This is a genomic window from Streptomyces sp. NPDC026301 (assembly GCF_055567935.1).
Map to the genome: position 1 here is coordinate 112,153 of NZ_JBVHPN010000012.1, position 168,819 is coordinate 280,971.

Consider the following 168,819-nt stretch of genomic DNA (forward strand, 5'->3'; position numbering starts at 1 on the left):
CGGACGGTCACCGATCCCGCCGAACTCGCCGCCGTACTGGACCGGGTGGCCGGTCAGGGCTACGCACTGGTGGAGGAGGAGCTGGAGGAGGGCCTCCGCTCGATCGCCGTACCGGTCCGCGACGGCACGGGCGAGGTCGTCGCGGCGGTGAACGTCGCGATGCACACCGTCCGCCGCAGCGCGGAGGACTGCGTCACCGACGTCCTGCCGGAGCTGCGCGCCGCGGTGTCCGGCATCGAGGCGGACCTGCACATCGCGGGCCGCTTCGCACCCATCCCGACGACTTAAAGCCCCTCGTCCCGCTGCGCCACCCGCAGCAGCAGCGCGTGCAGCGTGTCGCGCTCCTCTTCCGACAGCGGGCCGGTCAGTTCGTCGGTGACGCGGTGGCTGGCCTCGTCGGTGTCCCGGAGGTACGTACGGCCGGCCTCGGCCAGTACGACGATGCGGCGGCGCCGGTCGGCGGGGGCCGGGCGGCGCTCGACGAGGCGGAGCCGTTCGAGGTCGTCGACGAGTCCGACGATGGCGCTCGGGTCGTACCCCAGCCGCTCGCTCAGCTCCCGCTGCGGTGCGCCCTCGACGGTGGCGAGGTAGCGCAGCAGGGCGTAGTGGCGCAGCCGGAGCCCGGACTCCTCCAGGGCCGCGTTGAAGAGCTGTCCGGAGCGCAGGCCCAGCCGGTAGAGCAGGTATCCGGTGTCGGCGTGCAGCCCCCGCATCCACGGCTCGTCGGCGTCGACGGGCCTGGCCTCGGCGGTGGGCGTTCCCTGGGGGGTCATGGCGCTCCCTGTTCGGTGCCCCGCGGGCGGGGCGGTCTCTCCGGCTCTCCATCTCACCAGCGGTCCCAGCATGCCGCACTTTCGATTACGAGAACAACCATTGACGTCAACAATGATTGGTCTTAGCTTCGATCTCGGCGGGGCCGCGAGCCGAACGATCTTCCGCGGCTCATTGCCTCGTATGCCCAACTCCTTTGCTTTGCGCACTTGTTGAGAGGACGTCACCATGTCCGGACCCACTGCCCACTCCCCCGTCGACCTCACCGGCAAGGTCGCCGTCGTGACCGGTTCCGGCCGCGGCCTGGGCCTCGCATACGCCTCGGCACTCGCCGCGGCCGGCGCCTCCGTCGTCGTCAACGACCTCGACGAGGCCGTGGCCGAGCAGGCCGCCAAGACGATCACCGAGGCCGGCGGCCGGGCCGTCGCGGAGGCCGTCGCGGTCGGCACCGCCGAGGCGGCCGACCGGCTGGTGGCCCGCGCGGTCGAGGAGTTCGGCCGGCTGGACGTGATGGTCACCAACGCGGGCATCCTGCGGGACCGCGTGCTGTGGAAGATGACCGACGACGACTTCGACGCCGTGCTCACCACCCACCTCAAGGGCACCTTCACCTGCGCCCGGGCCGCCGCCGTGCGGATGCGGGAGCAGGGCGAGGGCGGCCGGCTGATCCTGGTCGGCTCGCCCGCCGGGCAGCGCGGCAACTTCGGCCAGACCAACTACGCCGCCGCCAAGGCCGGCATCGCCGCCATGACGCGTACCTGGTCGATGGAGCTGGCGCGGGCCGGGGTGACGGTCAACGCGATCGTGCCGGTCGCGGCGACCGCGATGACCGAGACGATCCCGGCGTTCGCGCCGTACATCGAGGCCATGAAGCAGGGCGCGCCGCTGCCGGACTTCCTGCGCAAGGGCGAGGGCTTCGGCACGGCCGAGGACTGCGCCGCGCTGGTGCCCTTCCTCGCCTCGGACGCGGCGAAGGACGTCACCGGCCAGTGCGTCGGCATCGGCGGCGACAAGCTCTCCCTGTGGTCGCACCCGCAGGAGGTGTCCGTGGCGTACGCGGACGGCGGCTGGCGCCCGGAGACCGTCGCGGCCGCCTGGCACACGAGCGTGGGCCGCGAGCCGCAGTCCGTGGGCATCCCCGCCCCCGTCGTCCCGGAGGCGTGAGCCATGACGACCGGCGCGATGAACGTGGACGAACTGGTCGCCATCGACGTGCACACCCACGCCGAGGTCTCCAGCAAGGGCCAGGCGTCCCTCGACGCCGACCTGGCCGACGCCTCCAGCGCGTACTTCAAGATCGAGGGCAACCGGAAGCCGACGCTGCCGGAGATGGCGGCGTACTACCGCGAGCGGAAGATGGCCGCCGTCGTCTTCACCGTGGACGCCGAGTCCGCGACCGGCACCGAGCCGGTACCGAACGAGGAGGTCGCCGAGGCCGCCGCGGCCAACGCCGACGTGCTGATCCCGTTCGCCTCGCTCGACCCGTTCCGCGGGAAGGCGGCGGTGAAGCGGGCGCGGCGGCTGGTCGAGGAGTACGGCGTACGCGGCTTCAAGTTCCACCCGAGCATCCAGGGGTTCTTCCCCAACGACCGGCTGGCGTACGGGCTCTACGAGGTCATCGAGGAGACCGGCGCGATCGCCCTCTTCCACACCGGGCAGACCGGCATCGGCGCGGGTGTGCCGGGCGGCGGCGGGATCCGGCTGAAGTACTCCAACCCGCTGCACGTGGACGACGTGGCGGCCGACTTCCCGCACCTGAAGATCATCCTGGCCCATCCGTCGTTCCCCTGGCAGGACGAGGCGCTGGCGGTGGCCACGCACAAGCCGGGGGTGCACATCGACCTGTCGGGCTGGTCGCCGAAGTACTTCCCGCCGCAGCTCGTGCAGTACGCCAACACGCTGCTGAAGGACAAGGTGCTCTTCGGCTCCGACTACCCCGTGCTCACGCCGGACCGCTGGCTCGCGGACTTCGCGAAGCTGGAGATCAAGGACGCCGTCCGGCCGAAGATCCTCAAGGAGAACGCCGCCCGGCTGCTCGGGCTCGCCTGACCCCACAGCAAGGACCCCGATCGGCCCCCGAAAGGACCCAAGGAGAGCCGCTGTGCGCAACGAGGGACTGGGGTCGTGGCCCGCCCGCCGGGCACGCAAGACCCCGCACCGCACCGCCGTCCGCCACGAAGGCGCGGCGACCACCTACGCCGAACTGCACGACCGCACCACCCGGCTGGCCCGCGCGCTGCGCGCGGCCGGCGTCCGGCGCGGCGACCGGATCGCCTACCTCGGCCCCAACCACCCGGCCTTCCTGGAGACGTTCTTCGCCGCCGGCGCGCTGGGCGCGGTCTTCGTCCCGCTCAACACCCGCCTGGCCGGACCGGAGATCGCGTACCAGCTCACCGACTCGGGCGCCGTCACGCTGGTGCACTCCCCCACCCACGCCGGCCTCGTGGCCGGCCTGGGCGACACGGCCGCCACGGTACGGACGTACATCGAAGTGGGCCCGGCGTACGAGGAGTTGCTCGCGGGCGCCACCGCGGAGCCGCTCGACGAGCCGGTCACCGGCGACGACGTGTGCATCATCATGTACACCTCGGGTACGACGGGCCGCCCCAAGGGCGCGATGCTCACGCACGCCAACCTCACCTGGAACGCGCTGAACGTCCTGGTCGACACCGACCTGACCGCTGACGAGGTGGCGCTGGTCTCCGCGCCGCTGTTCCACACCGCCGGGCTGAACATGCTCACCCTGCCGGTCCTGCTCAAGGGCGGCACCTGCGTGCTGGTGGAGTCCTTCGACCCCGACGCCACCTTCGACCTGATCGCCGAGCACCGGATCACCTTCATGTTCGGCGTGCCCACGATGTACGAGCGGATCGCGCACAGCCCGCGCTGGCCGGCCGCCGATCTGTCCTCGCTGCGCATCCTGACCTGCGGCGGCTCGCCCGTATCCGGGCCGCTGATCGCCGCGTACCAGGAGCGCGGGCTGACCTTCCAGCAGGGGTACGGCATGACGGAGGCGTCCCCCGGCGCGCTCTTCCTCGACGGTGAGCACGCCATCACGAAGGCGGGCTCGGCCGGGGTGCCGCACTTCTTCACGGACGTGCGGGTGGTGCGGCCCGATCTGACGGCGGCCGGCGTCGGCGAGGCCGGCGAGGTGCTGGTGCGCGGCCCGAACGTGATGCCCGGCTACTGGGGCCTGCCCGAGGAGAGCGCCGCCGCGTTCGCCGACGGCTGGTTCCGCACCGGCGACGCGGCCCGGATCGACGCGGACGGCTATGTCACCGTCGTGGACCGCCTCAAGGACATGATCATCTCGGGCGGCGAGAACGTCTACCCCGCCGAGGTGGAGAACGCCCTGCTCGCCCACCCCGGCATCGCCGAGTGCGCCGTGATCGGCGTACCGGACGAGCGGTGGGGCGAGGTGCCGCGTGCCGTGGTCGTCGCCCGGGAGGGCTGCGCCCTGGACCCGGCCGAGGTGCTCGCCGCGCTCGCCGGCCGGCTGGCCAAGTACAAGATCCCCAAGTCGGTGGTGGTGGCGGACGAACTGCCGCGCACCGCCTCCGGAAAGCTCCTCAAGCCCCGCGTCCGCGCGCTCTTCGGCACGCGCTGACGCCTTCCTCTCTTATGTCTTACGGAGAACACCTCATGAGCATCACCGTCCACGGCATCGACGAACTCAAGAAGCTCGCCGGCAGCGACCTCGGCACGAGCGACTGGCTGGACGTCACCCAGGACCGCATCGACACCTTCGCCGACGCCACCGGCGACCACCAGTGGATCCACACCGACCCGGAGAAGGCGGCGCAGGGCCCGTTCGGCGCGCCGATCGCGCACGGCTATCTGACGCTCTCGCTCTTCATTCCGCTCTTCACCGGCCTCCTCGACGTGCAGGGCGTCACCACGAAGGTCAACTACGGCCTGGACAAGGTGCGGTTCCCCTCCCCCGTGAAGGTCGGCTCGCGCATCCGGCTGGCCGCCACGCTCGCCTCCGTGGACGAGGTGAAGGGCGGGGTGCAGATCGCGGTGGACGGCACGGTCGAGATCGAGGGCGGTACGAAGCCCGCCTGCGTCCTGCGCAGCCTCTCCCGCTTCTACGGATGACGGCCGTGAGCGACCTGCCGGACACCCGGCAGCTGCGGCGGGTCGCGCTCTCCGGACTCCTCGGCACGGCCGTGGAGTTCTACGACTTCCTGGTCTACGGCACGGTCGCCGCGCTCGTCTTCGGCGACCTGTTCTTCCCCGCGGCCTCGCCCGCCGCCGGCACCGTCGCGGCCTTCGGAACCTTCGCGGCCGGGTATCTCGCCCGGCCGCTCGGCGGCCTCGTCTTCGGGCACTTCGGCGACCGGCTCGGCCGCAAGTCGATGATGCTGACGACGATGGTGCTGATGGGCGTCGGCAGCTTCCTCATCGGGCTGCTGCCGACGTACGACGCGATCGGCGTCTGGGCGCCCGTCCTGCTGGTACTGCTGCGCGTCGTCCAGGGGATCGCGATCGGCGGCGAGTGGGGCGGCGCGACGCTGATGGTCGCCGAGCACGCGGGCGGCCGGCCGCGCGGCCGCTGGACCAGCCTCACCCAGCTCGGCGCGCCGCTCGGCACCGTCCTGTCCACCGTCGTCGTCACCCTCGTCGCCGCGCTGCCCGACGACCAGTTCCGAATCTGGGGCTGGCGAGTGCCGTTCCTGCTCAGCATCGTCCTGCTGGGCGCCGGGCTGTACGTACGGCTGAAGGTCACCGAGAGCCCGCTGTTCCGCGCGGTCAAGGAACAGCGGACCGCCGCCCGGCTGCCGCTCCTCGACGTGCTGCGCAAGCCGCGCGCGGTGCTGCTGGCGGCCTGCGTCGGCATCGGCCCGTTCACCGCCCAGTCCCTGCTGACCAGCTTCATGGTGTCGTACGCGGTCGGGCACGGCTTCACGCGGACGCAGGTACTCACCGGCGTCACGCTCGCCTCCTGCACGGCGCTGCTGGTGCTGCCGTGCGCCGGGGCGCTGTCCGACCGGTTCGGGCGGCGGCCGGTGGTGCTGGCCGGCGCGGTGCTCTCCGCCGCCACCGCGTTCCCGGTGTTCGCGCTGGTCGACTCCGGCAGTCCCGGGCTGCTGATCCTGGCGCTCGTCCTCGGGCACGGCATCGCCCAGTCCACGATGTACGGGCCGCTGGGGGCGCTGCTCACCGAGATGTTCGGCACCCGCGTGCGCTACACCGGCGCCTCGCTCGGCTACCAGACCGCGACGCTGCTGGGCGCAGGCTTCTCACCGCTGATCGCCGGGAGCCTGCTCGCTTCGTACGGCGGCAGCGGGCCCGTCGCGCTGCTGCTCACGGCGGGCGCGGCCGTCACCGCCCTCACGGTGTGGCGGGTCAGGGAGACCAGCCGCGACCGGTTCGACGCCGAGGAAGCCCATCCCCTACCTGAAGGAGTCCGTTGATGAGAGTCCGTAAGCGGGCGCGGACCGGCGCGGCCGTCGCCGCGCTGCTCCTCGCCGCCACGGCCGCCCCCGCCGCCGCAACACCGGCACCCTCGCACCACCTCGAAGGCACGCTGCCGTCCGGCGCCACGTACCTGATCGACACGCCCGCCCACTGGAACGGCACCCTGCTGCTCTTCAGCCACGGCTACCGGCCGGCCGGCAGTCCCAACGAGGCGATGGACGCCTCCGACGAGGCCACGAAGAAGCTGCTGCTGGAGGAGGGGTACGCGCTCGCCGGGTCCTCGTACTCCGCCACCGGCTGGGCCGTCGAGCAGGCGGTGCCCGACCAGGTCGCCACCCTCGACGCCTTCGCCGACCGCATCGGTACGGCACGGCGCACGCTCGCCTGGGGCGAGTCCTACGGCGGCCTGGTCACCACCGCCATCGCCGAGCGGCACCCCGGCCGTATCGACGGCTCGCTGTCCCTGTGCGGCCTCGTCCAGGGCGGCGTCGCCAACTGGAACTCCACGCTGGACCCGGTCTTCGCGCTGAAGACGCTGCTGGCGCCCCGGTCCGGCATCCCGCTGACCGGCTTCGCGGACGGGGACGAGGCGGACCAGGCGGCTGGCCGGCTGGGCACCGCCGTCTCCGGCGCCCAGCGCACCCCGGCCGGGCGGGCGCGGATCGCGCTGGCCGCCGCGCTGCACAACATCCCCGGCTGGAACGATCCGGAACAGGACCGCCCCGCGCCGCACGACTACCCGGCACAGCAGGCCAACCAGTACCGGGCGGTCAGCACGATGCTGCTGGACGCCGCCTTCCGGCGCCGCCAGGAGGCCGAGCAGCGGGCCGACGGGAACATGTCCTGGAACACGAGCGTGGACTACGCGGCGATGCTGCGCAGGTCATCCGGTTTCAAGGAGGTCGACGCGCTCTACAGGTCGGCGGGGCTGTCGCTGCGCGACGACCTCCGTACGCTCGCCGACGCGCCCCGCGTCAAGGCCGATCCCGCCGCCGTCCGCTACATGACCCGCAACATCGCCTTCACCGGGCAGCTGCGCACCCCGCAGCTGGACGTGCACACCACCGGCGATCCGCTGGTCCCGGTCCAGGTCACCTCGGCGCACCAGCGCGCCGTCACGGCCGCCGGATCCGGGGCGCTGCTGCGCCAGGGATTTGTCGACAACGCCGGTCACTGCGCGTTCACCCCCGCCGAGCAGCTCGCGGCCCTGCACACGGTCGACCATCGGGTGACCACCGGGCATTGGGGCGACACCTCGCCCGGCGCGCTCAACACGGAGGCACGGCGGTCCGACCCGACGACGGAGGCGCGTTACCTGGCCTTCCGCCCGGGACCGTATCCGCGTCCCTACGATCTGGCGCACCCGGGCGACGGGCAGTAGGGCGCGCGGCGGGGCGGTCAGCGGCCCAGTGCCTTCGCCAGTTCGTCCTTGGTCATCGAGGAGCGGCCGTCGATGTTCTTCTGCTTTGCCTCGTTGTAGAGCTGGTCCTTCGTCGGGCCCTTGGGGCCCGTGCGGTTGCCGGAGCGCTGCCCGCCGCGTTCCGGCGCGGACTTCGTGTCCTGGGTGGAGGTCCTGCTCGCCGACTTCGACTCGCCGGAGCGGGCCCGCTCCTTGTTGACCGTCCGCGCGGCGATCTCCTTCGCCCGCCCGGAGGAGGTACCGCGCTGCTCGGCGCCTTCCTTGATGTGCTCGTACTGCCGTTCGCGCTTCGCGTTGGAGCCGCTGGGCATCACGCGCCCCTTTCCGTACCGCGGAACGCGCCTCGCGTTCCGCTCGGCTTCCTTTCCGCCACCCGAGTGCCCGGCACGGCGGCCGTCAATCACGCCGCGCGGCCGCGTCCCAGTCCAGCGTGGCGACCGTGCAGATGCGGGTGTTCATGTTCCGTTCCATCATGCGCAGCGCCGCGTCGGCGAGGTCGGGGTGGATGGGGGCGACCGCGTCGTCCGGGACGGTGACCTTCAGGTGCCGGATGTGCGCGTCCAGCGCGGAGTACATCACGCACTGCTCGGTGACCTGGCCGCACAGCACGACGTGGTCGATGCCGAGCTGGGAGAGCAGGTACGCCAGCGGCGTCTCGTAGAAGATCGAGTGCCGGGCCTTGACGATGAACAGCGAGGAGTCGTCGGGGCGGATCGGGTCCACCAGTTCCGCGTGCGGCCCGGCGAGCGCGGTCTGCAGGATCTCGCCGTGGTGCGAGCGCCACTCGCCGAAGTTGTCGTTGGCGTAGATCACCGGTACGCCGTCCTCGCGCGCCCGTTCGATGAGCCGGACGACGGCGGGCAGCGCCTCGCGCACCGAGGACAGCAGCAGATCGGCGTCCTCGTGGTCGTAGGTGTTGATCATGTCGATGACGATGAGGGCGGTGTGACTCACGCCTCCAGGGTTCACCGCACGCGCGCGGTTCTCACCTCGGGGCCGCGGGCCGGCGGGCCTCGGGTCCCGGGCCGGCGGACGGCGCACGCCGTGGCCGCGGCCGCTCGCCCGATTGGCGGGTGTGAGCGGCCTGTCGGCGGGCACCCGGCCGCATCAGGGGCAACCCTGGAGGCATTCATCACGGGGCCCCGGGCACCGGGCACCGACGGCGGGAGGACCCATGGGCGTACAGCGGCTGATCCGCGACTGGCCCGTGTACCGGCAGCTCACCGGCAAGGACCCGCTCGGCCGCGGACGCGCCGCGATGTCCGCGTACACCGAGGAACTGCGCCCGCGTACGGACACCGCCGACCGGGTGGTGCAGTCGGTCTGTCCGTACTGCGCGGTCGGCTGCGGCCAGCAGGTGTACGTCAAGGACGAGCGCGTCGTCCAGATCGAGGGCGACCCCGACTCCCCCATCAGCCGGGGGCGGCTGTGCCCCAAGGGTTCGGCGACGCTCCAGCTGACGACGGGCGACGCACGCCGCCACCAAGTGCTGTACCGGCGTCCGCACGGCACCGACTGGGAGCCGCTCGACCTCGACACCGCCATGGACATGATCGCCGACCGGGTCATCGAGACCCGCCGCGAGACCTGGGAGTGGGAGGTCGACGGCAAGCGCGTGGCCCGTACGCTCGGCATCGCCAGCCTCGGCGGCGCGACGCTCGACAACGAAGAGAACTATCTGATCAAGAAGTTGCTGACCGGGCTCGGCATCGTCCAGGTGGAGAACCAGGCGCGGGTCTGCCACAGCTCCACGGTCGCCGGGCTCGGCACGTCCTTCGGGCGCGGCGGCGCGACCACCTTCATGCAGGACCTCCAGCACGCCGACTGCATCGTCATCGAGGGCTCCAACTTCGCCGAGGCGCACCCGGTCGGCTTCCAGTGGGTCATGGAGGCCAAGGCCCGCGGCGCGACGGTCATCCACGTCGACCCGCGCTTCACGCGCACCAGCGCCCTCGCCGACCTGCACGTACCGCTGCGGGCCGGCACGGACATCGCGTTCCTCGGCGGGATCATCAACCACGTACTGACCGAGGGCAAGGAGTTCCGCGACTACGTCCTGGCGTACACCAACGCCGCCACCCTGGTCGGCGAGGACTTCCAGGACACCGAGGACCTGGACGGGATCTTCTCGGGCCTGGACGAGGAGAAGCACCGCTACGAAGCGGAGACCTGGCAGTACCAGGGCGCCGACGTACAGGCGCCCTCGGGCGACGTGGAACAGCGGCACGACGAACGGCTGCAGAAGGACCCCGAGACCGGGCGCCACCTCCACACGGCGGGGCACGCCGAGACCCACGGCTCGGGCGGCCCCCAGGCCGAGTCCCGCGCCGAGCAGGACCCGACGCTGCAGCACCCGCGCTGCGTCTTCCAGCTCCTCAAGCGCCACTACGCGCGCTACACCCCCGACATGGTTGCGGAGATCTGCGGCGTGCCGCGGGAGACATTCCTGCGCGTCTGCGAAGCCCTCACCGAGAATTCCGGCCCGGACCGCACCAGCGCTTTCGTGTACGCGGTGGGCTGGACGCAGCACACGGTGGGCTCGCAGTACATTCGCGCGGCGAGCGTCCTGCAATTGCTGCTGGGCAACATCGGGCGGCCCGGCGGCGGAATTCAGGCACTGCGCGGCCACGCCTCCATCCAGGGCTCCAGCGACATTCCCACCCTCTTCAACCTCCTGCCCGGATATCTGCCGATGCCGCACGCCCACGCGCACGAGGATCTCGATACGTTCGTCACGGCGAGCCGTACGGACAAGGGATTCTGGAGCAATATGCGGGCGTATCTCGTCAGCCTGCTGAAGGCGTACTACGGTGACGCGGCGACGCCCGACAACGACTTCTGCTTCGACCACCTGCCGCGGCTGACCGGCTCGCACGGCGCGTACGACATCGTCCTCGCGCAGCTCGACGGCGCCTGCAAGGGCTACTTCCTGATGGGCGAGAACCCGGCCGTCGGCTCCGCCAACACCCGCCTGCAACGCCTCGGCATGGCCAACCTCGACTGGCTGGTGGTCCGGGACTTCTCCCTCATCGAATCGGCGACGTGGTGGCAGGACGGCCCGGAGATCGAGTCCGGTGAACTGCGCACCGAGGACATCGGCACGGAGGTGTTCTTCCTCCCCGCCGCCTCGCACACCGAGAAGTCCGGCTCCTTCACCAACACCAACCGCTGGCTCCAGTGGCACCACGCCGCGGTCGAGCCGGACGGCGACGCGCGCAGCGACCTGTGGTTCATGTACCACCTGGGGCGCCGCATCAAGGAGAAGCTGGCCGCCTCCACCGACCCGATGGACCGCGCGATCCAGGACCTGGCCTGGGACTATCCCGTACAGGGCGAGCTGGACGAGCCGGTCGCCGACGCCGTACTGGCCGAGATCAACGGCCGCGGCCCGGACGGCGCGCCGCTCTCGGCGTACACCCAGCTCGCGGACGACGGCTCGACGAGCTGCGGCTGCTGGATCTACTGCGGGGTGTACGCGGACGGCGTGAACCAGGCCGACCGCCGCAAGCCGCATACCGAACAGGACTGGGTCGCCTCGGAATGGGCCTGGGCCTGGCCCGCCAACCGCCGCATCCTCTACAACCGCGCCTCGGCCCGCCCCGACGGCACGCCCTGGAGCGAGCGCAAGGCGTACATCTGGTGGGACGCCGAGGCGGGCAAGTGGACCGGCCGCGACGTACCGGACTTTGTACCCGACAAGGAGCCCGGGTACGTGCCCCCGGACGGCGCCGAGGGGCCCGAAGCCCTCCGCGGCGACGACCCGTTCATCATGCAGGCCGACGGCAAGGGCTGGCTGTTCGCGCCCGCCGGGCTGCTGGACGGGCCGCTGCCCACGCACTACGAGCCGCAGGACTCGCCGTTCACCAACGCCCTGTACCCGTCCCGGTCCCGCTCGCCCGCGCGCCAGGTCTACCAGCGCCCCGGCAACCGCTACCACCCCAGCGGCGACGAGCCCGGCGCGGAGACCTACCCCTACGTAGTCACCACGTACCGCCTCACCGAGCACTTCACCGCGGGCGGCATGAGCCGCTGGTCGCCGTACCTCTCCGAGCTCCAGCCGGAGTTCTTCTGCGAGATCTCCCCGGAGCTGGCGGCGGAGCGGGGCCTCACGCACACCGGCTGGGCCACGGTCATCACGGCCCGCAACGCCATCGAGGCACGAGTCCTGGTCACCGAGCGGATGAAGCCGCTGACCGTACAGGGCCGCACGGTGCACCAGATCGGCCTGCCGTTCCACTGGGGCCCCAACGGCACGGTCACCGGCGACGCGGCCAACGAGCTGGTGGCCATCGCGCTGGATCCCAACGCGCACATCCAGGAGGACAAGGCGCTGACCGCCGACATCCGACCCGGCCGCCGGCCGCGCGGCCCCGACCTGCCGCGGCTGGTCGCCGACTACCGGCGGCGCGCCGGGATCACCGAGCTCACGGGAAGCGAGCAGCAGTCATGACCGGCGTCTTCTTCGAGACCGGCAGCCTCTTCAGCGGCCCGGAGCCGGACCCTGCCGGGGACGCGGGTCACCCGGACCCGCCCGACCGGGTCGGCTTCTTCACCGACACCTCCGTCTGCATCGGCTGCAAGGCGTGCGAGGTGGCGTGCAAGGAGTGGAACGCGATCCCCGAGGACGGCCTGTCGCTCACCGGCATGTCGTACGACAACACCCAGGGCCTCGGCGCCTCCACCTGGCGACACGTCGCCTTCATCGAACAGTCGGCGCCGCGCCGGGTACCGGCGGACCCACCCGCGCCGGACGGCCGTACGGAACTCCCGCTCACCGAGGCGGACCCGCAGCGGCCCGCCGGGGACATGCGCTGGCTGATGTCCTCCGACGTCTGCAAGCACTGCACGCACGCGGCCTGCCTGGACGTCTGCCCGACCGGCTCGCTGTTCCGCACCGAGTACGGCACGGTCGTGGTCCAGGAGGACATCTGCAACGGCTGCGGTTACTGCGTACCGGCCTGCCCGTACGGCGTGATCGAACAGCGCGCGGACGACGGCCGGGCCTTCAAATGCACGATGTGCTACGACCGGCTCGGCGCCGGCCAGGAACCGGCCTGCGCCAAGGCCTGCCCCACCGACTCGATCCAGTTCGGCCCGCTGGAGGAACTGCGCGAGCGAGCCGCCCTCCGCGTCGACCAGCTCCAGGAAGCGGGCGTATCCGGCGCCCGGCTGTACGGCCACGACCCGGAGGACGGCGTCGGCGGCGACGGCGCGTTCTTCCTCCTCCTGGACGAGCCGGAGGTGTACGGACTGCCACCGGACCCGGTGGTCACCACGCGCGACCTGCCGGCGATGTGGAAACACGCGGGCGCGGCGGCCCTGTCCCTGGCGGCGGGCGCCGCGGTCTCATTCCTCCTGCCCGCGCTCCCGACCCTGCGACGGAAGGGACGGCGATGAGCGGCACCCGTGCCCGGCCCCATAAGGACGGGCGGCGCAAGGGCGAGCAACTGATGGTCCCCCGGGCCGAGTTCGACTCGTACTACGGACGGCCCGTCATCAAGGCCCCGGCGTGGGAGGCCCGGGACATCGCCGGGTACTTCTTCACGGGCGGCCTGGCCGGCGCCGGCTCCGTACTGGCCGCAGGCGCCCACTTGACCGACCGCCCCACCATGGCGAAGGCACTCAAGCTCTCCTCCCTCGCGGCAATCTCCCTCTCCACCGCAGCCCTCATCCACGACCTGGGCCGCCCCGACCGCTTCCTCAACATGCTGCGGGTGTGCAAACCGACCTCCCCGATGAGCGTGGGCTCGTGGCTGCTGGCGGGGTACGGGCCGCTGGCGGGCGCGGCGGCGGCGAGCGCGGTGACCGGCCGGCTGCCGCGGGTGGGCGCCGCCGCGACGGGGGCCGCGGCACTGCTCGGCCCGGCTGTCACGGCGTACACGGCGGTACTCGCGGCGGACACGGCGGTGCCCGCGTGGCACGGCGCCCACCGCGAACTGCCGTACCTCTTCGCCGCGTCGGCGACCGCCGCCGCCTCGGGCATGGCGCTGGTGACGTCCCCGACGGGGGAGAACGCGCCCGCGCGGTGCGCCGCGCTACTGGCTGCGGCGGCCGACAAGGCGGCCATCACCGCGGCCGAGCGGCGGCTCGGCATGGTCGCCGAGACCTACCGCACGGGAACGGCCGGCAAGCTGCTGCGCTGCGCGCAAGCCCTCACCGTGGCGGGCGCCGCGACCGCCGGCCTACTGGGCCACCGCAGCCGCCCGGCAGCGGTGGCGGGCGGCCTCGCCCTCCTGACCGGCTCGGCCCTCACCCGCTTCGGCATCTTCCACGCCGGCATCGCCTCGGCGAAGGACCCGAAGTACACGGTGGAACCACAGCGACGGGGGCGGGAGGAGCGGGGTTAGCGGGGCGCTGCGTAGCGTTGTCCACAGGCCGCCGGCTTTGTCAGTACCGGCCGGTACTGTGTTGAGAAGGGGACCTCGCACCCCCCAATGGGGGAAGAAGAGGGGCCGAAACGGTACGGCAAGTGCGGGGCATACGACAGGACCTCACAACGCCCGGATCTCATGCAGCAGATTCTTCTGGGCCCACTCGATGAACGGTTCCTGCTGGTCGCCGCCGATCTGTACGAGGGCGACCTCCGTGAAGCCGGCGTCCGCGTACGCCTTCACCGCTTCCACGAACGTACCGACGTCGTCGCCGCACGGGATGGCCTGCGCGATGTCCTCCTTGCGTACGTACTGCGTGGCGCCGCTGAAGCCGGACGGGCCGGGGAGTTCGGAGTTGACCGGCCAGCCGCCGACCATCCAGCGGAACTGGTCGTGCGCCCGGGCGATCGCCGCGTCCCGGTCGGGATCGTAGGAGACCGGGATCTGGCCGACGCGCGGCTTCCCCGTGCCGCCGTTCTTGTCGAACGCCTGCAGCAGCTCGCTCTTCGGCTCGGTGGCGATGACCAGGTCACCGAGCCGGCCCGCGATCGCGCAGGAGTACCCGCCGGAGACCGCGACGCCGATCTTCGGCGGCTCCTCGGGCAGGTCCCACAGCACGGCCTGGTCCACATTGAAGTGCTCGCCGTGATAGGTCACCTCGTCACCGGAGAACAGCGCCCGGATGATCTCGATGGCCTCCTCCAGCTTCTCCAGGCGCACCGGCGCCGCGGGCCAGCCCTGCCCGACGACGTGTTCGTTGAGGCTCTCGCCCGAGCCCAGGCCCAGCCGGAACCGGCCCTGCGCGAGCAGTTGCATCGTCGCCGCCTTCTGGGCGACGACCGCCGGGTGGTATCGGGTCGTCGGGCACGTCACGTACGTCATCAGCGGAATGCGGGAGGTGGCCTGCGCGGCCGCCCCGAGCACGCTCCAGGCGTACGGGGCGTGGCCCTGCGAGGCCAGCCACGGGAAGTAATGGTCCGAGGTGACCGAGAAATCAAAACCGGCGCGCTCGGCCATGACGACATGGTCGACCAGTTCGCGCGGCCCGGCCTGTTCGGTCATCATCGTGTATCCGACGTCCACCATTGTCACTCACCTTTTCGGCTGGTTGCGGAATCTCCTCCGAGGTTTTCCGTGGTTCCCTTTCATCGAACCGGGTACACGCTCGATTGATGCGTATTGTGGATCTCCCGGAACCTCCGCGTCCCCCGAATGGCGGCGGTGAATCACGGTGAATCGAAAGAAGTCCGACGGCCGGACCCGGGTGACGGTCGTCGTGGCGCTCGCCGCCAATCTCGTCATCGCGGTCGCAAAGGCGGTCGGCGGTCTGATCTCCGGTTCGCCCGCGCTGCTGTCGGAGGCGGCGCACTCCGTCGCCGACAGCCTCAACGAGCTGTTCCTGCTCGCCGCGCTGCGCCGCAGCCGCCGCCCCGCCGACCGCCGCCACCCCTTCGGGTACGGCATGGAGCGTTACTTCTGGGCGCTGCTGGCCGCGGTCGGGATCTTCGTGATGGGTGGCTGCTTCTCCTTCTTCCAGGGGATCAGCGCGCTGCGGGAGGGTTCGCAGGAGTCGCCGAGCGGTTATGCGGCGGGGTTGATCGTGCTCGGCGTGGCGTTCGTCGCCGAGGGGACGTCGCTGGTCAGGGCGGTGTACCAGCTGCGCGTACAGAAGGCCGGCGGCGGTGATCCGGCGCTGCGCACGGTGCTCGCCGAGGACGGCGCCGCGGTGCTGGGCGTGCTGCTGGCGGCGGCCGGGATGCTGCTCCACCTGCTCACGGGCGAGGTGGCGTGGGAGGCGTCGGCGTCGTTCGCGATCGGGCTGCTGCTGGTGTACGTGGCGTACCGGCTCGGCAAGGAGGCGCGCGACCATCTGATCGGTGAGTCCGTCGACCAGGATCTGCGGGACCGCATCCGGGCGCTGCTCGTCTCGCAGCCCGAGGTCGACAATGTGGCGGCGCTGCTGACGATGCGGCTCGGGGAGGACTCGTGGCTGGTGGCGGCCCGTATCGACCTGGCGCCGGGGCTGGACAGCGAGCGGGTGGAGCTGGTGTGCGTACGGATCAAGCGCGAGGTCGAGGACACCTGGCCGCAGGCCGATCACGTCTTCCTGGACATCACGGAGGCGCCGGCCGATGCGCCCAGCGGCTCGTCCGCTTCGACTGCGGAGGGGACCGGCTGAGTCCAGGGAGTGCCAATTACCCTTGCGGCATGATGATGCACAAGGCCGTCCCCGTGCGTGTTGACGCGATGCTCGATGACCTGCGGACACTCGTCGAAGTCGAGTCTCCGTCGCGCGATCTCGACGCGTTGACGGCATCGGCCAAGGCCGTCGCGTCGATCATCGAGAGCCGCCTCGGTGGGCAGGCCGTCCTCGTGGAGAGCGAAGCCGGGCCGCATGTCCACTGGTCGGCCGGCGGCGATCCGCGAGTACTGATCCTCGGTCATCACGACACGGTGTTTCCGCTCGGCACCCTCGCCCGCCGCCCGTTCAGGGTCGAGGACGGGCATGCGACCGGCCCCGGGGTCTTCGACATGCTCGGTGGTCTGGTGCAGGCCGTTCATGGCGTGGCGGCGCTCGATGACCGGTCGGGCGTGGAGATCCTGGTGACCGCCGACGAAGAGGTCGGTTCCGGCTCGTCTCGGGCCCTCCTCGAAGAACGGGCCCTTGCTTGCGGCGCTGTGCTGGTGCTGGAGGGTGCCGCCGACGGCGGGGCCCTGAAGACCGGCCGCAAGGGCTGCGGCACCTTTCAGGTCTCCGTCGCGGGCCGGGCCTCGCACGCGGGCCTGGAGCCCGCGGCCGGGATCAACGCGCTGATCGAAGCATCGCATCAGGTACTGGACATCGCAGCGCTCGGCCGACCCGATATCGGTACGACCGTCACCCCGACCGTCGCGTCCGCCGGCACCCTGGACAACGTCGTCCCGGCGGAGGCCACCGTCATCGTCGACGTCCGGGTCGAGTCGGCCGGCGAGAAGGAACGCGTTGAATCCGCGTTCGCTGCACTGGAACCGCATCTCGACGGGGCGGAGATCACGGTCCGGGGAGCCGTCGGCCGCCCGCCGATGCCCGAGTCGGCTTCGGCCGAACTCTTCGCGCTGGCGCAGCAGTTGCTTCCCGGTATCGAAGGCACGGCGGTCGGCGGCGGAAGCGACGGCAACTTCACGGCCGCGTTGGGGGTGCCGACGCTCGATGGGCTCGGAGCGGTCGGCGGCGGTGCACACGCCGACCACGAGTACGTGGTGATCGATGCCATGGCGGAGCGGGCGAACCTGGTCGCCGACCTGGTGAACGCGGTTCGTCACGCGCCCTCCGCCCAGAGCACGCCCGCCCGGAGCACCCCCGCCTAGAGCACGCCCGACAAGGCCAGCGCTCCCAGCAACGCCGTCCCCGCGACGGTCCAGGCGACGTAGTCGCCGATGTGGCCGGAGTGGAGGAGGCGCAGGGGGTCGATCCAGTGGCGGCTGCGGGTGTGCTGGGGGCGGCGGACGGCGAGGAGTGCGAGGGCGGCGGCGAGGGCCGCGGAGAGTACGCCGAGCAGCAGTCCGGCGGCCGACCAGTGCGGCGGGACGGGGACCACGGTCGCTCCGGCCGTCGCCTCGTCCGCCGCGCTCCCCGCGGCGGCGCGGACGGCCGGTACCACGCCGACCAGGAGCGCCCCGGCGAGCAGCGCGCCCGGGACGGCCAGCATGGTGGCGGGGACCCGGGTCAGTTGCTGTTCGGTCTCCGGCTGTTCGCGTTCGCCGCTGGTCTCGCATTCCGCGTCGTCCGCGGGGGCCGGGCCGAAGCCGCCGAAGATGCGGGCGGCGACGCGCAGTACCGCTCCCCCGGTGACGGCGGAGACGAGGACGAACACGGCGGTGAGCCAGGGTCCGGCGGCCTCTTCCGTGACGGCCTTGCCGAGTGCCGTACCGAAGGGGGGCAGTCCGGCGAGTGCCAGTCCGGCCGCGACGAAGTAGAGGGCGGTCAGGCGCAGTTCGGGGGCGCGGCCGTGCAGTTCGTACTCGTCGATGGAGCCGTAGCGGTCCAGCAGGATGCCCGCGCACGCGAAGAGCGCCGCCTTCACGCCCGCGTGTCCGAGGACGTACAGCGCGATGCCGCCGGTCGCCTCGGGCTTGAGCAGTCCGAGGCCGATGAGGAAGAGGCCGGTGTGGGCGACGGTGGAGTAGGCCAGCAGGCGTTTGACGTGGCGTTGGTACCAGCACATGACCGCGCCGACGGCGGCGGAGAGCACGCCGAAGGTGAGGAGTGTGCGGGTGACGGCTTCGGGTGGGATGCCGCCGGGGCCGGCGAAGATCGTCCAGTACACGCGGGCCGTGCCGTAGACGCCGAGTTCGACCATGACGCCGGAGAGCAGCATGCATACCGGGGTCGGGGCGACGGCGTGCGCGTCGGGGAGCCAGAAGTGGAAGGGGACGGCGGCGGCCTTGACGAGCAGTCCGGTGAGGAGGAGGACGAAGGCGGCGAGGACGAGGGCGTCGGGGGCGCCGCGGGCGTCGAGCGCGGCGCCGATGTGCCGCATGGCGAGTTCGCCGGTGCGGGAGTAGAGCAGGCCGATGCCCAGCAGCATGGCGTAGGCGCCGAGGGAGTTGACGACGCCGAAGGTGAGGCCGCCCTGTACGGCCTTCGCGGCCTCGACGCGGTATCCGGTCAGTGCGTAGGCGACGACGCCCATGAGTTCGAAGAAGACAAAGGCGTTGAAGAGGTCGCCGGTGAGGACGAAGCCGCACATGCCGGCCTGGAAGAGGAGAACGAGGGCGGGGAAGGAGCCGGCGTGTTTGCGGGGCGGTTCGTCGAAGTAGTGCCAGGAGTAGACGAGGACGGCGAGGACGAGGACGGAGACGAGCGCCGCCATGCCGAGGGCGAGGTGGTCGGCGTGCAGGACGATGCCGACGCTGTGTCCGTGGCGCGGGGTCCAGCCGCCGACCCATTCGATGACCGGGGAGGGGGCGGCGAGCAGGAGGTAGAGCGTGAGGGCCGCGGTGGCGGCGGCGACGGTGCCGCCCACGGCCTCCGCGACGACGCGCGGCACGAAACGGCCGGCGGCGACGAGGAGGGCGGCGCCCAGCAGCGGCGCGGCGACGGCCAGCGGCAGCAGGTGGTTCATCCGCGCAGCTCCGACAGTTCGTCCGGGTCGAGGGTGTGGTGCCGTTTGGCGACCTGTATGACCAGGGCGAGGAGGAGGGCTGTGACGGTGGCGCCGACCACGACGTCGGTGAGGGCGAGGGCCTGGACGACGGGGTCGACGAGGGGGCGGGTGCCGGGGGTGACGTCGGAGAAGACCGGGGAGGTGCCGCCCCGGCGGTAGCCGACGGCGAGCAGTAGGACGTAGGTGGCGGCCTGGCAGACGGCCAGGCAGCCGACGGCGTGGATGAGGTTGCGGCTGGTGGCGAGGCCGTAGCAGCCGACGAGGAAGACCCATGCGGCGACGAGGTAGGGCAGTACGTCCATCATTTCCGTTCCCCTTCCCCTTGCCCTTCCCCTTGCCCTTCCCCTTCGATCTCGACTGCCTGATCCAGGAAGCGAGCGAGGAGTACGACGACCGCGCAGCCGACTTCCATCCCGATGGCGGCATTGAGCAGCGGTACGGTGCCGCCGGAGGAGAGGGTGTTGAACGTGCCGTGCGGCAGGATCGTGTTGGCGAGGTAGGAGGATCCGGCCAGCAGTCCGGCGACGCCGATGACGAGGTACGCGGCTTCGCCGGCCGCGTCGCCGACTTCGAAGAGGCCGAGGGGGCGGATGCGTTCCAGTGCGCGGTAGTCCACGGCGATGTAGAGCAGGTGGAGTGCGGTGGCCGCGACGACGCCGCCCTGGAAGCCGCCGCCGGGGGTGAGCTGGCCGTGGGCGACGATGTAGAGCCCGGCGACGAGTGTGACGGGCAGCAGGACGAGGGCGTAGCGGCGTACGGGTGCCGCGACGTCGGCGGGCGCCGGTTCGACCTGGCGTTCGTCGCGGGCCTGGCGGAGCAGGACGACGGTGCCGAGGACGGCGGCGAAGAGGATGGTTTCCTCGCCGAGGGTGTCGAAGGCGCGCTGGTCGAAGTTGACGGCGGAGACCGTGTTGGCGGTCTGCCGGGCGAGTGCTTCGCGGACGGCGCGGTCGCCGTAGGGGTGGAAGTCGTTGCCGAAGGCGGGCAGTCGGAGGGCGGCGGCGACCAGCAGGGCCGCGGTGCCGGCGAGCCCGAGCAGGAGTACCCACATCCGCAGCCGTCGGTTCATGTTCCGCCCTCCCCCGCTTGTTTTTCCGCGCGTACTCGGTCGAGGGAGCGGCGGCGTGCCTTGCGTACGGACAGCAGGATGAGCAGGGGGGTCAGGGCCGAGCCGACGGCGAGCTGGGAGAGGGCGACGTCGGGGGCCTGCAGGACGGTGAAGAGCAGGGTGAGGGTGAGGCCGAGGAGGGAGAGGACCAGGGCCTGGCGGGCCGGGTCGCGGACCGCGACGGCGGCGGTGGCGGTGGCGGCGACCAGCAGCAGCGCGACGGCGATCACTACGTCAGCCATGGTCGTCCGCCTCCTTCGGGCGGGCGCCGGACAGCGCTTTGGAGGAGATGAGGTTGCCGCCGACCAGGATGGCGCCGATGAGGAGGAGTTTGACCAGGGAGCGGCCGGGGCCCTCGGCGACGCACAGCGGCAGCACGACGGCCGCTGAGGCGACCACCGCGAAGGCTTTGGTGAGCGGTCCCTGCTGCGGGTCGTCGCCCATCTCGGGCCCGAGGAGCCGGGCGTACACGAGGGTGCCGACCGGGCCGAGGAGGGCGACGACCAGGGCCACGTCGGTGTACGGCGGGCGGGCGTAGCCGCGGGCGAGCAGCAGCAGGACGAGGCAGACCAGCAGCGTGCCGGTGTTCTGGGCGGCGACGCGGCGGCGGAGCGGTCCGGTGGCCACGCACCACAGGACCGGGCCGAGGCCGGCCACCATCAGTGCGGCGGCGGCCACCAGCCAGGCGTTCACCGGTCGGTCACCGCCCGGCGTGCGGCGGCGGCAGCGGCCGCGCCGACCAGGGAGACGGCGGCGCCGACGAGGAGTTCCAGGGCGTCGACGGTACTGATCAGGAAGAGCCAGAGGGCGAAGAGCGCCGCCCACCACACCGCCACCTCGATCACGCTGCTCACCCGGCCCCACGCCATGCCGCCATCAAAACACCGCATGTCCGCCCCTTTCCCGACGACGCGCGGGACGGGTACCCCGTGTCACAGGGAGTCGCGCGGGAGGGTCTCGTTCCAGGTGCGGGAGAAGACCCGGCGGTCGCTTTCGTAGCCGTCGAGGGTGGCGTCGATGCAGAAGCAGTCCTCGTTGGACCACAGGGTGGTGTGGGTGACGACGTGCACGTCCCAGTCGCCGCGCCGGAAGCGCATGGTCCAGGTCGTTTCGCCGCGTACGGAGGTGAAGTCGTCGGCGACGGAGGTGTACCGCTCGTACGCGCGGCGGCCGACGTCCAGGCCGGGCTGTTCGAACCGCACCAGCCCTGCGTCCTTCACGATCTCCAGTGCGTTGTTGTAGTTGACCAGGTCGCGTTTGACGTCCCAGCGCTGTTCCTTGGGCAGCAGTTGGGTGGCGGGGACCGGCTCGGTGCCTTCTGGTTCGCCGAAGGCGGGGTCGGGCACGTCGTCGGGTACGTCGTTGGGGCGGACCGGCAGGGTGAGGGTGCTGGTTCCCTCGTAGACGCTCAGCCGGACCGGGCGGGGCGGTGGCCAGGCCAGCGGCCAGTAGGAGGTGGAGAGCGAGAGGCGGACGCGGTGGCCGGCCGGGAACACCTGTGCGGTGCAGTTGAGCTGGACGGTGGCACGGTAGCGCCGGCCCGGTTCGAGGGGCTGCGGTACGCCGGTGCCGTCCCGCCGGGTGAGGTTGAGCAGGCCGTACGTCACGCGGGTGGCGCCGCCGTCGGGGGCGACGTCGGAGAGCCGGGCGGCGACCATCGCGACGGGCTCGGAGGCGGAGACCTCCAGCTCGACGGTGGCGGTGCCCATGACCTCCAGGCGTTCGGTGAGCGGTTCGCTGTCGAAGACGAGCGAGCCGCCGTCCTCCTCGCGCTGGTCGTACGGCAGGTCCGGCGGCGCGTTGTAGGAGGCCCATTTGCCGGCGAACTGGCCGACGGACAGCGGGGATTCGACGGTGAGCGCGTCGCCTCTGGCCGCCTCGTCGTCCTGCTCCCCTTCGTCCTTTGTCCGTGCCGGGCCGATGCGGTGCCGGCTGAGGGGGTGCACGCTGTCCTTGATGCGCGGCGAGGGCCAGACGGGCTCGCCGACCCAGCGGCCGGGCCGCTCCTCGTAGGAGGTGGAGGGCGGCATGCTGTCCTGTATCCAGGTGCGCAGCATGGGGCTGTCCATGGCGCCGTTGTCGGCGCCCTTGAGCCAGTGGTCCCACCAGCGCACGACTTCCTGGAGGTAGCCGATGGCGGGGCCGGGCTCGCCCAGGTGGGGGAACTTGTGCGACCAGGGGCCGATGAGTCCCCTGCGCGGCACGTCGAGGTTGCTGAGCAGCCGGCAGACGGCGTTGGAGTAGCCGTCCGCCCAGCCGCTGGAGGCGAGGACGGGCACGCGGATGGCGTCGTAGTCCTCGCAGACCGAGGCGTGCCTCCAGTAGTCGTCGCGGCGCTGGTGGCGCAGCCATTCCAGGGCCCAGGGGCGGCTGGCCTCCATCCGTTCGTGCCACATGTCGCGCCAGCGGTCGCCGACGACTTCGGGGTCGGGCGGGCAGGTGGCGTAGGCGAACATGGTGCCGGCCTCGGCGAGGTTGTCCGAGAGCAGCGTGCCGCCCATGTAGTGCATGTCGTCGGAGTAGCGGTCGTCGGTGAAGGACGCGATGACGATGGCGCGCAGGCTGGCCGGCTGCCGGGCGGCGACCTGGAGGGCGGCGAAGGCGCCCCAGGAGATGCCCATCATGCCGGTGTTCCCGTCGCACCAGGGCTGTGCGGCGATCCAGGCGAGTACCTCTTCGGCGTCGGCCTGTTCCTGTTCCAGGTACTCGTCCAGCAGGACGCCCTCGGAGTCGCCGGTGCCGCGGATGTCGACGCGGACGCAGGCGTAGCCGTGTCCGGCGAGGTAGGGGTGGTGGATCGAGTCGCGGACGGAGGTGAGGTCCCGTTTGCGGTACGGGATGTACTCCAGGATCGCCGGCACCGGTTCTCCGTCGGAGGTGACGGGGCGCCAGATGTGCGCGGAGAGCCGGGTGCCGTCGGGCATGGGGATCGCGACGTGGTCCTCTTCCTTCGTCGCGTGGGGCAGGTCGCTCACGAATTGCATGCGGCTGCCGTGCTCCTTTCCGGTGTGCCGGTGCGCTCGCCGTGCCGACGGGCCGTGCTCACTCGTCGTGGTCGTCCGGCGGTGGGGTGCCCTCGAAGGTGAGGTTGAGGGCGGCCACGCACTGGTCGTACTTCTCGGTCATCTCGTCCACGCTGTCGGCGCCGGTGAAGATGTGGGCCAGTTCGCAGCTGTAGCTGTCCTGCTGCGGCGCGTCGGAGAGACGTTTCCCCGGTTCCGGCACCATCTCGATGCGGACGCCGGGGATCTCCCGCTCGATGCGCTCGATCTCCTCCGGGGAGGGCACGTCCTGGACCACGGCGTCGGTGAACCAGCGGTAGTACCACTTGGCGGCCTTGCGGTACGGGCCTTCGCCCTGCGGCAGCCGGGGGTCCTTGCCGAGGGCGAGGCGGACCATGCAGTGGTGGTTCGGCACGCCGTCGACGTAGTGGAAGATCTGCGCGTGCGACTGCGAATGCCGGGGGTTGATCTCCAGCAGATTGATCGCGTCGGTGTGCGGGTCGTAGAAGAATTCGATGCTGAAGGTCGCCGATTCCATCCCGATCTGGCGTATCACCCGCTCGCTGGCGATGCGCAGCCGCTGGACGACGTCATCGGGCAGCGTGGAGGGGTACTGGTGGCGCAGGAAGCTGGAGCTGTCGGGGTAATTGATGGAATCCAGCGTCCCGTAGACGACGACCTCGCCATTGAGGACATAGCCCTCGACGGCCACCTGGATTCCCGAGATCGCCTCCTCGGCCAGGCATACCTCCCCGCCGACCCCGGCCATTTCCGGGGGCAGCTCAATGCGGGCCATGATGTCTTCGAAGGGGCGCCCCACCCGGCTGATGCCCTCCCGGATGTGTCCCACCGCCTCCTTGAATTCCTTCTCGTCCTTGACGCCGTAGGCCAGCTCCGACGAATAGGACAGGGCGGGCTTGAGCCACATCGGGAAGCGCACGCCGTCGGGCGGCTGCGGGTCGTCCGACGAGAGGTCGACCCGGCCGAAACGCGGGTGCTCGTCGATGACCTTCTGCTGTTCCAGCCGGCTCCAGTATTTGTGCTCGCACTTGACGATGGACTCCAGGCTGGTGGTACGCGTTCCGTACCGCTCGCCGAGAATCGGAACGAAGGTGCTCGCGGGAAAGTCCCAGTAGGTCACGATGGCGTCGATGCTGCCTTCGAAGGCGTCCAGGATGCCGTACGCCTTTTCCAGGAGCTGCGGTACGGACACCTCGCCGACCTGCAGTTCCTCGGGGGTGAGCAGGCCGTGGAAGGTGTATTCCGCGGCATCGGGAAGAGCCTGCAGCTCGGTCAGATTTCCCTCGTCCAGACCGACGACAAAGATATTCTTCCTACTCAAGGGACCTCCTTCGTATTGGCGGCGGGGGCCCGGTTACCCGTCCTTCTACCGTGCGACGGCCGCCCGAGTCATCACAGACACGCGTGAAGACCGGCGCGCCACGCGCCTGCCCCGGGATCGTTCCGCCGAGTACCCACGCCACCGGAGTCATGCAGCCGCGGCGCGAAAGTCCTGTGACCGGACGTGCTCACCGGGCCGTTCGGGTCGATGGGCGGCGGCGGGGCAGGATGGTGCGGAAGGGCAGAAGTAGTCCTACAGAGGAGAGCTGACACCGTGGAATACCGCCGCCTGGGCCGCAGTGGCCTGACCATCAGCGAGATCGCGTACGGCAACTGGCTCACGCACGGCTCGCAGGTGGAGCAGGATGCGGCCACCGCCTGCATCCGTGCCGCGCTGGACGCGGGCATCACCACGTTCGACACGGCCGACGTCTACGCCGAGACCCGCGCCGAGTCCGTGCTCGGCGCCGCGCTCCAGGGCGAGCGGCGCGCGGGGCTGGAGATCTTCACCAAGGTCTACTTCCCGACCGGCACCGGCCGGAACGACCGGGGCCTGGGCCGCAAGCACATCATGGAGTCGATCGAGGGGTCGCTGCGCCGCCTGCGGACCGACTACGTCGACCTGTACCAGGCCCACCGCTACGACCACAGCACCCCGCTGGAGGAGACCATGGAGGCGTTCGCCGACGTGGTCAGGGCCGGCAAGGCGCACTACATCGGCGTGTCGGAGTGGACCGCCGACCAGCTGCGCGCGGGCCACGCTCTCGCCCGCGAGCTGCACATCCCACTGATCTCCAATCAGCCGCAGTACTCCGCGCTGTGGCGGGTGATCGAGGCCGAGGTGGTGCCGGCCAGTGAGGAGCTGGGCATCGGCCAGATCGTCTGGTCGCCGATCGCCCAGGGCGTGCTGACCGGCAAGTACCTCCCGGGCGCGCCGCTGCCGGCCGGGACCCGCGCCACGGACGAGAAGGGCGGCGCCACCTTTGTCGCGCGCTGGCTGCGGGACGAGGTACTGGAGCGGGTCCAGCAGCTCAGGCCGCTCGCGGAGCAGGCCGGCCTCTCGCTCGCCCAGCTCGCGGTGGCCTGGGTCCTGCAGAACCGCAACGTCTCCGCCGCCATCATCGGCGCCTCGCGCCCCGAGCAGGTCACGGAGAACGTCAAGGCGGCCGGCGTCCGGCTGGAACCCGCGCTGCTCAAGGCCGTGGACGACATCCTGGAGCCGGTGGCGACCCGTGACCCGGCGCTGACCGCGGGCAACCCGGCCAACGACGGCTGACTCTTTACGGGGCCTGCGGCGGCCGGCACCCCGCTCCCCCGTCCGCCCTCACTCCGTATTCGCGTGGGCCGTGCGGGCGCGTTCGTTGTCGACCTTCAGGAGGTTCGCGAGGCGGAGGGCCACGACGTCCAGGGTGAGGTGGGTGGCCTGGTCGAAGAGGCTGGAGAGCGGCTGGACGCTGGGGACCTCGCCGGGCCGCCGGTACTTCGTCGCGGCGGGCAGCAGCAGGACGGCAGCGGCCAGGGTGCCGAGCGGGGAGTCCGGCGCGGTGGTCACGGCGTGCACTTCGGCGCCGGTCTTGACGGCCTGTTCGGCCACCCGCACGGTGCCTGCCGTGGTCCCCGATCCGGAGACCGCGACGACGGTGTCGCCGTCGGCAACGGCCGGGGTGGTGGTCTCGCCGACGACGTGCACGGGCAGGCCCAGGTGCATCAGCCGCATGGCGAACGCCTTGGCCATGAACCCGGAGCGGCCCTCGCCGGCCACGAAGATCCGCCGGGCGCGCAGGAGGACGGCGGCCAGCGCGTCGAGGGAGGTGGCGTCGACGGCGGCGAGGACGCCGCGCAGTTCTTCCTGGACGGTGTCCAGGAGGGCGGCGGCGGAGGGGAGTTCAGCGTTTTCGGTGTTTTCGGGGTTTTCGGCCATGGTGGCGGGTCCTTCGGTGAGGGGTTGATGTACGGGTGTCAGCGGCCGGCGGCCGCGGCGAGGGCGCGGGCCGCCGCTTCGGGGTCGTCCGCCGCCGTCACCGCGGAGCCGACGATGACGCGGATGTCGTCGGGGCCGGTGAAGGCCGGCAGGTCGGCGGCGGTCAGGCCGCCCGCGACGGCGACCCGGCGGCCGTGCCGCCAGGGTCCGAGCAGATCGGCGGGGTTGCCGCCGGCCCGCTGGGCGTCCTTGCCGACGTGTGCGGCCAGGACGACGTCGGCGGGCAGCCGGGCGGCGAGGGCCGTGCGCCGCTCCTCGGTGGTCTGCATCAGGTCGACCACAGTCTCGGTGCCGCGTTCGGCGGCGACGCGTACGGCGGCGTCCAGGGTCGCGTCGGCGGCCACCCCGAGGACGGTCGCGGAGGCAGCCCCCGCGTCGTAAGCGAGCGTGAACTCGAACACCGCGTCGTCCGCGGTCTTCAGATCGGCCAGTACGGGGACCTTCCCCGCGGCCGCCGCCACCTCGGTCACGGCGCGCATCCCGAAGTGTTTGATCAGGGACGTGCCGACCTCGATCCAGTCGGCGTGCGGCGCGACGGCCTCGGTGAGCCGCACCGCCCGTTCCAGGGGCATCCGGTCCAGGGCGATCTGCAACTGTACGGCCATGGGGCCAACTCCTTTTGTACGAGCAGGGGTTCAGGGGCGCGGTCAGGCGGCGGCGTGGGTGCGGAGGAAGGTCTCCAGCCGGGCGCGGGTGGGCAGGCCGTCCCGGTCGCCGTGGCTGGTGGTGGCGAGGGCGCCCACGGCGGCGGCCCGGGCGAGGGCCTGCCGCGGGCCGAGCCCGTCCAGGTGGGCGCTGATCAGCCCGGCCGCGAAGCCGTCGCCCGCGCCCACGGTGTCGACGGCCCGTACGGGAAGGACGGGGTGCGTCCACACCCCGCCCGCGCGGTCGTACAGTGCGGCGCCGCGGGCCCCGTCCTTCAGTACGACGCGGCGCACGCCACGCGCCAGGTACCAGCCGGCCACGTCGGCCGGGTCCTGCGCACCGGTGAGCAGCCGGCCCTCGCCCAGCCCGGGCAGTACCCAGTCGGCGCGGGCCGCCAGCTCGTTGACGGTCCGCACCATCTCGGCGCGGTCGGACCAGAGCGCGGGGCGCAGGTTCGGGTCGAAGGAGACGGTGAGCCCGGCGTCGCGGGCCGCGGCCATGGCGCGGTGGGTGAAGGCGCGGGCCGTGGGCGAGAGGGCGGCGGGGATGCCGGTCACGTGGAGGTGGCGGGCGCCGCGTATGTACGCGTCGGCGGCTTCCGAGGGCGCGAGGCGGCTGCCGGCGGAGTGCTTGCGGAAGTACACCACCTCCGGATCGCCCTCGGTGACGCGGCTCTTGAGCTGGAAGCCGGTGCGGGCCTCGGGGTCCACGGTGACCTGGGCCGTGTCCACGCCTTCGGCGCGCAGGGCGGCGAGGGCGTGGGCGCCGAGCGGGTCGTCGCCGACGCGGCCCACCCAGCCGGCGGTGTGGCCGAGGCGGACCAGTCCGGTGGCGACGTTGATCTCGGCACCGGCCAGGGAGCGGGTGTAGTGGGTAACGTCGGCGAGCGGTCCGTCGTCGGCGGCGACGAGCATGCCCATGACCTCGCCGAAGGTCACCACGTCGAGGCGGCCCTGCGGTAGGGAGCTGAGAGTCAACGGGGGCCTCCGGTGTGGACAGGAGTGGTCAGGGTGCCGATGCCGGCGACGGTGGCGTCGGCGCGGCCGCCGGGGCGGAGCGGGCCGTACTCGCCGGGGGCGCCGGTGAGGATCACGTCGCCGGGGCCGAGCGGCAGGAAGCCACCGAGGTAGCAGAGGATCTCGGCCACGCCGCGGGCGAGTTCGCGGGTCGGGGCGGGGCGCAGCGGTACGCCGTCGATGGCGAGCGACACCTCGGCGTCGTCGGGGTCGGCGAGGGCGGTCTCGATCCACGGGCCGAGCGGGGTGAAGCCGGGGTGGCCCTTGGCCGCGGTCCACAGCGGGTCGGTGTGCTGGAGGTCGCGGGCGGTGAGGTCGTTGGCGACGGTCCAGCCGAAGACGGTGCGCAGCACGGTGTCGGGGGTGTGTCCGGCGGGCGAGGCGGCGAGGACGACGGCCAGTTCGGCTTCGGCGTCGACGCGGCCGATGCCGTCGGGGAGGCGTACCGGTTCGTGCGGTCCGATGACGGAGCGGGCGGGCTTGAGGAATGCCTGGGGCGGCAAGGCGCGGTCGGCCGGTCCGGTGTTGTGGGCCATGCCGACGACCGTGCGCGGCCGGACGGGGGCGAGCAGGCGGACCTCGGCGAGGGGCAGGCGGGGGCCGAGCCGGACGGGTGCCCTGCCGGCGGCGCCGTCCGCCGCTCCCCCGTCCGCCGCTCCCCCTGCCTCGGGCCCGGCTTCGAAGGGGTCGGCGATGAGCTCGGCGGTGTCACCGTCGAGTACGGCGTGTGCGGTGCCGCCGGCGTGGGCGATTCGGGCGATGCGCATGCTGCTGTCAGGCGTCCTTCGTGGTGTGCGCGGGCTGCGGCGCGGGGCTGCCGGCCGTGCCGGGACGCGGCGGGCGTACCGCGAGCATCAGCGCGGCGGCGAGTACGAGGCAGCCGGCCATGGTGAGGAACGAGGTGGCGGTGGAGCCGGTCACGTCGTTCAGCGTGCCGATCAGATAGCTGCCGGCGAAGCCGCCGAGCGCGCCGAAGGAGTTGATGAGGCCGACGGCGGCGGCGCTCAGCTTCTGCGGGAGGAGTTCCGGGATGGTCGCGAAGTAGGGGCCGTACGGGGCGTACATGCCGGCGGCGGCGACGCAGAGCAGCGGGTAGGAGAGCCAGAAGGCGTCGCCGAGGAGGTAGGAGCCGTAGAAGCCGGCGGCGCCGAGCAGCAGCCAGGGCCAGACGTACCGGGCGCGGGAGCCGGCGCGGTCGGAGGCGCGGCTGTTGTAGAGCATCGCGGCGCAGGCGAAGAGGTAGGGCAGCGCGGAGATCAGGCCGGTGAGGCCGATGCCCTCGTCGCTGCCGGCGCGGACGATGGAGGGCAGCCAGAAGACGAAGCCGTAGACGCCGAGGCTCCACAGGAAGTACTGGAGGGAGAGCAGGACGACGTTGCGGGAGCGGAGCGCGGCGAGGTAGCTGCCGCCGGCCGGCAGCCGTCCCTGTTCGGCGGCGAGAGCGCCTTCCAGTGCGGTGCGTTCGCCGGGGGTGAGCCACTTGGCGTCGCGCGGGTGGTCGTCGATGCACTTGTGGAAGACGAACGCCCAGATCAGTGCGGGGATGCCCTGGGCGATGAACATGCCGTGCCAGCCGACCCATTCGACGAGGTAGCCGGAGACGACGGTGAGCCACAGGACGGTGGCGGGGTTGCCGAGGATGAGCCAGGTGTTGGCGCGGCCGCGCTCGCGGGCGGTGAACCAGTGGGTGATGTGGATGACCATCGCGGGCAGTACGGCGGCTTCGGAGACGCCGAGCAGGAAGCGCACCACCATCAGGACGCGTACGTCCGGGATGAGGCCCTGGGCGGTGGCGAGCACGCCCCACAGCAGCAGGCACCGGACGATGAGCTTCTTGACGCTCCGTCGCTCGGCGTAGACCGCGCCGGGGAGCTGGAAGGCGAAGTAGCCGAGGAAGAAGAGCGAGCCGAGCAGGGCGGAGACGGACCCTGTGATGTGCAGGTCGTCGGCCATGCCGCCGGCGGCGGCCACGGAGAAGTTGGAGCGTTCCAGGTAGGCGAAGCTGTAGGTCACGAAGACCACGGGCATCAGCCGGGTCCAGCGCCGGCGGCTGAGGGCGGCGACGGCGGGCGCCGGGGCGGCGGCCGGGGGCGGGGTCGACATCCAGGTGGCCTTTCTCCCGAGACGGAAAGGGCGGAGGGGCAGGGGCCGTTGCCAGTATTGCCACGATGTGGCAAGCCCTGCCGCAAACTGAGAAGAGAATGACGGCCACGTTTCCGCCTGTCAACGGATTGTTTCCGGATGGAAGAAAGTCTTGCCGCCATGCGAGAAGCCGTATGGGAAACTGACCGTATGTCCACCAGTACTCCGGCCTCCGACATGGTCGGCAAGGCCCTGCACGTCCTCACCCTGCTCGGCGAGCGCCCGGGCGGCGTGACGCTCTCCGAGCTGACCCGCGCCTCCGGCTTCCCGACCAGCACGTGCTACCGGCTCCTGAAGTCCCTGACCCGGGACAGCTTCGTGGAGTTCGACGCCCGCACCAAGCACTACACACTCGGGCTGCGGGTGTACCAGCTCGGCCAGCGCGTCTCGCACGCGCACGGCTTCGCGGGCGTCGCGCTGCCGGTGATGCGCAGGCTCGCCGAGACCTGCCGGGAAGCGGTCCTGATGTCGGTACTGGACGGCGACAAGCAGCTGTACATCCACCACGTCGAGGGCCCGCAGCAGGTGAGCGTGCGCGGCGAGCCCGGCAAGCACGGCCCGGTGCACTGCACCTCGATGGGCAAGGTACTGATCGCCTTCGCGCCCGCCGAGGTACGCGAAGCGCTCACCGAAGGCGTCGAACTGACCGAACTGGGCCCCCACTCGATCACCGACCGCGCGGCGTTCCGGGCCGAGATCGAGAAAGTACGGGCCGAAGGACACGCGGTCGCCGACGAGGAACACGAGCCGGGCATCCGCGCGCTGGGCGTGCCCATCCTCGGCCCGGACGGCGTCGCGCACGCCGCGCTCTCGGTCGCGGCCCCCGCCTTCCGGATGCCGGCCGCCGACCTCCTGACCCTGCGCCCCGCACTGGCGAACGCGGCCCAGGAACTCGCGGTACTGCTGCCACCCCGCCCCTTCTGAGCGGCGCCGGGCCGGCGAACACCGTACGCACTAAAGCGCATTAGTAGCTGCAGCGGTCTGGCCTTCCGCATTCCTCCCTCGCCAGAATTGCCGCGACCCGGTGCACGGCCCTCCGTGAAAGGGAGAACCCCCACATGCACATGAGCAGACGCGGCGTACTTCTCGCATCCCTGGCGCTGTCCGTGACGGCCGCGGGACCGGCGTGGGCGGCGAAGCCTGCCTCGCCGGACCGGCGGCTCGTCGTCTATTACCAGACCCAGTACACGAACGGCGGTTACGTCTCCCCGCTCGGCCTCACCGACCACCACACCGGCACAACACACCTACTCCTGGCGGCCGTTCACCTCAACGACGTGAACGGGCCGTACGCGCCGGTGCACCTGAACGACGACCCGCCGGGGGCGGCGAAGTTCGCCCCGATGTGGCGCGACCTGAAGACCATGCAGGGCCGGGGCGTCCGCGTCCTCGCCATGCTCGGCGGTGCGGCGCCGGGCAGTTTCCAGCGCCTGGACACCGAATTCACCACGTATTATCCCCTGCTGCGGGATTTCCTCCGCCAGTACGCCCTGGACGGCGTGGACCTCGATGTCGAAGAACGGATGTCGCTCACCGGAATCGTGCGGCTCATCGACGCGCTGCGCGCCGACTTCGGGCCGGGCTTCCTCATCACCCTCGCGCCGGTGGCGAGCGCGCTCAGCGGCGGCGGCAACCTCTCCGGATTCGGCTACGACCGGCTCTACCGGGACCGCGGCGGCGACATCGCCTGGTTCAACGCGCAGTTCTACAACGGCTGGGGCAGCCTCGCCTCGACCGCCGACTACGACGCCATCGTCCGGCGCGGACTGATCCCGCCCGCCAAGGTGGCCGCCGGCGCCCTGACCTCCCCCGCCAACGGCGGCAGCGGCTACCTCGACCTGTCGGCCCTGCGCCGCACGGTCACCACCCTGACGACGAAGTACGGCGACTTCGGCGGCGTCGCCGGCTGGGAGTACTTCAACTCGGAGCCGGGCGGCACGTCCGCTCCGTGGGAGTGGGCGGCCGGAGTCTCGGGCGCACTGTCCGGCTGATCCGCTCCTCCGGTGGCCTGGGGCCGCCTCAGGCCAGTGGGTGGCTCGTGGGGACCTCAGCTCGTGGGGACCTCAGCTCATGCGGCAAGCGTTCGTGCCACCGCGCGCGCGGGAGTCACCGGGAGGCGGCGCACCGGCGCGGCCGGGGTACGGGCGGGCGCGGCAGCGGTGCGAGCGGGCTCGGCGGGGGTGTCGGCGAGCCGCACGCGGTACGTCGTCTTGGCCGGATCCACCAAGGGCTCACCGAACGTGATCCGGCCTGCCGACTGCAGCTGGTCGCACACCGGGGTGGGCAGCGCGACGTAGCACCCTCCCGTGCGGGTGCGGGAGTCGTACGGCCGCCAGTAGCCGTACCGGCGCCGGCCATTCGCATGCACGGTGATGAACACCGGGGTGCGGGAGTCGGCGATGGTACGGAGAACCTCGGCGCCGGCGGCGTCGAGGGGGACGGCTCGGCGGGCCGCTGTCGTGGCACGTGCCGCCGGACGGGAAGGCGCGCCCCGACCACGCGTACGCAGGGACTCCTTGGTCAACGCAGCGACGGCCGGGACCTGGTCGAGGACGGACGACATCAGGGATTGCCTTTCCGAGGACAGCAGCTCAAGATCATCCGTCTCATTCAATCAGGGTCGGTCCCCTCCACCCAACTCTGTTTCGCCACCAGTCCTTCAGCGGTGCGGGTCAGGTCGTGGCAGCGGGGCCGGGCGGCAGGTGGACCGTCATGATCAGATCGCAGGCTGTGGTGCCCGAGCCGCGGTAGGTGTGCGGGGCATCGCCGTCGAACGCGGCGGTCTGTCCGGCTTCGACGGCGTGCTCGGTACCGTCGACCACCAGGACCATCCGGCCGGCGGTGACGCTGACGGTTTCCACGACTCCGGCCTGATGCGGATGGCTGGGGTACTCCTCGCCCGGCTCCAACCGCCAGCGCCAGACCTCCACCGGAGCCGGGCCGGACGTGGTCAGCATGAGCCGGGCCTCGCTGCCCTGGGCACCGGTCCACAGGGGGGTCACGGCGTCAGCGGCCACGACGCGTACGCGCCCTTCCGCCGACCCCTCCATCAGGGCGGACACCGAAACGCCGAGGGTGTCGGCCAGCCGGACCAGGGTGGCGAAGTTCGGGTTGCCCTGGGCCTTCTCCAGCCCCACCAGAGCCCCCTTGCTGACCTGGGCACGCCGGCTGAGCTCATCCAGGGACAGGCCCGCGCGGGTGCGGGCCGCCCTGACGTTGTGCGCGAGCGTCCGCAGGGCTGTGGCCGTCTCGGCCATCTGATCACCATCCTTGCGAGTGGACCACTGGAATAGACCGCGCGGTCGTTTGATTGACACACCCCGGTCGTTCCATTGTACGGTTTAGTCGTTCTACTGAGATAGTAAGGGATGTACCGTGATCGCTCTGCTGCTGGCTCTGGGCAGCTCACTCGCCTACGGATGCGCCGATTTCCTCGGCGGCCTCGGCGCCCGTAAAGCTCATGTACTGCGTACCGTGTTGATCGCGGCCCCGGCCAGCCTCGCGGTCGAGCTGCTGCTCTGGCCGTTCCTCGGCGCCTCGTTCAGCGCCGGCACCCTCGGCTGGGGTGCCGCTTCCGGGGTCGCCTCGGCCGCCGCGTTCGCGCTGCTCTACCGCACCCTGGCGATCGGCCCGATGAACATGCTGTCGCCCGTGACCGCCCTGGTGTCCGCCGCACTGCCCGTCGGCGTGGGCCTGCTCCAGGGCGAGCACCTGGCCACCGCCGGACTGATCGGCCTGCCGCTCGCGCTGGTGTCGGTGGTGCTGGTCAGCGCCGGACACGGCGCCGGCTCGGCTCGGCCCTCCCGTACGGCGCTGCTGCTCGCCTTCGGCGCGGGCGCGGCCATCGCCCTTCAGCTGATCTTCCTGCACCAGGCGCCGTCCGACAGCGGGGTGGCCCCGCTGATCATCGGCCGGGCGGTCTCCTCGGCCGTGACCCTGGCCGCGGCGGGGGCGATGTACCGCAAGCTGGGCTCCGAGCGGCCCGCATACGGGATATCGGCCGCCGCGGGTGTGCTGGATTCGGTGGCGAACCTGCTGTTCCTGCTTGCCGCCCGTAGTGGGGACCTCGCCGTCGTCGCCGTGATCACCGCCCTCTACCCGGCCGGCACGGTCCTGCTGGCCCGCGGCGTACTCGCCGAACGCATCCACCGCGGCCAGCTCGTCGGCCTGGGCACCGCCGCCGTCGCCGTCAGCCTCCTCGCCCTTACCTGAGCAAGCCCCCGCCCACCAGCCGAAACGCAAGGAGACCAGCATGTTCATCCAGCCCTGGGATGCCGGCCTGGACGAAGCCGAATGGCAGACCTGGATCGCCGAAGGCCACGACTTCGGGCAGCTGAGCGTCAATGGCCTGCCCGGCCACCCGCCCGCCGTCGTCCCCACCCACTTCACCTGTGACGGCAGCCACCTCCTGGTCCACCTCGCCCGGCCCAACCCGGTCTGGAAGGCGATCGAGCACGACCCGCACGTCACCTTCACCGTGATCGGCGACTACGCCTTCATCCCCGGCCCCTGGCGCGCCAAGCCCGGTGTCCCGCCCACGGATGGCGTACCCACCAGCTACTACGCAGCGGTGCAGTTCGCCTGCCGCGCCCACATAGTCGACGACCCGGAAGCCAAGGCCGAGCTGCTGCGCCGCCAGCTCGCCCACTTCCAGCCCGAGGGCGACCACGCCCCCGTCGCTGTCGACGAGCCGCCCTACGGCCGGATGCTGCCCGGCATCCGCGGCCTGCGCCTGGAGGTCACCGAGGTGGTGGCCAAGTTCAAGTACGACGACCACAAGCCCGTGGAGTACCGCACGGCCGTCGCCGATCGCCTCACTGAGCGTGGCGAGGGTCTCGACGTGCCCACCGCACGTCAGCAGCTCCGCCGCCGGGACCGCATCGGTCCCTGGAAGCCCTGACCCCACCGGTCGCTCGTCCGCCCGATCGCTCGTCAGCCCGTCCGTCCGCACACAGGAAACGGAACCCCGCCCATGACCGCCTTCCGCCTCACCCCCGCCGTCGCAGACGCCTTCCCCGACACCCTCATCGCGCTGGTCACCGCCACCGGTCTGCGCGGCCACGAAGCCTGGCCCGGCACCACCGCCGCCCTGGAGGACCTGGAGCAGCGGCTCGCCGACGGGACCTGGCAGCCCGCCGATGAGAGTGACCCCCGTATCGAGGCGTGGCACACCGCCTACCGTTCCTTCGGCACCAACCCCCGCCGCATCCGCCCCAGCGTCGACGCGCTCGGCCGCCGCATGGCCAAGAAGGGCACGCTGCCGCGCATCAACCCGGCCGTCGACTCGTACAACGCCGTCTCCGTCCGCCACGGCCTGCCCGCCGGCGCCTTCGACCTGGGCCACGTCACCGGCGACGTCGAGATCCGGTACGCGGACGGCACCGAGTCCTTCACCCCGCTCGGCGAGCCCGACACCATCGAGAACCCCAAGCCCGGCGAGATCATCTACGCGGACACCACCGATGTCCTGACCCGCCACTGGAACCACCGCGACGCCCACCGCACCCGCGTCACCGAGGACTCCACGCACGTCGCCTTCGTCCTCGAAACCCTGCACGCCACCCGTGACGGCCATCTCCTGAAGACCGCGGCGGAGGAGCTGCGGGACCTGCTCGCCCCGCACGCCGACCAGACCGCCGTGCACTACCTCAGCCCGGCCCACCCCGAAATTATCTGTTCCCATTCCAAGGTCATCCGCTGAGCTTGGGCCTGCCGGGCCTACAGGGCGGAGCCCCGCGCCACGACGATGCCGTAGAGGTCTTCGATCGTGGCCAGCGCGCTGTGATGGACCTGTTCGGCGGACAGCTCAGCACCGGCCCCCGTCAGGGGTCGAGTGGCGCACGCGTCAGCGACGATCGTGGGCGCGTAGCCGCGCAGGAACGCGCCTTCGGCGGTGAAGGTGACGCACATGTGCGTCATAAAACCGGCGATGATCACGTTCTTGCGGCCCGCGGCCTTGACCCGCTGTTCAAGGTCGGTGCCGTGGAAGGAGTTCGGCGCCTGCTTCGCCACGACCTGCTCACCGTCGACCGGGGCCACGCTCGGGTGGATGGCGCCGATCTCCGCGCGGATGTCGTAGGGGGTGCCCTCGCCGCCGTCGTGGACGATGTGGATGACCGGCGTGCCCGCCGCACGCGCCCGCGCCAGCAGCGCCGCGGCCGAGTCCAGGGCCGCCTTCCAGCCGGACAGCTCCATCACACCCCGGGTGTAGGTGTTCTGGAAGTCGACCATGATGAGCGTCGCGTCGGCGAGGGTCGCCGGGGTCTCGTCGAAGCCGTTGAGCCGGCGCAGCGTCGTCGTAGCCATGGGTAAAGGCCCTCCTCGGGCGGGGTGTTGGTGTCGTCCGGCGCGCTGGCGGCGCCGACGTGTTCGACGCTACGATCCCCCGTCAATGTCTGCAATGACGCTCAACTTGCAGATCCGGACATCACGTGGGAGGGCCCGTGCCCGCATCGAAACGGCTCGTCGTCGTTGTCGTCTTCGACGGCGTCGATCTGCTGGACATCACCGGCCCCCCGGAGGTGTTCGCCCTGCTGCAACGCGAGGTCGACACCGATACGGATACCGATACGGATGCCGGCGCCCACCCCGACAGGAACACCCACGCCCACACCGGCTACCGCGTCCTCCTGGCCGCCGAAACGCTGGAGCCGGTCACCACCTCGGCAGGGGTGCGCGTCCTGCCCGATGCCACGTTCGAGGAGGTGGCCGGTCAGAGCATCGACACCCTCCTGGTGCCCGGCTCCGTACGCATCGACGCCGACCGGCGCGTGAGCGCCCTGGCGGACCCGGATGTCACCGCGCGCGTCAAGCAGCTCGCCGGCGCGTCCCGTCGCATCGCCTCCGTGTGCGTCGGCGCCCATATCCTGGCCGCCGCGGGCCTGCTCGACGGGAAGCGGGCCACCACACACTGGTCGACCGCCCGCCAGCTCGCCGCCGAGCACCCCGCCGTCACCGTGGACGCCGACCCGATCTTCATTCGTGACGGCGCCGTGTGGACCGGCGCGGGCATCAGCTCCTGCCTCGACCTGTCCTTGGCCCTGGTCGCCGAGGACTTCGGCGAAGCCGCGGCCCTGCGCGTGGCCCGCCAGCTCGTGATGTACCTCAAACGCCCCGGCGGACAGAGCCAGTTCTCCGTACCCCTCGAACCCGTCTCCACCACTCGCCGGATCGAGGACCTGCGGCACTACATCACCCGCAACCTGTCCCGGCCCATCGGCCTCGCCGACCTCGCCGAACACGCCCACGTCTCCGAACGGCAGCTCTCCCGCATCTTCAAGACCGACCTCGGCACGACCCCGGCCGCCTACATCGAATCAGCGCGCGTCGAACTCGCCCGGAACCAGCTGGAGTCGACCGACGCCACGCTTGAACGCATCGCGGGCGCCTGCGGTTTCGGTACGGTCGACACCCTCATCCGCGCCTTCCGCCGCCAACTGGCCACCACACCGACCGAGTACCGCAGTGGTTTCCGGTATTCCGGGTAGCGGAACAGCGGAGAGCGACTCTCCGGGCTCACGAGGCCGCTCCGTTGGGGCACGCCCTGACCAGTTGCAGGCCGGCGCTCCGCAACGGTTGCAGATCGGGTTCACGGTTTTGGGCCAGCGCCGCGCGCACCTCGCCCGCCGCCTCGTCGACCGCGGCGGCGGCCTCCCGCACCTCCGCACCGGACGACCGCTGCCTGAGATCGGCGACCGCCGCATCCAGCGCATCGACCGCCGCGTCCGCCCTGCGGTCGAGGGCGGACTCCAGCACGGCGTGTTCGAGGTCCCCTATGGCGTCGGACACCGCGAGTGCGAACTTCGCACACCCCACGGCCCGGTCCTCGCCCTCCCCCATGTCGCACCCCGCGAGCAGTACGACCGCCAACACCACTGCCGCGGCGCTTGCCATCCGCTGCATGTCGTCACGTCCCTCCGGTGAACCGTTCGGTGAGTCACGAAGACAGCGGCCGCCGCTCGCCTGACACGAGGAAGCCTATGAACGGTGACGCGGCTCGGGGAGAGGGTTTCTCGCAGATGGCGACGGAGGCGGGCACTCCGTCGCCGTAAAGGTCGGGTACCGGCCATCTCTCCTCCCGCCCTCCTTCCCTTCGTCCCGTCCAAAGCATTGACATGCTTCCATGCTCACGTCAGATTACTGACATGAGTACACAGCCACGACGCAACCTTCGGGACGAGTACGCCGCGCAGACGCGGGAGGCGATCCTCAAGGCGTTCGTGGAGTGCCTGGCCGATCAGCCGGTCGAGGAGGTGTCCGTGTCGGCGGTTGCCGAGCGGGCGGGCATCACCGACCGGACGGTGTACCGGCACTTCCCGACGCGGGTGGACCTGCAGGCCGCGGCGGGCCAGTGGATCAACGACAACGTATTCCGCTATGTGCACCCCTCGTCGCTGGACGAACTGCCCACGGTGTTCCGGGAGGCGTGCCGGCGGTTCGACCGGCAGCCGAACCTGGCCTACGCGATCGCGCTGTCCCGGCTCGGCCGCAGCGTGCGCGCGGGGTTCCGCCAGCACGTTCTCGCGGAGAACAGCACGTCGCTGGCGGAGGTCGCGCCGTCGCTGCCCGCCGGGGACCGGCGCCGCGCGGAGGCCGTACTGGCGTACCTGGACAACGTGCTGGCGTGGGCGACCATGCGCGAGGAGCTGGACATGTCGGGCGAGGAGGTGGCCGACGCCGTCGAGTGGGCGATGACCACACTCCTGGCCGACCTCCGCCGCCGCAACGACGAAGCCGCCGACGCGACGCCGGCGGACCGGTCATCAACCGGAGAGCAGACCTGACCAACTAGGAGGCACGCTGTGCCACGGAGTGTGTGCAGTCTCGCGATCGGCCTGGGCATACCGGCCGTCGCCATCGTGATCGTTCCACCGCTCATCAGCAACACGCAGGTCTCGGTCCTGGGCATCCCGCTGCTGTTCTTCTGGATGTTCGCCTGGTTCCCGCTGACCACGATCTGCCTGGCGGTCAGCTGGTACGGATTCGACCGTCACCACTACACGGGCCAGGAGGGCAGCAGACCATGACAGCAGTGGTGTTCGCCCTGATCATGGCCTTGTCGCTCGGGGTGGCCGTGCTCGCCCGGGTCGGCGTGCGGCGCATGGACATCCGGCAGTTCCTGGTGGGCGGCCGTTCCTTCCCGCCGCTGATGCTGTTCTTCCTGGCCGTCGGCGAGGTCTACAGCATCGGCACCATGCTCGGCTTCCCCGGCGGCATCTACTCCGAGGGCGCCGGTTACGGCCTCTGGTTCCTCGGCTACCTTCTGCTGGCCTATCCCGTGGGGTACTTCCTCGCGCCGCTGGTGTGGCGGGCCGCCGCGCGTTACGACGCGCTGACCGTCCCCGAGGTGTTCGGCCGGCATTTCCGCAGCCGCAGGCTCGAGGTCGTCATCGCGATCGGGTCCATGATCGCGCTGGTGCCGTGGGGACAGTTCCAGTTCATCGGGCTGCAGATCGTGCTCGGCGGACTCGGCCTGCCCATCAGCCCGTTCGGCGCCGTGCTCATCGCCGCGGCCGTCGCGTTCGTGTATGTCGCGGTGGCGGGCATGCGGGGCTCCGCGTTCGTCGCGCTCGTCAAGGACGTGTTCATGCTGCTGGGCATCGTGGCCGTCGGTGTGGCCGCCGTCCTCGCGGCCCACGGCGTCCCCGCGCTGTTCGCGCGAGCGGCCGCCGTGGACCCGCACCCCCAGCTGTCCGGCACAGCGCTCGCCTTCTCCGTCACCACCATCGTCTACCAGGGCTTCGGCTTCTACCTGCAGCCCTCGGTGTCACCGTATGTGTTCCCGGCACGCTCGGAAGCGGCGGTGAAGAGCTCGACCGTCTTCATGCCGGTGTACATGCTGATGTATCCGTTCGCGGTGTTCGCCGCGTACTTCGCCATCGGCGCACTGCCGAAGAGCGACGACCCGAACGGTGTGTTCCTGAACCTCGCGCACGCTCTCCTGCCGTCCTGGCTGGTGGGGGTCGTGGCCGCGGGGGCCGCGCTGGCCGGTGTGCTCGTACTGGCCGCCACCTCGCTCAACATCGGCGCGATCGTAACCCGCAACCTGGTGCCGCGGGTACCGCCGACGGCACAACGCCGGTACACCACCGCCGCTGTCGGACTGTTCCTCGCCGTGTCCGCCGCGATGACGACCTTCAGCCCGGCGCTGATGCTGACCGTGCTCAACCTCAGCGGCTATGTCGGCATCCAGTTCGCGACCGGCTGGCTGGCGATCTTCTTCGCCCGGACGGTGCGCCCCTTCGCGGTCGGAACCGGCATCGTCGGCGGCGGCTTGCTCGCCATCACGCTGTACGTCACCGACGCCCGCCTCGGCGGCATCAACATCGGGCTCGTCGCACTCGCGGTGAATCTGGCGCTCACCTTCGGGCTCAGCCGACTCGGCCCCCCTGGGGAGCCACGCCGGCCCGTAGCCCTGACCAAGGGCGCCGACGTGCCCGTACACCCCGATTCGAGTGTTGCGCCCGCCCACCGCACTCCGACGGCGCCCACCGTCACCGAACCGTAGGAGCCATCCCATGGACGAGGAGACTTTTCTCCGCCGCCTGCCCAAGGTCGACCTGCACTGCCACTTGGCCGGCACCATCCGCCCGGCCACACTGATCGAACTGGCACGCAAGAACGACGTACCCCTGCGGACCAGCGACCCCGAACAGCTCTATGTCTTCGACGACTTCTACGACTTCCTCGACGTCGTGCGCACTGCCGCCCGCTGCCTGGTCACCCACGACGACTTCGCCCGCGTCGCCTACGAGGCCCTCGCCGACGCCGCCACGGCCGGCAACCTCAAGTACGCCGAGCTGTTCTTCAATCCCACCGATTACTACCCGAGCGGCGTCACGTACCGCACGATGGCCGACGGATTCATCGCGGGCCTGCGCGACGCCGAGGCCGATCACGGGGTGACCGGACGCCTGATACCCGCCATCAACCGCGAACTCGGTCCGGGGACCGCCCGCGACATGGTCGCCGATGCCATCGCCGATCCGCGCGACGAGATCATCGGCATAGGGATGGACGGCGCCGAACGCAGCGGTCCCCCGGGGCTCTTCGCCGAGGCGTACGGGATGGCGGGGCGGGCCGGTCTGCGCCGGACCGCGCACGCCTGCGAGGACAACCAGACCCCCGCCGAGGCCCCGCCGTCCCACATCACCACCTGCCTGGACGACCTCGGCTGCGACCGCATCGACCACGGATACCACGTCCTCGGCGACCCGCATGTCGCCCGGCGCTGCGCCGACAACGGCGTCCCGTTCACGGTCGGTTCCCACACCTGTGTCCCGTCGCGCCTGGCCACCCGCTGGCGCAACGTCCGCCACATGCTGGACGCCGGGCTCCCCCTCGTGATCTGTACCGACGACCCGCCCATGTACGGCACGGACATCGGTACCGCGTACGTCACCCTGCACCGGGAGCTCGGCCTCTCCCTCACCACGGCCACCGAACTCGCAGTCGCCGGCATCGACGCCACCTGGCTCGACGACGACGCCAAACGCCGGCTCCGCCGGGAGTTCAGCACCGAGATCGCCGCGCTCGGGCCGCTCGGGCAGCGGCGCGCGGGAGGCGTGACAAGATCCCCGGCATGAAGATCGAAGCAGCGGATCGGCCCGTCGCCCTGGTCAGCGGGTCCACGTCGGGGATCGGGGAGGCCGTCGCGCGGCGGCTGGCGGCGGACGGGATGCGGGTCGTCGTGCACTCGCGGCGCAGTGCGGAGGCCGGTGAGGCGCTGGCGGCGGAGCTCGGCGGGGCGTACGTGCGGGCCGATCTGGCGGTGGAGGAGGAGGCCCGGGGGCTGGTCGAGGCGGCGCTCGGCCGGTACGGGCGGCTGGACGTGCTGGTCAACAACGCGGGCATCAGCTGGCCGATCCCGCACGACGACCTGGCCGCGGCGACGCCGGCGGACTGGCGGCAGCTGCTGGAGGTCAACCTGATCGCCCCATGGGTACTGTGCACGGCGGCACTGCCGGCACTGCGCCGATCCCCCGCGGGCGGCAGCGTCGTGAACATCACCAGCCATGCCGGGGTGCGCCCCAAGGGCTCATCGGTGCCGTACGCGGCGAGCAAGGCCGCGCTGAATCACGTGACCCGGCTGCTCGCGGCCGCCCTCGGCCCCGAGGTGCGGGTCAACGCGGTGGCGCCGGGGCTGGTGGACACGCCGATGACGAAGGACTGGGCGCAGGCGCACGAGCTGTGGCGGGACCGCGCGCCCATGCACCGCCCGGCCCGGCCCGCCGACGTGGCCGACCTGGTGGCGTCGGTGATCGGCAGCAGCTATCTCACCGGCGAGGTCATCGTGCTCGACGGCGGGCTGAACCTGACCTGAGACGAATCCGTTGGGGGTCGGTCGCGCAGGATGGCATACCAACTTCGGCATACCGAACTCCCGAAGATAGGGGGCGCAACTGCCGCATCACACCCCATATGCGGGCAGCGATCACCGGAGGGCCTTGTCCAGCGCCGGAATTTGGTATACCAACTGGCCATTGGTTGTCGCAGAGCGCTGAGGAGCCCGCCATGTGTGTCGAGTCCGTCCCGCCCCCGCCCAGCCGGGTCACCCGCCGCGGTGTGCTCGCCGGTGCCGCGGCCCTGGCCGGTACGGCCGCCGCTCTCTCGGCGGCTCCGGGCGCGGCCGCCGCGCCGGCGCGGGGATCCGCCGCCGGTCCGGCGCGCAGCACGCACCGCACCGGCGACCTGGTCGTCGAGGGCGGCACCCTGCTCGACCCGGCGACCGGTGAGGTCACCGAGGACGCCGTCGTGGTGATCCGCGACGGCGTGGTGCGCGCCGCCGGGGCCCGGGCGCGGGTCGATATGCCGGCCGGCGCGCCGCGCCTCGACGCACACGGCCGCTGGGTACTGCCCGGTCTGGTCGACGCGCACATCCACCTCAACACCGCCGCCGAGGCGCGCGACGCGGTCCGCAAGGGCGCCACCAGTGCGCGCAGCGGCTCCACGAACTTCTACCAGGACATCGCTGTACGGGAGTTGGCCCGCCAGGCACCCGAGCAGGCGCCCCGGCTGCGGGCCGCCGGAGTGTTCGTCACGCCCGATCTGGGCGACACGGTGCTCGCCGATCCGGACCTCACGCCGCTCGTGCGGCTGCGGAACGGCGTGCGTTCGACCGAGGCGCTGCGCCGGGTCGTCCAGGTGAACCTCGCCCGCGGCGCCGACGTGATCAAGACGCGGGTGAACGAGCGTGCAGGCCTGCCGGAGCAGGACCCGCTGGCCCAGGTCTACTCGTATGAGCAGCTGTCCGAGATCGTCGCGGCGGCGCGGCGCGGCGGCAAGGGCGTACTGTGCCACAGCTACAGCGAGCGGGGCTGCGACGACGCGGTGCGGGCGGGGATCCGGTCCCTGGAACACGGCGTGTTCGTCGGCGAGCGCACCCTGCACGACATGCGGCGCCGGGGGACGTACTTCACGCCGACGCTGACCGCCATCGCCGGGCTCGTGGACTCGTCCGATCCGGTGCTCGCCGAGCGCGGCCGCGCGTACCTGCCGGTCCTCAAGCACGCGGTGCGCACCGCGCACGAGCTGGGCGTCCCGCTGGCTGCGGGCACCGACTCCTCCGGCGGAGAGGTCGAACCCATCGGCAGGGAAGTGGAGTTGATGCGCGCGGCGGGTCTGTCGGCGCTCGACGCGATCCGTACCGCCACGACGGGCGCCGCCCGGCTGCTCGGTGTGGAGCGGACGGCGGGGCGGCTGACGCCCGGCTTCGCGGGCGACGTGATCGTGGTGGACGGCGACCCGCTCGCCGACGTCTCCGTACTCAAGAAGCCGCGCCGCGTGGTGCGCGCGGGCCTGCCGCTCTAGAACCCCATACTGCCCGTCCCACCGAAGGAGTTCCCATGACGCCTCCGCTCTCCCAGCCTTCCCGGCGCGGTGTCCTCGCGGGCGCCGCCTCGCTCGCGGGCTCCGGCACCGTGCTGTCCGCTGCCGTACCGCCGGCGCGGGCCGCGTCCCGTGAGCGGCCCGCCCGCCCCGTGGTCTTCCGTGACGTGCGGCCCTTCGGGGCGAAGCACGCGGTGGATCTCACCGTCGTCGACGGCCGCATCACGGACCGGCGGGCCCCCGAGGGCGCCGAGATGGTCGACGGCGGCGGCCGCATCGCCCTGCCGGCCCTGGTGGACGCGCACATCCACCCCGACAAGACGACGTGGGGCGGCGCGTGGGTGTCGCGCAAGCCGGCGAGCGGCATCGCCGATTACGCGGCCCAGGACGTGGAGGTGTTCCACAGCCAGCGCCGACCGGTGGCCGAGCGGGCATACGGGCTGATGGCACACGCCGTGACACGCGGGACGCGGGCCATGCGCGCGCACGCCGACGTGGCGCCCGCGTACGGCCTGGCCTGCGTGGAAGGGGTCTCGGCGGCGCGCGAGCGGCTGCGGCACGCGCTCGATGTGCAGATCGTGGCGTTTCCGCAGCACGGCGTCGTCCGCGCGCCCGGCACGGCGGCGCTGCTCAAGGAAGCGGCTCGCAGCGGGGCCGTGGACTTCATCGGCGGGATCGATCCGATCAGCTTCGACCATGCCATGGACGAGCAGCTCGACCTGGTCTTCGGCCTCGCGGACCGGTACGGCGTCGGCGTGGACATCCATCTGCACGACAGGGACGAGAAGGGTCTGACGGTGCTGCGCGGCATCATCGACCGCACCCGGGCCCTGTCGCTGCGGGGCAGGGTGACGGTGAGTCATGTCTTCTGTCTGCCGGGCCTGTCCAGCACCGATCTGGACAGGATGGCAGCCGATCTGGCGGACCTGGACATCGCCCTGACCACCGTGGCGCCGAACGAGTCGCTCGTCCTGCCGATCGCGCGCCTCAAGGAACACGGCGTGCGGGTCGGGCTGGGCTCGGACGGGGTGCGCGACTCGTGGAGCCCCTTCGGCAATGCCGACATGCTGCACCGCGCCCACCTGCTCGGCTGGGTCACGGACGGCCGTCTCGACGCGGAACTGACGGCTTGTTACGAGGCGGGGACGCACGGTGGCGCCGACGTCATGCAGCTGCCGCGCGCCGATCTGCGCCCCGGCTCCCCCGCCGACTTCATTCTCCTCCGCGGCGAGTGCGTACCGCAGATCGTGGTCGACATGCCCGCGCGGGACATGGTCGTACACCGCGGCCGGGTCGTCGCCCGCGACGGCGAACTGACATAACGCGTACGCGGGCGGCTACCGGGTACGGCGCACTCCTTCGCCGGGCGCGGTGCGGGCCGATGAGAGAATCGGGGGCATGACAGGGTCTGAAGGGTTTGCGCCCGAGTCGGAGCGGGTCACCCGGCAGTTGCGCGACGAGATCATCGACGGTGTCCGCGCGCCGGGCAGCAAGCTGGTCGAACGGGAACTCGCCGCGGAGCTCGGGGTGAGCCGGCTGCCGATCCGGGACGCCCTGAAGGCACTGGTGACCGAGGGGCTGGTGACGCCGCGGCCGCGGACATGGGCCGTGGTGCGGGAGTTCGCGCCGACGGACATCGCCGACCTCGACGAGGTGCGGTCGGCGCTGGAGATGCTGGCGTTCCGGCTCGCCGCCCAGCGCCGTACCCGCGCCGGGCTGGCGAGGCTCCGCGCCGACCTCGACGCGGAGCTGGCGGCGGCGCGCGAGGGCGACGCGGTACGGGCCCGGCGGGCGGCGGCCGATTTCCACGAGACAGTGACCTCGCTGGCCGACAACGAGCTCCTGAACGAACTGGAGCGCACGCTGCGCAGCAGGATGCGCTGGCTGCTGGGGCAGCACGACGACCTCATGGCCATGGCGAAGGAGCACGAGCAGCTCTACGAGGCCCTCGCGGACCGGGACGTGGCGCAGGTCGAGAAGCTGGTGACGCGGCACCTGGCGACCGGCCGCGACGCGGCCGCCGCCCACCGGAACGCGACGCGGGACTGACCGGTTCGCTCGCGAGGTCGCGAAGCACTGAGGCCGCGAGGCACTGAGGCACTGAGGCACTGTGACTGTCGGCCACGCGAGGCGACCGCCCAAATGCGCTTGTCCGCCCTTGCGGCACCGCACTACCGTGCCGAGGTGGATCTCTTCTCACGCTCTTGGGCGGCGTTGCGCACGGCGGTCGCCGAGCTCCCGGACGAGGACTTCGCGCGGCCGTCCGGCTGTACCGGCTGGCTCGTGCGGGACCTGGTGTGCCATCTGGTCATCGACGCCCAAGACGTCCTGATCACCCTCGTGACCCCCGCCGACACAGAACCGACCCGCGACGCGGTGACCTACTGGAACGTCGCCGCAACGCCGCCGACCGGCGACGACCCCCTCGACGCGCTGACCGTCCGGCTGGCCGCCGCGTACGGGGACCCCGGGCTGCTCAAGTTCCATCTCGACGACGTCGGCTCCGCAGCCGGCCGCGCCGCCGAACTCGCCGACCCGGGCCTCCGGGTCAGCACCCAGGACATGGTGCTGACCGCGGGCGACTACCTCACCGCGTACGTACTGGAGTGGACGCTGCACCACCTCGACCTGGTCGCGCACCTCCCCGCCGCGGCGGCGCCGCCGCCCGCCGAGGGGCTCGCCCGGTCCCGCGAGATGCTGGAGAAGATCGCCCGGGCCGCGTTCCCCGCGTCGTTCTCCGACCAGGACGCGCTGCTGATCGGCACTGGACGGCGCGCCCCGACCGACGCGGAGCAGGCCGAACTGGGCGAGCTGGGCGAGCTGGCCGCGAAACTCCCGCTCGTTCTCGGCTGACCGATGGCTGAGTGGCGCCGTCCGGCACCACTTGGCACCACCCGGCGCCATTCCGCTGCCAATCGGCGCCATTTCAGCGCTCCCGACAGCTCATGAGCACACATGGCGCCACAATGACTCAGTACACTTTCCTCGCGTTTCCGCAGGTCAAAGCGAGCACCCTCCAAGCCCAACCCGCACATGGCCCTAACAGGCTTGCGCATGGCGCCGCGATGGTGCCACTATGGCGTCATGGACCTCACCCCGTATGTCGACACCCTCCGCCGTGAACTCGCGGTGGCCGCCGAAGCCGGCGGGGACGATGCCCGCGAGCTGGCCGAGCGGCTCACCGCTCCTCTGGAGTCGGCGACCCGTCTGACCATGCTCAATGTGCTCTCCGCCGCGATGGACGAGATCACCCGCGAGCTCGCCCCCGGCTCGGTCGACGTACGGCTGCGCGGGCTCGACCCCGACTTCGTGGTGACGCTGCCGCCCGCCGGTGGCGAGCCCGCGGAAGCGGCCGCCGCGCCGGCCGAACCGCTCAAGGCGCCGGCCCTCTCGGACAGCGACGAGGGCGGCACCGCACGCGTCAATCTGCGCCTGCCGGCCCATCTCAAGACGCGCGCCGAGGAGGCCGCGAGCCGCGAGGGCCTGTCGGTCAACGCGTGGCTGGTGCGGGCCGTGTCGGCCGCGGTCGACGGCGGTACGCGGCCGCGTACGACGCACAAGGCCCACACCATCGGTCAGAGCATCACGGGCTGGGTGCGCTAGCGGCGCCGCACCCGGCTCTCCCCAAAGAATCAAGCACGGCACCCACACCACGTCCCACCAGCGGGGACGACCCAACGCGTCATGAGGACGGTACAGCCATGCCTTCTTTCGACACTCCCGAACCGATTTCCGCCACCGCATTCGTGGAAGCCGGTTCCATCCGGTTCACCGCGGGCGACCGCCTCGACACGGTCGTCGAGGTGCGGCCCCGCGACCCGAAGCGCGACCCGGACGTACGGGCGGCCGAGCAGACCGAGGTCACGTACGCGAGCGGCGTCCTGACCGTCAGGACGCCCAAGCAACGCTCTCTCTTCGTGCGCACCGGCGTCGTCGACGTGACGGTCGAACTGCCCACGGGCTCCCGCGTCGACATGACCGGCGCCTGGGCCCAGGTGCTCGGCGAGGGCCGGCTCGGCGAGGCCCGCGTGCAGACCTCGTCCGGTGACGTCCGTCTGGAGGCGACCGGGCCGCTGAAGCTGACCGCCTCCCACGGCTCGATCACCGTCGACCGGGTCGAGGGCCCGGCCGAGATCACCACCAGCTCCGGCAGCCTGCGCGTCGGTACCGTCGACGGTTCCGCCGTCCTGAAGAACTCGCACGGCACCACGACCGTCGGCGCCGCGACCGGCGACCTGCGGGTGAGCGGCGCCCACGGCGACATCCACATCGCGCGCGCCGAGGGCTCGGTCGCCGCCACCACCGCCCACGGCGCCCTGCGCGTCGCCGATGTCGCCCGCGGCACCGTCCAGTTGGAGACCTCCCACGGCGCCATCGAGGTCGGCATCCGCGAGGGCACCGCCGCCTGGCTCGACGTCAGCTCCGGCTCCGGGCTGGTGCGCAACACGCTCGCCACGTCCGAAGCCCCGGAGGAGGCCGAGGACACGGTCGAGGTGCGCGCCCGGACCCGCAACGGCAACATCGACGTGCTCCGCGCCAAGGGCTGAGCACTCCCGTTCCACCATCGACTCAACCCACCTATTCCCTCTGCCACTTCAGCCTCTGAACGGGAGGGCGCCATGCCTTCTTCTGTCATGCCCACAACAACATCAACATCAACGCATACGACCTCCCCCGCAGCCGTCTCCGCCGCCGGTCTCCGCAAGTCGTACGGCGACAAGACCGTGCTCGACGGCATCGACCTGCACATCCCGGCCGGGTCCGTGTTCGCGCTGCTCGGGCCGAACGGTGCCGGTAAGACCACCGTCGTCAAGATCCTCTCCACTCTCATCCGTGCCGACGCCGGCGATCTGCACGTCGGCGGCCACGACCTCGCCACCGAGCCGCAGGCGGTACGCGCCGCGATCGGCGTCACCGGCCAGTTCTCCGCCATCGACGGCCTGATCACCGGCGAGGAGAACATGCTCCTCATGGCCGACCTGCACCACCTGTCCCGGCGCGAGGGCCGCCGCACCGCCGCTGAGCTGCTGGAACGCTTCGACCTCAGCGACGCCGCGAAGAGGCCCGCCGCCACCTACTCCGGCGGCATGAAGCGCCGCCTCGACATCGCCATGACCCTGGTCGGCAACCCGCGGATCATCTTCCTCGACGAACCGACCACCGGCCTCGACCCCCGCAGCCGCCACAACATGTGGCAGATCATCCGCGAGCTGGTCACCGACGGCGTCACTGTCTTCCTCACCACCCAGTACCTGGACGAGGCCGACGAGCTCGCCGACCGTATCGCCGTGCTCAACGACGGGAAGATCGCCGCCGAGGGCACCGCCGAGGAGCTGAAGCGGCTCGTCCCGGGCGGGCACGTCCGGCTGCGCTTCACCGACCCGGCCGCGCACCGGTCCGCCGCCGTCGCCCTGCGCGAGGTCACCAGGGACGACGAGGCGCTTGCGCTGCAGATCCCCAGCGACGGCAGCCAGCGCGAGCTGCGCGCCGTCCTCGACCGGCTCGACTCGGCCGGCATCGCGGCCGACGAGCTGACCGTGCACACCCCCGACCTCGACGACGTGTTCTTCGCCCTGACCGGCGACGCCGGCGTCCCCGACCAGCCCGAGGAGAACGTCCGATGAGCTCCCTCTCCCTCGCCGTGCGCGACTCGTCCACGATGCTGCGCCGCAACCTCCTGCACGCCCGGCGCTACCCGTCCCTCACCCTGAACCTGCTGCTCACACCGATCATGCTGTTGTTGCTCTTCGTCTACGTCTTCGGCGACGTGATGAGCGCGGGCATCGGCGGCGGCGGTGCGGACCGCTCCGAGTACATCGCGTATCTCGTTCCGGGCATCCTGCTGATGACCATCGGCGGCACCGTGGTCGGGACCGCGGTGTCCGTCTCCAACGACATGACCGAGGGCATCATCGCCCGCTTCCGCACGATGGCGATCCACCGCGGTTCGGTGCTCGTCGGGCACGTCATCGGCAGTGTGCTGCAGTCGGTCATGAGTGTGGTCCTCGTGGGCGCCGTCGCCGTGGCCATCGGCTTCCGGCCCACGGACGCCACGCCGTTGGAGTGGCTGGCGGCGTTCGGGCTGCTCGTACTCTTCGCCATGGCGCTCACCTGGGTCGCGGTCGGCATGGGCCTGATCAGTCCGAACGCCGAGGCCGCCAGCAACAACGCACTGCCGATGGTCCTGCTGCCGCTCCTCTCCAGCGCCTTCGTGCCGATCGACGCCATGCCCGGCTGGTTCCAGCCGATCGCCGAGTACCAGCCGTTCACGCCCGCCATCGAAACCCTGCGTGGCCTGCTGCTCGGCAGCGAGATCGGCGACAACGGGTGGCTCGCGGTCGGCTGGTGCCTGGGACTCGCGGTGCTCGGTTACTTCTGGTCGACCTCGAAGTTCAACCGCGACCCGAAGTAACCGCCAGGACAGCGCGGGCCGGCCTCGCGCAGCCGTGCTGTCCTACGCCGCCGCTTTCGGCCGCGGCACAATCATGAACTTGTCGCCGCGTGCGCTGTAGACGACCTGCACGTCCTCCCCTGCCGCGTTGCGGCCTGCCGCCTCCGCGTCCAGCCGCGGCAGCGACCGCGGGTCACCCGCGGGCAGCCACCTGGCGATGGTCCGGAGATTCGTCGAGTCGTTCATCGGGTGCCTCGCTGTCCCTGTCCGCCGTGCGAAGGTCTGTGCACCTCATGTTTCCTGCCGGGGTTGCAGAACTCGCTGCAGTGGCCGCTACAGCGCCCCAGGACCCGAGGGCCGAGTGGCCCGGGAATCAGGGTCGGGCCGCGATGGAACTGTTCGCCCCGGCGGAAGAAACCGGCTCGGCGTCCTTGTCGGCGAGGGCGGCGAGTTGGGCGGGAACGGTGTCAGCGGCGGGGACACCGAGGTCGGCATAAAGGCTGGAGGCGGCTTCCCAGTGGCTGCGGGCCCGGTGGAGATCGCCTGTCGTCCGGTGGGTGGCGGCGATGCCCTCGTGCGCGCGGGCCTGCTCGTACCGCTCACCGATCTCCACGGCCTTCGCCAGCGCGTCGGTGTGCCACACGCGCGCCTCCGCCGGCCTGCCACTCGCCCGCAGGGCTTCGCCGAGGCCGTTGAGCGCCTCGACCTCACACGCGCGGTAGCCGGTCTGCCGGGAGAGGTCCAGGGCCTGGCGGTGCTGGTCGACGGCCTGCTGGAAGTGGCCCTGGCGGCAGTTGGCCTGGCCCAAGTGGGACAGCGTGTATGCCTGGCCGTCCCGGTTACCGGTCCTCCGGAAGAGGTCCAGGGCCCGGCGGTGCTGGTCGAGGGCCTGCTGGTACCGGCCCTGCCGGCAGTGGACCAGGCCCAGGTGGGTCAGCGCGTAGGCGCGGCCGTCCCGGTCGCCGAGCTGCTCGAAGAGGTCCCGGGCGCGGCGGTGTTGGTCGGCGGCCCACGCGTAGTGGCCCTGCCGCCAGTGGACGAGGCCCAGGACGAGGTGTGCGTACGCCTGGCCGTACCGGTTGCCGGTTCCCCGGAAGAGGTCCAGCGCTCGGCGGTGTTGGTCGGCGGCCCGCGTGTAGTGGCCCTGCCGCCAGTAGACGAGGCCCAGGTAGGTCAGCGCGGACGCCTGGCCGTCCTGATTGCCGGTCCGCCGGAAGACGTCCAGCGCCTGGCGGTGCTGGTCGATGGCCCGCTGGAAGTGGCCTTGTCGCCAGTAGACGTAGCCCAGGTAGGTCAGCACCTGGGCTTCGCCGTTGTGGTCGCCGTTGTGGCGGGCGGCCTGGTGGGCATGGGTGTGGATGGTCAGTCCTTCGACGTAGTGCCCACCGGTGTCCAGGTAGCGGAACAGTGTGGTGGCCAGTTGCACGGCGTGGCCCTCCCAGCCGCGGCCGGCGGCGTGGGCGCAGACGGCGGCCAGGTTGGCGCGCTCGGCGTCCAGCCAGGCCCGCGCCGCTTCCGGATCGCCGATCGGCGGGGCGGAGGTGGGCGAGGGGGAAGGGGCGGGCGCCGGGCGCTGCTCCACTCGGTGCTGATGGAGGGTGGTCGTCGCGGTGGTGGCGGTGGCCAGGTAGTGGTCGAAGAGCCGGGTCAGCGCGGCGTGCCGGTCGGCGGGTGGGTCGGTGGTGGTGGCCAGTTCGGCGGCGTAGGCGCGCAGCAGGTCGTGCATGGTGTACCGGTGGGGGCCGGTGGGCTGGATGAGGTGGGCGCGGGCCAGCCGGTCGAGCAGGGAACGGACCTGATCGGGAGGGGCGCCGATGAGGGCGGCGGTGGCGTGGCGGTCCCAGTCGGGGCCCGGGTGGAGGGCCAGCAGGCGGAAGGCCCGGGCGGCCTGGGCGGGCAGGCGCTGGTAGGACCAGGAGAACACGGCGCGCACGTCGGTGCTGGGGTCTTCGTCGGCCTGGAGGAAGTCCAGCTGTCGCTCCCGGTCGGCCAGCTCGGCGGCCAGTTCGGCCAGGCTGTGGTGGGGGCGGGCGGCGGCGAGTTCGGCGGTGAGACGCAGCGCGAGAGGCAGCCGCCTGCACCGGTCCGCCAGGGCGACGGCGGCCTGGGGTTCGGCCTCCACCCGGGGGCCGATCAGTTGGTGCAGCAGGGCGTGGGCGTCCTCGGCGGGCAGCAGGTCGAGGTCGAGGCGGTGGGCTCCGTGCAGGGCCACCAGGCCGGGCAGGGCGTCGCGGCTGGTCACGATGGTCGGGCAGGTGGGGGCGCCGGGCAGCAGCGGCCTGATCTGCTCGGGCGTGGCGGCGTTGTCCAGGATGATGAGCATGCGGCGCCCGGCGAGTTCACTGCGGTAACGGGCGGAGCGGTCCGCCACGTCGAGGGGGATGTCCTGGCCGCGCAGCCCGAGGGCGGCCAGCAGGCGGGCGAGCGCCTCTCCGGCGGCCATCGGCTGTTCGGGGTCGTAGCCGCGGAGATTCACGTACAACTGCCCGTCGGGGAACGCCTGCCGTACGCGATGGGCCCAGTGCACCGTCAGCGCGGTCTTGCCCACGCCCGGGGTGCCGGAGACGAGGCAGATCACCGCCGCCGTCGAGGCCGGGTCCTGGGCTGTCAGCTCGTCCAATTGCACCAGTTGCCGCGCGCGGCCGGTGAAGCCTGCGACGTCGCCGGGCAGCAGGCAGGGCACCGGGCCCGGCCGGGGCCGCTGCGGGTCGGGCGGCGCCAGGGCGGGGTCGGCGGTGAGCACCGCCTGTTCCAGGTGCCGCAGGTCCGGGCCGGGCTCGATTCCCAGCTCCTCGGCCAGCAGCGCTCGGGCCTTCCGGTAGGCCGCCAGCGCCTCGGCCTGGCGCCCCGACCGGTACAGGGCCACCATCAACTGTGCGCACATCCGCTCCCGCAGCGGATGTTCGTGCACCAGCCCGGCCAGCTCATCCACCACGGAGGCATGTCGGCCCAGTGCCAGATCGGCCTCGACGCGCTCCTCCAGCACGCTCAGCCGGTGCTCTTCCAGCCGGTCCCGCTCGGCGTCCAGCAGCGGACCGGCCAGGCCCTCGCACAGTCGGCCCCGCCACAGATGAAGCGCACCGTGCAGTGCCTCGGCCGCCGCGTGCCAGTCCCCGGCGGCCCGGGCGGCCCGCCCCCGCTCGACCTGCGCGGTGACGGTCTCCAGGTCCAGTCGGCCGGCCGGTACGGACAGTACGTATCCGCCCTCGGTCCAGGCCAGCAGCCGGGACGGGGCACGAGCCGGCCGGCCGGGCTCCAGCACCCGGCGCAGCCCGGCGGCGTGCCGCTGCAGCAGATTCACCGCGCGTCCCGGGGCCGCCTCCCCCCACACCGCGTCGATGAGCTTCTCCCGCGGCAGCGGCCGATTCGCGTGCAACAGCAACACAGCGAGCACGACGCGTTGTTGGACAGGTCCGGGATTCAGCTCCGCCCCGTTCCGCCACACTCGCAGCGGCCCGAACACCTCGAAACGCAACCCCCCGGGTGTCCTGTGATCGCCCATTTTTGCCTCCCCGTGCGGCAATCCCTCCCAAGCTAGCCCGTACAGCGCCATACGGACACCCGCCCGCGCAAGAGCCTCTCCCCGGCCTCCAACGGCGGGCCCCGTACCCCTCAACCCGCACGTCGTGTCCGCTTTTCAAGCTTCGCCAACGCCTCCGGACGTGAGTACGGTGGGTACGGCACGCCGTCCCCGGGAGGTCCCGGAGGGAAGAGAGGCGGTCGCCCATGTCGCCGAGGTTCGTCCCCTACTCACCGGACATCGAGATGGGGAACCTCGACGGGCTGCCGAAGGAGTACTTCACCGAACTCGACAAGGGAGCCCAGATGACCACGAACCCGGAGAAGCCGAGCCGCCCAGGGCTGAGGTCCGGACGGGTCAGTGAATTCACCCTCTTCTTCACCGTCAAGGCCGGTCACGGAAAACTGATCCGCGAGCTCTTCCAGCAGCCCGGATTCGAGGCACAACGCGAGGAGGTGAGCAAGCGCATCGGCACGCTCCACGACGCGCGATGGGTCCTGTTCGAGAACGACACGCGCCTGTTGTTCGCCACGAACTTCGACGGCGACTGGGACGCCTACATCGACGACTTCGCCTACCAGGTCCCCGGCTTCTTCGATGCCGTCCTGGAACACACCGAGGGCTACCCGGGCATCAAAGACCCCGGCATCAAGGATTACATCGTCGCCCACCAGGCCACCGCCTGCTCGTATTTCCGCACCATCCCCAACGCCACGGTCAAGGACCTCCACAAGGCACTACGCGTCCAAGCGGCGTTCCAGCAACTGCTCGACTCGGCCGGCTGAGTACAGCACGGGGCAGGGCCTAAGAAGCCAGCACCTGCGGAGTCTTCTGCTGGGCACTTTGCGGCGTCCGCCGCTGAGTTCGGCAGTATGCCAAGTGGCCGATGACCGCATCGGCGAGCTGTGGAGTGTCGATGATGTTCAGGTGCCCACAGTCCGGGATGCTGACGGAATCGACATGCCGGCCGGCCGTGGCACTGGAGATCGGCACCACGAGATCGGATGTCGATCCGACGAGCAGCCAGCGGACGCGACCATCACTGTCAATGGGAGGCAAGCCACCCAGGAGCGGGGAGCGGACGCGCATTTGCTTGGCAGCCGGCCCAGGAGCCGCATACGCGAGCGGAGCGCCGCGGTGGGGTGTCGCAATGGTGATGGCGCTCAGCGCATCGGCGTCCGTACCAAGACGCTGCACCGCATAGCGCACCGCAAGCCCGCCGAGGCTGTAGCCGATGAGGTGTACCCCCTGCGTTCCGCTGCGCCGGGCAGCCGCCGACGCCTCCTCCGCGACCAGCTCAGCGACGTCCGGAATGGGCATCCTCAGCGAGTTGTACCGCAGGCAACTGGTGCGGTGATAACCGCTTTGCCGCAGCCGCCTCACCAGCGACCCCCAACACCCTTCAGCGGAGAGATAACCCGGAACGAGCACGATCGGCGTTTCCTGGCCGCCCTCCCGCCACGACGAGCGGGGAATGTCCGGCCCGCCCGGGAGCTCGGGGCTCACGCGCCGCCGCGATGCGGCTTTCAGCGTGGTCTTGAAGGCCGCCGCCAGTGCCGTCACCGCCGCTTCGACCGGCACCGATGGCGCGGCACGCGCGTCTTCGTTCGGTAGCCTCTCCACTGTCATGCCGACCGCCTCGCCTATCCGGTTCCCAGGTTTGCCGTTCACCGCAATGGGCAAGATTTCCGCACAACGCGCCATTTTTTACTCAGCTCGCCCTGACAACTGACGGAAGCACTGTGCTGCGGCGGATCTCATCGTGCTCTCGTGTGTTGCAGGGTTCGCTGCAGTCGCCACTGCAGCGACCAGTGCAGCGAGAACTGCAGACCGGGACGACACGATGGCGTCTGCACGCGCTCGCAGCGGCCCACCAGCGGGCCCTGCCGAGCGTGCCCACTGGACGGGGGAGCCAGGACACCATGACCGATTCCAGCGATTTCTCGACGGCTGCCAAGGCCGAAGCGCTCCCCCTCGTCACCGACCGGGAAGAGGAAGCCGCGAGTCGGCCGCCGGACCGCGCGGCGGACGCAGCAGACCTCTCGGCGGAGCGCCGGGCGCTGCTGCTGACCTACGAACTCGTCCTTGACGCGAGCGAAGCGCTGTCCCGGCATGGCGTGCCCGGACAGCGCCCGGCGGAGCTGAAAGCCGCGGCGGCCCGCATCGACACCCTGGACGAGGCCCTGAGCGCGATCCGGGAAATCGGACGATTGGCGACGGCGGTCATCGCTGCTCAGGCATAGCCGCTGTTCAGCTCTGTACCGCGGTGTGGCGCTCCGCTGCCGCGGTCGTCAGTACCAAGTCGACATCGACCGGGCGGTCTTCGCCGGGGTGGACGGCCGCCGAGGCGCGCGGGGCGTGACCGGCGACCATGGCGGCCAGTACGTAGGCGCCGCCGTCCGGGACGGCGACCGCGTAACGGCCGTCGTGGTCCGTGAGCGCGGTACCGGCCCGGCGCCCGCGCGGGTCGATCACCGCCACCCTGGCGCGGGCGACGGGTACACCGGCCGGGTCCAGGACACGCCCCCGGAACCCGGCACGGGGCGCCGGGACCGCCGGGGTCGCCGGGACCGCCGGTACCGCCCGGGTGTTCCGCTCCGGCACGGCTTCGTCCGCACTGCTGGCCAGCAGCTGCGGCGCGGACATCTTCCTGCCGCGCGGCAGGAAGACCGCGAGCAGCAGACCGAGGGCGACCGCCGCGGTGGCGATGAGGAATGAGATGCGGAAGCCCTGCATGGTGGGTACCGTCACCGCGCCCACGTGATCGGCGGTATTGGCGAGGACCATGCCGATGACGGCGCTCGACACCGACGTGCCGATCGACCGCATGAGGGTGTTGAGCCCGTTGGCCGCGCCCGTCTCGGACGGGTCGACGGCCCCGTTGATCAGGGCGGGGAGGGAGGAGTAGGCGAGGCCGATGCCCGCGCCGACGATCACCGAGATGACGATGGTCTGCCAAGCGGCGCTCATCAGGCCGAGCCCCGCGCCGTAGCCGACCGCGATGATCAGCATGCCGACCATGAGGGTGAGCTTCGGACCGTACCGCGCCGACAGCCGGGCGTAGACGGGCGCGGTGAACATCATCGTCAGCCCCAGCGGCGCCACGCACAGCCCCGCGACGACCATGGACTGGCCCAGGCCGTATCCGGTGGCGGTGGGCAGCTGGAGCAGCTGCGGCAGGACGAGCGAGATCGCGTAGAACGCGACGCCGACCGTGATCGAGGCGAGGTTGGTGAGCAGTACCTCGCGGCGCGCGGTGGTGCGCAGGTCGACCAGCGGGGCCGTCATGCGCAGTTCCATCAGACCCCACAGAACGAGCACGACCAGCGCGGCGGCGAAGAGCCCGAGCGTCGTGCCCGAACCCCAGCCCCAGTCGCTGCCCTTGGTGATCGGCAGCAGGAACAGGACAAGACCGAGGGAGAGTCCGAGCGCGCCGACGACGTCGAAGCGGCCCTCGGCCCGGACACCGCTTTCCGGCACGACCGCCAGCGTGAGCAGGATCGATACGACGCCCAGGCCCGCGGCGCCGAAGAACAGCGCGTGCCAGTCCGCGTGCTGGGCGATCAGGGCGGCGACCGGCAACGCGAGTCCGCCGCCGACGCCTATGGAGGAGCTCATCAGGGCCATGGCCGAGCCCAGCTTCTCGCGGGGCAGTTCATCGCGCATCAGCCCGATGCCGAGCGGGATGGCGCCCATGGCGAAGCCCTGGAGCGCACGGCCGACGATCATCACGAGGAGTTCGCTGGTGAACCCGCAGATCAGCGAGCCCACGACCATGACCGCGAGGCTGGTGACCAGCATGCGGCGTTTGCCGTACAGGTCGCCGAGCCGGCCCATGATCGGGGTGGCGACGGCGCCGGCGAGCAGGGTCGACGTCATGACCCAGGTGGCGTTCGTCGGCGCGGTGTTCAGGAGGGTGGGCAGATCCTTGATGACCGGCACGAGCAGCGTCTGCATCACCGCGACCGCGATGCCGGCGAAGGCGAGGACGAGGACGACTCCGCGGGTGCGTGGATGGGCCGTCGTCTGGGGCATTGCCTGGGACCTCCGGAAGCGGGAAGAGTGGCGGGCTCGCCGAGTACGCATCGGTGAGTGCGCCGATGAGCGTGTGCCGTACGTGCGGAGAGAACTTGCCCACTCGGGTGGGTATTCCGAGGAACATCGTACGACGGGAACTCTTCACCAATTCCTTACGTTGCCGGAGCCGAGGCTCCGCCACCGGGCGGCGGGTCCTGCGGCCGAGGCCGCAGCACGAAATCCTGGTGGGCGAGGCTCCCGTACTTGATGTACACCCGCTTGATGGACGGGATGCGGCGCGGCCCGCCGGCGATGACGTTGATGAAGCCCTCCGGGAGCCCGGTCAGCTTGTACTCGCCGTGTTCGTCGGTCCGCGTGCGCGTCAGCTGCCGTCCGTCGGTGGTGGTCACGGTGATCAGTACACCGTGCAGCGGTTGCGACCGGGTGTCCCGGATGCGGCCGGCCAGCAACGGCTCGGAGGCCCCGATGTAGTGGGTGGACGTGCGTACCGGCATCGGGTGCGGCATCTCCAGCGCCGGGTCCTCCACCGCCTCCTCCAGGTCGGACGCGGTCAGCTCTTCGTCCCCGCCGGAGCGCGCCACGTTCACCCGGTGCCGTTCCCAGAAGAACCCGATGCAGATGAGCACGGCGCCGACGGCGATCCAGATACTCAGCGCCAGCAGCGGACGGAAGAGCTGCGCGCCGCCGAAGTACATCTCGTTGCGCATCGCGTCGACCAGATTGCCCAGCGGCATGTACGGGTGCAGCCAGCGGAAGAAGGACGGCACCATCGCGACCGGGATCGCCCCGTCGCTGGCCGGCATGGACAGCAGCACGAAGACGACGATGGCGACCCCGGGGAAGAACTGCCGCACGAACGGCACCAGCCCGTAGCAGGTCAGCGAGACCGCCAGGCTCAGCATGAACATGTAGAGCAGGCAGACCGGCCGGTCCACGATGCAGTCCATCGCGAGCGCGATGTAGAAGGCGGCCACGGCCATCACGGCACCGGAGACGACGAAGGTGACGACCTTCTTCCAGCGGCTGAGGCCGGTGGCCCGCAGCATCATCATCACCATGATGTACGAGGGGATGGTGAGCCCGAGGCAGAGGTAGAAGAGGCTGGTGCCCATCGCGTCCTTGGGCGCGGTGGGCGCGAGCTCGACCTGCTTGAGCCGGGCGCCGCCCCGCTCGGCGATCGGTGTGAACACCTGCTGCAGCACGGCCTCGATCTCGAAGCCGCCGGCCTTCGCGGTGTACAGGGCGGGGTGGGCCGGGTCGGGGAGGTACCCGCCGGCGGCACGGCGGTCCTTCACCGCGCGCCGGAGGGCGGCGTCACCGCCGGATACGGGCTTCACCTCGAACCCGCCCGGGACGACGTGGTCGAGCGTCTTCTGCACTTGGGCCGCCGCCGGGGCGGGGACGGCCACCCGGATGTTGTGCGGGGTGGGGTTGTGGAAGGCGAGCAGGTAGCAGAAGAGGAAGCCGAAGAAGAAGAGCGCCGGGAACCAGAGGCTGCTGACGATCACCTTCGCCGTGTGCGTCCACCGCGGGCGCGGTTCGCCGTCGGCCGGTGCCGCGTCCTCTTGCTGTGTTTCGGACATGCCGCACCCTTCCCTGACCGTGCCCTTCCCTGACCCTGGGAGATCTCCCCCGCCCCGGCCCTGCACACCTGCTTTGCTGCACTCGGCCCAGCAGGTTGGCCCGCGCGTGGTAGGGGCTGCGCGTGGAGGTGCTGCACCCGGGGCAGGAAGTCGTCGCGCTCACCACACCCGCCTCGACACGAACTCGGACGACACAATGCAGGAGAACAACGCGACTCGGGGGTTTGCCGAGGTCGTGGGGAAAATACCCGCTCCCGGGCTCGTGCTGGGCGGCGTGTGCGGGATCCAGTTCGGCGCGGCCTTCGCGCCTCAGGTGTATCCGCAGGTGGGTGCGGCGGGCGTGGTGTTCCTGCGGTTGCTGATTGCGGGGGTACTTCTGTGTCTGCTGTGGCGCCCGCGGCGGCAGGCGTTGCATTCGGTGAAGGGCGCCTGGGGAACGGTGATCGGCGCCGGGGCCTTGTTGGCGGGACACCACCTCGCGTTCTACGAGGCGGTGAACCACATTCCCCTGGGGGCCGTGGCCACGATCGAATTCCTCGGCCCGTTCGCCATCGCCCTGGCCGGATCACGACGGGCGGTCGACCTGGTGCCCGCATGTCTGGCGGCCGGCGGCGTCCTCCTGCTCAGCGGGGGCGGCGTCCCTCTTGAGGCGGGCGGTCTCACCCTGGCCGCGGTGGCGGCGTGCTGCTGGGCCGGGTACATCCTCGTCTCCTCCCGCATGGCACGACGCCTCAGCGGCGGCCAGGGCCTTGCACTGGCGGTGCTGTGGGCGGCGCTGCTGAGCGCCCCGTACGGCATCGCTCACGCCGGTCGTGCGCTGCTGGACCCCCATGTGCTGTGGGTGGCCGCGGTGGTGGCGGTGGCGTCCAGCGTGCTGCCGTACTCGTGCAACCTGGAGGCACTGCGTCGGATCCCGCCGCGCGTGTTCGGCGTACTGACGAGCCTGGAGCCGGCCGTTGGCGCGCTGTTCGGACTCCTCATCCTCGGGCAGCGGCTCGCGTGGCCGCAGTGGCTCGGCATCGCCGCGGTCGCCTGCGCCTCCGTCGCTGCCACGTTCCTGCGGGCCGGGGAACGATCGAGCGCACGAGGACGCTCGCGCCGGGAGGACAGGGCGGCCCGGAGCGCTGACCGTCAGCTGTGCCGGGAGCTGCGGAGCAAGTGAGTGGCTGTGCCGGCGGCCAGGAGGGCGACGCAGGCGGTGAAGGTCAGGCCCGCGGTGCGGAGGCCGAGGGCGAGGGTGAGGGCGCCGACACCGACGACCGGGAGGGAGATTCCGGTGTAGGCGACGACGAAGAAGGTGGAGATCGTGCCGCCGCGGTGTTCGGCGGGCGCTGCGGCCGCGACGGACGTGAGAGCGGCGCGGAAGGCGAGGCCCTGGCCGAGGCCGCCGCACAGGGCGCCGGCGACCAGTACCGGCAGGGATTCGACGGCGAGGGACGTGGCGACGAGGGCGAGGCCCAGCACGAGGACGAGGCAGCCGGCCGGGAGCGCCCGGCGTGCGCCCAGTTTCTCCGTAAGGGACTGTCCCGCCGTCGAGCCCAGGAAGACGGAGAAGACGACGGCGCCCGAGACCGCCAGGTTGGCCACGCCGAGGGTCTGGGACACGAAGCTCGGTGCCACCGCGGTGAACAGGCCGAGGAGCGAGAAACCGGCGAAGGCGGCGAGGGCCGAGGGGGCGAACACGCCGCGTACCTCGGGGGGTACGACCACGCCCTGCGGCCGGAGGCCCGGCCACCGCTCCGGCCGGTCGACGGTCTCGGGCAGGAGGAGGACCAGTACGCACGCCACCGCGATGAGTGCGAGGTGCGTCAGGTACGGCAGGGCGAGCGGCCAGGGGGCGTACTGGGCCAGGAGCCCGGCGAGCAGCGGGCCGCAGCCGAGGCCGCCCATGTTGGCGGCGGCCGCGGCGAAGCCGGCGCGCGACTTGCGTTCGGGCGGCGCCAGTTCCAGTACCGCCGCCGTGGCCGCGCCGCTGAAGAGCCCGGCCGAGAAGCCGGAGAGGAGCCGGCCCGCGAAGAGGAAGGGCAGGCCGCCCACGGACGGGAAACCGGACAGGAAGTCGGACAGGAAGCAGACCGCGCTGAGCGCCGAGAAGGCCAGCGCCGTCAGGAGTACGGGGCGGCGGCCGACGCGGTCGGAGTAGTTGCCCGCGAGCAGCAGTACGGCGATGACGCCGAGCGCGTAGACGGCGAAGACCACCGTCACCATCAGCTCCGAGAAGCCCAGCTCTTTGCGGTAGAGGCCGTACAGCGGGGTGGGGAGCGTGGTGCCCGCCATGCCCACGGCGAACACCGCCGCTGCTGCGGAGTACCCCGGGCGCCGGCCCGTCTCATGACGAACGATCATGTCCCCACGGTACGAGCCGGCCCCGCCTCACGGGGTCAAGCGGCCGCACCCGTGGCCGCCGCCGCGTCCGCCGCGAGGCGGGAGAGGTCCGGGAGCGCGTGGGAGCGGCGTTGGAGGGACTGGGCGCGGGAGCGGTAGGAGCGGTCCTCCAGTACGGCGCGTACGGCCGCGGTCAGCGACTCGCGCGTGACGTCCTGGACGTCGATCCGGCGGCCCGCGCCGATCTCCCGCAGCCGGGCGGCGTTGTACGACTGCTCGGCGAAGAGCGGTACGGCGACCATGGGGACGCCTGCCGCCAGCGCCTCCCGGGTCCCGTTGAAGCCGGCGTGCGTGAGGAACGCGTCGCTGGACCGCAGGAGCAGTTCCTGCTGGACGAACGAGGTGAGGTGGACGTTGTCGGCGCGGGCGCCCGTCCACTCCCGGGGGTCGGTGCCCGCGCCGAGCGCGACGACGCCGGTGACCGGAAGGTCCCCGAGCGTCTCGATGATGGTGTCGAGCAGGGGAAGGACTCCGCCGCCGGGGAACTGGGTCGCGTTGGAGCCCAGTGTGGCGAGGACGAGCGGGCGGTCGGCGGGGAGCCCGGCGATCTCGGGGTCGAGGGGCGCTTCGCCGGCGGGGGCTGGCAGCCGGTAGTAGTGGGCGTTCGGCAGGCGGCTCGCCTCGGGGTAGAACTCCTCCGGTACGACGCCGGCCCGGAAGGCACGGAAGACGTGCCAGGGGTCGTCGATCGGGTCGAGGCCCAGGTCGGCGCGGTGCTTGTTGAGCTGCTCGGTGACGGCGGGGTGGGCGTAGGGCGCGAGCGGCGCGATGTCCAGCGCGCCGTGCGGGATGCCGAGCCGTTCGCCCGCCAAGTAGCCGCCGAACTCGGTGGATTCGTGCAGGATCAGGTCGGGGCGCCAGTCCTGTGCCACGTCGACGATGTCGCGCGCCGAGGGCCCTGCCAGCTGCCCGACGAAGGCGGATGCGAAGAACTGCGGGTCCAACTCGATGGTGACGGAGCCGAATTGGCGCATGACCGCGGGCGGACGGATGTCGCCGCGCTGCAGTACGTCCCCCAGCCCCTCGACGTTCGGCAGCCGCAGCGCGGTCAGCCCGCGCTTCTCGATGTGCTCCGCGACGGCGTTCCCGGTGGCGACGGCCACCTCGTGGCCCGCCTGCCGGGCGCTCTCGGCCGCCGGCAGCACCAGCGGTGCGAGGTGCGAGTAGCTCGCCTGGGCGGTGAACAGGATGCGCATGGTGCTTCGCTCCCTCGGCGCCGCGCGGCCGGCACTGGGGGCGCGCAGCTGGGACTCAGGAAAATCAACGACTGTTGAAACAGCGTATCCGTCCGGTTTCCGCGCCATCCGGGCGGGGCGGGAGTGGAGGGAGGGACCGCACGGCGTGCGGGGCACGTGCGCGCCGGGCGCGCTCACGGAGCGTCATGCGGCCCCACGAGTGCACTTGGGCACCGGAGGGCGCAGCACGATACCGCCGCAGTGACGGATGCGTCACCAAATTCCCGCGAACCGTGTTCCGTTGCGGGTAAGACAGGCATCTTGGGCGTATGTCGCAGAATTTACCCAAGGCACGCAACGTGCCCCTGCCGACGCGCACCTGGTCCCCGTCACGGAAAGTGTCACCGGGCGACCGGCCCGCCACCACACCCGACCACACCGCACCCGACCAACTGTCACCGCCGACCGCACGTGCCAGCACTCCCCGGCTGATCGGCGTCGACCTCGCCCGCGGCCTCGCGGTACTGGGCATGTTCGCCGCCCACGTGGGCCCCGATCCGTCGGACGGCGGCCCCGTGGGCTTTCTCATGGAGTTCGCGCGCGGCCGCTCGTCCGCCCTCTTCGCGCTGCTCGCCGGTTTCTCGATCGTGCTCATCACCGGCCGCCCCGAGCCCCGTACCGGGCGCGCGGGCCGGCAGGCGGTCACGCGGGTGCTGATCCGCGCCGTCGTCCTGCTGGCGCTGGGGACGGCACTGACCGCGCTGGACACCTCGATCGACGTGATCCTCGCCTACTACGCGCTGGCGTTCGTCGTGGTTCTCCCCCTGTACCGACTCAAGGCGGGGGCGCTCGCCTTCATCGCCGCGGGGACCGCGCTGGTACTCCCCCAGGACCTCTTCCTGGTCAAGGTCTCGCTGGATCAAGGCAGTTGGGGCGACATGGTGATCGCCCACGACCCGCTGTCCGGGCTCGGTGACACGGACGGCGTCATCGATCTGCTGTTCACCGGCGCGTATCCGGTGCTCACCTGGGTCCCGTTCCTGATCGCGGGCATGGCGGTGGCCCGGCTCGACCTCGCCGATTCGGTGGTCCGCATCCGGCTCGCCTGTACCGGTGCCGCGCTCGCGGTCCTCGGTTACGGGGGCTCGTGGCTGGCCCTGCACCTGGTCCCGAACGCGTACGCCGCCGTCGCCGCCGGTTCGGACGGCGACTCGCCGGGGTCGGCCTGGTGGTCCGACACCGTCGGCGACCCCACCCACCTCTTCCGGGAGTGGCTGCTGGTGGCCGCGCCGCACAGTCAGACGACCCCGTCGATCCTGGGCAACACCGGCGTCGCCCTGCTCGTACTGGCCGGGTGCACGATCGCCCTGGACCGGCTGCCGCGCTTCCGGCGGGTGGCCACGCCGGTCATCGCCGTCGGTGCGATGTCCCTGTCCGCCTATGCGCTGCACATCGTGGCCATCTGGGCGCTGGACACGGACGACATGCCCGACTCCACCGACCCGGTGGTGCTGCTCGGCTTCACCGTGGGCGTGCTGGTGCTGGCCTTCGTATGGAAGCGGCTGTTCCGGCGCGGACCACTGGAGTACCTGCTGTACCTGATCACCCGGCCGGCGCGCTTCATCAAGTAAGCGCCTTGTCCAGGCAGCGGACCCAGGGCAGCGGGAGCCCACCGGCGGCAGGATCAGGTGAGCAGATGCGGCAGCAGGGTCAGGAAGTCGTCGGTCGCGTCGGCGGCGCCCAGCGCGCCGAGCGCCGGGAGGGCCGCGAGGCCGGCGAAGGCCACGGCGAGGACGCGGGTGGTACTCGGCGGGGCGGCCTGGAGCGCCGCGACGCGGCGGCTGATGGCGAGGCCGGAGAAGCGCAGCGCGCAGCCCGTGCCGCCGCCCCGGTGCGCGAGGAGCGCGGCGCGGGCGAGGGCACGCGCCACGTCGCGGCGGTCGCCGGTGCGGTCGGCGGCGTGTTCGTCGGCCCAGCGCTCCAGGAGGAAGGCGACGGCGTCGCGCACCGGGGCGAGCAGCGGGTTCAGCGCTGCGGCGACGTCGACGAGCAGGCGGAGGCGGGCGTGCCGGTGCCGCAGGTGGCCGCGTTCGTGCGCGAGGAGGACCTGACGTTCGTCCGCGTCGAGCCCCGCCAGCATCCCGGAGGTGACGAAGATCCGCCCCGGGCGCCCCGGGATGGCGAACGCCCGCGGGTCCGGCGAGGCGGCGACGATCAGCTCGGTGTCCGCGTCATGGGCCGCGTCGATCCGCCGCAGCGCCTCCCGGGTCCTGCGGTGCGTACGGAGGGTGCGGTACAGCCGGACGAGGCCGGCGGTCAGCCCGGCGAGCGCGGCGAGCGCGATGGCCTCGGGCACGGGGTCGGCGATGTGCAGGCCGTGCGGGCGGGGCGCGGCCCCGCCCGGCGGCGGGTCGCCGACGAGGGTCGCGGCGAGGAGCAGCAGCGCCCAGGTGGAGGCGGCGGCGGTGACCGCGGCGGCGCAGGTGAGGACGCGCGCCGCGGTGGCGGGCACGAGGCGGCGCGCCAGGGCCGGACCGGCCGTCGCCAGGAGGAGCGAGAGCACGAGGGGGACGTAGACGTCGATCCTCACCGGCCGCGGTCCTCCGCCAGGAACTGCCGCAGCGCGGCCTCCTCCTCACCGCTGAGCCCGGTGACGAACTGCTGCAGGGCCGCGATCGGGTCGGGCCCCTTGTCCAGGGCCTGGTGCATGACCTCGGCGGTCAGCTCGGCGGCGTTCTTGGCCGGCCGGTAGGCGCCGCGCCGGCCTTCCGCATCCCGTACGACCAGCGCCTTGTCGTGCAGCCGCTTGAGGATCGTGTGGATGGTGTTGTACGCGAGATCGCCGCCGATCTCGGCATGCACCTCCGCCGGGGTCAGCGGCGCCTCGGTCGCCCACAGGGCGGCCAGGACCTCGCTCTCCAGCGTGCCGGCGCTGCGTCGCTCCCCTCTGCCACGAGGGTTTCTGCCTACCATGGCAACACCCTACAGCCCGTAGGGCGCACGGGCACCGGTCGGTTCTCCCGTCCTCATGTCCGCACGGACACCGGTCGGCTCCCCCGGCCTCATGCGCCCCTCCGCGGCTTCTGCGCGAGGAGGACCGTGAGGAGCGCCTCCCAGCGGGCGCGGACGCGGGCCGGGGTGTAGCGGCGGGCGGACTCGGCGGCGTGCCCGCCGAGCTTCTTGCGCAGGGCGTCGTCCTCGACGAGGCGGGTGAGCGCGGCGGTCAGCCCCGGGGTGTCCCCCAGCGGTACGAGCAGGCCGTCCTGGCCGTCGGTGATGATCTCGCGGGGGCCGTGCGGGCAGTCGAAGCTGACCGGCGGGACGCCGTGGCTCATCGCCTCGGCCAGCACCATGCCGAACCCTTCGCGCCGGGAGGCGAGGGCGAAGACGGCGGCCTTGGCCAGTTCCCGGTCGAACTCCTGGGTGGTGCCCATCAGGTAGACGTGGTTGTAGAGGTGCCGGTCGTGGATCAGCGTCCGCAGGCGGTCGCGTTCGGGACCCGCGCCGTAGATGCGCAGCTGCCATTCGGGGTGCGCGCGGGCGATGGGCTCGAACGCCTTGATGAGGGTCGCGAAGCCCTTGCCCTTGACGAGCCGGCCGGCGGAGACGACGAGCGGCCGGTCGAGCCCTGCACGCGCCGGGGCCTCCTCGGAGAGCGGGTTGGGGATGCATTCGACGCGGACGCCGCTGTCCCCGAGCCGCCGCAGGTAGGCGTCCTCGTCGGCCGCGGTCAGTACGGTCACCGCGTCCAGCCGCCGGTACCAGCGCCCGATCTCCCGCGCGAGGTCCGGCTTGTGGTGGGAGTAGTGCAGGTGCTCCTGGCCGACCCGGACGACGGACTTGGGCGTGAAGCGGGCGGAGAGGAGGTTCAGGCCGGGCCGGGTGGTGATCAGTACGCCGTCGTGCAGCGAGCGCAGGTAGCGCACGATGCGCCGGTCGGTGAGGCGGCTGAACCGGTCGAAGCGGACCTCGGACTCGGGGACGAGCCGGCTGGGGCGGTGCTGCCGGCGGTACGTCAGCGGGCGCGTCCAGCGGGACGGCGGACGCGTGCCGTCGACCAGGGCCCGCAGCCGCACCTTCGGGTGCAGCGCGAAGCGGGGCTCGGCGCGGTGCCGGTGGACGCTCACCACCTCGACGTCGTGCCCGGCCTCGGCGAGGGCGTTCGCCTGGTTGACGACGGTGCGGACGGTGCCGCCGACGGCATAGGCGTTGAGCAGCAGGAAGCGGATCCTCACCGGGATTCCTCCCGTCGGCAGGTGATCGAGAGGTTGTCCTGGACGGTGTAGTACGGCTCGATCCGCAGGCCGCCGGCGCGCTGGGCCGGGTACGTGAAGATCTTCTTCTTGCCGGGCACGTCGTCCAGGTGGCGCCCCAGCCGGAGCGCGTCGTCACGGCCGTCCGGCACCAGGTACAGGTCCCAGACCCGGTCGCCTTCCGGGGTGGCGGAGGCGAGCGCGTCCAGCGGTACGGACACCTCGAAGCGGCCGTCCCGCTCCTCCGCCGCGAGGCGCAGTTCCGTACCGGCCGCGTCGCGCACCCGGGCCACCAGCGTGCCCGCGCCCGTGGCCGCGCCCACGACGTGCCCGAGGACTCGGATCCGGCCGTCGCGTGGCCAGACCTCGGCCACTTCGGCGTGCGCGGGGGCGATGCGGTCGGGCTGGTCGTGCATGACGCGCTCCTCCTGCAGCTGATCCGACAACCTGTAGGGTCACGATCCGAAACCCTACAGGATGTAGTACGGGATACGGGAAACGCGGGGCCGGGGCGCGGGACGGAGTGACGCGGTGCTGGGGCGCGGGAGGGAGTGACGCGGGACGGAGTGCGGCGCGCGGGCCCCGAGCGGCGCATACGATCCGCGTGGTCCGTGCGCTCCGCAGGGACCCCCAACGGCCGTACGGCCCGGCCCAGCGACGGAGGAACCACCCGCCATGCCCCACGCATCCGGCCCGCTCGACGAGTTGGACCGCAAGATCATCTCGGCCCTGACCGAGAACGCCAGGACCAGCTTCGCCGAGATCGGCTCGGCCATCGGCCTGTCGGCCACCGCGGTCAAGCGCCGGGTGGACCGGATGCGCGAGACCGGCGTGATCACCGGCTTCACCGCCACGGTCCGGCCCGCCGCGCTCGGCTGGCGCACCGAGGCGTACATCGAGGTGTACTGCGACGGCGCGGCCCCGCCCCGCCGCATCGCCGAGGTCGTCCGCAAGTACCCGGAGATCACCGCCGCCATGACGGTATCCGGCGGCGCCGACGCGCTGCTGCACGTCCGCGCGACCGACGTGGAGCACTTCGAGGAGGTGCTGGAACGCATCCGCACCGAGTCCTTCATCCGCAAGACGATCAGCTACATGGTCCTCTCGCACCTCATCCCGGACAGCCCGGAGGCCGGCGCCGGCTCGTCCGCGGTACAGGGCTACGGCCCCGACTCCCCCGCGGACTCCGCCCGCCCCGCGGGGAACACCGGCCTCATCTGATCCAACGACGCAGCAACCCTGCGCCGACTGCCTTTTCTACGCACGTTCACTGCGCCGGTGCGCAGCGTTCCGGCCTTGTCCGGCACAGCCACGGCTTCCTACCGTTGAGGGCATCCCCTGCGTCACCTCTCAGTGACCCCGCGTCACTCGGGGGACGCCCCCTGCCCGTCCGCGGAATCGGAGGACCCCGCCGTGCCCGAACCCGTGTCCGTACCGGCACCCGTGCGCGAGCCCGTGAGCGATGCGGCGCTGCGTACGATCGTGCGCCCGCCCCGTGTGCCGCGCCCGCGGCGCTTCCTGCTCTGCGAGCCGCGGTACTTCGATGTGCGGTACGCCATCAATCCCTGGATGAGCGACGCCGCGCCGGTCGACACCGCGCTGGCCCAGCGCCAGTGGGCGGCCCTGGTCCAGGCGTACCGCGACCACGGCCACACGGTGGAGACCGTGCCGCCGGTGGCCGGGCTGCCGGACATGGTGTTCGCGGCGAACTCGGCGCTCGTCGTGGGAGGACGCGTGTTCGGCGCGCGCTTCCACGCGCCGCAGCGCCGCCCGGAGTCCGTCGCGTACGAGAGGTGGTTCCGGGCCGCCGGGTTCGACGTGCACGCGCCGGAGGCGGTGTGCGAGGGCGAGGGCGACCTCGTGCCGGTCGGCGGCTACGTCCTGGCCGGTACGGGCTTCCGCACGACACGGGAGGCGCACCGAGAGGTACAGGAGTTCCTCGGCGTGCCGACGATCGGCCTGCAGCTGGTGGACCCGTACTTCTACCACCTCGACACCGCCCTCTTCCCGCTCGACGACACCAACATCGCGTACTACCCGGAGGCGTTCTCGCCCGGCAGCCGTGAGGTGCTGCGGCGGCTGTTCCCGGACGCGCTGCTCGCCACCCGGGACGACGCGCTGGCGTTCGGCCTCAATTCCGTCTCCGACGGGTGTCACGTCTTCGTCGCCCCGCAGGCTGAGGGGATCGTTGAACAACTCGCCCGTCACGGTTACGTTCCTGTCCCCGTCGACCTGTCGGAGTTCCACAAGGCCGGCGGCGGCATCAAATGCTGCACCCAGGAGGTCCGCTCATGACCGCGCCCATCCGCCTCTCGTCCTCCGCCGCGGCCGGCCCCGTGCCGCAGCCCTCCGCATCGGACGCCCGCTCCTCGGCGGAGCTGATCCGCGCGGAAGGGCCCGTCCTCGCGCACAACTACCACCCGCTCCCGGTGGTCGTGGCGCGCGCCGAGGGCGTCTGGGTCGAGGACGTCGAGGGCCGCCGGTACCTCGACATGCTCGCCGGCTACTCGGCGCTGAACTTCGGCCACCGCCACCCGGCGCTCGTCGAGGCCGCGCACCGCCAGCTCGACCAGGTCACCCTCACCTCGCGCGCCTTCCACAACGACCGGCTCGCCGGCTTCGCCGAGGGCCTGGCCGCGCTCACCGGCATGGACATGGTCCTGCCGATGAACACGGGCGCCGAGGCCGTGGAGAGCGGCATCAAGGTCGCCCGCAAGTGGGCGTACGACGTCAAGGGCGTGGCTCCGGACCAGGCCACGATCGTCGTCGCCGCCGACAACTTCCACGGCCGCACGACCACGCTCGTCAGCTTCTCCACCGACCCCGTGGCGCGCGCCGGCTACGGCCCCTACACGCCCGGCTTCCGCGTCGTCCCGTACAACGACCTCGCCGCCCTCGAAGCGGCCGTGGACGAGACCACGGCGGCCGTGCTCATCGAGCCGATCCAGGGCGAGGCCGGCGTCCTCATCCCGGACGACGGCTACCTGACCGGCGTCCGCGAGCTGACCCGGCGGGCCGGCTGCCTGTTCATCGCCGACGAGATCCAGTCCGGGCTCGGGCGCACGGGCCGCACGCTGGCCGTCGAGCACGAATCCGTCGTCCCGGACGTGCTGCTGCTCGGCAAGGCGCTCGGCGGCGGCATCGTCCCGGTCTCCGCCGTAGTGGCCCGCCGGGACGTGCTGGAGGTGCTGCACCCGGGCGAGCACGGCTCCACGTTCGGCGGCAACCCGCTGGCCGCCGCGGTCGGTTCGGCCGTCATCGACCTGCTGGCCACCGGCGAGTACCAGCGCCGGGCGGCCGAGCTGGGCGAGGTACTGCGCGCCGGCCTCGCCGGCCTGACCGGCAAGGGCGTCACCGGCTTCCGGGCCCGCGGCCTGTGGGCGGGCGTCGACGTCGACCCCGCGCTGGGCACGGGGCGCGAGATCAGCGAGCGCCTCATGCGGGAAGGCGTCCTGGTCAAGGACACCCACGGCTCCACTGTGCGGCTCGCCCCGCCGCTGACCATCACGGAGGACGAACTGTCGTCGGCGATCGAAGCGCTGGGGCGGGTGCTGGGCGAGTAGCGCATACTCATGCAGTCCTGCACAACAAAATAGCTGGACACTTTGCAACCTTGTCCGCAACTCTATTCCGCATGACACATACTGATTCACATTCAGCTGCGGATGCGGGCGAGCTCAGCTGGCCCGTCGGGTTCCGGGCGTACACCGGGAACGGGGGCCTGCGGGCACACGGGGACGACATCTCGATCGTGGCGTCGGACCGGCCGTCGGTCAGCGCCGCGATGTTCACCCGCAGCCGCTTCGCGGGCCCCGCGGTGGTACTCAGCCGGGCGCACGCCGCCGGCGGGCGCCTGCGCGCCGTCACCACCCTGGCGCAGAACGCCAACGTGGCCACCGGACGGCAGGGCGAGGAGAACGCGGCCGAGGTCGTCGGCCGGGTCGCCGCGATACTCGGCGTCCCGGCCGACGCCGTGCTCATCGGGTCCACCGGCGTGATCGGACGGCCGCTCCCGATGGACACCATCCGCGCGCACCTGGAGGCGACGGCGGAGCGCGGCCCGGCGGCCTTCGAGGCGGGCCCCCTCGACGTGGCGCGCGCGATGATGACCACGGACACCCGCCCGAAGACCAGCACCCGGAGCGTCGGCCGGGCCCGCATCGTGGGCGTCGCCAAGGGCGTCGGCATGCTGGAGCCGAATATGGCCACGATGCTGGCGTACGTGTTCACCGACGCGGAGCTCTCCCCCGCCGCACTGGACACCGCGCTGCGCGGCGCCGTGGAGAAGACGTTCAACTGCCTGAGCGTGGACACCGACACCTCCACCTCCGACACCGTGAGCGCGCTCGCCAACGGGGCGGCGGGGCCGGTCGACCCGGCGGCGTTCTCGGCGGCGCTCGCCGAGGTGTGCCTGGATCTCACGGAACAGCTGGCGAGCGACGGGGAGGGCGCGAGCAAGCTGCTGCGGGTCACGGTGGCGCAGGCCGCCGACTACGCGCAGGCCAAGCGGGTGGCCAAGAGCGTAGTGAACTCTCCGCTGGTCAAGACGGCCGTGCACGGCGCCGACCCGAACTGGGGCCGGGTCGTCATGGCCATCGGCAAGAACACCGAGGACACGGACATCGAGCCGGCGAAGGTGACCGTACGGTTCGGCGAGACCGAGGTGTACCCGGAGGAACCCGCGGCCGACACCCTCGAAAAGCTGGCCGAGACCATGCGGCGGGACGAGGTCGACATCTCGATCGGGCTGGGCCTCGGCGGGGCCGCCGCCACGGTCTACGGCTGCGACCTGACCGAGGGCTACATCCGCGTCAACGCGGACTACACGACCTGACGCGACCGGACACGGCCCGGCACGGCCTGGCACGGCCTGGCACGGCCTGACACACCCTGGCTGACCTGGGCGGACGACGCTTCCGAGGGCCGTTGTCAGTGGTCGGGTGCAGACTGACCCGTACCTGGAACAACGGCGTTCGGAGGTGCATTGACATGACGACCCACACGGCTGATGTCCTGCTCGCGGTGGGGACCCGGAAGGGCCTGTTCATCGGCCGGCGACGGTGGGGCACGTGGGAGCTGGGCGAGCCCCACTTCCCGGCCCAGGCGGTCTACTCGATCGGTATCGACACCCGCCGCGCCACACCGCGGCTGCTGGCCGGCGCGGACAGCGCACACTGGGGCCCTTCGGTTTTCCACTCGGACGATCTCGGCGAGAGTTGGGTGGAGCCGGCCCGCCCGGCGGTCAAGTACCCGGAGTACACGGGGAGTTCACTGGAGCGGGTGTGGCAGCTGCAGCCCGCGGGCCCGGCGGCGCCCGATGTCGTCTATGCCGGTACGGAGCCGGGCGCGCTGTTCCGGTCCGAGGACGGCGGCGAGTCGTTCGAGCTGGTGCGGCCGCTGTGGGAGCACCCCTCGCACGACCAGTGGGTGCCGGGCGGCGGCGGGCTCGCGGTGCACACGGTGATCACCGACCCGCGCACCGCCGACGCGGTGACGGTGGCCGTGTCCACGGCCGGGGTGTTCCGCACGCTGGACGGCGGGGCGAGCTGGTCGCCGTCCAACGCGGGCGTGAAGGCGGTGTTCCTGCCCGATCCGGACCCGGAATTCGGCCAGTGCGTCCACAAGATCGCGCAGGATTCGGTCAACCGCGACCGCCTCTACCTGCAGAACCACTGGGGGGTTTACCGCAGCGACGACGCGGGCGCGAAGTGGACGGACATCGGGTCGGGGCTGCCGTCGGACTTCGGGTTCGCGGTCGCCGCGCACCCGCACCGCGGCGACGTGGCGTATGTCTTCCCGATCACCGCTGACATGGACCGGGTGCCGGCCGAGCACCGCTGCCGGGTGTTCCGGACCTCCGACGCGGGCGCGAGCTGGGAGGCGCTGAGTGCGGGGCTGCCGCGGGAGGACCACTACGGCACGGTGCTGCGCGACGCGCTGTGCGTGGACGACGCGGATCCGGCGGGCGTGTACTTCGGCAATCGCAATGGCGAGGTGTTCGCCAGCGCGGACGACGGCGACAGCTGGCAGCAGCTCGCCGCCCACCTGCCGGACGTGCTGTGCGTACGGGCGGCGGTAATGGCCTGAGCGGTGGAGGCGTGGGCGGTGGAGATGGCGTGATCCGGCGCAGTCCTGGCCGAAGCTGACCGGAGGAGGGCGAAGGTGACCGGGGGAAGGGGGCACGGGTTGATACGGACCACCGGGCGGCCAGTAGGGTGACGCCGTGGCTGCACGACCTCTCCATGAAATCGTCGAACCGGGCTGGGCGAAGGCACTTGAGCCCGTTGCCGGACGGATCGCCGCGATGGGCGACTTCCTGCGGGCGGAGATCGCCGCGGGACGCACGTACCTCCCGGCCGGCAGCAATGTGCTGCGCGCCTTCCAACAGCCCTTCGACGAGGTGCGGGTGCTCATCGTCGGGCAGGACCCCTACCCCACGCCGGGACACGCCGTCGGGCTCAGCTTCTCGGTAGCGCCGGAGGTGCGCCCGCTGCCGGGCAGCCTGGAGAACATCTTCCGCGAGATGCACTCCGACCTGGGGCTGGGGCGGCCGGCCAACGGTGACCTCACGCCGTGGACCCGGCAGGGCGTGCTGCTGCTCAACCGCGCCCTGACGACGGCGCCGCGCAAGCCCGCCGCACACCGCGGCAAGGGCTGGGAAGAGGTCACCGAGCAGGCCATCCGTGCGCTGGCCGCGCGCGAGCGGCCGCTGGTGGCCGTCCTGTGGGGGCGGGACGCGCGCAATTTGCGCCCGCTTCTCGGGCAGGTGCCGTCGGTCGAGTCGGCGCACCCCTCGCCGATGTCCGCCGACCGGGGTTTCTTCGGCTCGCGGCCGTTCAGCCGGGTCAACGACCTGCTGGTCAAGCAGGGCGCACAACCGGTGTCCTGGCAGCTTCCCTGACCTCGCGGCGGCTTGCTCGACCGCGCGGCCGTCCCTCGGCCTTGCGGCAGCGCCGGGGCCGCGGGCCGGTGGCCGGGCTGACGTGGTGGCCCGACGGCCGGGCTGAGCTGGAGGGATAGTGTGCCCGCATGACCACGAACTCGAACGTGCCGGCGGGCTGGTACGCCGACCCGCAGGGCACGCCTGACCAACTGCGCTGGTGGGACGGCGCCCGGTGGACCGAACACACCCACCCGGGCGGCCAGGGACAGGCCCCGGGCCAGGCGCAGCAGCAGGCGCAGGCCCCGGCGCAGCAGTACGGCCAGGCACAGCAGTACGACCAGCAGCAGGCGCACGGCCAGGCGCAGCACCAGGCACAGCACCAGCAGGGACAGCAGGGACAGGCACCCGGCGCGCAGCCGATGCCGCAGGCACAGCCCCAGCCGCAGCCGTACGCGCAGGGCGCACCCCAGCACACCCCCCAGCAGCCGTACGGGCAGGCCCAGGCCCAGCCCCAGGGGTACGGCTACCCGCAGCAAGCCGGCGGTGCGCCGGGTTCGCTGTTCAGCGAGCCGGTTCTGGTGGTGAACCAGAAGGCCAAGCTGATCGAGATGACGAACGAGTACAGCGTCTTCGACCAGAACGGCAACACCATCGGCTCGGTCGTGCAGGTCGGCCAGAGCACGGCCAAGAAGGTGCTGCGGCTGGTCTCCAGCCTCGACCAGTACATGACCCACAAGCTGGAAATCCGTGACGCGTACGGACAGCCGCAGCTGGTGCTGACGCGGCCGGCCAAGTTCATCAAGTCCAAGGTGCTGGTGGAGCGCCCGGACGGGCAGCCGGTCGGCGAGATCGTGCAGCAGAACGCCATCGGGAAGATCAACTTCGCGCTGGTGGTCAACGGCCAGCAGATCGGCGCGATCAAGGCGGAGAACTGGCGCGCCTGGAATTTCGCCATCGTCGACCACGCCGACCAGGAGATCGCCCGGATCACCAAGACGTGGGAGGGCCTCGCCAAGACGATGTTCACCACGGCGGACAACTACGTCCTGCAGATCCACCAGCAGCTGCCCGACCCGCTGCTGAGCCTGGTGGTCGCCACGGCGCTGACCGTCGACACCGCCCTCAAGCAGGACGCCCGCGGCTTTGGGTGAGACCACGCCGGCGCCGGGCCCCGCACCGGTAGTACTCGGGGTCGACTCGGGCGGCTCGGGCCTGCGGATCGCGGTCGCCCGCGCATACGGGGACGCTGCCCACGGGGACGAGGCCGCGGCCGGAGGGGCTCCGGCCCCGGTGCGGCGGCTGCGTACGGTCGTCTTCCGGGAGCCGGTGCGTACGGGACCGGACGGCATCGACGCGGACGACCTGCTCGGCCGGCTCCTGCCGGCGGCCGACTCGCTGCTGCGCGAGGCGGGCGGGGGCGGCCGGTGCGCGGCGGTGTGCGTGGGCGCGGCCGGCATGGCCGCCCTCGGCGACGGCCTGCGCGCTGCGCTGCCCGCCGCGCTGTCCCGCGCGCTCGGCACGGACCGGCTGGCCCTCACGGCCGACGCGGTCACCGCGTACGCGGGGGCGCTCGGCCAGCGCCCCGGGGCCGTGGTCGCGGCCGGCACGGGCATGATCGCGATGGGCACGGACCTCAGCCCGGCGACCGGCTGGCGCCGCGCCGACGGCTGGGGCCACCTCCTGGGCGACTGCGGCAGCGGCGCCTGGATCGGCCGGGCTGGGCTGGAGGCGGCGCTGCGCGCGCACGACGGCAGGCCCGGCGGTTCGGCGGCGCTGCTGGCCCGCGCGGAAGCGGTGTTCGGGCCGGTCACGGACCTGCCCGGCAAGCTGTACCCGCGTACGGACCGGCCCGCCGTACTGGCCTCCTTCGCGCCCGAGGTCGCGCGCTGCGCCGCCGAGGACAAGTTCGCCGCGGCCATACTCGACGAGGCCGCCCACCACATCGCCGACTCGGCGGCCGCGGTCTGCCCGCGGGAAGTCGCGCCCACCGGCCGGGAGGTCGCGTACACCGGCGGCCTCTTCAAGATCGGCGAACCGCTGCTGGAGCCGTTGCGGGCGGCGCTCGCGGTACGGCTGCCCGGCGTACGCCTCCGCGCGGCGGACGGCGATCCGCTGGACGGCGCGCTGCTGATCGCGTCGGCGGTGGCGCGGGACGCGCTGCGGCTGCCCACCGATGAGCGGCTGCTGCGCGTAGGCGGATGAGTACGCCGGGGAGCCCGCCAACGACGACGCGCTCGCACTATTCGCAGTCGCACACGCGTCGACCGCCCTCATCGCGCCCCACCCCTCCCTTCGCCCCGCCGTCCAGCAGCCGCTCCGCCCCCGTCACCGACGCCCACGCCATCGACGCCCCCGTCACCAACGCCCCCATCGACCCATAACCGGAATCCCCCCATCAGCACCCCTTTCGATCGCCCGCCGCACAAGTCAGCGCAGATCACACGGCGTGTCGTGGGATGTTCACACGAAGACGCGCGGGACGAATCGGTACACAAGACACCCGACTGTGCCCTCCCTCGGCACGGGGTGCCGAAGAGGCGTTAGCATGCGGCGCCATGAGTTCCCCCACTGGGCCCGCACCCGGCCTGCCTGTACGAATGCCGCGTCCGCGCCAGTCCGGACGCCACCGCCGACCCGAGCCGGTCGCCGCGCCCGAGGGCGCGCCCGCGCTCGTTCTGGCCGTTCCCGGCGCCCCCACCGCCGCGTCGCGCGGCCTGGCGGAGGAGGTGTCCAGCATCGCCCGCTCCGAGCTGCCCGGCCTCGACGCGCGGATCGGGTACGTCGACGGCGGTGACGGCGAGTTCCCGTCGCTGGAGGCGGTGCTCGCGCACGCCGCCGCCGAGCGCAGGGCCCGCATCGAGAACGGTGCGCAGGACCTGAAGGACAGCCCGGCAGCCGTCGTCGTGCCGCTGCTCGCGGGCCCCGACAACGCCCTGCTCCGCCGCATACGCCAGGCGATCATGAACAGCGGCTCCGCCGCCGAGCTCACCGACGTGCTCGGGCCGCACCCGCTGCTCGCCGAGGGCCTGCACGTACGGCTGTCCGAGGCCGGCCTGGCGCGCGCCGACCGCGCCCGGCTGTTCACGGTCGCAACGGCCGCTGACGGCATCATCCTCGCCACCGTCGGCGGCGAGGAGGCCGTGCAGGCCGCCGGCATCACCGGCATGCTGCTCTCCGCGCGCCTCGCGGTGCCGGTGCTGGCCGCCGCGCTGGACGAGGACGGCGCGATCTCGCGTACGGCCGAGCAGCTGCGGGCCTCGGGGTCGCAGCAGCTGGCGCTGGCCCCGTACCTGATCGGCCCGGAGATCGCCGACGGGCTGCTGGGGGCGGCCGCGGCCGAGGCGGGCTGCGCCTCCGCGGAGGCGCTGGGTGCGTACATGGCGGTGGGCCGCCTGGTCCTGTCCAACTACGCGGCGTCGCTCGGCATCACGCTGCAGTCGGCACAGGGCGCAGCGACCCACTGAACCGCCGCCGGCCGCCACGGGTGGCCGACGACACGGCCTGGTGGACGAACCAGTAACAGCCTGGTGGAAGAACCAGTAGACGAAGCTCGGATATAGCCGAACGAAGCACCGATGGGCCGCCTCGCACCACGCGGGGCGGCCCATCGCCGTATCCGGGGCAGCCCATCGTCCCTCACCCGCTCGTCCGCCCCACCAGCACCCGTACCCGTACCTCTTCCGCGTACGGGCCCTCCGGGAGTGCGGCCCGCAGGCCGGCGGTGAAGTGCGGGCGGTCGGCGGGGGGCGGCAGCCGGTCGGCCGGTACGGCGGAGCAGACGCCGCCGACCAGCTCCTCGAACGTCAGCTCCACGCCGTAGCGGTGGTCGATCTCGCGCACCCCGTCGTAGCCCGCCGCGCGCAGCGCCCGGGCGTAGCAGGCCTGATCGTCGTCGCCCGTGCCGCAGGTGGCCTCCAGGACCGTGCCGAAGTACCGCTCCAGGTAGCCGCGTAGCGCGTCCGACCAGTAGCTCTCCTGCTGCCAGAGCGGTACGCCGTTCGCGATCACGGCGATGCCGCCGCCGGGCCGGAGCAGCGGGCGCAGCTCGCGGAAGAGCTGCTCGTGGTCCATCCAGTGCAGCGCCTGGCCGATGGCGGTCATGGCCAGCGCGCCGCGGCCGAGCAGCGTACCGAGCGCCGGGACGTCGGTGTCCGCGCCGAGCACCCAGGTGGCGTTGCCTACGCCTGCCTCGTCGGCGGCCCGGCGGGCCAGCCGCAGCATGTCCGGTTCGGGGTCCATGCCGAGGACGGCGCCGACCCGCGCGGCGAGCGGCACGGCCAGCTGTCCCGTGCCGCAGCCGAGGTCGAGCGCGGTGTCGCCGGCGGTCAGGCCGAACGCTTCCTGCAGTGCGTCCAAAAGCTCCGGGCGGTAGCCACGCCGGAAGCGGGCGTAGTACTCGGCGACTTCACCACTGAATCCGACGGTCATGCCGTCAGACTGCCCGTTTCCCGGCCGCCGCGCCCGGCATTCGGACGATCTCACCGCCAAGCGTCCGCTATCGGCTGAACATACTCATCGGCCGGAAATCAAGAGGGTCCGGCCCACCGGACGCAGGCTCTCAGCCTCCGAAGACCACGCAGGAAGCCGACGGTACCGGGAGCGAACCGCCGCGCTCCGGGACTCCCGTTTCCGGGTCGACCGTGAACCACGTGACGTCCCCGGAGCGTTCGTTGGCCGCGTACAGGAAGCGTCCTGCTGGGTGCAGCGCCAGGTCGCGGGGCCAAGTGCCGCCGCACGGGACGGTTGTTACGAGGCGGGGGGCGAGGCCTTCCTGATGCAGCGTCAGTACGGCGATGCTGTCGTCGCCGCGGTTGGCGGACCAGGCGAAGCGGCCGTCGGCGGAGACCACGAATTCGGAGGGCAGCGTCGGCGTCACACCGCCCTCGGGCAGTACGGACGTCTCCCCCACCGGCGTCAGCACCCCCTGTACGGCGTCCCAGCGGCAGGTGGTCACCGTCGGGTCCAGCTCGTTGATGACGTAGGCGAGCCGGCCACCCGGGTGGAAGCGCAGGTGGCGCGGGCCGCTGCCGGCGCGCAGCGCGACCTCGCGGCGCATGACCAGCTCCCCGCTCCCCGGGTCGATGTCGCAGACGCGTACGGAGTCGGTGCCGAGGTCCACGCTGAGCACCCAGCGGCCCGTGGGGTCGGCGACCACGGCGTGCGCGTGCGGGCCGGTCTGCCGCTCGGCGTTCGGGCCGCTGCCGTGGTGCTGGAGTACCGCGCCGGGGCCGGGCGCGGTGGGCGCGCCGTCGGCCCGCAGGGGCAGCGCGCTGACGCTGCCGGAGCGGTAGTTGGCGGTCAGCAGGTGACCGGCGTGCGGGGTGAGGTGGGTGGGCGCGGAGCCGTTGACGGGCACCGGCGGCGCGAGCGGTTCCGGCCGGTCGCCCGCGAGCGAGAACGCGGCGGCCGCGCCGTCGGGCGTCTCGCTCACCGCGTACAGCAGCCGGCCGTCGCCGGACACCGCCAGGTAGGAGGGGTTGGCCACCGCGTCGGTGCGGTGCAGCTCCTTCAGCGCCCCGCTCTCCGGATCGACCTCTGCGGTCACCACGCCGGCCCCGCCGGCCGTCGACCCGATGTACGCCCGCCGCCCGGCACCGTTCCGGCCGTCACCGTTCACGCTCATACCCCGCATCTCGTCCGCACGCCCCGCATCGGTCGGTCACCGACGCTAACAGCCGGGCGGCGCGGAGCCTGTCCTCAGGCGCCGATCAGCGGCGCGCGGTCGGAGTCGCGCAGGGGTACCGCGAGTTCGGCGAGCGCTCGTTCCAGGCCGTGCAGGTGGGCGAGGGCGGGCCCCGCGGCGGGAACGCCCGGCGGTACGAGGGCGGCGGCCTCCAGTGCCCGCGTCGGCCGTGGTGAGGTGAGGCATTCCACCGCGGTCTCCACGCGCCAGCAGGCCGCGGTGAGGCGGTCGTCGTGGGACGCCTCGGGGTCGGCGGCGACGGCGGCCAGCCCGCGGACCTCGCGGGCGCAGTCGTCGAGCAGGGCGAGTACCTGACGGGCCCGCTCCTTGCGGGCGCGCAGCGGGCTGAGCGGGTGGACCAGCGGCGCGAGCGACACCCGTACCTTGCCGAGCAGCAGCTCCAGCTCGGCGATCCGCGGCGCGGGGTCGGCGTCCGCGGAGCCCGCCAGGCGCGCGGCGGATTCGGCGGTGCAGGCGTGCACACAACGCAGCGCACGCTCGATCCAGGCGTCCGTCGTGGCGTGCGTGGTGACGGGCAGTACGAGCAGGACCGCCAGTACCGCGCCGAGCGCCCCGACACCCGTCTCCGCGACCCGCAGCACGAGCAGCCCCGGATCCAGCACCCCGAGGAGCCCGTACAGCAGCCCGGCCATCACCGTCACCGAGAGCATCATCCAGGTGTACGAGACGGCGGCCGTGTAGAAGATCCCGAAGACGCAGACGGCGACGAGCGCGGCGGTCGCCACCGGCGCACCGTGCAACGGCACAGCGACACCCAGTCCCACAGCGATACCGATCACCGTGCCGAGCACCCGCCGGAAACTCCGTACCAGCGTCTCGCCGCTCGACGCCGTGTTCACGAAGACCCACCACGTCGCCCCGACGGCCCAGTACCAGCGCTCCTGCGACAGCACCTGGCCCGCCGCGAGCGCGAAGGCACCGCCGGCCATCGCCTGTACCGCCTGCCGCGTGGTCGGCCGGGCGAGCCCGGTGCCGATGTTCAGCGGCGGTACCGCGGCGGGCGGCGGCAGCCGGCGCTCGTAACACCACAGCCCGAAGCGCACGGCCGAGGAGGCCAGCAGGGACAGCAGCACGGCTCCGTACAGCTCGGGCAACTGGCCGGGCACCGCGTGCAGGAACTGCGCCGCGAAGAAGACCATGAAGCCGAGTACACCGAGGGAGTGCCCTCGCGGGCCCCACCGACGGGCGTACACCCCGGCACCGACCACGGCGAGGAAGGCCGCGTCCCGTGCCACCGGGTGGTCGTGCAGCATCGCGGCCAGGGCGAGCACAGGCAGCCCCACCGCCGGGAACAGCGCGGTGGTGATCGCCTGCCCGCGGACCGTGGAGTCCGTGACCGTGAAGAGGGCGAGCAGGGCCGCGAGCCCGCCGGTGATGGCCGCGGCCATCGAGTGACCGGCCGCACCGCACAGGGCCACCGCCGACCCGATGCCGAGCACCGCCCGCAACGCACTGCGCAACCGCAGCCGCCCCGGATCCGGAGCCACGAACACCCTCTTCAGCACAGATCCCCGCCCTTTCTGCGTTCCGACACGACCGGCTTCGGTGTTCCGACACGACCGGCACGGCACGGCATGAAAAAGGCGCCGCGGAATCCGCAGCGCCATCGACACGACCATCAGAACACCTGGGAGCCCACTGGCTCAACAGAAGTCGAGATCACTGCGCCATTGGCACAGGGCGACGCGCGCCCGCGAGATCCGGGCGGTGCCAATGGACCACCGACGTGAGCCTCCCGCCACATCCGCACCTGGATCCGACGGAGCCCGCGGCGATGGCGTGGCCCCGCTGAGCGCACTCCGGCGGCGGACCGAACGGAACACTGAGCTCGCTCCGGCGGCGGACCGTCTCACGTGCTGGAATACTCGTCTCAGCGGCTTGATCCGAGCAGGTCGGACGGCGCAGAATGCGAGGCATGACTGCTGCTGCCGACCTCCTCGTGGAACGACTCCACGTCGACCTGTGTCGCCAGACCAGCGCCGGCTGTCGCGCCTGACGGCTGTTTCCCCAGTTCCCGCGCGCTCGTGATGCCTGTGCATCCGTGATGCCCGCGCGTCGGTGATTTCTGTGCTTCCGTGACGTCCGCGGCGAACCGCCGTGGGTATCCGCTGCTGCGCAGCGCCGTGAACACCCTTTTCGTCTCCCGGGTCCGCCCGCCGGGCCGCCGTGCCCTGCCACGGCTGCCCGGTGCGTCGCCCGCTGCTCTTTCCTCCTCCCACCGGAGTCCTCGATGTCCTCTGCTCTGACGTCCCCGCTGACGTTCCATTGGTTCCTGCCCACGACCGGTGACAGCCGGCACATCGTCGGCGGCGGCCACGGCTCGCTGCCCGGCACCGCCGGCGGGGACCGGCCCGCCTCCGTGGAGTACCTCGGCCAGATCGCCCGCAGCGCCGAACAGCTGGGCTTCGTCGGGGCGTTGACGCCGACGGGCGCGTGGTGCGAGGACGCCTGGCTGACCACGGCGATGCTCACGCAGGTCACCGAGCGGCTGAAGTTCCTCGTCGCCTTCCGGCCCGGCCAGATCAGCCCGACCCTGTCGGCGCAGATGGCCGCGACCTACCAGCGGCAGTCGCACGGCCGGCTGCTGCTCAACGTCGTCACCGGCGGCGAGTCGGCGGAGCAGCGCGCGTACGGCGACTTCCTCGACAAGGACCAGCGGTACGCGCGCACCGGCGAGTTCCTGGACATCGTGCGGCGGCTGTGGGACGGCGAGACGGTCGACCACCACGGCGAGCACCTGCGGGTGGAGGGCGCGAAGCTCAACCGGCTGCCCGACCCGGTGCCGCAGGTCTACTTCGGCGGCTCCTCGCCCGCGGCCGGCGAGGTGGCGGCGCGGTACACCGATGTGTACCTGACCTGGGGCGAGCCGCCGCAGCAGGTGAAGCAGAAGATCGACTGGATTCGGTCGCTGGCCGCCGCGCAGGGCCGCGAGGTGCGCTTCGGCATCCGGCTGCACACCATCAGCCGGGACACCACGGAGCAGGCGTGGGCCGAGGCCGAGCGGCTGCTGCAGGGGATGGACCCCGAGCGCATCAAGGCGGTGCAGCAGGGCCTGGCCACCAGCGAGTCCGAGGGCCAGCGCCGGATGCGCGAGCTGCACAACAGCGGGTCCAGCGACAACCTGGAGATCTACCCCAACCTGTGGGCGGGCGTCGGCCTGGTCCGCGGCGGCGCCGGCACGGCGCTGGTGGGCAGCCACTCCGAGGTCGCGAACCTCATCGAGGAGTACGCCCGGCTGGGCATCGAGGAGTTCGTCCTCTCCGGTGTGCCGCACCTGGAGGAGGCGTACTGGTTCGGCGAGGGCGTGCTGCCGCTGCTGGAGCGGCGCGGCCTGTGGCAGCACCCGGCCGGGCCGCGCACGACCGAGGCGGGCATCGTCCCGTTCGCCGGCCGATGAGCCCGGCACCCGCGCCCTCGCAGGCGCCACCCCATCCGGACGAGCGGCAGGCGGGCACCCCGCCCACCCGGCTGAAGACCGTGGTGCTCGCCAGCCTGCTGGGCACCACCGTCGAGTGGTACGACTTCTTCCTGTACTCCACGGCCGCCGGGCTGGTCTTCAACAAGCTGTTCTTCCCGACCGCCAACGGCACGGTCGGCACGATGCTGTCGTTCGCGACGTTCGCGGTGGGTTTCGTCGCCCGGCCGGTCGGCGGGCTGCTGTTCGGGCACATCGGTGACCGGATCGGCCGCAAGCGCACCCTCGCCTTCACGATGGGCCTGATGGGCGTCTCCACCGCCCTCATCGGCCTGCTGCCGACGTACCAGCAGGTCGGACTGCTCGCCCCCGCGCTGCTCCTGGTCCTGCGCGTCGCGCAGGGCGTGGCGCTCGGCGGCGAGTGGGCGGGGGCGGTGCTGCTGGCCGTCGAGTACGGGCCCGACGGCCGCAAGGGGCGGTTCGGCAGCTATCCGCAGATCGGGCTGGCGCTCGGACTGGCCCTGGGCACCGGGGTGTTCGCGCTGCTGAACGACGTGCTCAGCGACGCCGCCTTCCTCGGTTACGGATGGCGGATCGCCTTCCTCGTCAGCCTGGTGCTCGTCGGGGTCGGCCTGACCGTGCGGCTCAAGATCGACGAGACGCCGGCCTTCCGCGCCGTACGCCGACTGCAGGAACTGCCGCGCTCCGCGCCCCTGGTGGAGCTGGTGCGCGAGCCAGCCGCCCGCCGGCACGTGCTGCTCGGCATGCTGGCGCGGTGGGGCGAAGGCGCCGCCTTCAACACCTGGGGCGTCTTCGCGATCACGTACGCGACGGGCACGCTCAAGCTCGACCGCACGCCGGTACTGCTCGCGGTGACGGCCGCCGCGCTCGTCATGGCGTTCCTGATACCGGTGTCCGGCGCGCTGGTCGACCGGCTGGGCGCGCGCCGCGTCTACCTCGTGGGCATGGGCGCCTTCGCCGTCTCGGTCTTCCCGGCGTTCTGGCTCTTCGGCACGGGCGGCACCTGGGCGTTCGCGGCCGCGCTGCTGATCACCCTCGGCCTCGTGCACGCCTCGTTCTACGGTGCGCAAGGCACCCTGTTCGCCGCCCTGTTCCGCACCCCGGTGCGCTACACGGGAATGTCGTTCGTCTACCAGATGTCCGGCATCTTCGCCTCGGGGATCACCCCGCTGGTCATGACGGCACTGCTGGCCCTCGGCTCCGGCACGCCCTGGCTCGCCTGCGGATACCTCGCCCTGACCGGCCTGGTGAGCATGGTGGCGACCGCCCGGCTCCGGGACGCGGACCTGCACGTCCCGACCGGCCGGGCGCCGGTCGCCGAGTAGCGCTTCACCTCACGCCGTCGCCATCGCCGTTTCCGTACGGTGCTTGCGCACGTAAGCGGTGTACAGATCGATGACGAACTTGGTGAGGATCGCCTCGGCGATGACGAGGCCGGCCTTCACCAGCGCCGCACAAAGGAGTTCACCCACCGGAACCACTCTCCTGTTCCCTCGTGTCCGCGCGGCTCCCGGGAGGGGGCCGCGACTACCGTTCCTCCACCCATGCCCCATCGAGGTGACGGTGTCGGCCACTCACTGTGGACAGGTGGTGACAGACAGGTGAACTGGAGTCCGGTCGGTCACGCGTCAGGACGCCGACTGACCCCGCTGTCGCAGGTCACCGCCGTACGCCGCAGACTGGAGGGAGGTGACCGACCGGTATCGCCTCCGTTCCGCCCGCAAGGAGCCGCTTCCCATGGCCGTGGACGCACTCGACGCCCGGATCCTCCGGCTGCTGCTGGAGCAGCCGCGGACGAGCGTGCGGGAGTACGCGCGCCTCCTCGGCGTCGCGCGCGGCACGGTGCAGGCACGCCTGGACCGGCTGGAGCGGGACGGTGTGATCACCGCGTACGGGCCTCGGCTCTCCCCCGCCGCGCTCGGGCATCCCGTCACCGCCTTCGCGCACATCGAGGTCACCCAGGGGCACCTGGAGGAGGTCGCGGCCCTGCTCGCCGAGGTGCCGCAGATCATCGAGGCGTTCTCGACCACGGGCGGCGGCGATCTGCTGGCCAAGGTGGTGGCGCGGGACGCGGCGCATCTGGAGGACGTGATCCAGCAGCTGATCAACATGCCGGGGGTGGTGCGGACGCGCACGGAGGTGGCGCTGCGCGAGCGCGTGCCGCACCGGCTGCTGCCGCTGGTGGAGGACGTCGGCGGGGCCGCGGCGGCGCGCTGACCGCGGGCTTGGCATCCTGGGGGCATGAGCACCGACGCCCCCTCCCGCACGCCCGTCATCTTCGACCTCGACGGCACCCTGGTCGACAGCGAGCCCAACTACTACGAGGCGGGGCGGCGGCTGCTCGCCCGGTACGGGGTCGAGGACTTCACCTGGGAGCACCACGCGCGGTTCATCGGCATCGGGACGCGCGAGACGCTGGAGATCCTGAAGAAGGAGTACGGGATCGACGCGCCCGTGGCGGAGCTGCTGGCCGGGAAGAACGCGATCTACCTGGAGCTGGCCGGGGCGCAGACCGAGGTCTTCCCGGAGATGCGGGCGTTCGTGGAGCAGCTGCACGCGGCCGGGCACCCGGTCGCGGTGGCGTCCGGCTCGTCCCGGGCCGCGATCGACGCCGTACTGAAGGGCACGGATCTGGACACGATGCTCAGCACGCGGGTGTCGGCCGAGGAGGTGGGGCGCGGCAAGCCCGAGCCCGATGTCTTCCTGGAGGCGGCCCGGCGGCTGGGGGTGGCGCCGGAGAGCTGCGTCGTGCTGGAGGACGCGGCTCCCGGCGCCGAAGCCGCGCGCCGTGCCGGGATGCGGTGCATCGCGATCCCGTACGTGGCGGAGACCGCCGGAGACCCGGCGTTCGAGGCCGCCGGGCTCCTCTTCAGGGGCGGTCAGCGGGAGTTCACTGCGCGGGCCGCATACGCATGGCTCGCTCGGCCAGCTCCGTCTTCTTGATCTTTCCGGTGGCGGTGAGCGGCAGTTCCGGGGTCAGTTCGATCGCGGGCAGCTTGTAGGCGGCCATGGCCGCGCCCGCCCACTCCGTCAGGGCCTCGGCGGTGAGCGTGCTGCCGGGGACGGTACGGACGTAGGCGTACGGGCGCTGGCCGCGCCGCTCGTCCGGTACGGCCACGACGGCCGCGGCCAGCACGTCCGGGTGCCGCCCGAGCAGCGTCTCCACCTCGGTCGGGAAGACGCTCATCCCGTTCACCTTGATCATGTCCTTGTCGCGGCCGAGGTAGTGCAGACAGCCCTCCTCGTCGATGCTGCCGATGTCGCCCGTGTGCAGCCAGCCGTCGCGGAGTGCGGTCTCGGTGGCCTTGGGGGCGCGCCAGTACCCGGTCAGCACAGACGGGCCACGGACGACGATCTCGCCGCGCTCGCCGAGCGGCAGCGGCTCACCGGTGGCGAAGTCGGCGACCATGATGTCCGTACCGGGGACGGGCAGCCCGCAGAAGGTCGGCTCGCTGTGCAGGTCGGCGTCGCCGTCCTGGAAGCCCAGGGTGGAGGTGTCGCTGGTGTGCGTCTCCGTCATGCCGTACGACGCCTCGCGCAGCACGCTGTGGCCGCCGACGGCGCGGCGCCAGCGCTCGCGTATCTCGGGGGTGAGCTTGCGGATGAAGGAGACGGTGAGCGGCGCGGTGAAGGCGGCGAGGTCGCGCCCCGCGAGGTCCAGTTGGTCCAGGAGTTCGAGGTAGTTCTCGACCGTGCCGGCCATCGTGGCGACGCGGTACCGCTCCAGCCCGTCGAGGACCGCTGCCGGGCCCCAGCGCGGCAGCAGCACGCTCGTGCCGCCGGAGACCAGCGGCGCGAGAATGCCGAGGTTCTCGCCCGCGATCCAGAAAATGGGCAGGTAGCAGAGGGAGACGATGCCCTCGGGGGCCAGGTCGGGGGCCCGGCCCGAGTCGATGGCGGTGGCCGTGTAGACCATGTGGCGCTGGGTGTGTTCGCAGCCCTTGGGCATGCCGGTGGTGCCGCCGGTGTAGTTGAGTGCGGCGAGCGCGTCGAGGTCGTCGGCGATCCGGCCGTGCGGGGCGTGCGTAAGGGCTTCGTCCCAGGCATCGGTGTCGGCGAGGAGTACCTCGCGTACGGGGGTGTCCGCGCGTATCTCCTCGATGCCCGGGGCCAGTTCGGTACGGGAGATGACCAGGCGGGCGCCGGAGTCGGTCAGTTCGTGGCGGAGTTCGGCCGCCTTGAACATGGGGTTGACCGGTACGTGGACCGCGCCCAGGCGCAGTACGGCGAGCATCGCGACGAGGAACTGGGGGCAGTTGGGGAGGTGGACGCCGACCCGGTCGCCGGGCTCCACGCCGCGCTCCGCCAGCCAGCCCGCGAGGCGGTCGGAGGCCTCGTCCAGCTCCCGGTAGGTGATCTCGCGGCCGTCGAAGACGAGGGCCGGGCGGTCGGGGGCCGTGGTGGCCCAGTGGCGCACGTAACCGGGCACGGTCCGCTCGCCGGCCCGGAGCCTGATGGTGTCCGACTGCCGGCCGCTGCGGGCCCGGTCCTGTCGGGTGCGGAGATCGGTCAGGTAGTGCTCGATACGCGTCGCGCGGCTCACTGCTACTCCTCCGGTATCGCCTGGTGTCCCTCGGGGTGGTACGGCCTGAGCAGGTGCAGATACATGGCGGTGACATCGCGTACGGCGTCCTCGTACGCGTCCTGGTCCTCCGCCACCAGCCGGGCGAACCGCACACACATCCCGCCGACGGCCGTGGCCACCGCCGCAGGGTCCGCGACCGGCGCCGCGTACCCGGCGGCGGCCACCCGGCGGATGTAGCGGGCGGTACGCCGGGTCGGCCGCCGGTCGATCTCCTCCCACAGCTCGCGGACCTCGTCGTCCCCCTGCGCCTGCTGCTCGATCAGCCGCAGCAGCGGGAGGTGTTCGGCGTAGGCGGCGATGAAGGCGGCGGTGGAGTCGCGGGCGACGGCCCGTACGTCGTCCGGATCGGTGCCGGGCACTTCCTGCGCGGCGAGGAAGGTGTCCCGTACGCGCACCGCGAGCACCTGGAAGATCTCTTCCTTGGACGCGAAGTAGACGTAGAAACCCGCGCGGGACAGCTCTGCCTCGGCGGCGATGTCGGCGATGGTGGCGGGCCCGTAGCCGCGGCGCGCGAAGACCGCCTCGGCGGCGTCCAGCAGCCGGTGGCGCACGGGCGTGTCGCTGCGGTCGCGGGCGGTGCGGGTCGCCCAGGGCCGGTGTCCGCGTCCGGCCGGCGCGCCGCCCGCGGACGGCTGTCGGGGCGCCGACTGTTCTCTCTCTGCCACGCCTCGACCATATTGACGTTGACGCCAATGTCAATGACCATGACAGCGCCGTCTCAGAGTCTGTGCAACAGCCCTGGCCGGGGCTGCGCCGCGGGCTCCCAGCGTGGAGGTGCTTGCTCAATGGGGTCAGCCGTACTCGTCGCCAATCGCGGGGAGATCGCCGTCCGGGTGGTGCGTGCCGCGGCGGCGGCCGGACTGCGGAGCGTCGCGGTGTACGCGGAGGACGATGCGGCGGCGCCGCACGTCCGGCTCGCCGACGAGGCACATCCGCTGCCCGGTTCCGGGCCCGCCGCGTACCTCGACGGGGCGGCCCTGCTGGCCGTCGCCCGGGAGGCCGACTGCGCGTACGTCCATCCCGGGTACGGCTTTTTGAGCGAGGATGCCGGCTTCGCGCGGGCCTGCGCCGAGGCGGGCACCGTCTTCGTCGGTCCCTCCCCCGAGGTGCTCGGCCTCTTCGGTGACAAGGCACGGGCCCGCGCGCTCGCGCAGTCCCTGGACGTACCGGTACTGCCGGGCACCGGCGGCCCAACCACGCTCGACGAGGCCCGCGCGTTCCTCACCGAAGGCCCCGGCGCGGGCGGCCCCGTGATGGTCAAGGCGCTCGGCGGGGGCGGCGGCCGCGGGATGCGCCGAGCACGGGACGCGGCCGAGCTGGCCGAGGTCTGGGAGCGCTGCCGCTCGGAGGCCGTACAGGGCTTCGGGCGCGGCGAGTTGTACGTCGAGCGGCTGCTGACGGGAGCGCGGCACATCGAGGTACAGGTCATCGGAGACGCGACCGGCGCGGTCACGCACGTGTGGGAACGGGACTGCTCCGCGCAGCGCCGCCATCAGAAGCTCATCGAGATCGCGCCCGCGCCCGCGCTGCCCGCCGCCGTGCGGGACCGGCTGCTGGAGTGCGCCCTGCGGATGGCCCGCGAGGTCGGTTACACCGGCGTCGGCACCTTCGAATTCCTCGTGAGCGGCGAGGAGTTCCACTTCATGGAGGCCAATCCGCGACTCCAGGTGGAGCACACCGTCACCGAGGAGGTGACGGGCGTGGACCTGGTCGACGCGCAGCTGCGGCTGGCGGCCGGGGCGACGCTGGCCGATCTGGGGCTGGCCGACGGGCCGCCCGCGGCACGCGGCTTCGCCGTACAGGCGCGGGTCAACGCCGAGGTGACGGCGGCGGACGGTACGGTACGCGGCTCGGCCGGCACGCTGACCCGCTTCGAGGTGCCGACCGGTCCCGGAGTACGGGTGGACACCGGCGCGCGCGGCGGGCTGACCGTCGGCGCACGCTACGACCCGCTGCTGGCGAAGGTCGTGACACGCATCCCGGTACCGGACTTCGCCGCGGCCTGCGAGCGGTCCCGGCAGGCGCTCGCGGAGTTCGCCGTGGAGGGCGTACGGACCGGGATTCCGCTGCTGCGTGCGGTGTTGGGCCACCCGGAATTCGCGGCGGGCGGCACGCACACCTCCTGGGTGACGGAGCACCTGCCCGAGCTGATCACCGATCATGACGAGCCGCCGGCCACGGACACCGACGACGAGGACGGCGCGGTCGTCGCGCCCATGGCCGGCACCGTCGTCACCGTGGACGTGGCACCCGGCGAGACCGTACCGGCGGGCCAACCGCTCCTCGTCCTCGAAGCGATGAAGATGGAGCACGTGGTGACGGCGCCGACCGCCGGGATCGTGCGCGCCGTACGGGCAGCGGTCGGCGACACGGCCGCCGAGGGTCAGCCGTTGCTGCTCCTGGAGCCGGTCGCGGGCGACGCGGCCGATGCGGCGGCCGCCGCGGAGGCCGACCCTGACGCCATACGCGCCGATCTCGCGGCGGCGCTGGCCCGGCACGCGGTCGGGCTGGACGCGCAGCGCCCCGAAGCGGTCGCCAAGCGGCACAAGCTCGGTCGCCGGACCGCGCGCGAGAACATCGACGACCTCTGCGACGAGGGCAGCTTCACGGAATTCGGCGCGCTGGCGATCGCGGCACAGCGCAGGCGGCGCACGCTGGACGACCTCATCACCGCCACCCCGGCCGACGGCATGGTCACCGGCACCGGTACGGTCAACGGCGCGCCCTGCGTGGCCATGTCGTACGACTACACCGTGCTGGCCGGGACGCAGGGCCACAACAACCACCGCAAGACCGACCGGCTGCTGGGCGTGGCCGAGCAACGACGGCTGCCCGTCGTGCTGTTCGCGGAGGGCGGCGGCGGCCGCCCCGGCGACACCGACACCGCCTCGATCGCCGGCCTGGACATCATGACGTTCCATCAGATGGGCCGACTGAGCGGCCTCGTGCCCCTCGTCGGCATCGCGTCCGGGCGCTGCTTCGCGGGCAACGCGGCGCTGCTGGGCTGCTGCGACGTGGTGATCGCGACACCCGAGGCGTCGATCGGGATGGGCGGCCCGGCGATGATCGAGGGCGGCGGGCTCGGCACGTACGCGCCCGAGGCGGTCGGCCCACTGTCCGTACAGGTCCCGAACGGCGTGGTGGACATACCCGTCGCGGACGAGGCCGAGGCGGTCCGCACGGCCAAGCGTTACCTGTCGTACTTCCGCGGCCCGGTCGAGGAGTGGGAGGCGCCCGACCCGCGGCTGCTGCGGCACGCCATTCCGGAGAACCGGCGGCGCGCGTACCCCGTCCGCCGGGTGATCGACGGCCTCGCGGACACCGGTTCGGTGCTGGAGCTGCGGGCCGGCTTCGGTACGGGCGTGGTGACGGCCCTGGTACGGGTGGCGGGCCGCCCGATGGGCCTGCTGGCCAACAATCCGGAGCACCTCGGCGGCGCGATCGACCGCGACGCGGCCGACAAGGCGGCCCGCTTCCTCCAGCTCTGCGACGCCTTCGGCCTGCCGGTCCTTGCCCTCTGCGACACCCCCGGCTTCATGGTCGGCCCCGACTCCGAACGGACCGCCACCGTCCGCCACTTCTCCCGCCTCTTCGTCACCGGCGCCAACCTCCGCGTCCCCGTCGTCTCCCTCATCCTGCGCAAGGCGTACGGACTCGGCGCGATGGCGATGATGGGCGGCTCGACCCGCGCGCCACTGGCCACCGCGGCCTGGCCGACCGGCGAACTGGGCGGCATGGGCCTGGAGGGCGCGGTACGCCTGGGCTACCGCAAGGAACTGGAGGCCATCGCGGACCCGGACGAGCGACAGCACGCATTCGAGACCCGCGTCGCCGAACTGTACGAGCACGGCAAGGCGGTGAACGCGGCCGCAGCCCTGGAAATCGACGCGGTCATCGACCCGGCCACCTCCCGCGACTGGATCACCTCAGCGCTGGACGGCTACCGGGCGGAGGAACTGCCTCTGGGCGGGCGGAGGTTCATCGACACCTGGTGAGCGGGGCGTGCGGGCACCCGCCTTTGCGGGAAGCCGCACCACACAACTCCACACCTCCGGGAATGCCGCGCTCACCTGCGGAGAAGGAAACGGGAAACAGCAGCATTCGCCTTGTCCGTCCGGCCGGGGTTGCCGCACTCTTTCGTGCGGCAGCCCCGTTCGCCTGGATGGATGGTTATGGAGGTTTCCGTGCCGCAGCCGTCCACCGAGTTCGGCGAAGAGCTGAGGAAGCGGCGTCTGGACGCCGGTCTCAGCCTCACCGCTCTGTCCGCGACCGTGCACTACAGCAAGGCGCAGCTGAGCAAGGTCGAGCGGGGCATCAAGGCACCCAGCCGCGATCTCGCCCGCCTCTGCGACGCCGCGCTGGAGGCGGACGGGGAACTGATCGCCCTGGTCGCCGCCCCCGCCGCCGACTCCCCGAGCGAGCCGGTGCCCCACGGAATCGACGAGGAGGAGTGGACGATGCAGCTGTCACCGGACGGCCCGAGCTGGTTCCAGCCCATGGGCCGGCGCCAGGTCGTGAGCGCCGGCGCAGCCTCACTGATGAGATGGCGTACGAGCGGCCAGACCCCGGTCTCGCCGGCCACCGGTGCCGGGATGCTGGAGGCGTCCCGCTCCCTGTTCACGCACTACCGGCGGCTCGGCCAGAGTGTCGAGCCCGGCTTCCTGCTGCCGGGACTGATCGCGCAGACGCACACGCTGCGGGAGTTGTCGGTCCACGCCGATTCCCGCACCCGCCAGGAGCTGCTGGCGCTCGGCTCCCGGTACGCCGAATACGTCGGCTGGCTGGTGCAGGAGACGGGCGACGAGCAGGCGGCGCTGTGGTGGACGCAGCGCGCGGTGGACCTCGCGGCAGCGGGTGGCGACCGGGCGCTCGCCGGGTACGCACTGGTGCGCCGGGCGCTGGTCACGCTGTACCAGGACGACGCCGAGCAGACCGTCGCACTGGCCCAGCGGGCACAGGGCGGCACTCTCCCCCCGCGCATCCGCGGACTGGCCGCGCAGCGCGAGGCACAGGGGCACGCGCTCGCGGGCGACCGCGACGCGTGTCTGCGCAGCTTGGACCGGGCCCGTACGCTGCTCGCCCGGCAGGAGAGCGACGCCGACGCACCGGTGATCGGCAGCATGCACCTGCCCGACTCGGTGGGCATGGTCACGGGCTGGTGCCTGTTCGACCTGGGGCGCCCGCACGAGGCCGCCGAGGAGCTGAACCGGCAACTCGCGCTGGTCTCGCCCGAGGCGGTACGGACCCAGGTGCGGTACGGCGTACGCCGCGCCCTCGCCTACGCGGCGGACGGCGAGATCGAGCACGCCTGCGCGTTGACCGTGCCACTGCTCGACGGGGTGGCAGCCGTACGCTCCGCGACCGTCACGATCGACCTCCGGCGCCTCGCCCGCGCCCTGGCCCGCCACGCCGACCATCCCGCGGTGCGCCAACTTGCCCCGCGGCTCGGCACGTTATCCCGCTTCCCCCAGTCTTGAGGAGAGAACCCGCCATGGCCGATGTGTTCATCAACTACCGTACGGGCGACGGTGATGGTACCGCTGCCCTGATCGACAACGAGCTCTCCAACCGTTTCGGACGGGACCGCGCGTTCCGCGCGTCCAAGTCCATCGTCCCCGGCACCGCCTATCCCGACGCCCTGCTGACCAGCCTCCGCCGCAGCGCCCTACTCCTGGCGGTCATCGGACCGGACTGGATGAACTTCCGGACCAAGCTGCGCGACCCGGAGGACTGGGTACGGAAGGAGATTCTGGAAGCGTTCGCCTGCGGGTTGCCGGTGATTCCCGTCCTGGCAGGCAGGAAGACGGAGCGCCTGAGGAAGGACGACCTGCCGAAGAAGCTGGCGCGGCTGGCGGAACTCCAGTCCGTACGGCTGGACACGCAAAACGCCGAAGCGGATCTGAAGCGCCTCGGCGACCTCGTCGCCGAGAGGGTTCCCGAGCTGCATGACCTCGAGCGCGCCGACGTCCCGGTCCCCGACCCCGGGTCCGTGGCCAACTCCGCCGGCGACATCAACGGTACGGCCGTGCAGAGCCGGGACTTCACCGGGGACGTCGGGGGCACGATCATCAAGGATTCCAGCGGTCCCGTGCACACCGGAACGGGCGGCATCTATCAGAACTCACGCCACGAGTCGGGTGGCCGGCACTACTCAGGTGACGGCATGACGAACTACGAGGGTGACCATCACGGTGACAATCGCCATCAGTTCGGCGGCTCGGGACGGCGCGAGGACGACGAACAGTGAGCGAGCCGTTCACCGCACGGGTCGAGCACCCCAGCGGCCCGGTGCACACCGGCTTCGGCGACCTCTACAACGTCACCATCGGCCTGCTGAAGCAGGAGGCGGCCGGCCGCAGTCCCCGCCGCATCGCGGACGACCAGCTTCGTCTGCTCAGGCAGCGGTTCGTCGATCCCGAGGGTATGGGAGAGGCACGCCGCCTGCTGGCTGAGCACAGCACCGTGATCCTGCACGGCGCTCCGGGCAGCGGCAGAACTGCCGCGGCACGCGTCCTCCTGTACGAACTTCACCGGGACACCGGCATCTTCCGCGAACTACTGCCCGGCGACGAAGAGGAAGCCACTCTCACGGACCCCGGACTGGTCGGCGCCGGTGACCGGCTGCTGTTGGACCTTGCCGAGGCCGACGGCTCCCGATGGGCGAGGAACCGCAGGGATCTGTCGGCGCTCCGCAAGTCCGTACAGGAACAGCAGGCGCACTTGGTGATCGTCATGCCGCACGAGAGCACACTGGGATCGGACCTCCAGTTCTACCGGGCCGAGATCACACACCCTCCGGCCGAGGAGGTGTTCCGACGCCACCTTCGGCTCCACCGGATGCCGCACGAGGAGTACCTGCGATCCGCGCCCGCATTGGCGGAATTCCTGGACCAGCAGCGATCGATGGAGGAGATCGCGGATTTCGCCGACCGGGTGCGACGGGCCCGTACAGCACATCCCGCTCGCGACGGCTTCGCCACCTGGTGCGAGCAGGCCCGGGAGGCCCGGAAGGACTGGCGAAAGGAAGTCGCCGAGCTCGCCGCCGAGCGGCGCGAGGCACCGCAGCGGGCGTTACTGTTCACCACCGCCATGCTGCACGGCGCGCACGCCGACGTCATCCACCAAGCAGCCGCTCTCCTGCTGCATACGTCCGAGTCACCGGGCGACGACATGCCCTTGCTCGAATGCAAGGACCTGGCCGAGCGACTGACGGAGATCTCCGCGTCGGCCGGGCCGGACGGCCACGTACGGTTCGACAAGCTGGACTACGACGCCGCCGTCCGCGCCCACTTCTGGGACCACATGCCCGATCTCCGGCGCCTCCTCAGCTCCTGGGCCGCCCGTAGTACGGAGCTGGAAGATCCGCACCTCACCCCGGATCTCCGCAAAGAACTGGTGAAGCGACTTGCCGGCCAGTACCTGCGCACCGGGCAGTGGAAGGAGCTGGCGGCCCTGGCGGACAAGTGGGGCGCCAACGCCACGAGCCTGGCGCGTCTGGGAGCAGCCGTCCATGCGCTCACCCACGGTGTCGAGGACAAGCTGTACGGCAGGCATTTCCGGCAGCTGATCTACATGTGGTGCAAGGACAAGCAACTCACGGGGGGCCTCGCGTACGTTCTCCTCCGCGTCTGCACCGAAGCGATCGCGCCGTCCCACCCCGACCAGGCAATGGTCCGCCTGCGCCACCTCGCCCGCCGCGAGCAGGGGTCCACGCCCGCGTTGGACGCTCTGTGCGATCTGGTGGCGACGAGCGGCCGGCTCCGCCGCCGCATGCTCGACCGCCTCACTCGGCATTCGTCCGCTCCGGCCGCCGACGCCCGTCTCTTTCTTCGGATCTGCGACCCGGTGCCGTTGACGGACCCCGGCGACGCGCCGCGCGCGCTGATGGACGAGGACGGCGTGCAGGGCTGCGTGGTCCTCGGCTGGCGTGCCGTCTTCGACAGCCTCCCGCAGCCGCACTGGCAGCGATACGCGCAGCATTGGCTGCACACCGCCTCCGACGCCGACGACCGCCATGACCTGCTGCTCGACCTACTGGTCGAATCCACCGGGCGGAACGGCAAGCACCTCGCCGCGCTGTACTCCGTGGCCCGCGCCGCAGAGCCCACCACACCCGGTGGACGCACGCGCGGCGTCGCCACCACCGACCTGCTGTTCCAGAAGATCTCCAAGGCTCAGGGACTGCGACCACCCAGGGGGAACACACCATGACGACCGGCTGCAAGACGACGACCGTCTTCCTCACCGTTTTATCCGGACTGCTGCTGACCATCCTCGGACTGACCCAGCACTGGCCCGTATGGGCGTGGCCCGTCGTGGCCGTCTTCCTGGTCGGCGTGCCGGTTGCGGCCTTCAGGATCGCCGCGATGCGACGCGGCTCGGTATCGGTCGCTCTGGTGGAGGACTTCACCGCTCCCCCCGTCGAACGCAGGGAGCACCGGATCAGCCGCGTGGCGCTGCCCAGCCAGTGGGCCGACTACGACTTCCTGTTCTCCGCGACCGTACGGTGGTACCCCCTCGGTGCCGCCGCGGACGATCCGGTCCTCAATCCGGCGGGCCTCGCCGTCGAGACCGTGCTGGACCGCGCCCGCGCCGTCACGGAACAGCGTGAGCCCGGCCGTGCCTCCCTCGTCCAGCACGAGTTGAGCGGGTCGCTCAGCTGGATGCGTCCGGAGGCCACCGGACACCTCCAGGTCATGGCGGAGGACATCACCCTCACCCTGCGCGAGCAGGACCAGGAGCGGCTGGACAGGCTCGCCGAGGTGCGCAAGGACAAGGCGGTCTGGGAGCACCAGCGGAAGTACGAGCAGAGCAAGCGCGAGTACTTGGGCGAGGACGTGCTCAAGGACACCGGCAGCGCGGTGGTCTGGTGGCTCGCCAAGAACGAGGACCACGTGGAGAAGACCGTGGCGGACCTCGGTCTCCTCGCGCGGCTCACGTCCGCCGCCAACGACACGGATGTACCCGAACGGCTGCGGGACCTCCTCCCGCAGGCACACGGCGAACAGCCCGACCCGGACCATCTGGAAGGACCTCCTGCTCCCTTCGAGCGGGAGCCGTCGGCCGCTGACCACTTCGAGGCGTTCCTCAGTGGCATGGGCTTCATGGACGGCGACGTCCGGCGGGGCATGCTGGCCAAGCAGGTCGCCGACGTCATCAAGACGCAGGAGCGGTACGAGACGGCCGAGGAACTGCTGCGTCGATACGATCCGCCGGCGTCCTTCACCTCGGATGCGGAGGAGCCACCGGATTCTCCGGACGGCGCGGCCGACGAGACGCCGGGAAACTGACCCCGTTATGGAGGACAACGATGGACAGCGAACTGGCCGCCCTGGCCGCGTCCGGAGCGACCACGCTGGTCTCGCTCATGGTCACCGACTCCTGGACGCACGCCCGTGACCTCGTCGGACGGTTCTTCTCGCGCGGTGGTACGGGAGGCGCCGCGGTCGCCGACCTGGACACCGCCCGGGCCCGGCTGCTCGCCGCCGAGGCCGCCGGAGATCCGGACGGCGCGCGCGACACCGCCGAGCAGTGCCACGCCTACCTGCGGCATCTCCTGCGGGCCGACGCCGCCACCGGCGACGAACTGCGCGAGCTGCTCACGTCCTTGCAGCGCCTCGGGAGCGAGGCGGAGGAGCGGCCCGCGGCCGTACGCAACGACATCAGCGGCGGGGTCCAGCACGGCCCCGTGATCCAGGCGGGTCGGATCACCGGGCTGACCTTCCATGTCACCCCGCAGCCACCGCTCCCTGAAGACCTCCCTCGCGATGGATCGGGAACCGTGCCCCCGTCAGCGGCGCGCCCGTTCCCCCGTGCCTCGTGGCGATGATTTCTGCTGCGATGGAGAGGGCGGTTTCTTCGGGGGTGTGGGCGCCGAGGTCGAGGCCGATCGGGGAGCGGAGGCGGGAGAGGTCGTGGTCGGTGAGGCCGGCTTCGCGGAGGCGGCGGTCGCGGTCCTCGTGGGTGCGGCGCGAGCCCATCGCGCCGATGAACGCGGCCGGCAGTCGCAGGGCCGCCGTCAGCAGGGGGACGTCGAACTTGGCGTCGTGGGTGAGTACGCACAGGACCGTGCGGTCGTCGGTGCCGGTGCGTTCGAGGTAGCGGTGCGGCCAGTCGACCACGATGTCGTCGGCCTCGGGGAAGCGGGTACGCGTGGCGAAGACGGGGCGGGCGTCGCAGACGGTGACGTGGTAGCCGAGGAACTTGCCGGTACGTACGAGTGCCGCGGCGAAGTCGACGGCGCCGAAGACGATCATGCGGGGTGGCGGGACGCTCGATTCGACGAACAGGGTCAGGCCGCCGGGGCAGCGTGAGCCGTCCTCGGAGATGTCGAGCGTGCCGGTGCGGCCCGCGTCCAGCATGGCGCGGGCCTCGGCCGCCGCCGTACGGTCCAGCTCCGGCCCTGGGCCGAGACGCCCCTCGGACGAGCCGCCGAAGCCGGCCTCGGACGAGTCCTCGGCCGGGCCGCCGAGACCGCCCTCGTACGAGCCGTCCGGTCGGACCAGCAGTGCTCTGCCCAGCAGGGCGGGTGGGCCCGCGGACACTCGGGCGAGGGCGGTCGGCTCGCCGCGGGTGGCGCCGGACAGGGCGGTCGCGAGGACCGCTCTGTCCGGCGCGTCCGCGCGCACCGGTGTGACCAGGACATCGATGACTCCGCCGCAGGTCAGCCCGACGGCGAAGGCGTCCTCGTCGCTGTAGCCGAACCGTTCGCGTACCGTCCTGCCGTCCTGGAGGGCCTGGACGCACAGGTCGTACACGGCGCCTTCCACGCAGCCGCCGGAGACCGAGCCGATCGCCGTGCCCTCGCTGTCGACGGCGAGGGCGGCGCCGGGCCGGCGCGGCGCGCTGCCGCCCACGGCTACGACGCTCGCCACGGCGAACTCGCGGTCCTCGCGCACCCACCGGGCCAGCTCGGCGGCGATGTCAAGCATCCGGGCCCTCGGCCGGCACCCCGGCTCCGGCCGGTGCCGCGGCGCCCGCCAGCAGGACGCGGTCGGGGCGGATCGGCAGGTGGCGGTGGCGTACGCCGGTCGCGTGCCAGACCGCGTTGGCGATCGCCGCGGCGGCTCCCACGATGCCGATCTCGCCGACGCCCTTGATCCCGACCGGGTCGTCGGCGTCCGTGTCCTCGACCCAGTCGGCCTCGATGAGCGGCACGTCGGCGTTGGCGGCGACGTGGTAGCCCGCGAGGTCGGCGCCGACGTGGCCGCCCGATGCCGCGTCCCGGATCGCCTCCTCGTGCAGCGCCATGGACAGGCCCCAGGTCATGCCGCCGATGAACTGGCTGCGCGCGGTCAGCGGGTTCACGATCCGGCCCGAGGCGAAGATGCCGAGCATCCGGCGCACGCGGACCTCGCCGGTGCTGACGTCCACCGCGGCCTCGGCGAACTGCGCCCCGAAGGAGTGCCGCTCCTTCTGCGCCAGTGCGGCGAGGGCCTCACCCGTGTCGGACCGTACGGTGATGCCCTCGGGCGGGATGGTGCCGCCGAGCGCCAGTTGCTCCCGCAGGTCCTTCGCCGCGGCCGTGACCGCCCAGGCCCAGGAGCGGGTGCCCATCGAGCCGCCCGCGATCCACGCCGGGCCGAAGTCGCTGTCCGCGATCCGGGTACGGACGCGGCCGGACTCCACCTGCAGGGCGTCGGCGGCGATCTGGGTCAGCGCGGTGCGCGCGCCCGTACCGATGTCCGCCGCGTTGATCCGTACGGTGAAGGTGCCGTCCGCCTCCGCCGTCAGGGCGGCGGTGGACGGGCCGGCGCCCGAGGGGAACGAGGCCGCGGCCACGCCCGTGCCCAGCAGCCAGCGCCCTTCGCGGCGCACGCCGGGGCGCGGGTCGCGGTCGGCCCAGCCGAACCTGCGGGCGCCCTCGTCGAAACAGGCGAGCAGGTTGCGGCTGCTGAACGGCAGCCCGGAGATCGGCCCCGCGTCCGGCTCGTTCCGCACCCGCAGCGCGATCGGGTCGATGCCGCACTTCTCGGCGAGTTCGTCGAGCGCGCTCTCCATCGCGAACGAGCCCGGCGCCTCGCCCGGCGCGCGCATGAAGGTCGGGGTCGGCACGTCCAGGCGTACGACGCGGTTGACGGAGTGGTGCGCGTCGGAGGCGTACATCGCGCGCCCCACAGCGGCGCTCGGCTCGACGAATTCGTGCACGGTCGACGAGAGGTTCTGCGCCTGGTGGTCGAACGCGCGCAGCCGCCCGTCTGCGTCGGCACCGAGCCTGACGCGCTGCACCGTGGGGCTGCGGTAGCCGGTGAGCGAGAACATCTGACGGCGGGTCAGTACGACGCGTACCGGGCGGTGGAGGGTGGTCGCGGCCATCACCGCGCACACCTGGTGCGCGCGCATTCCCTTGGATCCGAAGCCGCCGCCGACGTGTTCGGACCGCACCCGCACCGAGGCCGGGTCGAGGGAGAACAGCTTCGCGAGCTCGTTCGCCACCCACATGGTGCCCTGGTTGGAGTCGACGACCTCGAGCCGGCCGTCCTCCCAACGCGCCGTCGCCGCGTGCGGCTCCAGCATCGCGTGGTGCTCTTCGGGCGTGGTGTACTCGGCGTCCAGGACGACGGCGGACGCGGCGAGTTCGGCCTCGACGTCCCCCTTCTCCACGGCGGAGTTCTCCGGGGTGTACGTACCGTCCCGGCCGGCGGAGAACGCGACGTCGTGCGGCTCCTGGTCGTACTCCACCACCAGCGCCTCCGCGGCCTCCCTGGCCTGCTCGGAGGTCTCGGCGACGACCAGCGCGACCGGCCAGCCCAGGTACGGCACGCGGTCGTTCTGGAAGACCGCGAGGGTCGGGTCGGGCCGCCCGAGCAGCCCCACGTAGTCGGTGTCGACGCGCGGCGCGTTCCCGTGGTGCAGGACGGACAGCACGCCGGGCATGGCCAGTACGGCGTCGGCGCCGACGGAGCGGATACGGCCGCGGGCGACGGTGGAGAGCACCAGCCAGCCGTGGGCGAGTTCGGCGAAGGGGACCTCACCCGCGTAGCGCGCCGCTCCGGTGACCTTGGCCACGCCCTCCACGCGCGTGTGCGCGGTGCCGACAGCGCCCGTCACCGCCGGACTTCCGGTCATCGTGGTCATCGGGCGGCCTCCTCGGCGAGCTCGGTCAGTACGGCTGTGACGAGGTTGCGCATCAATGTCACCTTGTATCCGTTGTCGGGCAGCGCCTCGGCGGCGGCCAGCTCGGCGTCGGCCGCTGCGGCGAAGGCTTCGGCGGTCGCCGGGCCACCGGTCAGCAGCCGCTCGGCCGTCGCCGCACGCCACGGCCGGGACGCCACCGCGCCGAAGGCGAGGCGTACTTCGCGTACGGTCCCGTCCTCCTGGACGTCCAGGGCGGCGGCGACCGAGCCGATGGCGAAGGCGTAGGACGCCCGCTCGCGCACCTTGCGGTACCGCGAGACGGTGGCGACCGGCGCCGGCGGCAGGGTGACGCCGGTGATCAGCGCGCCGGCCGGCAGGGCGGTCTCCAAATGGGGGGTGTCGCCCACGGGGAGGTAGAACTCCGAGAGTGGCAACTCCCCCGGCCCGTCGGCCGTTTCGTACGTCACCACCGCGTCGAACGCGCTGAGCGCGACCCCCATGTCCGAGGGATGGGTAGCCACGCAGTGCGCGGAGGCGCCGAGGATCGCGTGGTTGTGGTGCTCGCCCTCGATGGCGGGGCAACCGCTGCCGGGGACGCGCTTGTTGCACGGCTTGGCGGTGTCGGCGAAGTAGCCGCAGCGGGTGCGCTGGAGCAGATTCCCGCCGACCGTCGCCATGTTGCGCAGCTGCCCCGAGGCACCGGCCAGCACGGCCTGCGCCAACGCCGGGTAACGACGCCTTACTTCAGGGTGCGCGGCGAGATCGCTGTTCGTCACGGTCGCACCGATGTGCAGACCGCCGTCCCCCGTCACCTCGATCCGGTCGAGGGGCAGGTCCCGTACGTCGACGAGCAGCGCGGGCCGCTCCACGCCGGTCTTCATCAGGTCGACGAGGTTGGTGCCGCCGCCGAGGAAGCGCGCGTCGGGGTCGACGCCGAGCAGCGCGACCGCGCCGGGGACGTCGAGGACGCGCTGGTAACCGAATTCCCTCATACCGCCGCCTCCACTCCGGCCGCGCGCGCGACCGCCTGGACGATGGACACGTACGCTCCGCAGCGGCACAGGTTGCCGCTCATCCGTTCCCGGATCTCGTCGGCGGTGAGCGGCGGCGGTCCCGCTTCGGGCCGCACGTCGTCGGTCACGGCGCTCGGCCAGCCCGCCGCGTGCTCCTCGATCACGGCGAGGGCCGAACAGATCTGTCCGGGCGTGCAGTAGCCGCACTGGTAACCGTCGAGGTCGACGAACGCCTGCTGCACCGGGTGCAGTTGGTCGCCGTCCGCCACGCCCTCGATGGTGGTGATCTCGCGCCCCTCGGCGGCCACCGCGAGCTGCAGACAGGAAACGGCCCGCCGCCCGTCGAGCAGCACCGTGCAGGCACCGCACTGCCCCTGGTCGCACCCCTTCTTCGTACCCGTCAGATCGAGCCGCTCGCGCAGCGCGTCGAGCAGGGTGGTGCGGTGGTCGACGGGCAGCGTGTACTTCTCTCCGTTGACGTGCAAGGTGATGGCGCTGGACGTCGATGGGGCCATGAACAGCCTTCTTTCGCGTGTGTGGTGCGCGGTTTCCGTATGTGGTGCGCGGTTTTCGCGTATGTGGTGCGCGGTGGGTATCGGCCTGGGATACACGGTGGACGACTGGACGCGGGGCGGTGGCGGTGGTCGGCACGGCCGGGCGGCGGACCGTACGGTCCCGTCACACAGAAGGATCTGATCCGGTCTCGGTCACCACCGGCCGTCCACTCCCCCGCATCTGCCGCTATGGTGAGTCTAAGCGGACAACTGTCCGTAACCATGGAACCTATCGGACAGCTGTCCGCTTAGCAAGGCCCGCCCGGCGGTGGTTCCCGTCCGCGGTTCTCGGAAGGAGGACGAGTGCAGCAGCGGAACGACCCACCACTGCGCTCGGACGCGCAACGGAATCGCGAGCGCATCCTGGAAGTGGCACTGACCGAACTGACGCGCTCGGCGGACGCCCCGCTGAGCGCGATCGCGAAGAAGGCCGGCGTCGGTCAGGGGACCTTCTACCGCAACTTCCCCAACCGCGAGGCGCTCGTCCTGGAGGTCTACCGCTACGAGATGCAGCAGGTCGCCGACGCCGCGGCCCAGCTGCTCGAAACCCGCCCGCCGGACCAGGCGCTGCGGGAGTGGATGGACCGCCTCGCCCAGTACGCCATGGCCAAGGCCGGCCTGGCCGACGCGATGCGCAGGGCCACCTGCTCCCAGGGCAGCCTGGCCGGCCTGGGCCACGCCCCGCTGACCGCGGCCGTCACGCTCCTGCTGACGGCGAACGAGGAGGCCGGCACCATCCGCCCGGGGGTGACCCCCGACGACTTCCTGCTCGCCATCGCCGGCCTCTGGCAGATCGGCGCCCACGGCGACTGGCAGTCCCGCGCCACCCGCCTCCTGGACCTCGTCATGGCGGGCCTCCGCGCCGGCGCACCGGGGCGGTCCTGAGCACCACTCGCCCGGCCCGCCCGACCCGTCCGGCCTCAGACCGCCTTCGCCCCAGGACACTGCGCTGACCGGGGACCCTCGCGGACTCCGGGTCGGGCTGGGGGCTGGGCCGGGCCGTGCCCGCGGCCGTACTCAGGAGGAGCTGCGGTGCTCAGGAGGAGTTGCCGCGCTCAGGAGGAGCGGCGCAGCCAGTCGTCGAAGCGGGTGCGGGCCAGGCGGGCGCGTCCGTCGTCGGGGACGAGGCTGCGTTCTGCCAGGTCGGAACCGAAGTAGTGGGCGTGCGGGTCGGCGACGACCGTACGCGGGTCGTTCCCCGCGCGCAGCGCTTCGGCGACGCACTCGTCGAAGCGGAACACCTGGGGCCCGGCCACCTCGATGGTCCCCTTCAGTGGGGTCTCCACGGCGGCCCTGGCAACCGCTTCGGCGACGTCGACGGCCGCGATGGGCTGGAAGAGCACGGGCGGCACGCGCACGGTGTCGCCGTCGGTGGCGGTGTCGGCGATGCCCTTGACGAACTCGAAGAACTGCGTCGCCCGGACGATCGAGTAAGGGACCGGCCCCTGTTTGATCAGCTGCTCCTGGGCCACCTTCGCCCGGAAGTAGCCGTTGTCGGGCAGGTCGTCGATGCCGACGATCGACAGCGCCACGTGGTGCGCCACGCCCGCCGTCTGCTCGGCAGCCAGCAGGTTGCGGGTGGAGGTGGTGAAGAAGTCCAGCACGGCCGACGCCTCGAAGGAGGGTGAGTTGGTCACGTCCACGACCACTTGGGCGCCGGCCAGCGCGGCGGCGAGGCCCTCGCCGGTGAGGGTGTTGACGCCCGTGCCGGGCGCGGCGGGCACCGCCTCGTGCCCACGGTCGTTGAGCTTGCCGACCACCTTGCTGCCGATGAGGCCGGTACCTCCGATGACCACGATCTTCACGCCGCGCACTCCTCGCGTTGACTCGCTCTGACCTGCTCTGGCCTGCTCTTACGGCCGGGGGGCGCGCAGGTGTGCGCGCCGCTTCAGTTCCTCGTCGTCGACCAGGACGAGCATGGGCTGTCCCGGCACGCAGAGCATGGTGACGAGGAAGCGCAGGCGTGTGTCGGTGCTGTTGCTGCCGTCCTGGTAGTGGATGACGTCCCCGCCCGGCTCCCAGAACGTCTCCCCGGCGCGGACGATCCGCTCCGGCTCGCCTTCCAGCTCGAAGCGCATCTCGCCCTCCAGCACGTAGCCGAAGGCCGGTCCGGGGTGCCGGTGCGGCGGGGTGCCCGGGTCACCGGGCGGGTATTCGATCTGTACGGTCATCACGTGCGCGCCCTCCGGGATGGCGGGCGGAGTGGCCTCCTGCAGCACGGTGAGCGCGGTCTTCCACGCCTCCGAGCGCGGGTGCTCCCCTGTTTCGGGCATAGCGGGTCTCCTCCTGCAGTGCGGCGCGGAGTCGGCGGTGGCACCTGGCCCATAGGGAAGTCCCATTGTTCAGAGCCCCAACGTGCTCGGTGAGCGCCGATCCGGACACGTTCCTGACCTGACACCGCACTGGGGCGCGGCCGGTCGACCGGCCGCACCCGAGTGAGCGGAGCGCCGACGGTCACGGCGTCTGTGCCGACCGCCCCGACCGTGACTTCATCAACGGCTGGATGCGCGTGCCGAAGTTCTCGACTCCTTCGAGGAAGTCGTCGAAGACCAGCATGATTCCCTTGGTGCCGGGGACCCCGGCGATCTCGTCCAGCATCTTCGCGACACTCTCGTACGAGCCGACGAGCGTCCCCATGTTGAAGTTCACCGCGCCCTCGGGCAAGGCGATGGTCCGGGCGGTGGCAGAGGCGTCGTCCGTCGCGTCCGCGGCCGTCTCCCCCGCCATGTACGCCAGCGCCGCGTGGTCGGCGTTGTCGTGATAGTCCAGCCACTTCGCACGGGCGGCCTCGTCGGTCTCGTCCGCGATGACCATGAACAGTGACATCGCCCCGACATCGCGGCCGGTCGTCCGCGCCGCGTCCACGAGCGCGGCAGTGGTGTCCGAGACCGCGAGCGGGGTGTTGACACCGCGGCCCAGGACGAAGTTGTAGTCCGCGTGCTCGGCGGCAAACCGCATTCCCGTGCCGCTCTGACCGGCGGCAACGACATCGATGTGGCCGTCCGCCGGACGCGGGGACAGCACGCAGCCGTCCATCTCGTAGAACTCCCCCTTGAAGTCGCTGACGCCCTCGCTCCACAGCTCCTTCATCACGGTGACGTACTCGACGGCCCGGGCGTAGCGGTTCTCGAAATGCTCGTCCCCGGGCCACAGGCCCATCTGGGTGTACTCACCGGGCGCCCAGCCGGTGACGATGTTGACCCCGAACCGCCCGGGAGCGATGGAGTCGACCGTGGCCGCCATGCGCGCGACGATCGCGGGCGGCAGGGCGAGGATCGGCGTGGAGGCGTACAGCTTGATGCGCTCGGTCACGGCGGCCAGGCCGGCCATCAGTGTGAACGATTCGAGACAGTGGTCCCAGAACTCCGTCTCGCCGCCGAAGCCCTTGAACTTGATCATCGACAGGGCGAAGTCGAGTCCGTGCTCCTCGGCCTTCTGCACGACGGCCTTGTTCAGCTCGAAGGTCGGCATGTACTGCGGCGAACTCTTCGATATGAGCCAGCCGTTGTTACCGATCGGAATGAAAACGCCAATGTCCATACCGCTCCTCAACGGGTCGGGGGGAGCCATGCAGGGGCTCCCCGCCATGATCGCAAAGTTGCCTGTGACCCAACTGGTCTGCTCCCGGTCACCCACTCCGGGTGATGCGGCTCGGCGGGATCGGCTGCGGAATAGAGCATCAGCGGGGGCCGCGGTCCTGCCCGGGGCGGGGCCGCCGTCGACAGGGAGCGTACTGATGACCACTTCGACGAAGACCGGCCGTAGCGACCCGCCCGACGACACCCGCGGCCGGGAGAAACTGTGGGGCCCCTATCTCAGCGAACGGCAGTGGGGAACCGTTCGCGAGGACTACAGCGCCGGGGGCGACGCCTGGTCCGCCTTCCCGCACGACCACGCGCGTTCCCGCGCCTACCGATGGGGCGAGGACGGACTCGGTGGCATCTGCGACGAGAAGCAGCGGCTGTGCTTCGCGCTCGCGTTGTGGAACGGACGTGATCCGATCCTGAAGGAGCGTGCCTTCGGGCTGACGAACGGCGAGGGCAACCACGGCGAGGACGTCAAGGAGTACTACTTCTACCTCGACAGCACGCCCAGCCATTCGTACCTGAAGTACCTGTACAAGTACCCGCAGGACGAGTTCCCGTACAACGACCTGGTGGCGACCAATCGGGCACGCGGCCGCCACGAGTTCGAGTACGAGTTGCTGGACACCGGAGTCTTTGACGACGACCGTTACTTCGACGTCACCGTCGAGTACGCCAAGGCATCGCCCGAGGACATACTGATCCGGATCACTGCCGAGAACCGCGGGCCCGACGAAGCCACCCTGCACCTCCTGCCGACCCTCTGGTTCCGCAACACCTGGTCCTGGGAGGACAGCCACGGCCACGGCGGCAGCCACGGCCACGACGCCACGAAACCGCGGCTGTCCGCGTCCCGCGGCCCGGTGGGTACCACCGCTGTCCGGGCCGACCATCCTGCGCTGGGCAGTTACGAGCTGCGGTGCGGCGGGCAGGTACCACTGCTGTTCACCGGGAACGACACCAACACCGAGCGGCTGTCCGGCACGCCCAACGCGTCGCCGTACGTGAAGGACGGCATCGGCCGCTGTGTGGTCAACGGCGAGGAGACGGCGGTCGACCCCGGGCAGCAGGGAACCAAGGCCGCCGCGCACTACGTACTCTCGGTCCCGGCCGGCGGTGCCGAGACCATTCGCCTCCGCCTCTCCCCCGCAGGCTCCTCGATGCCACTGTCAGAGGACTTCGACACGGTGTTCCGCGACCGGCAGGCCGAGGCCGACGCCTTCTTCCGCGAGCTGACCCCGGACGGCGCGGGCGAGGACGAGGCGCGGGTGCTGCGCCAGGCACTGGCCGGGCTGCTGTGGTCGAAGCAGTACTACTCCTTCGACCTGGAGACCTGGCTGGCCGAGCACGGCCTCGATCCCTGGACCGCGCCGGGCCGCGCCGTACGCAACGGCGGGTGGTTCCACATGGCGTGCGACGACATCGTCTCCATGCCGGACAAGTGGGAGTACCCCTGGTTCGCCGCGTGGGACCTGGCCTTCCACACCGTGGCGCTCTCCGTGGTCGACCTGCCCTTCGCCAAGGAGCAGCTGGAACTGCTGTTGCGGGACACCTACCTGCACCCCAACGGCCAAGTCCCCGCGTACGAATGGAACTTCGGCGACGTCAACCCGCCCGTCCACGCCTGGGCGGCGTACTTCATCTACACGCTGGAAGAACTGCGCACGGGCAATGCCGACCGGGCTTTCCTGGACCGCGTCTTCCAGAAACTGCTGACCAACTTCACCTGGTGGGTCAACCGCAAGGACCCCAGCGGCCGCAACCTCTTCCAGGGCGGCTTCCTGGGCCTCGACAACATCGGTGTGTTCGACCGCAGCGCCCAGCTGCCCACCGGCGGGTACCTGGAACAGGCCGACGGGACCGCGTGGATGGCCCTGTACTGCCAGACCATGCTCCAGATCGCGCTGGAGCTCGTCCAGCACGACCCCACCGGCTACGAGGACCACGTGCTCAAGTTCGCCGAGCACTTCCTGTGGATCTCGGCTGCCATGGAACGCACCGGCGGGGACGGCCTGTGGGACGAGGAGGACGGGTTCTTCTACGACGTGCTCCGGCTGCCGGACGGGCAGGCGACGCGTCTGAAGGTCCGCTCCATGGTGGGACTGCTGCCGCTCTGCGCGGCGACCGTACTGCAGCCCGGGCAGCTGGCCGGCGTGTACGGCCTGGGCGACCGGCTGCGCCGCTTCGTCGACCGCCACCCCTCCCTGGCGCCCGGCCTCGCGGAGGCGATGGCGGGGGCCGAGGGCGGACCACGGCTGCTGTCCGTCGTCGACGAGAAGAGGCTGGTCCGCGTCCTGGCACGGCTGCTGTCCGAGGACGAGTTCCTCAGTCCGTACGGCATCAGGGCGCTCTCGCGGTACCACGCGGACCACCCCTACACCTTCCGCGTCGACGGCACGGAGCACCGTGTCGGTTACCTGCCTGCCGAGTCCGACTCCGGGATGTTCGGCGGCAACTCCAACTGGCGTGGGCCCGTGTGGTTCCCCACCAACGCCCTCATCATCCGCGGGCTGCTCAACCTCTACGCGTTCCACGGTGACGATCTCACCGTGGAGTGCCCGACCGGCTCCGGCGTCCGGATGAACCTCTTCGAGGTCGCGAGCGAGATCTCCACCCGTCTCACCCGCCTCTTCCTGCGTGATGCGGAGGGGCACCGGCCCATGTACGGCGGCCAGCGGAAGTTCCAGGACGACCCGCACTGGCGCGACCTGCTCTCCTTCCACGAGTACTTCCACGGCGACAATGGCGCGGGCATCGGCGCCGCACATCAGACCGGCTGGACCGGCCTGGTCGCCACGTTGATGACGCTCTTCGGCACCCTCGCGCCCGAGCACTTCCGCACCGGTCCGGGCGGGAAGGGAACACCGGCACCCGGAGCCGAGGAGACGTCCGGCTCCGGCAGCAAGGAGACGTGATGAGCCCACTCCCGGAACAGCCCATCATCCACGAGGTCAACACTCGCGTGTGGCTGCGCGAGGTGCAGCGGAGCATCGGACGCCCGGTCGGCCTCGACGGCGTCCCGAAGGACGCCTGGGACCGGATCGCCCCGCACGGCATCGACGCCGTCTGGCTCATGGGGGTATGGGAACGCAGCGGCGTAGGCCGCGACATCGCGCTGCGGGACCCCGAGCTGCGCCGCTCGTTCACCGAGGCGCTGCCGGACGTCCGGGACGACGACATCGCCGGTTCCCCGTACTGCGTACGCTCCTACACCGTCGACGAGGCGCTCGGCGGAGCGGCGGGACTGGCCGCCGCGCGTACCGAGCTGGCCGGGCGCGGCATCGGCCTGCTGCTCGACTACGTACCCAACCACGTCGCGCCGGACAGCCCGTGGCTGACCGAGCACCCCGAGTACTTCGTGCGCGGAACCGTCGACGACCTGGGCCGCGACCCGGCCGCCTACCTCGAAGCAGGCGGACAGGTCTTCGCCCGTGGCCGGGACCCCTTCTTCCCGCCCTGGCCGGACGTGGTGCAGCTCAATGCCTTTCGGCCCGGCATGCGGGAGGCCACGGCCGACGTGCTGACGCGCATCGGAGGGATGTGCGACGGGGTGCGCTGTGACATGGCGATGCTGCTGATGAACGACGTCTTCGCACGGACCTGGGGGCACCTTGCCGGTCCCCCACCGGACTCCGAGTTCTGGCCCGCCGTCCTGGCCGCCGTCCGGCAGCGCCGGCCCGGCATGACATTCATCGCCGAGGCGTACTGGGACCTCGAATGGGCCCTGCAGCAACAGGGCTTCGACTACTGCTACGACAAGCGCCTGTACGACCGGCTGCTGCACGAGCGGGCGGTTTCGGTGTTCCAGCACCTGCAGGCGGACGTGAGCTACCAGCGGCGTCTCGTACGGTTCCTGGAGAACCATGACGAACCCCGGGCCGCGTCGGTCATGGGCGCTTCCGAGGAGCGTGCGGCAGCCGTTGCCGTCGCTACGCTGCCCGGCGCGACGCTGTGGCACGAAGGCCAGTTCACCGGGCGCCGGACGCGCCTGCCCGTGTTCCTCACCCGGCGCCCCGACGAACCGTCCGACGCCGATCTGCAGGCATTCCACGAGCAGCTCCTGGCCGCCGTGCACCGCAGCGGCATGCGCACGGGACACTGGGAACCGCTGCACTGCGAAGGCTGGGCCGACAACCCGACCCATCACGACCTGCTCGCCTGGGGCTGGCGGGGCACCGCGGGCACGTTCCTGACCATCGTCAACCTCTCCGCGCACGGTTCCCAGGCCAGGATCCGCCTGCCGTGGCCCGACCTCGGCACCGCCACCTGCCGGCTGGCGGACCTGCTGGACGGCACCCGCTACGAGCGCCCCGGCAGCGAACTGACCGGCCCCGCCTTCTACGTCGACCTGGCCGCCTGGCGCACCCACGTCTTCACGGTCGAAACACGCCGATCACCTTCCGGGGCGGCCGCACTGAGCAGGGCGCCGATCCCGTAGACGACGAGGCCGGTCAGGAAGCAACGTTTGCGGCCGTAGCGGTCGGTGAGTTTGCCGCCGGGGATCACCAGCGCCGCGATCACGAGCAGGACCCGGCCGCTGCGGCAGCACAGGCAGGCACGCTCAGCGACCTGTCCGCGTCAAGGGTCCGCCTGCGGCACGGCCGCTGCCTCACCCGGGCCGGGTGACACCGGAAACCCGGTTGGTGGGTTGTGTCGGCTCTCAGGGTCGATCCGGTCGGCTTGCGGGGACGTTGGGCCCCGGCCCCCCGCCTCCTGTCTCCGGCCCCTGGCCGACCGCGAAGGGCCGCTCCTGTGCGAGTACGTACCCCGTGGCAATGCTCAGGACGACCGCGGCGAAAAACAGGATGAGCCAGGACAGCATCGTGAAGACGGAGCCGAGCGGTCCGTAGCGCTGCACGCTCAGCTCGAGCGAGTGCGGCAGCCAGAGCCCGGACGCGCCGGTGAATGCCACCACAGCACCGCCGGTCACCAGGGCCCCGGGGAAGAGCGGACGCCAGCCGATCCGGCCGGCCAGCAGCAGGTGCTGGGTCCACCACCACAGCAGGACCGTCACCAGCAGCTGGAGCGGGACACCCAGTACGGGCCCCACGCCGAAGCCCGAGCGCAGCATTCCCTGGCACACCAGCGCCGTCGTCCACACGACGAGCCATGTGAACCAGCGCCAGACCGCGACGCGTACTCCCGAACGCGGCAGCTGCCAGGACCGCTCACACAGCCGTTGCAGGGCCCGGACGAGGCCGGTGGCGGACACGAGTGTGACCAGTACGCCGACGGCTCCCCAGGTTTCCCGCGCCCCCGGGCCCCCTCGGTACACCCCGTCCACCTGGCGGACGACAGCAGCCGGCGCACCGAAGACGGAGCGCAGCGAAGCGAGCAGCTCGGCGCGTATGGTCCCCGGGAAATAGGTGGCGATCGCGAACAGCATGGGCAGTGCGGTCAGGAACGCCTGCGCGGCCAGGCGGGTCGCGTTGTCCAGGACGCCGACGCGCCTGAGTTGCTGCGCGAGACGGTGGGCGAAGGGCAGGACACGCGAGAGCATTCCGGCCGGCCTGCCGCGCCGGTGCCACCACACGATCACTCCTCGATGAGGCTGGGCTGGAGCTGGTCCCATTCAGCAGCCGGAACCGCCAGGCCGCGTCCTCCGCAGCGGGTGAGGTACCCCGGAAACCGATCACGTAGTGTGAGCCGGACGAGGTACGACCTACGTCCCTTCGCTGATGCGTTGAATGCGGGCGTGACAGCGGTGACCGGCACCGCCCGCAGGTCGTCGCTCGGGCGGACATCGCGCCACCCCTCAGCCTCCCTCCGGTCTTGCGGCACGGCACCTCGACGAGCGTCCCAACAGGTCGGACTTCCCTGGTCCATCGCGAAGCACCCATCGTCTCGGGTGAGCAGGAGCCCGGTGTATCGACCGTTTCTGCTCAGCAGGCGCACCACACCAAGTGACCGGGTGGAGCGCTAGACTGCGGTCCCCCGTCCATCGGCTGGGGAGGGAGCGGACATGGAGATCAAGCCGCAGGCAGCTGTCATTCCCAAGGACACCGGCCACCTCGAACAGGGTAAGTACGGGCCCGTTTTCCCCAAGACTCCCGCCTGCTACGGATTCACTATCGTAGCGAGGGTCAAACCGGGTCGCGCCGACGTCGTGCGGGAATACGGCCACTCGCTGGCCAAAGCACTGGAACAAGACCCCTCTCTCCTCGCACCGTTGAAGCTGCACTATCTGCGATGGGTGCTTTTCGACGACGACACGCGTTTCATGTACCAGGGGATCTTCGACACCGACTTCGACAAGTACACCGAGGACGCGATCGCGCTCTTCTCGAAGTCCGGCGTGAACACGGTCTTCGAGAACCTGGAGGGGTTTCCCGAGGATTGGCAGACCAACCCCGATGCCTTCGTCAGGTTCGTGCGGGAGCATCACTGTCCGAGCTTCATCGAGTATGGCGAGTATCCCTACGTGACGGCGGACGAGATCAAGAAGGCTCTGCACGTCAAGAGCGCCCTGTCCGAGATGCTCGACCAGTTGCAGTGAGGCCGGGACCCGGCACTGCGGTGTGAGCGGGCCGCCGCACCGAAGCACCGCCGCGATCGGAGACGATCGACATGAGCAAGGCCAGGACAGCGCGCGTCTACAACCAGCGGCACCGCCCACGGGCGTACACCCCGGGCGGACGGCGGGTGAGCATCTACGTTTCGTGGAGCTATCCGGCCGAGGCCGGCCGGTATGCGGTGGAGCTGGACAACCGCTTCTCAACGATGACCGAGGTCAGGCGAGCAGCGTGGCCGGCTTACGAGGACCCCCAGTGGTCCGACCCCTATCGGTTCCAGCAAGGCATCGCCGGGTCGTTGGAACTGTTCTTCCGGGCCTGGGTGCCGTTCCAGGATTTCGTCGAGGACGTCACGGGACATCCCGTGCCGGTGTACCAGCGCATCGACCAGGCCGGTTTCCCAACGCCCCTGGACGAGCGCGTACTGGCGGACACGGACGTCTTGTTCGTGTTCGGACTGGACCACATGATCACCGAGCAGGAGGCGCAGCCCGGGGAGATCGAGGCTCTGCGGCACTTCCTGGCCCGCGAGGACGCCCGCCTGGTGCTCGGCCCCCACCACGACGTCGGAGCCTCGGACGACCCGTCGGAACGGGAGATGGAATACCGCCACCACCGCGATCCACTGGTGCCCCGCCAGCAGCGCTTCGCCACCTACGCCAGGGACCTGATGAAGGGCCTGGGCATACCGGCCGTGAATCGTTACGGCCTGCGCCCCGCCACTGAGGAGGGCAACCGGATCGCTCCCCTGTCCACCGTTGCGGACCTGGACACCAAGGGCTGGCTGGACGGGGTGCGGAATTTCAACTTTCACATGCATCTGCCGCACTACGAGGTGCTGACCGACGGCTCGGACTCCCTCCGCGTCCTGGCCAGGCAGCCGATCGATATGTCCAGGCCGCATCCGTTCACCGAGGCCGGCAACACCGAGTTCAACATGTTCCTGTGGATGCCCCCACGCGGTGACCGGGCCGGCGACGTGCTGCTGGCGGACTCAACGATTTTCAGTTCCCTGTTCGGTGGTGATGACAGCCTGCGCAGTTTCTGGCGCAACCTCGTTTCGAAGTAGGACCGCAGGGAGGCGCACTGTGAGCAGGCCAAGGGAAGCCGAACCGGAACTGGAACTGGAACTGGATGACATTCAGCGTGGGGCCCTCAGCCCCCGGCCGACCCCCTACGCCGCGACGTATCTCCTCTTCCGTATCGACGACCGCGTCCACGGACGGGAACTGATGCGCAGGGTGAGCACAGCGGTGACCTCTGCCGCCGACTCCGTCAGCCCGCTCGGCCCGACATGGGTCAGTGTGGCCGTCACCTGTGCCGGCCTGTCGGCCCTCGGTGTGCCGCGCTCGTCGCTGGACACTTTCGCCTGGGAGTTCCGGCAAGGCATGGCGGCCCGCGCCAAGGCGCTCGGCGACGTCGGCGCAAGCAGCCCGGAGAACTGGGAGGCACCGCTGGGCAGCTCGGACGTCCACGTGGCGCTCACAGCGGTCGCGCCCGACCCGCTGCTCCTGGCAGCGGCCCTCGACCGGGCCCGCCCGGCCTATGACCGCCTCCCTGGGGTGACGGCCGTCTGGCGGCAGGACTGCTACGCCCTGCCCACCGAGACCGAGCACTTCGGCTACCGGGACGGCGTCAGCCACCCGGCCATCGAGGCAAGCGGCATCCCCGGGTCGAACGCTCTGGAAGTTCCCCTCAAAGCAGGGGAGTTCATCCTGGGCTACCGGGACGAACTCGGCGGCATCCAGACCCCTCAGCCGGACGTTCTGGGCCGTAACGGCAGCTACGCGGTCTTTCGCAAGCTGCATCAGCAGGTCGCCGGCTTCCGGCGCTACCTGAAGGACAACTCCACAGGACCCGCCGACGAGGAACTGATCGCTGCCAAGGTCATGGGCCGCTGGCGCAGCGGAGCCCCCTTGGCACTCGCGCCGCAGCGTGATGACCCAGAACTCGGCGCCGACCCGCACCGCCGTAACACCTTCCTGTACGAGCGCGACGATCCGACGGGCTTCGACACGCCCCGCGGCTGCCATATCCGACGGGCCAACCCGCGGGACGCCTCGGTGGCCGGAGAGGTACGGCTGCACCGAATGATCCGGCGCGGTGCCGTCTACGGACCGCCGCTGCCTGAAGGAGTCCTGGAGGACGACGGAGCAGACCGCGGCCTGATGTTCGCCTTCATCGGCGCACACCTGGGGCGCCAGTTCGAGTTCGTGCAGTCGCAGTGGATCAACGACGGCGTCTTCTTCGGAGGAAACGACGCCAAGGACCCGGTCGTCGGATCCGCGGACGGCACCACCGGTTACACCATCCCCCGACGGCCGGTGCGACGCCGCCTGGCCGCCCTGCCCCAGTTCGTCGTCACCCGCGGCGGGGAGTACTGCTTCCTGCCGAGTCTGAGCGCCCTGCGCTGGCTCGGCGACCTTCGCGACTGACAGGCCGCAACGGATCGCCGCGCCGCCGACCGAAGACGCTCCGGAGCCCGAGGGGACGTTCAATGGACACCCTGCATCTGGTACTCAACGCCGTCACCGTTATCTTCATCGCTGCCACAATGTTCGCCGCCGGCCTGGGAGCCACCCTCACCGGTTTGCGCGGCGTCTTCACCAACGCGCCACTGCTGATACTGGCATTGCTCGCCAACATGGTGATCCTTCCGTTGCTCGGCTGGGGCCTGGGCGCGCTGCTCAGCCTCCCATCGGCCGCGTTCGTCGCACTGATCCTGGTCGCGTCCTCGCCGGGCGGCCCCTTCGGGGCAAAACTGGCCATGGTGCAGAAGGGCGATGTGGTCGGAGGCGCGGCGATGCAGGTCCTGCTCGCCGCGGTCGGCAGCATCACCTTCGCGCCGACCGTCAACGCCCTGCTCACCGCCGCCGATGTCGGCACCAACGTCTCTCTCGACGTAGGGGCACTGATCCGCACCGTCGCCCTTCTCCAGCTGGTGCCCTTCGCCATCGGACTGCTCCTGCGCCGCTACGCCACGGACACCGCCCGGGCATGGCACCCCACCGCGACCAAGGTCTCCAACATCACATTCCTGGTAGTCCTCGCAGGCATGCTGTTGGGTAACTGGAAGGACGTGGTGGCCCTCCTCGGCTCACTCACTCTCCTCGCGGGATTCCTTCTCGCGGCTGCCGCCTTCGCCATCGGAACGCTGCTGGCGACGGGACCGGCGGAACGCCGAACCACCATGGGAGGCGTCGCCTCCGTCCGCAACGCCGGCCCCGCCCTCGCCGCAATCGGCATCGCCTTCAACAACCAACCCGCCATCCTGGGCGCACTCGCCGGGATCCTGCTCAGCGGGCTGGTAGCGGTCCTGCCGGTCGCCACCATCCTCAGCGGCCGACGAAACGCCCCCACACCGCTCGCCGAACCGAGCAAGAAGACCAGCGAGGCAGAGGCGCCTCGATAACCCGAGCCTCCCGAGCTGAGATTCCGCCCGGCCGGAGGGCCGACGCCGACCTGTTGTTCACGGCGTCAAGCCGAGGAATTCCCAGTGTGCTTGAGGTTGGGCGCCGCTGAGCCATTTCCCGCAGTTCTGCAGGACCATCGGGCTTGAGGTGATGTGCTGGGTACCTGTGCTGAGATCACGCAGGAACCGGTCGATCGGCCCGCGCCGGATCGCCGCCGTCCCCGCCCATCGGTGCACCGTATGACCCACGTCCTGCACGGTCCACGTCGCGTGGTTGAGCGCCAGCCTGAGCAGCGTGTCCTGCTCGGTACTCAGCAACTCGCCCGCGTCCAGGGTGGCTTCGATGCCCTGCCATACCTCCATCGCCCACGCCCGCGCCGAACGGAGCTTGGCTTCGGCGGTGGCGTACTCCGCGTGGAACTGCGCGGTGTCGACGGCGGCGTTACGCGTGCCGGACTTTGCCGCGGCGACCCACTTCAGCTCATCGAGCAGGCGGCGCCCGACGCCGAACGCCCAGCCGGTGTGCCCGATCGCGGACATGTTGACCAGGCCGAGGCGGTAGATCGCGCCACCGTTGGCCGGGGTCGTCGTTGTAGCGAGATAAGTGTGCGTCTTCGGGACATACGCATCGGCGCAGTGGTAGTCAATGCTGTGCGTCGCGCGCAGCCCGAGCACATCCCAGTTGTCGACGAGCTCCACCTGCGACTTCGGCATCGCCAGCACCCGCAGCTCCCCGGTGCCCTCGACCTGGATCGCACTGTGGATGTGGGTGGCGTGCGCCATACCGGAGGCGAACTGCCAACGGCCACTCACCAGGTAGCCACCCTCCACGGGGACGGCCCGGCCGGGCCGGGTGCCATGACCGGCCAATAGCGCGTGATCCCCGCCCGCGACGTCCGGGAACAAGTCGGCCGCCGCAACGGCATCGAGATAGGCCGCAGTGGTGCCGGTCATCAATTGCAGCGCCAGCATCGTCCAACCGGCCGCGGCATCGTGGTAGCTGATCCGCTCGACCGTCTCGATCAGTTGGCGCGGCGAGAACTCGTAACCGCCGAGGTTCTGCGGCAGTTCGGCCCGGACCACCCCGGCGTCCAGCAGCGCCCGCGCGGTGTCCTCGGTAAGTCTGCCGAGCTTTTCGGCCTCGTCCGCGTTCGCCTCCAGCGCTCCGCCGAGTGCCTCGATTCGCTCGAGCATCGCGGGAAATTCCGGGCTGACATGTAATCCGGCCGAGACCGCCATGGGTGGTCGCTCCTCGATATCCGTATGACTACTGAGTCAGCGTCACTTTAGCCCTACGCGGCGCACCCGACGTGGCGTACGCCGCGCATGGGGCCGCTCGTGCTGATGACCGGCGGCGGGCGGGGCGTCGCCGCCCGAGGGGGTCTGCCGGACGGCGTCACGGTCGCACCGCGCACGGAACGGCGAGCGGTCATCCGGTGTCGTCGGGGGGCCGGCCGAGCACTGTACGCGAGGCCCTCCACAGGCCCCACCAGTCGCCTGCACAACATCTCCACGGTGAGGCGCTCCGTTACCTGACCATGACATGGCGATCTTGACAGTTGCTGCCATTGCGCAAGTAGGTTCAGTACGAAACGACTTCACTGAAAACCGGCGTCCCTACGCCGGGAGAAGGGACGCCCATGGGTTCCCACGCCCGCCCCAACCGAATACACCGGACCGGCGTCAGAATCGCGACGGTGGCGCTTTTCGGAGCCGCCCTGCCGCTCACCGCCGGCGGCCTCGCCGAGGCGGCCACCCCCGGCGCCACGCATTCCGCCGACGAGAACGGCCGGCAGAGCGTTGCGGCCACCACTTCCGCCGACCAGAACCAGGACGCGAAGGACCAGACCGCCCCAAAAATCCACACCGACCACGCCTTCCTGCTGGACGCCCGCGACGGCAGCCAGGAACGGGAGCTGTGGGCCGGGGCCAAGGCGGACGAGAGCGTGCCGATGGCCAGTACCACCAAGATCATGACCGCCTTGGTGGTACTGAAGCACCCGGAGTGGATGAACCGGCAGATCACGGTGAAGCAGGAGTACCGCGACTACGTCCAGAACAACGGCAGCAGCACCGCCGACCTCCAGACCGGCGACAAGCTGACCGTCAAGCAGATGCTGTACGCCATGCTGCTCCCCTCCGGCGGCGACGCTGCGATGGCCCTGGCCGACAACTACGGCTCCGGGGACACCATGGACGCGCGGATCGCCGACTTCGTGCACCAGATGAACGCCGAGGCGCAGCAACTCGGCCTGACCGGCACACACTTCGACACGTTCGACGGCATCTCGCACGGCAACAACCACAGCACCGCCCGCGACCTGGCCAAGCTCGGCCAGCGCGCGATGCTGCAGCCGCTGTTCGCCGACGTCGTGAAGAACAAGCAGTTCAAGACCGAGGCCCCGGCAGCCAACGGCCATACCCGGTACTACACCTGGACCAACAGCAACGAGCTGCTGAGCAGCTACGACGGTGCCCTTGGCATCAAGACCGGCAGTGGTCCGGAGGACGGCTACTGTCTCGTCTTCGCCGCCGAGCGGAACAACCGCACCCTGGTCGGCGCGATTCTCAAGGACGACACGGACCAGGGCCGCTTCGACGACGCCATCAAGATGCTCGACTGGGGCTTCGCCCACTGAGCAGGCAGCGTGCCCGGCGCTGAGCGGGCACCGCGTGCAGCACCGCAGACCCCGCCTCGTAGTCTGGCTTCGGGGACGCTACGGAACAGGGGGCTCGCGTTGGATCGCCTGGCGGTGCTGCCTTCGTCGCTGCGCGCGTGGCTCGGGCCGATCGCGGGCCTCGCCGTGCTGGTGGTCGTCGTGCTCGGGGTCCTGTACGCCGGCCACAGCGAGCCCGGCAGGGTGGACAGGTGGATCATCCGGCCGACGGCGGACAGTGTGCCGCCGCCGTGGCGGTACGTCGCTCTGGCCACGGACTTCCTGGGGGAGCCCGCCGGAGCGGTGGCGCTGGTCCTGGCCGCCGTGACGGGCTGCCTGCTGTTTCGGCGTCCTCGGGCGGCGGTGTTCGTCGTTGCCGGGGTCGGCATGACCGTGGGAGCGACCACGTTGCTCAAGCCCCTGGTGGGACGCACCATCCACGGCGACAATCTGTCCTACCCGAGCGGGCACACCGCCTTCCTCACCGCGCTCGCCCTCATCGTGGCGCTGCTCGCGACCGGCCGACTCGGCCTTGGCAGGACGGCCGGTACGTCACTCGTACTCGCCACGGCGCTGGTTGCCGGCGCCGCGATGGGATGGGCCCAGGCCGCCCTGGGCGCGCACTACCCGACCGACGCCCTCGGCGGCTGGTGCACCGCGCTGGCGGTGATTCCGGCGACCGCGTGGCTGGTCGACCGGATGGCTGACGCCCGTCCATGGAGGGGCCGCTGACGCGACGCGACGTCACGCCAAGCGGCGGAAAACCGGCTTCACCGGTCGCCCGCCCAGCCAGGGCGTGGGATCACCGGCGTCCAGCGCCTTCCGGTACACCGCACATGCCTGGGCCACCACCTCGACGGTGCGGTCGATGTCGGCATCATCGAGCGCGCTGCTCACCACGAACGACGGGGCGAGCACCCCGCCCGCGAGGAGTTGGAGCAGGAACAGGGTGCGGTACCGCTGTGACGGCTGCCGGTTCTCGTCGAGGGTGGCGTACACCAGGTTGCTGTCCCGGCCCCGGACGACGATGTGGTCGCCGACGCCCATGCCGGCCGCGGCACCGCGGACACCGGCGGCCAACCGCTCCCCAAGAACGTGCAGTTGCGCCGTGATGCCCTCCTCGACGTAGGTGGATTGCACGGCCATCGCGGCGGCCAGCGAGTGCGTTTCGGCGCCGTGCGTGGTGGACAGCAGGAAGACCCGGTCGTCGGAGTGGTGCAGTCCGCCCCGCTCCATCAGCTCACGGCGCCCGGCCAGCGCGGCGACGGCGAACCCGTTGCCCAGCGCCTTGCCGAACGTGGAGAGGTCGGGGACGACGCCGTACAGGCCCTGGGCGCCCGCCTCGGACCAGCGGAAGCCGGTGATCATCTCGTCGAAGACGAGGACGCAGCCGTGCCGGTCGGCCAGTGCGCGCAGCCCCGCGAGGTAGCCGGGCGGGGGCTCGGTGTGGCCCGCGGGTTCGAGGATCAGGCAGGCGACCTCGTCCTCGTACCGGGTGAGCAGTTCCTCCGTGGCGGCCAGATCCCCGTACGGGAAAGACACCGTGAGCTCGGTGGTCGTCGCCGGTATGCCCGCGGCCATCGGCGTCGTACCGATGAACCAGTCGTCGACGGAGAAGAACGGGTGGTCGGCGCAGACGGCCACCCGCGGGCGCCCGGTGACGGCGCGGGCGAGACGCACCGCGGCGGTGGTGACATCGGAGCCGTTCTTGGCGAACTTCACCATCTCGGCGGTCGGCACGGTGGCCAGGAAGCGTTCCGCGGCCTCGACCTCCACGATGGAGGGCCGGACGAAGTTGCTGCCGCGGTCGAGTTCCCGCCGCACCGCCTCGATCACGCGCGGGTGGGCGTGGCCGAGGCTGACCGACCGCAGGCCTGAGCCGTACTCGATGTAGCGGTTGCCGTCGATGTCCCACACGTGGGCACCGCGGCCATGGCTGATGACCGGGGCCAGGTTCTCGGGGTACTGGTCGTCGCCCTTGGCGTAGGTGTGCGCGCCCCCGGGGATCATGGCGTGCAGCCGCTCGTTCGCCGTCCGCGACCGGGAGAGCCTCAACTCTTCGCTGTTCAAGCCCACTTCACCCGTCCCTGAGCTTCAGGAACGCGGCGAGGCTCGGCGCCTCCCGGTCCCGCTGGGACGTCGAGGTGACCGGCAGCGGCCAGGGAATGGCGAGCTCCGGGTCGTCGAAGGCGATCGTCACGTCCTCGGCCGGATCGTGCGGGCGGTCGATCCGGTACGAGGTGTCGGCGGTTTCGGTCAGCGCCTGGAAGCCGTGCGCGCAGCCCGCCGGGATGTACAGGGTCGCTTGCATCTCGTCGGACAGCTCGAAGAAGGCCCGGCCCCGGTACGTCGGAGAGTCCGGCCGCAGGTCCACGACCACGTCGAAGATCCTGCCGTACGAGCAGCGCACCAGCTTGGCCTCGCCGGCGCCCGAGCGCAGATGCAGGCCGCGCAGTACGCCCCGGGCCGAGCGGGACACGCTGTCCTGGGTGAAGGCGTACGGGTCGAGACCCACCGAGCGGACCACGTCGGCGTCGAAGGTGCGGCAGAAGAAGCCGCGCTCGTCGGCGTACGGGGTCGGCTCGAACAGGTACGCGCCGGCGATCTCCGGAACTTGGGTCGCTTTCATCGTGTCTCCCGATCGGCATGGGCGTGGGTGTTCGCGGGGAACAGGGCTGTGGTCAACGCGTTGAATTGGTGGGCGAGTTGCTGTGCGGCGGCCTGGTTTCGCTCGGCCAGGGTCCGGCGCAGCTCGGCCGAGCGCTTCTCCAGCGCGCGGAACTGCTCGAGCAGCCGATCGGCGTCGACCTCGCGCGCCGGATGGCAGTACGCGCCGAGGCCCATGCCGTCCATGAGCGCGTCGCTCTTCGCCGCGTAGCACAGGGCGAGCACAGGGGTGCCGGTCTTCAGCGCGCAGATCAGGTTGTGATAGCGGACCGCCACCACGCTGTCGGCCGCCACCATTTCCCGCATCAGGTCGGCGAGCGAGGCCGGTTCGGCAGCGGTGACCAGTGGTGAGTCCACCGCGTCGAGGATCGCGGTGACCACCGCCACGTCGCACGTGTCGCCGGTGAGCAGCCGGACCGGCCTGCCCTCCTCCACCAGGGCGCGCACGAACCGGATCGTCCCGTCGAGGTAGCGGCGGTGGATCTCCTCGGCCCGGGCGCGGTCGTCGTTGCCGCCGTGGAAGTCCATGACACCGACGCAGACCGGGCCGGGGGCGTCCGAGGGCGCGCCGCGCGGCGGGGACGGCAGCGAGAACGCGAGGTCCGGATAGACCTCGTCGCGCGCGGTGTCCACGCCCATCGCCCGCATCGCGTCGCGGGACTGGGCGTCCCGGTACGAGCGGTACGTGGCCAGCCGCGCCGACCAGCGCACCAGGGCCCGGGTCGGCCGGTTGCCGATCGCGGCGGCGCCCACGCTGACCAGCGCAACCCGAGTGCGCAGCAGCCGGCCGCTCGCGCAGAGCAGGAACAGCGAGTACGGGAAGCCCCACGGCCGCAGCGGCAGCGTGGCCTCCAGGACGCCCATGCCCGGCACGATCACCACGTCGTGCCGACGCACCCAGGCGGCGGTGCGGAAGGCGTCGACCAGTTTGCCCAGCCCCTTCGATGCGATCGCGCCCGCACGAGACGCGGTCCGGTACTCCGCGCGGTTCCAGTGCAGCCGCGTCGCGGGTATCCCGAATCGGGCCGTGACGGCCTCGGGTCCGCCGCACAGTGCGTCCACGACCGCCTCCGGGTGCTCGGCGCGGAGGTACCCGAGCACGGCCTCCAGCGAGCCGTCGTTGCCGAGGTTGCCGGAGCCGAGCAGGCCGAACAGCCCTATGCGCACACGGGAGTTCATACGTGCCCCCTTTGACGGCCCTCGCGGCCGGCGACGAGCGCGTCGACGGAGACGGTGAGCCCGCTCGGGTCGACGGGGGCGCGGTCCTCGACCCGTTCCCCGGCGCCGGGCCGGACCCGGCTGGTCATCCATGCGGCCAGGTGGCGGTAGCACGCGCGCCGGTCGGCCGGGGACAGCGGCGCCCGCCGGATCGCCGAGGCGAAGCCCCGGACGTACTCGGCGAGCAGCCGGGGCGTCGGGTGCAGCGGGCCCGCCCGGCGCGGGTCCAGGTTGACGCACCGGGCGCGCTTGGAAGGGTTCGCCCGCTCGGCGCGGGTGGGGTGGTCGCGGCGGAAGTACAACAGCTCCGGCACTTGGTGGAACGGCCCGTGCAGGGTGATCTCGGCGACGAACGTGCGGTCCGCGTGGTGGTAGCTGTCGAGCGGCTTCACCCGGCGCAGCACGTCGGCCCGCAGCACCCCGTAGAAGTCGTCGCCGCCCGGCTCGAACAGCAGGCTGCGGAAGCGCTCCGGCGGGTGCGGCGAGTCGGTGGCGAGCCCGTACTCGTAGGGGACCTTCACCTGGCCGTCGCCGTCGATGACCGCCTGCCCGGAGTGCGCGAGGATCACGTCAGGGCGTTCGTCCAGCGCCTGAACGCAGCGCTGCAGCAGATCGCGGGCGTACAGGTCGTCGTGCGACGCCCACTTGAACAGCTCGCCGCGGGACTGGGTGAACACGTAGTTGTGGTTCGGCGTGGCGCCGACGTTCCGGAGCAGCCGGATGTAGCGGATGCGCGAGTCCTGCGCGGCGTACTTGCGGCAGATGTCCTGGGTCCCGTCGGTCGAGGCGTTGTCGGAGACGATCAGCTCGAAGTCCTCGTAGGTCTGGCCGAGCAGAGCGTCGAGCGACTCGGCCAGGTACTCCTCGCCGTTGTACACGGGCAGGCCGATGCTCAGCCTGGGTCGGGCGGTCATGGGGTCCTCACTTCGGGGATGGGGTGGTGGTGGCGCTCGCGCAGCGCGTACCGCAACTGCAGCCACCACACGGACGAGGCGCTCACGGTCGCGGCGGCGACGCCCCAGGCCGAGCCGACGGTGCCGGCCGCGGCAGCGCCGCCGAGCCCGCCGCCGACGTAACAGACGGAGGCGAACAGCTGGCAGCGCAGGCTGCGCCGGGCCGCGCCGAGCGCGCGCAGCCCGGCCGCCGCGCCGGTGCCGAGCCCCGCACCCGCGACGCCGAGGGTGATCGGCACGATGAGCTGTGCGGCGGAGTGCCAGACGCCGCCGAGCACCAGCTCGCCGAGCCTGTCCGGCATCAGCAGCAGCGCCGTGCCCCACAGCAGCGCGCCGGCGGCCTGCCCGCCGCCCAGCAGGAGGCAGAAGGGACCGAGGCGGTGCGGGGTCTGCCGCAGTACCCGTGCCGCCTCCGGGACGGTGACCAGCGAAAGCCCCATCAGCACGGCGAGGAACGGGCCGAGCAGGAGCTCGGCGCCCCGCACCGCACCCACCGCGCCGACCCCGGCGATCGCACCGAGCCCGTACGCCCGCAGCTGGCTCGCGCCGCTGAGGCTGACGTTCTCGACCAGGTACCGGTAGCCGAGGTCGCGCTGCTCACGCAGCCACCCGTGCGCCCCGGTCAGCCGGGGCCGGATGCCGGACTGGAGGCAGCCGTACGCGGCGGCCACCGCGGCGGACGCGCCCCAGGCGAGCACGAAAGCGGCCACACTGCCCACGCGGGCCGCCACCACCAAGGCCGGGACGAGCGCGACGCCCCACACGAGGTCGTTGACGAACGCCTTCCGCCCGGCGCCGGCGGCGAAGAACGAGTACCGCCAGGCGTCCTGCAGCAGCAGCCCCGGCAGCATGACACCGAGGGCGGCGAACGCGGGCCCCACACTGCCGCCGAGGGCCGGCCCGACCACCAGAAACGCCGCGCCGATGACGGCACCGATGCCGAGCGCGGTACCCGACGACCGGGCCACCGCCTGGCGCCAGGACGCGTCCGACACGCCACTGAAGCGCACCACGAGCGGGTCGGTGGCAAGGCCGCGGGAGACGTTGAGCAGCACGCCGTAGGTCACCCAGGCCAGGCTGAACACGCCGAACGCGGTCACCCCCAGCGAGCGCGCCACATAGATGCCCACCGCGAAGTTGGACATGCTGGAGGCCGCCTGGTCGGCCAGCCCCCAGGACAGCCGGCCGGCGAGGGCCCGCCTGGCGGATCCGGCCGGGGCCGCCGGTGTCGTCGTCTTCTCCCCCTCGGTGGTCATCGGCGTCATGCCTTGATCAGCCCGGCGCCGTGCAGGGCGTCGGCGGCGGTGGCGACGGTGTCGAACGGCAGCCCGGACCGCTCGGCGATGTCCAGCAGACCGTGCTCGCCGTCGGAGACACTGAGCACCCAGAGCATGGCCAGCTGGGCCTGCTTGGTGTCGCTGCGGCCGCCGAGCGCGTCGTACAGGCCGCGCCGGCCCAACTGCGGTTCGCCGTAAGGGCTGAGGTTGACGTACTGCCGGTTACGGTCCAGGACGGCGAACGCCTCGCGGCAGACGGCAAGGGTGTCCGCCATCGCCGCCGGGGAGACGAAGTCCGGGTTGTCCGCCGAGGTGTGGTACTCGGGATAACCGGCGTACGGGGTCCGGCTGAGCGAGCCGACGCCGAGGTCGAACCCGGGCGAGCAGAACTGCCGCTCGTCGTAGCCGTACGGAGTGAACTCGGCGACGCGGTGCGGACGTTCGGAGGCGGCCAGCACGTGTCGCAGCACCCGGTCGATCTCGGCGTCGCCGCGCCTGCTCTGTTTGTACGTCAGCTGCCCCGGGTCGCCTGCACAGGCCAGCACCAAGCCGTGCTTGACCCGATCGATCCGCTCCGCGTTGCGGGCCAGCCAGGTGATCGCCCCGATAGTGCCGGGCGCGAAGAGGAACCGGTAGGTGTAGTACGGCGTCTGCTCCGCCAACGCCCGGGCCAGGAACGTCGCCACCGCGATGCCTGCCAGGTTGTCGTTGGCCAACGACGGGTGGCAGACGTGGCAGGAGACGATCACCTCGTCGGGGACCTGACCAGGGACCAGATGCTCGGCGTAGGTGAGGTGACCGTCCGCGAGTGTGGAGTCGATGCGCACCTCGTACTCGCCGTCCGGCAGCGCGTCCAGGGTCTCCTGGGCCAGGCAGAACCCCCATTCCGGCGTGTAGTAGCTGGTGCGGTACGGCACCCAGGTCGGGTGGTCCGGCAGGGTGTGGAGATGCGGGCGCAGCTCGGCCAGCGGCATGGTCGCGGACACCGGGACGCTGTAGCCCAGCACGTGCAGGCTGGACGCGGCGAAGTCGACGACCCGGTTCCCGGCCGCGTCGGCGATGTACGCGTCGCGGATGTTCCACTCCTGCGGCACCGTCCAGTCGAGCACCTGCGTCCCGGTCGGCACCTCGTGCACCTGGAGCGGTATGTGCTCGTCGATGATGTCCAGGGTGGCGCGCACCCCGTCTCCCGTGATGCTCCGGCAGAGCGGGTACAGCCGCTCCACCAGTGCATGCATTTCCTCGCCGAGCGCAGGCGGGGGCGCGGGCGTGGTCACGGGCGCCGCCGCAGGGTGTCGTCCACGGCACCTGACTCGGACGCCGCGCGCAGTACGGCAAGCCGGGTGAAGCGGCGCTCGAAGTCCTCCCGGGTCAAGCCGAACTTTCGGTAGGTGTCGGCGAGTTCGAGCGCGCCCTGTTTGACCGTCCACTCGCAGTCGAAGCCGGGGATCGCGGCGCGGAACCGGGAGAAGTCCACCCGGTAGGAGCGCGGATCGGCACCGTTCTCCCCGGTGATCTTCACCTTGGAGCCGGGTACCGCCTCGGCGACCTGCTCGGCGATCTCGGCGACCGTGACGTTGTTGGTCTCGCTGCCGATGTTGAACGCCCGGTCGTGCACCGCTTCGCGCGGCGCGGTCAGCGCGGCCGTGAAGGCCCGTGCGATGTCGACGGCGTGCACCAGCGGGCGCCAGGGGGTGCCGTCGGAGAGCACCAGCACCTCGCCGGACAGGAGCGCGTGGCCCACCAGATTGTTCAGCACAATGTCGGCGCGCAGCCGGGGCGAGTAGCCGAAGGCCGTGGCATTGCGCATGTACACCGGGCTGAAGTCGCCGTCGGACAGCGCGTGCAGGTCGTCCTCCACTCGCACCTTGGACTCCGCGTACGGCGTCACGGGGCGCAGCGGGGCGTCCTCGGCCACCAGGCTGTCACCACCGGACGCTCCGTAGACCGAGCAGGTCGACGCGTACAGGAAGCGCCGCACTCCGGCGTCGCGGGCCAGCTGGGCAAGGCGTACGGACGCATGGTGGTTGATGTCGTAGGTGAGCTCCGGCGCCAGCGAGCCCAGCGGGTCGTTGGACAGCGCGGCCAGGTGGATCACGGCGTCCACCCCGGCGACGTGCTCGGCCGTGACGTCGCGCAGGTCCACCCGGTGCCCCGAGGGGTCCGCGGGCGGCGGGCCGAGGACGCAGTCGGCGAACAGGCCGGCGTCGAGGCCGACGACCTCGTGTCCGGCGGCGGCGAGGACCGGTGCCATCACGGTGCCCAAGTAGCCCTGGTGTCCGGTCAGTAGTACGCGCAAGGTTCATTCCCCCAGAGTGAAAGTGCCGAGATCGAGCGTGAGTTTGGTGACGGCGAACGCCTCGGCGTAGCGGGCGTGGCATTCGATGCCGCGGATCCGGGCAAGGCCGAGGAAGGCCTCCCGGTCGTACCAGGGCCGGTGCCGCTGCGAGGGGTAGTGCTCCTGCAGCAGCCGCACCTTCTGTTCGGCGATCTTCGGCGACAGCGGCTGATACGCCGTCATGCGGCCGAGATCGCCGTCCCACTTGACGATCTCGTAACCGAGGACCAAGTGGTCGCGGAACGCGGTGGGTATCAGCTGCGCCAGGCCGCGGTGGTCCTGGTGCGCGTCATCGGTGCGCGGGGCCAGGATCAGATCCGGGTCGGTCTGACCGCGCAGTTCCTCGACCGCGGACTTGGCCTCTTCCCAGTGCACGGGCAGCCGGCCGTCCGGCAGCTTGAGCACGGTCAGCCGCAGGTCGGCGCCCGGGCAGAAGGCGGCGAGCGCGGCTCGCTCCTCCTGCTCGCGCTCGCTGCCGCCGCCGGACAGCACCAGTGCGTCGACACGGATGCCCGGCCGCGCGTGACACAGCGTCAAAAGCGTGCCACCGGCGCCGATGGCGATGTCGTCGCAGTGCGCGCCCACCGCGACGATCCGGTCCAGGGGCCCGCCCCCGAGCCGGATCACGCGCTCACCCCCGCGCTGTCCCGCTCCCACACGGCCCACGGGCGATCGCCCCGGGCGTGGGCGGCGTCGAGCGCGGCCCGCTCCTTCACCGTGTCGGTCGGCTTCCAGAAGCCCCGGTGCTGATGTGCCACCAGTCGGCCCTGCTTGGCCAGTTGGGCGCATCCGTCGGCGACCAGGTCCCCGTTCTCCGGTATGTGGTCGAAGACCTCCTGGCGGAGCACGAAGTAGCCGCCGTTCTCCCACAGCGGCAGTTCGCTCACCGCGGTGATGCCCCCCACCAGGCCGTCCTCGCCCAGCTCCACGCAGTGGAAGGAGGACTGCGGCGGCACCACCATCATCGACGCACCTGCATCACGCAGGGCGAACTTCTCGATCATCTCCGACAGCGGGGCGTCGGTGAGCACATCGGCGTAGTTCGCGAGGAACATCTCGTCGCCGTCCAGGTGGTGCCGCACCCGGCGCAGCCGCTCACCGATCGGTGACTCGATGCCGGTCTGCGCGAACGTGATCGTCCAGTCCGAGATGTCGGTGGACAGCAGCTCGGTGCGCCCGCCTCTCAGTACGAAGTCGTTGGACGTCGTCTCCTCGTAGTTGAGGAAGAAGTCCTTGATGTGGTGCGCCCCGTATCCCAGGCACAGGATGAACTCCGTGTGGCCGAAGTGCGCGTAGTAGCGCATGACGTGCCAGATCAGCGGTCGCGGGCCGACCATCGCCATCGGCTTGGGCACGTCGTCCGCGGCACCGCTCCGCATCCGCATCCCATAACCGCCGCAGAACAGAACGACCTTCATGCTGCGATCTCCTTCACGACGTGACCTCGACAATGTTCAGTTCCGGGATGGGGAAGACGAGGCGGCCGCCCCAGTCGTGGAGGAAGGACAGCTGCTCGACCAGTTCGTCCCGCAGGTTCCACGGGAGGACGAGGACGTAGTCCGGTTTGTCGGCGGCTATCTGCTCGGGCGGCAGGATCGGGATGCGGGTGCCCGGGGTGAACCTGCCGTGCTTGTAGGGGTTGCGGTCGACCGTGTACGGGAGCAGGTCCGGGCGGATGCCGCAGTGGTTGAGCAGGGTGTTGCCCTTGCCCGGGGCGCCGTAGCCCACGACCGTCTCGCCGCGCTCGGCCGCATCGATGAGGAACCGCAGCAGGTCCCGGCGTACCTTGGCCACCCGCGCCGAGAACTCGGTGTACCCGGACAGCTCCTGCAGCCCGGCGGCCTTCTCCCGGGCAAGCACGTCGGCCACTCGCCGGGACGGCTCCCCCGCCACCTCGGTCGGCCGGGCCCACAGCCGGATGGAGCCGCCGTGCGTGGGCAGCAACTCGACGTCCACAAGCGCGAGTCCGCCGCTCGCAAGCGCTCGGATCGCGGACGCGACCGTGTAGTACTGGAAGTGCTCGTGGTAGATCGTGTCGTACTGGTTCTCCTCGATCAGGGTCAGCAGGTGCTGCACCTCGATGGAGACCCAGCCGTCGTCGGCGACCAGGGCGCGCAGCCCCTGCGTGAACCCGACCACGTCGGGGATGTGCGCGTACACATTGTTGGCCACGACCAGGTCCGCCGGGCCGTGCTCGGCACGGACGGCCGAGCCGGTCTCCGGGCTCAGGAACTCCGTGAGCGTGGGCACGCCCGCCTCCCGCGCCGCTGCGCCGACGTTCACCGACGGCTCGATGCCCAGGCAGCGGATCCCCCGGTCCACCACGTGCTTCAGCAGGTAGCCGTCGTTGCTCGCCACCTCGACCACGAAGGCGTCTTTTTCCGAGGGCCCGAGACCCACCCGCTGCACGGCATCGGCGACGAAGGTGCGCGCGTGCTCCACCCAGGAGGTCGAGTACGAGGAGAAGTACGCGTACTCCTTGAACGTCTCCTCCGGCGTGATCAGCGGCGGGATCTGCGCCAGCCAGCAGTCGGTGCAGACCTGCAAGTGCAGCGGGTACGCCGGCTCCGGCTGGTCCAGTTGGTCCGCGGCGAGAAAGCTCTCGCACGGTGGTGTCGCACCGAGGTCGACGACGCTCGCCATCGCCTCCGAGCCGCAGAGTCGGCATCGTGTCATTTACTGCCCCCCATTGATTCCGTCCCCGTTGACTTCGTTCCCGTTGCTTCCGTCCGACCCGCGATCGCGGTGCGGTACTCCTCCACCAGGCGCTCAAGGCCGACGGCCGGGCTGAAACCCCGCTCGTAACGGCGCCGGGCCGCCTGTCCCATCTCCCGGTTGCGAGCCGGCCCGGCCGTGATCCGGCGTATGCAGGACGCGAGCGAGGCGGGCTCGCCCGGCTGGTGCAGCAGCCCGGTCACGCCGTCCTCGACGAGTTCGACGAAGGCGCCGTGACCGGCGGCGACGGTCGGCACCCCGGCCGCCATCGCCTCCACGACCACCAGGCCGAACGCCTCCAGCCAGGTCGAGGGAGCCACCACGGCGACCGACCGCGCGACGGCCCGCTGGCACTCCGCCGTGTCGTACAGGCCGACGTACCGTACGTCGTCCCGGCCCGCCGCCCAGGCGGTCACCTCTCGCTCCAGCGGTCCCGTGCCGGCGATCACGAGCGGCACGCCCACACCGCCGTCGGCGGCGAGCTCGTCCCACGCGGCCATGAGCAGCCGCACGCCCTTGGCCTCCGCGAGCCGGCCGAGATAGAGCAGATGCTCGCCCTCGCCTTCTCGGCAGGCACCCGGCTCCGGCACGAAGTTGTGCTTCACCGCCAGCCGCTCGGCCGGCATGCCGGCCCGCACCAGGACGTCGCGCTGCGCCGCGGAGATGCAGAAGAACCGCTCCACGCCGGACCACCACCGCCGCCGGTTGACCGACAGGCTGACCGCAAGCGGCACCGTCGCAAGCCGGGAGTTGCGGTAGCAGCCGTGCCGGACGGCGGGCAGCGGCACCGTCGACCCGACGCACTCGGTGCACGGCCTGCCGTCGCGCTGCAGCGTGCCGGGCGGGCAGACCTGGGTGTAGTTGTGCAGCGTGGCGACGGCGGGCACGCCGGCGTCGGCGCAGGCGGCGATGACCGCGGGCGACAGGAGCGGGAAGACGTTGTGGACGTGCACCACGTCAGGGCGTGAGGTGCGCAGCCGGGCGGCCAGCTCCGTGCGTACCGCCGGGTTCCATGGCACGAGCAGCGGCAGCGCGGCCTTGCCGAGCAGGGACCGGTCGGCGATGTCGTCGCTGCGCCGCTCGAACACCTCGACCCGGTGGCCGCCGGCACGCAGCAGCGCCACCTCCTGGTCGACGACCTTGTTCTCGCCGCTCGGCTGCGCCGAGTTGTAGCGGTTGTGCACCACGAGGACGTGCATGCTCAGCTCACCTCCGATCCGCGGGCCCAGCCCGGGATGTGTCGTCGAGGGACTTCGGGCGTCGAGAGCTCAGGCGCCGCGGTGGGTGCCGCGGCAGGTGCCGCCAACAGCGAGGCGGCGACGGCCAGATGCAACAGATACGGCGAGGCGTCGCCGAGGCCGGCCTCGGTGTACGACGCGATCGCGCAGTAGCCGATCAGGAAGATCGCGCAGGCCCTCGGCAGCGACGGCGGCCGCAGCAACGCGACACCGCCCAGCACGACGATGATCGCCGCCACCAGGGCGACGCCGGTCAGACCCTGTTCCTGGAAAACGGCCAGCCAGCTGTTGTCGATCGGCAGCCCGCCGAACGACTTGTCGCCCAGACCCACTCCGAACAGCTGCTCCGCGGTCGTCCGGGGCGCTGCCAGCAGGGCGTCCCAGACCTTGGCCCGACCGGTGAGGTTGGAGAAGTTCTCCTGGCTCTGCCCGCGCAGGAACCATGCCTGCAGCGCGGAGCTGAACGCCACCGCGGCCACCGCGGCGCACAGCACCGCCCAGGTGAAGAACCGGCGGGCGGCGGCGCTGGTCAGGATGAGCGAGCCGATCGCCAGCGAGAGGCCGATGAACAGCCCGAGCGTGGCCGTCCTGGTGTGGGTCAGCACGAGCAGCACGAGGGACGGCACGATGATGACCGCCGCGCTAGCCCTGTCGGTCCGGCGGCCCAGTACGAGCAGTACGGTGAGCCCGATGATCACCGCGGCGTACTGTCCGATCTGCGGCGGGGTGAGCGGCCACAACGCGCCGACGAGGCGTCCGCCGTACAGGTCGGGCAGCGCCGCGCCCGGTGAGACGACCAGCCCCGCAGCCACCGTCCCGAGCACCGCGAAGTACGCCCGGATGTGGTGCCGGACGAACGTCAGGCCGCCGTCCCACCAGCGGCTGAGCAGCCACAGCGTGCCGACGAAGAGAGCCAGCCGAGTGCAGCGGAACAGCGCGCCGAAACCGGACTCCAGGTGCGCACTGGAGATCACACTCGGCACCAGCAGCAGGGTGAGCAGGAGCAGGTAGGCGCTCGCCCGGATGCGCAGCCGGAGATTGACGGCGAGCGCCAGCGTGAACGCGGCGACCAGCGCGCCCATGGTGACCATCTGGATGAGGGAGCGGGGCAGCGGGACGATGGTCTTCGCCCCGGTGGAGCCGAGCGTGTTGAGGACCAGCAAGCCCCAGACGATCCCGACGCTCTTCGGCGTGTGATCCGCGCGCATCTCAACCACCGTCCCGTACGCGGAAGGTGCTGCCCGCGTCCTGCTGGTACGGCGTGCCCTGCCACTGCCCGACGTCGAGTATCCGGCTCGGGTCGTGGGCGACGAACTTCCATGGTCCGAGGTAGACGTTGTCGTGCCAGCGGTTGTGCTGGGTGCGGGTGATCGCCTCGGCCACTCCCTCGCCCTGGTACGGCGACCAGTCCGGATAGGTGCCGTAGTTGGCCAGCACCGCCATGCGGTCGCACTTCACCGTGCACTTGACGACGGACTTGTCGAGCACGAAGCGGTTGCCGTGGATGTCCACCCGCTGGGTCTTCCACCGGCAGTCGGCGTGGAGCGGTGCGGTGGCGATCGCCGGTTTCGCGCAGCGGTCGGTGTTCCGCACCAGCAGTGTGCAGTCACCGGAGGAGGTGTTGGCCGGGCTGTTGCAGAACCGGTCGGCGTTTTCCCACAGGGTGATCCCGGACCAGTTGTCCTCCAGTACGTTCCGGTAGATCTCGATCTTGTCGGTGCGGGCTTTGATCCGTGGTTCGCCGCCGGATTCGGACAGGTAGACGGTGGCGAACGGGAAGCTGTCGCCGCGGTCGGCTGCCCTGCGGCCCTCGACCCAGTTGTTCCGCCGGATCGCGTTGTTGCGGATGACCGCGTTGTAACTGGTCTCGTAGATCAGCGCGGCGCCGTCGTTGGCCTCCAGCACATTGTTCTCGATGCGGAAGTCGTTGTTGTTGGTGTCCGCCCACAACCCTGTTCCGCGATTGTCGTGCACCCAGTTGCCGCGCACGTCGGCGCCGTTGACGGCCCAGAACTTGACGCCTCCGGTACAGCCGCAGCCCTTCCGCCGCCGTTCCCAGTCGCCGGTGTTGTTGCCCACGATCTCGTTGCCCTCGACCACCAGGTCACTGATACGGCCGCCGGATTTGTACGCGTTCATGCCGTACTGGCCGTTGCCGCGCAGGCAGCTGGCGCGGACCCGCTGGCGGGCACCGGCCATCAGCCCGGCACCCGAGTTGTGCTGGATCGTCGCGTGCTCGATCACCCAGCCGTCGGCCGAGTCATGGTTGACCACGCCCTCGTCGGGCGGCGCCACGAAACGCTGCACGGTCAGGTAGCGGATGGTGACGTTGCGGGCGCTGCCGCCGAACGCGTACTGGTTCTTCTTCCGGCCGTCGAGCACCGCGCCCGGCGCACCGAGGTAACGGTCACCCGCCTTGGGGATGACCTGGGCGTAGCGGTCCGGGTCGAGCCTGTGCTTGCCCGGTCGAAGCCAGAACGTGGTGTCGGGCGGGCTGCTCTTGGTCTTCGCGGCCAGGTCACCGACCACCGCGGGGTCGACCGTCACCGCGCCCGCCGGTGCCTTCGCAGGACCGGCCGCGGGCTGGGCGCACACCCGGGCCACGGCCACGGACTTGGTTGGCGCAGCCTTCGGCTCCGCCTGGTCGACCGGTGTGCTCGTACAGCCGGTCACCGTCAGCAGGGCCAGCGCCGGCGGTGCCGCCGCCAACGCCCAGTACCGCCTCTTGATCCCCACCCGCCCCCCCTAGCCGCGGAACCTGAGCACGGTGGTGAAGCCCGCCACCCCGTCGGCGAAGCCGGTGCCGACCAGCGTTGTGGTGGGTTCCTTGCGCCCGAAGCCGGCGGAGTACCAGCCCAGCGGCGGTTCGGTCTCGCCGCGATGCGCCCGCCAGGACAGTTGCCCGGGCAGGTCGAGCACGGCGGAGCGCTCCTCGCCGTCCCGGTTCCAGGTGAGCACTGCCCGGTTGCCGGTCAGGTCCGCGGCGATCGCCGGGCCGAGGTGGAATGCCAGGCGTACGTCCCGGTTCGGCCCGCGCACCTCGTCAAAGACCTTCAACTCCCGTTGCTCAGCTGTCAGTTCCACCAGGCGACGGTGCACGGAGCCCTGATAGCCATCGTGTTCGGCACACCAGCGAGAGGTGTCCGCCACCAGGACGCGGCTGCGGGCATGCCGTGTCCACAGGAACGGGCCGCCGGAGACGGACTGGTCCTCGCCGTCCAGCTGCAGGGTGTTGTGGCCGAGGGTCGAGCGGAAGTACTGCCGCCACTCGGGCTGCCCGTGGTAGCAGTACGTCCCCGGGTCGGCGAGCACGTCGACCCCGTCGTGCCGGACCTCCACGGACAGCGCGTCCGCGTGGGCGTGCGCGGCGATGGACAGGAAGCCGTGCGGGCCGCCGTCGCAGCGGGCCCAGATCTCCCCCGGACCGCGCAGGATGGTCATCCCCGCGTCGGCGAAGTGGGCCGGCCGGCTCGCCGGGCGGGACACGGTCACTTCGGTGGGCTGGATGAGCGCGGCCAGCAGCGGCGTACGCACATCGGTGCCGGTCACCTCCGGCCACCAGGCGAGTCGGCCGAACACCGCGTCGCCGGTGGCCAGGAGCGAGGCCCAGCGGTCGGTGCCCGCGCCGTCCAGGATCAGACCGTGCCCGTCGTCCGCGTCGCCTTGGCGCGGCGGCCGCAGCCGGTTGTCCACGACGGCCGCGAGCGCGTCGGTCATGCGCAACAGCACGAGCCGGACGGTCGCGGGGACCGGCACGCCCGCGGCATCCGCCTCGGCCACCGCGGCCAGACCCAACTCCAGTACGAGCCCGTGGTATTCGGTGGCCAACTCGCGGTTGAGGCCGGAAAGGTAGGTGTTGCCGCGCAGCTGCCGTTCCAGCGACCGCAGCGCGCCCGTCCGCCAACGCTCCGACGAGGGGAACCAGTTGAACGCGCAGGACGCCGCGAGCTGCCCGGCGGCCTCGGCGATGACGTGGTTGTTCGCCGACGACCCCCGGCTGGGGAAGGCGGCCAGCCAGCGCTGGTGGTGCCAGACCTGGTTCAGTGCCACCGGGTTGCCCTCGAACAGCCCGGCCGCGCCCGGCCAGCCGTCGAGCAGCCGGCGGATCCACACCCACGAGAGCAGCCGGATGCCCAGTTCGATGCCGCTGATCCAGTGCACGCCGCGCAGTGGTGGGTTGGCCGCCCACCACGACCGCAGGTGCTCGGCCACTCGCTCGGCGTACCGCTCGTCCCCGGTGATCGCGTAGGCGGCGGCGAGCTGGGTGAGGTACTGGTGCCGGGACAGCTCCCAGATCTGCTTGACGTCCCCGACCGCGTCCTCGTTGCGGTACGGCACGTCGAAGGCGTAGCCCCACGGAGCCCGGCGCCCGGTCTTCGGGTCGTACCACCAGTCCGGGTCGGTCAGGTCGTCGCGGACCACGCCGAAGTACTCGGCGTGCCCGTACATCAGCCGGTCCGCCTCGGCGATCAGACGCTTCGCAGCGTCCGGCGGAATCGCGGCGAGTGTCCCGGCGGGCAGTACGGCGGTGAACCGGGCGCCGGTCACGCTCGGGCAGGTGGGCCGCGCCGACCGCCACCGCCGTCTGCGCACCGCGTCGCCCGCCCGGCCCGCGACCTCCTGCGGCCCCATCCGGGAAAGGCGCCGCAGGTACCAGCCCGCACTCATGGTCATCGCGGCCCCGCCAGCGTCACCGGCGTACCACCGGCCAGGCCGGTCTGCACGGCGAGGGTGGCCGCGGTGGTGGCGACCAGCGACTCCAGCGGCACCGGCATTGGGCCGCCGGTTCGAACAGCCTTGATGAACGCGGCCAGTTCGGCGTTCTGACCCTTGTCGCGGGCCTTGGGCAGCCGCGAACTGACCCACCGCTTATGGCCATAGACCGAAGCGCGGACGAAGTCGTCGAGCCGCAGCGCCTTGCCGTCCGCGACCAGGTCGAGCGTCTCCTTGGGGAGGCTCGCCGGACCGCTCGTGACGTAGCTGAGGGTGGCGGTGGAGCCGTCCGGGTAGCGCAGCACGACCTGCAGATCCTCGTTGCCGGTCGTGGCGACCGCGTACACCGATACCGGGTCGGCGTCGAGCAGCCAGCTCGCCGTGTCGATGAAGTGCCCGCCCTCGCCCGCGAACCGCGAGCCCTCGGTGCCCTGTTGGAGGTACCAACTCCCCTGCTGCAGCCGCCCTGCGTTGACCAGGTAGCGGAGGTTCGCCGGACCGGTCCGGGCGCCGAACCGCTTCCTGGCCTCCTGCAGCAGCGGCGCGAACCGGCGGTTGAAGCCCACCTGCAGCCGGTCGTTGCCGGACTCCTCCACCGCCGCGAGCACCCCGGCCAGTTCGTCCTCGGTGAGGGCCAGGGGCTTCTCCACGAACACGGTCTTGCCGGCCAGCAGTGCTCTTCGGGTCAGTTCGGCGTGCGAGCTGTGCCGGGTGACGACGAACACCGCGTCGATGGACTTGTCGCCGAGCACGGCGTCGAGGTCGGTGGTCGCCTCGGCGAAGCCGAACTTCCGCTGCGCGTTGGCCGCGGACAGCGCCGTCGTGGTGACGACGGTCGACAACTCGACCCCCTCGCGCTGTGCCAGGTGCGGCAGCAGCATCGACGTCGCGTAGTTTCCCGCGCCGACGAACGCGAGTCGCACCGGCGTCCTGGCGGCTCGGGCCGGACCCGGCTTCATGCTTTTAGTGGACACAGCCACCGCGGGCACGGCGACCTCGGGGGCCTGCACCTCCACAGTCTGTTCGGGATACCGGAACAGCACGGCGACGGCCTTCAGTTCGCCGTCCTTCAGGCTCTGGTACGTCTCCACTGCGTCGTCAAAGGCGGCGACGTGGGAGATCAGGGGCTCCACGTCGACGCTGCCGCGGGCGACGAGGTCGAGGAAGCACGCCAGGTTGCGGCGCTCGGTCCAGCGCACGTAGCCGATCGGGTAGTCCCGGCCCTCCAGCTCGTACGACGGGTCGTAACGCCCGGGGCCGTACGAACGGGAGAACCGAACGTCGAGCTCCTTCTCGTAGTACGCGTTCCACGGCAGGTCCAGGCGGCACTTGCCGATGTCGACGACCCGGCCGCGGTCCCGGCACAGCTTGGCGGCCAGCTCGACGGGCTGGTTGCTGCCGCCGCCGGCGGCCAGGTACACCTGGTCCACGCCGTGACCGCCGGTGAGTCCGGCGACGGCGGCTTCCACGGCCGCGGACGCGGGATCGCCGCAGGCCGCGGCGCCCGAGCGCTCGGCGAGCTCGCAGCGCACCGGGTCGGGGTCGACGCCGACGACGCGGACTCCCGAGGCGGTGAGGAGCTGCACCACCAGCTGCCCGATGAGGCCGAGGCCGATGACGAGTGCCACTTCGCCGAGTCGTGACTCGCCTTGGCGGACGCCCTGGAGCGCGATCGACCCGACGGTGCCGAAGGCCGCGTGCCGCGGCGCGAGGCCGTCCGGCACCGGGGAGTAGAGGTTCTTCGGTACCCAGTTCAGCTCGGCGTGCAGCGCGTGCTCGTTGCCGGCGCAGGCCACGAGGTCGCCGACCTTCACGTCGTCGATCCCGGTGCCGACCTGCTCGACCACCCCGCACAGCGAGTAGCCGAGCGGCGTGTAGGAGTCCAGCTTGCCCATCACCTTGCGGTAGGTGGCGGGCACCCCGTTGGTGGCCACGCTCTGCATGACCTTGGCCACCTGGTCGGGACGGGAGCGGGCCTTGCCCACCATCGACATGCCGGCCTCGGACACCTTCATCATCTCGGTCCCGGTGGATATCAGCGAGAAGGCGGTGCGGACCAGCACACCGCCCGGCTTGCACCCCGGCACCGGCACATCGAGCACCGACAGCTCGCCGCTCTTGTAGTTCTGCACAACCTGCTTCACACGAACTCCTTGGACGTCGCGCCGCGATACCAGTACTCGAGGGTCAGCACATGCCAGAGATGCTTGGAGAAGTCCCGCTGCCCGGCGGCGTCCTCGGCGACCATGCGCGCCAGTGCGTCGCGGCGCAGGAGCCCGTTGCGTACGAGCTCGCCGTCGTTGATCACCTCGCGCACCAGCGGCGCCAGATCCCGGCTCATCCATGCCCGCAGCGGGGCGCTGAACAGGCCCTTGGGCCGGTACGCGATCTCCCGGGGCAGGATCGAGGTGGCCGCCTCCTTGAGGACGGCCTTGCCCTGCCGTCCGACGATCTTGCGGTCGCCGGGCACGGCGAACGCCGCCTTGACCACCTCGACGTCCACGTACGGCACCCGCACCTCGGTCGACGCGGCCATGCTGGAGCGGTCCGTGTACGCGAGGTTCAGGCCCGGCAGGAACATCCGGGCGTCACCCAGGCACATGCGGTTGACGAAGTCGTCGAGGTCGTTGTCGTGGTAGACGTCCGCGTGCTCGGTCAGTACGTCGTCGACCGTCCCGGCCAGGTCCGGATTGATCAGGCCGAGCAGCTCGTCCTGGTCGTACATGGTGTAGCTGCGCCGGAACGCGGTCTCCTCCGGCAGGTCGGCGAAGGAGAGGAACCGCTTCGCGAAGCGCACCGACCGGTACCCGCGGCGGGCCGTGGCGACCGGCAGCCGGTCCACGGCCGCGGACACCCCGCGCCGCAGGGGCCGCGGGACGCGCTGATAGCGCAGCGCGATCTTGTTGGCCAGGTGCTTGCGGTAGCCGGCGAACAGCTCGTCGGCGCCCATCCCCGAGAGCATCACCTTGACCCCGGCCTCCCGGGCGGCCTGGCAGATCAGGAACGTGTTGATCGCGGCGGGGTCGCCGATCGGCTCGTCCAGGTGGTACGTCATCTGCGGCAGCAGGTCGAGCACGTTCGGGGCGATCTCGATCTCATGCAGGTCGACGCCGAACCGCTCCGCCACCTGCCGGGCGTAGCGCAGGTCGTCCGGCATCGCCTCGAACTTGGCGTCCTCGGCGCGGAATCCGATCGTGTAAGCGGAGATCCCGGGCTGGTGGCGGGCCGCCAGCGCGGTCAGCCAGCTGGAGTCGAGGCCGCCGGAGAGGAAGGTCGCCACGGGGACGTCGGAGAGCAGGTGGCGCCGGGTCGACTCCTCGACGATGGCGGCCAGGTCCGGCTGCTCGCCGGTCCGGGCCCGCTCCTGGCCCTCGGCGGCGACGTCCTTCAGGTTCCAGTACTGGCCACGTTCCACCCGGCCGTCGGGGCGGCATCTCAGCCAGCTCCCCGGCGGCAGCTTCTCCGCTTCGCGCAGCGCGCAGCGCGAGTCCGGCACCCAGTAGTACAGCAGCGAGGCGACCAGTGCCGCGTGGTCCACCTCCAGCGATCCGCCGGTCGCGGTGGCGAGCGCCTTGAGCTCGGAGGCGAACACCAGGCCCGCGCCGCGACGGAGCAGGAACAGCGGCTTGATGCCCAACTGGTCGCGGGCGAGCACCAGTTCGCCGGTGCGCTCGTCGAAGACGCCGAACGCGAACATGCCGCGCAGCCGGGGCAGGCAGTCCATGCCCCAGCGCCGCCAGGCCTCCAGCAGCACCTCGGTGTCGGAGGTGCCGCGGAAGCGCACCCCGGCGGCTGCCAGCTCGGCACGCAGCTCGGGCGCGTTGTACAGCTCGCCGTTGTACGTCAGGGCGAGGCCGTCCGAGACCATCGGCTGGGCGCCGGTCCCGGACAGGTCGATGATGGACAGCCGGCGGTGCCCGAGGTGCACTTCGCCGTCACTGACGGAGTGGCTGTACCGGCCCGCCCCGTCCGGACCGCGGTGGGCGAGGGTTTCGGTGAGCCGGTCGGTCACGGCCTTCCCGTCCGGCCATCGGTATGTGCCTGCGATGCCACACATGTCCTACCTCGCCTCCTGGTCGTTGTCCGTGACTCGTGCGGCCGGCATCGGCTCCCGCTCCGTCCGCCGCCTTTTGCCCGTCCCGTTCTGGCGGGCCGGCAGCTCGCTGTGGCCGCGCAGCGCGGTGTGCGGCCCGTCCCACAGCGTGCCGTCGGTCCGGTCACGCGGATCGGGATCGATCAGCACCACACCGATCACCGGGATGTGCCGGTCCGCGAGCTGCCGCGCCACGGTGTGCAGCCATGCGGCGCTGCCGTGCCCGGCACACACGACGAGCACGGTCCGGGTGCCGAGGTACTGGAGGTCGGTCCACGCCGTCCCGGGCTCGACCGAGCCGACGCCGACCACCGGCCCTTCGGCCCCCAGTGCCTTGGTGAGGTCCGCGGCGATCTCGCTCGTGCTGCGCGCACAGCCCAGTTCCAGCAGCGACACCGGTTCGGCGGAGCCGCGAACGGTGCGGGCCAGGGTCGTAGTGAGGCGTTCGCGTGCCGCCCGGGTCCGTCGACGCTGCCACCGCCAGCCCGGCCGGGGCAGCTCCGCGATGACCGAGGCGCCCAGGTTCGCCGCGATGTCCCGGCGCAGCACGGGGCGGTCCGCCACCACCGCGCCGACCGCGGCCAGCGCGAGTCCGAGGACGAGCCCGAGGACGCATCCGATCGCGCCGTCGGTGGCGGCGGCCTTGGGCAGGGAGTGCCGCACCGCGCGCGGGGCGTCCACGATCTGCGTGCCGGCGGTGACCTTGGGCGTGCCGGTGCCCGCGTCCGCGGCGCGCTGGTCGAAGTCGGCGATCCGCGAGTTGAGTTCGGCCCGGCGGGCGAAGAGCGACTCGGTACTAGCCGACGCTTTCGGGTCGCTCTTCGGCGATCGGTCTCCGATGGCCTTGTTGACCCGGGCGAGCTCGTTCCGCATCCGGTCACGCTGGTCGGCCAGGGCCTTGGCCTCGGCCTTCGCGGCTTCCCGCATCCGCCTCACATGATCCGCGACGAACGCATCGGCCAGCGCCTCGGCCCGGGCCACCGCTTCCGCGTCGCTGTCACCCGTCACATCGATCTGCAGCAGGTTGTTGGTCAGGCCGGTGCCCCGGTAGTCCCGCATGAAGTCTTCCGGCTTCTCCGGAGACTTGAGGGACTGCAGGGCCTTGCCCGCGATCCGCGTGGTCCCCAGCAGCTCGACGTCGGTGCGGATCAGCGTTCCGGTGTCGTTCGGCTGGTCCTCCTTGTGCACGACCAGCACCTTGGTCACAGCGGTCGGCGGTGGCGGCAGCAGGACCGCCACCGCCGCGCCGGCCAGCAGCCCCAGCAGCGCCAAGGAGCACCAGAGGCGGCGGCGTCTGCGCACCGCCACCACCAGCGCCTGCAGGTCGAGCAGCGGAGCGGCTGCCGACTCCTGGGGAGTCGTGCTCGTCGTCACGCCGAACCTCCCGTCGCGTGGCCGCGCACCGCGAGCGCCGGAGTCGCGTTGTCGTCCGGAGGATCGCCGACAGGCCGCGTCGGACGGGCCCGGACCGGGCCGGCGACGACGACGCCGACGACCTCGTGCCTGCCGTCCGCACATGCTTCGGCGAGGCCGGTGAGTTCCTCCGCGGTCCAACTGCCCGCGCTGAGGACGACCAGGACGCCGGACTCGGTGTCGCGGTCCGGCACGATCGGCCGGTCCACCGAAACCTCCACTACGCGCAGCATCGGCTCGCTCTGTGCCTCGGCGACGAGCTGCTCGGCGGCCCGGAGTGCGATCTCGTCGCCGTCCGGTACGACAACGAGCAGCCGCCGGGAGGCCGGCAGCTGGTCCCGGAGGCGGGCGCACACCCGCCGATAGCGGATCCGCCTGCCGCCCTCGTCGCCGGACCACGGCGGAGTCGGTATGTCCCACCGAGTGTCGACGCCGAGGATTCGGCGGATCCGGGCCCGCGGGCCACGGCCTTCCGGCCGGTGCGCGCGCCGTTCATCCAGTACGTCGACGGTGCCGAGGAGCGCCGAGCCCAACGCCGCGGCGATCTCCGGTTCAGTACGCAGCCGGCGATTCATCCGTGCGGCGACGAGGTGGCCGACGACCGCGAGCAGGAAGAACAGCAGCGCCCCGGCGACGATGAGGTGCATCCTCGTCGGCGGCGCCGCACCGGTCGGCCGGACCGCCGACCCCATGACGACCATGCCGGCCTTGTCGGCCGCCGGGTCGGCCTCGTCCAGCTTGGTCATGGCCTCCTCCAGGGAGGTGCGCAGCTTCTCGAGCGAGGTGCGGGCCTGCACGCTCTCCACGGTCCGCCCCGGATCGGCCGCAGCGGCCAGGTCGGAGATGCGGCGGTTGGTCTCCACCACCTTCTGCCGCAGTGCCTCGGTCCCCGTAGCCGCGTCGGGGTCGGTGCTGCCGCCTGCGATCCGCGTGGCGAATCCGACGAATTGCCGGGCCACCTGGTCGGCGAGCCGCTGCGCGCGCCCCGGGGTGTCGGCCGTACCCGAGATCGTGACGATGTTCCCGTCGGCGGCCTTGGCGGTCACTCGCTCCCGCAGCTCGCCGCCGCTGACGTCCCGCCAGCCGAGCCCGGCGGCCGCGAGGTCGACCACCGACGAGCTGGTCGCGATGTCCACCTGCGTCAGCAGCTCGCGCTCTTCCCACTGCCCCGGCAGCAGTACCGACGCCGACGCCGTGTAACGCGGCGGGAACAGCACCGAGGTGCCGTAGCCGGCGAGCGCGCCCACCACGATGAGGAGGGTGAGCAGCCGCCAGCGCCGGCGGAGTATCCGCCCGATGGTGACCAGGCGGATCGTGTCGTCGCTCAACGGCGCGGCCTCTTCTTCGTACGGACCGGGTCGCCCGCCGACACCGCAGTGTGCTCGCGGCACACAGCGGCGTAGGCGGCGAGCAGCGATGCTTGCGAGTTCCGCCAGGCGAGCGGCCCGCTGATCCGCTCCTGGCCGATCTTGCCCATCCGGGCCCGCCGCTCCGGATCGTCAAGGAGCAGGGCGATGAGCCCGGCGAATTCGGCCTCGTCGTTGGCGGGCGCGTAGACGGCGGCGTCACCGGCGGAGACGCGCGCCTCCCGGAGATCGAAGGAGACGATCGGCCGGCCCATCGCCATGTACTCCAGGACCTTGTTCATGGTCGACACGTCGTTGAGCGGATTGCGCGGGTCGGGGGAAAGGCACACGTCCGCGGTGGACAGGTAGCGCACCAGGTCGGCGTCCGGAATGCGCCCGGTGAACTGCACCTGCTCGGAGAGCCCGAGCCGCCGGGAGAGCTCCACCATCGCGTCGAAGGCGTCGCCGGAGCCGACGAACACCGCATGCCAGTCGGTCCGCCCGAGCTCGTCGCGCAGCTTCGCGAGGGACCGCAAGGCGTAGTCGACGCCGTCCTGCGGGCCCATGACGCCGAGATAGCACAGCAGATGAGGCTTGCCGCGCTTCAACTCGGGCTCGGGCGGCACCGGTTGGAACCGCTCGGTGGCGGGCGCGCTGCGCACCACGAAGACGTCCGCCGACCGCTTGCCGCCACGGCGCAGCGCGACGTCCCGGTAACTCTCGTTCGTGGCGAGCACGACGTCCGCGGCCCGGTACGTCAGCCGTTCCAACGCGCACACGGCGCGGTAGAGCAGGTCCTCGCCGCGGTCGAACCGGGAGAGGTACAGCTCGGGCACCAGGTCGTGCTGGTCGAAGACGAACCGCGCGCCGCGCCGCTTCAGCCACAGTGCCGGCAGGAACAGCAGGTCGGGCGGGTTGCAGGCGTGGACGACATCGACAGGGCCGACCTTGCGGGCCAGCCGGGCCGTGTGCCACAACGCCGTTCCGTACTCCCGCAGGTAGCCGGCCGGTCCTCCGGTGGCGGCGCGCAGCGGGTAGCGGTGGATCCGCACCCCGTCGATCTCCGCCTCCGGATCCGTGTCCCGCTTCTCCCCCCGGGGGCAGATGACGTGCACCTCCCAGCCCGCGTCGCGCAGCGTCGTGCACTCCTGCCACACCCGCCGGTCGAACGGCACCGACAGGTTCTCCACGAGGATCAGCGCGCGCCGGTCCGTGCGGTCGTCGTTTCTTCCCTTACCAAGCAAGGCCCACGTACCCCGGTTCGGCCCGGCGCGCCTCGGCGTCGGGAAGGTGGACGAGGTCGATGAGCACGGTGCTGCCGCCATGGGGCAGTGCCGAAAGCACGGCCGGGTCCTTGGTCCCGACCAGGCACACCTCGGCGTGTTCGAGCACCTCCTCGACGGAGTCCGCGAGCAGCTGCGCGAGGTGCGGCAGCCGGGTCTCGATGTACTCGCGGTTCGCGCCGATCAGCCGGGAGAGGCTCACGTTGGCGTCGAAGATCCGCAGGTCGTAGCCCTTGCCGAAGAGCCGCTCCGCCAGCTCGACGAGCGGGCTCTCGCGGAGGTCGTCGGTGCCGGGTTTGAAGGACAGTCCGAACAGGCCCACCCGGCGCTTGCCGGTGCGCTCGACCAGCCGCACCGCGCGCTCCAGGTGGTCGGAGTTGGAGGGCAGCACGTGGGAGAGGATGGGCACCGAGATGTCGGCCCGCCGCGCCGCGTGGACCAGGCTGCGCAGGTCCTTCGGCAGGCAGGAGCCGCCGAAGGCGAAGCCGGGCCGCAGGTAGGCGGGGCTGATGTTCAGCTTGCGGTCGGCCAGGAACACGTCCATCACCTGGTGCGAGTCCACCCCGAGCGCCTGGCACACCGCGCCCAGCTCGTTCGCGAAGCCGATCTTGAGGCCGTGGAACGCATTGTCCGCGTACTTGATCGCCTCGGCCGTCGGGACCGGCACCCGAAACACCTCGCCGGGCAAGCCGTCGTACAGCGCCGACACCGTGTCGCCGCTCGCCGTGTCGAGCTCGCCGATGACGGTCTTGGGCGGGTCGAAGAAGTCCCGCACGCTCGTGCCCTCGCGCAGGAACTCCGGGTTGACCGCGACCCCGATGTCCACTCCGGCCGTGCCGCCGACGTACTTCTCCAGGATCGGTACCAGCAGGTTCAGGCAGGTGCCCGGGAGCATGGTGCTGCGGAACACGACGGTGTGCCGCCCGCTGCGCCCATCGAGATCCGCCAGCGCGGCGCCGATCTGCTCGGTGACCCGCTCCAAGTACGTGGTGCACAGGCTGCCGTTGGGCTCCGACGGCGTGCCCACGCAGACCAGCGACACCTCGCTGCCCATGATCGCCTCGCGGACGTCACCGGTGGCACGTAACGCTCCGGTCCCCACGACCTCGGCGATGAGCTCGCCGATCCGCTCCTCGACCACCGGGGCCTTGCCGTCGTTGACCAGGTCGACCTTCACCTGGTTCACGTCCACCCCGATGACCTCGTGCCCCATGCCGGCCAGGCACGCGGCCGACACGCAGCCCACATATCCGAGCCCGAAAACGCTTACTCTCATGCCCCGTCACTTCCCCCAGGCAGGCCCTTGCGGCCTGCGATCCGCGCGCCGGTCGGTCGACGCCCCCCGCGCATCAGTAGGCGCCCTGTCCATGCAGCACCGCACGCAGCGTCTTCCACAAAATCACTGTGTCCAGGGCGAGCGACCAGTCCTCCACGTACCGCAGGTCGAGGCGGACCGCCTCCTCCCACGGCAGGTCGCTGCGTCCGCTGATCTGCCACAGGCCGGTGAGCCCGGGCTTGACCAGGAGCCGCCGCCGGATGTCCGGGCCGTACGCGGCGCACTCCTCCGGCAACGGAGGCCGCGGTCCGACCAGCGACATCGATCCGGTGAGTACGTTGAACAGCTGCGGGAGTTCGTCGATCGAGTACCGCCGCAGCACTGCTCCCACCCGCGTCACCCGCGGATCCCGGCGGAGCTTGAACAGCAGCCCCGCGCCCTCGTTGCGGTCGGCCAGCTGCGCACGCGCCCCGTGGGCCCCGGCGACCATGGTGCGGAACTTGAGAATGGTGAACTCGCGGCCGTCCTTGCCGACCCTGCGCTGCCGGTAGAACGCCGCGCCCCGGCTGTCCACCACCACGAGCAGCCCGACGAGCACCATCAGCGGCGCGAACAGCACCAGCAGGATCGCCGCGCCCATCCGGTCGACGACCTCTTTGACCGCGCGGCGCCCCCCGGTGAAGGTCGGCATGCTGACCCGCAGCAGCGGGATCCCGAGCACCGCGTCGACGTGCAGTCGCGGCCCTGCCACCTCCATCAGCACGGGGGCCACGACCATCTCGGCATCGCTGTCTTCGAGGTTCCAGGCCAGCCGCTGCAGCCGGTCCGGTGTCCAGTGCGGGTCCGGTGTGACCGCGACGACTCGGTAGCCGTCGCGGTGGACGTGGTTGGCCACGTCCACCAGCGGGCCGACGACCGGCACTCCGTCCAGTTGGTCACCGTCGAACCCGAAACCGTCCGTCGCACACACCGCCTCCACCCGCCAACCGAGATGCGGGAACTTGCGAGTCCGGGAGATCAGGTCGCGCACGGTGGACAGGCTTCCGGCAGCGAGCACCGGTCTCAGGCACAGCCCTTGCTTCCGCTGTCTGTGCAGCCGGAGACGGAGGACGTAGCGCTCGGTCATGGTGACGAGCGCGATCGCGGGGATCGCGACGAAGATCCAGAGCTTGATGTTGCGCGAGGTGAGGGCGATCCCGCCGAGCGCGAGGACGACGGTCGCCGTGAACAGTGAGCGTCCGAGCCGGCGGAATTCCTCGGCGCCCTGGCCGAGCACGGCCGGAGCCCACGACCGGCTCACCGCAAGCGCTCCCAGCACCAGTAGCTCGGTGCCGAAGGCGAGAATTCCCCACTTCTCATGCCAGTTGGCCGCGTCCCGGGCCCCGAAGAAGTTGCCGATCGCTGCCACCACCAAGCCGGTGGCCACGGTATCGCTGGTGATCACGGTACGGCGGTACCGCTGCTCCCAGTCATTCGCCGGCCGGCTGATCGCCCCGTCCGTCAGACGCCCGCGCGCCGACGGAAAAGGGCCGACTAATCCCCCCTGCCGCACAGAAACCCCCCGGTCCCCAGTGGTACGTAGTCGAATGAAGCCGTTCTTCCCCCGCGGGAGGCCCCCGCCCCCGCGCCACACATGACATTTCGGCTGTTTCAGCGCAACTTGAGCAACCCACCCACACGGCAGGGACCCACATGCCCTGCCGAACACTCGAGGTGCGCGGGAACCCGTCGAAACCTCGGGTGCTCCCCCACCCAAGGCCCCCTCGCGGACCCCAAAAATCGATCGTCCCCACGGCCGGCGCCGGAGACACAGCTGCCGGCTGTCCGTAGCGACGACCCATAGATCATCATTTGTCGCTTCGTGTCACAGCATGCGAAGCAAGGTCAATCTAGACCATCGGGGCCCATCTGAAGAGAGGGATGTGTGGGTTTTGTGCTCACAATTTGGAGATGGGGTCAGTAACTGGTGACGAATCGGTGATCATCCGCGGCGCCTCGACGACGAAGACGCACCTTGTGACCTGCGGTGACGGGCATTCTCCGAGCTGCCGGCATGGGCAGCCCGGAGGCGTCAGCCCGGACCGGTCCGGCGCTCTGGCCGAGAAAAACAGAGCCGGACCTGCCGCCGCGGGGTGTCCCCGTTCGTGTCCGCCAAGCTCCGTCAAGACAACCTGGTAGTAACTTCTTCGGCCATCCCATGAAGCACAACCGAAGCGTCGCTTCAGACGCCCCGAACGACGCAGACGCGTCTGGTCAGTGCCGCCAACTGCGCGGCGTTCAGTACCGGAGAGTGCCCCACTCTGCACGGGAGTGGAGGACGGACGGATAGGCGGCAGGGCAGCGACGCGCGCGAGCAGGATCGCGGCGAGGGGAGACGGAGCGAGGACTCAGGCGCGCAACGGCCGCTGCCGGCCGACAAGGGTGTGCGGGAGGACTGAACCGTTCTGGCCATGCGTGTACTGCGGCCAAGGAAGAGCCCGCCCACCGAGGGAGCCTCGGCGTCACCCATTCGCAGGCCGGAGCAAGATGGAGAGAGCACTGGCGGAGAGCTCAGTGCCCCCTTCTCGTTCTAATTCAGCGGCCTGCCAGCGGATTCAGGCACCCGACGCAGTTCCCAGTCCCGGGCGGCGGCGTGCGACAGAAGCTGGCGTCGGGCGTTGGGCAGGGGTGTTGACGCTTCGACCTCGCCCACCGTTCGCAGGTGCCTGCGGATGGGGCGTAACCGGGGAAGCTGCCGCCGTTGCCGCCAGATCGTTCAGCGTGGCATTCACCACCGGCCAGCACATGTCGAGCGTGTCGCGGTTCGGGCTGTGTCCTTTCTGCTTCTCCGCCAAGGGATGGACGAGATTCCTGTATTGCCGGATGAGCTCCGAGGCCAGCTTGGCATCGTGCTCGATCCATTTGTTCTCGTACGCGAAGTTTACGAAGTCATTCAGTCCCATGTTCCGCAACGGCTTCGGCATGCGTATGCCTGCGGCGCGGACCTGCGCGGCATGCGCGAGCACCCCCTCCAAGAGGCTGCCCAGCATGATGACTGCCGACGTGTAAGCGCCGTGTTCGTAGCAGGTGCGTGCCTCGTCCAGTCGGAGTTGCACGGTGGCGGCGAGTTCGGGGTCGCTCACCACCTCCGTCACGGAGACCTTCAACTCAACGCGCGGCAGCTGCCGCTCTTCGTCCTCGAATCCGGCTTCGCAGCGAACGAGGACCAGCCGGCCTCCGTCCTCGCTGACCCGACGTCCGTCGAGCACGAGTATCTCGTTGAGCCGCTTCAGTGTGGCGTGGTACTCCTGCTGCTGGTTGTAGTACTCAAGGCGGTTCGCCAGGCGCAGGATTGCGCGCTCGGCGTCGTCCGTGCCGTCTTCCTGCCGCTCCTTGAGAAGTTCCCGGGCCCACTTGTGTCTCGGCGTGCCGTCGTACTCCGGAACGTCGTCCCAGCCCGCCCGCTGGAAGAACGCGGCTATCTCGTACCCCTTCCGGTAGAGCAGCGGCGGGTCGTCCCCGCAGATCAGGTGGGCGACCTCCGTCAGCGTACTGTCGTCGAAGATCTCGTTCACATCAGGCTCCTTCAAGAGAGACGGACGCATCCTCATCGAGCATGGCGTCAAGTTCATCGATGGCGAGGTCGGCATCGTCCATCTCGATCGGGGCCCAAGTGCTCCCCGAGTCGCCCTGGGCCTCCTCGGTGATGCCGGGCCGGACACCCAGAGCTTCAAGGCGCTTCCACAACGGAGCCAGAGAATCCTCCGGAGACAGGGCGAACTCGCTGCTGCGTACGCGCCAGAACTGCCAGCCCGCCCGGCGCAGTTCCCGCTCCCGCTCATAGTCGTCACGGATCTGGTCAGGGGTGGAGTGATACGGGCTGCCGTCGCACTCCACGGCGAGACGGCCCGTCTCTCCGACGACGACGAGGTCGATGCGTTTGCCGCTGACTTTCCACTGGGGGACAACGTGGTAGCCGCGTTCCTTGATCCTGCGGAAGACCCGCTGCTCGAACAGGGAGTCGAACGGCTCGCACCGCTCATCGGGTGAGACGGCGGAAAGGCCGGGAGAGGTGCCCTGCAGTTCCGGTGGCGCCTGCATATAGGTGAGCAGGGAGTGACGCAGGTCTTTGCTGCGCAGCTGGTCCGGCGTGACGGAGGTGAACAACCACATCTGGTCGCGAGCCCGGCTGGCGGCCACGTTGAACCGTCGTCCGTCGCCCTGGCCGGTCAGGGCCCGGGTGTTGTCGGCGTCGACGACCAGCGAGAGCAGGATGACGTCCCGTTCGTCTCCCTGGAACTGTTCGGCCGTGCCGACACGTATGTTGTGCCGCTCCTGGATCGTGGAGTCGATCCGCGTGTCGATGAGATTCTCCAGCAGCCTTGCCTGGTGTCCGGAACGGAGCACGATGACTCCGAAACTCCGGTTCGCGTACGCCTCGTCCTCCGCAAGTTCCTGCAACTTGGTGACGATGCGTTCGGCCTCGGGCCTGTTGACCAGGGTCTCTCGCCGTCCCTCGCAGTGGCCTTCATGAACGTGGACGACTTCGAGGGGTCGCAACCGGTCCGCTCCGTACTGCCGCAGCGGCACAAGTTCGTTGTCGGGATAGAACTGGGCCGAGGACCACTTGATGATCTCCGGCATGCACCGGAAGTGCTCGGTGAGCCGGATCGTCTCGCTGAAGCGCGCGGAGAGCAGGTCGTAGAGGTTGGACTTGGGGCTGAGCCCGTCCCGCTGCCAGTCGGTGAGATGGGGCAGGAGTGAGTCGATGAGTTCGTTGAACCGTTCGTGCTTGCCGCCCGTGTAGAACGGGACACACTGTTTGTCGTCACCCACGACGATGATCCTCGGAGCGAGCCACAGCAGCATCAGCCCGTCCAAACCGACCTGGCTCGCCTCGTCCACGATGACGACGTCGAAGGCGTCCGGCTCGGGATCGATCATTTCGGCCACCTGTTTGATCGGCATGACCCATGCCGGGACTGCGGCACGCGCGTCACGCATCGCGGAGCGGGCGGCCTTCAGGTGCCGCCTGCCGAGTGCCGTCATTCCCTTTCCGGCGTTCGCCGTGGCCGATGCGTAGGCACTCAGTGCTTGCTTCTGTCCGGCCGTCATCCGGTCCAAGCAGTGGTACAGCGCTCTGTCGGCCGCCAGTTGCGTCACCGTGGTTCTCAGCTGCGCCTCGACCGCTTCAAGTTCCCCTTCCAACTTGGCTTCCCTGCCAGGTGTCAGCATCGTGTCCTGGAAGGTACACGCTCGCCGCCATGCCCAGGCTCCGTCCAGTTCCATGAGGCGGGTCTCCCAAGCCGCCTCGGTCGGGGACTCGGCAAAACGCCGGGCCAGTTCGGGGTGATCCTCGGACATTCGGTCCAGGAGTTTGCGGGCCTCCCGGCGATCGGCCTCACGGTGGAACGCCTCGGTCAGTGAGTCGATCGCGGACGTGTACGCCCGCGGATCACGTGCGGCGACGGCCCGATGCACCTCCGCCAGTTCGGCCACGCCGCGGGCATCAGGCCGCGGCAGCTGCTCGGCGATGGACCGCAGACTCTCCTCCGCCTCACGGGCACGGAGCAGCCGTTCCGCGCCGCTCGCCGACGTACGGACGTCGTCCCACTGCTGTGCCGTCCGCACCGTGGCCTTGATCCGGGCCTTGAGTAGGACGTCGTGCAGCGTACGCACGGAGTGGGTGAATCCGTCTACCGCGCGGAGCGTCGGCACCCGGTCCAGCAGCTCCGACAGAACCACCTCCGTGGAGCCCTCAGCCGCGGGCATGCCAACACTCTGCCAGCGCTCGTTCAGCTGCCGGGCGCACTGGCGTGCCGCCAGAAGGGCCACCACCGCGGAGATCTCGTCCGGTGTGCTGGGCCGCCGTCCGTCCACCCGGCAGCCCTGCAGGAGGACTTGGGCTTCCTTTTGCACCGGCCTCGGAGCCAGCTTGCGGAGCTTGCCACCGCCACGCAGGTACTGCTCGAGGTCCTTCCCGGCGGCAATGAGACGCGATTCCTCGGCAAGCGCCACATCGGGTACGTCGAGCACAGCGAAGGGCATGTGCTGAAGCGCGCTCTGCACGTCTTCGGCGCGTGCGGACGACTGGCGCACTCCGTTCCACAACTGCTGCCGCCGACCTGCCATTCCGTCCTGCAATGCCCGCGTGGTCCACTCCTCCAGCGGCCAGCCGACGGGATCACCCGGCAGACCCTCGCTCTGCAGTGCGTGCTCCGCCGCGTCCAGTAGCCCGACCAGCGTCGTGATCAGCTCGCTGCCCCGGTCGGCGAGTTCGAGAGCGAGCGTGTTGGACGCCGGTCCGGCGCAGGCGCGTACAGCGGATTCCAGGGCATTGACCGCCTCTTCAAACAGCACGGGTGCGACGAAGTCCACGGGGTCCGGGCAGCGGGCGGCATGCTCGTCCAGGACTCCGGCCCCGTGGCGAGACACCAGCCCCAGCAGGCGCTGGGCCTCGTCCTGGCTCAGCGACGGTTCTCGCGGTGCCGAAGCGGGCAGGGCGGGCATCCAGTCGTACTTCGGTGCACCGGCAGAGACGGCCTCGACGATCTCCGCGAGCCGCCCCTGGTAACCGGGTGCCACATCGAGGTGTTCGTACCACTCCGCCTCACGAACGGCGCGGAGTTCGTCACGGAGCCGCGCGCGGGTATCCGACAGTTCCGCGCGCAGCGCCTCATGACTCTTGATCCTTACGTCGAGACGCTCCGTCGACTGGGTGGCACTGAGCTGGGAGAGCGCACGCACGGACTGTTCCAGGTCGTCGCTGCCGTCCTGGCGCCGGTCACCCTGAAGAACGCACAGGTTGCGCAGCTCGGCAGGCAGTTGCTGTCGTAGGACCTTCAGCGCTTGGCCCTTCTCACTCGTCACAAGCACTCGCTTGCCGTCCGCCAGCAAGGCGCACACGAGGTTGGCGATGGTGTGCGTCTTCCCCGTGCCGGGCGGTCCCTGAACGACGACGCCGGTATCGGTCTGAAGGCGCTTCAGCACCTCCCGCTGGGCTTCATTCGACAGCAGCGGGAACAGCGGGTCGGGGCCGAGGGCGGGCGGTACGTCGCGGCCCCCTGCCGTACCCCACACCCTGCGGTCCTCCGCTTCCAGCTGGTACAGCAACTGAGCCAAACCCAATGGAGCAATAGCACCAGGCTGGGCGAGGCGGTTTGCGATGCCGTCGTAGAAGTTCACGAGGGCGCCCTGGCCCCGCTGACGGAGAATGATCGCCGGCGCGAATCCGAGCGTGGGTACCGGCAGGGCCGGGTCGGCGGGCGGGCGGCCCCAGCCACGGTGAAACGCCACCGCGCGATCGGTGCCGAACGCCCTCTCCGACCAATCACCGAGCACGTCCTGGGAGTCACGGGACAGCGGATGGAATCCTTCCGCGTCGACACGGTTCCGCAGCGGGCTCAGCAGACGGGTGCTGTAGCCCTCGTCCGCGTCAAGGAACTCGCTGTCCTCCAACCGCGCGGGGTCGCCAGGTGCGAGAGAGACGGTGATGGACATATTCACCGAATTCACGGTGAGTATCAGCGGCGCCGTCAGAATATGCCGGGCGATACGCGCCGACGGACGTGCGGCTCCGACGGTCAGAAATCCGACGCCCAGTACCGCCTCGTATTCCTCGCCGTCCTGCTGAATCCTGGTCGCCATTCGGTACAGCTGCTGATGGAGTTCCCGGTGCGGCCGGTCGACGCGCTCTCTTTCCGACCACTTGCGCCAGGCGTCGAGCCATCGCGTGTAGGCGCGCAGCACGTCGTGCGCTTCCTCCCTGGGGATCTCGGAGACCTCGAACAGATCTCCGTTCTCGTCCTCCCGCCAGCCCTGACCCGGTCCCGACTCGGCCAGCGGTGGTGCTTCGGGTGTCGCGGTGACAGCGGCCTCGGGGTCGACCCACCCCACCAGCGCCTCGGGCAGGACGGGAGCCGGCCGAGGCGGGCGGTGTGCCACCTTGAGCAGCGTCCGGTCGGAGTCCGGGTGCCGCCGGAGTTTGTCGTCCGGCAGGCCGGAGAGCCAGAGAATCTCCGGATACTTCTGCCAGTCCCGCACTGGCTTGTACGACCCTCGAACAATTTCGCGCATATATTCGATGAGTTGGCGCGTGCGGTGGACCGCCTCCGGATTGTTCGCACGGAGTGCAGAGTGGAGAGACACCTATCCCCCAGATCATGGTTCGACGGAAAAGCCTTCCAGGATGCGGGAGAGAAGCGGCGCCTTCAACAGGGACCGGCGAGTAATGACGCGAACAAGCCACACACCATGAAAGTTGGCTGTAATTCAGCCAGCCGTCAAGGGCGAACCCCTGTGCGGCGTTCGCGAGCCGTCGTGTACACCAACCCGACCATGCCCGCTTGCCAGTCAGCCTTGAGGGGCTTGAACGTCACGATGTCACGCCCCTGACACACGCGCGTCCCGAAGTGGCGGCTCAACCTGCAGCTCTGCCACCGCAACGAAGGCAAGCACCGGCTGAACCTCCTCGGGGAAACTGCACTCTTCGGCGCCGATGCGCCCCGCTGCGCCTCAGCTCGACGCTTCCGCACGCAGGAGTACGACCGGCTGACGATGTGAAGAGTCGTCGCCCAACCACATGCGGACCCCGTAGTGGCACTTCCTGTTGACACAAGACTCCGCCCAGCCCCTCGCTTTGGGCCGACGTAGCGAAGGAGGTGAGGTGCCGGGGCCCGTGGCGATCGGGAGTCAGCGGGCATCAGCCTCGGATGCGCCGTCGCCTCGTGCCGGGACGTGGGGCCACGTGCGGCCCTGCTGCAGGCGCCTTCCGATTCACGCATCTGACCCGTTTCCCGCGGCCGGACTCCATACCTAAGGCATGTCCGGCGGATCTTTGATCAGTATGGTCATAGCCTTATGAAGCTTCTGATCGTGCTGTCCGCTGCGTTCGTCGTTTTCGTCATACCAACCTCCCTAGTTTGGCTGCTGGGGCGGCGAGCGAAGGTCCCTAACTGGACGCTAGTCGTGTTCTTGCTGGCCGGATGGCTGACAGTGTTCGCCGGCTGGTTCCTCTCGCAGCGTGCGCAGCCGAGCCTGTTTCCCGATACGTCGCCCTGCCACGGCTTCAGCGCCGCCCCTGTCTCGCAGTACTTCCCGCCCGACTCGTTCTGCCGCCACGCTGACGGGGAGTTGCGGACGGTCAATGGACCGGAGTCCAAGTTCGTGTTCTGGACCGCCGCCAGCACCACCTTGGCGATGCCGATCGCCGCCGTCGTTGCGCGGCGTCGTCAACAAGCCTGATCGTGCTCGCCTCGTCACAGGCGTCCCGGACCTCGACTGCCTTCCCTGCGGTTAGGTAGCCGGGTCACGCCAACGTGATCTGGCTACCCATCGCTTGAAGGCGGAGGGTACCAAGGTCGCTTGATCCGGTTCTGCTGATCAGGAGCGAAGCCAGAAGCGGATCGAAGCGACGGTGACGGTGCCTTGGAAGATGTAGGCGCGTTTGTCATACCTCGTGGCCACGGCCCGGGAGTTCTTCAGAAGGTTGATCGTGCGCTCCACTTCGTTCCTGCGTTTGTAGATCGTCTTGTTGAAGCCGACGGGTCGGCCACCTTTGTTTCCGCAGGCCTGGCGGTTGGCCTGTTGGTTCGTAGGTTCGGGGATAGTGTGCTTGATCTGCCGTCGTCGAAGGTAGCGGCGGTTGCGCCGGGAGGAGTACGCCTTGTCGCCGCCGAGATGATAGGGGCGGGTGCGGGGGTATCCGCCGCCCAGCCGGCCGACGCGGATGCGGTCCATGACTGGAATGAGCTGCGGGGCATCGCCCCATTGGCCCGGGGTGATCAGGAGGGCCAGGGGACGGAGTCCGCCCTCACCGGCGAGATCGATCTTGCAGGTGAGGCCGCCCCGGGAGCGACCGAGTCCCGCGGTGCTGCCGGGGCGTGCGTCTTTTCCCAGCATCCGCGGCGGATTCCTGCGTGCCCCGGCGGCGTGCTGGTGGGCCCGGCAGGAGGTGGAGTCGATGCTCACCATCGACCAGTCGATCCGGCCTTCCGCGTCGGCGTCGGCCAGGAGGGCCGCGAAGACCCTGTCTCATGTACCGACCGCCGACCAGCGTCGGTGCCGTTCGTACACGGTCTTCCACGGACCGAAACGCGCAGGCAGGTCCCGCCATGGCACCCCGGTGCGCAGCCGGTAGAAGATCCCGTTGATGACCCGGCAGTGGCTGGCTCAACGGCCACCACACTTCCCGGACTTGGGGAGGTGCGGCCCCAGCCGGACCCACTCCGTGTTCGAAAGATCTCCCCACCCCATGACCATGCCAACGACCCGGCACCGCAAGGGTCACAAGATCTGCCGGACACGCCCTAAGGTCGTCACCCCGCGCCCCGCTCAGCCAAGAAACGACAGCCGAACCTGCCGACGAGGGTTGTCCTTGTGAGATCCGCCAGCCTCCGCCAGGACAACCGTCAACGTACTCGTAGGCGCACAACAGAAGGCGCCCCTTGCCCGGGGTGAATCGCGGCCGCCCTGACTGAGGGGAACCCCGGTTCAGGGCGCGGATTCCGGCCGGATGGCTCGTGCTGGGCTTGCCCTGGCCGACCGAGACCCGCGACGGCTGGGGGAATGCGCAGCCGCCATCGCACCAACGATGATTCCTCGCTCCCTTGTCAGTCAGCACGCCGGCATCGCCCTCGATGTCGCCACCGCCCTGGCCGGGGATCCACATGAGGGGCTCGGGAAGGCCGTCTTCTTCTCCGACATCACCCTGTCGCTCGACAAGCAGGGCGAGACCTGGGCAAACATCGGCATCGCCCCTGACGCGCTCATAGACGAACTGCTGGCGGCACCTGTACCTCAGTTGTATCTCACACTCACGCAGAAGGCCCACGCAGTCCTGTGCGATGCCAGCCGCGAGGGCCTGCGACTGTACTACCCGAACGGCGACGTCGAGCACATCAGCCCCCGGGTGCGGCGCGATGTACACAACGGCATCGCCCAGAGCCTGGAGCGGGACTGGCCCCCCTACATCCAGGGTCTTATCGACGGCGGGGCCCTCCGTACTGAGTGAAATGCTGCGATGGGCCCGCCATGGTGGCGACCTTGGAAGGCTCGCTCATGGTCGCCCCCCTGTGCTTCGACTCTGTCGGCGCCTGGCGGACACTGCGGTGGCTGGGGATGTGAGCGAGCACTGCACCCAGCCCGGCTGTGGTGAGAACCCCCGTGAGTGCCTTCGTTCGCGTGCGGACCGCGAACGGCCACTCGTTGCGTGCGGATACGGGGCCCGGCGGAACGGCCGCCGAGCCCCGGCCGGCTTCAGCTCGCTGCGCTGTTCAGCGCCGTGAGGACCGCGCCGTATGCCTCCTTCTTCTGGTAGTTGCCGTTGAAGAGCAGCGGGGTCTCCTGGGCTCGCCAGGAGTACTTGTCGGTGACGCCCCACACGGTGATGCCGTTGCACCGGGCGACGGCGACGCATGCCTGAGTGACCTGCCGGTACACGTTGGCCTGTGCCGCTCCGGCCCCGCCGACGTCGAGCTCAGTTATCTGCACGTGCACGCCGAGGTCGGCGAAGCGCTGGAGGTTCTGCCGATAGGTGCTGAGGTTGGAGTTCGAGTCCAGGTGACTCTGGAAGCCGACGCAGTCGATCGGGACGCCGCGGGCGCGGAAGTCCTGGACCATCCGGTAGATGGCGTCGCTCTTGGCGTTGATGCCGTCGGTGCCGTAGTCGTTGTAGCAGAGCTTGGCCTTGGGGTCGGCTGCTTTCGCGGCGCGAAAGGCGTCCTCGATCCAGCCGTTGCCGAGCTGCTGCTGGAGGTTGGACTGGCGGCGGCTGCCGTCCCATTCGAACGCCTCGTTGACCACGTCCCAGGAGTCAATCTTGCCCGCGTAGTGGCCGACGACCCCAGCTATGTGACCCCGCATCGCCTGGCGCAGATTGTCGCCGGTGAGCCCCTGTACCCAGCCGGGCTGCTGGTCGTGCCAGACCAGGGTGTGGCCGCGTACGAACTTGCCGTGCTGCTGGGCGTAGCCGACGAGTTGGTCGCCGCCGCTGAAGTTGAACTGACCCCGGCTGGGCTCGGTGGCATCCCATTTCATCGCGTTCTCTGCGACCACGCTGGAGAACTCCCGGTTGAGCGTGCTCTCGTAGTCGGTCTCACCGAGGTGCGGGGCGACCGCGACGCCGAAGTACCGGCCGTGCGCGGCGGCCGCGGCGCCGAGGGTTTCGGCGGCCTGAGCGGTGGGCGAGAACGCCAGGACGGCCGCTGCCGCCAGGACGCCGGTCACCGTGATGGTGATCGCCGACCGGGTGCGTCGCGGGGTGTGTTCTCCGAAGGATCTGTCGGTCATTGTGTGTCCCTCTCTTATCGGGGGGGCAGGGCCTGGACTCCTACGGCCGTCGGCCGTCGGGCCAGGACGGCTTCCCAGTGGGTGCCGTTGCCGGTGGCGTCGGCGAGGAGGCGGTCGCGGGCGGCCGTGTCGTGGTACAGGCGCCAACGGACCAGTCCACGAGGGTGTTCTGGGTCCGGTCGAAGGTGGGGAACCCCGGATTCAGGTACGCGGCGTGGTCAGCGCCGGCATGGGTGAGAAGCGCCTTGGGCGTGCCCAGCTCCTCGTACGCGCGCCGGGCCAGGGCGTAGTCGCAGGTCGGGTCCCTGGCGCCGTGGATGAACAGCACGCCTGCATAAGGTGCGTCGCCTTAACGACATGCGTGACTCCTTGCGTGTAGTGGGGGGGAGGGCCGCCCGAGCCGTTCGGCAGCCCGGAGCCCGTGGGGGGACAGAGGTTGTCAGCAGCTGGATCCGCTCTGCGTGGCCAGGCCGAGCCGGTAGGGCAGCTGGGAGTACTCGCCGCTGGAGTTGGGGTCCCGGCCCTGGTAGAGGAGCCGGAGGTCGCAGGGATCGATGGTCATGGTCTGGTCGCTGGTGGCGCGGACCAGCTCGCCGTGGCTGATGTCCTTCGTCCAGACGCCCCCAGGGAAGGTGACGTTGGTGGAGCGGGCGAAGGGGTTGGCTTCGGTGGCGGCGAGGGGCTGCCACGTGCCGGTCAGGCCCTTGGAGGTGAAGGAGCGGTAGTAGCGGTTGCCGTCGCCGCCGATGGCCTCCCAGATCAGCAGATAGGTGTCGGTGCCCTTGACGCGGTAGACCGCGCCTCCTTCGAACAGGGCGGAGCGAGAGTCCTGGAGCACGATCCGGGTGTTGCCGAAGCCGTTGGGGAAGTTGGCGACGGTGGTATCGGACCGGTACACGTGGCCGTTGTCGTCTGCGGAGAACAGGTAGCACTTCGCGGCATCGCAGATCACGTAGAAGTCGAGCCAGTTGCCGTTGCCGATGTTCTGCCGGACGACGTCGGGCATGCTGTTCGTGAGGTTCTTGGGCGCGGACCAGCTGGTCGGGTCGTTGATGTTCTTGGTGGTGGAGTACGACGGCAGGCCGGTCTGGTAGACGAGATACCACTCGTCCTTGGGGGCGAAGTAGAAGGCATGCGGGGCGGCGCGGTAGCCGGGACCGATGGCGGAAGCGGTCTCCAGGTGGGTCTGTTTCGCGTCGGCGGCCTGGGACCAGTTGTCGAAGCCGGTCTGGGCCAGGCTCCAGTCGCCGGAGGTGCTCGCGGTGGTCATGAAGACGTGCCACCTGCCGTTCTTGTCCTGGACCACTGACGGGTCCTTGACGGCTACGGAGTTACTGCCGTCCTGATGCGGTGAGATCAGCGGCCCTGTGGACGACCATCGGAAGCTGCCTGGCAGCGCCTGTTGGGGGTGTCCGCTGGTGCCGCCCCCTTGGCTGGTACGGCGAAGAACGCCGTGAGCAGGGCGATGAGCAGGGCCACATAGGCGTGGCGGCTACGGGGGCGGGGGCGGAGACGGTGCGCCAAGGACATGGACAACTCCATAGCGGCTCGGCCGGTGGGCTCGCCTCACGGTGTCTGGTGCGCCCGGTTGTTCGAGGACCGGGCCTGTGGAGGCCGGGGCTGTGGAGGGGAGCCTCACCGGAACAGGAGGTGGGGGGTGGTGCGCATGCAGTGGTGCGAGATCGGTCTGTTGTACGGCCCTGGCCGGGCCAGCTCAACGCTCGTTCGACATATCGGACATCGATCGGGTTTCCAGACGTAGGAATAATGGAGCCTTGACGGTGTCCGGTCAACGCTTCGCGCGCGACACTTTCAGCCTTCGGATCGAAACCTTTCGCGAAATTTCCCTGGCGCCGCGGCGAGTGGGCGACTTGGAGGGCACCGAGGCACCCTCTGGCCGCACCGGACGCTGCGCTCAGTTCGCCGACGGAGCCGCGCTCAGCCCTTCGGCAGAGTCGCGCTCTGATGGGCCACCAGTTTCGTGGCGATCTCCAGGCCGAGCTGCGGCACCCTCTCGCCGCGGCCGGGCGCGAGGACCAACTCGATTGCGGTGGCCGCCATTTCACTCAGCTGCTGCGGAAACCTCGACATCATAGGGAGGTCCTTGTTGCCCCACGCCCCGACCGTCGGGCAGCTGCTCCACCAGCTGCAGACTCTCGACCAGGGGTGTGACCGAGATACGCACCAAAGGGGCAACGGGATGATCTTGAAGCCCTGATCCGCTCGGATTTACTTGCGGCGACGTGCGGCGGGGTCGCGTTCGGCGACGTGCCGGGCGACCGAGTCGACGCCGGGGCGGGCATACCGCTCCAGGGATCGGACGGAGGCGTGGCGGGAGCGGGCCAGCAGCATCGGGGGATGTGCCGTCCTCGGCGTCGTGCGTCAGGGCACTGTGCCGGAGCCGGTGGAGCGTCCAGCCGTCCAGGTCCTCGATGTCGTCGGGTGAGGCAAGGGGGTTGGCCAGGAGCCGGGTGGCCTCTTCGAAGATCTCCTCAGCGCGGCGGTAGGAGAGCCGGGCCCGGCCGGTCTCCGGGCACACGTCGAGCGTCGGCGTTCCGGCCGGGGCCTTGCGGTCGGTGAGGAACAGCGGGGCGCGGGTGCGGCGGGCGATGAGGCGGGGCAGCAGCTGGGCGGTGCCCGACTGCCAGCGAATCCACTTCGTCGCCCCGCCCTTGGCGGTGATCTTCCGCCGCTTTCCTGCGGGTACAGGTCTTCCACGTTGAGGCACAGCACCTCGTCGGCCCGAGCGGCGGACTCGTAGAGCATCTTCCACTGCGTCTTCTCCCGCAGGGCGACGTCTAGGCGCCACAGGACGGCGATCTGGCTCTCCGCCAGGGCCTTGGTGCGGTCCGGCGGTGCCGGCCGCCGCTCGATGCCGATCGTCGGGTCGCCTTCGATCCAGCCCTGGCGCTGCCACCAGCCGATCGCCTTGCGCGCGATGGACAGCTCCCGGTTGACGGTGTCGGCGTCCATCTCGTCCGCCCGGGCCGCCGCCAGCTCAGCCAGGACCCGCTCCACGCAAAGAGAGGGGGCCGGACACGCGTCCGCCCCCTCTTCGCGCGCTTCAGCCGTTCCACGGCTCCCACAATGCCTTCTCGTCAGGAGTGGCCGGCGGTCCCCACACCAGCATCCCGTCGATCAGCCCCGGCTTGTAGCCCGGGAACATCTTCGGATACTCCAGCCGGTCGGCCGTCTCCTCCAGGAGCATGGTCAGCGACTTGTCCTCGACCGTGCGCTCACCGGTGTCGTCCCAGCCCCCGGTTTCGCCCGTCTCGCCGTCGACGAACCTGCCGTAGCTCAGGTCCGTAACACTCCACGAGCAGAAGGGAATCCAGGACGGCCTCCACAGCGGCATCCCCTCCTCCTCGCCGAACTGCTCCTCCCGCCGCCGCTGGCTGTTCATGTGCCCCTGGTACGACCTCGGCACCGCATCAAGGTCCATCAGGGCCCAGCCGTGATCCGGAAACAGCCCTGCCCCGCGCACATCGAGGCTCCCCGCGCACAGCCGCCACAGCGTCCGCAGCGATACCGGGGCCCGCACGCCGAGAGCCTCCTCAAGCGCGGCGATCTCGTTCTCCGACGCGCCGGGCTTGAGCGCCGCGTGCGTGGTGGGGGCGTGCCGGCGCAGCCAGGTTTCGATGCGCTGCCATGCGTCGGTCGCCTGCCGTGCCTGCACCGCGTCCTCGAGTGGTCCCTCGTTCCGGCCCCCAGGCTCGGGCTCTGCCGTCCGCGCAGGCGCGTTGGTCAGCACGTCCCCTGCGTACCTGCACCGTGCCCTCGTCCAACGCCGGTGGCCCGTAGGCGTAGAGCACGTCCAGCGCCGGGCAGTCGTCGAAGGTCTCGCCGTCGACATGGACCACGTACTCCGACGGTTCCCAGCCCGGAGTGCCCATCAGCGGGTCGTCCGCCAGCTGGGCGCACAGCGCCTTCAGCGCATACGCGACGCCGGGCCCCAGCTGCGTGCAATGATCCCGTATGTCGTCCGGCACCTCAACCGCCATGCCCACGCCCTCCTCGTCTTCTTCCGCCCCCCATCGGTGGCGAGGCCAGATTGTCACCAAAGCCGCGGTGCTGCGAGCGATTGATCGTGTCGCGGCGATGCGGTCGAGCGCCTTTGGCGACGGGCCGGCCGGTGCGCCATGAGCAGGGCGGCCGGGCCCTCCAGGCGCCACCGAGGAGAGCTTTCTCGGGGCGTGCGTCAGCCCCGGATCAGCCCAGGAAGCTGAGTCGCACCTGACGGCTTGGATTGTCGCCGTTCGTGTCGACCAGGCACACCGACTGCCACGTGCCCAGGGCGAGGTGGCCGTCGGTGACCGGGAGGGTGGCGTGTGGGGGGACGAAGGCGGGGAGGACGTGGTCGCGGCCGTGGCCGGGGCTGCCGTGGCGGTGGCGCCAGCGGTTGTCGGCCGGGAGCAGGTCGCGGAGCGCGCCGAGCAGGTCGTCGTCGCTGCCCGCGCCGGTCTCGATGAGCGCGATGCCGGCGGTGGCGTGCGGGACGAAGACGTTCAGCAGGCCGTCGCGGCCGGCCGCCGCCTCGGCGAGGAACGCCGCGCAGTCCCCCGTGAGGTCGTACACGGTCTCGGCCGAGCCGGTGGAGACGTTCAGTACGCGGGTGGTGAATGCGTTTGCCATGGTCTTTTCCCTGTTCTGAGTGGCGTTGCCTGGGGTTGCTGTTCATGATCGGTGATGGGGTGGGGCGGGTCCGGTCTGACACACTGCCGCAATAAAGGACCACTGGCCGAGACGGCGATTGACCCGGTTCCGGCCACGCGGCTACGTTCTGCGACATGTCTACGTCAGCCTTGCTCACCACGCGCGGTCACATCGACCTGCTGCGGGTGGCCTCTGCCGCCTGTCGCCGCGGCTGCTGACGACCCTTCGTTTTTCCTTTCTTTCTTTCGCGCCGCCTCTCCTCGTGGCGCGCGGTTCGCCGTACTTGCGTGCGGTCTGCCCTTCTTCCCGTTCGCGGAGCCTCCATGACGCCTGATCAGGCCGTAATCGATCGATCCTCTTCGCCACCCGATTCCTCCGATATATCTGATACCTCCCAAGGGCCTGATGTCTCTCGGAGTGCCGACGCCTCCCAGGGGCCCGAGCTCGTCACTCTCGTGCCGGTCTCGGCACGTCGGCGGTCCGTGCCGCGATGGCTGCGCCGTACGGCCGGGCCGGTGGGGCTGCTGGTGCTGTGGCAGGTGCTGAGCGCGACGGGCGTGCTCCACCCCGACGTGCTCGCCTCGCCCGGCACCATCGCCAGTACCGCCGCGGGTCTCGTCTCGGACGGGACGCTGCCGTCGGCGATGCTGGTGTCCGTCCAGCGCGTACTGGTCGGGCTGGCACTGGGCGGCGTCGTCGGCATCGCGCTGGCGCTCGCCTCCGGGCTGTCGCGGCTGGGCGAGGACCTGGTGGACGCGACCGTACAGATGCTGCGGTCCATCCCGTGGGTGGGCGTCATCCCGCTGTTCATCATCTGGCTGGGCATCGGCGAGGCGCCGAAGATCGCGTTGATCGCGCTCGGTGTGGCCTTCCACCTGTACCTGAACGTGTACGCCGGGATCCGGGGTGTGGACGCCCAGTTGGTCGAGGCCGGGTCCTCGCTCGGGCTCGGCCGCTGGGGGCTGATCCGGCACGTCGTACTGCCCGGCGCGCTGCCGGGTGCGATGACCGGGCTGCGGTACTCGCTGGCCACCGCCTGGCTGGCGCTGGTCTTCGGCGAGTCGGTCAACGCCGACGACGGCCTCGGCTTCCTCATGAACCAGGCACGGGAGTTCTTCCGTACCGACGTGATCGTCGTCTGCCTGATCGTGTATGCGGTGCTGGGGCTGCTCGCCGATTTGCTCGTCCGTACTCTCGAAAGGCTGTTGCTGCAATGGCGACCGACGTTCACGGGTCAGTGAGCCCGACGACCTCCCGTGCCGACTCCACCGCCGTACGCGTGGCCGGGCTGACCCGCTCCTTCGGCGGGCGTCCGGTCATCGACGGGCTGGAACTGACCGTGCGGCCGGGCGAGTTCGTCGCGCTGCTCGGGCGCAGCGGCTGCGGCAAGTCGACGCTGCTGCGCGTACTGGCCGGGCTCGACCGGGAGATCGAGGGCGAGGTGTCGGTACCGCGTCGCTCGGCCGTCGCCTTCCAGGCGCCGCGGCTGATGCCCTGGAAGAAGGTGTGGCGGAACGTCCTGCTCGGGCTGCCCGGGCACCCCGAACGGGAGGTCGCGGAGCGGGCGTTGGGCGAGGTCGGCCTCGCGCACCGTACCGACGCCTGGCCGAAGACGCTCTCCGGCGGCGAGGCCCAGCGCGCTTCGCTGGCCCGTGCCCTGGTGCGCGAGCCGGACCTGCTGCTGCTCGACGAGCCGTTCGGCGCGCTGGACGCACTGACCCGCATCAAGGCGCAGCGACTGGTCGCCGAGCTCTGGCGGCGACGCGGCTGCGCGGTGCTGCTGGTCACCCACGACGTCGAGGAGGCGCTGCTGCTCGCGGACCGGGCGGTGGTCATGGACGAGGGCGTCATCGCGTACGAGACCCCCATCGACCTGCCGCGCCCCCGGGACATCACGTCCCCCGGCTTCGCGGCGCTGCGCGCCCGCCTCCTGGACCGGCTGGGCGTGGAGGGCCCGGCGGACGGACCGGCAGCCGGAACGGCGGACAGCGGCCTCGCGGGCAGCGACCCCGCGGACGGTCCGGCGGGCGACGGCCCGGCAGGTGACCGCCCGGCAGGCGACCGCCTGGCCGACGCGGCCTGAGGCCTCCAGCGAATCCCCTTCCACTTCCAAGCTCACGAACCAACGCACACCCAATGAACGGAACTGTGATGAGACCACGCCGATCGGCCCGCGCCCTCGTACCGGGTGCCGCCCTGCTGCTCCCGCTCGCGCTGCTGCTGACGGCCTGCGGCGGCGCGTCCCGGGCGGACGGTTCCGCCGGCGGTGCGGGCAGCGGCACCGACGGCAAGGGCTCGGTGACGCTGAATGTCGGTGACCAGAAGGGCGGCTCCGAGGCGCTGCTGCGGGCCGCCGGCGAGCTGGACGACCTGCCGTACCGCATCAAGTGGTCCACCTTCACCTCCGGGCCGCCGCTGCTGGAGGCGCTGAACGCGGGCGCCGTGGACATCGGCGGGGTCGGCAACACACCGCCCGTCTTCGCCGCGGCCGCCGAGCAGAAGCTCAAGGTCGTCGCCGCCTCGCACAGCTCCTCGGAGGGCGAGTCGATCCTGGTGAAGAAGGATTCACCACTGAAGCGGCCCGCTCAGCTCAAGGGCAGGACGATCGCGGTGGCGCAGGGCAGCTCGGCCAATTACCAGCTCGTCGCCTCACTGAAGAAGGCCGGCCTGACGACGAAGGACGTCAAGCTCAGCTATCTGCAGCCGGCGGACGCGCTGGCCGCGTTCACCCGCGGCCGGGTGGACGCCTGGGCGGTGTGGGACCCGTACACCTCGCAGGCCCTGGACCAGGCCGACGCGCGCGTGCTGACCACCGGGCAGGGCGTCGTCAACGGCCTGAGCTTCCAGGTGGCCGCGCCCGCCGCGCTGAAGGACAAGAAGAAGGCCGGGGTGATCAAGGACTACAACGACCGGCTGCGGCGCGCCCAGGACTGGGTGTACAAGCATCCGCAGAAGTGGGCCGAGGTGTGGGCCAAGGAGACCGGACTGCCGGAGAAGGTGGCGCTGGACGCGGTAAAGCGGACGCGCGGTACGGCCGTACCGGTCGCGGTCGACAAGGCCGCCGTCGCCTCGGAGCAGCAGATCGTGAACACCTTCGCGGACATCGGGCTCATCCCCCGCAAGTACTCCTTCGCCGACTTCGTCGACACCCGTTTCAACGGTGACCTGCCGCCTTCGAGCACCCGGCCGCGTACGTACGGAAAGACCGGCTGAGCCGGGCTGTGGGGTGCCGCCGGGAAGACAGCGGCACCCCCCGCGGTTAGTACGACCATGGACTACACCAGCGGGGCGCGTGACGTCGAGGTCGTCGTGATCGGCGCAGGTCAGGCCGGTCTCGCCGCCGCCTTCCACCTGCGGCGGCTGGGCTACGCACCGGATCAGGACTTCGTCGTACTCGACCACGCGCCGCGCCCGGGCGGCGCGTGGCAGTTCCGCTGGCCCACGCTCACGTACGGCAGGGTCCATGGGATGCACGCGCTCCCCGGCATGGAGTTGACCGGTGCCGACCCCGGCCGCCCCTCCGCCGAGGTGATCGGGGACTACTTCAGCACGTACGAGCAGACCTTCGGCCTGCACGTGCACCGGCCGGTACATGTCACCGCGGTACGTCCGGAGAGACCGGAGCCGGACGGCCCGGAGCCGGAAGGCCCGGAGCCGGACGGCCCGGAGCCGGGCGGCCGGTTGCTCGTCGAGTCCTCGGAGGGGACGTACGCGACCCGGGCGCTGGTGAACGCGACCGGGACATGGGACCGCCCGTTCTGGCCGCACTTCCCTGGTCAGGAGCGGTTTCGCGGGCGTCTTCTGCACACCGCCGGTTACCGCGGCCCGCAGGAGTTCGCCGGGCAGCGGGTCGTCGTGGTGGGCGGCGGCACCTCTGCCGTACAGCATCTGATGGAGATCGCCGAGGTCGCGGCGGACACGGCCTGGGTGACCCGGCGGCCGCCGGCCTTCCGCGAGGGCCCCTTCGACGAGGAGCACGGCCGCGCCGCCGTGGCCCTGGTCGAGGACCGCGTCCGCCAGGGCCTGCCACCCCGCAGCGTGGTCTCGGTCACGGGCCTGCCGATGACCGAGGAGATGCGGCGGGCCCGGGAGCGGGGTGTGCTCGTCCGCCGGCCGATGTTCGACCGCATCACGGAGGACGGCGTCCGCTGGGCCGACGGCACCGCCTACCCGGCCGACGCGATCCTCCTGGCCACCGGCTTCCGCCCGGTCATCGACCACCTCACCCCGCTCCGCCTCCGCGACCCGGGCGGCGGCATCCGCATGGACGGCACGCGTACGGTCCGCGACCCCCGCGTCCACCTCGTCGGATATGGCCCTTCGGCCAGCACCATCGGTGCGAACCGGGCGGGACGCGCCGCCGCACGCGACATCCGGCAGTTGCTGGAACGTGTGCCGGTGGTCGTCTGAGGCGGAGAGGGGGGCATCGGTGGCTCATTCGAACCGCGTCGGGTCGCCCGCTCCCCTGCGGACGATCTCGGTCTCACCGCCGGAGAAGTCGATGACCGTGGTCGGCTCGGTGCCGCAGTCGCCCGAATCGACCACCGCGTCCACCACGTGGTCGAGCCGTTCCTTGATCTCCCAGCCCTGGGTCAGCGGTTCGTCCTCGTCGGGCAGGAGCAGGGTGCTGGAGACCAGCGGCTCGCCCAGTTCGGCGAGCAGGGCCTGCGCGACGACGTGGTCGGGGATGCGGACCCCGACCGTCTTCTTCTTCGCGTGCAGCAGCTTGCGCGGCACTTCCTTCGTCGCCGGGAGGATGAAGGTGTAGCTGCCGGGCGTCGCGGCCTTGATGGCGCGGAACACGTCGTTGTCGATCTGGACGAACTGGCCGAGCTGCGCGAAGTTCTGGCACACCAGCGTGAAGTGGTGGCGGTCGTCGAGGTTTCGGATGGACCGGATGCGGTCGATGCCGTCACGGCTGCCCAGCTGGCAGCCGAGGGCGAAACAGGAGTCCGTCGGATAGGCGACGAGCGCGCCCGAGCGGATGCTGTCGGCCACGCTGCCGATGGTGCGCGGTTGCGGGTTTTCGGGGTGCACATCGAAGTACTTCGCCATCCGTCGAGCGTAGGCGATGTGATCGGCGATCCGCACAACCACTGGTGGTGACGACGTAACCGGTGAAGTTCGTTGACGAGCGGCTATGGCGACTTACTAGATCAACTAGCTAAACAATTGCTTAACTGAGCAGAACGTCTAGACAACGTTGTCAGCCCCCTGCAGAGTGTTCCGCCGAGAACGGATTCCCCCCATCCACGTTGGGAGCTGGGTGTGAACATGAGAAGGAGACTGGCCACTTTGGTGGGCGCGTTGACCGCTGTCGCCGCCTCGTTGTGCGGAGCGTCGATGCCGGCTCAGGCGGCAGCCGTGCCGGGATTCCACGTCAGTGACGGACGGCTGCTGGACGCGAACGGTAAGGACTTCGTCCTGCGGGGCGTGAACCACGCCCACGCCTGGTACCCGGACCGGACGGCCAAGGCGCTGGCGGACCTCAAGGCGCGCGGCGCCAACTCGGTGCGCATCGTGCTCGGCACCGGGGACCGCTGGGCGAAGAACGACACGGCGGACGTCGCCGCGGTGGTCGACCAGTGCAAGAAGAACCGGCTGATCTGCGTATTGGAGGCGCACGACACCACGGGGTACGGGGAGCAGAGCGGCGCCGCGTCGCTGTCCCGCGCGGTGGACTACTGGATCAGCGTCCAGAACGCCGTGAAGGGGCAGGAGAAGTACGTCATCCTGAACGTGGGCAACGAGCCCTACGGGAACACCGATTACGGCAGCTGGGCTTCCGACACGTCGGCCGCCGTCAAGCGGCTGCGTACCGCCGGGTTCGCGCACACGCTGATGGTGGACGCGCCCAACTGGGGCCAGGACTGGTCGTTCACCATGCGGGACAACGCGGCCGGCGTCTTCAAGAGCGACCCCCAGCACAACACCGTGTTCTCGGTCCATATGTACGGCGTCTTCGACACGGCCGCCGAGGTCGACGACTACCTCAACCGGTTCGTCAAGGCCGGCCTGCCCCTCGTGGTCGGCGAGTTCGGGGACAAGCACTCGGACGGCGACCCGGACGAGGACGCGATCATGTCCCGTACGCAGCAGCTCGGCCTGGGGTATCTGGGCTGGTCCTGGAGCGGTAACGGCAGCGACGTCGCGTACCTCGACATGGCCACCGGTTTCGACACCAGTCGGCTGACCGGCTGGGGCAAACGGTTCTTCGACGGGGCCGACGGCATCAAGCAGACCGCCCGCGAGGCCGGCGTCTTCGGCAACTGACCAACCGTCAGCCACCGAGCCGGTCCGGGGGGGGGGGGGGGGGGGGGGGAGGGGGGGGGGGGAGGGGGACAGACCCTGGCTTTAACAAACTTGGGGAGGGGGGTCCGTTTGTTTCTCCATTTTCTGCCTTGCACGACTTTTT

151 protein-coding genes and 2 pseudogenes (1 of these 153 only partly in view) are annotated in these 168,819 nt (G+C 71.0%); 73 read left to right on the forward strand and 80 right to left on the reverse strand.

Annotation, left to right across the window (positions count from 1 at the left end; translation table 11 throughout):
* Positions 1-288: the end of an IclR family transcriptional regulator domain-containing protein gene (locus tag ACZ4MH_RS22055; RefSeq protein WP_351596840.1), read on the forward strand. 1,404 nt of this gene lie to the left of the window's left edge; 288 of the gene's 1,692 nt are visible here — the last part of the coding sequence; the start codon falls outside the window, past its left edge; the stop codon is at positions 286-288.
* Here ACZ4MH_RS22055 and ACZ4MH_RS22060 read toward each other — a convergent pair.
* Positions 285-773, reverse strand: a complete 489-nt coding sequence (locus tag ACZ4MH_RS22060) for a MarR family winged helix-turn-helix transcriptional regulator (protein ID WP_351596808.1) — start codon at positions 771-773, stop codon at positions 285-287. The two genes, ACZ4MH_RS22055 and ACZ4MH_RS22060, sit on opposite strands and share 4 nt — an antisense overlap.
* Positions 774-999: 226 nt before the next feature.
* Between ACZ4MH_RS22060 and ACZ4MH_RS22065 the strand changes: the two genes are divergently transcribed.
* Genes ACZ4MH_RS22065 through ACZ4MH_RS22090 form a run of 6 tightly spaced genes read left to right on the forward strand, consistent with a single transcriptional unit; the run spans position 1,000 to position 7,573 of the window.
* A complete protein-coding gene (locus tag ACZ4MH_RS22065; protein WP_351596810.1) occupies positions 1,000-1,935 on the forward strand; it encodes an SDR family NAD(P)-dependent oxidoreductase in 936 nt (311 codons plus the stop codon).
* A gap of 18 nt (positions 1,936-1,953) precedes the next feature.
* On the forward strand, positions 1,954-2,820 hold the full coding sequence (locus ACZ4MH_RS22070; RefSeq protein WP_351596842.1) for an amidohydrolase family protein: 867 nt from the start codon (positions 1,954-1,956) through the stop codon (positions 2,818-2,820).
* Positions 2,821-2,872: 52 nt separating this feature from the next.
* The gene (gene menE / locus ACZ4MH_RS22075; protein WP_351596813.1) at positions 2,873-4,378 is read left to right on the forward strand and encodes an o-succinylbenzoate--CoA ligase; all 1,506 of its coding nucleotides are present in this window, start codon (positions 2,873-2,875) and stop codon (positions 4,376-4,378) included.
* Positions 4,379-4,413: 35 nt separating this feature from the next.
* On the forward strand, positions 4,414-4,869 hold the full coding sequence (locus ACZ4MH_RS22080; RefSeq protein ID WP_351596816.1) for a MaoC family dehydratase: 456 nt from the start codon (positions 4,414-4,416) through the stop codon (positions 4,867-4,869).
* Positions 4,866-6,188 carry an MFS transporter gene (locus ACZ4MH_RS22085; RefSeq protein ID WP_467754647.1) on the forward strand — a complete coding sequence of 441 codons (1,323 nt, stop codon included), beginning with the start codon at positions 4,866-4,868 and terminating at the stop codon, positions 6,186-6,188. Before ACZ4MH_RS22080 ends, ACZ4MH_RS22085 begins: the two co-directional genes overlap by 4 nt.
* A complete protein-coding gene (locus tag ACZ4MH_RS22090) occupies positions 6,188-7,573 on the forward strand; it encodes an alpha/beta hydrolase family protein (protein WP_351596821.1) in 1,386 nt (461 codons plus the stop codon). The genes ACZ4MH_RS22085 and ACZ4MH_RS22090 overlap by 1 nt, the downstream gene beginning before the upstream one ends.
* Before the next feature lie 17 nt (positions 7,574-7,590).
* Here the strand turns inward: ACZ4MH_RS22090 and ACZ4MH_RS22095 are convergent, their stop codons facing one another.
* Both ACZ4MH_RS22095 and ACZ4MH_RS22100 read right to left on the reverse strand, forming a co-directional pair.
* The gene (locus ACZ4MH_RS22095; protein WP_351596824.1) at positions 7,591-7,923 is read right to left on the reverse strand and encodes a plasmid stabilization protein; all 333 of its coding nucleotides are present in this window, start codon (positions 7,921-7,923) and stop codon (positions 7,591-7,593) included.
* Between the two features lie 85 nt (positions 7,924-8,008).
* Positions 8,009-8,566 carry a cysteine hydrolase family protein gene (locus tag ACZ4MH_RS22100; protein WP_351596827.1) on the reverse strand — a complete coding sequence of 186 codons (558 nt, stop codon included), beginning with the start codon at positions 8,564-8,566 and terminating at the stop codon, positions 8,009-8,011.
* A 220-nt stretch (positions 8,567-8,786) separates the two neighbouring features.
* On the opposite strand from ACZ4MH_RS22100, the gene fdh reads away from it, so the two are divergent.
* The 3 genes from fdh to nrfD are packed head-to-tail and all read left to right on the forward strand — an operon-like array spanning position 8,787 to position 13,959.
* Entirely contained in the window at positions 8,787-12,062 is a 3,276-nt protein-coding gene (fdh, locus tag ACZ4MH_RS22105; protein ID WP_351596830.1) for a formate dehydrogenase, read from the forward strand.
* A complete protein-coding gene (locus ACZ4MH_RS22110; protein ID WP_351596833.1) occupies positions 12,059-13,009 on the forward strand; it encodes a 4Fe-4S dicluster domain-containing protein in 951 nt (316 codons plus the stop codon). The genes fdh and ACZ4MH_RS22110 overlap by 4 nt, the downstream gene beginning before the upstream one ends.
* Positions 13,006-13,959: an NrfD/PsrC family molybdoenzyme membrane anchor subunit gene (nrfD, locus tag ACZ4MH_RS22115; RefSeq protein ID WP_467754648.1), complete on the forward strand. Its 954-nt coding sequence runs from the start codon at positions 13,006-13,008 to the stop codon at positions 13,957-13,959. The genes ACZ4MH_RS22110 and nrfD overlap by 4 nt, the downstream gene beginning before the upstream one ends.
* A 144-nt stretch (positions 13,960-14,103) precedes the next feature.
* Here nrfD and ACZ4MH_RS22120 read toward each other — a convergent pair whose 3' ends face one another.
* Positions 14,104-15,069, reverse strand: a complete 966-nt coding sequence (locus tag ACZ4MH_RS22120; RefSeq protein ID WP_351597435.1) for an LLM class F420-dependent oxidoreductase — start codon at positions 15,067-15,069, stop codon at positions 14,104-14,106.
* A gap of 145 nt (positions 15,070-15,214) precedes the next feature.
* On the opposite strand from ACZ4MH_RS22120, the gene ACZ4MH_RS22125 reads away from it, so the two are divergent.
* Both ACZ4MH_RS22125 and ACZ4MH_RS22130 read left to right on the forward strand, forming a co-directional pair.
* The gene (locus tag ACZ4MH_RS22125; RefSeq protein WP_351597438.1) at positions 15,215-16,162 is read left to right on the forward strand and encodes a cation diffusion facilitator family transporter; all 948 of its coding nucleotides are present in this window, start codon (positions 15,215-15,217) and stop codon (positions 16,160-16,162) included.
* Between the two features lie 29 nt (positions 16,163-16,191).
* Complete coding sequence (locus ACZ4MH_RS22130) at positions 16,192-17,331, forward strand: M20 family metallopeptidase (protein ID WP_351597441.1); 1,140 nt, start codon at positions 16,192-16,194, stop codon at positions 17,329-17,331.
* Here the strand turns inward: ACZ4MH_RS22130 and ACZ4MH_RS22135 are convergent.
* Genes ACZ4MH_RS22135 through ACZ4MH_RS22170 form a run of 8 tightly spaced genes read right to left on the reverse strand, consistent with a single transcriptional unit; the run spans position 17,328 to position 24,582 of the window.
* Positions 17,328-19,088, reverse strand: a complete 1,761-nt coding sequence (locus ACZ4MH_RS22135; protein ID WP_351597444.1) for a complex I subunit 5 family protein — start codon at positions 19,086-19,088, stop codon at positions 17,328-17,330. The two genes, ACZ4MH_RS22130 and ACZ4MH_RS22135, sit on opposite strands and share 4 nt — an antisense overlap.
* On the reverse strand, positions 19,085-19,435 hold the full coding sequence (locus tag ACZ4MH_RS22140; RefSeq protein ID WP_351597447.1) for a sodium:proton antiporter: 351 nt from the start codon (positions 19,433-19,435) through the stop codon (positions 19,085-19,087). Before ACZ4MH_RS22140 ends, ACZ4MH_RS22135 begins: the two co-directional genes overlap by 4 nt.
* A complete protein-coding gene (locus ACZ4MH_RS22145) occupies positions 19,432-20,199 on the reverse strand; it encodes an MnhB domain-containing protein (RefSeq protein WP_351597450.1) in 768 nt (255 codons plus the stop codon). Before ACZ4MH_RS22145 ends, ACZ4MH_RS22140 begins: the two co-directional genes overlap by 4 nt.
* The gene (locus tag ACZ4MH_RS22150) at positions 20,196-20,480 is read right to left on the reverse strand and encodes a Na(+)/H(+) antiporter subunit B (RefSeq protein WP_351597453.1); all 285 of its coding nucleotides are present in this window, start codon (positions 20,478-20,480) and stop codon (positions 20,196-20,198) included. Before ACZ4MH_RS22150 ends, ACZ4MH_RS22145 begins: the two co-directional genes overlap by 4 nt.
* On the reverse strand, positions 20,473-20,931 hold the full coding sequence (locus ACZ4MH_RS22155) for an MrpF/PhaF family protein (protein ID WP_351597455.1): 459 nt from the start codon (positions 20,929-20,931) through the stop codon (positions 20,473-20,475). The genes ACZ4MH_RS22150 and ACZ4MH_RS22155 overlap by 8 nt, the downstream gene beginning before the upstream one ends.
* Positions 20,928-21,128 (reverse strand): hypothetical protein, encoded by a 201-nt coding sequence (locus tag ACZ4MH_RS22160; RefSeq protein ID WP_351597457.1) that lies wholly within the window; start codon positions 21,126-21,128, stop codon positions 20,928-20,930. The genes ACZ4MH_RS22155 and ACZ4MH_RS22160 overlap by 4 nt, the downstream gene beginning before the upstream one ends.
* Positions 21,129-21,170: 42 nt before the next feature.
* Positions 21,171-23,222 (reverse strand): CocE/NonD family hydrolase, encoded by a 2,052-nt coding sequence (locus tag ACZ4MH_RS22165; protein ID WP_351597459.1) that lies wholly within the window; start codon positions 23,220-23,222, stop codon positions 21,171-21,173.
* A gap of 58 nt (positions 23,223-23,280) precedes the next feature.
* Entirely contained in the window at positions 23,281-24,582 is a 1,302-nt protein-coding gene (locus ACZ4MH_RS22170) for an ATP-grasp domain-containing protein (RefSeq protein ID WP_351597462.1), read from the reverse strand.
* Between the two features lie 273 nt (positions 24,583-24,855).
* Between ACZ4MH_RS22170 and ACZ4MH_RS22175 the strand changes: the two genes are divergently transcribed.
* Positions 24,856-25,857: an aldo/keto reductase family protein gene (locus ACZ4MH_RS22175; protein WP_351597465.1), complete on the forward strand. Its 1,002-nt coding sequence runs from the start codon at positions 24,856-24,858 to the stop codon at positions 25,855-25,857.
* Between the two features lie 48 nt (positions 25,858-25,905).
* On the opposite strand, the gene hxlB is transcribed toward ACZ4MH_RS22175, so the two are convergent.
* From hxlB to ACZ4MH_RS22200, 5 genes are read right to left on the reverse strand one after another with little or no spacing between them, the layout of a single operon-like run.
* Positions 25,906-26,502 (reverse strand): 6-phospho-3-hexuloisomerase, encoded by a 597-nt coding sequence (gene hxlB, locus ACZ4MH_RS22180; protein ID WP_351597468.1) that lies wholly within the window; start codon positions 26,500-26,502, stop codon positions 25,906-25,908.
* Between the two features lie 38 nt (positions 26,503-26,540).
* Positions 26,541-27,167 carry an orotidine 5'-phosphate decarboxylase / HUMPS family protein gene (locus tag ACZ4MH_RS22185; protein ID WP_351597471.1) on the reverse strand — a complete coding sequence of 209 codons (627 nt, stop codon included), beginning with the start codon at positions 27,165-27,167 and terminating at the stop codon, positions 26,541-26,543.
* Positions 27,168-27,209: 42 nt separating this feature from the next.
* Positions 27,210-28,184, reverse strand: coding sequence for a sugar kinase (locus ACZ4MH_RS22190; protein ID WP_351597474.1), 975 nt, complete (start codon positions 28,182-28,184; stop codon positions 27,210-27,212).
* Positions 28,181-28,990, reverse strand: coding sequence for a fumarylacetoacetate hydrolase family protein (locus ACZ4MH_RS22195; protein WP_351597477.1), 810 nt, complete (start codon positions 28,988-28,990; stop codon positions 28,181-28,183). Before ACZ4MH_RS22195 ends, ACZ4MH_RS22190 begins: the two co-directional genes overlap by 4 nt.
* 7 nt (positions 28,991-28,997) lie before the next feature.
* Entirely contained in the window at positions 28,998-30,326 is a 1,329-nt protein-coding gene (locus ACZ4MH_RS22200) for an MFS transporter (protein ID WP_351597480.1), read from the reverse strand.
* 189 nt (positions 30,327-30,515) lie between these two features.
* Here ACZ4MH_RS22200 and ACZ4MH_RS22205 point away from each other — a divergent pair, with 189 nt between their 5' ends.
* Together ACZ4MH_RS22205 and ACZ4MH_RS22210 are read left to right on the forward strand one after the other, a co-directional pair.
* Complete coding sequence (locus tag ACZ4MH_RS22205) at positions 30,516-31,289, forward strand: IclR family transcriptional regulator (protein ID WP_351597483.1); 774 nt, start codon at positions 30,516-30,518, stop codon at positions 31,287-31,289.
* 134 nt (positions 31,290-31,423) lie between these two features.
* Positions 31,424-32,356: a glycosyl hydrolase family 18 protein gene (locus ACZ4MH_RS22210; RefSeq protein WP_351597486.1), complete on the forward strand. Its 933-nt coding sequence runs from the start codon at positions 31,424-31,426 to the stop codon at positions 32,354-32,356.
* A 77-nt stretch (positions 32,357-32,433) separates the two neighbouring features.
* Here the strand turns inward: ACZ4MH_RS22210 and ACZ4MH_RS22215 are convergent, their stop codons facing one another.
* Together ACZ4MH_RS22215 and ACZ4MH_RS22220 are read right to left on the reverse strand one after the other, a co-directional pair.
* A complete protein-coding gene (locus ACZ4MH_RS22215) occupies positions 32,434-32,928 on the reverse strand; it encodes a hypothetical protein (protein WP_351597488.1) in 495 nt (164 codons plus the stop codon).
* 109 nt (positions 32,929-33,037) lie between these two features.
* Positions 33,038-33,622 (reverse strand): helix-turn-helix domain-containing protein, encoded by a 585-nt coding sequence (locus ACZ4MH_RS22220; protein ID WP_351597491.1) that lies wholly within the window; start codon positions 33,620-33,622, stop codon positions 33,038-33,040.
* Between the two features lie 118 nt (positions 33,623-33,740).
* Between ACZ4MH_RS22220 and ACZ4MH_RS22225 the strand changes: the two genes are divergently transcribed.
* From ACZ4MH_RS22225 to ACZ4MH_RS22235, 3 genes are all read left to right on the forward strand, one after another.
* A complete protein-coding gene (locus ACZ4MH_RS22225) occupies positions 33,741-34,577 on the forward strand; it encodes a DMT family transporter (RefSeq protein WP_351597494.1) in 837 nt (278 codons plus the stop codon).
* A 40-nt stretch (positions 34,578-34,617) separates the two neighbouring features.
* Entirely contained in the window at positions 34,618-35,265 is a 648-nt protein-coding gene (locus ACZ4MH_RS22230; protein WP_351597497.1) for an FMN-binding negative transcriptional regulator, read from the forward strand.
* Positions 35,266-35,337: 72 nt separating this feature from the next.
* Positions 35,338-36,066, forward strand: a complete 729-nt coding sequence (locus ACZ4MH_RS22235; protein WP_351597500.1) for a B3/B4 domain-containing protein — start codon at positions 35,338-35,340, stop codon at positions 36,064-36,066.
* Positions 36,067-36,083: 17 nt separating this feature from the next.
* On the opposite strand, the gene ACZ4MH_RS22240 is transcribed toward ACZ4MH_RS22235, so the two are convergent.
* The gene (locus ACZ4MH_RS22240; RefSeq protein WP_351597503.1) at positions 36,084-36,671 is read right to left on the reverse strand and encodes a cysteine hydrolase family protein; all 588 of its coding nucleotides are present in this window, start codon (positions 36,669-36,671) and stop codon (positions 36,084-36,086) included.
* 137 nt (positions 36,672-36,808) lie between these two features.
* On the opposite strand from ACZ4MH_RS22240, the gene ACZ4MH_RS22245 reads away from it, so the two are divergent.
* Entirely contained in the window at positions 36,809-37,852 is a 1,044-nt protein-coding gene (locus tag ACZ4MH_RS22245; RefSeq protein ID WP_351597505.1) for a GlxA family transcriptional regulator, read from the forward strand.
* A 28-nt stretch (positions 37,853-37,880) separates the two neighbouring features.
* Here the strand turns inward: ACZ4MH_RS22245 and ACZ4MH_RS22250 are convergent, their stop codons facing one another.
* Positions 37,881-38,267 carry a hypothetical protein gene (locus ACZ4MH_RS22250; protein WP_351597507.1) on the reverse strand — a complete coding sequence of 129 codons (387 nt, stop codon included), beginning with the start codon at positions 38,265-38,267 and terminating at the stop codon, positions 37,881-37,883.
* A 242-nt stretch (positions 38,268-38,509) separates the two neighbouring features.
* On the opposite strand from ACZ4MH_RS22250, the gene ACZ4MH_RS22255 reads away from it, so the two are divergent.
* The 13 genes from ACZ4MH_RS22255 (at position 38,510) to ACZ4MH_RS22315 (ending at position 50,604) form a co-directional block, all read left to right on the forward strand.
* Positions 38,510-39,148 (forward strand): TetR/AcrR family transcriptional regulator, encoded by a 639-nt coding sequence (locus ACZ4MH_RS22255; RefSeq protein ID WP_351597508.1) that lies wholly within the window; start codon positions 38,510-38,512, stop codon positions 39,146-39,148.
* A gap of 18 nt (positions 39,149-39,166) precedes the next feature.
* Complete coding sequence (locus ACZ4MH_RS22260; protein WP_351597511.1) at positions 39,167-39,391, forward strand: DUF3311 domain-containing protein; 225 nt, start codon at positions 39,167-39,169, stop codon at positions 39,389-39,391.
* Positions 39,388-40,872: a sodium:solute symporter family protein gene (locus ACZ4MH_RS22265; protein ID WP_351597513.1), complete on the forward strand. Its 1,485-nt coding sequence runs from the start codon at positions 39,388-39,390 to the stop codon at positions 40,870-40,872. Before ACZ4MH_RS22260 ends, ACZ4MH_RS22265 begins: the two co-directional genes overlap by 4 nt.
* 10 nt (positions 40,873-40,882) lie before the next feature.
* Positions 40,883-41,950 (forward strand): adenosine deaminase, encoded by a 1,068-nt coding sequence (add, locus tag ACZ4MH_RS22270; RefSeq protein WP_351597516.1) that lies wholly within the window; start codon positions 40,883-40,885, stop codon positions 41,948-41,950.
* Positions 41,947-42,687, forward strand: a complete 741-nt coding sequence (locus tag ACZ4MH_RS22275) for an SDR family NAD(P)-dependent oxidoreductase (RefSeq protein ID WP_351597519.1) — start codon at positions 41,947-41,949, stop codon at positions 42,685-42,687. Before add ends, ACZ4MH_RS22275 begins: the two co-directional genes overlap by 4 nt.
* Before the next feature lie 191 nt (positions 42,688-42,878).
* Positions 42,879-44,174, forward strand: coding sequence for an amidohydrolase family protein (locus ACZ4MH_RS22280; protein ID WP_467754649.1), 1,296 nt, complete (start codon positions 42,879-42,881; stop codon positions 44,172-44,174).
* Positions 44,175-44,209: 35 nt separating this feature from the next.
* Positions 44,210-45,514 (forward strand): amidohydrolase family protein, encoded by a 1,305-nt coding sequence (locus ACZ4MH_RS22285; RefSeq protein WP_351596289.1) that lies wholly within the window; start codon positions 44,210-44,212, stop codon positions 45,512-45,514.
* A gap of 76 nt (positions 45,515-45,590) precedes the next feature.
* Entirely contained in the window at positions 45,591-46,241 is a 651-nt protein-coding gene (locus ACZ4MH_RS22290; RefSeq protein ID WP_351596294.1) for a GntR family transcriptional regulator, read from the forward strand.
* Between the two features lie 135 nt (positions 46,242-46,376).
* Positions 46,377-47,045: a maleylpyruvate isomerase N-terminal domain-containing protein gene (locus ACZ4MH_RS22295; protein ID WP_351596297.1), complete on the forward strand. Its 669-nt coding sequence runs from the start codon at positions 46,377-46,379 to the stop codon at positions 47,043-47,045.
* A 231-nt stretch (positions 47,046-47,276) separates the two neighbouring features.
* Positions 47,277-47,795, forward strand: a complete 519-nt coding sequence (locus tag ACZ4MH_RS22300) for a hypothetical protein (protein ID WP_351596300.1) — start codon at positions 47,277-47,279, stop codon at positions 47,793-47,795.
* A gap of 98 nt (positions 47,796-47,893) precedes the next feature.
* A complete protein-coding gene (locus ACZ4MH_RS22305; RefSeq protein WP_351596303.1) occupies positions 47,894-48,739 on the forward strand; it encodes a DUF4097 family beta strand repeat-containing protein in 846 nt (281 codons plus the stop codon).
* A 72-nt stretch (positions 48,740-48,811) separates the two neighbouring features.
* Positions 48,812-49,816 carry an ATP-binding cassette domain-containing protein gene (locus tag ACZ4MH_RS22310; RefSeq protein WP_351596306.1) on the forward strand — a complete coding sequence of 335 codons (1,005 nt, stop codon included), beginning with the start codon at positions 48,812-48,814 and terminating at the stop codon, positions 49,814-49,816.
* Entirely contained in the window at positions 49,813-50,604 is a 792-nt protein-coding gene (locus ACZ4MH_RS22315) for an ABC transporter permease (protein WP_351596309.1), read from the forward strand. Before ACZ4MH_RS22310 ends, ACZ4MH_RS22315 begins: the two co-directional genes overlap by 4 nt.
* Before the next feature lie 42 nt (positions 50,605-50,646).
* Here the strand turns inward: ACZ4MH_RS22315 and ACZ4MH_RS22320 are convergent, their stop codons facing one another.
* Entirely contained in the window at positions 50,647-50,829 is a 183-nt protein-coding gene (locus tag ACZ4MH_RS22320; RefSeq protein ID WP_351596312.1) for a hypothetical protein, read from the reverse strand.
* A gap of 127 nt (positions 50,830-50,956) precedes the next feature.
* The gene (locus ACZ4MH_RS22325; RefSeq protein WP_351596315.1) at positions 50,957-53,977 is read right to left on the reverse strand and encodes an AfsR/SARP family transcriptional regulator; all 3,021 of its coding nucleotides are present in this window, start codon (positions 53,975-53,977) and stop codon (positions 50,957-50,959) included.
* A 332-nt stretch (positions 53,978-54,309) separates the two neighbouring features.
* Here ACZ4MH_RS22325 and ACZ4MH_RS22330 point away from each other — a divergent pair, with 332 nt between their 5' ends.
* On the forward strand, positions 54,310-54,888 hold the full coding sequence (locus ACZ4MH_RS22330; RefSeq protein ID WP_351596318.1) for a hypothetical protein: 579 nt from the start codon (positions 54,310-54,312) through the stop codon (positions 54,886-54,888).
* A 19-nt stretch (positions 54,889-54,907) separates the two neighbouring features.
* Here ACZ4MH_RS22330 and ACZ4MH_RS22335 read toward each other — a convergent pair whose 3' ends face one another.
* A complete protein-coding gene (locus tag ACZ4MH_RS22335) occupies positions 54,908-55,732 on the reverse strand; it encodes an alpha/beta hydrolase (protein ID WP_351596321.1) in 825 nt (274 codons plus the stop codon).
* 293 nt (positions 55,733-56,025) lie between these two features.
* Here ACZ4MH_RS22335 and ACZ4MH_RS22340 point away from each other — a divergent pair, with 293 nt between their 5' ends.
* Positions 56,026-56,346, forward strand: a complete 321-nt coding sequence (locus ACZ4MH_RS22340; RefSeq protein WP_351596324.1) for a hypothetical protein — start codon at positions 56,026-56,028, stop codon at positions 56,344-56,346.
* 7 nt (positions 56,347-56,353) lie between these two features.
* Here ACZ4MH_RS22340 and ACZ4MH_RS22345 read toward each other — a convergent pair whose 3' ends face one another.
* Together ACZ4MH_RS22345 and ACZ4MH_RS22350 are read right to left on the reverse strand one after the other, a co-directional pair.
* Positions 56,354-58,189: an MFS transporter gene (locus tag ACZ4MH_RS22345; RefSeq protein ID WP_467754650.1), complete on the reverse strand. Its 1,836-nt coding sequence runs from the start codon at positions 58,187-58,189 to the stop codon at positions 56,354-56,356.
* Between the two features lie 104 nt (positions 58,190-58,293).
* On the reverse strand, positions 58,294-59,724 hold the full coding sequence (locus tag ACZ4MH_RS22350) for a carboxypeptidase regulatory-like domain-containing protein (RefSeq protein ID WP_351596329.1): 1,431 nt from the start codon (positions 59,722-59,724) through the stop codon (positions 58,294-58,296).
* Between the two features lie 235 nt (positions 59,725-59,959).
* On the opposite strand from ACZ4MH_RS22350, the gene ACZ4MH_RS22355 reads away from it, so the two are divergent.
* Complete coding sequence (locus tag ACZ4MH_RS22355) at positions 59,960-60,886, forward strand: EamA family transporter (RefSeq protein WP_467754651.1); 927 nt, start codon at positions 59,960-59,962, stop codon at positions 60,884-60,886.
* Here ACZ4MH_RS22355 and ACZ4MH_RS22360 read toward each other — a convergent pair.
* Both ACZ4MH_RS22360 and ACZ4MH_RS22365 read right to left on the reverse strand, forming a co-directional pair.
* Positions 60,856-62,070 (reverse strand): MFS transporter, encoded by a 1,215-nt coding sequence (locus ACZ4MH_RS22360; RefSeq protein WP_351596335.1) that lies wholly within the window; start codon positions 62,068-62,070, stop codon positions 60,856-60,858. The two genes, ACZ4MH_RS22355 and ACZ4MH_RS22360, sit on opposite strands and share 31 nt — an antisense overlap.
* A gap of 35 nt (positions 62,071-62,105) precedes the next feature.
* Entirely contained in the window at positions 62,106-63,305 is a 1,200-nt protein-coding gene (locus ACZ4MH_RS22365; RefSeq protein ID WP_351596338.1) for a glycosyltransferase, read from the reverse strand.
* A 308-nt stretch (positions 63,306-63,613) separates the two neighbouring features.
* Here ACZ4MH_RS22365 and ACZ4MH_RS22370 point away from each other — a divergent pair, with 308 nt between their 5' ends.
* Complete coding sequence (locus tag ACZ4MH_RS22370; RefSeq protein ID WP_351596341.1) at positions 63,614-64,915, forward strand: DUF418 domain-containing protein; 1,302 nt, start codon at positions 63,614-63,616, stop codon at positions 64,913-64,915.
* A gap of 53 nt (positions 64,916-64,968) precedes the next feature.
* On the opposite strand, the gene ACZ4MH_RS22375 is transcribed toward ACZ4MH_RS22370, so the two are convergent.
* The 4 genes from ACZ4MH_RS22375 to ACZ4MH_RS22390 all read right to left on the reverse strand — a co-directional run bounded on the left by ACZ4MH_RS22375 (position 64,969) and on the right by ACZ4MH_RS22390 (position 67,953).
* On the reverse strand, positions 64,969-65,874 hold the full coding sequence (locus tag ACZ4MH_RS22375) for a M56 family metallopeptidase (RefSeq protein ID WP_351596344.1): 906 nt from the start codon (positions 65,872-65,874) through the stop codon (positions 64,969-64,971).
* Positions 65,871-66,257 carry a BlaI/MecI/CopY family transcriptional regulator gene (locus tag ACZ4MH_RS22380; protein ID WP_351596347.1) on the reverse strand — a complete coding sequence of 129 codons (387 nt, stop codon included), beginning with the start codon at positions 66,255-66,257 and terminating at the stop codon, positions 65,871-65,873. Before ACZ4MH_RS22380 ends, ACZ4MH_RS22375 begins: the two co-directional genes overlap by 4 nt.
* An 89-nt stretch (positions 66,258-66,346) precedes the next feature.
* Entirely contained in the window at positions 66,347-67,519 is a 1,173-nt protein-coding gene (locus tag ACZ4MH_RS22385) for a glycosyltransferase family 4 protein (RefSeq protein WP_351596350.1), read from the reverse strand.
* The gene (locus ACZ4MH_RS22390) at positions 67,516-67,953 is read right to left on the reverse strand and encodes a hypothetical protein (protein ID WP_351596353.1); all 438 of its coding nucleotides are present in this window, start codon (positions 67,951-67,953) and stop codon (positions 67,516-67,518) included. The genes ACZ4MH_RS22385 and ACZ4MH_RS22390 overlap by 4 nt, the downstream gene beginning before the upstream one ends.
* Positions 67,954-68,212: 259 nt before the next feature.
* Between ACZ4MH_RS22390 and ACZ4MH_RS22395 the strand changes: the two genes are divergently transcribed.
* From ACZ4MH_RS22395 to ACZ4MH_RS22435, 9 genes are all read left to right on the forward strand, one after another.
* A complete protein-coding gene (locus ACZ4MH_RS22395; RefSeq protein ID WP_351596356.1) occupies positions 68,213-68,758 on the forward strand; it encodes an Lrp/AsnC family transcriptional regulator in 546 nt (181 codons plus the stop codon).
* Between the two features lie 276 nt (positions 68,759-69,034).
* Complete coding sequence (gene ddaH, locus ACZ4MH_RS22400; protein WP_467754656.1) at positions 69,035-69,832, forward strand: dimethylargininase; 798 nt, start codon at positions 69,035-69,037, stop codon at positions 69,830-69,832.
* Positions 69,829-71,100: an ornithine--oxo-acid transaminase gene (gene rocD / locus ACZ4MH_RS22405; protein ID WP_351596359.1), complete on the forward strand. Its 1,272-nt coding sequence runs from the start codon at positions 69,829-69,831 to the stop codon at positions 71,098-71,100. The genes ddaH and rocD overlap by 4 nt, the downstream gene beginning before the upstream one ends.
* A 71-nt stretch (positions 71,101-71,171) precedes the next feature.
* Complete coding sequence (argJ, locus tag ACZ4MH_RS22410; protein ID WP_351596362.1) at positions 71,172-72,371, forward strand: bifunctional glutamate N-acetyltransferase/amino-acid acetyltransferase ArgJ; 1,200 nt, start codon at positions 71,172-71,174, stop codon at positions 72,369-72,371.
* A 155-nt stretch (positions 72,372-72,526) separates the two neighbouring features.
* Positions 72,527-73,624 carry a WD40/YVTN/BNR-like repeat-containing protein gene (locus ACZ4MH_RS22415; protein WP_351596365.1) on the forward strand — a complete coding sequence of 366 codons (1,098 nt, stop codon included), beginning with the start codon at positions 72,527-72,529 and terminating at the stop codon, positions 73,622-73,624.
* Between the two features lie 136 nt (positions 73,625-73,760).
* Complete coding sequence (locus ACZ4MH_RS22420) at positions 73,761-74,438, forward strand: uracil-DNA glycosylase (RefSeq protein ID WP_351596368.1); 678 nt, start codon at positions 73,761-73,763, stop codon at positions 74,436-74,438.
* Positions 74,439-74,566: 128 nt separating this feature from the next.
* Positions 74,567-75,571 carry an LURP-one-related family protein gene (locus ACZ4MH_RS22425; protein ID WP_351596371.1) on the forward strand — a complete coding sequence of 335 codons (1,005 nt, stop codon included), beginning with the start codon at positions 74,567-74,569 and terminating at the stop codon, positions 75,569-75,571.
* On the forward strand, positions 75,564-76,622 hold the full coding sequence (locus ACZ4MH_RS22430; RefSeq protein WP_467754652.1) for an N-acetylglucosamine kinase: 1,059 nt from the start codon (positions 75,564-75,566) through the stop codon (positions 76,620-76,622). Before ACZ4MH_RS22425 ends, ACZ4MH_RS22430 begins: the two co-directional genes overlap by 8 nt.
* Positions 76,623-76,975: 353 nt before the next feature.
* Positions 76,976-77,884 carry a sirohydrochlorin chelatase gene (locus tag ACZ4MH_RS22435; RefSeq protein ID WP_351592893.1) on the forward strand — a complete coding sequence of 303 codons (909 nt, stop codon included), beginning with the start codon at positions 76,976-76,978 and terminating at the stop codon, positions 77,882-77,884.
* Between the two features lie 172 nt (positions 77,885-78,056).
* On the opposite strand, the gene ACZ4MH_RS22440 is transcribed toward ACZ4MH_RS22435, so the two are convergent.
* The 3 genes from ACZ4MH_RS22440 to ACZ4MH_RS22450 form a co-directional block, all read right to left on the reverse strand.
* Entirely contained in the window at positions 78,057-78,848 is a 792-nt protein-coding gene (locus ACZ4MH_RS22440; protein WP_351592896.1) for a class I SAM-dependent methyltransferase, read from the reverse strand.
* 130 nt (positions 78,849-78,978) lie between these two features.
* Positions 78,979-80,043, reverse strand: coding sequence for a lactonase family protein (locus tag ACZ4MH_RS22445; protein ID WP_351592899.1), 1,065 nt, complete (start codon positions 80,041-80,043; stop codon positions 78,979-78,981).
* A 74-nt stretch (positions 80,044-80,117) separates the two neighbouring features.
* Positions 80,118-81,629, reverse strand: a complete 1,512-nt coding sequence (locus ACZ4MH_RS22450; RefSeq protein WP_351592902.1) for an FUSC family protein — start codon at positions 81,627-81,629, stop codon at positions 80,118-80,120.
* Between the two features lie 410 nt (positions 81,630-82,039).
* Between ACZ4MH_RS22450 and ACZ4MH_RS22455 the strand changes: the two genes are divergently transcribed.
* From ACZ4MH_RS22455 to ACZ4MH_RS22465, 3 genes are all read left to right on the forward strand, one after another.
* Positions 82,040-82,120, forward strand: coding sequence for a putative leader peptide (locus tag ACZ4MH_RS22455; protein ID WP_351592995.1), 81 nt, complete (start codon positions 82,040-82,042; stop codon positions 82,118-82,120).
* Between the two features lie 234 nt (positions 82,121-82,354).
* Positions 82,355-83,521 (forward strand): LLM class flavin-dependent oxidoreductase, encoded by a 1,167-nt coding sequence (locus ACZ4MH_RS22460; protein ID WP_351592904.1) that lies wholly within the window; start codon positions 82,355-82,357, stop codon positions 83,519-83,521.
* Positions 83,518-84,885, forward strand: a complete 1,368-nt coding sequence (locus ACZ4MH_RS22465; protein ID WP_351592907.1) for an MFS transporter — start codon at positions 83,518-83,520, stop codon at positions 84,883-84,885. The genes ACZ4MH_RS22460 and ACZ4MH_RS22465 overlap by 4 nt, the downstream gene beginning before the upstream one ends.
* 9 nt (positions 84,886-84,894) lie before the next feature.
* Here ACZ4MH_RS22465 and ACZ4MH_RS22470 read toward each other — a convergent pair whose 3' ends face one another.
* Positions 84,895-85,032 carry a hypothetical protein gene (locus tag ACZ4MH_RS22470; RefSeq protein ID WP_351592910.1) on the reverse strand — a complete coding sequence of 46 codons (138 nt, stop codon included), beginning with the start codon at positions 85,030-85,032 and terminating at the stop codon, positions 84,895-84,897.
* Between the two features lie 265 nt (positions 85,033-85,297).
* On the opposite strand from ACZ4MH_RS22470, the gene ACZ4MH_RS22475 reads away from it, so the two are divergent.
* Positions 85,298-85,777 carry an Lrp/AsnC family transcriptional regulator gene (locus ACZ4MH_RS22475; protein ID WP_223733963.1) on the forward strand — a complete coding sequence of 160 codons (480 nt, stop codon included), beginning with the start codon at positions 85,298-85,300 and terminating at the stop codon, positions 85,775-85,777.
* 24 nt (positions 85,778-85,801) lie between these two features.
* Complete coding sequence (locus tag ACZ4MH_RS22480) at positions 85,802-86,503, forward strand: HAD family hydrolase (RefSeq protein ID WP_351592914.1); 702 nt, start codon at positions 85,802-85,804, stop codon at positions 86,501-86,503.
* On the opposite strand, the gene ACZ4MH_RS22485 is transcribed toward ACZ4MH_RS22480, so the two are convergent.
* Together ACZ4MH_RS22485 and ACZ4MH_RS22490 are read right to left on the reverse strand one after the other, a co-directional pair.
* Positions 86,451-88,103, reverse strand: a complete 1,653-nt coding sequence (locus ACZ4MH_RS22485) for an AMP-binding protein (RefSeq protein ID WP_351592917.1) — start codon at positions 88,101-88,103, stop codon at positions 86,451-86,453. The two genes, ACZ4MH_RS22480 and ACZ4MH_RS22485, sit on opposite strands and share 53 nt — an antisense overlap.
* 2 nt (positions 88,104-88,105) lie before the next feature.
* A complete protein-coding gene (locus tag ACZ4MH_RS22490; protein ID WP_351592920.1) occupies positions 88,106-88,810 on the reverse strand; it encodes a TetR/AcrR family transcriptional regulator in 705 nt (234 codons plus the stop codon).
* A gap of 120 nt (positions 88,811-88,930) precedes the next feature.
* Here ACZ4MH_RS22490 and ACZ4MH_RS22495 point away from each other — a divergent pair, with 120 nt between their 5' ends.
* The 6 genes from ACZ4MH_RS22495 (at position 88,931) to ACZ4MH_RS22520 (ending at position 97,974) form a co-directional block, all read left to right on the forward strand.
* Entirely contained in the window at positions 88,931-92,140 is a 3,210-nt protein-coding gene (locus tag ACZ4MH_RS22495) for an acetyl-CoA carboxylase family protein (RefSeq protein WP_351592923.1), read from the forward strand.
* A 189-nt stretch (positions 92,141-92,329) separates the two neighbouring features.
* Positions 92,330-93,622, forward strand: coding sequence for a helix-turn-helix domain-containing protein (locus ACZ4MH_RS22500; protein ID WP_351592926.1), 1,293 nt, complete (start codon positions 92,330-92,332; stop codon positions 93,620-93,622).
* 14 nt (positions 93,623-93,636) lie between these two features.
* The gene (locus ACZ4MH_RS22505) at positions 93,637-94,392 is read left to right on the forward strand and encodes a toll/interleukin-1 receptor domain-containing protein (RefSeq protein WP_351592929.1); all 756 of its coding nucleotides are present in this window, start codon (positions 93,637-93,639) and stop codon (positions 94,390-94,392) included.
* Positions 94,389-96,356 (forward strand): nSTAND3 domain-containing NTPase, encoded by a 1,968-nt coding sequence (locus ACZ4MH_RS22510; RefSeq protein WP_351592932.1) that lies wholly within the window; start codon positions 94,389-94,391, stop codon positions 96,354-96,356. The genes ACZ4MH_RS22505 and ACZ4MH_RS22510 overlap by 4 nt, the downstream gene beginning before the upstream one ends.
* Entirely contained in the window at positions 96,353-97,435 is a 1,083-nt protein-coding gene (locus ACZ4MH_RS22515) for a hypothetical protein (RefSeq protein WP_351592935.1), read from the forward strand. The genes ACZ4MH_RS22510 and ACZ4MH_RS22515 overlap by 4 nt, the downstream gene beginning before the upstream one ends.
* Positions 97,436-97,455: 20 nt before the next feature.
* A complete protein-coding gene (locus ACZ4MH_RS22520) occupies positions 97,456-97,974 on the forward strand; it encodes a hypothetical protein (protein WP_351592937.1) in 519 nt (172 codons plus the stop codon).
* Here ACZ4MH_RS22520 and ACZ4MH_RS22525 read toward each other — a convergent pair.
* Genes ACZ4MH_RS22525 through ACZ4MH_RS22540 form a run of 4 tightly spaced genes read right to left on the reverse strand, consistent with a single transcriptional unit; the run spans position 97,874 to position 102,750 of the window.
* Entirely contained in the window at positions 97,874-99,076 is a 1,203-nt protein-coding gene (locus ACZ4MH_RS22525) for an XdhC family protein (protein ID WP_351592939.1), read from the reverse strand. The genes ACZ4MH_RS22520 and ACZ4MH_RS22525 overlap by 101 nt on opposite strands.
* Complete coding sequence (locus tag ACZ4MH_RS22530; protein WP_351592942.1) at positions 99,069-101,222, reverse strand: xanthine dehydrogenase family protein molybdopterin-binding subunit; 2,154 nt, start codon at positions 101,220-101,222, stop codon at positions 99,069-99,071. Before ACZ4MH_RS22530 ends, ACZ4MH_RS22525 begins: the two co-directional genes overlap by 8 nt.
* A complete protein-coding gene (locus ACZ4MH_RS22535; protein WP_351592945.1) occupies positions 101,219-102,214 on the reverse strand; it encodes an FAD binding domain-containing protein in 996 nt (331 codons plus the stop codon). The genes ACZ4MH_RS22530 and ACZ4MH_RS22535 overlap by 4 nt, the downstream gene beginning before the upstream one ends.
* A complete protein-coding gene (locus tag ACZ4MH_RS22540) occupies positions 102,211-102,750 on the reverse strand; it encodes a 2Fe-2S iron-sulfur cluster-binding protein (protein WP_031055651.1) in 540 nt (179 codons plus the stop codon). The genes ACZ4MH_RS22535 and ACZ4MH_RS22540 overlap by 4 nt, the downstream gene beginning before the upstream one ends.
* Positions 102,751-103,092: 342 nt before the next feature.
* Here ACZ4MH_RS22540 and ACZ4MH_RS22545 point away from each other — a divergent pair, with 342 nt between their 5' ends.
* A complete protein-coding gene (locus ACZ4MH_RS22545) occupies positions 103,093-103,674 on the forward strand; it encodes a TetR/AcrR family transcriptional regulator (protein ID WP_351592948.1) in 582 nt (193 codons plus the stop codon).
* A 170-nt stretch (positions 103,675-103,844) separates the two neighbouring features.
* On the opposite strand, the gene ACZ4MH_RS22550 is transcribed toward ACZ4MH_RS22545, so the two are convergent.
* From ACZ4MH_RS22550 to rutA, 3 genes are all read right to left on the reverse strand, one after another.
* Entirely contained in the window at positions 103,845-104,594 is a 750-nt protein-coding gene (locus tag ACZ4MH_RS22550) for an SDR family oxidoreductase (RefSeq protein ID WP_351592951.1), read from the reverse strand.
* Between the two features lie 48 nt (positions 104,595-104,642).
* Positions 104,643-105,062: a cupin domain-containing protein gene (locus tag ACZ4MH_RS22555; protein WP_351592954.1), complete on the reverse strand. Its 420-nt coding sequence runs from the start codon at positions 105,060-105,062 to the stop codon at positions 104,643-104,645.
* A gap of 181 nt (positions 105,063-105,243) precedes the next feature.
* Positions 105,244-106,329: a pyrimidine utilization protein A gene (rutA, locus tag ACZ4MH_RS22560; RefSeq protein WP_351592956.1), complete on the reverse strand. Its 1,086-nt coding sequence runs from the start codon at positions 106,327-106,329 to the stop codon at positions 105,244-105,246.
* Positions 106,330-106,525: 196 nt separating this feature from the next.
* On the opposite strand from rutA, the gene ACZ4MH_RS22565 reads away from it, so the two are divergent.
* Both ACZ4MH_RS22565 and ACZ4MH_RS22570 read left to right on the forward strand, forming a co-directional pair.
* A complete protein-coding gene (locus ACZ4MH_RS22565) occupies positions 106,526-109,288 on the forward strand; it encodes an MGH1-like glycoside hydrolase domain-containing protein (RefSeq protein ID WP_351592959.1) in 2,763 nt (920 codons plus the stop codon).
* The gene (locus ACZ4MH_RS22570; protein WP_351592961.1) at positions 109,288-110,811 is read left to right on the forward strand and encodes an alpha-amylase family protein; all 1,524 of its coding nucleotides are present in this window, start codon (positions 109,288-109,290) and stop codon (positions 110,809-110,811) included. The genes ACZ4MH_RS22565 and ACZ4MH_RS22570 overlap by 1 nt, the downstream gene beginning before the upstream one ends.
* Here the strand turns inward: ACZ4MH_RS22570 and ACZ4MH_RS22575 are convergent.
* Positions 110,775-110,900, reverse strand: a pseudogene (locus ACZ4MH_RS22575) (MFS transporter); the annotation flags it as partial. The gene ACZ4MH_RS22570 and the pseudogene ACZ4MH_RS22575 overlap by 37 nt on opposite strands.
* Positions 110,901-111,033: 133 nt before the next feature.
* Positions 111,034-111,873 (reverse strand): YhjD/YihY/BrkB family envelope integrity protein, encoded by an 840-nt coding sequence (locus ACZ4MH_RS22580; protein ID WP_351592964.1) that lies wholly within the window; start codon positions 111,871-111,873, stop codon positions 111,034-111,036.
* A 462-nt stretch (positions 111,874-112,335) separates the two neighbouring features.
* On the opposite strand from ACZ4MH_RS22580, the gene ACZ4MH_RS22585 reads away from it, so the two are divergent.
* The 4 genes from ACZ4MH_RS22585 (at position 112,336) to ACZ4MH_RS22600 (ending at position 116,297) form a co-directional block, all read left to right on the forward strand.
* A complete protein-coding gene (locus ACZ4MH_RS22585) occupies positions 112,336-112,869 on the forward strand; it encodes a hypothetical protein (protein WP_351592966.1) in 534 nt (177 codons plus the stop codon).
* 71 nt (positions 112,870-112,940) lie between these two features.
* Entirely contained in the window at positions 112,941-113,954 is a 1,014-nt protein-coding gene (locus ACZ4MH_RS22590) for a hypothetical protein (RefSeq protein ID WP_467754653.1), read from the forward strand.
* Between the two features lie 19 nt (positions 113,955-113,973).
* Positions 113,974-115,320, forward strand: a complete 1,347-nt coding sequence (locus ACZ4MH_RS22595) for a Dyp-type peroxidase (RefSeq protein ID WP_351592971.1) — start codon at positions 113,974-113,976, stop codon at positions 115,318-115,320.
* Between the two features lie 62 nt (positions 115,321-115,382).
* On the forward strand, positions 115,383-116,297 hold the full coding sequence (locus tag ACZ4MH_RS22600) for a hypothetical protein (RefSeq protein WP_351592974.1): 915 nt from the start codon (positions 115,383-115,385) through the stop codon (positions 116,295-116,297).
* Between the two features lie 57 nt (positions 116,298-116,354).
* On the opposite strand, the gene ACZ4MH_RS22605 is transcribed toward ACZ4MH_RS22600, so the two are convergent.
* A complete protein-coding gene (locus ACZ4MH_RS22605) occupies positions 116,355-117,536 on the reverse strand; it encodes an acyl-CoA dehydrogenase family protein (RefSeq protein WP_351592977.1) in 1,182 nt (393 codons plus the stop codon).
* A 401-nt stretch (positions 117,537-117,937) separates the two neighbouring features.
* On the opposite strand from ACZ4MH_RS22605, the gene ACZ4MH_RS22610 reads away from it, so the two are divergent.
* Positions 117,938-118,936, forward strand: a complete 999-nt coding sequence (locus ACZ4MH_RS22610) for a D-alanyl-D-alanine carboxypeptidase family protein (protein WP_351592980.1) — start codon at positions 117,938-117,940, stop codon at positions 118,934-118,936.
* Between the two features lie 99 nt (positions 118,937-119,035).
* Positions 119,036-119,686: a phosphatase PAP2 family protein gene (locus ACZ4MH_RS22615; protein WP_351592983.1), complete on the forward strand. Its 651-nt coding sequence runs from the start codon at positions 119,036-119,038 to the stop codon at positions 119,684-119,686.
* Between the two features lie 12 nt (positions 119,687-119,698).
* On the opposite strand, the gene ACZ4MH_RS22620 is transcribed toward ACZ4MH_RS22615, so the two are convergent.
* From ACZ4MH_RS22620 to ACZ4MH_RS22730, 23 genes are all read right to left on the reverse strand, one after another.
* On the reverse strand, positions 119,699-121,024 hold the full coding sequence (locus ACZ4MH_RS22620; RefSeq protein WP_351592998.1) for a glutamate-1-semialdehyde 2,1-aminomutase: 1,326 nt from the start codon (positions 121,022-121,024) through the stop codon (positions 119,699-119,701).
* A gap of 7 nt (positions 121,025-121,031) precedes the next feature.
* Entirely contained in the window at positions 121,032-121,583 is a 552-nt protein-coding gene (locus ACZ4MH_RS22625) for a dTDP-4-dehydrorhamnose 3,5-epimerase family protein (RefSeq protein WP_351592986.1), read from the reverse strand.
* Entirely contained in the window at positions 121,580-122,800 is a 1,221-nt protein-coding gene (locus tag ACZ4MH_RS22630) for a polysaccharide pyruvyl transferase family protein (protein ID WP_351592989.1), read from the reverse strand. The genes ACZ4MH_RS22625 and ACZ4MH_RS22630 overlap by 4 nt, the downstream gene beginning before the upstream one ends.
* Positions 122,797-123,753 carry a glycosyltransferase family 2 protein gene (locus ACZ4MH_RS22635; protein ID WP_351592992.1) on the reverse strand — a complete coding sequence of 319 codons (957 nt, stop codon included), beginning with the start codon at positions 123,751-123,753 and terminating at the stop codon, positions 122,797-122,799. The genes ACZ4MH_RS22630 and ACZ4MH_RS22635 overlap by 4 nt, the downstream gene beginning before the upstream one ends.
* Positions 123,750-125,048 carry a hypothetical protein gene (locus tag ACZ4MH_RS22640; RefSeq protein WP_467754657.1) on the reverse strand — a complete coding sequence of 433 codons (1,299 nt, stop codon included), beginning with the start codon at positions 125,046-125,048 and terminating at the stop codon, positions 123,750-123,752. Before ACZ4MH_RS22640 ends, ACZ4MH_RS22635 begins: the two co-directional genes overlap by 4 nt.
* 5 nt (positions 125,049-125,053) lie before the next feature.
* Complete coding sequence (locus ACZ4MH_RS22645; protein WP_351591474.1) at positions 125,054-126,307, reverse strand: DUF4910 domain-containing protein; 1,254 nt, start codon at positions 126,305-126,307, stop codon at positions 125,054-125,056.
* 35 nt (positions 126,308-126,342) lie between these two features.
* Positions 126,343-127,368, reverse strand: a complete 1,026-nt coding sequence (locus ACZ4MH_RS22650; RefSeq protein WP_351591471.1) for an NAD-dependent epimerase/dehydratase family protein — start codon at positions 127,366-127,368, stop codon at positions 126,343-126,345.
* A 3-nt stretch (positions 127,369-127,371) separates the two neighbouring features.
* Positions 127,372-128,034, reverse strand: a complete 663-nt coding sequence (locus ACZ4MH_RS22655; RefSeq protein WP_351591468.1) for a PIG-L deacetylase family protein — start codon at positions 128,032-128,034, stop codon at positions 127,372-127,374.
* Positions 128,031-128,825 (reverse strand): glycosyltransferase family protein, encoded by a 795-nt coding sequence (locus tag ACZ4MH_RS22660; protein ID WP_351591465.1) that lies wholly within the window; start codon positions 128,823-128,825, stop codon positions 128,031-128,033. Before ACZ4MH_RS22660 ends, ACZ4MH_RS22655 begins: the two co-directional genes overlap by 4 nt.
* A gap of 13 nt (positions 128,826-128,838) precedes the next feature.
* Positions 128,839-130,083 carry a class I SAM-dependent methyltransferase gene (locus ACZ4MH_RS22665; protein ID WP_351591462.1) on the reverse strand — a complete coding sequence of 415 codons (1,245 nt, stop codon included), beginning with the start codon at positions 130,081-130,083 and terminating at the stop codon, positions 128,839-128,841.
* Positions 130,080-131,321, reverse strand: a complete 1,242-nt coding sequence (locus ACZ4MH_RS22670; RefSeq protein ID WP_351591459.1) for a glycosyltransferase — start codon at positions 131,319-131,321, stop codon at positions 130,080-130,082. Before ACZ4MH_RS22670 ends, ACZ4MH_RS22665 begins: the two co-directional genes overlap by 4 nt.
* A gap of 2 nt (positions 131,322-131,323) precedes the next feature.
* Positions 131,324-132,568: an O-antigen ligase domain-containing protein gene (locus ACZ4MH_RS22675; RefSeq protein ID WP_351591457.1), complete on the reverse strand. Its 1,245-nt coding sequence runs from the start codon at positions 132,566-132,568 to the stop codon at positions 131,324-131,326.
* A 1-nt stretch (position 132,569) separates the two neighbouring features.
* The gene (locus tag ACZ4MH_RS22680) at positions 132,570-134,096 is read right to left on the reverse strand and encodes a right-handed parallel beta-helix repeat-containing protein (RefSeq protein WP_351591454.1); all 1,527 of its coding nucleotides are present in this window, start codon (positions 134,094-134,096) and stop codon (positions 132,570-132,572) included.
* A 9-nt stretch (positions 134,097-134,105) separates the two neighbouring features.
* Positions 134,106-136,034: a heparinase II/III family protein gene (locus ACZ4MH_RS22685; protein ID WP_351591451.1), complete on the reverse strand. Its 1,929-nt coding sequence runs from the start codon at positions 136,032-136,034 to the stop codon at positions 134,106-134,108.
* A complete protein-coding gene (locus ACZ4MH_RS22690) occupies positions 136,031-138,217 on the reverse strand; it encodes a bi-domain-containing oxidoreductase (protein WP_351591449.1) in 2,187 nt (728 codons plus the stop codon). The genes ACZ4MH_RS22685 and ACZ4MH_RS22690 overlap by 4 nt, the downstream gene beginning before the upstream one ends.
* Positions 138,214-140,130: an asparagine synthase (glutamine-hydrolyzing) gene (gene asnB / locus ACZ4MH_RS22695; protein WP_351591447.1), complete on the reverse strand. Its 1,917-nt coding sequence runs from the start codon at positions 140,128-140,130 to the stop codon at positions 138,214-138,216. Before asnB ends, ACZ4MH_RS22690 begins: the two co-directional genes overlap by 4 nt.
* A 3-nt stretch (positions 140,131-140,133) precedes the next feature.
* Positions 140,134-141,540, reverse strand: a complete 1,407-nt coding sequence (locus ACZ4MH_RS22700) for a Wzz/FepE/Etk N-terminal domain-containing protein (RefSeq protein WP_351591444.1) — start codon at positions 141,538-141,540, stop codon at positions 140,134-140,136.
* Positions 141,537-142,907: a Wzz/FepE/Etk N-terminal domain-containing protein gene (locus tag ACZ4MH_RS22705; RefSeq protein WP_351591441.1), complete on the reverse strand. Its 1,371-nt coding sequence runs from the start codon at positions 142,905-142,907 to the stop codon at positions 141,537-141,539. Before ACZ4MH_RS22705 ends, ACZ4MH_RS22700 begins: the two co-directional genes overlap by 4 nt.
* Positions 142,904-144,115, reverse strand: a complete 1,212-nt coding sequence (locus ACZ4MH_RS22710) for a glycosyltransferase family 4 protein (RefSeq protein WP_351591489.1) — start codon at positions 144,113-144,115, stop codon at positions 142,904-142,906. Before ACZ4MH_RS22710 ends, ACZ4MH_RS22705 begins: the two co-directional genes overlap by 4 nt.
* A gap of 43 nt (positions 144,116-144,158) precedes the next feature.
* A complete protein-coding gene (locus ACZ4MH_RS22715) occupies positions 144,159-145,484 on the reverse strand; it encodes a nucleotide sugar dehydrogenase (protein ID WP_351591438.1) in 1,326 nt (441 codons plus the stop codon).
* A 73-nt stretch (positions 145,485-145,557) separates the two neighbouring features.
* Positions 145,558-147,036 (reverse strand): sugar transferase, encoded by a 1,479-nt coding sequence (locus tag ACZ4MH_RS22720; RefSeq protein ID WP_351591435.1) that lies wholly within the window; start codon positions 147,034-147,036, stop codon positions 145,558-145,560.
* 1,042 nt (positions 147,037-148,078) lie between these two features.
* Positions 148,079-149,038 carry a hypothetical protein gene (locus tag ACZ4MH_RS22725; protein WP_351591432.1) on the reverse strand — a complete coding sequence of 320 codons (960 nt, stop codon included), beginning with the start codon at positions 149,036-149,038 and terminating at the stop codon, positions 148,079-148,081.
* A 1-nt stretch (position 149,039) separates the two neighbouring features.
* Entirely contained in the window at positions 149,040-153,539 is a 4,500-nt protein-coding gene (locus ACZ4MH_RS22730) for an AAA domain-containing protein (RefSeq protein ID WP_351591429.1), read from the reverse strand.
* A gap of 783 nt (positions 153,540-154,322) precedes the next feature.
* Between ACZ4MH_RS22730 and ACZ4MH_RS22735 the strand changes: the two genes are divergently transcribed.
* Complete coding sequence (locus ACZ4MH_RS22735; RefSeq protein WP_351591427.1) at positions 154,323-154,706, forward strand: hypothetical protein; 384 nt, start codon at positions 154,323-154,325, stop codon at positions 154,704-154,706.
* Positions 154,707-154,844: 138 nt separating this feature from the next.
* On the opposite strand, the pseudogene ACZ4MH_RS22740 reads toward ACZ4MH_RS22735, so the two are convergent.
* Positions 154,845-155,717, reverse strand: a pseudogene (locus ACZ4MH_RS22740) (IS5 family transposase).
* Positions 155,718-156,054: 337 nt separating this feature from the next.
* Between ACZ4MH_RS22740 and ACZ4MH_RS22745 the strand changes: the two are divergent.
* Positions 156,055-156,474, forward strand: coding sequence for a hypothetical protein (locus ACZ4MH_RS22745; RefSeq protein ID WP_351591424.1), 420 nt, complete (start codon positions 156,055-156,057; stop codon positions 156,472-156,474).
* A gap of 245 nt (positions 156,475-156,719) precedes the next feature.
* Here the strand turns inward: ACZ4MH_RS22745 and ACZ4MH_RS22750 are convergent, their stop codons facing one another.
* The 7 genes from ACZ4MH_RS22750 to ACZ4MH_RS22780 form a co-directional block, all read right to left on the reverse strand.
* Positions 156,720-157,751, reverse strand: a complete 1,032-nt coding sequence (locus tag ACZ4MH_RS22750; protein ID WP_351591421.1) for a glycoside hydrolase family 10 protein — start codon at positions 157,749-157,751, stop codon at positions 156,720-156,722.
* A gap of 40 nt (positions 157,752-157,791) precedes the next feature.
* Positions 157,792-158,079, reverse strand: coding sequence for an alpha/beta hydrolase (locus ACZ4MH_RS22755; protein WP_351591418.1), 288 nt, complete (start codon positions 158,077-158,079; stop codon positions 157,792-157,794).
* Between the two features lie 111 nt (positions 158,080-158,190).
* A complete protein-coding gene (locus ACZ4MH_RS22760) occupies positions 158,191-159,147 on the reverse strand; it encodes a glycoside hydrolase family 62 protein (protein ID WP_351591486.1) in 957 nt (318 codons plus the stop codon).
* Between the two features lie 542 nt (positions 159,148-159,689).
* Positions 159,690-159,812, reverse strand: coding sequence for a hypothetical protein (locus tag ACZ4MH_RS22765; RefSeq protein WP_351591415.1), 123 nt, complete (start codon positions 159,810-159,812; stop codon positions 159,690-159,692).
* Between the two features lie 168 nt (positions 159,813-159,980).
* A complete protein-coding gene (locus ACZ4MH_RS22770) occupies positions 159,981-160,103 on the reverse strand; it encodes a PmrA (protein WP_351591413.1) in 123 nt (40 codons plus the stop codon).
* A 712-nt stretch (positions 160,104-160,815) separates the two neighbouring features.
* Positions 160,816-161,502, reverse strand: coding sequence for an SMI1/KNR4 family protein (locus ACZ4MH_RS22775; RefSeq protein WP_351591411.1), 687 nt, complete (start codon positions 161,500-161,502; stop codon positions 160,816-160,818).
* Between the two features lie 458 nt (positions 161,503-161,960).
* Complete coding sequence (locus ACZ4MH_RS22780) at positions 161,961-162,383, reverse strand: YjbQ family protein (RefSeq protein ID WP_351591409.1); 423 nt, start codon at positions 162,381-162,383, stop codon at positions 161,961-161,963.
* Between the two features lie 155 nt (positions 162,384-162,538).
* On the opposite strand from ACZ4MH_RS22780, the gene ACZ4MH_RS22785 reads away from it, so the two are divergent.
* From ACZ4MH_RS22785 to ACZ4MH_RS22805, 5 genes are all read left to right on the forward strand, one after another.
* Positions 162,539-162,622 carry a putative leader peptide gene (locus ACZ4MH_RS22785; RefSeq protein WP_351591484.1) on the forward strand — a complete coding sequence of 28 codons (84 nt, stop codon included), beginning with the start codon at positions 162,539-162,541 and terminating at the stop codon, positions 162,620-162,622.
* Positions 162,623-162,727: 105 nt separating this feature from the next.
* The gene (locus tag ACZ4MH_RS22790; RefSeq protein WP_467754654.1) at positions 162,728-163,645 is read left to right on the forward strand and encodes an ABC transporter permease; all 918 of its coding nucleotides are present in this window, start codon (positions 162,728-162,730) and stop codon (positions 163,643-163,645) included.
* Positions 163,618-164,487, forward strand: coding sequence for an ABC transporter ATP-binding protein (locus ACZ4MH_RS22795; protein WP_351591406.1), 870 nt, complete (start codon positions 163,618-163,620; stop codon positions 164,485-164,487). Before ACZ4MH_RS22790 ends, ACZ4MH_RS22795 begins: the two co-directional genes overlap by 28 nt.
* 68 nt (positions 164,488-164,555) lie before the next feature.
* Positions 164,556-165,617 carry an ABC transporter substrate-binding protein gene (locus tag ACZ4MH_RS22800; protein WP_351591403.1) on the forward strand — a complete coding sequence of 354 codons (1,062 nt, stop codon included), beginning with the start codon at positions 164,556-164,558 and terminating at the stop codon, positions 165,615-165,617.
* A 57-nt stretch (positions 165,618-165,674) separates the two neighbouring features.
* Positions 165,675-166,814: an FAD-dependent oxidoreductase gene (locus ACZ4MH_RS22805; RefSeq protein WP_351591400.1), complete on the forward strand. Its 1,140-nt coding sequence runs from the start codon at positions 165,675-165,677 to the stop codon at positions 166,812-166,814.
* A 24-nt stretch (positions 166,815-166,838) separates the two neighbouring features.
* Here the strand turns inward: ACZ4MH_RS22805 and ACZ4MH_RS22810 are convergent, their stop codons facing one another.
* Complete coding sequence (locus ACZ4MH_RS22810; RefSeq protein ID WP_351591397.1) at positions 166,839-167,459, reverse strand: L-threonylcarbamoyladenylate synthase; 621 nt, start codon at positions 167,457-167,459, stop codon at positions 166,839-166,841.
* Positions 167,460-167,747: 288 nt separating this feature from the next.
* Here ACZ4MH_RS22810 and ACZ4MH_RS22815 point away from each other — a divergent pair, with 288 nt between their 5' ends.
* Positions 167,748-168,677, forward strand: a complete 930-nt coding sequence (locus ACZ4MH_RS22815; RefSeq protein ID WP_351591395.1) for a glycoside hydrolase family 5 protein — start codon at positions 167,748-167,750, stop codon at positions 168,675-168,677.
* Positions 168,678-168,819 lie beyond the last annotated feature (142 nt).

Coding starts and splice junctions, on each gene's coding strand:
- ACZ4MH_RS22060 (WP_351596808.1), bottom strand. CDS start 773: ATGACCCCCCAGGGAACGCCCACCGCCGAGGCCAGGCCCGTCGACGCC.
- ACZ4MH_RS22065 (WP_351596810.1), top strand. CDS start 1,000: ATGTCCGGACCCACTGCCCACTCCCCCGTCGACCTCACCGGCAAGGTC.
- ACZ4MH_RS22070 (WP_351596842.1), top strand. CDS start 1,954: ATGAACGTGGACGAACTGGTCGCCATCGACGTGCACACCCACGCCGAG.
- ACZ4MH_RS22080 (WP_351596816.1), top strand. CDS start 4,414: ATGAGCATCACCGTCCACGGCATCGACGAACTCAAGAAGCTCGCCGGC.
- ACZ4MH_RS22085 (WP_467754647.1), top strand. CDS start 4,866: ATGACGGCCGTGAGCGACCTGCCGGACACCCGGCAGCTGCGGCGGGTC.
- ACZ4MH_RS22090 (WP_351596821.1), top strand. CDS start 6,188: ATGAGAGTCCGTAAGCGGGCGCGGACCGGCGCGGCCGTCGCCGCGCTG.
- ACZ4MH_RS22095 (WP_351596824.1), bottom strand. CDS start 7,923: ATGCCCAGCGGCTCCAACGCGAAGCGCGAACGGCAGTACGAGCACATC.
- fdh (WP_351596830.1), top strand. CDS start 8,787: ATGGGCGTACAGCGGCTGATCCGCGACTGGCCCGTGTACCGGCAGCTC.
- ACZ4MH_RS22110 (WP_351596833.1), top strand. CDS start 12,059: ATGACCGGCGTCTTCTTCGAGACCGGCAGCCTCTTCAGCGGCCCGGAG.
- nrfD (WP_467754648.1), top strand. CDS start 13,006: ATGAGCGGCACCCGTGCCCGGCCCCATAAGGACGGGCGGCGCAAGGGC.
- ACZ4MH_RS22120 (WP_351597435.1), bottom strand. CDS start 15,069: ATGGTGGACGTCGGATACACGATGATGACCGAACAGGCCGGGCCGCGC.
- ACZ4MH_RS22130 (WP_351597441.1), top strand. CDS start 16,192: ATGATGATGCACAAGGCCGTCCCCGTGCGTGTTGACGCGATGCTCGAT.
- ACZ4MH_RS22135 (WP_351597444.1), bottom strand. CDS start 19,088: ATGAACCACCTGCTGCCGCTGGCCGTCGCCGCGCCGCTGCTGGGCGCC.
- ACZ4MH_RS22140 (WP_351597447.1), bottom strand. CDS start 19,435: ATGATGGACGTACTGCCCTACCTCGTCGCCGCATGGGTCTTCCTCGTC.
- ACZ4MH_RS22145 (WP_351597450.1), bottom strand. CDS start 20,199: ATGAACCGACGGCTGCGGATGTGGGTACTCCTGCTCGGGCTCGCCGGC.
- ACZ4MH_RS22150 (WP_351597453.1), bottom strand. CDS start 20,480: ATGGCTGACGTAGTGATCGCCGTCGCGCTGCTGCTGGTCGCCGCCACC.
- ACZ4MH_RS22160 (WP_351597457.1), bottom strand. CDS start 21,128: ATGCGGTGTTTTGATGGCGGCATGGCGTGGGGCCGGGTGAGCAGCGTG.
- ACZ4MH_RS22165 (WP_351597459.1), bottom strand. CDS start 23,222: ATGCAATTCGTGAGCGACCTGCCCCACGCGACGAAGGAAGAGGACCAC.
- hxlB (WP_351597468.1), bottom strand. CDS start 26,502: ATGGCCGAAAACCCCGAAAACACCGAAAACGCTGAACTCCCCTCCGCC.
- ACZ4MH_RS22185 (WP_351597471.1), bottom strand. CDS start 27,167: ATGGCCGTACAGTTGCAGATCGCCCTGGACCGGATGCCCCTGGAACGG.
- ACZ4MH_RS22195 (WP_351597477.1), bottom strand. CDS start 28,990: ATGCGCATCGCCCGAATCGCCCACGCCGGCGGCACCGCACACGCCGTA.
- ACZ4MH_RS22200 (WP_351597480.1), bottom strand. CDS start 30,326: ATGTCGACCCCGCCCCCGGCCGCCGCCCCGGCGCCCGCCGTCGCCGCC.
- ACZ4MH_RS22205 (WP_351597483.1), top strand. CDS start 30,516: ATGTCCACCAGTACTCCGGCCTCCGACATGGTCGGCAAGGCCCTGCAC.
- ACZ4MH_RS22210 (WP_351597486.1), top strand. CDS start 31,424: ATGCACATGAGCAGACGCGGCGTACTTCTCGCATCCCTGGCGCTGTCC.
- ACZ4MH_RS22215 (WP_351597488.1), bottom strand. CDS start 32,928: ATGTCGTCCGTCCTCGACCAGGTCCCGGCCGTCGCTGCGTTGACCAAG.
- ACZ4MH_RS22220 (WP_351597491.1), bottom strand. CDS start 33,622: ATGGCCGAGACGGCCACAGCCCTGCGGACGCTCGCGCACAACGTCAGG.
- ACZ4MH_RS22230 (WP_351597497.1), top strand. CDS start 34,618: ATGTTCATCCAGCCCTGGGATGCCGGCCTGGACGAAGCCGAATGGCAG.
- ACZ4MH_RS22235 (WP_351597500.1), top strand. CDS start 35,338: ATGACCGCCTTCCGCCTCACCCCCGCCGTCGCAGACGCCTTCCCCGAC.
- ACZ4MH_RS22240 (WP_351597503.1), bottom strand. CDS start 36,671: ATGGCTACGACGACGCTGCGCCGGCTCAACGGCTTCGACGAGACCCCG.
- ACZ4MH_RS22250 (WP_351597507.1), bottom strand. CDS start 38,267: ATGCAGCGGATGGCAAGCGCCGCGGCAGTGGTGTTGGCGGTCGTACTG.
- ACZ4MH_RS22255 (WP_351597508.1), top strand. CDS start 38,510: ATGAGTACACAGCCACGACGCAACCTTCGGGACGAGTACGCCGCGCAG.
- ACZ4MH_RS22265 (WP_351597513.1), top strand. CDS start 39,388: ATGACAGCAGTGGTGTTCGCCCTGATCATGGCCTTGTCGCTCGGGGTG.
- add (WP_351597516.1), top strand. CDS start 40,883: ATGGACGAGGAGACTTTTCTCCGCCGCCTGCCCAAGGTCGACCTGCAC.
- ACZ4MH_RS22275 (WP_351597519.1), top strand. CDS start 41,947: ATGAAGATCGAAGCAGCGGATCGGCCCGTCGCCCTGGTCAGCGGGTCC.
- ACZ4MH_RS22280 (WP_467754649.1), top strand. CDS start 42,879: ATGTGTGTCGAGTCCGTCCCGCCCCCGCCCAGCCGGGTCACCCGCCGC.
- ACZ4MH_RS22285 (WP_351596289.1), top strand. CDS start 44,210: ATGACGCCTCCGCTCTCCCAGCCTTCCCGGCGCGGTGTCCTCGCGGGC.
- ACZ4MH_RS22290 (WP_351596294.1), top strand. CDS start 45,591: ATGACAGGGTCTGAAGGGTTTGCGCCCGAGTCGGAGCGGGTCACCCGG.
- ACZ4MH_RS22300 (WP_351596300.1), top strand. CDS start 47,277: ATGGACCTCACCCCGTATGTCGACACCCTCCGCCGTGAACTCGCGGTG.
- ACZ4MH_RS22305 (WP_351596303.1), top strand. CDS start 47,894: ATGCCTTCTTTCGACACTCCCGAACCGATTTCCGCCACCGCATTCGTG.
- ACZ4MH_RS22310 (WP_351596306.1), top strand. CDS start 48,812: ATGCCTTCTTCTGTCATGCCCACAACAACATCAACATCAACGCATACG.
- ACZ4MH_RS22315 (WP_351596309.1), top strand. CDS start 49,813: ATGAGCTCCCTCTCCCTCGCCGTGCGCGACTCGTCCACGATGCTGCGC.
- ACZ4MH_RS22320 (WP_351596312.1), bottom strand. CDS start 50,829: ATGAACGACTCGACGAATCTCCGGACCATCGCCAGGTGGCTGCCCGCG.
- ACZ4MH_RS22330 (WP_351596318.1), top strand. CDS start 54,310: ATGTCGCCGAGGTTCGTCCCCTACTCACCGGACATCGAGATGGGGAAC.
- ACZ4MH_RS22335 (WP_351596321.1), bottom strand. CDS start 55,732: ATGACAGTGGAGAGGCTACCGAACGAAGACGCGCGTGCCGCGCCATCG.
- ACZ4MH_RS22340 (WP_351596324.1), top strand. CDS start 56,026: ATGACCGATTCCAGCGATTTCTCGACGGCTGCCAAGGCCGAAGCGCTC.
- ACZ4MH_RS22345 (WP_467754650.1), bottom strand. CDS start 58,189: ATGCGTACTCGGCGAGCCCGCCACTCTTCCCGCTTCCGGAGGTCCCAG.
- ACZ4MH_RS22350 (WP_351596329.1), bottom strand. CDS start 59,724: ATGTCCGAAACACAGCAAGAGGACGCGGCACCGGCCGACGGCGAACCG.
- ACZ4MH_RS22360 (WP_351596335.1), bottom strand. CDS start 62,070: ATGATCGTTCGTCATGAGACGGGCCGGCGCCCGGGGTACTCCGCAGCA.
- ACZ4MH_RS22365 (WP_351596338.1), bottom strand. CDS start 63,305: ATGCGCATCCTGTTCACCGCCCAGGCGAGCTACTCGCACCTCGCACCG.
- ACZ4MH_RS22370 (WP_351596341.1), top strand. CDS start 63,614: ATGTCGCAGAATTTACCCAAGGCACGCAACGTGCCCCTGCCGACGCGC.
- ACZ4MH_RS22380 (WP_351596347.1), bottom strand. CDS start 66,257: ATGGTAGGCAGAAACCCTCGTGGCAGAGGGGAGCGACGCAGCGCCGGC.
- ACZ4MH_RS22390 (WP_351596353.1), bottom strand. CDS start 67,953: ATGCACGACCAGCCCGACCGCATCGCCCCCGCGCACGCCGAAGTGGCC.
- ACZ4MH_RS22395 (WP_351596356.1), top strand. CDS start 68,213: ATGCCCCACGCATCCGGCCCGCTCGACGAGTTGGACCGCAAGATCATC.
- rocD (WP_351596359.1), top strand. CDS start 69,829: ATGACCGCGCCCATCCGCCTCTCGTCCTCCGCCGCGGCCGGCCCCGTG.
- argJ (WP_351596362.1), top strand. CDS start 71,172: ATGACACATACTGATTCACATTCAGCTGCGGATGCGGGCGAGCTCAGC.
- ACZ4MH_RS22415 (WP_351596365.1), top strand. CDS start 72,527: ATGACGACCCACACGGCTGATGTCCTGCTCGCGGTGGGGACCCGGAAG.
- ACZ4MH_RS22425 (WP_351596371.1), top strand. CDS start 74,567: ATGACCACGAACTCGAACGTGCCGGCGGGCTGGTACGCCGACCCGCAG.
- ACZ4MH_RS22435 (WP_351592893.1), top strand. CDS start 76,976: ATGAGTTCCCCCACTGGGCCCGCACCCGGCCTGCCTGTACGAATGCCG.
- ACZ4MH_RS22440 (WP_351592896.1), bottom strand. CDS start 78,848: ATGACCGTCGGATTCAGTGGTGAAGTCGCCGAGTACTACGCCCGCTTC.
- ACZ4MH_RS22445 (WP_351592899.1), bottom strand. CDS start 80,043: ATGAGCGTGAACGGTGACGGCCGGAACGGTGCCGGGCGGCGGGCGTAC.
- ACZ4MH_RS22455 (WP_351592995.1), top strand. CDS start 82,040: ATGACTGCTGCTGCCGACCTCCTCGTGGAACGACTCCACGTCGACCTG.
- ACZ4MH_RS22460 (WP_351592904.1), top strand. CDS start 82,355: ATGTCCTCTGCTCTGACGTCCCCGCTGACGTTCCATTGGTTCCTGCCC.
- ACZ4MH_RS22465 (WP_351592907.1), top strand. CDS start 83,518: ATGAGCCCGGCACCCGCGCCCTCGCAGGCGCCACCCCATCCGGACGAG.
- ACZ4MH_RS22475 (WP_223733963.1), top strand. CDS start 85,298: ATGGCCGTGGACGCACTCGACGCCCGGATCCTCCGGCTGCTGCTGGAG.
- ACZ4MH_RS22480 (WP_351592914.1), top strand. CDS start 85,802: ATGAGCACCGACGCCCCCTCCCGCACGCCCGTCATCTTCGACCTCGAC.
- ACZ4MH_RS22495 (WP_351592923.1), top strand. CDS start 88,931: ATGGGGTCAGCCGTACTCGTCGCCAATCGCGGGGAGATCGCCGTCCGG.
- ACZ4MH_RS22505 (WP_351592929.1), top strand. CDS start 93,637: ATGGCCGATGTGTTCATCAACTACCGTACGGGCGACGGTGATGGTACC.
- ACZ4MH_RS22515 (WP_351592935.1), top strand. CDS start 96,353: ATGACGACCGGCTGCAAGACGACGACCGTCTTCCTCACCGTTTTATCC.
- ACZ4MH_RS22520 (WP_351592937.1), top strand. CDS start 97,456: ATGGACAGCGAACTGGCCGCCCTGGCCGCGTCCGGAGCGACCACGCTG.
- ACZ4MH_RS22525 (WP_351592939.1), bottom strand. CDS start 99,076: ATGCTTGACATCGCCGCCGAGCTGGCCCGGTGGGTGCGCGAGGACCGC.
- ACZ4MH_RS22530 (WP_351592942.1), bottom strand. CDS start 101,222: ATGACCACGATGACCGGAAGTCCGGCGGTGACGGGCGCTGTCGGCACC.
- ACZ4MH_RS22535 (WP_351592945.1), bottom strand. CDS start 102,214: ATGAGGGAATTCGGTTACCAGCGCGTCCTCGACGTCCCCGGCGCGGTC.
- ACZ4MH_RS22540 (WP_031055651.1), bottom strand. CDS start 102,750: ATGGCCCCATCGACGTCCAGCGCCATCACCTTGCACGTCAACGGAGAG.
- ACZ4MH_RS22555 (WP_351592954.1), bottom strand. CDS start 105,062: ATGCCCGAAACAGGGGAGCACCCGCGCTCGGAGGCGTGGAAGACCGCG.
- rutA (WP_351592956.1), bottom strand. CDS start 106,329: ATGGACATTGGCGTTTTCATTCCGATCGGTAACAACGGCTGGCTCATA.
- ACZ4MH_RS22565 (WP_351592959.1), top strand. CDS start 106,526: ATGACCACTTCGACGAAGACCGGCCGTAGCGACCCGCCCGACGACACC.
- ACZ4MH_RS22570 (WP_351592961.1), top strand. CDS start 109,288: ATGAGCCCACTCCCGGAACAGCCCATCATCCACGAGGTCAACACTCGC.
- ACZ4MH_RS22580 (WP_351592964.1), bottom strand. CDS start 111,873: ATGCTCTCGCGTGTCCTGCCCTTCGCCCACCGTCTCGCGCAGCAACTC.
- ACZ4MH_RS22585 (WP_351592966.1), top strand. CDS start 112,336: ATGGAGATCAAGCCGCAGGCAGCTGTCATTCCCAAGGACACCGGCCAC.
- ACZ4MH_RS22590 (WP_467754653.1), top strand. CDS start 112,941: ATGAGCAAGGCCAGGACAGCGCGCGTCTACAACCAGCGGCACCGCCCA.
- ACZ4MH_RS22600 (WP_351592974.1), top strand. CDS start 115,383: ATGGACACCCTGCATCTGGTACTCAACGCCGTCACCGTTATCTTCATC.
- ACZ4MH_RS22605 (WP_351592977.1), bottom strand. CDS start 117,536: ATGGCGGTCTCGGCCGGATTACATGTCAGCCCGGAATTTCCCGCGATG.
- ACZ4MH_RS22610 (WP_351592980.1), top strand. CDS start 117,938: ATGGGTTCCCACGCCCGCCCCAACCGAATACACCGGACCGGCGTCAGA.
- ACZ4MH_RS22625 (WP_351592986.1), bottom strand. CDS start 121,583: ATGAAAGCGACCCAAGTTCCGGAGATCGCCGGCGCGTACCTGTTCGAG.
- ACZ4MH_RS22630 (WP_351592989.1), bottom strand. CDS start 122,800: ATGAACTCCCGTGTGCGCATAGGGCTGTTCGGCCTGCTCGGCTCCGGC.
- ACZ4MH_RS22635 (WP_351592992.1), bottom strand. CDS start 123,753: ATGACCGCCCGACCCAGGCTGAGCATCGGCCTGCCCGTGTACAACGGC.
- ACZ4MH_RS22640 (WP_467754657.1), bottom strand. CDS start 125,048: ATGACCACCGAGGGGGAGAAGACGACGACACCGGCGGCCCCGGCCGGA.
- ACZ4MH_RS22645 (WP_351591474.1), bottom strand. CDS start 126,307: ATGCATGCACTGGTGGAGCGGCTGTACCCGCTCTGCCGGAGCATCACG.
- ACZ4MH_RS22660 (WP_351591465.1), bottom strand. CDS start 128,825: ATGAAGGTCGTTCTGTTCTGCGGCGGTTATGGGATGCGGATGCGGAGC.
- ACZ4MH_RS22665 (WP_351591462.1), bottom strand. CDS start 130,083: ATGACACGATGCCGACTCTGCGGCTCGGAGGCGATGGCGAGCGTCGTC.
- ACZ4MH_RS22670 (WP_351591459.1), bottom strand. CDS start 131,321: ATGCACGTCCTCGTGGTGCACAACCGCTACAACTCGGCGCAGCCGAGC.
- ACZ4MH_RS22675 (WP_351591457.1), bottom strand. CDS start 132,568: ATGCGCGCGGATCACACGCCGAAGAGCGTCGGGATCGTCTGGGGCTTG.
- ACZ4MH_RS22685 (WP_351591451.1), bottom strand. CDS start 136,034: ATGACCATGAGTGCGGGCTGGTACCTGCGGCGCCTTTCCCGGATGGGG.
- asnB (WP_351591447.1), bottom strand. CDS start 140,130: ATGTGTGGCATCGCAGGCACATACCGATGGCCGGACGGGAAGGCCGTG.
- ACZ4MH_RS22715 (WP_351591438.1), bottom strand. CDS start 145,484: ATGAGAGTAAGCGTTTTCGGGCTCGGATATGTGGGCTGCGTGTCGGCC.
- ACZ4MH_RS22730 (WP_351591429.1), bottom strand. CDS start 153,539: ATGCGCGAAATTGTTCGAGGGTCGTACAAGCCAGTGCGGGACTGGCAG.
- ACZ4MH_RS22735 (WP_351591427.1), top strand. CDS start 154,323: ATGAAGCTTCTGATCGTGCTGTCCGCTGCGTTCGTCGTTTTCGTCATA.
- ACZ4MH_RS22745 (WP_351591424.1), top strand. CDS start 156,055: ATGATTCCTCGCTCCCTTGTCAGTCAGCACGCCGGCATCGCCCTCGAT.
- ACZ4MH_RS22750 (WP_351591421.1), bottom strand. CDS start 157,751: ATGACCGACAGATCCTTCGGAGAACACACCCCGCGACGCACCCGGTCG.
- ACZ4MH_RS22765 (WP_351591415.1), bottom strand. CDS start 159,812: ATGGCGGCCACCGCAATCGAGTTGGTCCTCGCGCCCGGCCGCGGCGAG.
- ACZ4MH_RS22770 (WP_351591413.1), bottom strand. CDS start 160,103: ATGCTGCTGGCCCGCTCCCGCCACGCCTCCGTCCGATCCCTGGAGCGG.
- ACZ4MH_RS22780 (WP_351591409.1), bottom strand. CDS start 162,383: ATGGCAAACGCATTCACCACCCGCGTACTGAACGTCTCCACCGGCTCG.
- ACZ4MH_RS22785 (WP_351591484.1), top strand. CDS start 162,539: ATGTCTACGTCAGCCTTGCTCACCACGCGCGGTCACATCGACCTGCTG.
- ACZ4MH_RS22790 (WP_467754654.1), top strand. CDS start 162,728: ATGACGCCTGATCAGGCCGTAATCGATCGATCCTCTTCGCCACCCGAT.
- ACZ4MH_RS22795 (WP_351591406.1), top strand. CDS start 163,618: ATGGCGACCGACGTTCACGGGTCAGTGAGCCCGACGACCTCCCGTGCC.
- ACZ4MH_RS22800 (WP_351591403.1), top strand. CDS start 164,556: ATGAGACCACGCCGATCGGCCCGCGCCCTCGTACCGGGTGCCGCCCTG.
- ACZ4MH_RS22805 (WP_351591400.1), top strand. CDS start 165,675: ATGGACTACACCAGCGGGGCGCGTGACGTCGAGGTCGTCGTGATCGGC.
- ACZ4MH_RS22810 (WP_351591397.1), bottom strand. CDS start 167,459: ATGGCGAAGTACTTCGATGTGCACCCCGAAAACCCGCAACCGCGCACC.
- ACZ4MH_RS22815 (WP_351591395.1), top strand. CDS start 167,748: ATGCCGGCTCAGGCGGCAGCCGTGCCGGGATTCCACGTCAGTGACGGA.